General features: G+C 56.0%; 215 protein-coding genes, 7 tRNA genes, 3 rRNA genes, 1 pseudogene and 1 other annotated feature (1 of these 227 cut by a window edge). Of the genes and pseudogenes, 133 read left to right on the forward strand and 93 right to left on the reverse strand.

Going from position 1 to position 230,686, the window contains the following annotated elements; translation table 11 throughout:
- Genes dnaA through gyrB form a run of 4 tightly spaced genes read left to right on the forward strand, consistent with a single transcriptional unit; the run spans position 1 to position 6,013 of the window.
- Positions 1-1,395 carry a chromosomal replication initiator protein DnaA gene (gene dnaA, locus D5067_RS00005; protein ID WP_119936466.1) on the forward strand — a complete coding sequence of 465 codons (1,395 nt, stop codon included), beginning with the start codon at positions 1-3 and terminating at the stop codon, positions 1,393-1,395.
- A gap of 4 nt (positions 1,396-1,399) precedes the next feature.
- Positions 1,400-2,500, forward strand: a complete 1,101-nt coding sequence (gene dnaN / locus D5067_RS00010) for a DNA polymerase III subunit beta (RefSeq protein ID WP_119936465.1) — start codon at positions 1,400-1,402, stop codon at positions 2,498-2,500.
- Positions 2,500-3,573 carry a DNA replication/repair protein RecF gene (gene recF / locus D5067_RS00015; RefSeq protein ID WP_119936464.1) on the forward strand — a complete coding sequence of 358 codons (1,074 nt, stop codon included), beginning with the start codon at positions 2,500-2,502 and terminating at the stop codon, positions 3,571-3,573. Before dnaN ends, recF begins: the two co-directional genes overlap by 1 nt.
- Before the next feature lie 28 nt (positions 3,574-3,601).
- A complete protein-coding gene (gene gyrB, locus D5067_RS00020) occupies positions 3,602-6,013 on the forward strand; it encodes a DNA topoisomerase (ATP-hydrolyzing) subunit B (protein WP_119936463.1) in 2,412 nt (803 codons plus the stop codon).
- A 34-nt stretch (positions 6,014-6,047) separates the two neighbouring features.
- On the opposite strand, the gene D5067_RS00025 is transcribed toward gyrB, so the two are convergent.
- The gene (locus D5067_RS00025) at positions 6,048-6,983 is read right to left on the reverse strand and encodes a LysR family transcriptional regulator (RefSeq protein ID WP_119936462.1); all 936 of its coding nucleotides are present in this window, start codon (positions 6,981-6,983) and stop codon (positions 6,048-6,050) included.
- Between the two features lie 110 nt (positions 6,984-7,093).
- Between D5067_RS00025 and D5067_RS00030 the strand changes: the two genes are divergently transcribed.
- From D5067_RS00030 to D5067_RS00065, 8 genes are all read left to right on the forward strand, one after another.
- Complete coding sequence (locus tag D5067_RS00030; RefSeq protein ID WP_119936461.1) at positions 7,094-8,119, forward strand: zinc-dependent alcohol dehydrogenase family protein; 1,026 nt, start codon at positions 7,094-7,096, stop codon at positions 8,117-8,119.
- A 114-nt stretch (positions 8,120-8,233) separates the two neighbouring features.
- Complete coding sequence (gene yidA, locus D5067_RS00035) at positions 8,234-9,046, forward strand: sugar-phosphatase (protein WP_119936460.1); 813 nt, start codon at positions 8,234-8,236, stop codon at positions 9,044-9,046.
- Between the two features lie 226 nt (positions 9,047-9,272).
- Positions 9,273-9,962 (forward strand): D-galactonate utilization transcriptional regulator DgoR, encoded by a 690-nt coding sequence (gene dgoR, locus D5067_RS00040; protein ID WP_003861109.1) that lies wholly within the window; start codon positions 9,273-9,275, stop codon positions 9,960-9,962.
- Positions 9,959-10,837 carry a 2-dehydro-3-deoxygalactonokinase gene (locus tag D5067_RS00045; protein ID WP_119936459.1) on the forward strand — a complete coding sequence of 293 codons (879 nt, stop codon included), beginning with the start codon at positions 9,959-9,961 and terminating at the stop codon, positions 10,835-10,837. The genes dgoR and D5067_RS00045 overlap by 4 nt, the downstream gene beginning before the upstream one ends.
- Positions 10,821-11,438, forward strand: a complete 618-nt coding sequence (locus D5067_RS00050) for a 2-dehydro-3-deoxy-6-phosphogalactonate aldolase (protein WP_119936458.1) — start codon at positions 10,821-10,823, stop codon at positions 11,436-11,438. Before D5067_RS00045 ends, D5067_RS00050 begins: the two co-directional genes overlap by 17 nt.
- Entirely contained in the window at positions 11,435-12,583 is a 1,149-nt protein-coding gene (gene dgoD, locus D5067_RS00055) for a galactonate dehydratase (protein ID WP_119936457.1), read from the forward strand. The genes D5067_RS00050 and dgoD overlap by 4 nt, the downstream gene beginning before the upstream one ends.
- Before the next feature lie 180 nt (positions 12,584-12,763).
- A complete protein-coding gene (locus tag D5067_RS00060; RefSeq protein ID WP_080460193.1) occupies positions 12,764-14,101 on the forward strand; it encodes an MFS transporter in 1,338 nt (445 codons plus the stop codon).
- A 51-nt stretch (positions 14,102-14,152) separates the two neighbouring features.
- Complete coding sequence (locus D5067_RS00065) at positions 14,153-15,382, forward strand: YidR family protein (protein ID WP_210433796.1); 1,230 nt, start codon at positions 14,153-14,155, stop codon at positions 15,380-15,382.
- Here the strand turns inward: D5067_RS00065 and D5067_RS00070 are convergent.
- Positions 15,379-15,711: a YceK/YidQ family lipoprotein gene (locus D5067_RS00070; RefSeq protein ID WP_119936516.1), complete on the reverse strand. Its 333-nt coding sequence runs from the start codon at positions 15,709-15,711 to the stop codon at positions 15,379-15,381. The two genes, D5067_RS00065 and D5067_RS00070, sit on opposite strands and share 4 nt — an antisense overlap.
- 246 nt (positions 15,712-15,957) lie before the next feature.
- Positions 15,958-16,032, forward strand: a sequence feature (ROSE (Repression Of Heat Shock gene Expression) occurs in the 5'-region of heat shock genes and acts as an RNA thermometer to modulate expression.).
- On the opposite strand from D5067_RS00070, the gene ibpA reads away from it, so the two are divergent.
- The 3 genes from ibpA to D5067_RS00085 all read left to right on the forward strand — a co-directional run bounded on the left by ibpA (position 16,026) and on the right by D5067_RS00085 (position 18,828).
- Positions 16,026-16,436, forward strand: a complete 411-nt coding sequence (gene ibpA, locus D5067_RS00075; protein WP_046888841.1) for a small heat shock chaperone IbpA — start codon at positions 16,026-16,028, stop codon at positions 16,434-16,436. Its footprint overlaps the feature before it by 7 nt.
- Before the next feature lie 136 nt (positions 16,437-16,572).
- On the forward strand, positions 16,573-17,001 hold the full coding sequence (gene ibpB / locus D5067_RS00080) for a small heat shock chaperone IbpB (RefSeq protein ID WP_119936455.1): 429 nt from the start codon (positions 16,573-16,575) through the stop codon (positions 16,999-17,001).
- Between the two features lie 165 nt (positions 17,002-17,166).
- A complete protein-coding gene (locus tag D5067_RS00085; RefSeq protein ID WP_119936454.1) occupies positions 17,167-18,828 on the forward strand; it encodes a putative transporter in 1,662 nt (553 codons plus the stop codon).
- Here D5067_RS00085 and D5067_RS00090 read toward each other — a convergent pair.
- On the reverse strand, positions 18,796-19,542 hold the full coding sequence (locus tag D5067_RS00090) for a GntR family transcriptional regulator (RefSeq protein WP_119936453.1): 747 nt from the start codon (positions 19,540-19,542) through the stop codon (positions 18,796-18,798). The two genes, D5067_RS00085 and D5067_RS00090, sit on opposite strands and share 33 nt — an antisense overlap.
- A 222-nt stretch (positions 19,543-19,764) precedes the next feature.
- Between D5067_RS00090 and D5067_RS00095 the strand changes: the two genes are divergently transcribed.
- From D5067_RS00095 to D5067_RS00110, 4 genes are all read left to right on the forward strand, one after another.
- Positions 19,765-21,387, forward strand: coding sequence for an alpha-glucoside-specific PTS transporter subunit IIBC (locus D5067_RS00095; RefSeq protein WP_119936452.1), 1,623 nt, complete (start codon positions 19,765-19,767; stop codon positions 21,385-21,387).
- The gene (locus D5067_RS00100) at positions 21,384-22,706 is read left to right on the forward strand and encodes a 6-phospho-alpha-glucosidase (protein ID WP_119936451.1); all 1,323 of its coding nucleotides are present in this window, start codon (positions 21,384-21,386) and stop codon (positions 22,704-22,706) included. Before D5067_RS00095 ends, D5067_RS00100 begins: the two co-directional genes overlap by 4 nt.
- Positions 22,707-22,798: 92 nt before the next feature.
- The gene (locus D5067_RS00105; RefSeq protein WP_119936450.1) at positions 22,799-23,146 is read left to right on the forward strand and encodes a YidH family protein; all 348 of its coding nucleotides are present in this window, start codon (positions 22,799-22,801) and stop codon (positions 23,144-23,146) included.
- Entirely contained in the window at positions 23,136-23,483 is a 348-nt protein-coding gene (locus D5067_RS00110) for a DUF202 domain-containing protein (RefSeq protein WP_119936449.1), read from the forward strand. Before D5067_RS00105 ends, D5067_RS00110 begins: the two co-directional genes overlap by 11 nt.
- Positions 23,484-23,515: 32 nt before the next feature.
- Here the strand turns inward: D5067_RS00110 and dsdA are convergent, their stop codons facing one another.
- Both dsdA and dsdX read right to left on the reverse strand, forming a co-directional pair.
- Entirely contained in the window at positions 23,516-24,802 is a 1,287-nt protein-coding gene (dsdA, locus tag D5067_RS00115) for a D-serine ammonia-lyase (RefSeq protein ID WP_119936448.1), read from the reverse strand.
- Between the two features lie 17 nt (positions 24,803-24,819).
- Positions 24,820-26,157, reverse strand: coding sequence for a D-serine transporter DsdX (gene dsdX, locus D5067_RS00120; RefSeq protein WP_119936447.1), 1,338 nt, complete (start codon positions 26,155-26,157; stop codon positions 24,820-24,822).
- Positions 26,158-26,361: 204 nt separating this feature from the next.
- Between dsdX and dsdC the strand changes: the two genes are divergently transcribed.
- Positions 26,362-27,288: a DNA-binding transcriptional regulator DsdC gene (gene dsdC, locus D5067_RS00125; protein ID WP_119936446.1), complete on the forward strand. Its 927-nt coding sequence runs from the start codon at positions 26,362-26,364 to the stop codon at positions 27,286-27,288.
- 86 nt (positions 27,289-27,374) lie between these two features.
- A complete protein-coding gene (locus D5067_RS00130; protein ID WP_119936445.1) occupies positions 27,375-28,463 on the forward strand; it encodes a cellulase family glycosylhydrolase in 1,089 nt (362 codons plus the stop codon).
- On the opposite strand, the gene emrD is transcribed toward D5067_RS00130, so the two are convergent.
- The 4 genes from emrD to tisB all read right to left on the reverse strand — a co-directional run bounded on the left by emrD (position 28,366) and on the right by tisB (position 31,222).
- Positions 28,366-29,550: a multidrug efflux MFS transporter EmrD gene (gene emrD / locus D5067_RS00135; protein ID WP_119936515.1), complete on the reverse strand. Its 1,185-nt coding sequence runs from the start codon at positions 29,548-29,550 to the stop codon at positions 28,366-28,368. The two genes, D5067_RS00130 and emrD, sit on opposite strands and share 98 nt — an antisense overlap.
- Before the next feature lie 175 nt (positions 29,551-29,725).
- Positions 29,726-30,559 (reverse strand): EamA family transporter, encoded by an 834-nt coding sequence (locus D5067_RS00140; RefSeq protein WP_119936444.1) that lies wholly within the window; start codon positions 30,557-30,559, stop codon positions 29,726-29,728.
- 62 nt (positions 30,560-30,621) lie between these two features.
- On the reverse strand, positions 30,622-31,068 hold the full coding sequence (locus D5067_RS00145) for a GNAT family N-acetyltransferase (protein ID WP_119936443.1): 447 nt from the start codon (positions 31,066-31,068) through the stop codon (positions 30,622-30,624).
- Positions 31,069-31,132: 64 nt separating this feature from the next.
- Positions 31,133-31,222, reverse strand: a complete 90-nt coding sequence (tisB, locus tag D5067_RS24090; protein WP_119936442.1) for a type I toxin-antitoxin system toxin TisB — start codon at positions 31,220-31,222, stop codon at positions 31,133-31,135.
- A gap of 720 nt (positions 31,223-31,942) precedes the next feature.
- On the opposite strand from tisB, the gene D5067_RS00150 reads away from it, so the two are divergent.
- The 10 genes from D5067_RS00150 (at position 31,943) to D5067_RS00195 (ending at position 41,852) form a co-directional block, all read left to right on the forward strand.
- Positions 31,943-32,656 (forward strand): hypothetical protein, encoded by a 714-nt coding sequence (locus D5067_RS00150; protein ID WP_119936441.1) that lies wholly within the window; start codon positions 31,943-31,945, stop codon positions 32,654-32,656.
- Between the two features lie 196 nt (positions 32,657-32,852).
- A complete protein-coding gene (locus D5067_RS00155; RefSeq protein WP_119936439.1) occupies positions 32,853-33,332 on the forward strand; it encodes an Hcp family type VI secretion system effector in 480 nt (159 codons plus the stop codon).
- Positions 33,333-33,439: 107 nt separating this feature from the next.
- Positions 33,440-33,538 carry an ilvB operon leader peptide IvbL gene (ivbL, locus tag D5067_RS00160; protein ID WP_057979964.1) on the forward strand — a complete coding sequence of 33 codons (99 nt, stop codon included), beginning with the start codon at positions 33,440-33,442 and terminating at the stop codon, positions 33,536-33,538.
- Positions 33,539-33,644: 106 nt separating this feature from the next.
- Entirely contained in the window at positions 33,645-35,333 is a 1,689-nt protein-coding gene (gene ilvB / locus D5067_RS00165) for an acetolactate synthase large subunit (protein ID WP_119936438.1), read from the forward strand.
- A gap of 3 nt (positions 35,334-35,336) precedes the next feature.
- Positions 35,337-35,624 (forward strand): acetolactate synthase small subunit, encoded by a 288-nt coding sequence (ilvN, locus tag D5067_RS00170; RefSeq protein ID WP_015570113.1) that lies wholly within the window; start codon positions 35,337-35,339, stop codon positions 35,622-35,624.
- Between the two features lie 125 nt (positions 35,625-35,749).
- Positions 35,750-36,343, forward strand: a complete 594-nt coding sequence (gene uhpA / locus D5067_RS00175; protein WP_119936437.1) for a response regulator transcription factor UhpA — start codon at positions 35,750-35,752, stop codon at positions 36,341-36,343.
- Positions 36,340-37,845: a signal transduction histidine-protein kinase/phosphatase UhpB gene (uhpB, locus tag D5067_RS00180; RefSeq protein ID WP_119936436.1), complete on the forward strand. Its 1,506-nt coding sequence runs from the start codon at positions 36,340-36,342 to the stop codon at positions 37,843-37,845. The genes uhpA and uhpB overlap by 4 nt, the downstream gene beginning before the upstream one ends.
- The gene (locus D5067_RS00185; RefSeq protein WP_119936435.1) at positions 37,838-39,157 is read left to right on the forward strand and encodes an MFS transporter; all 1,320 of its coding nucleotides are present in this window, start codon (positions 37,838-37,840) and stop codon (positions 39,155-39,157) included. The genes uhpB and D5067_RS00185 overlap by 8 nt, the downstream gene beginning before the upstream one ends.
- Before the next feature lie 132 nt (positions 39,158-39,289).
- Positions 39,290-40,687, forward strand: coding sequence for a hexose-6-phosphate:phosphate antiporter UhpT (uhpT, locus tag D5067_RS00190; RefSeq protein ID WP_119936434.1), 1,398 nt, complete (start codon positions 39,290-39,292; stop codon positions 40,685-40,687).
- A 160-nt stretch (positions 40,688-40,847) separates the two neighbouring features.
- Positions 40,848-41,852, forward strand: a complete 1,005-nt coding sequence (locus D5067_RS00195; protein WP_119936433.1) for an alpha/beta fold hydrolase — start codon at positions 40,848-40,850, stop codon at positions 41,850-41,852.
- Here D5067_RS00195 and D5067_RS00200 read toward each other — a convergent pair.
- Positions 41,840-42,742: a LysR family transcriptional regulator gene (locus D5067_RS00200; RefSeq protein WP_119936432.1), complete on the reverse strand. Its 903-nt coding sequence runs from the start codon at positions 42,740-42,742 to the stop codon at positions 41,840-41,842. The two genes, D5067_RS00195 and D5067_RS00200, sit on opposite strands and share 13 nt — an antisense overlap.
- A 99-nt stretch (positions 42,743-42,841) precedes the next feature.
- Between D5067_RS00200 and D5067_RS00205 the strand changes: the two genes are divergently transcribed.
- The 3 genes from D5067_RS00205 to nepI all read left to right on the forward strand — a co-directional run bounded on the left by D5067_RS00205 (position 42,842) and on the right by nepI (position 45,270).
- Complete coding sequence (locus D5067_RS00205) at positions 42,842-43,294, forward strand: DUF1198 domain-containing protein (RefSeq protein WP_014830062.1); 453 nt, start codon at positions 42,842-42,844, stop codon at positions 43,292-43,294.
- 97 nt (positions 43,295-43,391) lie between these two features.
- Positions 43,392-43,910, forward strand: a complete 519-nt coding sequence (locus tag D5067_RS00210) for an SRPBCC domain-containing protein (protein WP_119936431.1) — start codon at positions 43,392-43,394, stop codon at positions 43,908-43,910.
- Positions 43,911-44,079: 169 nt separating this feature from the next.
- A complete protein-coding gene (gene nepI / locus D5067_RS00215) occupies positions 44,080-45,270 on the forward strand; it encodes a purine ribonucleoside efflux pump NepI (RefSeq protein ID WP_119936430.1) in 1,191 nt (396 codons plus the stop codon).
- 50 nt (positions 45,271-45,320) lie between these two features.
- On the opposite strand, the gene D5067_RS00220 is transcribed toward nepI, so the two are convergent.
- The 6 genes from D5067_RS00220 to D5067_RS00245 all read right to left on the reverse strand — a co-directional run bounded on the left by D5067_RS00220 (position 45,321) and on the right by D5067_RS00245 (position 51,243).
- A complete protein-coding gene (locus tag D5067_RS00220) occupies positions 45,321-46,226 on the reverse strand; it encodes an EamA family transporter (protein WP_119936429.1) in 906 nt (301 codons plus the stop codon).
- 145 nt (positions 46,227-46,371) lie between these two features.
- Entirely contained in the window at positions 46,372-47,751 is a 1,380-nt protein-coding gene (locus tag D5067_RS00225) for a carbohydrate porin (RefSeq protein WP_119936428.1), read from the reverse strand.
- Positions 47,752-47,889: 138 nt separating this feature from the next.
- Positions 47,890-48,192, reverse strand: coding sequence for a PTS lactose/cellobiose transporter subunit IIA (locus D5067_RS00230; protein WP_028015653.1), 303 nt, complete (start codon positions 48,190-48,192; stop codon positions 47,890-47,892).
- Positions 48,193-48,197: 5 nt separating this feature from the next.
- Positions 48,198-49,574, reverse strand: coding sequence for a 6-phospho-beta-glucosidase GmuD (gene gmuD, locus D5067_RS00235; protein WP_119936427.1), 1,377 nt, complete (start codon positions 49,572-49,574; stop codon positions 48,198-48,200).
- Between the two features lie 17 nt (positions 49,575-49,591).
- Positions 49,592-50,917: a PTS sugar transporter subunit IIC gene (locus D5067_RS00240; RefSeq protein ID WP_119936426.1), complete on the reverse strand. Its 1,326-nt coding sequence runs from the start codon at positions 50,915-50,917 to the stop codon at positions 49,592-49,594.
- Positions 50,918-50,928: 11 nt separating this feature from the next.
- A complete protein-coding gene (locus D5067_RS00245) occupies positions 50,929-51,243 on the reverse strand; it encodes a PTS sugar transporter subunit IIB (protein ID WP_119936425.1) in 315 nt (104 codons plus the stop codon).
- Positions 51,244-51,536: 293 nt separating this feature from the next.
- Between D5067_RS00245 and D5067_RS00250 the strand changes: the two genes are divergently transcribed.
- Entirely contained in the window at positions 51,537-52,487 is a 951-nt protein-coding gene (locus tag D5067_RS00250; protein WP_119936424.1) for a LacI family DNA-binding transcriptional regulator, read from the forward strand.
- Between the two features lie 48 nt (positions 52,488-52,535).
- On the opposite strand, the gene D5067_RS00255 is transcribed toward D5067_RS00250, so the two are convergent.
- The 6 genes from D5067_RS00255 to D5067_RS00280 all read right to left on the reverse strand — a co-directional run bounded on the left by D5067_RS00255 (position 52,536) and on the right by D5067_RS00280 (position 60,436).
- Positions 52,536-52,832 carry a YicS family protein gene (locus tag D5067_RS00255; protein ID WP_104949781.1) on the reverse strand — a complete coding sequence of 99 codons (297 nt, stop codon included), beginning with the start codon at positions 52,830-52,832 and terminating at the stop codon, positions 52,536-52,538.
- Between the two features lie 83 nt (positions 52,833-52,915).
- Positions 52,916-54,073: a multidrug effflux MFS transporter gene (locus D5067_RS00260; protein ID WP_119936423.1), complete on the reverse strand. Its 1,158-nt coding sequence runs from the start codon at positions 54,071-54,073 to the stop codon at positions 52,916-52,918.
- Positions 54,074-54,122: 49 nt separating this feature from the next.
- Positions 54,123-55,487, reverse strand: coding sequence for an efflux transporter outer membrane subunit (locus tag D5067_RS00265; protein ID WP_119936422.1), 1,365 nt, complete (start codon positions 55,485-55,487; stop codon positions 54,123-54,125).
- On the reverse strand, positions 55,487-58,597 hold the full coding sequence (locus D5067_RS00270) for an efflux RND transporter permease subunit (protein ID WP_119936421.1): 3,111 nt from the start codon (positions 58,595-58,597) through the stop codon (positions 55,487-55,489). The genes D5067_RS00265 and D5067_RS00270 overlap by 1 nt, the downstream gene beginning before the upstream one ends.
- Positions 58,597-59,718 (reverse strand): efflux RND transporter periplasmic adaptor subunit, encoded by a 1,122-nt coding sequence (locus tag D5067_RS00275; protein WP_119936420.1) that lies wholly within the window; start codon positions 59,716-59,718, stop codon positions 58,597-58,599. The genes D5067_RS00270 and D5067_RS00275 overlap by 1 nt, the downstream gene beginning before the upstream one ends.
- Positions 59,719-59,866: 148 nt before the next feature.
- On the reverse strand, positions 59,867-60,436 hold the full coding sequence (locus tag D5067_RS00280) for a TetR/AcrR family transcriptional regulator (protein ID WP_119936419.1): 570 nt from the start codon (positions 60,434-60,436) through the stop codon (positions 59,867-59,869).
- 186 nt (positions 60,437-60,622) lie between these two features.
- Here D5067_RS00280 and D5067_RS00285 point away from each other — a divergent pair, with 186 nt between their 5' ends.
- Positions 60,623-61,042, forward strand: a complete 420-nt coding sequence (locus tag D5067_RS00285; protein WP_119936418.1) for a GNAT family N-acetyltransferase — start codon at positions 60,623-60,625, stop codon at positions 61,040-61,042.
- On the opposite strand, the gene D5067_RS00290 is transcribed toward D5067_RS00285, so the two are convergent.
- Complete coding sequence (locus D5067_RS00290; RefSeq protein WP_119936417.1) at positions 61,039-61,686, reverse strand: TetR/AcrR family transcriptional regulator; 648 nt, start codon at positions 61,684-61,686, stop codon at positions 61,039-61,041. The genes D5067_RS00285 and D5067_RS00290 overlap by 4 nt on opposite strands.
- A gap of 78 nt (positions 61,687-61,764) precedes the next feature.
- Between D5067_RS00290 and D5067_RS00295 the strand changes: the two genes are divergently transcribed.
- Positions 61,765-63,264 (forward strand): MDR family MFS transporter, encoded by a 1,500-nt coding sequence (locus D5067_RS00295; protein ID WP_119936416.1) that lies wholly within the window; start codon positions 61,765-61,767, stop codon positions 63,262-63,264.
- A 186-nt stretch (positions 63,265-63,450) separates the two neighbouring features.
- On the forward strand, positions 63,451-64,251 hold the full coding sequence (gene nlpA / locus D5067_RS00300) for a lipoprotein NlpA (protein ID WP_119936415.1): 801 nt from the start codon (positions 63,451-63,453) through the stop codon (positions 64,249-64,251).
- A 10-nt stretch (positions 64,252-64,261) separates the two neighbouring features.
- Here nlpA and D5067_RS00305 read toward each other — a convergent pair whose 3' ends face one another.
- Both D5067_RS00305 and D5067_RS00310 read right to left on the reverse strand, forming a co-directional pair.
- Positions 64,262-64,942: an EAL domain-containing protein gene (locus tag D5067_RS00305; RefSeq protein WP_119936414.1), complete on the reverse strand. Its 681-nt coding sequence runs from the start codon at positions 64,940-64,942 to the stop codon at positions 64,262-64,264.
- A gap of 75 nt (positions 64,943-65,017) precedes the next feature.
- Positions 65,018-65,638 (reverse strand): LuxR C-terminal-related transcriptional regulator, encoded by a 621-nt coding sequence (locus D5067_RS00310; protein ID WP_119936413.1) that lies wholly within the window; start codon positions 65,636-65,638, stop codon positions 65,018-65,020.
- Between the two features lie 614 nt (positions 65,639-66,252).
- On the opposite strand from D5067_RS00310, the gene D5067_RS00315 reads away from it, so the two are divergent.
- The gene (locus D5067_RS00315; RefSeq protein WP_233606894.1) at positions 66,253-66,813 is read left to right on the forward strand and encodes a LuxR C-terminal-related transcriptional regulator; all 561 of its coding nucleotides are present in this window, start codon (positions 66,253-66,255) and stop codon (positions 66,811-66,813) included.
- Positions 66,814-66,819: 6 nt separating this feature from the next.
- Here D5067_RS00315 and D5067_RS00320 read toward each other — a convergent pair whose 3' ends face one another.
- From D5067_RS00320 to D5067_RS00335, 4 genes are read right to left on the reverse strand one after another with little or no spacing between them, the layout of a single operon-like run.
- Entirely contained in the window at positions 66,820-67,884 is a 1,065-nt protein-coding gene (locus tag D5067_RS00320) for a fimbrial protein (protein WP_119936411.1), read from the reverse strand.
- A 15-nt stretch (positions 67,885-67,899) separates the two neighbouring features.
- Positions 67,900-70,392: a fimbria/pilus outer membrane usher protein gene (locus D5067_RS00325; RefSeq protein WP_119936410.1), complete on the reverse strand. Its 2,493-nt coding sequence runs from the start codon at positions 70,390-70,392 to the stop codon at positions 67,900-67,902.
- A gap of 15 nt (positions 70,393-70,407) precedes the next feature.
- A complete protein-coding gene (locus tag D5067_RS00330) occupies positions 70,408-71,100 on the reverse strand; it encodes a fimbrial biogenesis chaperone (RefSeq protein ID WP_119936409.1) in 693 nt (230 codons plus the stop codon).
- A gap of 52 nt (positions 71,101-71,152) precedes the next feature.
- Positions 71,153-71,737 (reverse strand): fimbrial protein, encoded by a 585-nt coding sequence (locus D5067_RS00335; protein ID WP_119936408.1) that lies wholly within the window; start codon positions 71,735-71,737, stop codon positions 71,153-71,155.
- 374 nt (positions 71,738-72,111) lie between these two features.
- Here D5067_RS00335 and D5067_RS00340 point away from each other — a divergent pair, with 374 nt between their 5' ends.
- From D5067_RS00340 to D5067_RS00395, 12 genes are all read left to right on the forward strand, one after another.
- The gene (locus D5067_RS00340; protein ID WP_119936407.1) at positions 72,112-72,924 is read left to right on the forward strand and encodes a winged helix-turn-helix domain-containing protein; all 813 of its coding nucleotides are present in this window, start codon (positions 72,112-72,114) and stop codon (positions 72,922-72,924) included.
- A 3-nt stretch (positions 72,925-72,927) separates the two neighbouring features.
- On the forward strand, positions 72,928-73,413 hold the full coding sequence (locus D5067_RS00345) for a FidL-like protein (RefSeq protein WP_235843287.1): 486 nt from the start codon (positions 72,928-72,930) through the stop codon (positions 73,411-73,413).
- A 226-nt stretch (positions 73,414-73,639) separates the two neighbouring features.
- Positions 73,640-74,263 (forward strand): common pilus major fimbrillin subunit EcpA, encoded by a 624-nt coding sequence (locus D5067_RS00350; protein WP_119936406.1) that lies wholly within the window; start codon positions 73,640-73,642, stop codon positions 74,261-74,263.
- Between the two features lie 45 nt (positions 74,264-74,308).
- Positions 74,309-74,986 (forward strand): EcpB family pilus assembly chaperone, encoded by a 678-nt coding sequence (locus tag D5067_RS00355; protein ID WP_119936405.1) that lies wholly within the window; start codon positions 74,309-74,311, stop codon positions 74,984-74,986.
- A 6-nt stretch (positions 74,987-74,992) separates the two neighbouring features.
- Complete coding sequence (locus D5067_RS00360; protein WP_119936404.1) at positions 74,993-77,587, forward strand: CS1-pili formation C-terminal domain-containing protein; 2,595 nt, start codon at positions 74,993-74,995, stop codon at positions 77,585-77,587.
- Positions 77,562-79,163: a fimbrial adhesin EcpD family protein gene (locus tag D5067_RS00365; RefSeq protein WP_243544815.1), complete on the forward strand. Its 1,602-nt coding sequence runs from the start codon at positions 77,562-77,564 to the stop codon at positions 79,161-79,163. Before D5067_RS00360 ends, D5067_RS00365 begins: the two co-directional genes overlap by 26 nt.
- A gap of 6 nt (positions 79,164-79,169) precedes the next feature.
- The gene (locus tag D5067_RS00370) at positions 79,170-79,823 is read left to right on the forward strand and encodes an EcpB family pilus assembly chaperone (RefSeq protein WP_119936403.1); all 654 of its coding nucleotides are present in this window, start codon (positions 79,170-79,172) and stop codon (positions 79,821-79,823) included.
- 73 nt (positions 79,824-79,896) lie between these two features.
- A complete protein-coding gene (locus tag D5067_RS00375; protein ID WP_013094846.1) occupies positions 79,897-80,091 on the forward strand; it encodes a hypothetical protein in 195 nt (64 codons plus the stop codon).
- A 23-nt stretch (positions 80,092-80,114) separates the two neighbouring features.
- Entirely contained in the window at positions 80,115-80,300 is a 186-nt protein-coding gene (locus tag D5067_RS00380; RefSeq protein ID WP_001196016.1) for a hypothetical protein, read from the forward strand.
- 67 nt (positions 80,301-80,367) lie between these two features.
- Positions 80,368-82,464, forward strand: a complete 2,097-nt coding sequence (locus D5067_RS00385; protein ID WP_119936402.1) for a peptidase domain-containing ABC transporter — start codon at positions 80,368-80,370, stop codon at positions 82,462-82,464.
- Entirely contained in the window at positions 82,461-83,210 is a 750-nt protein-coding gene (locus tag D5067_RS00390) for a hypothetical protein (RefSeq protein WP_119936401.1), read from the forward strand. The genes D5067_RS00385 and D5067_RS00390 overlap by 4 nt, the downstream gene beginning before the upstream one ends.
- A 6-nt stretch (positions 83,211-83,216) precedes the next feature.
- The gene (locus tag D5067_RS00395; protein ID WP_119936400.1) at positions 83,217-84,467 is read left to right on the forward strand and encodes an HlyD family secretion protein; all 1,251 of its coding nucleotides are present in this window, start codon (positions 83,217-83,219) and stop codon (positions 84,465-84,467) included.
- Positions 84,468-84,509: 42 nt separating this feature from the next.
- On the opposite strand, the gene D5067_RS00400 is transcribed toward D5067_RS00395, so the two are convergent.
- The 4 genes from D5067_RS00400 to D5067_RS00415 all read right to left on the reverse strand — a co-directional run bounded on the left by D5067_RS00400 (position 84,510) and on the right by D5067_RS00415 (position 88,041).
- Positions 84,510-85,598 carry an AAA family ATPase gene (locus tag D5067_RS00400; protein ID WP_119936512.1) on the reverse strand — a complete coding sequence of 363 codons (1,089 nt, stop codon included), beginning with the start codon at positions 85,596-85,598 and terminating at the stop codon, positions 84,510-84,512.
- A gap of 144 nt (positions 85,599-85,742) precedes the next feature.
- The gene (locus D5067_RS00405; RefSeq protein ID WP_119936399.1) at positions 85,743-86,702 is read right to left on the reverse strand and encodes a YbgA family protein; all 960 of its coding nucleotides are present in this window, start codon (positions 86,700-86,702) and stop codon (positions 85,743-85,745) included.
- Between the two features lie 102 nt (positions 86,703-86,804).
- Positions 86,805-87,215 carry a hydroxyisourate hydrolase gene (gene uraH, locus D5067_RS00410; protein WP_119936398.1) on the reverse strand — a complete coding sequence of 137 codons (411 nt, stop codon included), beginning with the start codon at positions 87,213-87,215 and terminating at the stop codon, positions 86,805-86,807.
- A 100-nt stretch (positions 87,216-87,315) separates the two neighbouring features.
- Positions 87,316-88,041 (reverse strand): MerR family transcriptional regulator, encoded by a 726-nt coding sequence (locus tag D5067_RS00415; protein ID WP_119936397.1) that lies wholly within the window; start codon positions 88,039-88,041, stop codon positions 87,316-87,318.
- A 117-nt stretch (positions 88,042-88,158) separates the two neighbouring features.
- On the opposite strand from D5067_RS00415, the gene D5067_RS00420 reads away from it, so the two are divergent.
- A complete protein-coding gene (locus tag D5067_RS00420; RefSeq protein WP_119936396.1) occupies positions 88,159-88,683 on the forward strand; it encodes a lipocalin family protein in 525 nt (174 codons plus the stop codon).
- Between the two features lie 3 nt (positions 88,684-88,686).
- Here the strand turns inward: D5067_RS00420 and D5067_RS00425 are convergent, their stop codons facing one another.
- Genes D5067_RS00425 through D5067_RS00450 form a run of 6 tightly spaced genes read right to left on the reverse strand, consistent with a single transcriptional unit; the run spans position 88,687 to position 94,723 of the window.
- A complete protein-coding gene (locus D5067_RS00425; RefSeq protein WP_119936395.1) occupies positions 88,687-89,694 on the reverse strand; it encodes a fimbrial protein in 1,008 nt (335 codons plus the stop codon).
- Positions 89,694-90,212, reverse strand: a complete 519-nt coding sequence (locus D5067_RS00430; protein ID WP_119936394.1) for a fimbrial protein — start codon at positions 90,210-90,212, stop codon at positions 89,694-89,696. Before D5067_RS00430 ends, D5067_RS00425 begins: the two co-directional genes overlap by 1 nt.
- Positions 90,203-92,728, reverse strand: a complete 2,526-nt coding sequence (locus D5067_RS00435; RefSeq protein WP_119936393.1) for a fimbria/pilus outer membrane usher protein — start codon at positions 92,726-92,728, stop codon at positions 90,203-90,205. Before D5067_RS00435 ends, D5067_RS00430 begins: the two co-directional genes overlap by 10 nt.
- Positions 92,729-92,748: 20 nt before the next feature.
- Positions 92,749-93,429, reverse strand: coding sequence for a fimbrial biogenesis chaperone (locus tag D5067_RS00440; protein WP_119936392.1), 681 nt, complete (start codon positions 93,427-93,429; stop codon positions 92,749-92,751).
- Positions 93,430-93,482: 53 nt separating this feature from the next.
- Entirely contained in the window at positions 93,483-94,067 is a 585-nt protein-coding gene (locus D5067_RS00445; RefSeq protein WP_119936391.1) for a fimbrial protein, read from the reverse strand.
- 53 nt (positions 94,068-94,120) lie between these two features.
- A complete protein-coding gene (locus D5067_RS00450) occupies positions 94,121-94,723 on the reverse strand; it encodes a helix-turn-helix transcriptional regulator (protein ID WP_119936390.1) in 603 nt (200 codons plus the stop codon).
- A gap of 859 nt (positions 94,724-95,582) precedes the next feature.
- On the opposite strand from D5067_RS00450, the gene D5067_RS00455 reads away from it, so the two are divergent.
- From D5067_RS00455 to D5067_RS00465, 3 genes are all read left to right on the forward strand, one after another.
- Positions 95,583-96,386, forward strand: coding sequence for a winged helix-turn-helix domain-containing protein (locus tag D5067_RS00455; protein ID WP_119936389.1), 804 nt, complete (start codon positions 95,583-95,585; stop codon positions 96,384-96,386).
- A 1-nt stretch (position 96,387) separates the two neighbouring features.
- Positions 96,388-96,867, forward strand: a complete 480-nt coding sequence (locus tag D5067_RS00460) for a YqeJ family protein (RefSeq protein WP_119936388.1) — start codon at positions 96,388-96,390, stop codon at positions 96,865-96,867.
- Positions 96,868-97,112: 245 nt separating this feature from the next.
- A complete protein-coding gene (locus D5067_RS00465; RefSeq protein ID WP_233606898.1) occupies positions 97,113-97,991 on the forward strand; it encodes a GlxA family transcriptional regulator in 879 nt (292 codons plus the stop codon).
- Here the strand turns inward: D5067_RS00465 and D5067_RS00470 are convergent.
- The gene (locus tag D5067_RS00470; protein ID WP_119936387.1) at positions 97,988-98,425 is read right to left on the reverse strand and encodes a hypothetical protein; all 438 of its coding nucleotides are present in this window, start codon (positions 98,423-98,425) and stop codon (positions 97,988-97,990) included. The two genes, D5067_RS00465 and D5067_RS00470, sit on opposite strands and share 4 nt — an antisense overlap.
- Positions 98,426-98,564: 139 nt before the next feature.
- Here D5067_RS00470 and D5067_RS00475 point away from each other — a divergent pair, with 139 nt between their 5' ends.
- Together D5067_RS00475 and D5067_RS00480 are read left to right on the forward strand one after the other, a co-directional pair.
- On the forward strand, positions 98,565-99,563 hold the full coding sequence (locus D5067_RS00475; RefSeq protein ID WP_119936386.1) for a class I SAM-dependent methyltransferase: 999 nt from the start codon (positions 98,565-98,567) through the stop codon (positions 99,561-99,563).
- Between the two features lie 105 nt (positions 99,564-99,668).
- Positions 99,669-100,112 carry an acetyltransferase gene (locus tag D5067_RS00480; RefSeq protein ID WP_119936385.1) on the forward strand — a complete coding sequence of 148 codons (444 nt, stop codon included), beginning with the start codon at positions 99,669-99,671 and terminating at the stop codon, positions 100,110-100,112.
- 32 nt (positions 100,113-100,144) lie between these two features.
- On the opposite strand, the gene D5067_RS00485 is transcribed toward D5067_RS00480, so the two are convergent.
- From D5067_RS00485 to D5067_RS00505, 6 genes and pseudogenes are all read right to left on the reverse strand, one after another.
- The gene (locus D5067_RS00485) at positions 100,145-100,729 is read right to left on the reverse strand and encodes a hypothetical protein (RefSeq protein ID WP_235843286.1); all 585 of its coding nucleotides are present in this window, start codon (positions 100,727-100,729) and stop codon (positions 100,145-100,147) included.
- Positions 100,730-100,739: 10 nt separating this feature from the next.
- Complete coding sequence (locus tag D5067_RS00490; protein ID WP_119936384.1) at positions 100,740-101,219, reverse strand: Hcp family type VI secretion system effector; 480 nt, start codon at positions 101,217-101,219, stop codon at positions 100,740-100,742.
- Positions 101,220-101,441: 222 nt separating this feature from the next.
- Positions 101,442-102,137: a hypothetical protein gene (locus D5067_RS00495; RefSeq protein WP_119936383.1), complete on the reverse strand. Its 696-nt coding sequence runs from the start codon at positions 102,135-102,137 to the stop codon at positions 101,442-101,444.
- A 461-nt stretch (positions 102,138-102,598) separates the two neighbouring features.
- Positions 102,599-102,943: pseudogene (locus D5067_RS00500) on the reverse strand (SymE family type I addiction module toxin).
- Positions 102,944-102,969: 26 nt separating this feature from the next.
- Positions 102,970-103,227 (reverse strand): DUF6680 family protein, encoded by a 258-nt coding sequence (locus tag D5067_RS24120; protein WP_374208556.1) that lies wholly within the window; start codon positions 103,225-103,227, stop codon positions 102,970-102,972.
- A 411-nt stretch (positions 103,228-103,638) separates the two neighbouring features.
- Positions 103,639-103,733 (reverse strand) — tRNA-Sec (locus D5067_RS00505).
- A gap of 291 nt (positions 103,734-104,024) precedes the next feature.
- Between D5067_RS00505 and D5067_RS00510 the strand changes: the two genes are divergently transcribed.
- Positions 104,025-105,416, forward strand: a complete 1,392-nt coding sequence (locus D5067_RS00510) for a glycoside-pentoside-hexuronide family transporter (RefSeq protein ID WP_119936509.1) — start codon at positions 104,025-104,027, stop codon at positions 105,414-105,416.
- A gap of 12 nt (positions 105,417-105,428) precedes the next feature.
- Entirely contained in the window at positions 105,429-107,747 is a 2,319-nt protein-coding gene (gene yicI / locus D5067_RS00515) for an alpha-xylosidase (protein WP_119936382.1), read from the forward strand.
- An 84-nt stretch (positions 107,748-107,831) separates the two neighbouring features.
- On the opposite strand, the gene D5067_RS00520 is transcribed toward yicI, so the two are convergent.
- A complete protein-coding gene (locus tag D5067_RS00520) occupies positions 107,832-109,526 on the reverse strand; it encodes an AsmA family protein (protein WP_119936381.1) in 1,695 nt (564 codons plus the stop codon).
- A 119-nt stretch (positions 109,527-109,645) separates the two neighbouring features.
- Positions 109,646-111,037 (reverse strand): nucleobase:cation symporter-2 family protein, encoded by a 1,392-nt coding sequence (locus tag D5067_RS00525; RefSeq protein ID WP_119936380.1) that lies wholly within the window; start codon positions 111,035-111,037, stop codon positions 109,646-109,648.
- A 223-nt stretch (positions 111,038-111,260) separates the two neighbouring features.
- Here D5067_RS00525 and gltS point away from each other — a divergent pair, with 223 nt between their 5' ends.
- Entirely contained in the window at positions 111,261-112,463 is a 1,203-nt protein-coding gene (gene gltS, locus D5067_RS00530) for a sodium/glutamate symporter (RefSeq protein ID WP_119936379.1), read from the forward strand.
- Between the two features lie 3 nt (positions 112,464-112,466).
- Here the strand turns inward: gltS and recG are convergent, their stop codons facing one another.
- Genes recG through gmk form a run of 5 tightly spaced genes read right to left on the reverse strand, consistent with a single transcriptional unit; the run spans position 112,467 to position 118,333 of the window.
- Complete coding sequence (gene recG, locus D5067_RS00535) at positions 112,467-114,548, reverse strand: ATP-dependent DNA helicase RecG (RefSeq protein ID WP_119936378.1); 2,082 nt, start codon at positions 114,546-114,548, stop codon at positions 112,467-112,469.
- A 3-nt stretch (positions 114,549-114,551) separates the two neighbouring features.
- On the reverse strand, positions 114,552-115,241 hold the full coding sequence (trmH, locus tag D5067_RS00540) for a tRNA (guanosine(18)-2'-O)-methyltransferase TrmH (protein ID WP_119936377.1): 690 nt from the start codon (positions 115,239-115,241) through the stop codon (positions 114,552-114,554).
- 4 nt (positions 115,242-115,245) lie between these two features.
- Positions 115,246-117,360, reverse strand: coding sequence for a bifunctional GTP diphosphokinase/guanosine-3',5'-bis pyrophosphate 3'-pyrophosphohydrolase (gene spoT / locus D5067_RS00545; RefSeq protein ID WP_119936375.1), 2,115 nt, complete (start codon positions 117,358-117,360; stop codon positions 115,246-115,248).
- A 19-nt stretch (positions 117,361-117,379) separates the two neighbouring features.
- A complete protein-coding gene (rpoZ, locus tag D5067_RS00550; RefSeq protein WP_000135058.1) occupies positions 117,380-117,655 on the reverse strand; it encodes a DNA-directed RNA polymerase subunit omega in 276 nt (91 codons plus the stop codon).
- Between the two features lie 54 nt (positions 117,656-117,709).
- A complete protein-coding gene (gene gmk / locus D5067_RS00555) occupies positions 117,710-118,333 on the reverse strand; it encodes a guanylate kinase (protein ID WP_119936374.1) in 624 nt (207 codons plus the stop codon).
- A gap of 251 nt (positions 118,334-118,584) precedes the next feature.
- Between gmk and ligB the strand changes: the two genes are divergently transcribed.
- Complete coding sequence (ligB, locus tag D5067_RS00560) at positions 118,585-120,255, forward strand: NAD-dependent DNA ligase LigB (protein WP_119936373.1); 1,671 nt, start codon at positions 118,585-118,587, stop codon at positions 120,253-120,255.
- Here the strand turns inward: ligB and D5067_RS00565 are convergent.
- Together D5067_RS00565 and D5067_RS00570 are read right to left on the reverse strand one after the other, a co-directional pair.
- Positions 120,252-120,869 carry a trimeric intracellular cation channel family protein gene (locus tag D5067_RS00565; RefSeq protein ID WP_119936372.1) on the reverse strand — a complete coding sequence of 206 codons (618 nt, stop codon included), beginning with the start codon at positions 120,867-120,869 and terminating at the stop codon, positions 120,252-120,254. The two genes, ligB and D5067_RS00565, sit on opposite strands and share 4 nt — an antisense overlap.
- Before the next feature lie 207 nt (positions 120,870-121,076).
- Positions 121,077-121,940, reverse strand: coding sequence for a YicC/YloC family endoribonuclease (locus D5067_RS00570; protein ID WP_119936370.1), 864 nt, complete (start codon positions 121,938-121,940; stop codon positions 121,077-121,079).
- A 124-nt stretch (positions 121,941-122,064) separates the two neighbouring features.
- On the opposite strand from D5067_RS00570, the gene rph reads away from it, so the two are divergent.
- Complete coding sequence (rph, locus tag D5067_RS00575; RefSeq protein WP_119936369.1) at positions 122,065-122,781, forward strand: ribonuclease PH; 717 nt, start codon at positions 122,065-122,067, stop codon at positions 122,779-122,781.
- A gap of 68 nt (positions 122,782-122,849) precedes the next feature.
- Entirely contained in the window at positions 122,850-123,491 is a 642-nt protein-coding gene (gene pyrE, locus D5067_RS00580; protein ID WP_119936368.1) for an orotate phosphoribosyltransferase, read from the forward strand.
- A gap of 83 nt (positions 123,492-123,574) precedes the next feature.
- On the opposite strand, the gene slmA is transcribed toward pyrE, so the two are convergent.
- From slmA to coaBC, 3 genes are all read right to left on the reverse strand, one after another.
- The gene (gene slmA, locus D5067_RS00585; protein ID WP_119936367.1) at positions 123,575-124,171 is read right to left on the reverse strand and encodes a nucleoid occlusion factor SlmA; all 597 of its coding nucleotides are present in this window, start codon (positions 124,169-124,171) and stop codon (positions 123,575-123,577) included.
- Positions 124,172-124,290: 119 nt separating this feature from the next.
- Positions 124,291-124,749: a dUTP diphosphatase gene (dut, locus tag D5067_RS00590; RefSeq protein ID WP_015570042.1), complete on the reverse strand. Its 459-nt coding sequence runs from the start codon at positions 124,747-124,749 to the stop codon at positions 124,291-124,293.
- Positions 124,727-125,938 (reverse strand): bifunctional phosphopantothenoylcysteine decarboxylase/phosphopantothenate--cysteine ligase CoaBC, encoded by a 1,212-nt coding sequence (coaBC, locus tag D5067_RS00595; RefSeq protein ID WP_119936508.1) that lies wholly within the window; start codon positions 125,936-125,938, stop codon positions 124,727-124,729. Before coaBC ends, dut begins: the two co-directional genes overlap by 23 nt.
- Before the next feature lie 172 nt (positions 125,939-126,110).
- Here coaBC and radC point away from each other — a divergent pair, with 172 nt between their 5' ends.
- The 4 genes from radC (at position 126,111) to mutM (ending at position 128,300) form a co-directional block, all read left to right on the forward strand.
- The gene (gene radC / locus D5067_RS00600) at positions 126,111-126,776 is read left to right on the forward strand and encodes a RadC family protein (RefSeq protein WP_119936366.1); all 666 of its coding nucleotides are present in this window, start codon (positions 126,111-126,113) and stop codon (positions 126,774-126,776) included.
- Positions 126,777-126,994: 218 nt separating this feature from the next.
- Positions 126,995-127,231 (forward strand): 50S ribosomal protein L28, encoded by a 237-nt coding sequence (gene rpmB, locus D5067_RS00605; protein WP_002436699.1) that lies wholly within the window; start codon positions 126,995-126,997, stop codon positions 127,229-127,231.
- A 19-nt stretch (positions 127,232-127,250) separates the two neighbouring features.
- Complete coding sequence (gene rpmG, locus D5067_RS00610; RefSeq protein WP_003024094.1) at positions 127,251-127,418, forward strand: 50S ribosomal protein L33; 168 nt, start codon at positions 127,251-127,253, stop codon at positions 127,416-127,418.
- Between the two features lie 72 nt (positions 127,419-127,490).
- The gene (mutM, locus tag D5067_RS00615; protein ID WP_119936365.1) at positions 127,491-128,300 is read left to right on the forward strand and encodes a bifunctional DNA-formamidopyrimidine glycosylase/DNA-(apurinic or apyrimidinic site) lyase; all 810 of its coding nucleotides are present in this window, start codon (positions 127,491-127,493) and stop codon (positions 128,298-128,300) included.
- Between the two features lie 2 nt (positions 128,301-128,302).
- Here mutM and coaD read toward each other — a convergent pair whose 3' ends face one another.
- From coaD to rfaQ, 7 genes are all read right to left on the reverse strand, one after another.
- Positions 128,303-128,782: a pantetheine-phosphate adenylyltransferase gene (coaD, locus tag D5067_RS00620; protein WP_119936364.1), complete on the reverse strand. Its 480-nt coding sequence runs from the start codon at positions 128,780-128,782 to the stop codon at positions 128,303-128,305.
- A 3-nt stretch (positions 128,783-128,785) separates the two neighbouring features.
- On the reverse strand, positions 128,786-129,556 hold the full coding sequence (locus D5067_RS00625; protein ID WP_119936363.1) for a glycosyltransferase family 2 protein: 771 nt from the start codon (positions 129,554-129,556) through the stop codon (positions 128,786-128,788).
- A complete protein-coding gene (gene waaA, locus D5067_RS00630; protein WP_119936362.1) occupies positions 129,556-130,830 on the reverse strand; it encodes a lipid IV(A) 3-deoxy-D-manno-octulosonic acid transferase in 1,275 nt (424 codons plus the stop codon). The genes D5067_RS00625 and waaA overlap by 1 nt, the downstream gene beginning before the upstream one ends.
- 66 nt (positions 130,831-130,896) lie before the next feature.
- The gene (locus D5067_RS00635) at positions 130,897-131,886 is read right to left on the reverse strand and encodes a glycosyltransferase (protein WP_119936361.1); all 990 of its coding nucleotides are present in this window, start codon (positions 131,884-131,886) and stop codon (positions 130,897-130,899) included.
- Positions 131,887-131,900: 14 nt separating this feature from the next.
- Positions 131,901-132,998 (reverse strand): glycosyltransferase, encoded by a 1,098-nt coding sequence (locus D5067_RS00640; protein ID WP_119936360.1) that lies wholly within the window; start codon positions 132,996-132,998, stop codon positions 131,901-131,903.
- Between the two features lie 2 nt (positions 132,999-133,000).
- Positions 133,001-134,128 (reverse strand): glycosyltransferase family 4 protein, encoded by a 1,128-nt coding sequence (locus D5067_RS00645; protein ID WP_119936359.1) that lies wholly within the window; start codon positions 134,126-134,128, stop codon positions 133,001-133,003.
- Positions 134,128-135,195: a putative lipopolysaccharide heptosyltransferase III gene (gene rfaQ / locus D5067_RS00650; protein ID WP_119936358.1), complete on the reverse strand. Its 1,068-nt coding sequence runs from the start codon at positions 135,193-135,195 to the stop codon at positions 134,128-134,130. The genes D5067_RS00645 and rfaQ overlap by 1 nt, the downstream gene beginning before the upstream one ends.
- A 150-nt stretch (positions 135,196-135,345) precedes the next feature.
- On the opposite strand from rfaQ, the gene D5067_RS00655 reads away from it, so the two are divergent.
- A complete protein-coding gene (locus D5067_RS00655; protein ID WP_119936507.1) occupies positions 135,346-136,299 on the forward strand; it encodes a polysaccharide deacetylase family protein in 954 nt (317 codons plus the stop codon).
- 26 nt (positions 136,300-136,325) lie between these two features.
- Here the strand turns inward: D5067_RS00655 and D5067_RS00660 are convergent, their stop codons facing one another.
- The 6 genes from D5067_RS00660 to rfaD are packed head-to-tail and all read right to left on the reverse strand — an operon-like array spanning position 136,326 to position 142,520.
- Positions 136,326-137,537, reverse strand: coding sequence for an O-antigen ligase family protein (locus D5067_RS00660; protein ID WP_119936357.1), 1,212 nt, complete (start codon positions 137,535-137,537; stop codon positions 136,326-136,328).
- On the reverse strand, positions 137,525-138,433 hold the full coding sequence (locus D5067_RS00665; protein ID WP_119936356.1) for a glycosyltransferase family 2 protein: 909 nt from the start codon (positions 138,431-138,433) through the stop codon (positions 137,525-137,527). Before D5067_RS00665 ends, D5067_RS00660 begins: the two co-directional genes overlap by 13 nt.
- A gap of 5 nt (positions 138,434-138,438) precedes the next feature.
- Positions 138,439-139,548 carry a glycosyltransferase family 9 protein gene (locus D5067_RS00670; protein WP_119936355.1) on the reverse strand — a complete coding sequence of 370 codons (1,110 nt, stop codon included), beginning with the start codon at positions 139,546-139,548 and terminating at the stop codon, positions 138,439-138,441.
- Between the two features lie 3 nt (positions 139,549-139,551).
- Positions 139,552-140,535: a lipopolysaccharide heptosyltransferase RfaC gene (gene rfaC, locus D5067_RS00675; protein WP_119936354.1), complete on the reverse strand. Its 984-nt coding sequence runs from the start codon at positions 140,533-140,535 to the stop codon at positions 139,552-139,554.
- Positions 140,536-140,538: 3 nt separating this feature from the next.
- A complete protein-coding gene (rfaF, locus tag D5067_RS00680; protein ID WP_119936353.1) occupies positions 140,539-141,585 on the reverse strand; it encodes an ADP-heptose--LPS heptosyltransferase RfaF in 1,047 nt (348 codons plus the stop codon).
- Positions 141,586-141,587: 2 nt separating this feature from the next.
- Positions 141,588-142,520 carry an ADP-glyceromanno-heptose 6-epimerase gene (gene rfaD / locus D5067_RS00685; RefSeq protein WP_119936352.1) on the reverse strand — a complete coding sequence of 311 codons (933 nt, stop codon included), beginning with the start codon at positions 142,518-142,520 and terminating at the stop codon, positions 141,588-141,590.
- 214 nt (positions 142,521-142,734) lie between these two features.
- On the opposite strand from rfaD, the gene kbl reads away from it, so the two are divergent.
- On the forward strand, positions 142,735-143,931 hold the full coding sequence (gene kbl, locus D5067_RS00690; RefSeq protein ID WP_119936351.1) for a glycine C-acetyltransferase: 1,197 nt from the start codon (positions 142,735-142,737) through the stop codon (positions 143,929-143,931).
- A 9-nt stretch (positions 143,932-143,940) separates the two neighbouring features.
- Positions 143,941-144,969 carry an L-threonine 3-dehydrogenase gene (gene tdh, locus D5067_RS00695; protein ID WP_119936350.1) on the forward strand — a complete coding sequence of 343 codons (1,029 nt, stop codon included), beginning with the start codon at positions 143,941-143,943 and terminating at the stop codon, positions 144,967-144,969.
- A 28-nt stretch (positions 144,970-144,997) separates the two neighbouring features.
- Here tdh and D5067_RS00700 read toward each other — a convergent pair whose 3' ends face one another.
- Positions 144,998-146,095: a glycosyltransferase family 9 protein gene (locus D5067_RS00700; RefSeq protein WP_119936349.1), complete on the reverse strand. Its 1,098-nt coding sequence runs from the start codon at positions 146,093-146,095 to the stop codon at positions 144,998-145,000.
- A 295-nt stretch (positions 146,096-146,390) separates the two neighbouring features.
- Between D5067_RS00700 and D5067_RS00705 the strand changes: the two genes are divergently transcribed.
- The gene (locus D5067_RS00705) at positions 146,391-147,191 is read left to right on the forward strand and encodes a glycosyltransferase family 2 protein (protein ID WP_119936348.1); all 801 of its coding nucleotides are present in this window, start codon (positions 146,391-146,393) and stop codon (positions 147,189-147,191) included.
- On the opposite strand, the gene D5067_RS00710 is transcribed toward D5067_RS00705, so the two are convergent.
- From D5067_RS00710 to gpmM, 3 genes are read right to left on the reverse strand one after another with little or no spacing between them, the layout of a single operon-like run.
- Positions 147,192-148,124: a divergent polysaccharide deacetylase family protein gene (locus D5067_RS00710; protein ID WP_119936347.1), complete on the reverse strand. Its 933-nt coding sequence runs from the start codon at positions 148,122-148,124 to the stop codon at positions 147,192-147,194.
- Positions 148,125-148,127: 3 nt separating this feature from the next.
- A complete protein-coding gene (gene envC, locus D5067_RS00715; RefSeq protein ID WP_235843288.1) occupies positions 148,128-149,387 on the reverse strand; it encodes a murein hydrolase activator EnvC in 1,260 nt (419 codons plus the stop codon).
- Positions 149,388-149,420: 33 nt separating this feature from the next.
- Positions 149,421-150,965, reverse strand: a complete 1,545-nt coding sequence (gpmM, locus tag D5067_RS00720) for a 2,3-bisphosphoglycerate-independent phosphoglycerate mutase (RefSeq protein WP_119936345.1) — start codon at positions 150,963-150,965, stop codon at positions 149,421-149,423.
- A gap of 248 nt (positions 150,966-151,213) precedes the next feature.
- On the opposite strand from gpmM, the gene D5067_RS00725 reads away from it, so the two are divergent.
- The 5 genes from D5067_RS00725 to cysE all read left to right on the forward strand — a co-directional run bounded on the left by D5067_RS00725 (position 151,214) and on the right by cysE (position 154,324).
- Complete coding sequence (locus D5067_RS00725) at positions 151,214-151,645, forward strand: rhodanese-like domain-containing protein (protein ID WP_119936344.1); 432 nt, start codon at positions 151,214-151,216, stop codon at positions 151,643-151,645.
- Between the two features lie 11 nt (positions 151,646-151,656).
- Complete coding sequence (grxC, locus tag D5067_RS00730; RefSeq protein ID WP_080329847.1) at positions 151,657-151,908, forward strand: glutaredoxin 3; 252 nt, start codon at positions 151,657-151,659, stop codon at positions 151,906-151,908.
- 32 nt (positions 151,909-151,940) lie between these two features.
- Entirely contained in the window at positions 151,941-152,408 is a 468-nt protein-coding gene (gene secB / locus D5067_RS00735) for a protein-export chaperone SecB (RefSeq protein ID WP_119936343.1), read from the forward strand.
- Positions 152,408-153,427, forward strand: coding sequence for an NAD(P)H-dependent glycerol-3-phosphate dehydrogenase (gpsA, locus tag D5067_RS00740; RefSeq protein WP_119936342.1), 1,020 nt, complete (start codon positions 152,408-152,410; stop codon positions 153,425-153,427). The genes secB and gpsA overlap by 1 nt, the downstream gene beginning before the upstream one ends.
- Before the next feature lie 75 nt (positions 153,428-153,502).
- Complete coding sequence (gene cysE / locus D5067_RS00745) at positions 153,503-154,324, forward strand: serine O-acetyltransferase (RefSeq protein ID WP_010426365.1); 822 nt, start codon at positions 153,503-153,505, stop codon at positions 154,322-154,324.
- A 56-nt stretch (positions 154,325-154,380) separates the two neighbouring features.
- Here cysE and ppiC (D5067_RS00750) read toward each other — a convergent pair whose 3' ends face one another.
- Both ppiC (D5067_RS00750) and ppiC (D5067_RS00755) read right to left on the reverse strand, forming a co-directional pair.
- Entirely contained in the window at positions 154,381-154,662 is a 282-nt protein-coding gene (gene ppiC / locus D5067_RS00750) for a peptidylprolyl isomerase PpiC (RefSeq protein ID WP_003017999.1), read from the reverse strand.
- A gap of 50 nt (positions 154,663-154,712) precedes the next feature.
- Entirely contained in the window at positions 154,713-154,994 is a 282-nt protein-coding gene (gene ppiC, locus D5067_RS00755) for a peptidylprolyl isomerase PpiC (RefSeq protein ID WP_119936341.1), read from the reverse strand.
- A 112-nt stretch (positions 154,995-155,106) separates the two neighbouring features.
- Between ppiC (D5067_RS00755) and rep the strand changes: the two genes are divergently transcribed.
- On the forward strand, positions 155,107-157,131 hold the full coding sequence (gene rep, locus D5067_RS00760; protein ID WP_119936340.1) for a DNA helicase Rep: 2,025 nt from the start codon (positions 155,107-155,109) through the stop codon (positions 157,129-157,131).
- Positions 157,132-157,182: 51 nt separating this feature from the next.
- On the opposite strand, the gene gppA is transcribed toward rep, so the two are convergent.
- Positions 157,183-158,667 carry a guanosine-5'-triphosphate,3'-diphosphate diphosphatase gene (gene gppA, locus D5067_RS00765; RefSeq protein ID WP_119936339.1) on the reverse strand — a complete coding sequence of 495 codons (1,485 nt, stop codon included), beginning with the start codon at positions 158,665-158,667 and terminating at the stop codon, positions 157,183-157,185.
- A 6-nt stretch (positions 158,668-158,673) separates the two neighbouring features.
- Positions 158,674-159,939 (reverse strand): ATP-dependent RNA helicase RhlB, encoded by a 1,266-nt coding sequence (gene rhlB / locus D5067_RS00770; RefSeq protein ID WP_119936338.1) that lies wholly within the window; start codon positions 159,937-159,939, stop codon positions 158,674-158,676.
- Between the two features lie 144 nt (positions 159,940-160,083).
- On the opposite strand from rhlB, the gene trxA reads away from it, so the two are divergent.
- From trxA to D5067_RS00855, 17 genes are all read left to right on the forward strand, one after another.
- Complete coding sequence (gene trxA, locus D5067_RS00775; RefSeq protein WP_006179218.1) at positions 160,084-160,413, forward strand: thioredoxin TrxA; 330 nt, start codon at positions 160,084-160,086, stop codon at positions 160,411-160,413.
- A 341-nt stretch (positions 160,414-160,754) separates the two neighbouring features.
- Positions 160,755-162,014, forward strand: coding sequence for a transcription termination factor Rho (gene rho / locus D5067_RS00780; protein WP_001054528.1), 1,260 nt, complete (start codon positions 160,755-160,757; stop codon positions 162,012-162,014).
- Positions 162,015-162,257: 243 nt separating this feature from the next.
- On the forward strand, positions 162,258-163,361 hold the full coding sequence (wecA, locus tag D5067_RS00785; protein WP_119936337.1) for a UDP-N-acetylglucosamine--undecaprenyl-phosphate N-acetylglucosaminephosphotransferase: 1,104 nt from the start codon (positions 162,258-162,260) through the stop codon (positions 163,359-163,361).
- 13 nt (positions 163,362-163,374) lie between these two features.
- Positions 163,375-164,421 carry an ECA polysaccharide chain length modulation protein gene (gene wzzE / locus D5067_RS00790; RefSeq protein ID WP_119936336.1) on the forward strand — a complete coding sequence of 349 codons (1,047 nt, stop codon included), beginning with the start codon at positions 163,375-163,377 and terminating at the stop codon, positions 164,419-164,421.
- Between the two features lie 56 nt (positions 164,422-164,477).
- Complete coding sequence (gene wecB, locus D5067_RS00795; RefSeq protein ID WP_119936335.1) at positions 164,478-165,608, forward strand: non-hydrolyzing UDP-N-acetylglucosamine 2-epimerase; 1,131 nt, start codon at positions 164,478-164,480, stop codon at positions 165,606-165,608.
- Positions 165,605-166,867, forward strand: coding sequence for a UDP-N-acetyl-D-mannosamine dehydrogenase (gene wecC / locus D5067_RS00800; RefSeq protein WP_119936334.1), 1,263 nt, complete (start codon positions 165,605-165,607; stop codon positions 166,865-166,867). Before wecB ends, wecC begins: the two co-directional genes overlap by 4 nt.
- Complete coding sequence (gene rffC / locus D5067_RS00805) at positions 166,864-167,541, forward strand: dTDP-4-amino-4,6-dideoxy-D-galactose acyltransferase (protein WP_119936333.1); 678 nt, start codon at positions 166,864-166,866, stop codon at positions 167,539-167,541. The genes wecC and rffC overlap by 4 nt, the downstream gene beginning before the upstream one ends.
- A gap of 4 nt (positions 167,542-167,545) precedes the next feature.
- A complete protein-coding gene (rffA, locus tag D5067_RS00810) occupies positions 167,546-168,676 on the forward strand; it encodes a dTDP-4-amino-4,6-dideoxygalactose transaminase (RefSeq protein ID WP_119936506.1) in 1,131 nt (376 codons plus the stop codon).
- Between the two features lies 1 nt (position 168,677).
- Positions 168,678-169,928 (forward strand): lipid III flippase WzxE, encoded by a 1,251-nt coding sequence (gene wzxE, locus D5067_RS00815; protein WP_119936332.1) that lies wholly within the window; start codon positions 168,678-168,680, stop codon positions 169,926-169,928.
- Positions 169,925-171,004, forward strand: coding sequence for a TDP-N-acetylfucosamine:lipid II N-acetylfucosaminyltransferase (locus tag D5067_RS00820; protein ID WP_119936331.1), 1,080 nt, complete (start codon positions 169,925-169,927; stop codon positions 171,002-171,004). Before wzxE ends, D5067_RS00820 begins: the two co-directional genes overlap by 4 nt.
- Positions 171,001-172,353 carry an ECA oligosaccharide polymerase gene (gene wzyE, locus D5067_RS00825; protein WP_119936330.1) on the forward strand — a complete coding sequence of 451 codons (1,353 nt, stop codon included), beginning with the start codon at positions 171,001-171,003 and terminating at the stop codon, positions 172,351-172,353. Before D5067_RS00820 ends, wzyE begins: the two co-directional genes overlap by 4 nt.
- A gap of 12 nt (positions 172,354-172,365) precedes the next feature.
- Positions 172,366-173,106 (forward strand): lipopolysaccharide N-acetylmannosaminouronosyltransferase, encoded by a 741-nt coding sequence (gene wecG, locus D5067_RS00830; RefSeq protein WP_119936505.1) that lies wholly within the window; start codon positions 172,366-172,368, stop codon positions 173,104-173,106.
- A 197-nt stretch (positions 173,107-173,303) separates the two neighbouring features.
- The gene (thrP, locus tag D5067_RS00835; RefSeq protein WP_119936329.1) at positions 173,304-174,677 is read left to right on the forward strand and encodes a bifunctional threonine/serine APC transporter ThrP; all 1,374 of its coding nucleotides are present in this window, start codon (positions 173,304-173,306) and stop codon (positions 174,675-174,677) included.
- Between the two features lie 114 nt (positions 174,678-174,791).
- Positions 174,792-174,868: transfer RNA gene (locus D5067_RS00840), tRNA-Arg, on the forward strand.
- 67 nt (positions 174,869-174,935) lie between these two features.
- Positions 174,936-175,011 (forward strand) — tRNA-His (locus D5067_RS00845).
- 22 nt (positions 175,012-175,033) lie between these two features.
- Positions 175,034-175,119 (forward strand) — tRNA-Leu (locus D5067_RS00850).
- 46 nt (positions 175,120-175,165) lie between these two features.
- A tRNA-Pro gene (locus D5067_RS00855) sits at positions 175,166-175,242 on the forward strand.
- 548 nt (positions 175,243-175,790) lie between these two features.
- On the opposite strand, the gene hemY is transcribed toward D5067_RS00855, so the two are convergent.
- Genes hemY through hemC form a run of 4 tightly spaced genes read right to left on the reverse strand, consistent with a single transcriptional unit; the run spans position 175,791 to position 179,879 of the window.
- Positions 175,791-176,990, reverse strand: a complete 1,200-nt coding sequence (gene hemY / locus D5067_RS00860; RefSeq protein ID WP_119936328.1) for a protoheme IX biogenesis protein HemY — start codon at positions 176,988-176,990, stop codon at positions 175,791-175,793.
- Positions 176,991-176,992: 2 nt separating this feature from the next.
- Positions 176,993-178,180, reverse strand: coding sequence for a uroporphyrinogen-III C-methyltransferase (gene hemX / locus D5067_RS00865; RefSeq protein WP_119936327.1), 1,188 nt, complete (start codon positions 178,178-178,180; stop codon positions 176,993-176,995).
- Positions 178,181-178,200: 20 nt separating this feature from the next.
- On the reverse strand, positions 178,201-178,941 hold the full coding sequence (gene hemD, locus D5067_RS00870) for a uroporphyrinogen-III synthase (RefSeq protein WP_119936326.1): 741 nt from the start codon (positions 178,939-178,941) through the stop codon (positions 178,201-178,203).
- Positions 178,938-179,879 carry a hydroxymethylbilane synthase gene (gene hemC / locus D5067_RS00875; protein ID WP_148102657.1) on the reverse strand — a complete coding sequence of 314 codons (942 nt, stop codon included), beginning with the start codon at positions 179,877-179,879 and terminating at the stop codon, positions 178,938-178,940. The genes hemD and hemC overlap by 4 nt, the downstream gene beginning before the upstream one ends.
- 348 nt (positions 179,880-180,227) lie before the next feature.
- On the opposite strand from hemC, the gene cyaA reads away from it, so the two are divergent.
- Complete coding sequence (gene cyaA, locus D5067_RS00880) at positions 180,228-182,771, forward strand: class I adenylate cyclase (RefSeq protein WP_119936323.1); 2,544 nt, start codon at positions 180,228-180,230, stop codon at positions 182,769-182,771.
- Positions 182,772-182,862: 91 nt separating this feature from the next.
- On the opposite strand, the gene cyaY is transcribed toward cyaA, so the two are convergent.
- Entirely contained in the window at positions 182,863-183,183 is a 321-nt protein-coding gene (cyaY, locus tag D5067_RS00885) for an iron donor protein CyaY (protein WP_006179235.1), read from the reverse strand.
- Positions 183,184-183,318: 135 nt separating this feature from the next.
- Between cyaY and lptM the strand changes: the two genes are divergently transcribed.
- The 8 genes from lptM to corA all read left to right on the forward strand — a co-directional run bounded on the left by lptM (position 183,319) and on the right by corA (position 190,279).
- The gene (lptM, locus tag D5067_RS00890) at positions 183,319-183,522 is read left to right on the forward strand and encodes an LPS translocon maturation chaperone LptM (protein ID WP_119936322.1); all 204 of its coding nucleotides are present in this window, start codon (positions 183,319-183,321) and stop codon (positions 183,520-183,522) included.
- A gap of 36 nt (positions 183,523-183,558) precedes the next feature.
- Positions 183,559-184,383 carry a diaminopimelate epimerase gene (gene dapF, locus D5067_RS00895; RefSeq protein WP_119936321.1) on the forward strand — a complete coding sequence of 275 codons (825 nt, stop codon included), beginning with the start codon at positions 183,559-183,561 and terminating at the stop codon, positions 184,381-184,383.
- Entirely contained in the window at positions 184,380-185,087 is a 708-nt protein-coding gene (locus tag D5067_RS00900; protein ID WP_119936320.1) for a DUF484 domain-containing protein, read from the forward strand. Before dapF ends, D5067_RS00900 begins: the two co-directional genes overlap by 4 nt.
- Positions 185,084-185,986 carry a tyrosine recombinase XerC gene (xerC, locus tag D5067_RS00905; RefSeq protein ID WP_119936319.1) on the forward strand — a complete coding sequence of 301 codons (903 nt, stop codon included), beginning with the start codon at positions 185,084-185,086 and terminating at the stop codon, positions 185,984-185,986. Before D5067_RS00900 ends, xerC begins: the two co-directional genes overlap by 4 nt.
- On the forward strand, positions 185,986-186,702 hold the full coding sequence (gene yigB, locus D5067_RS00910; protein WP_119936318.1) for a 5-amino-6-(5-phospho-D-ribitylamino)uracil phosphatase YigB: 717 nt from the start codon (positions 185,986-185,988) through the stop codon (positions 186,700-186,702). Before xerC ends, yigB begins: the two co-directional genes overlap by 1 nt.
- A gap of 107 nt (positions 186,703-186,809) precedes the next feature.
- The gene (gene uvrD, locus D5067_RS00915) at positions 186,810-188,972 is read left to right on the forward strand and encodes a DNA helicase II (RefSeq protein WP_119936317.1); all 2,163 of its coding nucleotides are present in this window, start codon (positions 186,810-186,812) and stop codon (positions 188,970-188,972) included.
- Between the two features lie 149 nt (positions 188,973-189,121).
- Positions 189,122-189,178, forward strand: coding sequence for a YsgD/CorL family protein (gene ysgD, locus D5067_RS00920; protein WP_212743980.1), 57 nt, complete (start codon positions 189,122-189,124; stop codon positions 189,176-189,178).
- 150 nt (positions 189,179-189,328) lie between these two features.
- Positions 189,329-190,279: a magnesium/cobalt transporter CorA gene (gene corA, locus D5067_RS00925; RefSeq protein WP_119936316.1), complete on the forward strand. Its 951-nt coding sequence runs from the start codon at positions 189,329-189,331 to the stop codon at positions 190,277-190,279.
- 83 nt (positions 190,280-190,362) lie between these two features.
- Here corA and rarD read toward each other — a convergent pair whose 3' ends face one another.
- Together rarD and yigI are read right to left on the reverse strand one after the other, a co-directional pair.
- Complete coding sequence (gene rarD / locus D5067_RS00930; RefSeq protein WP_119936315.1) at positions 190,363-191,259, reverse strand: EamA family transporter RarD; 897 nt, start codon at positions 191,257-191,259, stop codon at positions 190,363-190,365.
- Positions 191,260-191,310: 51 nt separating this feature from the next.
- Positions 191,311-191,778, reverse strand: a complete 468-nt coding sequence (gene yigI, locus D5067_RS00935; protein ID WP_119936314.1) for an acyl-CoA thioesterase YigI — start codon at positions 191,776-191,778, stop codon at positions 191,311-191,313.
- A 160-nt stretch (positions 191,779-191,938) separates the two neighbouring features.
- On the opposite strand from yigI, the gene pldA reads away from it, so the two are divergent.
- From pldA to rhtC, 3 genes are all read left to right on the forward strand, one after another.
- Positions 191,939-192,808 (forward strand): phospholipase A, encoded by an 870-nt coding sequence (gene pldA, locus D5067_RS00940; RefSeq protein WP_119936313.1) that lies wholly within the window; start codon positions 191,939-191,941, stop codon positions 192,806-192,808.
- A 90-nt stretch (positions 192,809-192,898) separates the two neighbouring features.
- On the forward strand, positions 192,899-194,728 hold the full coding sequence (gene recQ, locus D5067_RS00945) for an ATP-dependent DNA helicase RecQ (protein WP_119936312.1): 1,830 nt from the start codon (positions 192,899-192,901) through the stop codon (positions 194,726-194,728).
- A 61-nt stretch (positions 194,729-194,789) separates the two neighbouring features.
- Positions 194,790-195,410 carry a threonine export protein RhtC gene (gene rhtC, locus D5067_RS00950; RefSeq protein ID WP_006179256.1) on the forward strand — a complete coding sequence of 207 codons (621 nt, stop codon included), beginning with the start codon at positions 194,790-194,792 and terminating at the stop codon, positions 195,408-195,410.
- Here rhtC and rhtB read toward each other — a convergent pair.
- Positions 195,407-196,027, reverse strand: a complete 621-nt coding sequence (rhtB, locus tag D5067_RS00955) for a homoserine/homoserine lactone efflux protein (protein ID WP_119936311.1) — start codon at positions 196,025-196,027, stop codon at positions 195,407-195,409. The genes rhtC and rhtB overlap by 4 nt on opposite strands.
- Before the next feature lie 109 nt (positions 196,028-196,136).
- On the opposite strand from rhtB, the gene pldB reads away from it, so the two are divergent.
- The 3 genes from pldB to D5067_RS00970 all read left to right on the forward strand — a co-directional run bounded on the left by pldB (position 196,137) and on the right by D5067_RS00970 (position 198,943).
- Positions 196,137-197,129: a lysophospholipase L2 gene (pldB, locus tag D5067_RS00960; RefSeq protein ID WP_119936310.1), complete on the forward strand. Its 993-nt coding sequence runs from the start codon at positions 196,137-196,139 to the stop codon at positions 197,127-197,129.
- Between the two features lie 31 nt (positions 197,130-197,160).
- Positions 197,161-197,961, forward strand: coding sequence for a sugar/pyridoxal phosphate phosphatase YigL (yigL, locus tag D5067_RS00965; RefSeq protein WP_119936309.1), 801 nt, complete (start codon positions 197,161-197,163; stop codon positions 197,959-197,961).
- 82 nt (positions 197,962-198,043) lie between these two features.
- Positions 198,044-198,943, forward strand: a complete 900-nt coding sequence (locus D5067_RS00970) for a carboxylate/amino acid/amine transporter (protein ID WP_119936308.1) — start codon at positions 198,044-198,046, stop codon at positions 198,941-198,943.
- On the opposite strand, the gene metR is transcribed toward D5067_RS00970, so the two are convergent.
- Positions 198,831-199,784: an HTH-type transcriptional regulator MetR gene (gene metR, locus D5067_RS00975; protein ID WP_119936307.1), complete on the reverse strand. Its 954-nt coding sequence runs from the start codon at positions 199,782-199,784 to the stop codon at positions 198,831-198,833. The two genes, D5067_RS00970 and metR, sit on opposite strands and share 113 nt — an antisense overlap.
- Before the next feature lie 116 nt (positions 199,785-199,900).
- Between metR and metE the strand changes: the two genes are divergently transcribed.
- Positions 199,901-202,162 (forward strand): 5-methyltetrahydropteroyltriglutamate--homocysteine S-methyltransferase, encoded by a 2,262-nt coding sequence (gene metE / locus D5067_RS00980; RefSeq protein ID WP_119936306.1) that lies wholly within the window; start codon positions 199,901-199,903, stop codon positions 202,160-202,162.
- An 85-nt stretch (positions 202,163-202,247) separates the two neighbouring features.
- Here the strand turns inward: metE and D5067_RS00985 are convergent, their stop codons facing one another.
- On the reverse strand, positions 202,248-203,054 hold the full coding sequence (locus D5067_RS00985; RefSeq protein ID WP_119936305.1) for a dienelactone hydrolase family protein: 807 nt from the start codon (positions 203,052-203,054) through the stop codon (positions 202,248-202,250).
- A gap of 260 nt (positions 203,055-203,314) precedes the next feature.
- Between D5067_RS00985 and udp the strand changes: the two genes are divergently transcribed.
- The 9 genes from udp to tatD all read left to right on the forward strand — a co-directional run bounded on the left by udp (position 203,315) and on the right by tatD (position 211,225).
- Entirely contained in the window at positions 203,315-204,076 is a 762-nt protein-coding gene (gene udp / locus D5067_RS00990; RefSeq protein ID WP_003860792.1) for a uridine phosphorylase, read from the forward strand.
- Between the two features lie 139 nt (positions 204,077-204,215).
- Complete coding sequence (gene rmuC, locus D5067_RS00995) at positions 204,216-205,673, forward strand: DNA recombination protein RmuC (RefSeq protein ID WP_119936304.1); 1,458 nt, start codon at positions 204,216-204,218, stop codon at positions 205,671-205,673.
- 66 nt (positions 205,674-205,739) lie between these two features.
- Positions 205,740-206,495, forward strand: coding sequence for a bifunctional demethylmenaquinone methyltransferase/2-methoxy-6-polyprenyl-1,4-benzoquinol methylase UbiE (ubiE, locus tag D5067_RS01000; protein WP_119936303.1), 756 nt, complete (start codon positions 205,740-205,742; stop codon positions 206,493-206,495).
- 13 nt (positions 206,496-206,508) lie between these two features.
- Positions 206,509-207,114 (forward strand): ubiquinone biosynthesis protein UbiJ, encoded by a 606-nt coding sequence (ubiJ, locus tag D5067_RS01005; protein ID WP_119936302.1) that lies wholly within the window; start codon positions 206,509-206,511, stop codon positions 207,112-207,114.
- The gene (gene ubiB / locus D5067_RS01010) at positions 207,111-208,751 is read left to right on the forward strand and encodes a ubiquinone biosynthesis regulatory protein kinase UbiB (protein WP_119936301.1); all 1,641 of its coding nucleotides are present in this window, start codon (positions 207,111-207,113) and stop codon (positions 208,749-208,751) included. The genes ubiJ and ubiB overlap by 4 nt, the downstream gene beginning before the upstream one ends.
- 76 nt (positions 208,752-208,827) lie before the next feature.
- Entirely contained in the window at positions 208,828-209,082 is a 255-nt protein-coding gene (tatA, locus tag D5067_RS01015) for a Sec-independent protein translocase subunit TatA (RefSeq protein ID WP_119936300.1), read from the forward strand.
- 3 nt (positions 209,083-209,085) lie between these two features.
- Entirely contained in the window at positions 209,086-209,628 is a 543-nt protein-coding gene (tatB, locus tag D5067_RS01020) for a Sec-independent protein translocase protein TatB (RefSeq protein WP_119936299.1), read from the forward strand.
- A 2-nt stretch (positions 209,629-209,630) separates the two neighbouring features.
- Positions 209,631-210,401, forward strand: a complete 771-nt coding sequence (gene tatC, locus D5067_RS01025; RefSeq protein WP_119936298.1) for a Sec-independent protein translocase subunit TatC — start codon at positions 209,631-209,633, stop codon at positions 210,399-210,401.
- Between the two features lie 41 nt (positions 210,402-210,442).
- The gene (gene tatD / locus D5067_RS01030) at positions 210,443-211,225 is read left to right on the forward strand and encodes a 3'-5' ssDNA/RNA exonuclease TatD (protein WP_119936297.1); all 783 of its coding nucleotides are present in this window, start codon (positions 210,443-210,445) and stop codon (positions 211,223-211,225) included.
- On the opposite strand, the gene rfaH is transcribed toward tatD, so the two are convergent.
- Positions 211,222-211,713, reverse strand: a complete 492-nt coding sequence (gene rfaH, locus D5067_RS01035) for a transcription/translation regulatory transformer protein RfaH (RefSeq protein ID WP_119936296.1) — start codon at positions 211,711-211,713, stop codon at positions 211,222-211,224. The genes tatD and rfaH overlap by 4 nt on opposite strands.
- 170 nt (positions 211,714-211,883) lie before the next feature.
- Here rfaH and ubiD point away from each other — a divergent pair, with 170 nt between their 5' ends.
- Together ubiD and fre are read left to right on the forward strand one after the other, a co-directional pair.
- On the forward strand, positions 211,884-213,389 hold the full coding sequence (gene ubiD, locus D5067_RS01040) for a 4-hydroxy-3-polyprenylbenzoate decarboxylase (protein WP_119936295.1): 1,506 nt from the start codon (positions 211,884-211,886) through the stop codon (positions 213,387-213,389).
- A 30-nt stretch (positions 213,390-213,419) separates the two neighbouring features.
- Positions 213,420-214,121, forward strand: coding sequence for an NAD(P)H-flavin reductase (fre, locus tag D5067_RS01045; protein WP_119936294.1), 702 nt, complete (start codon positions 213,420-213,422; stop codon positions 214,119-214,121).
- A 160-nt stretch (positions 214,122-214,281) separates the two neighbouring features.
- Here the strand turns inward: fre and fadA are convergent, their stop codons facing one another.
- Entirely contained in the window at positions 214,282-215,445 is a 1,164-nt protein-coding gene (gene fadA, locus D5067_RS01050; protein ID WP_119936293.1) for an acetyl-CoA C-acyltransferase FadA, read from the reverse strand.
- A 9-nt stretch (positions 215,446-215,454) separates the two neighbouring features.
- A complete protein-coding gene (gene fadB, locus D5067_RS01055) occupies positions 215,455-217,644 on the reverse strand; it encodes a fatty acid oxidation complex subunit alpha FadB (protein ID WP_119936292.1) in 2,190 nt (729 codons plus the stop codon).
- 190 nt (positions 217,645-217,834) lie between these two features.
- Here fadB and pepQ point away from each other — a divergent pair, with 190 nt between their 5' ends.
- The 12 genes from pepQ (at position 217,835) to D5067_RS01115 (ending at position 230,426) form a co-directional block, all read left to right on the forward strand.
- Entirely contained in the window at positions 217,835-219,166 is a 1,332-nt protein-coding gene (gene pepQ / locus D5067_RS01060; RefSeq protein WP_119936290.1) for a Xaa-Pro dipeptidase, read from the forward strand.
- Positions 219,166-219,780: an IMPACT family protein gene (locus D5067_RS01065; protein WP_119936289.1), complete on the forward strand. Its 615-nt coding sequence runs from the start codon at positions 219,166-219,168 to the stop codon at positions 219,778-219,780. The genes pepQ and D5067_RS01065 overlap by 1 nt, the downstream gene beginning before the upstream one ends.
- 39 nt (positions 219,781-219,819) lie before the next feature.
- Positions 219,820-221,271 (forward strand): Trk system potassium transporter TrkH, encoded by a 1,452-nt coding sequence (gene trkH / locus D5067_RS01070; RefSeq protein ID WP_119936288.1) that lies wholly within the window; start codon positions 219,820-219,822, stop codon positions 221,269-221,271.
- 10 nt (positions 221,272-221,281) lie between these two features.
- Entirely contained in the window at positions 221,282-221,827 is a 546-nt protein-coding gene (gene hemG / locus D5067_RS01075; RefSeq protein ID WP_119936287.1) for a menaquinone-dependent protoporphyrinogen IX dehydrogenase, read from the forward strand.
- 377 nt (positions 221,828-222,204) lie between these two features.
- Positions 222,205-223,744 (forward strand): 16S ribosomal RNA (locus D5067_RS01080).
- Positions 223,745-223,814: 70 nt separating this feature from the next.
- Positions 223,815-223,891: transfer RNA gene (locus D5067_RS01085), tRNA-Ile, on the forward strand.
- A gap of 46 nt (positions 223,892-223,937) precedes the next feature.
- Positions 223,938-224,013 (forward strand) — tRNA-Ala (locus D5067_RS01090).
- 183 nt (positions 224,014-224,196) lie between these two features.
- Positions 224,197-227,102: ribosomal RNA gene (locus D5067_RS01095) — 23S ribosomal RNA — on the forward strand.
- A 73-nt stretch (positions 227,103-227,175) separates the two neighbouring features.
- Positions 227,176-227,291, forward strand: a 5S ribosomal RNA gene (rrf, locus tag D5067_RS01100).
- The 16S, 23S and 5S rRNA genes sit together here with 2 tRNA genes alongside, the layout of an rRNA operon.
- 138 nt (positions 227,292-227,429) lie before the next feature.
- The gene (gene murB, locus D5067_RS01105) at positions 227,430-228,458 is read left to right on the forward strand and encodes a UDP-N-acetylmuramate dehydrogenase (RefSeq protein WP_119937504.1); all 1,029 of its coding nucleotides are present in this window, start codon (positions 227,430-227,432) and stop codon (positions 228,456-228,458) included.
- Positions 228,455-229,417 carry a bifunctional biotin--[acetyl-CoA-carboxylase] ligase/biotin operon repressor BirA gene (gene birA / locus D5067_RS01110; RefSeq protein WP_119937505.1) on the forward strand — a complete coding sequence of 321 codons (963 nt, stop codon included), beginning with the start codon at positions 228,455-228,457 and terminating at the stop codon, positions 229,415-229,417. The genes murB and birA overlap by 4 nt, the downstream gene beginning before the upstream one ends.
- 16 nt (positions 229,418-229,433) lie before the next feature.
- Positions 229,434-230,426, forward strand: coding sequence for a family 8 glycosyl hydrolase (locus D5067_RS01115; RefSeq protein ID WP_119937645.1), 993 nt, complete (start codon positions 229,434-229,436; stop codon positions 230,424-230,426).
- 59 nt (positions 230,427-230,485) lie between these two features.
- Here the strand turns inward: D5067_RS01115 and bcsG are convergent, their stop codons facing one another.
- Positions 230,486-230,686: the 3' end of a cellulose biosynthesis protein BcsG gene (bcsG, locus tag D5067_RS01120; protein ID WP_119937506.1), read on the reverse strand. It continues 1,479 nt past the right edge of the window; the window shows 201 of its 1,680 coding nt (coding positions 1,480-1,680); its start codon lies beyond the right edge, outside the window — the gene reads right to left on this strand; its stop codon occupies positions 230,486-230,488.

The raw sequence follows: 230,686 nt of genomic DNA on the forward strand, positions 1-230,686 counted from the left end.
GTGTCACTTTCGCTTTGGCAGCAGTGTCTTGCCCGATTGCAGGATGAGTTACCAGCCACAGAATTCAGTATGTGGATCCGCCCGTTGCAGGCGGAACTGAGCGATAACACGCTGGCTTTGTATGCGCCAAACCGTTTTGTGCTCGATTGGGTAAGGGACAAGTACCTTAATAACATCAATGGACTGCTGAACGATTTCTGCGGGTCAGATGCCCCACAGCTGCGCTTTGAAGTGGGTACAAAGCCGGTCACCCAAACCGTTCGTGAAACCGTAAATGTGGCCGCGCCTGCTCAGGCTGTACCCGCGCCGGCCCCTCGCGTCGCACCGGCTCGTCAGGGCTGGGATAACGTCCCTGCACCGGCAGAGCCCACCTACCGCTCTAACGTTAACGTTAAACACACGTTCGATAACTTCGTTGAAGGTAAATCGAACCAGCTGGCCCGCGCGGCGGCTCGTCAGGTTGCCGATAACCCAGGCGGCGCCTATAACCCGCTGTTCCTTTATGGCGGTACGGGTCTGGGTAAAACGCACCTGCTGCATGCGGTGGGTAACGGCATTATGGCGCGTAAGCCTAATGCGAAAGTGGTGTATATGCACTCCGAGCGCTTCGTTCAGGACATGGTAAAAGCCCTGCAAAACAATGCGATCGAAGAGTTTAAACGCTATTATCGTTCCGTTGACGCCCTGCTGATCGATGACATTCAGTTTTTTGCCAATAAAGAACGATCGCAGGAAGAGTTTTTCCACACCTTCAATGCCCTGCTGGAAGGTAATCAGCAGATCATTTTGACCTCGGATCGTTATCCAAAAGAGATCAACGGCGTTGAAGATCGTCTGAAATCCCGCTTCGGCTGGGGCCTGACCGTGGCGATCGAGCCACCGGAGCTCGAAACCCGCGTTGCGATCCTGATGAAGAAGGCCGATGAGAACGACATTCGCCTGCCGGGTGAAGTCGCGTTCTTCATTGCCAAACGTCTGCGCTCCAACGTGCGTGAGCTGGAAGGGGCGCTGAACCGCGTTATCGCCAATGCCAACTTTACCGGTCGTGCGATCACCATCGATTTTGTGCGTGAAGCCTTGCGTGATTTGTTGGCATTGCAGGAAAAACTGGTCACCATCGACAATATTCAGAAGACGGTGGCCGAGTACTACAAAATCAAAGTGGCAGATTTGCTCTCTAAACGTCGTTCCCGCTCCGTGGCGCGACCGCGTCAGATGGCGATGGCCCTGGCAAAAGAATTAACCAACCACAGCCTGCCGGAAATCGGCGATGCGTTTGGTGGTCGTGACCATACGACCGTGCTGCATGCTTGCCGCAAGATTGAGCAGTTACGCGAAGAAAGCCACGACATTAAAGAAGATTTTTCCAATTTAATCAGAACCCTATCATCGTGACGCTATGAAATTTACCGTTGAACGTGAACATTTATTAAAACCGCTGCAACAGGTGAGTGGCCCATTAGGTGGCCGCCCAACGCTGCCTATTCTCGGAAACCTGCTGCTTCAGGTCGCGGACGGTACGCTGTCGCTGACCGGCACGGATCTGGAAATGGAAATGATCGCGCGCGTTACGCTGACTCAGCCGCACGACGCGGGCGCGACCACTGTTCCGGCACGTAAATTCTTTGATATCTGCCGTGGGCTGCCGGAAGGCGCGGAAATTGCGGTACAGCTGGAAGGCGACCGTATGCTGGTGCGCTCTGGCCGCAGCCGTTTCTCGCTCTCCACCCTGCCTGCGATTGACTTCCCGAACCTCGACGACTGGCAGAGTGAGGTTGAATTTACCCTGCCGCAGGCGACGATGAAGCGTCTGATTGAAGCCACGCAGTTCTCAATGGCGCATCAGGACGTTCGTTACTACTTAAACGGCATGCTGTTCGAAACCGAAGGTGAAGAGCTGCGTACCGTAGCAACCGACGGCCACCGTCTGGCCGTGTGCTCCATGCCGATTGGCGTTTCCCTGCCTAACCATTCGGTGATCGTGCCGCGTAAAGGCGTGATTGAGCTGATGCGCATGCTCGACGGCGGCGAAACGCCGCTGCGCGTGCAGATTGGCAGCAACAACATCCGCGCCCACGTGGGTGATTTTGTCTTCACATCGAAGCTGGTTGACGGCCGTTTCCCGGATTATCGCCGCGTGTTGCCGAAGAATCCGGACAAAACGCTGGAAGCGGGTTGCGACAGTCTCAAGCAGGCGTTTGCGCGTGCGGCCATTCTCTCCAACGAGAAATTCCGCGGCGTGCGCCTGTACGTGAGCGAAAACCAGATCAAAATCACCGCGAACAACCCGGAGCAGGAAGAGGCAGAAGAGATTCTGGACGTCACCTACGCCGGGACCGAAATGGAAATCGGTTTTAACGTCAGCTACGTGCTGGATGTGCTCAATGCACTGAAGTGCGAGAACGTTCGCATTCTGCTGACCGACTCCGTTTCGAGCGTACAGATTGAAGATGCGGCCAGCCAAAGCGCGGCTTATGTTGTCATGCCAATGAGACTGTAATGTCGCTCACCCGTCTGTTGATCCGCGACTTTCGCAATATTGAAAGCGCGGATCTCGCTTTATCCCCTGGCTTTAATTTCCTGGTTGGCGCAAACGGCAGCGGAAAAACCAGCGTGCTGGAAGCCATCTATACGCTCGGCCACGGTCGGGCGTTTCGCAGTTTGCAAATCGGCCGCGTGATCCGCCATGAACAAGAGTCTTTTGTTCTCCACGGGCGTTTGCAGGGCGAGGAGCGGGAAACCGCCATCGGCCTGAGCAAGGACAAGCTGGGCGACAGCAAGGTGCGCATCGACGGCACCGATGGCCACAAGGTGGCAGAGCTGGCGCTGTTAATGCCGATGCAGCTGATTACGCCCGAGGGGTTTACTTTACTCAACGGCGGCCCCAAATACAGAAGAGCCTTCCTTGACTGGGGATGCTTTCACAACGAAGCCGGTTTCTTTAACGCCTGGAGCAACCTGAAGCGTCTGCTCAAGCAGCGTAACGCTGCGCTGCGCCAGGTAACCCGTTACGCCCAGCTGCGCCCGTGGGACATGGAACTCATCCCTCTCGCGGAACAAATCAGCCGCTGGCGTGCCGAATACAGCGCAGGTATCGCTGAAGACATGGCTGACACCTGCAAACAGTTTTTACCCGAATTTTCTCTCACCTTCTCCTTCCAGCGCGGCTGGGAGAAAGAGACGGATTATGCCGAGGTGTTAGAGAGAAGCTTCGAGCGCGACCGCATGCTGACCTACACCGCGCACGGCCCGCACAAGGCGGATTTCCGCATTCGTGCCGACGGTGCGCCGGTGGAAGAAACGCTGTCGCGCGGGCAGCTCAAGCTCCTGATGTGCGCGCTGCGTCTGGCGCAGGGGGAGTTTTTAACCCGCGAGAGCGGGCGGCGCTGCCTGTATCTGATAGATGATTTTGCCTCGGAACTTGATGACGCGCGGCGCGGGCTGCTTGCCAGCCGCTTAAAAGCCACGCAGTCACAGGTTTTCGTCAGCGCGATTAGCGCTGAACACGTTATGGACATGTCGGACGAAAATTCGAAGATGTTTACCGTGGAAAAGGGTAAAATAACGGATTAACCCAAGTATAAATGAGCGAGAAACGTTGATGTCGAATTCTTATGACTCCTCCAGTATCAAAGTCCTGAAAGGGCTGGATGCGGTGCGTAAGCGCCCAGGTATGTATATCGGTGACACCGATGACGGCACCGGTCTGCACCACATGGTATTCGAGGTTGTGGATAACGCTATCGACGAAGCGCTCGCGGGTCACTGTAAAGACATCGTGGTGACCATCCATGCGGACAACTCCGTATCCGTCTCCGATGATGGTCGTGGCATCCCAACCGGTATTCACCCGGAAGAGGGCGTATCTGCTGCGGAAGTTATCATGACCGTTCTGCACGCAGGCGGTAAGTTCGATGATAACTCCTATAAAGTTTCCGGCGGTCTGCACGGCGTAGGGGTTTCCGTAGTTAACGCCCTGTCGCAGAAGCTGGAGCTGGTTATCCAGCGCGAAGGCAAAATCCATCGTCAGATTTACACCCATGGCGTGCCGCAGGCACCGCTGGCTGTGACCGGCGATACCGACAAAACCGGTACCCTGGTGCGTTTCTGGCCGAGCCATGAAACCTTCAGTAATGTTACTGAATTTGAATACGACATTCTGGCGAAACGCCTGCGTGAACTCTCCTTCCTGAACTCCGGCGTGTCTATTCGCCTGAAGGATAAGCGTGACGGCAAAGAGGACCACTTCCATTACGAAGGCGGTATCAAGGCGTTCGTCGAGTATCTGAACAAGAACAAAACGCCAATTCACCCAAATATCTTCTATTTCTCCACGGAAAAAGACGGTATCGGCGTAGAAGTGGCGCTGCAGTGGAACGATGGTTTCCAGGAAAACATCTACTGCTTCACCAACAACATTCCACAGCGTGACGGCGGTACTCACCTTGTTGGCTTCCGTACGGCGATGACCCGTACCCTGAACGCCTACATGGACAAAGAAGGCTACAGCAAAAAAGCGAAAGTCAGCGCCACCGGTGACGATGCCCGTGAAGGTCTGATTGCCGTGGTCTCCGTGAAGGTACCGGATCCGAAGTTCTCCTCTCAGACGAAAGACAAGCTGGTCTCTTCTGAGGTGAAATCGGCGGTTGAGCAGCAGATGAACGAACTGCTGAGCGAATACCTGCTGGAGAACCCGTCCGACGCGAAAATCGTGGTGGGTAAAATTATCGATGCAGCGCGTGCCCGTGAAGCGGCGCGTAAAGCCCGTGAAATGACCCGTCGTAAAGGCGCGCTGGACCTGGCAGGCCTGCCGGGCAAACTGGCTGACTGCCAGGAGCGCGACCCGGCGCTGTCCGAACTGTACCTCGTGGAAGGGGACTCCGCGGGCGGTTCTGCGAAGCAGGGCCGTAACCGTAAGAACCAGGCTATCCTGCCGCTGAAGGGTAAAATCCTCAACGTTGAGAAAGCCCGCTTCGACAAAATGCTCTCTTCTCAGGAAGTGGCAACGCTGATCACCGCGCTGGGCTGCGGCATTGGCCGCGACGAGTACAACCCGGACAAGCTGCGCTATCACAGCATCATCATCATGACCGATGCGGACGTCGACGGCTCGCACATTCGTACGCTGCTGTTGACCTTCTTCTATCGTCAGATGCCTGAGATCGTTGAGCGCGGCCACGTCTACATTGCACAGCCACCGCTGTACAAAGTGAAAAAAGGCAAGCAGGAACAGTACATTAAAGACGACGAAGCGATGGATCAGTACCAAATCGCGATCGCCCTTGATGGTGCAACCCTGCACGCGAACTCCCACGCGCCAGCGCTGGCCGGCGAGCCGCTGGAACGTCTGGTGTCCGAGTTCAATGCGACGCAGAAAATGATCACGCGTATGGAACGTCGTTATCCGAAAACGCTGCTGAAAGAGCTGATTTACCAGCCAACGCTGAACGAAGCCGATCTGAGCGACGAGCAGACCGTGACCCGCTGGGTGAACGCCCTGGTGACCGATCTGAACGAGAAAGAGCAGCACGGCAGCATGTGGAAATGCGATATTCAGCAGAATGCCGATCACCAATTCGAGCCAATTATCCGCGTGCGTACCCACGGCGTGGATACCGACTACCCGCTGGAGCACGAGTTTGTGACCGGTCCGGAATATCGTCGTATCTGCACCCTCGGCGAGAAGCTGCGCGGCCTGATCGAAGACGATGCGTTTATCGAACGTGGCGAACGTCGTCAGCCGGTTGCCAGCTTCGAGCAGGCGCTTGAGTGGCTGGTGAAAGAGTCCCGCCGTGGCCTCGCTATCCAGCGTTATAAAGGTCTGGGAGAGATGAACCCGGACCAGCTGTGGGAAACCACCATGGATCCGGAAAGCCGCCGCATGCTGCGCGTCACCGTTAAAGACGCGATTGCAGCGGATCAGCTGTTCACCACCCTGATGGGTGACGCGGTTGAACCTCGTCGCGCCTTTATCGAAGAAAACGCCCTGAAAGCGGCGAATATCGATATCTAATCGTCGTTATACCGTACGAAAACTGGCCGCGCTTTTAGCGCGGCTTTTTTGTGGGCGCAGGCATATCCAGCGACATCATGGACGGTAAACGACTCGCCAGCGTATCTATAGCCATTCTTACCCTCAGCGGCAGGTGCGGCGTCTGCTGCCACACCGCATGAACGTCGAAACGCACATCCGGGGCCTGCTTCATGAGCGGGACGAGTTTACCCTGGTGAATATCGTTGACGGCCATCCAGCAGGGCAGCCACGCAATGCCGTGTCCGGCGAGCGCAGCGTCGCAGATCGCCTGTAAATCATCCATGTTGAGCGACGATCGGGGTGTAAAGGTTCGAGACGTTCCTTCGCTGTCCATCAGCTGCCAGGGTAATACTCTTCCTGCACGCAGATAGTTAATGGCCGTATGCTGGGATAAATCATCAACGCTTTGTGGCTGGCCTTTCTTCAGAAGATACTCCGGCGCGGCGCACAGCACCATGCGGTGTTCCCCCAGCTTTCTGGCGACCAGAACGCTGCTGTCCTGAAGCGTGCCGTTGCGCACCGCCATATCAAACCCTTCCTCCACCAGATCCACCACGCGGTCGCTGAATGACATTTCAAGCTCAAGCCCGGGGTGTTCCTGCGCCAGTTCAATCAGCAGCGGGGCGACGCACTGGCGGCCAAACAGCACCGGCATGGCAACGCGCAGGCGGCCAGTGACCTGCTGCTTTCCTGTTTCAAGCAGCGATTCCGCACCACGGATCTCCTCCAGCGCGCGCAGGCAGCGTTCATAAAAAAGGGCGCCGCTATCGGTCAGACTCTGGCTGCGGGTGGTGCGGTGAAAAAGACGTACCCCCAGCCGCTCTTCAAGGCGGGCGATGCTTTTTCCCACCGCCGAGCGCGACAAATGCAGGCGAACTGCGGCCTGAGCAAAACTGCCGGCCTCAACGGCGGCCACAAAAACAGGAATATCCTTCAGCGTATCGGTCATAGATTGTATCGATTATGGCGTCAATGAAGAGAAAACTTATCGCCACTGGCGATCTTTAGTCAACGGTAGACTGTCAGTACAGAAGCTCATCTGATGGCAGGAGAAATAAAATGACAGAGACAATGCAACGCTGGTCCATGGACGCTCTCGGGCGCGAGAGCCTCAGGCTGACGCAGGCACCCGTTCCACAGCCCGGTCCGGGCGAAGTGCGCGTACGGGTGAATGCCGTTGCGCTTAACTACCGGGATAAAATGGTTGTTGAAGGCACGATGCCGATCCCGCTTTCCTTCCCGTTTACCCCGGCGTCTGATATGGCGGGCGTGGTGGACCGCATTGGTGAAGGCGTTACGCGCTTCAAACCCGGCACACGCGTCATTTCAACCTTCTTCCCTGAGTGGATCGACGGTAAGCCGCAGGCGGACGCGCGCAATTTGCCCTATAAAACGTCCGGCGGATACTTCCAGGGCATGCTGGCCGAGTATGTGATTGTGAAGGAAGACGCGCTGGTGGCCTCCCCGAAAACCCTGGATGACGCCGAGGCCAGCACGCTACCCTGCGCAGGGCTTACCGCATGGTTCGCGCTGGTGGAACGCGGCCAGCTGCGCGCCGGGCAATCGGTGCTGGTGCAGGGGACGGGCGGCGTGGCGCTCTTTGCTTTGCAAATCGCAAAAGCGCACGGCGCAGAGGTTTTTGTCACCTCGGGGAGTGATGAAAAACTGGCGCTGGCCAAAAAACTGGGGGCTAAGCAGGGCATTAACCGGCTGAAGGGCGACTGGGCTGAAAGTACGCTGGCCCTCACCCAGGATCGCGGCATCGACCATATTATTGAAACCGTGGGGGGTGAGAACCTGAGGCATTCCCTGCGCGCCGTTGCCGTTCACGGGCGTATATCGGTGATTGGCGTGCTGGCCGGAACGGAGATTACGCTCTCAGCTGGCGAACTGCTGCTGAAATCCCCCGTCATTCAGGGGATTGGCGTAGGGCACCGTCGGGCGCTGGAAGATTTCGTCCGCGCCGTGGACGTGACCGGACTGAAACCTGTGATCGAACATCGCTACCGTTTTAACCAGCTCGAACAGGCGTTTGAACACCTCGATCGCGGGGCGTTCGGTAAAATCGTGCTTACCCGCGAGTGAGTCAGCGCTCCCCGGGATTTGCGTAAAAGAGGTTTTCTGCTGCGCAATGTAGCTCTATTTTTGTGGGCTTAATCGCGTTAGCATGAGGCAGCACTCATTTATCCCGGGGATCTCATGGCTATCAAACTCATTGCAATCGATATGGACGGCACGCTGCTGCTGCCAGACCACACTATCTCTCCTGCCGTTAAAAACGCGATCGCCGCCGCACGCGAAAAAGGTGTGAACGTGGTCCTGACCACCGGTCGTCCGTATGCGGGCGTGCACAGCTACCTGAAAGAGCTGCACATGAATCAGCCGGGCGACTACTGCATCACCTACAACGGTGCGCTGGTGCAGAAAGCGGCAGATGGCAGCACGGTTGCGCAAACCGCGCTGAACTACGATGACTACCTGTTCCTGGAAAAACTGTCCCGCGACGTCGGCTCCCACTTCCACGCGCTCGATCGCAACACGCTCTATACCGCCAACCGCGATATCAGCTACTACACCGTGCATGAATCCTTTGTCGCGACGATCCCGCTGGTGTTCTGCGAAGCCGAGAAGATGGACCCGGCGACCCAGTTCCTGAAAGTGATGATGATCGACGAGCCTGAGATCCTGGATAAAGCCATCGCACGCATTCCGGCAGAGGTGAGAGAGAAATACACCGTGCTGAAAAGCGCGCCATACTTCCTCGAAATCCTCGATAAACGCGTCAATAAAGGCACCGGCGTAAAATCGCTTGCTGATGCGCTGGGGATCAAGCCGGAAGAGATCATGGCGCTGGGCGATCAGGAAAATGACATCGCGATGATTGAATTTGCAGGTATGGGCGTGGCGATGGATAACGCTATTCCGTCGGTGAAGGAAGTGGCCAACTTCGTGACCAAGTCTAATCTGGAAGACGGCGTTGCCTACGCGATCGAGAAATTTGTGCTGCAGTAACGCTTATTTTTAATCATCAGCCTCGGTTATCAACCGGGGCTTTTTTTTGCGCTGAATTTATCGAATTGTTCTTTTTGTGATCTGGATTGTAGTACAACATTAAATGATTGTACTACATTACCACCACGACAAAGACGAAAGGCTTCACGTTTGTACTGCAAAAGTGAGGCGAAATTCGGCGGTCACGGTAAAGTAGTGATGGACATACAGAGCACAAGGACTCTCCATGACTCTCAATAAAACCGATCGCATTGTCATTACGCTGGGCACCCAGATTGTGGGCGGCAAGTACGTTCCCGGCTCGCCGCTGCCGGCAGAGGCTGAGCTGTGCGAGGAGTTTGAAACCTCGCGCAACATCATCCGGGAAGTTTTCCGCTCGCTGATGGCGAAGCGGCTGATTGAAATGAAGCGCTATCGCGGCGCGTTTGTTGCCCCGCGCAACCAGTGGAACTACCTCGATACCGACGTACTGCAGTGGGTGCTGGAAAACGACTACGACCCGCGGCTAATCGGTGCGATGAGCGAAGTCCGAAACCTGGTCGAACCGGCCATCGCCCGCTGGGCGGCTGAACGCGCAACCTCCGGCGATTTGGCGCAGATCGAGTCGGCTTTAAACGACATGATCGCCAATAACCAGAACCGGGAGGCGTTCAACGAGGCGGATATTCGCTATCACGAAGCGGTGCTGCAGTCGGTGCATAACCCGGTATTACAGCAGCTTAGCGTGGCGATCAGCTCGCTACAGCGGGCGGTATTTGAACGTACCTGGATGGGCGATGAGGCCAATATGCCAAAAACGCTCCAGGAACATAAAGCGCTGTTCGATGCGATACGGCATCAGGACGGCGATGCGGCAGAGCAGGCGGCCCTCACGATGATCGCCAGCTCGACACGAAGGCTGAAGGAAATCACATGACATCTCGCTACATCGCAGTTGACTGGGGATCGACCAACCTGCGCGCCTGGCTTTACCAGGGCGAGCAGTGCCTGGAGAGCAGGCAATCAGAAGCAGGCGTGACGCGCCTGAACGGTAAATCCCCCGCGGCGGTGTTAGCAGAGGTCACACAACACTGGCGCGATAGCGCCACGCCGGTCGTGATGGCGGGAATGGTAGGCAGCAACGTGGGCTGGAAGATAGCGCCTTACCTGCCTGTTCCTGCCCATTTCTCCGCGATTGGCGAGCAGTTAACGTCCGTTGGCGACAATATCTGGATTATTCCCGGCCTGTGCGTCTCTCGCGACGATAACCACAACGTGATGCGCGGCGAAGAGACGCAGCTGCTTGGCGCGCGCACGCTTTCTCCTTCTTCTGTCTACGTCATGCCCGGAACGCACTGCAAGTGGGTCCAGGCCGACGCTGAGCAAATCCACGATTTTCGCACCGTGATGACCGGCGAACTGCACCACTTGCTGCTCACCCATTCGCTGGTTGGGGCCGGCTTGCCGGAGCAAGAAACCTCGTCAGAGGCGTTTGCCGCCGGGCTTGAACGTGGAATCGCTTCTCCTGACGTTTTGCCACAGCTTTTTGAGGTTCGCGCCTCGCACGTGCTGGGAAATCTCCCGCGCGAGCAGGTTAGCGAGTTTCTCTCTGGCCTGCTGATCGGCGCAGAGGTCGCCAGCATGCGCGATTTCGTCGCGCACGAGCAGGCCATCACGATTGTCGCCGGCGCATCGCTGACGTCGCGCTACGTGCAGGCGTTTCGCGCCGTAGGGCGTGATGTTGCAACGGTATCCGGCGACACGGCATTTCAGGCAGGAATAAGGAGCATCGCCCATGCAGTGGCAAACTGATCTTCCCCTCATCGCGATTTTGCGCGGCATCACGCCAGATGAGGCGTTAGCCCACGTCGGCGCGGTTATCGACGCCGGGTTCGACGCGGTAGAAATCCCACTCAACTCTCCGGAATGGGAAAAAAGCATTTCGGCCGTGGTGGAGGCGTTCGGCGATAAGGCGCTGATTGGCGCAGGAACCGTCTTACAGCCGGAGCAGGTGGACAGGCTGGCAGAGATAGGCTGCAGGCTTATCGTCACGCCCAACATCAATCCTGAGGTGATCCGCCGTGCGGTAGGTTACGGCATGACCGTCTGCCCGGGATGCGCTACCGCCACAGAAGCGTTTACGGCACTTGATGCCGGCGCGCAGTCGCTCAAAATTTTCCCGTCATCGGCGTTTGGACCGGACTACATCAAAGCGTTGAAAGCGGTATTGCCCGCCAGCGTGCCGGTCTTTGCCGTGGGCGGCGTAACGCCAGAAAACCTGGGCCAGTGGATGAGCGCGGGCTGTGTGGGCGCCGGGCTGGGCAGCGATCTGTATCGTGCCGGGCAGTCCGTGGAACGTACCGCACAGCAGGCGGCAGCATTTGTGAAAGCGTATCGAGAGGCAGTGAAATGAAAATAACCAAACTCACCACGTACCGTTTACCCCCGCGCTGGATGTTCCTGAAAATCGAAACCGATGAAGGGGTCGTGGGCTGGGGCGAGCCGGTGATAGAAGGACGTGCGCGCACCGTAGAAGCGGCGGTGCACGAGCTGGGTGAATACCTGATTGGTCAGGATCCGGCGCGCATCAACGACCTGTGGCAGGTGATGTACCGCGCGGGCTTCTACCGCGGGGGCCCGATCCTGATGAGCGCCATCGCCGGTATCGACCAGGCGCTGTGGGATATCAAAGGTAAAGTGCTGAACGCGCCGGTCTGGCAGCTAATGGGCGGCCTGGTGCGCGATAAAATCAAAGCCTACAGCTGGGTCGGCGGCGACCGCCCTGCGGAAGTGATCGACGGCATCACGCAGCTGCGCAACATCGGCTTTGATACCTTCAAGCTCAACGGCTGCGAAGAGATGGGGATTATCGACAATTCACGCGCGGTAGACCGGGCGGTCAATACCGTGGCGCAAATCCGTGAAGCCTTCGGCAACGAAATTGAGTTTGGTCTGGATTTCCACGGCCGCGTCAGCGCGCCGATGGCCAAAGTGCTGATTAAAGAGCTGGAGCCGTATCGCCCGCTGTTTATCGAAGAGCCGGTGCTGGCCGAGCAGGCAGAGTACTATCCGAAGCTGGCTGAACAGACCCACATTCCGATCGCGGCGGGTGAACGCATGTTCTCGCGCTTCGAGTTCAAGCGCGTGCTGGAAGCGGGCGGCATTGCGATCCTGCAGCCGGACCTCTCCCACGCGGGCGGCATCACCGAATGCTACAAAATTGCCGGGATGGCCGAAGCCTACGATGTGGCGCTGGCGCCGCACTGTCCGCTCGGGCCGATCGCGCTGGCGGCCTGTCTGCACGTCGACTTTGTCTCCCGCAACGCCGTGTTCCAGGAACAGAGCATGGGGATTCACTATAACAAGGGCGCGGAGCTGCTCGATTTTGTGAAAAACAAAGAAGACTTCAGCATGGAAGGCGGTTTCTTTAAACCGTTAACGAAGCCGGGCCTTGGCGTAGAAATTGACGAAGCCAAAGTCATTGAGCTGAGTAAACATGCGCCGGACTGGCGCAACCCGCTATGGCGTCATGAAGATGGCAGCGTAGCCGAATGGTAAATGCGCGTCATACTTCGCGCTGGTGATGCGTTGGCTGCGTTTTCTTACCCCGGTCACATACTTTTGTATGCTCCCGGGGATGCGAAAACTTGCCGCCTTCCCCCAGCACGAATTATTTAGCGCATTCCGTTTACGTTTTTAACTAAAAAAACCAAATACACCCTCTGTAAATTACAGGGCATGGTGAGCGGCTTCGCTATGCCCAAAATCTGGAGACAGATTGCGATGGATATTCCAGTTACCGCTACAAAAACCGGGCGTCGCCGCTACCTGACGCTGATTATGATCTTTATTACCGTGGTTATTTGTTACGTGGACCGCGCCAACCTTGCCGTGGCATCGGCCCATATTCAGGAAGAGTTTGGCATCACCAAAGCGGAGATGGGCTACGTCTTCTCGGCGTTTGCCTGGCTGTATACGCTCTGTCAGATCCCGGGCGGCTGGTTCCTTGACCGCGTGGGTTCACGTCTGACCTACTTTATCGCCATTTTCGGCTGGTCCGTGGCGACGCTGTTCCAGGGCTTCGCGACCGGGCTGATGTCGCTGATTGGCCTGCGCGCCATCACCGGTATCTTCGAAGCGCCCGCGTTCCCAACCAACAACCGCATGGTAACCAGCTGGTTCCCGGAACACGAGCGTGCGTCTGCCGTCGGCTTTTACACCTCCGGGCAGTTTGTTGGCCTGGCGTTCCTGACGCCGCTGCTGATCTGGATCCAGGAGCTGCTGAGCTGGCACTGGGTGTTCATCGTCACCGGCGGGATTGGCATTATCTGGTCGCTGATCTGGTTCAAGGTTTACCAGCCGCCGCGTCTGACCAAAAGCATCACCAAAGCCGAACTGGACTACATCCGCGACGGCGGTGGCCTGGTGGACGGCGATGCGCCGGTGAAAAAAGAGGCGCGCCAGCCGCTGACTAAAGCGGACTGGAAGCTGGTCTTCCACCGTAAGCTGGTGGGCGTTTATCTGGGCCAGTTCGCGGTGACCTCCACGCTGTGGTTCTTCCTGACCTGGTTCCCGAACTACCTGACCCAGGAAAAGGGGATCACGGCGCTGAAGGCGGGTTTTATGACCACCGTGCCGTTCCTCGCGGCGTTTTTCGGCGTGCTGCTCTCGGGCTGGCTGGCCGATAAGCTGGTCAAAAAAGGCTACTCGCTGGGCGTGGCGCGTAAAACGCCGATTATCTGCGGGCTGCTGATCTCCACCTGCATCATGGGCGCAAACTACACCAACGATCCGGTGTGGATTATGACCCTGATGGCGGTGGCGTTCTTCGGGAACGGTTTCGCCTCTATTACCTGGTCGCTGGTGTCGTCCCTTGCGCCGATGCGGCTGATTGGCCTGACCGGCGGCGTGTTCAACTTTGTCGGCGGGCTGGGCGGGATTACCGTACCGCTGGTCATCGGCTACCTGGCGCAGGACTACGGCTTCGGCCCGGCGCTGGTCTATATCTCTGCCGTGGCGCTGATCGGGGCACTCTCCTACATCCTGCTGGTGGGCGATGTGAAACGAGTAGGCTAATCCCTGCGGATGTTTTACCCTGATGCACTCACCGTGCATCAGGGTATCCCCATGAAACAAATCACCTTCGCTCCCCGTAACCATCAGCTCACCAATATTAATACCTGGACGCCGGACAGCCAGTGGCTGGCCTATGACGTGCGCCCGTCCGGCGCGTCGTTTACCGGCGAAACCATCGAGCGAGTTCATGTCAGTACGGGTGAGGTCGAGGTGATCTATCGCGCCACTGACGGCGCGCATGTTGGCGTGGTGACCGTTCATCCCGCACAGGACAAATACGTCTTTATCCACGGCCCGAAAAACCCCGATGCCGGCTGGCAGTACGATTTTCACCATCGTCAGGGGGTGATTACGCATAACGGTCAGACGAGCAATCTTGACGCGATGGATATCACTGCACCCTACACCGCAGGCGCGCTGCGCGGCGGCAGCCATGTGCACGTCTTTAGCCCAAACGGGCAGCTCGTCAGCTTCACCTATAACGACCACGTGCTGCACGAGCGCGATCCGAAGCTCGATTTACGCAACGTTGGCGTGGCGGCGCCTTTCGGCCCGGTGAACCCACAGGGGAATCATCCACGTGAATATCCGGGCACTTTCTGGAGCGTGCTGGTCAGCAGCACCACGCCGACCCCACGGCCGGGCAGCGATGAGATCAACCGCGCGTACGAAGAGGGCTGGGTAGGTAATGACAGGCTGGCGTTTATCGGCGACACCCTTTCTGAAAAGGGCGAAAAAGTGCCCGAGCTGTTTATTGTGGAACTCCCTCAGGGCGAGCAGGGCTGGAAGCGTGCGGGTGATGAACCCCTGCAGGGAACACCAGCGACCCTGCCTGCGCCGCCGGCGGGCGTTGTGCAGCGACGGCTAACCTTTACCCATAAGAACGCGTATCCGGGGCTGGTGAACGTGCCGCGCCACTGGGTGCGCAGCAATCCGAGTGGAACGCAGATTGCATTTCTGATGCGTGATGAAAACGGTACGGTTCAGCTGTGGTTAATCTCACCCGAGGGCGGCGAGCCGCGCCAGTTAACCCATACGGAGAGCGGTATTCAGTCTGCGTTTAGCTGGCACCCTTCCGGGAACATGCTGGGGTTCGTGCTCGAAAACCGGATCGCCTGCTGTGATGCGCAAACCGGAGAGGTGACGTTTTTGACGTCCGAGCACGCCGGTGCACCGTCTGCAGACGCGATCGTTTTTTCCCCTGACGGGCAATTCATTGCGTGGATGGAAGAGACAGAGGGTTTCCGCCAGCTGTGGCTAACGGAAACCGCTAAGAACTAACGCGGCGGCAGTGCAGCGGGTGGGATAATGGCGTTAGTGGCCAGATTTTCCTGCTCGCTTTTCTCCACGCGCGAGCGCACGGAGCTATCCGTTCGGAACATGTCCCACGGCAGCAGGAGCGTATCAGCAACCGCTGTAAAAGGCATATCCAGAATGACCAGGGATTTGGTTCCCCAGTTTGTATCGTCATCGGAGATCATCGCCGCGCTGGCGCGCGTCCCCGGATATGTTCCTTCTTTACCGCCGGTGTGAGACATCACGCTCGAGCACCCGCAAAGTAAAACAACCCCGCCGAACGTCGTCAGCTTTATCAGAACATTTTTCATCATCATTCAGTCATCGTTAATGGTACTGCATCGACCTACAACTGAGGGTTATAGCGAGCCTTGTTCAAAATGAATAGCCCGAAGCCCCCGCACTGTGGCGGCCATCGCAATTTAACCCTTTGTGCTGTTGTCCCAGTCTATGCGACAACCAGCAAAGTGCAAAAAAATCTCACAGAAATACTCTTGAAAAGCCCGTATCCAGACCCATTTTAAGAGAGTGTCCCGGTAACGAACACGCCTGATGGGTGTTCGGGGGACCTAATGGCCTGTCCATGATGGAAGGCACAATTTCTCGCTGATTTCAGGAGTGTTAATGTATGCGTAACTTCGATCTTTCCCCGCTTTACCGTTCTGCAATTGGTTTTGACCGCCTGTTTAACCATTTAGAAAATAACCAGAGCCAAAGCAACGGCTATCCTCCTTACAACGTTGAACTGGTTAACGAAAACCATTACCGCATTGCGATTGCCGTCGCCGGTTTCGCAGAAAGCGAGCTGGAGATCACCGCGCAGGACAACCTGCTGGTGGTGAAAGGTTCCCATACGGCCGAGCAGAAAGAACGTACCTACCTGTACCAGGGCATTGCCGAGCGCAACTTTGAACGCAAGTTCCAGCTAGCTGAGAACATTCACGTGAAAGGCGCGAACCTGGTTAACGGCCTGCTGTTTATCGAACTGGAACGTGTGATTCCGGAAGAGAAAAAACCGCGCCGTATCGAAATTAACTAATTATGCGGGTCGCTCTTGCGGCCCACTCAGAATTGCTTGCCGTAACGGGAGCATATGTGAATCCATTCGGATTTGCAGGAACAACTGCGCACAAAATTAAACTGTGCCGAACTCGCTTCTCAGAAGGAGATTTAGTATGCGTAACTACGATTTATCCCCCCTGCTGCGTCAGTGGATTGGTTTTGACAAACTGGCTAACGCCCTGCAAAGCACCGCTGAGCAACAGACGTTTCCGCCGTACAACATCGAAAAAAGCGACGATAACCACTATCGCATCACCCTTGCGCTGGCCGGTTTCCGCCAGGAAGACCTGGATATCCAGCTTGAAGGCACGCGCCTGACCGTGAAAGGGACGCCGGAAAAACAAGAGACCGAGACCAAATGGCTGCACCAGGGGCTGGTGACTCAGCCGTTTAGCCTGAGCTTTACCCTGGCAGACCATATGGAAGTTTCGGGTGCCACGTTTACTAACGGGCTGCTGCATATCGACCTGACCCGCAACGTGCCGGAAGCCATCGCGCCGCAGCGTATCGCCATTAGCGAGCGTCCGGCGTTAAATAGTTAATAGTGTGCGGGCTGGAGCCCTCACCCCGGCCCTCTCCCACAGGGAGAGGGTGAAAAGATAAAGCCCTGCCACGGCAGGGCTTTTTTGTGCGCCATCGCCCATACAATAGCATCCGGCTCTGAGAGAATCCTTAGCATAACTAAGGTTATGCACAGGAAGTGGATCATGAGTGATATCGCGTTAACCGTCAGCGTGTTGGCCCTGGTCGCTGTTGTTGGCCTGTGGATAGGGAATATCAAAATCCGTGGCGTTGGGTTTGGGATAGGCGGGGTACTGTTTGGCGGCATTTTTGTCGGGCACTTTGCCGACCAGCTTGGGCTGGCGCTCAGCGCTGAGATGCTCCACTTCATCCAGGAGTTCGGCCTGATCCTCTTCGTCTATACCATCGGCATTCAGGTCGGGCCGGGCTTTTTTGCTTCTCTTCGCGTCTCCGGGTTGCGGTTAAACCTGTTTGCCCTCGGCATTGTAGTCATGGGCGGCCTGGTCACCGCAATCCTGCATAAACTTTTCGACATCCCGCTTCCCGTGGTGCTGGGGATTTTCTCCGGTGCGGTCACCAACACGCCAGCGCTGGGCGCGGGGCAGCAAATTCTGCGCGATTTGGGTATCGAACCCGGCATTGTCGACCAGATGGGGATGAGCTACGCCATGGCCTATCCCTTTGGCATTTGCGGCATTCTGCTCTCGATGTGGCTGGTTCGGGTGCTGTTTCGGGTCAACGTCGATAAAGAGGCAAAAGACCACGAAACCACGCTCACCAACGGCCATATGCCGATTAAAACCATCAATATTCGCGTCGATAACCCTAACCTGAACAATATGGCGATTCAGGACGTGCCGATCCTCAACAGCGCTAACATCATCTGCTCGCGCCTCAAGCGTGACGAGATGCTGATGGTGCCATCCCCCGGCACCCTTATTCAGCACGGCGACCTGCTGCACCTGGTTGGGCAACCGGGGGATCTCAACAACGCGCGGCTGGTGATTGGCCAGGAGGTCGACACCTCGCTCTCCACGCGCGGGACGGACATGCGCGTTGAGCGCGTCGTCGTGACCAACGAAAAGGTTCTGGGGAAGAAAATACGCGATCTGCAGGTAAAAGAGCGCTATGACGTGGTGATCTCCCGCCTTAACCGCGCGGGTATCGAACTGGTCGCCAGCCCGGAGGCCAGCCTGCAGTTCGGGGATATCCTCAACCTGGTCGGGCGCCCGTCGTCCATCGACGCCGTGGCGGACATGGTCGGTAACGCCCAGCAAAAACTGCAGCAGGTGCAAATGCTGCCGGTGTTTATCGGCATCGGGCTTGGCGTGCTGCTCGGCTCCATTCCGCTGTACGTGCCGGGCTTCCCGGTGGCGCTCAAGCTCGGCCTGGCGGGCGGGCCGCTGATAATGGCGCTGATCCTCGGGCGTATCGGCTGTATCGGCAAGCTCTACTGGTTTATGCCGCCGAGCGCTAACCTGGCGCTGCGCGAGCTGGGCATCGTGCTGTTCCTGGCGGTGGTCGGGCTGAAATCGGGCGGCGATTTTATTGATACGCTGGTGAAGGGCGAGGGGATAAGCTGGGTCGGTTACGGCATCTTCATCACCGCCATTCCGCTGCTCACGGTCGGAATACTGGCGCGAATGTTCGCCAAGATGAACTACCTGACGCTGTGCGGCATGCTGGCGGGGTCGATGACCGATCCGCCTGCGCTGGCCTTTGCCAACAACCTGCATGCCACCAGCGGCGCGGCGGCGCTGTCATATGCCACGGTCTATCCGCTGGTGATGTTCCTGCGCATTATCACGCCGCAGCTACTCGCGGTGCTGTTCTGGGGGATGGGCTAGCAGGTCTTCCGGGTGGATGCGCCGCAGGTGGTAGTCCACCTGGTAATCGCTGGTGTTTCGGAACATTACGGAATAATTAAGGAACTCGCCGCTGTCGCTGTAGGAAAGGGAGGTGATGCGCAGCAGCGGCGTTTGTTCCGGCAGGTTCATATACCCGGCCAGCTGCCTGTCTGCCAGCACCGGCGTCAGGCTCTCGTAGTTGCCGCTGATGGTGATCCCGCACTCCTTCTCAATGTAATCAAACTTAGACCCTTCAAGATGCGCCAGCGAGAGGCTGCGAAACAGCTTCACCGGCATAAAGCTATCCTCCAGCATCAGCGGCTTTCCGTCCACGTAGCGCACCCGTCGTGAAAAGTAGATCCGTTCATCCACCTGAATCCGCAGCTGGCTGGCGATGGCGGGCGGCGCGGGCATCACTTCAAACTGCAGCACCTTACTCTGCACCTCTTTCCCCTGCTGGCGCAGTACCTCCACCAGCCCGGTCAGGTTGGTGGTTTCGTGGTGAACGTCCTTGCGCGACACAAAGGTTCCGCTGCCGTGTCGACGTTCAACCAGCCCCCAGCTCACCAGCAGATCCAGCGCCTTGCGGATGGTCATCCGCGCCACGCCAAACTCCTGGGCCAGAGCTTTCTCTCCGGGCAGCGGGCTGCCGACGTTGTAGTCAGATGAATTCAGCCGCAGCCGCAGCCTGTCGGCAATAGATTTGTAGATCACCAGTAGACCTCTCTGCGCACATCACGGCGTGGATAACGTCCTGACATGTCCATATTTACTGCCAAAAGTAGACCTCATTGGTCAAATTAAAACCATGAATGCGATCACGAATCGCAGCGGCACGCCATGTTCGTCTATCAGTAAGTTCTTATGCTCACCTCAGGCCAGTAAAAAACCATAAAGGCCTCTACCCCCTACAGGTTGTTTCATGAGGATTTAAAAATGCTCAGTCAAATACAACGATTTGGCGGTGCCATGTTTACCCCGGTGTTGCTGTTTCCCTTTGCCGGGATCGTGGTCGGAATCGCCATCATGCTTCGCAACCCGCTGTTTGTCGGCGAAGCCTTAACGGCCCCTGATAATCTGTTCGCGCAAATTGTTCACATCATCGAAGAAGGCGGCTGGGCGGTATTCCGCAACATGCCGCTGATTTTTGCCGTCGGCCTGCCGATTGGCCTGGCGAAGCAGGCGCAGGGCCGCGCCTGTCTGGCGGTGCTGATTAGCTTCCTGACCTGGAACTACTTTATCAACGCGATGGGGATGACCTGGGGCCACTTCTTTGGCGTCGACTTCTCCGCTGAACCTGCTGCCGGAAGCGGGCTGGCGATGATTGCCGGTATCAAAACGCTGGATACCAGCATCATCGGGGCGATTGCCATTTCAGGGATCGTTACCGCCATCCACAACCGATTTTTCGACAAGCCGCTGCCGGTCTTCCTGGGGATTTTCCAGGGCACCTCGTTCGTCGTTATCCTCGCGTTTTTCGTCATGATCCCCTGCGCCTGGCTGACGCTGCTGGGCTGGCCAAAAGTACAGATGGGCATTGAGTCCCTGCAGGCGTTCTTACGTAGCGCTGGCGCGCTCGGCGTGTGGGTGTATACCTTCCTGGAACGCATTCTGATCCCAACCGGATTGCACCACTTCGTCTACGGTCCGTTTATCTTCGGCCCGGCGGCGGTTGAAGGCGGCATCCAGGTCTACTGGGCGCAGCATCTGCAGGAATTCAGCCAGAGCACCCTGCCGCTGAAAACCCTCTTCCCGGAAGGCGGGTTCGCGCTGCACGGTAACTCAAAAGTGTTTGGCTCGGTCGGGATTGCGCTGGCGCTCTGGTACACCGCGTCGCCGGAAAACCGCGTCAAGGTAGCGGGGCTGCTGATCCCGGCCACGCTCACCGCCGTGCTGGTGGGCATTACTGAACCCCTCGAATTCACCTTCCTGTTTATCTCGCCGCTGCTGTTTGCCGTCCACGCTGTGCTGGCGGCGACCATGGCGACGGTGATGTACATCTTCGGCGTGGTGGGCAACATGGGCGGCGGCCTGCTGGACCAGTTCCTGCCGCAAAACTGGATCCCAATGTTCCATAACCACGCCTCAACGGTATTCACCCAGATAGGCATTGGCCTCTGCTTCACCGCCCTCTATTTCGTGGTCTTCAAAACGCTGATTGAGCGTCTGAACCTGAAAACGCCGGGCCGTGAAGAGAGTGAAATCAAGCTCTACAGCAAGGCCGACTATAAGGCGGCGCGCGGGCAAACCACCGCCCCGGCGGCGGCCAGCCAGCAGGTTGGGCAGGCCGCCGGGTTCCTGCAGGCGCTCGGCGGCGCGGCAAATATTGAAAGCATCAACAACTGCGCGACCCGCTTGCGTATCGCCCTGGTCGATATGGCGAAAACCCAAGGCGACGACGTCTTCAAAGCTCTCGGCGCCCACGGCGTGGTGCGACGCGGCAACGGCATTCAGGTGATTGTCGGTCTGCACGTACCTCAGGTGCGCGACCAGCTTGAATCGCTGATGAAAACTCCTTCAACAAACGAACAAATCACCCTGACAGAGGCTATATCATGAAAAAATTCTCAGTTGTCATTGCAGGCGGCGGCAGCACCTTCACGCCGGGTATCGTCCTGATGCTGTTAGCCAACCGCGACCGTTTCCCGCTGCGCGCCCTTAAGTTCTATGACAACGACGGCGCGCGTCAGGAGACCATCGCCGAAGCGTGCAAAATTATCCTCAAAGAGCAGGCGCCGGAGATTGAGTTCAGCTACACCACCGATCCCAAAGCGGCGTTTACCGATGTGGACTTCGTGATGGCGCATATCCGCGTGGGCAAATACCCGATGCGTGAAAAAGATGAAAAAATCCCGCTGCGCCACGGCGTGCTGGGCCAGGAAACCTGCGGGCCGGGTGGCATCTCCTACGGCATGCGCTCCATCGGCGGCGTGCTGGAGCTGGTGGATTACATGGAACAGTACTCCCCGAACGCGTGGATGCTGAACTACTCCAACCCGGCGGCGATTGTTGCGGAAGCCACGCGCCGCCTGCGTCCGAACGCCAAAATCCTCAACATCTGCGATATGCCGATCGGCATTGAAGGGCGAATGGCCCAGATTGTCGGCCTGAAGGACCGCAAAGAGATGCGCGTGCGCTACTACGGCCTGAACCACTTCGGCTGGTGGACGTCGATAGAAGATTTGAACGGCAACGATCTGATGCCGAAGCTGCGCGAATACGTAGCGAAAAACGGCTATGTCCCGCCTTCGGAAGATGCGCATACCGAAGCGAGCTGGAACGATACCTTCGCCAAAGCAAAAGACGTGCAGGCGCTGGACCCGGACACCATGCCGAACACCTATCTGAAGTATTACTTCTTCCCGGACTATGTCGTCGCGCACTCAAACCCGGAGCGCACCCGCGCCAATGAAGTGATGGACCACCGCGAGAAGCACGTGTTCAGCGCCTGCCGGGCGATTATCGAAGCCGGTAACTCCGCCGCCGGTGAGCTGGAAATCGACGAACATGCGTCGTACATCGTCGATCTGGCGACGGCAATCGCCTTCAATACCCAGGAGCGGATGCTGCTGATTGTGCCAAACAACGGAGCTATCCATAACTTTGATGCCGACGCGATGGTGGAGATCCCGTGCCTGGTGGGCCATAACGGGCCGGAGCCGCTTACGGTGGGCGATATTCCACACTTCCAGAAAGGGCTGATGAGCCAGCAGGTGGCGGTGGAAAAACTGGTGGTGGACGCCTGGGAGCAGCGCTCGTATCACAAGCTCTGGCAGGCGATTACCCTGTCAAAAACCGTGCCGAGCGCCTCCGTCGCGAAAGCGATTCTGGATGACCTGATCGAGGCCAACAAAGCGTACTGGCCAGAGCTGCATTAATCGTCCTGACCGGCATCGCCCGATGCCGGTCTCCTTGTCCCTGTCGATTTACGCTATGCTGAAGCCTGCCTGCAGCACGACAAGGAATCTTCATGAAAATTTCCCGCCTCGGTGAAGCGCCGGACTACCGCTTCTCTCTGGCCAATGAGCGCACGTTTTTAGCGTGGATCCGCACCGCGCTGGGCTTTCTGGCCGCCGGTGTCGGCCTCGATCAGCTTGCCCCCGAGTTTGCCACCCCGTTAATTCGCGAAGTGCTGGCACTGCTGCTGTGTCTGTTTGCGGGCGTGCTGGCAATTTACGGCTACCTGCGCTGGCTGCGAAACGAAAAGGCCATGCGCCTGAAGCAGGATCTGCCCTATACGCGCGGTTTACTCATCATCAGTACGATTCTGCTGACGGTGGCGGTCGTGGTGATGGTGCTGGTGGTCTATGGCGGATAGCCGTAAAGCGCGGCGCGAAGCGGACCCCGGCCTGCAGCCGGAGCGGACGTCGCTGGCCTGGCTGCGCACGCTGCTGGGGTATGGCGCGCTGATTGCCCTGGCGATTAAGCACAACTGGCACCGCACGGGGATGCCATTCTGGGTTTCGCTGGTTGTGCTGGCGCTGGTGGCTATCATTTTATGGCGCTATACCCGCAGCCGTAACCTGATGGACGTGGCGCAGAACGATTTTGTACAGCCGAAAGCGGTGCGCGATAAGTTCCTGATCGCGCTGGCCGTGCTGTCGCTGTCACTGCTGTTTGCGGTAACCCACATTCAACAAATTTTGCAGTTGTAGGCCGGGTAAGGCGCAGCCGCCACCCGGCATAATTACTTCCCTTTCGCCAGATACTTCGCCATCTCGTCTTCCGGCACCATCCCGCCGCCGGTCGCCCACACCAGGTGGGTAACGTTGGTATGCGAATGAACACGCACCGGCCCGGCCATCCCCGCCAGCGCCGACGGCTCCAGGCGAATGCCTTCCTCCTGCGCCAGCCAGCCGAGCATGTCATACATGCTTTGGTCGGAAAGCGTATAAAACCCGTCGAGCAGGCGCTCCATCGCGCGGCCCACGAAGCCGGACGCGCGCCCTACCGCCAGACCGTCCGCCGCCGTCACGTTATCAATCCCCAGGTCCTGCACCGCGATCTCATCGTGCAGGCCGGTGTAGACGCCCAGCAGCATGCACGGCGAGTGCGTTGGTTCGGCGAAGAAGCAGTGGACGTTATCGCCAAAGGCCAGCTTCAGGCCAAACGCCACGCCGCCGGGGCCGCCGCCGACGCCGCACGGTAAATAGACGTACAGAGGACGATCCGCATCCACCACGCGGCCCTGTTCGGCAAACTGCGCCTTCAGGCGCTCGCCCGCCACCGCATAGCCCAGGAACAGGGTGCGTGAGTTTTCATCGTCGATGAAGAAACAGTTCGGATCGCTTTCCGCCGCTTTTCGTCCCTGCTCCACCGCCACGCCGTAATCCTGCTCATATTCCACGACGATGACGCCGTGGCTGCGCAGTTTGGCTTTCTTCCACTCGCGGGCGTCGGCGGACATATGTACCGTCACCTTAAAGCCGATGCGGGCGCTCATAATGCCGATGGACATCCCGAGGTTGCCGGTTGAGCCCACGGCGATGCTGTACTGGCTGAAGAAATCCTTAAAGCGCGGCTCCAGCAGGATGCTGTAGTCGTCTTCGACGCTCAGCAGTCCGGCTTCCAGCGCCAGCTTTTCCGCGTGGGTCAGCACCTCATAGATTCCGCCGCGCGCTTTAATCGAGCCGGAAATCGGCAGATGGCTGTCTTTTTTCAGCAGCAGGGTGCCGGGAATAGACTTAGCAAATTCTTTCTCCAGCCGCGCCTGCATTGCCGGGATTGCGACCAGGTCGGATTCGATAATCCCGCCCGTTGCCGCCGTTTCCGGGAAGGCTTTCGCCAGATACGGCGCGAAGCGGTTGAGCCGCGCGTGCGCGTCGTCCACGTCGGCTTTGGTCAGCCCAACGTACGGCAATCCTTCCGCAAGCGAAGTGGTGCGCGGGTTTAGCCAGGTGGTTTCTTTCAGGGCAACCAGATCCTCAACCAGAGGAAACTGTGCGGTTAACGTGGTGATAGTTGCGTTTTTCATAGTACGTCTCTTCGCGCTCAGATAATGAAAGAAAGCAGGAATGTGCCGCCAAGTGCAAGCACCGAGGCGATAAAGGTCGCCGTCGTATAGTATTTGAAGGTCTCGTTCAGGGTAGCGCCGCAGTATTGCTTCACCAGCCAGAAGAGGGAATCGGTCACGATCGTGCAGCCAATGGCGCCGGAACCGATGGCAATGGTGACGATCTCCGGGCTGACGTTCGGGTAGAGCGGCAGCATCGGCGCGACTATCGCCGTGGCACCCATCATCGCTACCGTTGCCGAGCCCACTGCGGCATGCAGCACCAGCGCCACCAGCCAGGCCAGCAGAATCGGGTGCATGTGCAGGTTCGAGAGAATATGCGCCAGGGTGTCTGCCAGCCCGCTGGTTTTGAGGATGGCGTTAAACGCCCCGCCCGCGCCGATAATCAGCAAAATGTTGGCGATGGAGCCAAAGCCGTGCTCGGTATGCGTCAGCATCGTGCCCATGCCCATATGCTGGCGGATCCCCAGCAGGTAATAGGCCATAAACACGGCGATAAACATGGCGGTAATCGGGTTGCCGATAAACTCCAGCAGCGTATACAGCGTGCCTTCTTTTGCCATATTCAGCTCGGCGACGGTTTTCACCAGCATCAGCGCAATCGGCAGCAGCACCGTGAACAGCGTGGCGCCCAGCGACGGCAGGGTATGCTCTTCCCGCACCTTCAGGTCTGAAAACTCCGCCGGAACCGGCTTAAACGGCAAACGATCCCCGAGCAGTTTCAGGAACAGCGGGCCGCCGACCAGCGAGGCCATCAGGCCCACCAGCAGGCCGTAGACGATAACGGTGCCCACGTCCGCGCCCAGCTTGTTGGTCACGAACAGCGCCGCCGGGTGCGGAGGCACCACGCAGTGCACCGCCATCAGCGCGGTACAGAGCGGAATGGCCAGCTTGAGCAGCGACGTGTTGGTTTTTTTAGCGATGGAAAACGCCAGCGGGATCAGCAGCACCACGCCGACTTCGACAAACAGCGTGATCCCGCAAATCATTCCAACCAGCACCATAATCACATCCGCCGACAGCCAGCGGCAGCGCTGAAGCGCAATCCCGATGCGTTCCGCCGCGCCGGAGACCTCCATCATCTTGCCGAGAATGGTACCCAGGCCAATCACCGCCGCCAGGAATCCCAGCGTGCCGCCAATCCCGCTCTCGATGGCGTTAACCATATCCAGCGGGCTCATCCCCATCATCGCACCGACGAAAAAGCTTGCCAGCAGCAGCGCGAGGAACGGGTGAAACTTCAGTTTTACGATGGTTAACACAATCAACACGATGCTGATGAGCAGCGTTGCCACAACCCAGATTTGAGAGCCCATATCTCACCTCACCCTTAAGTAATCTGCGGGTATTGGACGAAAAAACGGCGTTGGCTGACAAACGATATAAATTGGCGTTCAGGTGAGCCAGATTGGATCAACTGAGTGACTACGCTCTAAAAAGCACACTTAAACCGTATTAGGTTCACATAAATTCATCCTTGAGCGGTATGCTAAGCGCAGAAACCACGCGCGAGAATTGTGATGACCGATGCAAATGAAGCCAGAAACCGGCTGCTAAACGGCTGGCAGCTGTCAAAAATGTACACTTTTGAAGTGGCGGCCCGGCATGAGTCCTTCGCGCTGGCCGCGGAGGAGCTGTCGCTCAGCCCCAGCGCGGTGAGCCACCGCATCAACCTGCTGGAGGAGGAGCTGGGCATTCAGCTGTTCGTGCGTTCGCACCGTAAAGTGGAGCTGACGCAGGAGGGAAAGCGCGTTTACTGGACGCTCAAATCCTCCCTCGACACGCTGAACCAGGAGATCCTGGACATTAAAAACCAGGCGCTGTCCGGCACGCTGACCGTCTATTCCCGACCGTCGATTGCCCAGTGCTGGCTGGTGCCGATGCTGGGGGATTTTACCCGCCGCCATCCGTCCATTTCGCTGACCGTCCTGACGGGCAACGATTACGTTAATATGCAGCGCACGGGTGTCGATCTGGCGCTCTATTTCGACGATACGCCGCCAGAGCACCTCTCTCATGATTTCCTGATGGATGAGGAGATTTTGCCGGTCTGCTCCCCTGAATACGCTCGTGACCATGAGCTGGTGACAAGCCCAGACAATCTCAGCCACTGCACGCTTCTCCATGACCGCCAGGCCTGGAGCAATGATTCGGGCACGGACGAGTGGCTGAGCTGGGCGCAACATTTTGCCGTAAACATGCCGCCATCATCGGGTATTGGGTTCGATCGTTCTGATTTGGCCATTATCGCTGCAATGAACCACGTTGGCGTGGCGATGGGGCGTAAACGGCTGGTGCAAAAGCGGCTTGAACGCGGCGAATTAGTCGCCCCCTTCGGTGAAAAGACCCTGAAATGCCATCAGCACTACTACATCTCGACGCTCTCTGGTCGACAGTGGCCGAAAATCGATGCCTTTATCGGCTGGCTAAAGGAAATGACGGGCTGAATAATTATTACGCTTTGGCGCTACACCCATTGCGAAAAAGCGTGCTAAATACAGGCTATTGCTTTTGATTTTTTTCAGGGTAAACCGTGTTCAAGTCTTTCATTGCCACCGCCTTACTGATCGCCTCCGGCTGGGCCATTGCCGCTGAGCCGCCGCTGACGGCTGCCCGTTACGCGCAGCAGCTGGGCGTGGGAATGGACGTCGACTGGGCGCGCACCGAGCGCGGCATTCGCGAGTTTGACCCGCTGGTTGTCCGCGATTTTCGCGCAAAAGGGATTAGCCACGTGCGCATTCGCGTGGCGGATGAGCCGACAGAGGCCAGGCTGATTCATTTGCGCAAGCTGGTGGAAGCCTGCGAGCAGTACGGCGTCATCCCGATTATCTCGTATCAGGCCGATGTCTATAAAAACGACCCGAAAGCCGATAATGAGAAAGAGGTGATTAACTGGTGGATTGCCGTGGCGCACTATTTCGGCCAGCGCTCGCCGCTGCTGGGCTTTGACCTGATCTACGAGCCTGCGGATAAGCTCAACCACAACGCGGCATCGCTCAACCGGGTGTACGAGAAAGCGATTAAGGACATCCACGCGATCGATGCCAATCGCATGATCTTCATCGCCCCCCGCCTGCGCGCCGCGCCGGAAGATTTATCCAGCCTGAAGCTGCCCGCGCGCAGCCAGAACTACCTGCTGGCGGAGTGGCATATCTTCCCGTGGGGGCCGCTAAAAAGTAACGGTAAATACCCGTGGACGTCCGGTACCGCGGCAGAGAAAGCGGCGATTCACAATCGCATCAACACGGCGCTGCGCTGGCAGCAGAAAACCGGGCACGTCAGCTGGGTCGGGGGCTGGGGCGTTGGGGAGTCAAACCACCTCACGCCAACGGCGTCGCAAATGGCGTTTGCTACCTATATGGCCTGCGAGCTGCAAAAGGCGAAAATCCCCTACGCGGTTAACGCTGATTTCCAGTTTTATGACGGGGAAGAGGGGGCATGGCGAGCTGCACCGGAGCCGCTGCTGCAGGCAATGATTTCCCCTGCGTGTGAAAAGCCCGGCGAGAAGCCGGGCCATCGTGCGGTTAAACCGGCTGCTCGTGATGCGGAACGCGCGACGCCAGCGGCAGCCAGCACAGCAAAATCAGCAGCCCCATCAGCGTCATCAGCAGGCCCAAACTAGCCTGACCGGTCTGCGGCAACATGGCGGAAAGCCAGGCTAGCGCGCCGGAGCCGATATTCTGCAAGCCGCCCACCAGCGCGCCCGCCGTGCCTGCGAGGAACGGGAAGGGCTCCATCGCGCCGCTGGTGGCAAGCGGGAACAGCATACCCGCGCCGAAGAAGAACAGCGCCGCCGGGACCAGCAGCGTCCAGACCGTCATCACGCCGAACAGCCCTGGGATCCACATCATCAGCCCTGCCAGCAGGCAGCTAATCACCGACTGCCACATCAGCGTTGAGAAACGCTTGTTCGGGCGTCCGGCAAACCAGGCGCCGAAGAACGCCGCCGGGATCGGCAGAATAAACAGAATACTCACCACCATGCTGCTCAGGCCCAGCCCCGCGCCCAGCAGCACGCCGGAGCAGGCTTCAAACACCGCAATGCCCGCCAGGCCGCCGATCAGCATCAGCAGGTAGCAGGTAAACGACCCGTTGCCGAACAGCGTTTTATAGCTGGCGATCAGCTTCGTGCGCGGCGCGTCTTTTGGACGCGTTTCCGGCATCCAGCGCGCCATGCTGAAGGTGACAATCACGCAGAGCGCCAGCAGGAAAGCGTAGCAGGCGCGCCATGACCACATTGTGTCCAGCAGGCCGCCGATCAGCGGGGCCATCAGCGGGCTCACCAGAATGCCCATATTGAGCAAGCTGTTGGCGTGGCGCAGCTGGGTGCCCTGATACATATCGCGCGGCAACGTTCGCGCCATCACCCCACCGACGCCGGTCCCGACGCCCTGCAGGGCGCTGGCGGCAATCAATACGGTCAGGTTATGGGTCGTCATCGCAATCACGGTTGCCACCATGAAAATGCTCATGCCCACCAGGATCACCGGACGACGCCCGACGCGGTCGGACAGCGGGCCGTAAAAGAGTTGCGAAACGCCATAGGTCAGCAGGTACGCTGCCATTACGCTCTGCACTGCACCCTCGCGGACGTTAAGTTCCTTTGCCATGTCGGCAATCGCCGGAATGTAGATGGTTTGCGCCATCTGACCGACGGCCACCAGTAACACCAGCATCAACAATAAGTTAACGTTCCTTTGTTTTTTCATGTCGCTGAATACTTTTGCCAAAAGAGAGAAATGAAGAATAAGTGACTGCGCATTCCCATAAATGCGCGAGGAATCTACCACAGTGAGATGACAATTTAAGCATTGCCGTGGTGAATGAAAAACGCGGAAGAGGCAGGATTTGTAAACAACATCGGCAACTAATGTTGCCAGCGATTCACGCCAGGCGCAGCAGAATGGCCCCGCCGGCAATACCCAGCGCGGCGGCGATGCGCAGGCCGGCAACCTTTTCTTTTAACAGCACAAATGCGATCAGCGCGCCAAAAAGAATTGAGGTTTCACGCAGCGCCGCGACCACGGCCAGCGGGGCCTGGGTCATCGCCCAGAGCGCCAGCCCGTATGAACCCATGGTGCCCACCCCGCCAAGCAGCCCCTTTTTCCAGTGCAGGCGCAGGTAGCTCGACGCTTCGCGCCGGCGGGCCACCATCGCCCAGCTCAGCAGGCAGAAGCCGTTCATGAAGAAGGTCCACAGCGTATAGCCCAGCGCGGTGTCTGAGAGACGCACGCCCGTACCGTCTACCAGCGTATAGCCCGCGATAAAACAGGCGTTTAGCAAGGCCAGCCAGACCCCTTTGCGTGACTGCATACGGCCATTCATCGCCATAATGAGAATCGACAGGCAGATCACCCCAATGCCGGACCAGGCAAGCCAGGAGAGGCTATCCCCGAGCGCCAGAACGCTGATCAGCGCCACCAGCAGCGGAGCCGTACCGCGCATCAGGGGATAGGTCTGGCTCATGTCCGAGACCTGATAGGTCTTCGCTACCAGCACGGTATAGACCACCTGTAAGGCGCAGGAGACAATCAAAAACGGCCAGCTTTCAGCAGTTGGCTGCGGGGAAAAGGGCAGTAAGACCAGAGCGATAACCGTGGCGGAGCCGCTGACGCTTATTGCGGAATAGAGTTTGTCCGTTCCGGCCTTAACGATGGCGTTCCAGCTGGCATGCAGCAGCGCGGCGAACAGCAAAATGCAGAAAACGGTGATGGTCATGGGGTATCGGGTGGTGAATTGTCATCCAACTGTAACATTCACATCCTGATGCTGCCAGCCGGTTATACCGCGCAAAAAAGACGGTGCGTTATACGCGGTTCATCCGACACGGGCGTAAAACCCGCCCGCTGATAGAACCCGTACGCGGCGTCCGGCGCATGGGTATTCAGGAAATCAAACCAGATGCTGGCATCGGCCGTCACCACGGTCAAAAGCTGTTTGCCAATACCCAGCCCGCGGCACTTCTCGCTGACGTAGAGATGGCGAATACGCCCGGCGCGCGGCTGCTGGCTGAACGGATCGCGATTTAGGCCGCATACGCCCACCAGCTTACCGTTAAGAAACGCACCCAGCAGTTTTTCACCCGGTGCGTTAAAACGGTTTTCACCCCGCAGCCAGTTCTCTTCCAGCCTGCGCAGCATGTTGAAATTCAGTGCGATACTTTCTGCCTTCAGGGCGATATACCCTGGCTCATCAGGCGTAACAGGCTCAATTAACAGACGCGACATAGCATTCCCTCGTTATTAAAGAGGGGCGGTTTCCCGCCCCTCTCAGGTGCGACTTGAACCTGAATTACCGAACGTATTTCAGGACAGCATCAAGCAGTTGCAGTACAGCAACAATGAGTTTGAGGATAAGTATGACCATATCCACGACGCCCATACGCGTCTCCTTTTGGTTAAAAGGAGCACGATGCTGGCGAACCTTTCCGCCGCCTGTGGCCAGCACCTGGATTGACGTAACACAGTGTGCTCACTTCAGGGGGTTAAGGCACTGACGGCACCACCCGTTTCAGCCAGGACTTCGTTGCGCCGGTAGAACTGCGGCCCCCTCGCTCACTGCGAACACCCTCAGTATAGATAAATACTGTATGCATGAACAGTATTTTATGGACAAAAACGTGAAGCCGATCCATACTCAAAAACGTCAAAATCCGTGCCTGAATTGCGCGTTCGTCTGCGATCGCGTATACTTTTTGCGTTGACGTAACACAGTGTGTTCTGCGGCGACCAACCGCAAAACCCTGATAAAAACCTCGCTTAGGCGGGGTTTTTTGTTTTCTGATCTGGCCATAAAAAACTGCTGGATAAGCGAGCGTTCTGCTATTTGGCTTCGCTGTGAACTAGCCAGGATCGCTTAAGCAACTCTATTTATGGATAGATATTAGACTCATTTTGTAATGATAACAGTGCTAAATGTGTGAACTAATATAAACCGCTAATGCCCCTCAAGTAATTAACTTGTTTTGCCTATAATCGTAATAAATAAAATCGAGCTAACTTATTTTTTATGTGAATGTTTATGTAAGACAACTTTACCGGTTTGAATTTCTGAACTTTTCAATGTATATTTCTATGGCCGCAATTATTGTGTGGGTAAATTATGCAAGCAACTGATTATTTAAAGATGAAGTTCCAGAGCGACAGGCAGTTGGCTATTTATGGACAGCAAGGTGTTGCAGGAACATGGAGAGCATTAAAGGGGATCGGCTCTGATATTTACTCAGGAATGGAACGTGTGAGCTGGTACTCATCATGCTTAATCCCCAGCTATCACGATGTGTGTGACGAGCTTCTCTCAGAAGAAAAGAGGATGTATCTCTCAATTCTCTCGCTTTACCGTTATCGCGATGTGATAGCACACATGCTCTATCTTTATTTTGAAAGTGTTATTACCGATTCTGAAAATGGAAATGAACAAAATCGCGCTCGAACGATGGATTCAAAAGTAACCGGGCTTGTTAATAACATACCGACCAGCAAGGCCGCGCGTTTAGCGATAGCATGGGGGCTGGCCAAATCCCTTTCCGAATCAGGCTTGCTGTCTGAAATTGTCGTCGAGCGGCTTGCACGCCGCGTACCTAACGTTGTCATGGCGCTTCAATTGATTGGAACGGAACAGAAGTGCGCTCTTGCTGCCCGTCGCCTGAAAACGCTGGACCCTAAGTATTACGCGACCCTGTATGCCGCACAACTGGAGATGCTTTACTACTTTTTTGAGCCTTTCCTGTCTGAATTCATTAAGAAGGTTCAAATGGGATTCTATAAGGATTTCGAGGCAATTTATAACGACTTAAAGGACAAGGGGCATGTTTAAGAGTCTGTTATCAATTCTATTTGCGGATGTTTTATTCCCTGTTTATATTTTTGCGTGCGCCTCTTTGTTTCTGTGGTTGGTACCTAACCACTGGGTATTACTAACATTCATTTCTATCATTGTATTTATTATTGTCCATCCGATAATTTTCGGCCGCTTTGATAAGTACGATTAAATTTTATAAAAAGAACTTTATATGTCAAATCCAGCCTATTTATTTTTAACAGATGAAAATGGTTCTCCCATGATTGGCCCTTGCGTTGTGTTAGGGCGTGAAGGTGCAATTGAACTCAAATCATTCACTCATAATGTCAACATCCCAGTCGACGGGAATACCGGGAAATTGACGGGCACGCGTATACATATGCCCATCATGTTTCAGAAAGAATTTGATCGTGTAACTCCGCTTCTCTTTCGCGCGCTGAGCACGGGAAGAACGCTCCAGTCAGCCACCATTAAGATGTATCAGATTAATGAGGCGGGTTTCGAACAGGAATATTTTAATATCCTCCTGGAAAATGTGAAAATAACTTCAATCACACCAGACCTGTATCCCGGCGCAAACACCGGAACACACCTTGAAACGGTTCTCATACGCTACGAGAAAATCACCTGGAAGCATTGCGACGGCAATGTCATCTATAGTGATTCCTGGAATGAGCGAGCAACGTACTGAAACGTGATCTCTGACGCATTTTTACTCAGATGAAAATATTTCCATTGTCACGCCCGAAAACCTGTGTTTGTATAAATTCAATCAATGATTCCAAACACAGGTCCCCAATGACTTCATCCATCTTCACTTCGACCCTACTAAAAACTGCGCAACCTGCCGCAGTGGTCGTCGTGCGTGTGGTGGTGGTCGTCGGCAATGCGCCGTAGGGACTGGATCAACACACGAATCCAAAACCCCGCCGGCGCAAACCGGGCGGGGTTTTTCGTTTAGACCCTCCCCCGGAAAGCTGGCTCAGAAGAAAAGGACTGGAGCATGGCAAGTTCGGGCATAACATCCTCAAAGACGCGCTTTACGGGCGCGCAGTTAATCGTTCACTTACTGGAACGACAGGGCATTACCATCGTTGCGGGCATCCCGGGCGGCACGGTTCTTCCGCTGTACGATGCGTTAAGCCAAAGCACGCAAATCCGGCACGTGCTGGCGCGCCACGAGCAGGGGGCAGGATTTATCGCTCAGGGCATGGCGCGTACGCAGGGCAAACCGGCGGTCTGTATGGCCTGCAGCGGCCCGGGCGCAACCAACCTGGTAACCGCCATCGCCGACGCGCGTCTCGACTCGATTCCGCTGATCTGCATTACCGGGCAGGTACCGTCCTCAATGATCGGTACCGATGCGTTCCAGGAAGTGGACACCTACGGCATCTCTATCCCCATCACCAAGCATAACTATTTAGTTCGCGATATCAGCGAGCTGCCTCAGGTTATCAGCGATGCGTTCCGCATTGCGCAGTCCGGCCGCCCGGGCCCGGTGTGGATAGACATTCCTAAGGATGTCCAGACCGCAGAGATCGAGATCGACGTGCTGCCGGAGCCGGGCGACCGTTCCCCCGCGCCGGAATTCAGCGCTGAGAGCGTGCGCGACGCCGCCGCCATGATTAACGCCGCCAAACGCCCGGTGCTCTATCTGGGCGGCGGAGCGATTAACGCCGCGGATGAAATCCGTCAGTTTGCCGAAAAAGCCAACCTGCCGACCACCATGACCCTGATGGCGCTGGGCATGCTGCCCAAAGCGCACCCATTGTCATTAGGTATGCTGGGCATGCACGGCGCGCGCAGCACTAACTTTATTCTGCAAGAAGCTGATTTGCTGATTGTTATGGGCGCGCGTTTTGATGACCGGGCGATTGGCAAAACCGAGCAGTTCTGCCCGAACGCGAAGATCATTCACGTGGATATCGACCGCGCCGAGCTGGGTAAAATCAAACAGCCGCACGTGGCGATTCAGGGCGACGTGGCTGAAGTGCTGGCACAGCTGATCCCACAAACTGACGCAGCCGAGCGCGCCGACTGGCGTCAGCTGGTGGCGGATCTGCAGCGCGAGTTCCCGGGCGCCATTCCAACCGAAGGCGACCCGCTGTGCCACTACGGGCTGATCAACGCCGTGGCCGCCTGCGTGGACGACAGCGCAATTATCACCACCGACGTGGGCCAGCATCAGATGTGGACAGCCCAGGCCTACCCGCTGAACCGTCCGCGCCAGTGGCTGACCTCCGGCGGTCTGGGAACCATGGGCTTCGGCCTGCCTGCAGCAGTTGGTGCGGCGCTGGCGAACCCGGACCGCAAGGTCATCTGTTTCTCCGGCGACGGCAGCCTGATGATGAACATTCAGGAAATGGCGACCGCGGCCGAAAACCAGCTGGACGTGAAAATCATCCTGATGAACAACGAGGCGCTGGGTCTGGTGCACCAGCAGCAGAGCCTGTTCTACAAGCAGGGCGTGTTTGCGGCGACCTATCCGGGGATGATTAACTTTATGCAGATCGCCGCCGGTTTTGGCCTGCACACCTGCGATCTGAATGCGGAAGAAGACGCCCACGCGGCGCTGCAGGCGGCGATTTCTCGCCCCGGCCCGGCGCTGATCCACGTGCGTATCGACCCTGAACAAAAAGTGTATCCGATGGTGCCGCCGGGAGCGGCAAATACTGAGATGGTGGGGGAATAAGCCATGCAGAAACAATGTGATAACGTCATTCTGGAACTCACCGTCCGCAACCACCCTGGCGTCATGACCCACGTCTGCGGGCTCTTCGCCCGCCGGGCGTTTAACGTTGAAGGCATTCTCTGCCTGCCGATTCAGGGCAGCGAGCACAGCCGCATCTGGCTGCTGGTCAACGACGATCAGCGGCTGGAGCAGATGATGGCGCAGATCGACAAGCTGGAAGACGTCACCAAAGTGGCGCGCAACCAGTCCGATCCCACCATGTTTAACAAAATTGCGGTGTTTTTCGAGTAAATCCCTTAAGGTTAAAGGCTTTTGCCGGATGGCGCTGCGCTTATCCGGCCTACAAGGACTTTACTCGTAGGCCGGATAAGGCGTTTACGCCGCCATCCGGCGTGTTCACGCATCAGGATCAAACCATGACCACCATCGCTCTCATCGACGACCACCTTATCGTCCGCTCCGGATTCGCCCAGCTTTTAAACCTCGAACCGGATTTTCAGGTCGTGGCCGAGTTTGGCTCCGGTCGCGAGGCGCTGGCGGGCCTGCCGGGGCGCGGGGTGCAGGTCTGTATCTGCGACATCTCGATGCCGGATCTCTCCGGGCTGGAGCTGCTAAGCCAGCTGCCGAAAGGGATGTCGACGATCATGCTGTCGGTGCACGACAGCCCGGCGCTGGTCGAGCAGGCGCTCAACGCGGGCGCGCGCGGGTTCCTCTCTAAACGCTGTAGCCCTGACGAGCTGATCGCCGCCGTGCGCACCGTCTCCACCGGCGGCTGCTATTTAACGCCGGATATCGCCATCAAGCTGGCGGCTGGACGCCAGGATCCGCTCACCCGGCGCGAGCGTCAGGTTGCGGAAAAACTCGCGCAGGGCATGTCGGTGAAAGAGATTGCCGCGGAGCTGGATCTGTCCCCGAAAACCGTACACGTTCATCGCGCCAACCTGATGGAAAAACTCAACGTCAGCAACGACGTTGAGCTGGCGCGCCGCATGTTCGACAGCTGGCAATGAGTTCCGCTTTATCGCGGCCGATCGCCGTCGTCGCCAGCTTTTTTATCTTCTCCGCCGCATGGTTCTGCCTGTGGAGCATCAGCCTGCACCTGGTGGAACGCCCCGAGCTGGCGGTGCTGCTGTTCCCCTTCGGCCTGCGTCTGGGGTTAATGCTCCAGTGCCCGCGAGGCTACTGGCCCGTTTTGCTCGGCGCAGAGTGGCTGATGCTGGTCTGGCTGGCGCAGGAAGTCGCCCTCGCGCATCTGCCCTTATTGATGACCGGAAGCCTGCTCACGCTTCTCCCGGTTGCGCTGATTTCCCGCTACCGCCACCAGCGCGACTGGCGCACGCTGCTGCGTCAGGGGGCGGCGCTGATTGCCGCCGCGCTGCTGCAGTCGCTTCCGTGGGTCGGCGAGAAGGAGATGCTTAACGCCCTGCTGCTGACCCTCACCGGCGGCCTGACGCTGGCCCCGACCTGCCTCGTGATCTGGCACTACCTCACCAGCACCGTCTGGCAGCCGCTCGGCCCGGCGCTGGTTTCCCAACCGGTGAACTGGCGCGCCCGGCACCTCGTCTGGTATCTGCTGCTGTTTGTGGTGAGCCTGTGGCTTCAGCTGGGTTTACCTGCCGAGCTTTCACGCTTCACGCCGTTTTGTCTGGCATTACCGATCATCGCGCTGGCCTGGCACTACGGCTGGCAGGGGGCGCTGATCGCCACGCTGATGAACGCCATCGCGCTCATTGCCAGCCAAACCTGGCACGATCATCCGGTGGATCTGCTGCTTTCCCTGCTGGCCCAGAGCCTGACCGGGCTGCTGCTCGGCGCGGGCATACAGCGCCTGCGCGAGCTGAACCAGTCCCTGCAAACCGAGCTGGCGCGCAACCGCCGTCTGGCGGAGCGCCTGCTGGAGACCGAAGAGAGCGTGCGGCAGGAGGTCGCCCGCGAGCTGCACGACGATATCGGCCAGACCATCACCGCTATCCGCACCCAGGCGGGCATTGTCCAGCGCCTGGCGGCGGAAAACGCGAGCGTGAAGCAGGGCGGGGCGCATATCGAACAGCTTTCGCTGGGGGTTTATGATTCCGTTCGCCGCCTGTTAGGACGGCTGCGCCCGCGCCAGCTTGACGACCTCTCGCTTGAGCAGGCGGTGCGCTCCCTGATGCGCGAGATGGAGCTGGAAAGCTGCGGAATTGTCAGCCATCTCGACTGGCGTATTAACGAGCCTGCGCTGAGCGAAGGCCAGCGCGTGACGCTGTTCCGCGTCTGTCAGGAGGGGCTGAACAACATCGTCAAGCACGCCAGCGCCAGCGCGGTCACCATCCAGGGCTGGCAGCAGGACGACAGCCTGAAGCTGGTGATTGAGGATGACGGCTGCGGCCTGCCGCCGGGTTCCGGCCATCAGGGCTTTGGCCTGGCGGGCATGCGCGAGCGCGTGAAGGCGCTCGGCGGCACGCTGAGCATCTCCTGCACCCACGGAACGCGCGTCAGCGTCAGCCTGCCGCTACGGAGTTACCATGTTTAAAATCCCTGCCAGCGCCGCGCCGATAGGCAACAAAGCGGAAATCGACGCTCGTTACCGCTACTGGCGTCGCCATATCCTGATTACCATCTGGCTCGGCTACGCGCTGTTCTACTTCACCCGCAAAAGCTTCAACGCCGCCGCGCCGGAAATCCTCGCCAGCGGCGTGATGACGCGCACCGATATCGGCCTGCTGGCGACGCTGTTTTACATCACCTACGGCCTGTCGAAGTTCTTCTCCGGCATCGTCAGCGACCGCTCCAACGCGCGCTATTTTATGGGCGTTGGGCTGATCGCCACCGGCGTGGTGAACATCCTGTTTGGTTTCTCTACCTCGCTGTGGGCCTTTGCCCTGCTGTGGGCGCTGAACGCCTTTTTCCAGGGCTGGGGCGCGCCGGTCTGCGCCCGCCTGCTCACCGCCTGGTATTCGCGCAACGAGCGCGGCGGCTGGTGGGCAATCTGGAACACCGCGCATAACGTCGGCGGGGCGCTGATCCCGATGGTGGTGGGTGCCGCGGCGCTGCACTACGGCTGGCGCGCGGGGATGATGATTGCCGGTGGCCTCGCGATTGTCGCCGGGCTGTACCTCTGCTGGCGCCTGCGCGACAGACCGCAAACCGTCGGCCTGCCTCCGGTGGGCGACTGGCGGCACGACGAGATGGAGATTGCCCAGCAGCAGGAGGGCGCGGGGCTGACCCGCAGGGAGATCCTCACCAAATACGTGCTGAAAAACCCGTACATCTGGCTGCTGTCGCTCTGCTACGTGCTGGTCTACGTGGTGCGCGCGGCGATCAACGACTGGGGCAATCTGTACATGTCCGAGACGCTCGGCGTGGACCTGGTGACCGCTAACTCGGCGGTGACGATGTTCGAGCTGGGCGGGTTTATCGGCGCGCTGGTGGCGGGCTGGGGATCGGACAAGCTGTTCAACGGCAACCGCGGCCCGATGAACCTGATCTTCGCCGCCGGGATTTTGCTCTCCGTCGGCTCGCTGTGGCTGATGCCGTTTGCCAGCTACGTGATGCAGGCGGCGTGCTTCTTCACCATCGGCTTCTTCGTCTTTGGCCCGCAGATGCTGATCGGCATGGCGGCGGCGGAGTGTTCCCACAAAGAGGCGGCAGGCGCGGCGACGGGCTTTGTCGGGCTGTTTGCCTACCTCGGCGCTTCGCTCTCCGGCTGGCCGCTGGCGCGGGTGATCGACGTCTGGCACTGGAGCGGGTTCTTCGCGGTGATCGCCATCGCGGCGGGGATTTCCGCCCTGCTGCTGCTGCCGTTTTTGAACGCGCAGTCTCCGCGCGAGGTGAACGAAGCGTGATGCGCCTCACCTTTTCGCCCCGAGAGGGGGAAAACTAAGAAATTTTCCCGGTTTCACCTGGACGCTGTCTCAGGCATCTCTCCCGGCTGATTTTTACAATGCTGCAAAAATCAGCTCAGGAGTAACTCAGTCATGCTGGCCTTCTTAAATCAGGTGCGCAAGCCGACCCTGGATCTGCCGCTCGACGTGCGGCGCAAGATGTGGTTCAAACCGTTCATGCAGTCCTATCTGGTGGTCTTCATCGGCTACCTGACCATGTACCTGATCCGCAAAAACTTTAACATCGCGCAGAACGACATGATCTCAACCTACGGGCTGAGCATGACGCAGCTGGGGATGATTGGCCTGGGCTTCTCCATCACCTACGGCGTGGGGAAAACGCTGGTTTCCTACTACGCGGACGGCAAAAACACCAAGCAGTTCCTGCCGTTTATGCTGATCCTCTCCGCCATCTGTATGCTCGGCTTCAGCGCCAGCATGGGCACGGGCTCCGTCAGCCTGTTCATGATGATCGCCTTCTACGCCCTGAGCGGTTTCTTCCAGAGCACCGGCGGGTCGTGCAGCTACTCCACCATCACCAAATGGACCCCGCGCCGCAAGCGTGGTTCGTACCTCGGCATGTGGAACATCTCCCACAACCTCGGCGGTGCCGGTGCGGCCGGCGTGGCGCTGTTCGGCGCAAACTATCTGTTCGACGGCCACGTCATCGGCATGTTTATCTTCCCGTCGATTATCGCCCTGATCGTCGGCTTTATCGGCCTGCGCTTTGGCAGCGACTCCCCGGAATCTTACGGCCTCGGCAAAGCCGAAGAGCTGTTCGGCGAGGAGATCAGCGAAGAGGACAAAGAGACCGAAGAAAACGAGATGACCAAATGGCAGATCTTTGTTGAATACGTGCTGAAAAACAAAGTCATCTGGCTGCTCTGCTTCTCGAACATCTTCCTCTACGTGGTGCGTATCGGCATCGACCAGTGGTCAACCGTGTATGCCTTCCAGGAGCTGAAGCTTTCTAAGGAAGTGGCCATTCAGGGCTTCACCCTGTTCGAAGTGGGCGCGCTGGTCGGCACGCTGCTGTGGGGCTGGCTCTCTGACCTCGCCAACGGCCGTCGCGCGCTGGTGGCCTGCGTCGCGCTGGCGCTGATTATCGCCACGCTCGGCGTCTACCAGCACGCCAGCAACCAGTACGTTTACCTGGCGTCCCTGTTCGCGCTCGGCTTCCTGGTGTTCGGCCCGCAGCTGCTGATCGGCGTGGCGGCAGTCGGCTTCGTTCCGAAAAAAGCGATCGGCGCCGCCGATGGGATTAAGGGCACCTTCGCCTACCTGATCGGCGACAGCTTCGCCAAGCTGGGTCTGGGAATGATCGCCGACGGCACGCCGATTTTCGGCCTCACCGGCTGGGCGGGAACCTTCGCGGCGCTGGATGCGGCAGCGATCGGCTGTATCGTCCTGATGGCAATGGTCGCGGTGCTGGAAGAACGTAAAATCCGCCGTGAGAATCGTGCGCAGAAGCAGAAATTGAAAGCAGCCTGAGTGTGCAGGTGACTTCTTTGCCCGGTGCTATGCCGGGCTTTTTTATTTTGCACGGCCTATCTTTACCCCGCTTTACACATCCGCCCCTCTCCATGCTCTACAGTTTTTTTGCTGCCGCCTTTCGTGCAGTCTTAGCCCCTTTTGCTAACGGAGAGCTTGCATGTTGACCCGACGATTGTCCTGCCTGGCGCTGTTGATGGCGCTAGCCTCCCCCGCAATGGCCACAGATGCCCCCACCTACGGCGAGAAGCTGGAAGGTTTTGACTACGGCTGGCCGGTAAAACACTTTACCTTTACCTCGCAGAACCAGCCTCTGGATATGGCTTACCTGGACGTGAAGCCGGAAAAGCCCAACGGCCGCACCGTGGTGCTGATGCACGGTAAAAACTTCTGCGCCGGCACCTGGGACGACACGATCCGCGCGCTTTCAGCCAGCGGGTATCGCGTAATCGCACCCGACCAGATCGGCTTCTGCAAATCCACCAAGCCAGAGCATTATCAGTACACCTTCCAGCAGCTGGCGGATAACACTCACGCGCTGCTGAAAACGCTGGACGTCGATCGCGTCACGGTTATCGGCCATTCGACCGGCGGCATGCTGGCGACCCGCTATGCGCTGATGTGGCCGCAGCAGGTGGAGCAGCTGGTGATGGTGAACCCAATAGGGCTTGAAGACTGGAAAGCGCGCGGCGTGCCGCATATTACGGTCGACCAGTGGTACCAGCGCGAGCTGAAGGTCAGTGCCGACGGTGTTCGTCAGTACGAGAAAAACACCTACTACGCCGGGGAGTGGAAGCCGGAGTACGAGCGCTGGGTCACCATGCTTGCCGGGCTAAACAACGGGCCGGGCAAAGCGCGCGTGGCGTGGAACTCGGCGCTGCTCTACGACATGATTTATACCCAGCCGGTTGTCTATGAATTTAGCGAGCTGAAGATGCCGGTATTATTGATGATCGGCACGAAGGACAACACCGCCATCGGGAAAGATCTCGCCCCACCGGAGATCCGCAAGACGCTCGGTAACTACGCGGTGCTGGGCAAAGAGACGGCGAAGCGCATTCCGCACGCGACACTGGTTGAATTTAACGACATGGGCCACGCGCCGCAGATGCAGGATCCTGCCCGCTTCCACGAGGCGCTGCTGAAAGGGCTTCAGGCGCGCTGACTGGTCTCCAGCAACAGCCCGCGCAGCCACGCCTGCGCGAGGTTGCGGTGCGTTCTGCCGTGCCAGGCCATGCTTTTGGTAAAACCGGGCACGGGAACCGGCGTCTCGCAGACGGACATCCCCGTCTGCTTTTCCGCTATGCGTGATGGCACAACGGCAATCATATCGCTGAGGGCCAGCACGTCCGGCAGGACTAAAAAGTTACTCACCGATAATCCTACATGCCGCGTTCGGCCAGTCTTCTCCAGCGCGCCATCCGTTACGCCGCGAAAACCGTCGCCCTCGTAAGAGACCAGCACATGCTCCAGAGCGCAAAACCGGTCTAACGTCATAGGCTTTCCGGCATCCGGATGGTCGGCACGCATCATGCAAACGTACCGTTCATCATAAAGCGCCCGGCTGTGTAGCTCGTCAGGCGTGGTATGCGGGGTGATCAGCGCCACGTCGACAGAGCCTTGTTCGAGCTGGCTGACCAGACGGTCGGATTCCACAGGCACCACGCGCACGCGAATACCCGGCGCCTGTACCTTAAGCGCAGCGATAAACGGCACGACGACCGCGCGCAGGGCGTAGTCGGTCGCGGCAAGCGTGAAGGTGAACGTTGCGGTGAGCGGATCAAAGGCGATCGGCTGAAGCAGCTCGTCGATATCTGCCAGAATGCGTTTGACGGGAGCCGCCATCGCTTCCGCCCGGGTGGTAGGCACGATGCCGTGCGGCGCGCGGATAAACAGCGGATCTTCAAAGTAATCCCGCAGGCGGTTAAGCATGCCGCTTACCGCTGGCTGGGTCAGGGCAAGACGCGCCGCCGCGCGGGTGACGCTGCGTTCGTCCAGCAGGGCATCCAGCGTTTTCAGCAGGTTAAGATCCAGCGTGCGCAGATCCGCTTTCATGACGTTTTTCCACCTCTTTTCCGTTTACTATTATGGCGCTGCCCGCTGTTGACGCGCTGCGTTTCCCGCTATGATGGGCGGCTAGTCTAAGGAGAACGCATGGTCTGGATAATGCTGGCAACGCTTGCCGTGGTGTTTGTGGTTGGATTTCGCGTCCTGACCTCAGACTCCCGCCGCGCCATCAAACGTTTAAGCGAGCGGCTGGGGATCACCCCGATGCCGGTCGAGTCGATGATTGACCAGTTCGGTAAAACGCCGGGCAATGAGTTTATCCGCTACCTTGAGCGCCCCGATGAGGCGCATCTGCAAAACGCGGCGCAGGTGCTGCTGATCTGGCAGGTCTGCATTGTTGATGGCAGCGAAGAGAACCTTCACACCTGGCACCGCATGCTGCGTAAAGCCCGCCTGGCCGCGCCGATCACCGATGCGCAAATCCGCCTCGCGCTTGGCTTTATGCGCGAGATGGAGCCGGACCCGCAGGAGCTCAACGCCTTTCAGCTGCGCTACAACCAGCTCTTCCTGCCGGAAGAGGGCGTGTTTTACCTGCACTGATATCACAAAACGTGATGAAGAGTATAAAGCATCGTCATTAGATTTATATCACCCGCAGGCGCACCATCACCTTATCAACTAACCGATGAGGTGAACCATGAAACAATCCGCCATTATCTGGCCGAACGACTACCTGCCCGGTACCACCGATAACTTTGCATCCAACGAAATCATCGTCGCCGGGTTGAGCGCAAAAGAGATTTGGGCGCAGCTTAACGACACCACCCTGTGGCCGAACTATTACAGCAACGCCAAAGATATCCGTTTTCACGACGGCAGCGGCCCGGTGCTGAGCGCCAATGCCCGCTTCCGCTTCACCACCTTTGGCTTTCCGGTTGAGGCGCAGGTGACGGAGTATGTTCCGCCTGTGGAGGGCGGAGCCGCGCGTATCGCGTGGCACGGCTGGGTTGAAGGGGATGCGAATTCGCGTCTGGACGTGATCCACGCCTGGCTGTTTGAAGACCTGCCGGGAAACCGCGTGCGCATTCTGACTCAGGAGTCGCAGAAAGGCGCGCCGGCGCAGGAACTTGCTCGCACCGTACCAAACCCAATGATTAACGGGCATCAGGAGTGGATCGTGGGATTAGCGAATGGCGCTCTTAAGGCTCGCGGGTAATTTTGCCCGGTGGCGCTTTGCTTACCGGGCCTACAAGCCCGTAGGCCGGTGCAAGCGCAGCGCCGCCCGGCATTAAAAAACGACAAAAGTTGTCGAAACGTTAAATTCGTCACACTTTTGATGATAAACTGCGCGACTTTTCCGCACGTTTTTATCTTCAGGTGACGCCATGACAGAACATATCCAGCCCACGACCAGACCGCAGACCAAAGAGGTTTCTCGCCCCAACTGGTCGGCGGTTTTCTCCGTGGCGTTCTGCGTCGCCTGCCTGATTACCGTTGAGTTTCTGCCGGTGAGCCTGCTGACGCCGATGGCGCAGGATCTGGGCATTTCCGAAGGCGTGGCGGGGCAGTCCGTCACCGTGACCGCCTTTGTGGCGATGTTCGCCAGCCTGTTTATCACCCAGGTGATTGGCACTATCGACCGCCGCAAGGTGGTCATTCTGTTTAGCGTGCTGCTGACGCTCTCCTGCCTGCTGGTCTCCTTCGCGGAGAACTTCACCCTGCTGCTGCTCGGTCGCGCCTGTCTGGGGCTGGGGCTTGGCGGCTTCTGGGCGATGTCGGCCTCGCTGACCATGCGCCTGGTGCCCGCGCGCACGGTGCCAAAAGCGCTTTCCGTTATCTTCGGTGCGGTCTCTATCGCGCTGGTGATTGCCGCACCGCTCGGCAGCTTCCTCGGTGGGATTATCGGCTGGCGCAACGTCTTTAACGCGGCGGCGGTGATGGGGCTTCTCTGCATCATTTGGGTGTGGAAAGCGCTGCCGTCGCTGCCGGGCGAAGCGGCTCACCACAAACAGAACATGTTCGCGCTGCTGAAGCGCCCCGGCGTGATGGCGGGGATGACCGCCATCTTTATGGCCTTTGCCGGACAGTTTGCCTTCTTTACCTACATCCGCCCGGTGTTTATGACCATGGCGGGCTTTGACGTGGACGGCCTGACGCTGGTGCTGCTGAGCTTCGGTATCGCCAGCTTTGTCGGCACCTCGCTGTCGTCCCAGTTCCTGAAACGCTCCCTGAAGGTGGCGCTGGCGGGCGCGCCGCTGGTGCTGGCAATGAGCGCGGCGGTGCTGGTGCTGTGGGGAAGCGATAAGCGGGTCGCGTCGGCGATTGCGATTATCTGGGGCTTTGCCTTTGCGCTGATCCCGGTGGGCTGGTCTACGTGGATCACCCGCTCGCTTGCCGATCAGGCGGAAAAGGCCGGGTCGATTCAGGTGGCGGTGATTCAGCTGGCGAACACCTGCGGCGCGGCGGTGGGCGGCGTTGCGCTCGACCATCTGGGGCTGACGTCACCGCTGGTGATTTCCGGCACGCTGATGCTGCTGACGGCCCTGCTGGTGGCAGGGAAGGTTAAGGCGAAGTAGTGCTTTTCTCCCTCTCCCGTGGGAGAGGGTTGGGGTGAGGGGACATCAGGCTACGCCGATGCCTTAACCCTTCTGCGCGAATCCATCGAAATCAGCACCACCGACGACACAATCAGCAGCGTCCCCAGCCAGTCCGGCAATGTAAACGCCACGCCCAGCAGCAGCACCGACAGCAGCGCGCTGCTCAGCGGCTCGGCGCAGCTCAGAATGCTCGCCTTCGGCCCGCCGATCATCTGTGCGCCTTTCAGGTACAGGCTGAACGTCAGCGCGGTGCCAATCACCACCAGATAGAAAAACGCCAGCAGCAGGCTGCCGTCAATCACGAACGTGGTCCCGCGCCCGGCGTAGAACGGCGTCAGCATTAGGCCGGCAATCAACATGCTCCAGCCGACAATCGGCAGCGTGCCGTAGCGGGCGATCAGCGTCGACGGATACGTGGTATAAAACGCGGCGGCAAACGCCGAGGCGATGCCGAAGAACAGCGCGGCAGGCGAGATGGAGAGCGAGGTTGGGTCGCCGTGGGTCACCAGCAGAAACGTGCCGATAAGCGACGTCAGAATGGCCGACAGCACAAACACGCCGGGGCGCTTTTTCCGCGCCAGGGCGAACCACGCCACGATGATGGTCGGGGACAGGAACTGCAGCACGGTAGCGGTCGCGGCGTTGGATTTTTCAATCGTCAGCAGGAAGGTGAGCTGCACGGTGAGCGCGCCGACGAGTGAGAAAATCAGCAGGCTGAGGGCGTCTTTGCGATGCTTGATGACCGAGAAAATCTTGTCGCCGTGCACGAAGGATAACGTCAGCAGGATCACGCCGGTAAACAATAGGCGAACCATGGTCAGGTAAGGCGAAGAAATGTGGCTTTTCTCCATGATGTACTGCGCGCAAACCCCCGAGCTGCCCCATAAAACGGCGGCGATCAGGACGTTTAGCATCCCTTTGCGTGTGGAACCCATGTTCTCCCCTGCTATGTTGTCTTTAATTCGGTCAACAGCATAGCATGGTTGTGTGCGGCCTGATGCCCTCACCCCGGCCCTCTCCCACGGGGAGAGGGAGCAAACACTAAAAACGGCAACGTTGCGTTGCCGTTTTGCTTTTACCTTAGAACCACGCCTCCCACATCGCGCCGACGTTGAAGTCGTCGAGGGTTTCGTCTTTGGTGTTGTTCACGCGCGCGGTGCGTTCGTTATCCACCTTACCGCCGGTCACGTAGAAGCGCAGCATCGGGCGGAACTCCGGCCCCATGGCGATGGACATGTTCTGCGACAGGGTCAGCTTCCAGCCCTTGTTGTCGCCGCCGTTGTCATAATCAACGTGCTGCCAGCCCGCTTCCAGCCAGGTCGAGTGAACGTCGTTCCACCAGTGCATCGGGCGCACGATGGCGTTGTAGTTCTTACGGTTGTCGGTGCTGTCACGGCTGTTGTCGTAGTCGTGGAAGGCGAGGATGTACTCTACCTGCGTCGCCTGGGTGAATTTGTACAGCCCTTCGAAGCTGGCGTAGACCGTGGTCAAATCCTCGGTTTTATTGAACACGCTGTTGTCCGAGTTATCGGAGTAGCGGGCGATCACCTTGTTCACGCCGCTGTCGTTGGTGTGGCTCAGCACCACGCCGCCCTGCCAGGCGTTCAGACGCTCGTCGCTCTCAATGGCTTTGGAGTCAAAGCCGTAGTTGGCGTACAGCTCCAGGTCGATAGGGCCGAGCTTCATGCCGTGAATTTTTGAGGTCGCGGCGTAGTTGCCCTTGTCGCCCGTGCCGGAGCCGCCGGTACAGGTGATGCGCGACGGGTTGGCCTCATCCTCCATCACTTCCGGGCTACAGGATTCCACCGCCGCCACGGTCGCAACGTCAAACTGCACGCCGCCGATATCGAAGTTCTTCACCCCGGCGCCCTGGCCGTCGTGGTTCATCCAGAAGTAGTCGTTGATGCCCTGCTGCGGACGCTGGTGGAAGTCACGGCCGGCCCAGAAATAGGCGTTCGGGTTGGAGGCCATAATGTTGGTCACCCCCGCGTAGGCTTTTTTCAGGTTAACCTCGTCTCCCCAGTGGTCGATCATCACGTTAACGTCCCAGATGGCGCCGTTTTCACCCTTGAAGGCCTTGGAGAGCTGGAACTCCCCGCCGTTGCCTTCGTTGCCCAGACGACCAATCGCGGACGCGCCGTTGTAGGAACCGTCCACCGCCACGTATTTCTGATCCGCGGCCTGGAAGTGCGCGCCGTAGCGGGCGTAGCCGGTAAATTTAATCCCGAACGGGATCGCCATATCGGGAGACTGCGCCGCGCTTTGCGGCTCGGTCACCACGTCCGCTTTTTTCGCGACCGCCGCGTCCATTTTGGCCTGACGATCTGCCAGGGCTTTGTCCACCGCTTTGGCCACAATGGCGTCGATTTGCTCCTGGGTGAATTCTTGTGCGAGCACGGAAATTGGGCAAAGCGCGGCGATAACCGCCATTGTTAATGGAAGTTTTTTAATCGTATTCATGGTTATCTCAATATAGTTTAATTTTATTCAGACAATAACCATCCCGCTCCGATCTGACAGAGTATGTCGCTATCATCAGAACAAGTGGATCTCTATTTAGGGTACAGAGGTATTACAGTAATTTTATTTCGCCATAGACTATCTCTGATATAGATGAATAATTTCTTCGGATAATTCACGCGCTAATAAGGAATTCATTAAGTGATCCTGCGCGTGCACCATAATTAAGGTCATCGGCTGGCGGGCTTCGCCCGCATCCTGCTCGATCAGTTTGGTCTGCATCTTGTGCGCCTGGCGCGCGTAGCCATCGGCTTCGCGCAGCAGGCTTTTCGCTTCGTCGATGTTGCCCTGACGCGCCGCGTGCAGCGCTTCAAAGCACAGGCTGCGGGACTGACCGGCATTGACGATAATTTCCATTACGGCTTCTTCTAAGACGATCATCACTATTACTCTCTGTCAAAACTGTTATTCAACGCGGTGGCGGCAAACCACTCTCCGCTCTTTTTAATAGTGCGCTTCTGCGTGGCTAAATCGAGCTGGATAAACCCGTAGCGATTTTTGTACGCATTGCACCATGACCAGTTATCAATAAACGTCCACATATGGTAGCCAAGACAATTGCACCCTTCGATAATACCCTTATGCAGCCAGGCTAAATGCTCAGAAATAAACTCAATGCGGTATTGATCGTTTATCTGGCCGTTTTCAATAAAGCGCTGCTCGTTTTCGACGCCCATGCCGTTTTCAGAAATAAAGCAGCGTGGGTTGCCGTAATTGTCGCGCAGGTTGACCAGAATATCGTAAATACCCGGCTCGTAGATTTCCCAGCCGCGGTACGGGTTCATCTTGCGGCCCGGCATCTCGTAGCTATCAAAGAACCACTCCGGCATAAACGGCGCCTGCGGGTTCACCGCGCTGTCGCGACACTTCACGCGACGCGGCTGATAGTAGTTCACGCCGAGCAGGTCGATTTTCCCTTCCGCAATCAGGAAACCGTCTTCCGGTTTACAGGCGGGTAATTGATCGTAGGATTTCAGCAGCGCTACGAGGTCCGCCGGGTATTCGCCGCGCAGGACCGGGTCAAGGAAGCTGCGGTTAAACATCAGGTCCGCAACGTTTGCCGCCTTCACGTCTGCCGGGTTCTGCGAGCGCGGATAGGACGGCGTCAGGTTCAGCACGATGCCAATTTCACCCGCGTAATGCCCGGCGCGATAGGCGCGGACGGCCTGCGCGTGGGCCAGCACGGTGTGATACGCCACGGTGGCTGCCCGCTTGAAATCCACCACGTTCGGATAGTGGAAGTCGTACAGATAGCCGCCTTCCACCGGCACGATCGGCTCGTTGAAGGTAAACCAGTGCAGCACGCGGTCGCCGAACAGCTCGAAGCAGATCTGCGCATAGCGGGCGTAAGCGTCCACCACGTCGCGGTTTTCCCAGCCGCCGATTTCCTGCATCGCCATCGGCATGTCGAAGTGGAACAGGGTCATAAACGGCGTGATGCCCTGCTCGTTTAGCTCATCAATCACCTGATTGTAAAAATCGACCGCTTCCGGGTTCACTTCACCGATGCCGTCGGGGATCAGGCGCGCCCAGCTAATCGAGGTGCGAAAGCTGTTGTGGTTCAGCTGCTTTAACAGCTGAATATCCGTTTTCCAGTGCTGATAGAACGTGGAGGTATGCTGCGGCCCCACGCCGTTGTGAAAACGGTTCGGCTCGCGGGCAAACCAGTAATCCCACGTGGTTTCACCCTCTCTTGCCCCTTCCGTCTGGAGAGCGGAGCTCGCGCTGCCCCACCAGAAGCTATCGGGAAATGCGTATTTCATGACCATTCCTCTTTGACTTAATTGCTAACTGTTTCAGCGTTACCGACGGTTGCCTGGGCCTTCTGCTCTTCGTTTTTGATGAGCGTACGCTCATAGGCGCGCAGGAACGGCAGATACATCAGCGCGGACATCACCATACAGACCAGACACATCACCACCGGGCTGAGCGCCCAGTTTGCCGCCCACGACGCGCCAATCGGTGCAGGGGTTGTCCACGGCGTTAACGACACAACCTGTGCCAGCCAGCCAAGCCGGGTTGCGCCGTACGCCAGGCAGGCGTTGACCAGCGGAACGAACACGAACGGGATAAACAGCATCGGGTTCATGATGATCGGCGCGCCGAACAGAATCGGCTCGTTGATGTTAAAGAAGCTTGGCACAACGCCCATTTTACCGATGGTGCGCAGGTGGGTAACGCGGCTGCGCAGCAGCAGGAACGCCAGCGGCAGGGTTGAACCTACGCCGCCAATCAGCAGGTAGTGATCCCAGAAGCCCTGCAGGTAAACGTGCGGCAGCGCCGCGCCTGCGGCGAGCGCCGCCTGGTTTGCGGAGAGGTTTGCCATCCAGAACGGGTTCATGATGCCGGTGACAATCAGCGAGCCGTGGATACCGGCGAACCAGAAGATCTGGCACAGCAGCACGGAGAGCAGAATGGCGGGCAGGGAGTCAGACGCGGACACCAGCGGCTCCAGCAGGTGCATGATCGCCTGCGGGATGATCATCCCGGTCTGCGCTTCGATAAACAGGTTCAGCGGGTGCAGCGTCCCGATCACCACCATCACCGGGATCAGGATCTCAAACGAGCGCGCCACGCCGGTCGGCACTTCCTTCGGCAGGCGAATGGTGACTTTGTTTTCCTTCAGCCACGCATACACGCGGGTGGAGTAAATCGCGGTGATAAGCGCAGTGAAAATCCCCTGGCCAGAAAGATACTGGGTCGAGATTTTGCCGTCGGCATAGGGCGCGGCGACCAGCAGGAAGGCCATAAAGGCCAGCAGGCCGGCCATCACCGGGTCGAGGTTGAACTGGCGTCCCAGGCTTGCCCCAATCCCCACCGAGATGAAGAAGGTCATGACGCCCATGCTGAGGTTAAACGGCAGCATCAGCTGCTCGCGGTAGGTCTGGGAGAAATCCAGCCAGCCGCGGGCAAAGCTGTTGGTGGTATCCGCCGAGAACGGCGGGAAGATGAACACCAGCATAAACGAGCCGATGATCATAAACGGCAGCGCGGCGGTAAAGCCGTCGCGGATTGCAATCACATACTTTTGCTGACCCAGCTTCGCGGCCAGCGGGGTAATTGACTGCTCAATCACCGCGACCATCGATTGATATAACGAACTCATGTGAACACCTTTTAGTGTGCCGCTTCGATGAGCGACAGAGCATAGTCCAGTACTTTATCGCCACGCTGCATGCCGTAGTCCATCATGTCGATGGGCTGTACCGGAATGCCTTGCGTCGCCGCCTTGTCTGAGAGCGTCTTTAACATGTATTTCACTTGCGGTCCGAGAAGGACAACCTGGTATTGCGGAAACTGCGTATCAAATTCGGAAACACCGTACGCATCAATCTTCACCGGCAAACCACGTTCATTCGCGACATCGACCATTTTGCTGACCAGCAGGCTGGTGGACATCCCGGCAGAGCAGCACAGCATAATCTTGAACATCGACAACCATCCTCTAAATGTAAAAAGTTATTGCGGAGATGATTGGACATCATACGGAAACCGGTTTCCATTTATAAAAGGCAGAAGTGTGACAACCATCAAGAAGCTGTGCTTATGGGGCTTATTACCACGATCTGCATCACGGAATTTGGCTGTTATGACGTCATTTTGAGTGGAAACGGAAAATCGGTTTCCATGAAAAACGGAAACGGATATACTCCGTACTGGCTATAATGTGAGCCGTAGCGGTAATGGAATTTGCAGGCGTGAAGTCGGCCTGCCAGGGGAGAGAGATGTCTACAATCAACGATGTATCACGTCTGGCCGGGGTGTCCAAAGCCACGGTATCACGGGTGTTGAGCGGGTCACGCGGCGTGAAGGAAGCCAGCCGTCAGGCCGTTTTAAAAGCGGTGGATGAGCTGAACTATCGGCCCAACGTGATTGCACAGTCGCTGCTCAGTCAGTCGACGGGCTGCATTGGCGTGATTTGCGCGCAGGAGAACATAAACCAGACCACCGGTTATCTGTACGCGCTGGAAAAACAGCTCAGCCAGCATCAAAAACACCTCCTGCTGCGTTTCGCGCACAGCAAAGCGGAAGTGATGAACGCCCTCGAAGAACTCTCCTGCGGCCTGTGTGACGACATCCTGGTGATTGGCGCGCGTTTCCCGCTGGACGTCGACATGGACAACGTCATTCTCGTTGACTGTATGGAGTCCGATAACGTCAACAGCATCCATTTCGATCACGCGTTTGCCGCCGAAACCGCCTGTAACTACCTCACCAGCCAGGGTCGCCGCCAGATTGCGCTGATCCACCCGCACGGCAGCGGTTTTGCCGACCAGGTGCTGCTCGGCTACAAGCACGCGCTGGAGAAAAACTTCCTCCCCTTTAATCGCAACCTCGTCTTTATGGACGCGACCTCGTCGTCCGTTGCGCTGCAGGAGCTGCTGAACAACGCCAGCACGCTGAACTTCAACGCGCTGCTGGTGGCCGACGAGCAGGAAGCCCAGCGGGTGATCCCGCAGCTGCAGGCGTTTAATAAATCGGTGCCGGACGACATCATGGTCTTCAGCCTGGGCGGGTCGCTGCACCTGCCGGGTATTCCGGTGATCCCGGCCATTGAGTATTCAATGGATGCGATGGCGGCCAGGATTGTCAGCTGGCTGACGGAGAAAACGCAGATGCTGGGGTCCTACGTGCTGCGCGGGGATCTCATTATTCCGGACGTGCGGAAGCGTTAAACGTGTGATGTAGGCCGGGTAAGCGCAGCGCCACCCGGCGAGCAGCATTCAATAGTCTTCCATACAATCTACCTGACTGACGGCATCCCAGTAGGCGTCCAGGTTGTCGCGCTTCACGGCGGTGATGGCGTTTTTGATCAGCAGCTGGTTGGCCTCCGACGACAAAATCATCGCCTGCCAGGCCTTATCGCTCTGTTTTTTCTGTGGCGTGCAGGTTTTCTTAATATCTTTAAGGACCTGCTGCTTTATTTGCGCCTCTTTCGCCGGATCCTCTTTTTCCTGAGCATGGACAAACGCGGCGAAGAGCAGACAAACCAGCAGGCAGACCAGATGCGCAGCTTTCATCAACAACCCCCTTTAGAATTCACATGCTTCCAATGAAATATATCGTTACATTCAGTGTAGCGACTCCAGTCAAAAGTATGAATTTACGCTTTCTGCGTCCGGGACCCGATTGCCAGCGCAATACAGTAGCTCAGGAGTATCGCCAGGCTCATTTTGAGCATCGTTTCTCCGCCGATACCGGCAAGGGGCGTTGCGATGCCGCCAAATAAAAACATCAGCATGCCCAGGATAGCCGACGCCGTGCCGGACTCCTTCACGTCGACGGCGCTCATCGCTTCTGAACCCGCAATGGTGCTAATCCCGCTGTTAAACGCGACGGTGAAAAAGAGTGCAACCAGCGCCGGCACGGATAGCTGCATCCACGCAAAGAGCAACGTCAGCCCCGCGCAGGACACGGCCAACACCAGGCCTATTTGCATTAACCCTTCCGCCGGATGGCGGCGTGCCAGGCGGGAGAAAATCAGCGCCGAGACGATAAGCCCGATACCGTTCACGCCGAACAGCAGGCTGAACTGCATTGCGCTCAGGCCATACTCGTTTTGCATCACAAAGGAGGATGCCCCGATATAGGAGAACAGGCCCGCCAGCATGAAGGCCTGGATCAGGCAGTAGCGCATGAAGCGACGATTTTTAAGTACTGTCCTGGCGGTTTGCGCCAGCGAACCCCCGCTCTGTTTCTCAGTGAGGGACTCGCGGATAAACAGCTGGCTGGCGATCAGCAGCGCCAGACCCGCCCCGGCCATCACCCAGAACAGCATCCGCCAGTCGAAGTGCGACGCGATATAGCCCCCGAGTACCGGAGACACCACGGGCGCGATGCCGTTAACCGTCATCAGCAGGGCAAAAAACTGCGTCAGCATCGTGCCGTGATAGCTATCGCGGGCGATGGAGCGTGCGAGTACGGAGCCGCCCGCACCGGCAACGCCCTGCACAAACCGCCAGCCGATCAGGGCGTAAATATTCTGCGTGCTCGCGCAAAGCACGGAGGCCATTACAAACAGCAGAAGCGAAAACAGCAGCGGCGTTTTACGTCCGATACGATCGCTTAGCGGGCCGAAAAAGAGTTGCCCCAGCCCCAGGCCAATCAGCGCCGAGGTCAGCGAAAGCTGGGTCAGCGTGGTGGAGGCGTTGAGCTCGGTGGCGATCTCCGGCAGCGCCGGAAGATAAAAATCAGAGCACAGCGGCCCGATCGCCGTCAGCAGGCCAAGAATGGCCGCAAAAGAAAAAGAGAGTTTTGCCATAGGTATTTACCCTGATGGCCGGGCAACGTTGCGCCGCCCGGCAGTGATGTTACTGGATCCCGCCGCCCAGCGACTGCCACAGCGTGATGCGGTTCTCCAGGTCGGTTTGCTGTAGCGCAATCAGCGATTCCTGCGCCGACCACAGCGACCGCTGCGCGGTCAGTACCGTCAGATAATCCCCTGCGCCCGCCTTATAGCTGCGGGTGGCCACATCCAGCGTTTTCTGCTCCGCCGCGACGTATTCGCGCTGGGCGTCGAGCTGCTCGCTCAGGGTTTCGCGTCGCGCCAGCGCGTCGGCCACGTCCTTAAACGCGCTCTGGATGGTTTTCTCATAGGTGGCGATCAGCCCTTTCTTCTCCGCTTCCGCATAGCGCAGCTGCGCCAGGTTGTTCCCGCCGCTGAACAGCGGCAGGGTGATGGACGGCGCGAATGACCAGACCTTCATCCCATGGCTGAACAGGGATGACAGCGAATCGCTGCCGACGCCCGCGCTGGCGGTCAGGGAAATGGTCGGGAAGAAGTTGGCGCGCGCCGCGCCGATGTTGGCGTTGGCGCTCAGCAGGTTATGCTCGGCCTCCTGAATGTCCGGGCGACGCAGCAGCGCGCTGGAGCTGACGCCCGCCGGGATCAGCGTGATGGCGTTATCGCTCAGGCTCTCCAGCGTGCCGGGCAGCAGGTTCTCCGGCACCGTATCGCCCGCCAGCAGGTTGAGGGCATTTTTATCCTGCATTACCAGCGTCCGGTAGCTCGCCACGCTGGCGCGCGCCTGCTGGTAAACCGCCATCGCCGAGCTGACGTCCGTGGCGGCCGCGACGCCTACTTCCTGCTGGCGTTTGACGATTTTGAGCGAGTTCGCGGCGCTCTCCATGGTGGATTCCGCCAGCGCCAGATTGCTGTTGTCCGCCGCCAGCGTCACCCAGGCCGTAGTCAGCTCGCTGACCATCGTCAGGCGCGTGTTCTGCGCGGTGAACTCGCTGGCAAGCCAGGTTTCACGCGCGGCGCGGGAGAGGCTCTGGTTGCGGCCAAACAGATCCAGCTCGAAGCTTGAGACCGCACCGTTGGCTTCGTCGCTGGTTGTCACGCCGCTCGCCAGCGTGCGGCTGCGGGTGTGGCTCAGCCCGGCGTCCACCGTCGGGAACAGGGATGAGCGCGTTTCACCATACAGGGCGCGGGCGGCGTCGATATCCGCAATCGCTTTTTGCACGTCGCGGTTGCTGTTAAGCCCCATCGTCACCACGCTTTTCAGCCGCGCATCGTTCATCACCTGCTGCCACTGGCTCACCACGGCGGTGGCTTCGCCGTGCGCGCCGGGCAAGGTTGCCGGGACGGGGGCGTCCGGACGCTGATACGTTGGGTCTAACGACACGCAGCCTGCGCTCAGCAGGGCTAACGCTAAAACAGTGACACGAAACATTATGGCCTCCGGTTTGCGTGCTTACCGGAGAACAGACGTTTCACCAGTACAAAGAATAAGGGGACGAAGAAAATCGCCAGCAGCGTGGCGGCCAGCGTCCCGCCGATGATGCCGGTACCGATCGCCACGCGGCTGTTGGCCCCGGCACCGGTGGCAATCGCCAGCGGCGTCACCCCTGCAATAAACGCCAGCGAGGTCATGATGATCGGACGCAGACGCGTCTGGGCGGCACGCAGCGCGGCGCGCGTCAGGGAGTACCCTTCTGCGACTTTGGCTTCGGCAAACTCCACAATCAGGATGGCGTTCTTCGACGACAGGCCGATGGTGGTCAGCAGCGCCACCTGGAAGTAGACGTCGTTGTTCAGCCCGCGCAGGGAGGCGGCGACGGCCGCGCCCAGCACGCCAAGCGGGATCACCAGAATGACCGAGATCGGCACCGACCAGCTCTCATACAGCGCCGCCAGGCACAGGAACACGACCAGGATGGAGAGGGCATACAGGCTCATCGCCTGGCCGCTCGCCAGCTTTTCCTGCAGCGACAAGCCGCTCCACGCCCAGGTGCTGCCGGACGGCAGGCTGTTTGCCAGCTGCTCCATTTTGCTCATCGCCGTGCCGGAGCTTGCGCCGCTGGCGTTTTCGCCCTGAATTTCATACGCCGCCGAGCCGTTGTAGCGCACCAGGCTTTCCGGGCCATACTCCCAGCGGGTGGTGGCGAAGGCGGAGAACGGGGTCATGGTGCTGTCGCTGCCGCGCACAAACCATTTGTTGAGATCCGACGGCACGGCGCGGTAGTCGCTGTCGCCCTGGATGTAGACCTTTTTCACGCGGCCGCGATCGATAAAATCGTTCACGTAGGTCCCGCCCCAGGCGCTGGAGAGGGTGTCGGTAACGTCGCTCAGGGACAGCCCCAGCGACACGGCCTTGTTGTTATCAATATCCACCTGCAGCTGCGGCATCTGCGGCAGATCGTTGGCGCGCACGGCGTGCAGCGAATCGTCCTGATTGGCTTCGCCAATCAGCTGGTTACGCAGCTTCAGCAGCGCGTCGCGGTCGGTGCCGCCGCTGGCCATCAGCTCAAAGGTAAAGCCGTTGCTCTGGCCTAAACCATCAACCGCCGGAGGCGTCATGGCGAATATAGTGGCATCCCGAACGGTGCTCAGCTCCTGCGTGGCGCGCAGGGCAATGGCCTGCGCGGTATTCTCGTCGCCTTTACGCTCTGACCAGTTTTTCAGGGAGACGAACGCCATCCCGGCGTTCTGGCCGCTGCCGCTGAAGCTGAAGCCTTCAATGGTGAAGATGACGTTGGTATTGGCTTTCTCTTTGGTGAGGAACCACTCGCGCACCTGGCGGCTTACCTCGGCGGTACGTACCGTGGTTGCGCCAGCAGGCAGGGTGTACTGCACCATGATTTCGCCCTGATCTTCCGTCGGCAGGAAGCTGCCCGGCAGCTTCAGCATCGCGAAGCCCATCGCGCCGCAGAGCAGGGCGTAGATGACCATCATGCCGCCGGAGCGGCGCAGGGCGCGCAGTACCTTGTTCTGGTAGCCGTGCTCGGTCCTGCTGTAGAAGCGGTTAAACGCGCCGAAGAAGCCCTTTTTGTGCGGGGGCGTATGGCGCAGGATCGCGCCGCAGAGCGCCGGGGTCAGGGTTAACGCCACCACCACGGAGAGGAACATCGCCGAAATAATGGTGACCGAGAACTGGCGGTAAATCACCCCGGTGGAGCCGCCAAAGAAGGCCATCGGCAGGAATACCGCGGAGAGCACCAGCGCAATGGCGATCAGCGCGCCGGAGATTTCGCCCATCGATTTTTCGGTCGCTTCACGGGCGGGCAGCCCCTCGTCGCGCATAATACGCTCGACGTTTTCCACCACCACGATGGCGTCATCCACCAGAAGCCCAATCGCCAGCACCATCGCAAACAGCGTCAGGGTATTGATGGAGTAGCCGAACAGCGCCAGCACGCCGAAGGTGCCCAGCAGAACGACCGGTACCGCCAGCGCCGGGATCAGCGTCGCGCGGATGTTCTGCAGGAACAGGTACATCACTACCACCACGAGGATAATGGCTTCGAACAGGGTCTGAATCACGTCCTCAACGGAGATCTTGATGAACTCGGTGCTGTCCTTCGGGTAGGCCACGTCGTAGCCTTCCGGCATCGACTTTTTGAACTCGGCAATCTTGTCTTTTACCGCCGTGGCGGTGTTGAGCGCGTTCGCGCCCGGTGAGAGCATGACCGCCATACCCGCCGCCGGGTGGCCGTTCAGCTTCGCCGTGGCGGTGTAGTCTTCGCTGCCCATCTCCACGCGGGCGACGTCGCTAATGTGCACGACCGCGCCGTTGGACTGGCTCTTCACGATGATCTTTTTGAACTGATCGACCGTCTGCAGGCGCGACTGGGCGCGCACGGTGGCGGTCAGCTGCTGGGCATTAGACGAGGGCAGCGCGCCGATTTTACCGGCGGAGACCTGCACGTTCTGGGCTTCGATCGCGCTCTGCACGTCGGACGGCATCAGCGAGTACGACGCCAGCTTCGCCGGATCGAGCCAGATGCGCATGGCGTATTCCGCCCCGAACACCTGCAGGCTCCCGACGCCCTCCACGCGCGCCAGCGGGTCCTGCATATTGCTCACCAGCCAGTCGGCGATATCCGAGCTGCTGGCGGCGTCGGTTTTGTCATACACGCCCATGATCAGCAGGAAGTTGCTCTGCGATTTCTCGACGGTAATGCCGGACTGCTGCACCTCGGTCGGCAGGCGGGATTCCGCCTGCTGAACCTTGTTCTGCACCTGCACCTGCGCGGTGTCCGGGTCGGTTCCCTGCTCGAAGGTGACGTTGATGCTTACCGACCCGTCCGAGCTGCTGGTGGAGGTGAAGTAGAGCAGGTTATCCAGCCCGGTGAGCTGCTGCTCGATCACCTGCGTCACGCTGTTTTCCAGCGTCTGCGCGGAGGCGCCGGTGTAGGTGGCGGAGATTTTGATCGACGGCGGGGCAACGTCCGGATACTGCGCTACCGGCAGCGTGCGGATCGCCAGCATCCCGGCGAGCATGATGAGAATAGCGATGACCCAGGCAAAGACCGGGCGACGCACGAAGAAGCGGGAGAACATCAGGCGTTTCCTCCGCTGGCTTTCATCTCTTCGGCTTTCACTTCCTGCCCGGCGGTGACTTTGTCGGTGCCTTCTACAATCAGCTTATCGCCCGCCTTCAGGCCGCTCAGTACCAGCCATTTGTCGCCATAGGTATCGCCCGTCTCCAGCTGACGCTGCTCGACCTTGCTGCTGGCGTTTACCACCAGCGCGGTGGCGGTGCCTTTGGCGTCGCGGGTGATGCCCTGCTGCGGGGCGAGGATCGCGTCGCTCATGACGCCTTCATCCACTCTTGCGCGAACGAACATGCCGGGCAGAAGCTGATGCTGCGGGTTAGGGAAGACGGCGCGCAGGGTGACGGAGCCGGTCGATTCATCTACCGCCACTTCGGTTAACGCCAGACGGCCTTTCTCGCCGTAGGTGCTGCCGTCTTCGAGGATTAACGACACGCTCAGCGTATCGCTGTTGGTGGCAAGGGTTTGCTTGCGTAAACGCAGCAGATCGGCGCTGGAACGCGTGAGATCGACGTACATGCTGTCGAGCCCGCGAACGGTGGCGAGGGCGGTATCCTGCTGGGCTGTCACCAGCGCGCCGGGGGTCACGGAGGAGATGCCGATGCGTCCGGCAATCGGCGCGGTGACGGTGGTCCAGTTGAGGTTAATGCGGGCGCTTTCCTGCGCGGCCTTCTTTGACTCGACGCTGGCCTTGTCCTGCGCGCAGGTGGACTTCGCGTCCTCGGCGTCCTGACGCGACACGCCGTCGTCTTTCACCAGCTGCGCATAGCGCTGGGCTTTCTGGCAGTCGGCCTGCACCAGCGCCTGCGCCTGCTTCAGCGCCGCGGCGGCTTCATCGTAGGCTGCGCGGTAGCTGGCGGGGTCGATCTGATACAGCGCCTGCCCGGCCTTTACCGTATCGCCTTCGGTGAACAGCCGCTTCTGAATAATGCCGCCCACCTGCGGGCGCACTTCGGCGCTCATGGCGGCGGCGGTGCGCCCGGTCAGCTCGCTGACGACGGAGACCGGCTGGCTCATGAGCGTGACAATCCCCACTTCCGGTAAAGGACGCTGGGGAGCAGATGTTTGCGCATTGTCGCACCCTGTCAGGAGGAGTAATGCCGCGATGGAGGTTGTTATGGTTTTCATAATCTTTTTCCAGGGTGAACGATGCCTGTCCTGTTAATCGCTTAACAGGAAGGAGGGCTAATTAAAGGCACAGCGATACCGCATCTCTGGCTGAGCCAGAAATGTAAAAAAGGGGAATTACTTATTCCCGCTAATTATTCATATGCGATTACTTCGCAGTGAAAAGCATATTTAAAATATCCTGATAAAGGGGTTCTAATTGTTCTGACGGCACTTTTAACGGCGTGAGTCGTCGGTAAATCGTTCCTTCGATCATCACGGCGGTAATCTCCACGCAGCAGCGAATATGCTCGTCGCTCAGGTGGGGAAACTGTTTTTTCAGATGCGCGCAGGCGTTGGCGAACATGCGCGATTCGGCTTCGATCAGCATGGCGGCAACCTGAGGATTGCGCGTGGCCTCGGCGGACATTTCGAGCATCAGCGCATCGTCGTCTTCGTTGAGGGTCTGTCGCCATGCGAGCGCCTGCGGCATCCCTTCCACCAGGGTTTTACCCTGCATCTCCTCGATGCGCGAGTCGATGATGCGACGGATCATCTCTTCAATAATCGCGTCTTTGTTACTGAAATAACGGTAAATTTGTCCGACGCTGAGCCTCGCCTCGCTGGCAATCTGCGACATGCTGGCGGCGTGAAACCCGCTGGCGCGAAAGCAGCGGCGCGCGGCGGTAACGATCTCGTCCTGGCGCAGTTTTTGACGTTCTTCCAGCTTAGTGCTCATCGTCGGCTACCGTGTAAAAGTGAGAATGATCGTTCTCATTATACGTTTTAGGCGCGTATTGGAAAGACTTTTTTTATTTACATATTGAAGGAATATTTCCTGGTTTAAACAATGGAGGAAATAAGGAGTTTTTATGAAGGTTAAGCTGTGAGATATTCAGATTGCGCTGAAAATAAGGAGAACAATATGCATCTGAGCACGACTGATAACGTCACACCGCAGGAAAAAGAAGAGTTATTAACGGGGCTAAGAGCCTATAACGGGCAGTTTTTAGATCTGGCAACCTTTAGCGGCGATATTGGCGTTTACGTGCGAGACGATAATGGCGCAATGCTGGGCGGGTTAATCGGGGTGCGTAAAGGCGACTGGCTGAATATCGACTTTCTGTGGGTCAGCGATACCGTTCGGGGTTCCGGCGTGGGCAGCCAGCTCATCAAAACGGCCGAAGACGAAGCGCGACGCAAAGGCTGCAGGCACGCGCTGGTCGATACCGCCAGCTTCCAGGCGCGCCCTTTCTATGAAAAACAGGGCTACCAGCTGCAGATGTCCCTGCAGGATTACCCGTATGAGGGCATGCAGCGCCACTATCTGGCGAAGGCGCTTTAACCGCCCATCCCGTTGCCAATCACCGCCAGCGCATGACGCACAATTCGGTCCGGCGAGAGGGCATTTAGCCTCTCGTCATTGCGCATGCGTGAGAACGGCACCAGCACCAGGCTCAGCAGCGTGGTGAACAGCAGTTCCGGGGCCAGTTCATTATTCAGCTTCCCTTCCTGCTGCCAGCCTTTGATGGTGGCGAGCGTCGCCTGATATTTTTCATCGCCAAACCGCGCCTGGAGATGGGTGCGCAGAACGGGCATCTCACCGATCACTTCCTGCATCCACAGGGGAGCAAACCAGCGATACTCTTCGGCCAGCTCGGCCAGCACCTTCACCATTTGCGTGAGGGCAATGACGGGAGAGTCGCGGTTATCGGCGAAAATGGTGCCGATCTTGCTGCGTAACGGCAGGAAACGCTCCTCAACCATTGCATCCAACAGCTGCTCTCGGGAGTTGAAGTAGTAGTGCAGCATCGCAGGCGTGACGCCTGCCTCTTTGGCGATAGCGTTCAACGAGGTGTTGGCGATCCCCTGACGAGAAAAAAGGTTAAGGGCGATATCCAGCAGCTGCTCGCGGCTGGCGGTGACGCGCTTGCCGCCGCGCGGACGTCCCGGGCGGCGCGGTTCAGAATTGTCTTTTTGTGCTGACATGGTCGCAGTATCTCTTGATCTTATTCATCACTTACACAAATATTAATTATACGATTAATTAATTTCAAGTGATGTCTTATGGAGTCCGACGTAATGACTCAACCTGCGCAAAAAGCGCCGTCGATTAAGCTGCTGTTCAGCGCCCTGCTGCTGGTGATGCTGCTCTCTGCGCTGGATCAGACCATTGTCTCTACCGCGCTGCCGACCATCGTCGGCGAGCTTGGGGGGCTGGATAAGCTCTCATGGGTGGTAACGGCCTATATCCTCAGCTCCACCATCGTGGTGCCGCTGTACGGCAAGTTCGGCGATCTGTTTGGGCGTAAAATCGTCCTGCAAATCGCGATTGTCCTTTTCCTCGTGGGCTCCGCGCTGTGCGGGCTGGCGCAAAACATGACTCAGCTGGTGCTGATGCGCGCCCTGCAGGGGCTGGGCGGCGGCGGCCTGATGGTCATCAGCATGGCCGCCGTCGCGGACGTGATCCCGCCGGCCGATCGCGGGCGCTATCAGGGGCTGTTTGGCGGCGTATTCGGGCTGGCGACGGTCATTGGGCCGCTGATCGGCGGGTTTATCGTCCAGCACGTCTCCTGGCGCTGGATTTTCTACATCAACCTGCCGCTGGGGCTGTTTGCCCTGCTGGTGATTGGTGCGGTGTTCCACGGCAGCGCGCGGCGCAGCAGGCATGAGATTGACTATCTGGGGGCGATTTACCTCAGCATGGCGCTGCTGTGCATCATCCTGTTTACCACCGAAGGCGGAACCGTTCGCCAGTGGAGCGACCCGCAGCTGTGGTGCATTCTGGCCTTTGGCCTGACGGGCATTGCCGGGTTTATCTATGAGGAGCGGCTGGCGTGGGAGCCAATCATCCCGCTGTCGCTGTTCCGCGACCGCAGCTTCCTGCTCTGCAGCCTGATTGGCTTTATCATCGGCATGTCGCTGTTCGGCTCGGTGACCTTCCTGCCGCTGTACCTGCAGGTCGTGAAAGACGCCACGCCAACGCAGGCCGGCCTGCAGCTCATCCCGCTGATGGGCGGGCTGCTGCTGACCTCCATTATCAGCGGGCGGATCATCAGCCGTACCGGGAGATACCGTCTGTTCCCGATCCTCGGCACGCTGCTCGGCGTGGTGGGGATGTTTTTACTGACCCGGATTTCTATCTCGTCTCCGACCTGGCAGCTGTACCTGTTCACCAGCGTGCTGGGCATGGGGCTGGGCCTGGTGATGCAGGTGCTGGTTCTTGCGGTGCAGAACAGCGTGTCGGCGGATCAATACGGCGTAGCCACCTCTGGCGTCACGCTCTTCCGTTCCATTGGCGGGGCCATTGGCGTCGCGCTGTTTGGCGCGGTGTTCACGAACGTTCTGCAGTCAGGGCTGGTCGACAGGCTGCCTGAAGGGGCGGAACTGCCGCGCGAGCTGAACCCGACCGCCATTCATCATCTGCCAGACGCCCTGAGGCTGGACTATCTCGATGCGTTCGGCTCGGCCATCCACGCGGTGTTCCTGCTGGCGGCGGGGATTATGGTGCTGGCGTTTGCGCTGTCGTGGTTTTTACGTGAGGCGCCGCTGCGTCGGCAGGCGTGACTCCATCGCCCGGTGGCGCTTTGTTTACCGGGCCTACAACACCTCCGGGCGTAGGTCGGGTAAGCGTAGCGCCACCCGACAATAGGCCGCATATAACGTATCCTTCTTATTGATTCCTTTTCGTTTTTTAGAGAGCCGTCTCGTTGTCGATATAGTCTTCTAAACGTTTATCAAAAGGAACTTCTCGTGAAACTTCGACTGGGTGCGCTTCTCCTGACTGGGCTGCTGCTCGCGGGCTGTGACCAAAACAGCAACGATGCCAAACACATTAAGGTCGGCGTGATTAACGGCGCCGAGCAGGACGTGGCGGAAGTCGCCAAAAAGGTGGCAAAAGAGAAGTATGGGCTGGACGTGGAGCTGGTCGGCTTTAGCGGCTCGCTGCTGCCCAACGATTCCACCAACCACGGGGAGCTGGACGCCAACGTGTTCCAGCATCGTCCGTTCCTGGCGGAAGATAACAAGGCGCACGGCTACAGGCTGGTTGCAGTTGCCAACACCTTCGTTTTCCCGATGGCCGGCTACTCCCGCAAGATTAAAGCGGTGTCTGAGCTGAAGGACGGCGCAACCGTTGCCATCCCTAATGACCCAACCAACCTCGGCCGCGCGCTGCTGCTGCTGCAAAAAGAGAAGCTGGTTACCCTCAAGCCAGACGTTGGCCTGCTGCCAACGGCGCTGGATATCACGGCAAACCCGAAGAACCTGAAGATTATGGAGCTTGAAGGCGCGCAGCTGCCGCGCGTGCTGGACGACCCGAAAGTGGATGTCGCCATCATCAGCACCACCTATCTCCAGCAAACCGGGCTTTCTCCGGTTCACGATAGCGTCTTCATCGAAGATAAAAATTCGCCGTACGTGAACATTGTCGTCACGCGTGAAGACAACAAAGACGCCGAAAACGTGAAGGAGTTTATTCAGTCCTATCAGTCTCCTGAGGTGGCAAAAGCCGCTGAGACGATCTTCAACGGCGGGGCGGTGCCGGGCTGGTAATCTGCTGGCCTTAGCGCGTCACCCGTGCATCAATCCGGCTTTCCGGCCAGAGGAAACCCTGGCCGAAGCGTGCCCCCGTTGCACGGGCTCGTTCCAGATCCTGTGAGTTCTCTATACCTTCTATGACGATACGGCCAGCAATCCCGGTTTTAACCGTGTCGATATACGGGGCAAGCGGCGCAGGTGAATTCAGCTCTGAACGATCGATTTTTACCCCGTCGAGCGCAAGTGCAAGGTGCTTGAATTCTTCTGTCAGCTCGCGAGTGAGATCGTCCAGCCAGATCTTCCAGCCCGCCGCCCTGAGCTGATTAAGGGTCTTACGCAGGCGCTGCCGTTCAGCTTCGTGCATGCGGGTGATGGTCAGCGGGTCCTGTATCTCTATCGTCAAACGCTGCTGGTGGCGCAGCGAAAGCAATAGCCGGACGGCGCGATCGTCAAGGAAGTGTTCAGCCGGAAGGTTTAACCAGTAATGGCCGCGATCTGGCATCTGCAGGAGGGTAGTCGCCTGCCAGAAAAAAATCTGCAGCGCAGAACGGGCAGGGAGTGAGGCAAAGAAAACGTCAAGATTGACGTTGTGGATCTCCACGAGAACTTCATGCGCGACAACGTGGCCTGAATGAAAGTCGACAAGCGGCTGGAATCGCAGCCCTGAGATGCTTTGCAATACGGGAGAGGGGAGAACGGTATACATGGAACAGCCTTCAGAAAACGAAAAAAGGTTCCCGCGGACACGGGAACAAAAGGCAAACGACACACGGTCAAATACTTAATTCAATATCCAGCGGATGCTTTGGTAGAACGAAGGGCCTCGCACCGCCTTCAGTTTGTTCATGGCATTATTCTTGTAGAAATAAACCAGCCTCACGTTGCAGCCCAGCTGGCGGGCAATCTGCTTGGTTTTCAGGTTACAGGAGTAGCCGCGCAGTACGCTGGCCTCCTCGCTGGACAATCTTGCCGGAGTGCGCAGGCGGGTCGTCATGCTCACGTTATAGAGACCGGGCGCCTGCGGCGTCTGGCTCATCAGGATTTGCCACAGCGCTTTGATATCGCCGAGAGAAACCCTTTTGCTGATGACCCCGTCAACATGCTTAAACTTCAAATAACCGACGGACAACGAATAGATATAGATCTTAGCCCCGGGCTGCTTTTGCTTAATACACAGAATATCGTCATTGGTTGTGACTCTGAAATGACCGGTATTCAGCGGGTCGTAAATAATAATGTCATACGGCTGTTCGCTAAGCGCAAGATCTTCGATATGCGTAAACCCATGGAAAATGACATCCTGTTGTACCTCTGACTCACGCTTTCCTAATGATTGCAGGCCAATCATGGTGAATTCACAGCTATCAACCACGGCAACGTGAATTGTTTTTTTGTTTATCATTGGCATTCTCCTTTCGCTGAATAATCAGTCCCTGGAAGAGAAAATAGCGAACTACTTTTTTAATTGTCTGATGCGACGGAGTAAATGTAAGCCAACAGAAACAGAGGAGTAAAGAGCATGCTAATTATTGGGGGAATATAAAAATGAAAAATTGATTTAATGATAAATACAACTGCTTTAATCTTTTAATAATCTTCACGTTAGATTTTTATCCTGGCAATAGCCCAATATTAAGCTTTAGTCTGGTTTTAAATACCGTTAATCCACGGATTTTACGTGGTTTTCCTGCCGTATTGTCAGAAAAAATCATAGTCAGAGCGCGATCTCTCCTGCATTCTTGCATTCCTTAACGACAGAGCTAAAGGATAAAATAGAAGTTATTCTATAAATTTAATATCCCTGTTCAGAATTTTAGCATTCAGGAGGATAAAATCCTGGCGCGAAGAGGTTGTGACTGCAGGAGGCATAACCTATTATCATTTTCTTTTTTACGATAATTTAGACATAATATGATAAATGCTGAAACTCCCGTCAGGGTGATGATATTCTACAAAATAAATATATTTGCGGAGGTAATATGTCAGGCCCTCCAGAATCTTCTCCCCGATTACGAATTGCAGATCACCATCATCGACTCAACAGAAAAAATGCTGACGTCTCTGGCGGATGATGCTTTTGATGTTTTTATTACCGAGTTTAATTATCTTCTTAATCACAAAGAGTGGAGCACTGAGACCAGCGCTCGCTTAACGCTTTTATGTAAGTCAAACGCTGTTCGACGCGTTCTTTTTGTTCCCGATCTGCAGTATGGGTTATTAAAAAAAGTGCTGGAGATGAAGTTTGAACTGACCATCAGCCTGCAGGATGAGATGACAGAGCTGAAAAATGAGCTGCATACGCTCATGCTGACAGAAGAGCCGAAACCGGTCGTCTCTTCCTGGCTCAGGAAAGCGATGAGGGCAGGATCGCGGTCGCGTTCCGTGCTCTCATCAAGGGAATGGGAGGTGATTCATTTGATCGTGGAAGGGTACTCTATTACCGAGATTGCCCGTCACCGAAACCGCTCCGTAAGCACAATTGCCACGCAGAAACACAATGCGATGAAGAAGCTCAATCTTTCCAACCATAGCGAGTTGATTAGGTATCTGCAGACGGTTGGAAAGATGGGAGGCTAGCCCGCGTCAGGGGTAGATGATATTCAACGTTGCGGAGGTATTGATCTTCCCCTGAGACACTTTTGCGGGTGCCCAAACAGAGTAGTACGCCGCCATAGGCAGGGTGAAGTGCTCGCTCAGCGCCCCGCCTGCCGCCACGTTGAAAATCATCGTGGCGTTACCGCGGCTGGTGGTAGACGTTGAAAAAATGACCGGCATTTGCGGATTATTACGCTGAATCAGCCGCAGGCCCACGCCCTGAGCGGCGCCGCTGGTGCTGTCGATCAGCACGGAACTGTCGGTCGACAGCAGCTGCGTGCTGGAGAGGAACATCTCAATAGCCCGGTCTGAATTGCCGTTAGCGCCCACGTTCTGGCAGCTCATGTTCAGCGAGAAAGGCGTCAACCCTGGTTGTGAAGCCGCGTTCAGCTGAGGAATGCCGAGCGTTGGGAGTTTGACGGTCAGCCCGGCGTTATCGAACGAGCAGGTGGTCAGCTTCGGCGCATATTTGATGGTCATCGGCTGGCCGAACATGTCGCGGTTGTCGTAGGGCCACTGGAATCCGTTGAACAGCCACTGGACAATCTTCACCAGCTGGCTGATTGGCCAGCCGATGATTTCCCAGAATGACATGCCGCTCATATCGCTCACGAACATCACGTCACTCATGGTTGCCGTGTCCCCGGCGAGCGTGGTCCCGCTCTGGTTCACGAGCGTGAAGCGCACCGTAAATGGCGTGTTCAGCTCCGACGCCGTATGGCTGCCGCTGGCGGAGAGCGTCTTGTTGGGCTGGGTGCTGGTGATCTCCGCGTGCACCATATATTTGTTGTTGCTGAACCCGAGTATGGTGGCGTAGCTGCTGTTGGTTGACAGGATCGGGGTATAGGAGAACTCGCTGTTGCTCGTTGAACAGTTAAACGAGCCGCTGTACTGCGTGGTATAGCTCCCCGTCCAGGTCGGCGTGGCCGGGCTGAGCTTGTCGGACAAATCAACGCTGATAGGCGTGCCGTAGACAATGCTGCCGCCGGAGCAGGTGGCGTAGCTGGCGGTGCTGACGCACGCCAGAAGCAGAAGAGTGAAGAACCTTAACATAATGATATTCCGTAATTAATGGCAAACCGATGACGGACTGTCCAGCCCCCAGGCCGGTGCGGAGATTTCGCATGTGCCGCCGCGAAGATGAACGTTGAGCGCGCGCGGCGGCTGTTCGGCACGGATATAGAGCACGCTTGCCTGGCCGACGTAACCCACAGATTCGCCTTTTTCATCCAGCACTTCGGTCCCAAATGGCAGCGGCCTGCCGTCGGCGCGCGTGGCGCGAAGCACCCATGACTGACGTTTGTCGGTTTCAAAGCGAACGTAGTTCACGGCGCCATCGTACGGAGCCACGTTGGCCATGTTGCCGAGCACTTCCGCGCCCGAGCTGTTTTCGGTTTCAGACAGCGTGATTGAGTTCTTGCGGTAGGGGGTTGCGTAAGGCACCAGCGCCACGCCGTCGCGATTGGTCACGATGCTTTCGTCCCCGTTCACCATCAGCCCCTCGGCCTGCGGCGCGTCCACGATTGTCATGGTCGAACCGGTTTCGTTGGAGGCGAGAACATGCCACGGGTAAGCCACCAGGCTTCCGCGTCCGTTGAGACCGGTCTGGCGGTAGTCTGAAGATTCACTGTAAGAGCCGCCAAGGGTGGCAAAACTGGAGCGATAGGCCGTGTTAACGCTTGCCGAGTTATTTCCTCCTCGCGCGTTACTGCCTGAGAAGGTGTAGCTCAGGCGGTTCGACTCCAGCGCGTTGCCGCTCATGCTGATATTGCTCTGCTCGTAGTGAGAATCGCTGGCCGTCAGGCTGGAGGTTATCCATGCATTATTATCAAACAGCGAGAACGGCAGGCTGAGCGAGAGATAAAAGCGCGTCTCTTCCGCCCTGTCGCTGTTACGGACGCGGCTTGCCGAAAGGGTATAGCTGGCGCGGCCGATCGCGTTTGAATATCCGGCCTGATATTCGCGCGTGGTTTGCTGTGAATTCCAGTAATCACGCTGCGTCCCGGAAATAAACACCGTCCCCCAGCTCTCTGCCAGGCGCTGGTTCAGGTTGAGCGTTAAGGTATTTTTAGGCTGCGCCGCGCGCAGGGCATCCCAGGTGCTCATCGACATTTCCGGCGCAACGCCGAACCGATCTTCATACTCGTCGTACTGCTCTTTCAGGCGCTGATAGCCTTCGCGCGAATAGAGCGCATCGCTAAAGCTGTAATAGCCTTTGGTGGAATAACGGTAGGCCGCCAGCGTGAAGTTGGTGGCGGTGGTGTTAATAAACTTGCTGTACGACACGCGAAAGCTTTGGCCGCTGTCGGTGCGATCCTGCAGCGTGGTTTTCGCCTGGGTGACGTCAAAGGAAACGGCGCCGAAAGGAAAATTCCAGCCCGTTCCGATCAGCCCGGCCTGGTAGTTATCGCTGACGATCGTTCCCGTGTAGCCGGTAATGAGGTTATTGAATCCGTAGCGCAGCGTGGCCTGCAGGAATGCCGGATCGGCGTCCAGCGTATTTTGATGAACTTTACCCGCGACCACGCTGTACTGGCTCACGCCCTCTTTCAACATGCCGGGAACCGCAGAAAACGGTACGGTAAAAGATTGCTGAGAGCCATCGGCCTCGCGAACCACGACCAGCAGATCGCCGGCCGACCCCGTGGGCTGGATGCTGTCGAGCGTGAACTGTCCCGGCGGAACGTTTTCCTGATAGATAACGTTGCCATTCTGGGAGACTTTTACCAGGGCGTTAGTGCGCGCCACGCCGTGGATCACCGGCGAGAAGCCCTGCTGGGAGTTTGGCCGCATTTTCATGTCTGACGCCAGAGAGACCCCGCGCACGCGAAGAGAGTCAAACAGATCGCCCGGAATATAAAAGTCCCCCAGCGTCAGGTTTGACGTCAGCGAGGCCAGCGGGCGGCGCAGATAGCGGGTGTTGTTTTGCCAGCGACTGTCGCCGCTGGCCGATTTTTGCCAGGTGCTGCTGTCGCGAAACTGCCAGCCGAACAGGTTCGCGCCGGAGTCCAGCCCGGCGTAAAAATCGTCGTTGGTCTCTTTTGCCGTTCCTTTTGTACGCGTGTTGTACCAGGTCGTGTTCCAGGAGAGCATCAGCGCCGGTATGCCCTCGCTCCAGAATTGGGGGGCAATATAGCCCTCTTCGGTACGCAGCAGGGCTGCCTGCGGAACCGTGAGCGCCAGGCTCAGGGTGCCCGGATCGGTTTTGACCTCACCGCCCTGAACTAAATCATGTAACTGAACCTCTCCCCGCGCGATGGCCGGTGCAGGAATGGCCTTCATGCTGATCCCCAGCGACTGCGCGTCTTTCCAGGCAAGATGAATGTCATCCGGCCGTTCGCCGTAGGTCACGCTGTAGCGCCCCTTCCAGCTCCCGTTTACGTAGATGTCCATTTCCTGCTTGCCGGCAGGCATGAGGTTGTTTTCGTAAAAACGTGACAGATCGGACTCACCGGATGCGCCAGCAAGCAGAGAGGTATCAAACGACACGGCCCCTGATTTATGCGAAAGCAGAAGCGAGCAGACTGCCAGCAGACAGAGTCTGTTTTGTTTCAATTTCATGGTGAGTCTTTCCGATCACTGGCTGGTGAAGGTCCGGGTTTTATAGGCGCCCAGATCGTCCACGTACATCAGCTGGAAGGTCTGGCCACGCTTAACGTCATTTTTGGTGGCTATCGTCAGCTGTCCAAAAGGAGAAACCATCGGTGACTCGTTGAGTAATTTTGTTTTACCCCGAGAAATATTGGCGACGGTAATATGGAACGGGCTGTTATTACTGATGCGGAACTGATTGCCGTCGGCAGCCAGGGTCAGTTTCCCTACCGCATCATCGAGCGAACCGGCCAGCGAAGCCGGGCGATAAAAAAGTTTGATGCGCGACTTAATGGCCAGCTGCACGGTATTCTGGTTCTGCAGATTTTCCGGTTTTGGCGGAATATCGAGTACGTTAAGAAAGAAAACAGACTCCCGGTCCGCAGGCAAATTCCCCGGCAGTTTTTTAATGCGCAGCTGCTGGCCATTATGGCCGCTGACCTTAATCACCGGGGGCGAAAGCAGGAAAGGCACCTTTGCTGTTTCCGGCGTAGAGTTTATATCGCCATCATCAATCCATGATTGCACCAGCGCGGGTGAATCACCGGTATTCATTAACTGGACGATCACCTCTTTATTATTTTCAGGATAAAGGACTCGAGTGCCATTGATGACAATATTGGCCCATGAGTGACCCGAGCTCAGCAGGAGTACCGCCAGCATAATTGCCTTACGCATGATTGAAACCTTAAATACAGGCCCTGCGAATGCAGAGCCTGAATAATTAATATTACAGATAGGAAATGGTGTAGGTAACGTTGGAACTTAATTCACCCACGGTTGCTGCGGTAGCGTTAGTTTTATAGTAGTAAACGTCCAGCGTCAGCGTTTCTGAATCTGGTGCCGTTGCGGTACCCATGATATCGGTGGTGTACGCCTGGTTCAGCGCAATAGGTGCAGATGCGCCAGGTTCAACCAGCGCAAAACCTACGTTACGCGCAACGCTCGCGTCGCTTTCGTTAACGCTGTTGTTCAGGAGGTATTTTCCGTCGGTGGAAATATTATCCGCGCTGGAGAAATAAACCTTAAGCGGTGTACCCGTGGTTCCCGCCGCTGGCGAACAGCCGGAGAAGGTCAGTGCAATCGATTTTTTATTTTTGGTAATCAGGCCGACCGTTGTACCGGCATCTTTCACCGAGATCGGGGAGAGCGCAACGGTAAAGTCAGCGCTTTTACCACCGTTGATGGTACAGGTGGTATCGGTAATTGCGCCGGTAAAGTTAATTACGCCACCGGCAGAATTGTCTGCAGCCATAGTACTGGTAGAGGCGACAGCAGCGGCCAGCACAGTAACGGTCATGATCGTCTTGAACATGATAAACTCCATAAAGATTTGTTTTATATAAAATGAATGTTATTCGGCCGCGCATCGCACTCTTGCCGGACAAAGCGCATTAAGATCCGCTTAAAACGCTTTGACGATATTATGTTGCATCAAAAATATACATAACAAAACATTATTCTGAAAAATTGCTAATATTAAGATTATAATCTGGATTGGAGTGTTTTTATAAGATCTTAACCTAAATGCCTTCGTTCGAAGATTTGAATTAATGATTTAATAATCGTTAATTAATGAAGTTTTCTAAATCCCCCCCTCAAATAATATTACTTGACTTGACCACACACTCTTTAGACTTATTATTGCCAGGGAAATACACAATTTTATAACAGTGGTGCAATAATAATATGAAGTATCTCATTGATCTTGCTATGCTTTATGAGGTGGATACCGGTATGATCATGATTAATGGAGAAGAAGAGTCCTCCATTAAGTTATCCAATCAGGCGGCACGTTTACTGTATGAACTTATCATCAATAATGGAAAGACACTCGACAGAGACGAGCTGATAAAGAAAGTATGGGAAGAGCGCGGCTTCTCAGGTTCTTCCGTTAGCCTTAATGTTGCCATAAGTGAAATCAGAAAGGCATTTCGTACCCTGGGGCGCGATCCTTTGCTGATTAAAACGATTCGCGGAAAAGGTTTCAGCCTTGCGGCGCATATTGAACACCACACGGTAAGGCCACCTGTCGTTCAATCTGTTACTGAATACCCGGCACCAGAAGAATCTGAACCGCTCATTCAGAAACGAGAACCCGACCCTCCTAACAGAATAAGGCTTTGGCCTTCCGCCTTTATTTCGTTCTGTGCTGTGTCTTTAACTGTCATGCTCGGCGTCGCTCTCTTTATGATTCATCACAAAGAGTCCTTTGCAGAGACGCTGAAAGAGTCTGATATTCATCTGCTCGGCAAAGTTGACCGGTGTACGGTATACCTTATCGATAAGAACATGTATCAGCCACGACAGTACTATTTTAACCGCGTAAAAGAGGTCATCGCCAGGCAGCAGATCGACTGCGAACATCAAGTTGCTGATGTTTACTATTCAAACTTCACAAAATCGCAGATGGAAAATTATTTTCTGGCTATCTGTTACCAGCAGGACAGCGTTGATGATTATAAGAATTGCCTTTCTTACAGAAGCCTGACCGGGAGTTAAAATATGTCGAGGACTAAGCTGAGTGTGTTATCGGGTGTAGTGCTGGTGGTGTCGGCGATCGCCCTGCTGCTGTTTTATTTTATGAGAACGCAGGACGAGGGATTTGGCTGCCAGTCAGATACGGTTTCCTGGAAAACCTATTCAACGGGGGATTTAACCGATATGTCCTTAACGACGCTGTTTCTGTTTAACAGCAAAGACGTCGTGACGGTTATCCATAAAGGCGTGCTCAGAAAAGAAGGGCAAAACTTTCTGATTGACAGAAATTACACCCTGACGGTTGAAAAAGTCGACGGGAGTAATATTTACTATATTAAAGACAAAAAAATGAATAAATCTGAAGACGATGTTGCGCCTGACGGTATTGTAAATGAAATGTTGCTGGATAATATTAATTTCTTCTATATTACCAGCATCAAGGAGCATGCGTGGCTAATTAAAGGTCTGGTGCTGCCCATAATGATGTGCGTATCTGTTCCGACGTCCTGATATTTTTCGTCAATATAAGAATCGATGATTATCTATTTTCTGAAATTCAGGAAATTAATCCATTGTGTAACAATAAGATACAAGGCGTTCATTTTTATATTCGCCTTTTAACCAAGGCGAGTGAATTATTCTGTATTGCCTCACTATTTTTAGGCTGACTATACTCCGCCTCGAAAAGGGGCACCCCTTTTTAAACATGTGGATTCTTTTTTGAAGGACTAATTAAATGAACAAACTGAACGCTATCGTTCTGGGCTCACTGCTGTCTGTTTCTGCCCTGAGCGCTGTTAATGCTGCTGAAACAACTGCATCTGCAACCTGGCAGGCGTCTGCAACTAAGGACAGCGAATCTGACCTGGTTATCACCCCGACGCGTGCGCTGAACTTTGTATACAGCGCAAATACAAAAGCATTCAACACCGACACCGGCCTGTTTGATGTGGCTATTCGTGGCGATCACTCTACAGCAACGACCTTTAAGCTCGAAGCGATCCTTGACGATTCCAACAACACCCTGTTCAGCGTCGGCGGTGAATCAACCAAGCTGAAAGTGGGCGCGCGCTGGGGCGGCAACGACCTGGGCTCCGTGGGCGGTACTGTAGGTGCGAAATCTACCGCGTGGACCACGCTGGTTGACTCTGCGTCTAACACCGGCGTCTCTTCTGGCCTGTGGAACCTGACCACCAGCGCTGGCGCTGTGGCAGATACCGAAATTACTGGCCAGGACAAGTTCGTGTTCTACGTTGATTCCGCTCAGGACAACGCAGGTGCCGCGAAAGAGTTCAAAGACCTGACCAACAGCCTGTGGGAAGGTACCGTGTCCGTTGCGTTCCGCGCAACCTGGGGCTAAGGCCTGACAGATCCAGGGGCGCAAGCCCCTGTTTAGGGAAATATCATGTTAAGCCTAAAACCCGCCTTCTTATTCTTATTGTTCGTCTCTTCCTCCGCGCTGGCCATCAATGTGGGAAAAGTCACCACCATCATTCCTGCAAATGCAGACACCACCGCCAAGGAAATTAAAAACGAAGCCGATTCCGTGCGCATCGTGTCCATTAGCGCCCAGCGTATCAGCAGCCCGATGGACGAAGGGATCGTGATTAATCCGGAGAAAGTGGATGAGCTGCTGCTGACGCCCACGCGCATGGTGATGCCCGCCGGCACCAGCAATATCGTCAAATTTTACTATCACGGCAATGCCGATAACAAAGAGCGTTACTACCGCATCACCTTCGTCGACGAAGGGGTGAGCGAAGACCTGGACAATGGTTCTCAAAAGAACGGTAAAGGGATGACGCGCGCAGTGGTGAGCACCATTCTGGTGGTCCAGCCGCGGGAGAAAAAAATCGATTTCGTCTACGTGGCGGGAAAGATGACCAATAAAGGCAACACCTCGTTTCGCGTCAACGCGACAGGGACGTGCCTGAAACCGAACCCGGAATCACCTTCTACGCCCTGCACCAAAAACTTCTATCTGATGCCCGGTACCTCGCGCGCTATCGACGATATCAACGTGACGGACAACCATTTTCATCTCGGAATTTGGGACCAGAAACAGTTCATTCCTGTTAAGTAAGGATGCATGGTGAAAAATAAATTAGTGTTGCCGGTGATGATGGCTTGCGCATCCGGCATGCTGCCCGCGTTTGCGTATGCAGCCTCAAGCTCCGTAGTTATCGCTAATTACCGTTTTCCCGACTCGCTTTATGGACTGCTGGAGCAGGGGATCAAAATTCCCGTCTATCTGGTGAATACGCGTCCACATTCGGCACAGCAAGGGAATCGCGAGGGCACGGCGAGCGAATATGTTCGTATCGGTGACGTGACGCTCTTTGCGAAGGACCTCAAGCTGGGGCTGAGGGATGTTCAGGTGCAGGAGTCCGATAACGGCGTTCGCCTGTCGAAAGAGATGCGCGCGCTGCTGCAGAGCATTAACGATAAGCAGTTTAACGACCAGATGCGCATCCCGGTGAGCGCCGGTTCGGCATTCGAGCTGGATCAGAAGAAGATGCGCCTGCTGCTGAATTTATCCCAAAGCGACTATGGGGTGAATATCCGCCCGCGCGAGGTGGATATCGATGCGCCTGAAAGCGATGACCTGAGCGGCACATTCTCCTATAACCTCGGCGCGTACCATACCGAAAGCGGCTACGGCGACAGCTGGTCATCCGGCTACCTCAACGCGAAGAGCTGGGTGTCGATGGGGGTCGATCACCTGCTGATCGACGGCTCCGGCTATGTGAACGAAAACAGCAGCGATACCCAGATGAACGCCGCAATGTGGGAGCGCGACTATCAGGGGATGCGCTACGCCGCAGGCATGCTTAACGGCTGGGCGATGCAGTCTTTAGCCAGCGTCAGCGGCATTGCCGGTGGTGAAGTGTACGGCGTGTCGATGGGCAACCAGGCGAACTCGCGCAAGCGCGACAACACGCTTTCACTGACCCCCGTGGTGGTCTACTTCCCGACGGCGGGCGAGGCGCGTATTCGCCGCGACGGCCAGCTTATTGGCATTCAGCGCTTTGACGTCGGCAACCACGAAATTGACACCAGCAATCTGCCTTACGGGATCTACAGCGTTGAGGTTGAAGTGGTCAGCGGCAGCCGCACCGTGTCGCGCAGCATGTACACCGTCAATAAACCGTTCTCCAACAACGTGTCGGAAACGCTGCGCTGGCAGACGTGGGGCGGGATTTACAGCCGCGATAAGTCCGTCGTGAATTATAAAAAATACGCGAAGCGCAAAAACGAGCAGGACAACACGTACTACTACGATTACGACACCAAACATAAAGACACCATGTCGCTGGTGGGGGCCTCGTTCAGCAAGCGCAGCGGGATGGTCGACTGGAACGCATCGACCTACATGATGCGGGAGCACATCGTCAGCGAGCTGTGGGCCTCCCTGAATCTGACGGACTTTTTCTCGGTCAATTCCCAGACCATGGCCGCCTCTGACGGGACGTACCGCGCCAACTATGGTGCGAATCTTAGCCTGCCGTGGCAGATAGGTTCGGTCTGGTACTCGCACGAGCAGCTCTCCAGCGGCAAGTTTCTGGACATCTATGAGAGCAAGGGCAACACCTGGGGGGCGTCATTTAGCCTGCCGTCTTTCGGCCTGCCCTCTGCGGGCAACCTGAGCCTGATGCGCCAGGAAGACGAAATGTACCGCTACAAGCGCTACCAGATGGACTACTCCCAGGGGCTCTACGCCGGTCGCTACGGTACCGCGCGCCTGCGCGTCGGAATGTCGCGCAATAAATACGATGGCTATTACGAAGAGAAAGATCGCTACGTGATGCTCGACTTCTCCATTCCGCTGGGCAACACCGTTTCGGTAGGGGTTTCTCACAACCGCGATACCGGCACGGCGCTGAACGTCAGCGCCAGCCGCCAGTTTGACGGCGACTACCTGAAGTCGGCCACGGCCAACGTCTCGAAAGCCTTTAACAGCACCTACGACCGCAGCGTCAGCGGCGGGGGCAGCGTGAACTTCGATACGCCGTGGAACAGCAACATCCTCAGCGTGCAGAGCGGCATGAGCAAAGGCTGGAACTCCACGCTGACCAGCGACGGCAGTGTGGGCTGGTCCAAAGAGGCCATCGCCGCCGGCAAAGGTACCGACAGCGCGGGGGTGATTGTTAGCACCGGCCTTAAATCTGACGAGGCGCTCACGCTGAAGCTCAACGGCCGCGCGGAGCGCATTAAAGGGGATAAAACCTGGCTGTCCCTGCCGGCATACCAGGCCTATGACCTGGAGGTGATGAACAGCGAAACCGGCACGGAAAGCTATGAGATTGGTGCGAACGCGCGTCGCCATATCACCGTCTACCCGGGCAATACCGTGGTGATGAAGCCGCAGGTGAAGAAAATCGTCACCCTGTTTGGCCGTCTGGTTGATGCAAACGGCGCCCCGATCGGCGCCACGCAGATCAAAAACCACGTTGGGCTGACCCGAACGGAAAACGACGGTCGCTTCGTGATTGATGTGGATAAAAACAATCCGATTCTGAGCATTGCCACCCCGGATGACAGCGTCTGCGAGGTACGTCTGGATATCGAGTCCAACCGCGGTGCGCTGTGGCTGGGGGACATCTCCTGCAATAAGGGCGATTACGTCTGGCAGGAAGCAAAAGGAACACTGGAACGTGATGATGAAAAAGATATTCGCTCTTAACCTGCTGTTGATGAGTGCGGCTGCCCAGGCGCAGCAGCTGCCCTATTTCGCCATTAATAATCCCGACAATAACGGTACGGGGAATTCCGCGGCGCTATTTAGCCTGAACAGCACCTCCACCTCGTTTTTACACGGCTCGCGCGAGTGGCCGACGCTGAGTGCAAAAACCAACAACGGGGTGGCTACCTATATCCCGGACAACAGCTACAGCGGCCCGGCGGGAAGCGCGCTGACGATAAACTTTGCCGTAACGGGATCCAGCGCTTCGCCGTTCTTTAAAGGTACGGCGTGTTCAGCATCCTGCGGCAACACGGGATATACCCCGACGACCAGCTATACCGACACGTCGATGGTGGTGAAGCCTCCGGTGATGGAGCCCGGCACGTCATACGGCCGCTGGGTGCTGAGCGACCCGTTCTTCAACTATTTGCTCAACGCCGCGCCGGGTGATGAGGTGACTATCACCTCCACGCCGCAAACCAGCTCCATTAACAAGGTGACCACGACGAATACGCTCCACAAGGTGGGGACGCTGACGATGACCAACTCCCGGGCGCTTAACCTGGGGATTGATCCGATCAGCGGCGAGGTGACGATTGTCGACGGATCGACGGGGGCCACCTGCACCAAATACACCCGCAATACGGTGTCTGGGGTACTATGTGACCTGCTCGAATACACGTTTATCGGTGAGGACATTTCCGGCTACAGCGGGGGGCTGGCGCTCACCTCTTCCCGGATTAACAGCGTTCTGCAATCGCACATGAGCGGTGGCACCGGCCTCGCCGCCGAGCTGACCTTCGATGAAAGCACCTGGTACAGCATCTCCGGCGGTATCCTGAGCGATACGCGCGTCCTGGCGAACACGTTCCTCGCGGCACCGCAGAAAAATGGCGGTAAAGCCTACCTTAAAATATTCCTGCCTAAAGCGTTAATCCTGAGCGTGGCGCAGTCGGGAGACGGCAGCAGCATTGGCAATATTGTCAGCCTGTGCCTGACGCCGGGCAACAGCTCGCTGGCGGCGGACTTCTGCTTCCAGCCGGGCGGCGGGCTGGTGATTAACCCCATCCAGCCGGGTCTGGCGATCGTGCCTGACAGTCCGGATTACACCCTGGACCCTAACGGTCTGGGCGGTTCCGGGAAAGGCGCCATTGGCGGAGCGCCAATTGAGATCCCCTATACCATTACCTACAGCGGAGCAGAAAAAGATGCGGCGATAGCGGTCACGGTGAAGGTGACCGGACCCACGCAAAGCCTGAACGGCGTCGACTACTGCGCCTTTAGCGGCAACGGCTTTACGGTGCCCATTCCGGGCAACGTGCTGGTGGGGAAAAGCCAGACGCTGATGGCGCACAACTGTAAAGGCGAAGTGCTCCAGGTACCGGCTCCGGCGACCCATGCGGAAGAGTGGAACAAAATCAGCTCTGGCGTGACGGATATGTGGCTGTGGCAAACGCCGCTGGTCTTGCAATTTGTTATGGATAACCCGGTGTCGAAAACAACCTATGACGGGAATAGCTGGTTTGGTGAAGTAACCGCTCAGGGGAAAATAGACGTCAGCGCATCCTGGAATTAAACGAATATGACTGGAAAAATCCTGGCTATTTTTGCAATAAATTGCTTCATTTCATTCGGAGCAAATGCTTTAATTATCGAAAGTCTGAATATTGATTTTTTGCCAGAAAAAGAAGTGGTTTTTCAGCCTATAAAGAACGATACCGGTGAAAGTCAGAATTATACAGTTTCGCTTATTCAGGTAGACGTTCCTAAAGAAAAGGGCAAAGAGACTGAAATAAAAGATGGCGAGATTATGTTTTCGCCTAAACAATTAACGCTGGGGAGCGGTGAACGCGCCGGGTTTAAATTTTACTATTCCGGCCCTCACGACAGCAAAGAGCGTTACTATCGCGTCAAATTCACCGAGACGCCGCTCCAGGCAAAGGTTGTCATGCGTAAAGGCCAGCGCATCCAGTCGGATGTGGTGGTCTCGCTTGAGGCGATTTTGATTGTCCGTCCCTGGACACGACATTTTGATTATGCGTTTAGCAACGGAGTGGTAAGTAACACCGGGAATACCTATTTCAAATATGTATCCTCGGCCGGGTGCGGTACGCAATACAACGATTCAAAATATATTCCACCCGGACAACGGCTGGAAATTGATAATGCCGGACAGGCCGCAAGGCGAATGATTGTTTATGGAAATAAAATCATTCCGCTTAGCACCTGCTCTTAGCAACCGCTTTCCTTCATAAAAGGAAATTAGCCTTTAGCATCATGCTAAAGATCCATAACTACAGGAGATAAAAATGAAAGCGATTTCATTCGTAGAAGCGAAAGATATTATCGGCGGCGCATTAAACCCGTTCGCGGGTCTGGTTAAAGGTGCACAGCTGGGTTACGACACCGGCGCCAGCATCATGGGCATGGTTGGCGGTGTGGTCGGTGGAATTCTGGGTGGCGCAATGGGCTTCCTGGGCGCGCTGGTTGGCAGCTACAACTAATTCACGTTAACAGGAAAAAAATCATGCAAGTTATCGATTTCAAAAAAGCTCAGGCCATTATCGGTGGTTGGGATCCGTTTGCTGCCGCTATCCAGGGTGCAAGCGCAGGCTATAACGCGGGCAGCCAGATGTTAGGCGCGCTGGGCGGCACCATTGGCGGCGTATTTGGCCTGGTGGGCGGCTTCATCGGCGGTTTCTTCAGCGCATAAGCGTGAAGAACATTGTACGCATGGCCCGCATTGCCGGGCCATTTTTTTATTTCAGCCACGGATAATTATGTTTTCGCTCTTTCAGTATAAAAAACAGGGTAAGACTCCTGTTATTCGCCAGCATGAATTTACCGAATGTGGACTGGCCTGCCTGGCGATGGTGTTGGGGTACTACGAGCACCATGTCTCAGTAAGCCAGCTGCGCCGGGAGATCGCCGTTTCTGCCGATGCGGGAACCTCAATGGCGGAATTGATGACCCTTGCCAGCGATAAAAATATGACCGGCCGGGTGCTCAAAGGCGAAATCACTGAAATAGAGACGTCTGAGTTGCCGGTCATCGCCTTCTGGCGCGGTAACCATTTTGTTGTCATCGTGAAAATCGACAGCCGCAGCGTGACCGTTCACGACCCCGCCAGCGGCGTGCGTCGTTACCGTCTGAAAGAGGCCGAAAAGCTCTTCTCCGGTTATATCCTGGAGCTGAAGCCCACGCCGCGTTTCGAAAAAAAGTCCCCGGAGGAAAAGCTGACCCTCGGACGGTTAGCCAATAAATCCCCCAGTCTTTTCCAGCGACAGCTCCTGCTGTTTGTGCTCTGTATCTTTACCCTCATCACCATGCTGGCGAGCCCCACCTACGTGCAGCTGATTATGGATGAGGCCATATCCCGCAGCGACAGCGATCTGGTGATCTTGCTCACCGCGATCTTCGCCATCGTCTTTATTTTTGAAGTCATCGGTAAATTTCTTAAGCAGCTGCTGGAGATCCTGATGCGCAACATCGCCTATGACGATCTGAGCCAGTCCGTTCGTCACTACATGCTGCGCACCCAGACCGGCTGGTTCCGCTCGCGCCCGCCGGGCATCGTGCTGGCGATCGAAAAATCCCTTCATGCCTGCGCGGAGTTCATCAGCAATGGCTACGTGCAAATTCTCTTTTCCAGCCTGATCGCCGTGACCAGCCTGCTGTTTATGCTGCTGTATAACGTAAAGATTGCCGTGCTGACGATGCTGCTGATGGGCGTTTTTTTCCTGATTCGCTTTTCGCTGATTGGCCCCTATCAGCGCGCCGTCGACGACTCCATCGAGCGAACCGCACAGTATGAGTCCCTGCTTGTGGAGACGCAGAAGGGGATCATCACGCTCAAAGCGAACAACATGGAGCAGGCCAGGGATGCGGTGATGGACAAATCCCAGCGTGAGCACATCGCCGGTCTGATGCGTAAAGAGCGGCTGCTGGCCCGCTTTGACGTGGCTTCGCTGCTGGTGATCAACGCCGAACAGCTTCTGGTGGTTTGCTTTGGCGCGTGGCTGATTCTGGAGGGGCAGATGAGTATCGGGATGCTTTACGCCTATATCAGCTACAAGCGCTATTTTTCAGATGCGATGGTGCAGGTCGCGCAAAAGCTGCTGGACAAAAATGCCCTGAAAGGGCCGCTCGATCGCGTGGGGGATCTGCTGTTTGCCCCGTCTGAAGCCAGCCAGTTTGGCAAACGCATTGTCACCTCGCCGGTGTGTCTGCAATTTGAGGACGTTTCATTTGCCTATCCCGGCCGTGACGCCACGCTGCAGCACATCGATATGACCCTTAAGCAGGGAGAAGAGGCGGTGATTGTCGGTCAGAGCGGGTCGGGAAAAACCACGCTGCTGCGTCTGATCTCAGGCATGCTGCTGTCGACGTCAGGCTCGCTGCGGATCAATCAGATCCCCATCGAAGAATGCGATCTTTCCTCGCTGCGCCAGCATATCCGCATCGTACATGCAGACGATATTCTCTTTACCGGCTCGATTCTGGACAACATCGCCTGCTTTGACAGCGCACCGGATAAAGATCGGGCCATTGCCGCGTGCCGGCTGGCTGAAGTGGACCACGTCGTCACCCGTCTGCCGCACGGCTACGAGACGCAGATGCTGCCGGGGAATACCTTTTTCTCAGCCGGGGAGATGCAGCGTCTGGTCCTGGCGCGGGCCCTGTACAGCCAGCCCAGCCTGCTGCTCTGCGACGAAGTGACGGCGAATCTTGATAAGACGACCGCGCAAAAGGTCCTGGAGAACCTGCGAAGCCTGGGGATTGGCCTGGTCTTTGTCACCCACTCGCCGGACGTGGTGGGCTGCCACGGGCGCCGTTATACCATGGAAAACGGAACGCTGCGGGAGAGTGAGCAATGATGTTTCTGCCGCGTCTCTATGCCCGACTCTGCGCGCGCCAGGCCGGAAGCACGTTACTGGCAGGCCGGATTGCGCAAAACTACAGCCAGTTTATGCGCTGCCCGGAGGCCGATGTCCCGGCCGATTTTCTGCATCAGAACGCCCATGAGCTAAGCGGTTTTAACTTTGTGGAGCAGATCTTCCCGCCCGCGCTATGGGCGCGCAACGTCCGCTTCGATCTGCACGCGCACGTGGCGCAGTGGACGCACGAGCACTCTTTTTATCGTTCGCCACGCACGCTGCTGCTGGGGATGCGCTGGGCGGGTTTTGGTCTGATTATGGATGCACTGCTCGCCACCGCGCCAGCCGATGTACGCTTTCAGTTTATTACCCGTCACCCTGCGCTGCACAAGCTGATGGCCGCGCACGAAGGGCGGCGCGCCGGCTCGTTTTTCGCCCCTCACCGTCTGGTAACGGTGCTGCTAATGGACGAACGCCTGCCGGATGCGCCGCTGTTCGCGGCTCAGGCAGGCGATCAAAAAGCGTGGCTGACGGATGTCTCAACGCGTTTTCTGTCGCGCTATAGCTATAGCGTCCGAACGCTTCTGCCGGTCTGTTCGCTGCACGCGGCGGAGTTTGGGCTGGAGAGCCAGGCGTATGCGCCAGAGGGTTACCGTCAGGCCGCCACCGACACGCTGAACGCGCTGCGCAAAACCCCCACGCTCTGGAGTGCATGGGACGATCTTTCAGTGATTTATCATGGATGACATATCGTGAAATTAAAAAACCGAAGCCGACAGCGGCGGGCGCTGATCCCGCAACACTTTTCAAAAAGCTATCAGATTAACGCGCCGCGGCTGAAAACCGTGCTGGCGTTGTTCATCTCCTTTTTTCTCTGCCTGCTGGTCTTTGCGATCGTCTTTAATTTTTCGGAAACCACGCTGGCGCGCGGGGTGCTGATCCCGGCGCAGGGGGATGTTGAAGTGCGCGCCCGTGAGTCCGGCACCCTGGTTGATTTTGCCGTACGCCCGGGCCAGTACGTGAAGGAAAACGATCCGCTGTTCACCGTGTCGCAGGACTATGGCGGCAAGCAGGGCTCGGTGGTGCAGTTTGACCGCCAGCAGATGGAAGCGGAAAAAAAGCGCAGCGAGCAGCGCATTCAGGCCATTGATGACTCTATTGCGTCGTACCGCAAAAACCTGGCGCAGCAGCTGACTCTCACTGACCGGCAGATCGCCGTTTCCCGCGATAAGGTGAAAAAGCTGCGCGCGCTGCTCAAAAACAGCACCGACACCTACGAGGCGTGGAAATCGGTATCCGGAAAGGGCTATGTGTCCAAAGTGGACCTCGACAAAAGCCACAACGACGTGCTCAATGCACAGCTCAACATGACGCTGGAGGAGAGCACGATCCTTGAGCTTGAGGCGCGTAAAACCAGCCTGACAGACAGCACCCAGTCGCAAATTGACTCCCTGAGCGAGGAGCAGCTGTATGTGAAAAACCGCATCAGCGAAATCGATCGTAACCTCTCCAGCCGGGGCAGTTCTACCATGGCGATGCTGGCCCCGTCCGATGGCTACGTGGTGGCGATTAACTTCCCGCCCGGCCGGGCCATCACGCAAAACAGCGAGGTGGTGGTGGTGATCCGCAAAAATGCCGCGGCGACGATGGAAGGGTATCTGTATGTTCCGGCAACGGGGGTGGGGCGCGTGGCGAAAGGCGATAAGGTCAAGCTTCGCTTCGACTCCTGGCCCGTGGATAAATACGGTTCGGTCGAGGCAACGCTGTCTGATTTCTATGAGGTCAATATCGATGCCCATTCCGCGCTGATCCCGCTGCAGGAAGGGCAGAACTATTACCTGGCTAAAGTGCGCGTTCCCTCCTGGTTTACCGACCCGGACAAGAAAAAACGCATGCTGATGGGCGGAATGACGGTTAACGCCGATATCGTTATCGATCGTAAGCCACTTATCAATCTGCTGATAGCTCCGCTGGAAAGGGTGCGGAAGCGGTTTATTGATTAACCCGTAAATCGCAGGGCGGGTAAGCGCAGCGCCACCCGGCGTTTACCCCAGCTTATCCATCCGGGTCTCCCCCTCCACCATCGACAGCTGATACAGCGAAAACGAACGGTGCTTTTCAATCAAATTCGCCAGCTCCGGCGAGTGGCTGGTGAGCCAGATCTGCGAGTAGCGGCTGGCCTCGGCAATCAGGCTCGCCAGCGCGGGCAGCATCTGCGGGTGCAGGCTGTTTTCCGGTTCGTTGAGAACGATGAAAGCGGGAGGGCGCGGGCTTAACAGCGCCACGGCAAGGCACAGGAAACGCAGCGTGCCGTCGGAGAACTCAGCCGGTTCCAGCGGCCTGCTCAGACCCTCGCGCTGCATCATCATGCGAAAACGTCCGCCGGTGTTGTCGCTGTAAAACACGCAGCCGGGGAAGGCCTGATCAAGGATGCGCATCAGCAGCAGTTCGTCGCCGATTTCAACAATAGTCTGAAACGCGGCGGCCAGGTTCGCCCCGTCGCTGGCCAGCACCGGCGAGCGAAAGCCCACCTGCGGCGCGCGGATAGCGGAACCGGAAGAGACGGAAAACTCGTGATAAAAACGCCAGTTACGCAGAGACTCGCGCATCTGCGACACTTCCGGGTAAAGATGCGGCTCGCCGAGCTGCCCGAACACCGATTCGTTCTCATACAGCGTGCCGCTGTGGGTCACTTTTTCGTGGTGCACGTTATTCAGAAACACGGCCTGATTCTTACGCTTCATCAGCTGCGAGGACGGGCGGCGGTGCTGGCCGCTCAGCCAGATGGACTCCTCTTTAATCACCGGGTCGAGCTGAAACTGCGAGGGATACGGCAGCTTCTCCACAAAGCCCACCTGCAGCTCGTATTCGTAGGTCTCCGTTTCTACCGCGAGGTTCATGCGCCGCAGCTGGTCGCTGCGGGTTTTGCCCGCCCAGAACACCTTCAGGATGCCGCCCTCATTGGCCAGCGCCTGGGAGAACTGCCCCTGCGCCGCGCTGTGCATCAGGTAAATCGCCTTGTAGATATTCGATTTCCCGGTGCCGTTGGGGCCGAAAACAATATTGAGCTGCTCCAGCTCCAGCGACATATCGCGGATGGAGCGGTAGTTCTGGATGTGCAGGGTTTTGATCATCGCCGTGTCCATTTGTGCAATTATGCCTGTGTATAATTACAGTATTTTGGAGCGGGTGCAAAAAAAAGACGACAGTGAGGTGTCGTCCAAACGGGGTACTGCTTTGGGCCTCTGTGGGTCAACGGGCCTTCGCATTTTTTATATTCAGGACACTGCCAGACGCAGACCCAAATCATCAGGATAGGGATCAAAGTAGTTTTGCGTCATCAGATACCGGTCAGGGTATTCGGCCATGTAATGCTTGAGCAGCGTCAGCGGCGCGAGGATGGGCAGCAGCCCGTCGCGATAGTGCAGGATCACATCGCGCAGCTCGACGCGCTGGCGGCTGTTCAGCTGGTTGCGGAAATAGCCCTGAATATGCATCAGCACGTTGGTGTGATTTTTCCGCGACGCGGGCTTTTTCAGGATCGTCATCAGCTTGTCACGGTACGCTACGAAAAACGCGTCCAGATCCTCCCACTCGTGCAGCGACGCAACGAACGGCCCGATCTCCCGGTATCCCGCCTGATGGTGCGCGAGCAGCTGAAGCTTGTAGCGGCTGTGGAAATCCAGCAGCGCGCGGCGCGTCAGGCCGCTGGCGCGCAGCGTGTTCAGCTCGTGAAGGGCAAAAACCCGCTCGATAAAGTTTTCCCGCAGCACCGGATCGTGCAGCCGTCCATCTTCCTCAACGGGCAGCCACGGATAGGTTTCAAGCAGGGCGGCGGTGAACAGCCCGACGCCCTCCTTGCGGCCCCGGTTGCCGTTTTCATCATACAGCCGCACGCGCTCCATGCCGCAGCTTGGCGATTTCGCGCAGACGATGAATCCCGCCAGATCGCCGATTTTGGGCAGATATTCCGCCGTAAAGTCGGCCATCTTTTGCGTCAGGTCGTCGTGCGGCGGCTTGCTGAAGCGCAGCTGCGTCTCGCCGATGTCCGTCATCGTCAGGCGAATGGCCGGACGCGGCGTCGGCAGGCCGATCGCCATTTCAGGACAGACGGGCCGGAAGTTCACCCACTGGGCCAGTTCATCCATGACGAAGCCCATACGCTTATGTCCGCCGTCAAAGCGAACGGCGGAACCGGTCAAACATCCGCTAATGCCCAGCACAGGTTTCGTTGTCATGGTGTATACCTCCAGTTCATATAACTAAAACTTACACAACATGACTAATTTGTCCAAGTATTGGCGGAATTATTTTTTATTTCCTTTTAAAATCAATGGTACTTAACTGCCCTTATAGGTCGAATAACCGTACTGGCTGAGCAGCAGTGGAATGTGCAGCTTTTCGTTGGTGCGGGTCACGGTAAACAGCACCGGGATCTCCGGGAAGAAAGAGTCCAGCTTCTTCGTGTGGAAGTAATCGGCGGTTTTGAAGGTCACCTTGTAGACGCCAGGCTGCATATCCTGATCCTCTGGATAGAGAGACTTGATGCGTCCGTCCTGGTCGGTTTTGCCGCTGGCAAGCTGAGTCCATTTATCCTGCTGCTGCTTTTCCAGCGTGACGGTGACGCCCGGAGGCGGCGTGCCGGTTTGCTGGTCAAGCACGTGAACGCTCAGCGTACCGACGGGGGCGCTAAAGGCCGCGGGGGCAAAGGCCATGGCGGCCAGGATCAGAAGAGGGGTTGTCTTTTTCATTGTGTTTTCCTGTGGGGGTTATCAGTCACAGGAAAACGTTAGCATCTGCGGCGCGGGAAAATATTCAACTTTTCGTGAAGATTCCCGCAGGAGAAAATTATCAGAGGATAATCACGTCAAGCGATACCTGCTGCTGCCACTGCTCCACCTGCTTTTTCCGCGCGGCGGTGAGTTTTCCGCGGGTGACCAGCAGCCACTTACGGTCCGGGAAGATTTCCGGGGCCAGCGCGGCGGGTGGGGAAGGCAGAATATCGATGCGGTGGCCCTGACCGGTGCGCGTTAAGGCTTCGAGCCAGATTTCGCACGGGTCGTTCAGGTGCCAGCCGGTCAGCAGGATGTTGTCGCCCGGCGCTTTTTTATCCCCTTCGAGACAAAACGAGGTGTAGGCAATGAGGATACCGTCAAGAATGTCGCGCAGGGTCATGGCGGCGGGAACGTTGGCCGACATTTGGCCGCGCAGCGGGCGCAGCACGTTGGCGACCAGCTCGGGTCTCGGGTATTCGCGACCGGCGTCGTAAATCATCTGGCGCAGAGACTCGATTTTACCGTCCTGCAGGCGTTGCAGCATCGCCTGCTGCAGCGTTTGCCAGTTGTTGGTGCGGCGCGGTGCCGGGCGCTCCAGCAGCGGTTTTACCTGGCCGATGGGGACGCCTTTTTTTACCCAGTCGAGGATTTTTAACGCCTGCTGGACGTCGTCTTCGCTGTACTGGCGGTGGCCGCCCTCCGAGCGCTCAGGCTTGAGTAAACCGTAGCGACGCTGCCACGCGCGCAGCGTGGTGGCGGTGATGCCGCTGAGTCTGGCGAATTCGCCGATGGAGTAAGCCATGCTCGTGTCCAGATTGGAGGATTAATCTCAATATACTACGAATTTTTCACTACGTGATGAAGCACCTCATCGGTGCACTACACTTAACGTCCAACCGCACAAATGAAAGGAATTCTCATGAAGCTATGGCCTGTTGTGACCGGCGTCGCCATCGCCCTGACGTTGGTGGCCTGTAAATCCCCTACGCCGCCGAAGGGCGTACAGCCTATTTCTAACTTTGACGCCAGCCGCTATCTCGGCAAATGGTACGAAGTTGCCCGCCTGGAAAACCGCTTTGAACGCGGGCTGGAGCAGGTGACCGCGACCTACGGCGAGCGCAGCGACGGCGGCATCAGCGTGCTTAACCGCGGCTACGACCCGGTGAAGAGCAAATGGAATGAGAGCGAAGGTAAAGCGTACTTTACCGGCGAGCCGACGACGGCCGCGCTGAAGGTATCGTTCTTCGGCCCGTTCTACGGCGGCTACAACGTGATCAAGCTGGACGACAAGTACCAGTACGCGCTGGTCAGCGGCCCGAACCGCGACTACCTGTGGATCCTGTCGCGCACGCCAACCATTCCGGATGCGGTGAAGCAGGATTACCTGAATACGGCGCGCGGTCTTGGCTTCCGTACCGATCAACTGGTGTGGGTGAAGCACTAACCGCTACTGATATGAGAACGTGATGCTCGCCAGCGCATTAGCCGAGCCGGGAACCAACTCTCCGGTTCGGATGTACTGCGCCTGGAACGGCAGCGACAGCGTTTGTGCGGCACTGGTGGACTGGATATAAAACTGGCCGGCCGTGCCTGCGGCCGAGCTGTCCGGCCCCATCGTCAGCGGCCCGGTGCCGTTATAGAAAAACTGCACGCCAATACCGGAGGCGGTGGAGTCCCCGGTCAGCGTCACGATCGACGAGGCGTTTGACGGCGTGGTTTGATCGGACATTACCGCGTTAACCGCCACGTTCTCGTCACAGCTCAGGCTGACGGTAAATTCGCCCGACGGTGAGGTGCTTCCTGTGACAGGCAGCGTATGGATATCAATGGCACCCAGATCGACGCTGGCGCTTTTGGTGCCTACCGTGCAGCCGCTCGCCGTCACCGTGAGGGTGGTGGGGTTGATGATCACCTTCGCGGTTTTTATTTCGTTGTTGTAGGCGGTAAGGATCGCCGCGTTAATGGTTGGAGTCTGGTAAACGCCGGACTTCAGCGGTACGCCGGTCTTTATAAACGTCACTTTTGCCGACCAGCCCAGCGCAGTAGCGTAACCGTTAGTTCCATCGGCCGGATAGCTCTGGGTAATACCCGTCTGCATCGGGACATAGGTGGTGCCGTTATAATCCTTAAGCCCCAGAATGAAGCCGATACCGGGCACGCCCGTTTCAAATACCATGTAGCTTGCGCCATTGACAACGACCGTGATGCCGGTGGCAATCATGCTGCTGCTCGGCTCCAGCGTACCCTTAGAGCAGGTAAATACCAGGCCGCACCAGAACACTTCCGATACGCTTGCGCTTGCGCTCCATTCAGACCCGATCGTCTTTCCTGGCACGATGGAATCTGCCGGGCCGGACCACGTCATGGGCGTTGGCGAAAGGGTGATATCCGATGTCCAGGAGAGGGCAAAGGCCTGGGACGTCATGAATAGCAGGGCTAAAAACAGTAAACGCATTATTGATACTCCGTAGTCCAGGTCGCCACTGCCGAAACGTCTCCGGCATTCACCGGCGCGCCCGTGGCGGCCAGTTGCGCGTAGAAGGTCATTTTTACGCTCTCATCCCCCGCCGCGCCGTAGGCGGCGGTTTGGGTGTCCAGTGGGATCGGCACGCTGTCTTTGTCCAGGATCTGCACCGCGACGCCGGTTGCGCCACCCGAGGCAATTTTGACGAGCTGGGGATTGTCGTCGTCCGGCGTGCCGCTGAAGCGAATTTTTACGCCAGCGAAGGTGGGGCCGCACGCTTCAAGCGTGAGCGTGAAGGGCGTTTTGATATTGCTGACCGCGCCCGTCTCGCTGAACTGCTTGATGCCGATGGTACCCAGCGGCACGGTTTGTTCCTCGGAATCCGCTGCCACGATGCACGTATTGCCAATCACGCTGCCGGTTACGGAGACCAGCACGTCGTAGCCGCGTACCGGCACGGTAAACGCCATCAGCAGGGCAATACAGGTGATGCGAATGGCTACTGACATACCACCTCCTGTGAGTAAAGGCCGGTGCGGGGGTTGTAGTCCTGCTTGTTTAGCCGGTAGTTGATGTTGCAGCTTTGGCTGCTGCTGCGTCCCCACACGGCGCGCAGCGTGCCCTGCGGCGATAATCCGGTCAGATACAGGCTGCCGCCGTCCCCGACGATGCCGCTGGCCTTATCGTCATTCAGCGAAACCAGGGTACCGAAAGGCAGCACGTCGCTGCGGTGGCGGACGATGAACATCGCTTTTGCCCCCTGACGCGTGGCGAGCGTGGCGCGGACCATCGCGCCGTCGGTAGGGGTTTTATTGGCGATGGCGTTATCCAGCTCCACGTCATTGCCCACGGTGGTGACGTCCAGCGCCACCTGGTTAACGCGGTACGGCGTGGCGTACGGGATAACCGCATAGCCCCGGCTGTCGGTTTTGATCCCTTTATGGTTGAGCACGGCGACGTCGCTGGCGCCCGGTGCTTTTACCAGAATGTTGGTATTGCCCAGCGGCTGGCTCAGGGTCAGGCCATCTTCGTGAAGCACCGCGCCGCCGCTCATGCCGTAGCTGAGGTTCTGCGAATCTCTCCCGTAGCTGTAGCCCAGGTGGTAATCGCCCCGCTGGCCTTCGTACTGCAGCGCGGCATCGCCGCCGTACTGCTGCTGTGCGCTATAGCGCTGGTTGACGCTATAAAACAGGTTTTCCTGGCCCGGCATATAGCCGCTGACGCCCGCGCTGGTGGTGTTGCCGGTTGAGTCCGCCTGGGTGGTGGTGAAGCGGGCGCGGGTCGCCAGTTTCGGATTACCAAGCGGAACCGAAACGGACATTGCCAGAATATTGTCTTTCTGGTTGTCGTACAGGCTGGTGCTGCGCTGGAGGCTTACGCCGAGCGACACGTTGTGAAACGTGGCGTTCCACGCAAACTGCAGGCTCTGCGTGGTTTTCGGCGTGTTCCAGTAGGTTTGCTGATCCCAGGAAAGCGACAGCGAACCATAATCCCCCATCGGCTGTGACAGCAGCACCTGGTTCTTCGCCTTGCGCGACATGCGCAGGTTATAGACGGTGTCGTAACGCGTGGAGAGTGTGCCGTCCTCCGCCACGATCTGCTTCGCCTTCCCGCCTGCCATACCCTTGTAGGTGGTATCGCTCAGGGTATAAAACCCCTCCGTCGAGTAGCGCAGCGAGAAGAAGTTAACGCGCGTGCCGATATCATTCAGCAGCTTGCTGTAGCGCAGGCGAACCGAATCCCCGGTGTAGGTATTGTCGTCCGCCAGCCGGCTGCGCGCGTGCGTGAGGTCGACGGAGTACGCGCCAAAACGGCCGAGGTTCTGCCCGATCCCAAAGGCCAGGCCGGTGTAACGATCGGAAACCTGCGTCCCACCGTAGAACGTCAGGCCGTAATTCCAGCCGTAGAACAGCTCGCCCTGCGCAAACGAAGGCGCATCCTGATCGCCCGTCGGGCGGTATTTCCCGCCGCCAAGGGCATATTTCATCTGGCCGTTGCGCACCAGGTTCGGCACGCTGGCAAAGGGAAGCGTGTACTGCGTTTGGCTGCCGTCGCTTTCCTGAATGGTAACCGCCAGATCGCCGCCGGAGGAGGTCGGATAGAGATCTTTCAGCACAAACGCGCCCGGCGGAACGGAGGTTTGATAGATGATATTGCCGTTCTGGCGCACCGTCACCGTCGCGTTGCTGCGGGCAATGCCGCGCACCTCAGGCGCATATCCGCTCAGGCTGGCGGGCAGCATGTTGTCATCCGTTTTCAGGGCAATACCGCGCAGGCCGACGGAATCGAAGACCTGCGACGAGGTATAGGTTTCGCCCGCGTAGAGCTGGGCGCGCAGGACGGGAATATCCCGCTGCAGCCAGGTTTGCACGTGGGCCAGGTCGTTGGTGTCCTTCGTCCACGTGGTGAAATCACGCAGCCGCCACGCGCCCAGGTTAACGCCGCTGTTGAGGCTCACGAACAGCTGCTGGTCGCGCGTGCGCGTCTCACCCTGATAGGTATTGTTCGCGCCATTCACCACGTAGTTCAGCCACGCGGCCGGAATGCCGGACTCCCAGCTTTCCGGGCTGACGTACCCGCGCGGCAGGTTACGCATCATGCTTTGCGGCACGGTAAAGCTAAGCGTCAGGGTTTTCTGGTCAAAGTCATAGCGCGTGCCTGGAAAAACCTGAGACAAAAAGAGGCAGCGCTGGGCGAGTGGCAGAGCGCCGCCCTTTGCCTGACGGGTATCGATGCCGAGGGCAACGATCTGCTCCGGCGTGAGGCACGGCTGGGCTTCGCCTGAGGTGCTGTCATCCGCGTGGAACGCGACATTCCCGGTAAAGGCGTAGTCGTTATTAACATACAGGCTGAGGCTGTATTCTCCTGGCGGCAGCGGGCTGCCCGCGTTAACCCAGGTAAGATCGGCGCTGTTCGCGCTTTCACCGTTGAGAAACGCAGGGTTGAACTGCAGCTCGCTATCGGCAGCCACGGCTTGCCGAACGATCATGGCTGAGACCATGACGCACAGGATTTTTATTTTCACGCGGTTACGCCCTTCTGTTTTTATTGTTGCGACAGCGACGAGCGGGTAACGGGCGTCCAGGCCCCATAGTCGTTAATGGTCTGATAGCTGACGCTGCTGGCGTGGCTGAAGGTTTCTGCCAGCGTCACGCTTGCCTTCGGCGGCACCATTACGGGCTTGACGGGTACACCGTCGACCTTCACGTTGATGGTGGTGAGGTAATAAGGCGTGGGATTCGTGAGGCTGACTTTGCCCGCACGGTATGCACCGCTCAGGCTTTTCCATGCCTCAGCCGCGCCTTCCCCGAGTACCTCCGGGCGATAAAAGACCTTGATGCGGTTGGCGGAAGCAAACTGCAGGGAATTGCCGGAGCCGTTTTTCATCTGCTGCGGGATCGCCTTCACCGTCATCCAGTAGAGGGTTTCGCGGTCCTGCGGCAGCGCCCTGCCGTTAAACATGATCTTCACCACGCTCTCGCTGGTCGGTTTTAGAACGTACAGCGGCGGCGTAATGACGAAGTCGTTGGTGCGTTCCCCTTTTTCACTCTCCATCCATGACTGGATCAGGAAGGTGGCATCCGGGTGGGTGTTTCTGACCTGCATCGTGGACTGCGTGGTCGAGCTGGAGTAAACCATTCGCGTTGCGCCCAATCCCACGCCGCCGGCATAAGCGACGGATGAACATAAAGAACCCGCCAGACAAACCCATGTTGATGCGCGCATAGTTTTTCTCCTGAAAGCTGAGTCAGGCCCGGCCAGAAGACCGGGCCCGAGCATTACGAATAGGTCACGGTGTAGGTCGCAACGGCGCTGGCATCACCCGCCGTGGCGTTGCCTTCCGGGGAGTAATATTTCGCGCTGAAGTTCAGGGTGTTGGAGCCGGTACGCAGCGGAATGGCTGCCGCAGATTCACCCAGCTTCACCACGTTGCCCTGTTCGTCATAAAGACGAATGGCGACGTGCTGGGCAGACGTGGCGCTGCCGTTTGAACCCACCGCCAGGCTGTTGGCGTCTGCGCTATCCGGCGTGCCGGTAAAGGTCACGGCTACCGTGGTAGCGGCAATCGGGTTCTCTTCGGTAGAAGCCGAGGTGTCAGCGATTTCGCACTCTTCCAGAACGATCGAGAAGGCTTTCGCGGTGCTGGCCTCGCTGCCCGCAGCGGCGAGCGTTGCGGTGCGCACTTCACCCATATCGACATCAATGTTGGCGCTGCCGGCGCTGATGGCGCAGGCGGAGGTCACCACTTTGCCGCTAAAGTTCACCGTGCCGCCGCTGGTGGTGGCGGCCAGGGCTGAGCCGGCCGGCAGCAGTGCAGCAACGCTTAATGCCAGCAGGGTTTTTGTGTTGAATTTTGCTTTCATTGTCTTGATTCCATTGTGTTGTTATTACGAGATTTGCTCTGAAAGCGGCAGGCCTAACTGGTTAAAAAGACCAGCAAATCTGTCTTATTTCTGAGCCCTAGTTTTCTTATCGCGGAGTTTTTTAATGCGCTCACCCGGCGATAAGAAAGCTTCTCGCGTTCTGCGATGTAACGAATATCCAGCCCGTTTCTGAGTTCCTTTAATACCCTCCATTCTCCCGGCGTCAGCGTGAGCGTCGTTGGCTTCTTTTGAGGGCGATAACGACTCTTGCCCATTTTTAGTAAGGTGGCTCGCCAGCGGTAAAGTGAGTCCTGCAGGGAGATATATGCGTCAATATCTCCCCTGACCCAGTGCAGTGAATTCGCCGGGGAGGCGTACATACAGATAATGACGTCCGGATAACTGGCTTTAATTCTTTTGATATATTTAAGGCAGTCATATCCCGTGTGGTACTTCTCTGCACCCGACATCAGTAAAATATCAACAGGCGTCGCCGATAGTTCAGTATTTAGCTGATGATAATTCCCTACGGAGATTTTTATCTGTAACTCTGAATCGATACTCCTTAATAACGTTGTGATGCCATGACGTGCATAATGGTCGCTGCCCATTAATGCAATGTTTACGTGTGATGTTGTGTCGGGTTTATTCGCCATGTTATTCCCTCGATTTATAATAGTAATCAGGCGGGCTATTACCGCGGGCGTCAGCCTGTTCTTTCGAAGCAATCACGCATTGCATGGTGTTGGCCTACTATACGCTGGCCAATAAGGAGGTAATCTGAAGTAATCTTAATTTGTATTAATCCTTTGTTAAAAACAGGTTACAACGTCATCCTCATATTGGTTTTGTTCTGCTTCGTTGTCTTAAATTAATCATACCTGCACTTTTTAATGTAAATTTTACTTTTAGAAAGGTTTTGTAAGCGGTATGTCTGGTGACGTCAGTTTCAGGGGTAATGTACTGACGATGGATAACAATTTCCGAATGATATCATCGCTTTATACTGATGATATTACGGCTGAAAAGAAGGGGGTAAAACGCTAAGTATATTGATATTGCTTGAGATTCATAAAAAATGAGAATAAGCGTTCCTGAATGGATTAGACACCCATGTCCGTTGTATTCAATTTGTCCTTTTGTCTGGTTTTGTCAATGTCAAGAGGGTGTTTAACCCCATTCTCCACGCAGTTGATTAATAATGGGTAGACGTGATTAAGATTGTCCTGAAGTGTGAAAACGCGACTTCATAAAAGATGAGGGATGTGATTCTACCACAATCGTAAAGCGCTGCAGGCCGCGGTATTACAGGGGTTAAGAGAAAATATCACTTCACTGAAGCTGCAGTGATATACTATAAAATAAGAATTTTCGCCAATCCATGAGATATACAGCCTTAATTTTATCAGTCACATTAATCCGAATGAAGAGGGTGTCATGATTATACGTGCATCATGCGAAGTCATGGATAGTTGAGATTTACTTTGCGTTAACCGGAGAATAACAACCGACCCTATGCATAAGCATTACGTTATTAATAACACCGTCGAATTCCATCCTGCGGCCAGCACGCTACGCGATGTCAACAATCCCGATCGTGTCGTTGTGTTAAATTCACCAGCAGGCCGCTGCCTTCTGTTATTAATCGAAAGGGCAGGCTCCATTGTTACGCAGCAGGAGTTTCTTGATATCGTCTGGCAGCGCCGCGGCATGCTGGTTTCGCCAAATACCTATTATCAGAACATCTCTATCCTGCGCAAAGGGCTTAAGAAGATTGGCTTTGATGCCGATCCTATCGTGACTATCCCTCGAATTGGGCTGACGCTGGCGAGCGATACGCAAATAACCATTAAAGATCCTCCTCCTCATCTGGCGGCGTCGCCAGAGGAGCCACAGGGAATGATGCAGTCCTGCGCCGATCCATTACCGCAACCCCTGTCGCCGCATGAACAGGCGCCAGCAGCGGCTCCGGTGACATCTTCACGCTGGCTTATCGCAATACTGGCTTTTCTGCTCATACTCGCGGGAGTGGGAGTCATCGATCGCACGTCTGCGCGTGATAATCGTTTTGTTGATGACTACCGTTTCGCGGCATCGGTGGGAAGCTGCCATGTTTATCTTGCGAACGATATACAGACCCAAAATGAACGTGCGAAGGCGCTGGCCTACGCGGATCGGTTTAAAGCCGACTGCGAAAGCTATCCCTGGGTGTATATCAGCTGGTATGCCTTGCTTCCGCGCGCGTCCGTTATTCGCTGCGACAGGCCAATGAAAGAACCAAACCGCTGTATCTCTGATTATTTCATTGAGGAACGCTAGCATGCGCCGTTATCGTCATCTACCCTACATTCTCGCTGCGTGCCTGATTATCGCGGGAGCGTTATCGGGTTATTACCTGTGGCAGAGATACGCTCTCCAGCCGTTTTCCTGCCAGGCAAATCTGGTGCAGCACCACCCGGAGGAGACGCTATCGCTCTGGCTGAATTACACCTTCGATGGCAATAGCGGTACGCTGAGCATGAACGGCCGCGCACAAAGCATTCCGAATAAAATTATCGACCGGAAAATATCCTTCCGGGTAGACCGAAAGGACAGTGTCTTTTTACTGACTTCCGATAAACATATGAAATTTCCGGATGATAATGTTGAGGATGAATGGCTGGCAAAATACGAGCCGCAATTTTTTGTGTATGCCGGGAAAAGTATTTATATACGTATAAATGAACAACAGAATGGCAACTATATTTTTACGTTAGGCACATTGCCCACCTATATGTGTCGAGCTTCAAAAAAAGAATGAGATAAACAACAAAATTGTTATAAAGAGCCCCTAATTCATTTATGCTTGATTTAAGGTGAGACAATTACCTTAGAAATATAAAAAGCAGCCAGCGTGTTGCGATAATGTAATTAATATTTAAATTTGGCAAGATGATGAAAACAGTATTTGAACCTTCCGGTGACGGCATAGCCGCGCCGGAAAAACGGCTGCATATAGGGTTGCTATTATGGCCTCACTATTCCCTGCTGGCCGTATCGGGATTAATGGAAGCACTGCGGTATGCAGCAAAAGTACAGGAAACCATATCGTTTAAAATCAGATTGATAAGTGAGTTCCCTGATACCCCAATTACCAGCAACACCGGCGTGAGTATCAGACCGGATTCCGCGCATGCGCCACCCGACGCCTTTAACTATCTCGCGGTGATCGGGGGAAGCCTGCAGCACCTGAATCGCGGTCACGGTGGAGACAGAGAGTATCTGGCGCACGCGCATCACGCGCGAGTCCCGCTGATTGGCATTGGTACCGGCAGCTTTGTGCTGGCGCAGGAAGGGTTTCTCAACGAGCGTCGGGCCTCGGTGCACCCTTATCATCTGGATACGTTTCGACAGTACTTTCCGCAGGTCTATGCCGAGCAGGGCTATGACTTTATTGATGAAGGCGACGTGCTGACCTGCCCGGGAGGGATTTCGACCGTTACGCTGGCCACCGAGCTGATTCGCACCCATGTCGGGCGCGATGCGGCCAGCACAGCCTGCCAGCGCTTGTCTCTTGTACCTAATGATCTGGCCACGCCGCGCCCGGCGAACGTCTCGCTTATCCCCGACTCGCGGCTGCGCCGCGTGGTGATGCTGATTGAGCAGTACCTGACCCGCCCGCTCAGCACGGCCGGACTGGCCAGCGAGGTGGCCCTGAGCGAGCGCCAGCTCAACCGCCTGTTTAACGCTGAGTTTGGTAAAAGCACCCGAGAGTTTATCCGCAGTGCAAGGCTGCGCTATGCCTGCTGGTTGTTAAAAAACTCGCAGCAGAGCGTCACCGACATCGCCCTGCGGATGGGCTTTAGCGACTGCGCCCACTTCATTCGTCATTTCCAGACCGAGTACGGCTGCACGCCCGGCGTCTGGCGCACGTCGCAGACTTAGGTGCACATGTAATTAAAGGGACCCGGTGGGCAGGGACGCAGCACCGCGCTGATGGCATCTGATTTCAGGGTATACATCCCGCCGAAGAACGGATCGACAACCAACCAGCCCGGTACGCCGAGGAAGATAATGTTCCCCAGGGTATACCAGTGGCTTAAGCGGGTTTCCAGCGGCACGATCAGCGAGTAGTACCCCTCCTGTTTTACCGTGAGCGTATATTCACGTTTTCCGAAGTAGCTACCGTCAGATTTTTTAAGGGTGACAGCCTGCGGCGTTGTGCCCGTCTTGATGATTGCACCGCGTTGATCCGAGATGATGAAGAAGGCGTTAGTCGGCTGGCTTTCAATGTTAACCGTCTCTTCGTTACTGCCAACGATGGCCGCGCAGCCGCTGAGCAGTAGCGGTAAAAGCAGCAAAAAGGTGAATTTTTTCATTTAGATCGCTCCTGTATCTTACCAGAGCTAAGCGACACCGTTCGGGTGAAAATTAAGCGCGCTATTTCGTGCTTTCTTCGTAGGGTATTACCTGCCGGCCTGGATAAACTTCCGTTAAAAGCCCAACGGGGACGAGGACATGAACTGGCAGCCATTTCGCGGCAACGCACCGGAAAATATGACCATTTACAGTGCCATATTTCCCGATATCAGCGACCAGTGGCCGATGAGGGACGATACCGTCCGCGAAATCGCTGACATCGCTCGGGCGTTGAAAGCGGAGCCGGCGCTGCGGCCTCCGCTGATTGAGACTGGAGAAGGAGGGCAGACAGTGCTCGTCCCGCAGAACCGCTATTCCGGGCAGGCTTTTCATAACCGTCCTGCCCTGGCCGCATGGCGTACCCGGCTGGTTCCCGGCGCGCTGGCGCTGTTTGCGGTGCAAAACCCGCTGGAAGACCGCCTGCCCGAAGGCACTAAAATGGACAGCGGCAGCCGCCAGTGGTTTATCCACGCCAACGACGCTATTGGCGTACGCTCCCGCGCTAAAGTGCTGAGCGCGCTGGTGGAAAAGTACATCCACAATGCAAGTGAAAACAACTGGATAAGCCTAGCGAGCGGGGCGGCCATCCCGGTGCTGGAGGCGTTGCGTAATGCCAAACTCGATGGCCAGCAGGTGTACCTGACGCTGGTAGACAAAGACGCCGTGGCGCTGAGCTGGGCGGAGACCATGGCGGCGCAGGAAGGGATTAACGTGGGTGAGCAACTGACTCTTCTCAGACGCGACCTGGTCCATACGCTGGTGCGTAACGAGGATTTACTTCTCGAGCTGGGCGAGCATCAGGCCGAACTGGTGGATGCACTGGGGATTTTTGAATACTTCAACGATGCCGATGCGGTGATTTTCCTGCAGCGCGCGCTCCGGCTGGTAAAGCCCGGCGGCGCGGTGATTGTGTCGAATATGCTGACCAGCAGCCCGCAGATTGATTTTGTGCTGCGCTGTATTGGGTGGGAGCATATTTTCCCGCGTACCCTGCAGCAGCTGCAGGATATTCACATCGCGGCGGGCGTGCCGGTCGAAAATGTTACCGTGGTGGTGCCGAGGGATGGGGTGTACGCGGTGATGGAGGTTAGGGTTTAGAACAGTCGGTTCCCTCTCCCTTGAGGGAGAGGGTTAGGGTGAGGGGGGGAACAGGCCGCAAAGATTGACTTGAAATGAATTTGTTTTCCTAACATGATCTCTTCCATGAAAATAGAAAACGCAGTCCCCTCACACTTCGAACGTCTTGTCGCGATCTGGGAATCCTCCGTTCGCGCCACTCACCACTTTTTACAGGAAAGCGATATCGCGGCGCTGCGCCCGCTGTTGCTCAACGCCTATTTACCCAATCTCAAGGTTGTGATTGCTCGCGATGACGCTGGCATTATTCACGGCTTTTTAGGCGTCGATGAAAACCGCATTGAAATGCTGTTTGTTGACGACGCGAGCCGCGGGAAGGGCGTGGGAAAATTACTGCTGAATTATGCCGTTGATCATTTTGGCGCGAATGAAGTGGATGTGAACGAGCAGAACCCGCAGGGCGTGGCATTTTATCGCCATATGGGGTTTGAGCAGGTCGGGCGCTCGGAACTGGACGGGCAGGGGAATCCGTTTCCGCTGCTGCATATGCGGTTGGATGGGCAGGTTTAACTCCCTCTCCCTCTGGAGAGGGCGTCTACAAGCTAGTTACTGGTAATTTGCCCGATGATGACGCCACGCAATTTTTCGCCATCGAAGTAATAAGAGACCGTATTGCTCTGGATGAATCCATTCTGTACTGGCGTCTCCTGATAAAAAAGCATCGCTTTCTTTTTGGCGATCTCTTTCTTGCCGAACAGCTCAACTAAATTCCCGTGAGTAGCATTCAACAATGGAACATTAGCGACTGAGACTCTGACAGGTTCCGTTGTTTTAGCACACTCGTTATGGATGCCATCTTTGGATATAACTAGCGCAGTTAGCAACCCAGCACCCATTTCGTTATCAGAAATGAACCAGTAATTCGTGTCATCGTCGTCATGAAGGCAGACCCAGCGTGCGGAACTGTCTTTGTTAACTGATGCACTGGTAATATCTGACAGCAGAGACACTTCCATTAGAATGGTTTTCTGGCCGATGGTAATGGTCGGAGATATGGGCACTGTTGTGGGTTCTTCCGGCGTTTTTCCGTCATCCTGATAATATCTTGCTGCGAAGCCAGACATTTGGGCTGCTGATGTATCTTGAACCAGGAATAGAAGTGCAGCCAAAATTATCAGTACTTTCATTTTAGATATCCTAATAAGTAGCACGGTTATTCCATTCGTCAGTGTAGGCAATGTTCCCATCGCAATGTTTCCATGTAATCTTCTCGTAACGGAGTTGAATATCTTCGAGATGGGTGCTTGTTAAGCCGGTGGGATGCAACAGGGGTGATATAGAGGTGATCTTTACGTTCTCCATTATCATATTGAAATACTCACTCTCAACGCCCTGGTCAAGAATTCGATACATTTTCAATTCTGCTTTTTTTAATGTTCTTCCTTCACACATAGCACGATATAAAACAGGCGTTGCAGCATCAAATTCCTTATGCAAATTTAAGGGGGAATGAACTCTCGTGCCTGTCAAACGACCAGTATTCGAACTCTCCGGGATCCATACCTGATGGATAACTGAACGGATTTCAAATGATCCTAATCTCGCTGGTAGTAAGGATGGACCAACGATGGGCGAACCATTTTCATCAAATAACCACAGATGTGCGGGAATTGACATAATTTACTCCTGTTAAATAGTAATTATCTTTTTTTACGTAAAAGGATATAGAGGCCTACAATAACTACAATTGACCATATTGCATTCATTGCAATTTTTGCGGGCAGCCAGGTTACGGCAAATAGTGCAAATATTATGACGAATAAAAGTGGAATTGCGCCTCTCAGGACGAATATGAGTTGGCCTTTTAACCAGTCTTTAATAGCTTTAATTATCCCTGTATCATCCCTGTATCATCCTTGAAATCGCATATGCAATATCGCTGTCTGAAGCATAAGCTTGGTTAAGTATGGGGGACCTCATTATTATGGGCTCAATCAAGAAAAACATCATTTCAAGTTCTTCCTGATAAAGGAGATTATAGTAATAAGCATTATAGTTTTTTAGATGGTTGGCGCTTCTGGATGCCTGCTCAACGATGCCATAAACTTTTAAACCAAGGACAGCATAAGTAGAAAACGATGTGATCTTTTCTTTCATCCAAATGTTGGTATGAACACTACTACAAATTGCAATAGTTGCCGAAAATATAAAAGCCTGACTGGAGAGCAGCGATGATGAAATTGATACGCCCAAATTCATAAGATTTCGTTGTATGTTATGTATTCTTTTTTCACTCTTGTTGCCTAGTAAGCTTTTAATATAAATATAGAGCATCTTATAGATAACGTCTCTGTGTTTTATTAACTGGACGATACCTGTCAAAAATCTTGAGTCTTCTACGCGTAACTGTAAACATACATCCTGGTAATTTTCAGTAAAGCACGAAAGCTGATAGCTTAATCGCGTTGCCCCATCATCTAACAGTTGCGCTTGCTTTAACACTTCATCTTTTACGCCTGTTAAGGCGTGCTCTAACTTTAAAGCCAATATTTTATGTGCATCTATTGATGTTATTAATGAGTCGCTATAATACATATTGCACCCTTTAACAGTAACCATAGGCGCAAGTTTCTATTAATAGTGACGTTCTGCTGTGATGCATATCGCAATAGTTATCTTCAATAAAAAATACAGAGATTTTAACCTTTGAATTATATTTATCGTGAATAATTGTTGGCTATCAATTGAGATACTGTATGAGAGCGAGAATGAGAGCGTTAGATCTATTGTATATTGGTTTAATAGCCGTATGGCCGGTAAAGGCGAAACTGGGTGCCACGAGCTGAGCGTAACTACGAGTGTTGCTTTGAGATTGTAGCGATCTCTCAGTGCAAATCTGATGTCTCCTTTCCTGGCCAACTATCCGGAATTTCCGGATAGTTGAATGCTGCTCAATTTCGCCATCAGAGATTCTATTTATGAGATGCTAATTGATGGTTCGAACAGGGAGATTGGGTTGCGACTTTCTTTGCATGTCGTCTCCCCAGCTACATCGCCTAACGCGGCTGGCTGATTGTATTTGAATTTGCGAGGCGCTTTCCAGGATGCTGAGTTTGAATCGCTGCAAGCGCGTCCTCTATCTCAGTAAGCTTGGCCTTCGTCCGTTTATAATCATCCTGCAACCGCTGCTCCTGCTCGTTATATGCCATCAGTACGATGCAACCCTTCATCACCTTTACCGTGACCTGATGTCCGGTATCAAAACCCGCCGCGCGCAGCCACTTGCCGAACTGAATGATATGGGGCGTGGATTTGTCGAAAACATTCGGGCGCTATCCCACAATTAACGAACGCTCGGTTCCGGATTGGTCGGTGTCTGGGGTAGAATGCGAATCAGCCATAATCAACTCCTTGATAGTTGGTGAGGTTAGACGTTCCGGCTGTGTTCCCGCACATCGGAGTGTTGCGAATACAGGAGGTTTAGGTGGTCTACTATAGCTGCATAGCTTTCTTCATTACTAAATTTTTCTGGATAGTAAACTTGGTTTTTTAAATGAGTTTTATCGAACTCATATCCTAAATATAAAGCTATATTATTCAGAAGGTCGATATGAAGTTTTTTTTGCTCAACTTCCCAACTCTCATATTTTTCGGATGTCCAACGTCGTGTGGCTAAAAAAATCAAGGTAGGACTTCCAGACCAAGCGAATGGCTAATTCTTTATTATTGTTTTTACCTGAAAATATTACGTCGATTGAGTTTTAAGCTTCGGCATGGCGAATATTTGTTGGCGTAGCTCGAGTAGCCATTAAAGTTAAAAAAGACTTTATTGGGCGGAACTAATTTCAAGCTTACTATCAAGATATCTTGTCGCTTGAATAGCAATCAGAGGTACTATTAATGTTGATATTACGGCTAAGATATCTTTGCTAAATAACTAATAGTGATGTTTTCAGACTGCATTTTTAATTACCCACTCTATTAAACATTAATGTGTTTTCTAATTAAGATTCGAAGAACAAGAGATATTAATTTCATTAACAAAGAATGGATTATAAGAGAATTTACAACTTCTGTGTAACTATGTATAAATTTTTGGCGGAAGATCACAGGAGTCGAACCTGCCCGGGAACGCTGGCGTCCCCAACTGGATTTGAAATCCAGCCACCTCACCGGAGATGACGATCTTCCGCGCCTCGATTGCTACATGGAGGCGGGGCGCATTATAGCTACTTTCAGGCATTTACCACATACCCCTACACACTTTTTTCACATCTCTTTTGACCTTACCCCCCCTGTTTCAGTTAATTCCTAAGAAAATCCTCAGGTTAGCATTTCGTGCTCGCCGACTTTTACCGCGATCACAAAAAAGAAGAAACGTAATCTGCTAACCAGAAAACGCAATACCCGCCCATGAAACAATGGTTTAAAACCAATGTAACCGGTCTCAACGCCCCCTACAGCGTGAAGGATATAAAAAAGATGAGCGAAGTATTGTCAGTAAAAGAGAAGATTGGCTACGGAATGGGTGACGCCGCCAGCCACATCATTTTTGATAACGTCATGTTGTACATGATGTTTTTCTACACCGATATTTTTGGCATTCCCGCCGGGTTTGTCGGCACCATGTTCCTGCTTGCCCGCGCGCTGGACGCAATCTCCGACCCGTGCATGGGGCTGATTGCCGACCGCACCCGCAGCCGCTGGGGCAAGTTCCGCCCGTGGATCCTGTTCGGCGCCATCCCGTTCGGCATCGTCTGCGTGCTGGCCTACACCACGCCGGACCTCAGCCTTAATGGCAAGATGATTTACGCCGCCGTTACCTACACGCTGCTGACCCTGCTCTATACCGTGGTCAACATCCCGTACTGCGCGCTCGGCGGCGTGATCACCAACGACCCGACGCAGCGTATCTCCCTTCAATCCTGGCGCTTTGTGCTGGCGACGGCGGGCGGCATGCTCTCCACGGTGCTGATGATGCCGCTGGTGAAGCTGATTGGCGGCGACGATAAGGCGTTCGGCTTCCAGGGCGGGATCGCGGTGCTGTCGGTGGTCGCGTTCCTGATGCTGGCGTTCTGCTTCTTCACCACCAAAGAGCGCATCCAGGTGCCGCCGAGCACCACCTCCATGCGGGAAGACCTGCGCGACATCTGGCACAACGACCAGTGGCGCATCGTCGGCGTGCTCACCATCCTCAACATCCTCGCCGTCTGCGTGCGCGGCGGGGCGATGATGTACTACTGCACCTGGATCATGGGCTCGCCGGAGGTGTTCGTCGCCTTCCTCACCACCTACTGCGTCGGCAACCTGATTGGCTCCGCGCTGGCGAAACCGCTCACCGACTGGAAGTGCAAGGTCAGCATCTTCTGGTGGACCAACGCCGCGCTGGCGGTGGTCAACGTGGCGATGTTCTTCGTCCCGATGCATGCCACCGTGCTGATGTTCGCCTTTATCTTCGTTATCGGCGTGCTGCACCAGCTGGTGACGCCGATTCAGTGGGTAATGATGTCCGATACCGTCGACTACGGCGAATGGACCAACGGCAAGCGCCTGACCGGCATCAGCTTTGCGGGCACGCTGTTCGTGCTGAAGCTCGGACTGGCGCTGGGCGGGGCGATGATCGGCTGGATGCTGGCAGGCGGCGGCTACGACGCGGCAGCCAAAACCCAGAACAGCGCGACCATTAGCATCATTATCGGCCTGTTTACCCTGGCCCCGGCGGTCTGCTACGTGCTGAGCGCCATTATCGCCAAACGCTACTACACGCTGAAAACCCCCTTCCTGACCAAAATCATGGGCGAGCTGGCGCAGGGCGCGCGCCGCAATCAGCAGGAGTTTGAGACCCTGCCGGTCAGCAAAGAATTACAGAACTAAGAGGACGAGAGTATGAAAATCAGTGATGGAAACTGGCTCATTCAGCCGGGCCTGAACGTGACGTATCCGGTGCAGGTGTTCGACGTGGAGCAGCAGGGCAATGACCTTGTGGTGTTTGTTGCGCCGCGCGACGTGCGCGAACGCACCTGGCAGCTCGACACGTTGATGTTTACGGTTCGCCTGTTTGCCCCGCAGGAAGGGATTGTCGGGGTACGTATCGAGCACTTCCAGGGCGCGCTGAACAATGGCCCGCACTATCCGCTGAACGTTCTGAAAGACGTGAAGGTTGAGAGTGAAAACAACGCGGAATATGCCGAGCTGAAAAGCGGCAACGTCAGCGTACGCGTTACGAAAGGTGAGTTCTGGGCGCTGGACTTCCTGCGCAACGGGCAGCGGATTACCGGCAGCCAGCTTAAAAACAACGGCTACGTGCAGGACACCAATACGGACCGGAACTATATCTTCGAACGTCTGGATCTCGGCGTGGGTGAAACGGTCTACGGCCTCGGCGAGCGTTTTACCTCCCTGGTGCGCAACGGCCAGACGGTCGAAACCTGGAACCGCGACGGCGGCACCAGCACCGAGCAGTCCTACAAAAACATTCCGTTCTACCTGACCAACCGCGGCTACGGCGTGCTGGTGAATCATCCTGAGAACGTCTCGTTTGAAGTTGGCTCCGAGAAGGTCTCCAAAGTGCAGTTCAGCGTGGAGGGCGAGTATCTGGAGTACTTCGTGATCGACGGCCCGACGCCGAAAGAGGTGTTGAACCGCTACATGCAGTTCACCGGGCGTCCGGCGCTGCCGCCTGCGTGGTCGTTCGGCCTGTGGCTGACCACCTCGTTCACCACCAACTACGACGAAGCCACGGTCAACAGCTTTATCGACGGCATGGCCGAGCGCGACCTGCCGCTGCACGTCTTCCACTTCGACTGCTTCTGGATGAAGGCCTTCCAGTGGTGCGATTTCGAGTGGGACCCGGTGACCTTCCCGGATCCGGAAGGGATGATCCGCCGCCTGAAAGAGAGAGGGCTGAAGGTCTGCGTATGGATTAACCCGTACATCGGCCAGAAGTCGCCGATCTTCCGGGAGCTGAAAGAGAAGGGCTACCTGCTCAAGCGCCCGGACGGCACCCTGTGGCAGTGGGACAAATGGCAGCCGGGGCTGGCGATATACGACTTCACCAATCCGCAAGCGTGCCGGTGGTACGCCGACAAACTGAAAGGCCTGGTGGACATCGGCGTCGACTGCTTCAAGACCGACTTCGGCGAGCGTATCCCGACCGACGTGCAGTGGTTCGACGGGTCCGATCCGCAGAAGATGCATAACCACTATTCCTATATCTACAACGAGCTGGTGTGGAACGTGCTGAAAGAGACGGTGGGGGAAGAAGAGGCGGTGCTGTTTGCCCGCTCTGCGTCCGTCGGTGCGCAGCAGTTCCCGGTTCACTGGGGCGGCGACTGCTACGCCAACTATGAATCGATGGCGGAAAGCCTGCGCGGCGGGCTGTCGATTGGCCTGTCCGGGTTCGGGTTCTGGAGCCACGATATCGGCGGGTTTGAAAATACTGCCCCGGCGCACGTCTACAAGCGCTGGTGCGCGTTCGGGCTGTTCTCCAGCCACAGCCGCCTGCACGGCAGCAAATCCTACCGCGTGCCGTGGGCGTACGATGACGAGTCCTGCGACGTGGTGCGCCACTTCACCCAGTTGAAATGCCGGATGATGCCGTACCTGTATCGCCAGGCGGCGCTGGCCCGCGAGTTCGGCACGCCGATGCTGCGCGCGATGATGCTGGAGTTCCCGGACGATCCGGCGTGCGATTACCTCGACCGCCAGTACATGCTGGGGGATTCGGTGATGGTGGCGCCGGTGTTCTCCGAGGCGGGCGACGTGCAGTTCTACCTGCCGGAAGGCCGCTGGACGCATCTGTGGCATAACGACGAAATTCAGGGCAGCCGCTGGCATAAACAGCAGCATGATTTCCAGAGCCTGCCGGTTTATGTGCGCGATAACACCCTGCTGGCGCTGGGTAACAATAACCAGAAGCCGGACTACGCGTGGAACGAGGAGACCGCCTTCCAGCTGTTTAACCTGGCCGATGGTGCAACGGCGGTCAGCGAAGTGCCTGCGGCTGACGGCTCCGTGGCATTTACGCTGAAGGCGTCACGTCAGGGCGACATCGTGACCTTCACCGGCGCGGGAGACGCGCAAAACTGGTCGGTGTGCTTGCGTAACGTGCAGAAGGTGAGCGGCGTGAAGGGCGGTTCACACGCGGGCAGCGAGTGGGGCGTGGTGGTGAAAGCGGAGGGGAATGAGGTGGTGGTTCACTTCTGAACTGAAAAAATGCCCGGTGGCGTTTCGCTTACCGGGCCTACAGGGGATCGTAGGCCGGGTAAGGCGAAGCCGCCACCCGGCTATTTACTGTGCCGGAGCCACCGCCGACACCGTCCCGCCCGTCATCGTCTGCTGCACCTGCTGTTTATTCATATTCACCGCGCTCAGCTTGCCGTTTACCGTTGGCTTCAACGGGGCGCTGGCCTGCACGCTGCCGCTGGCGGTGAGCTGAATATTGCCGTCGCCCGTAATCGGCAGCGCTGGCCAGCCCCACTGTTGTAAAACGTTAAGCGGCACGCCGCGCCCGTTCAGGCTCACGGTGGTTTGTCGCTGTGGAAGCTGGGAGACGGTTCCCGTGGCTTCAAGGATCCCTTTTTCGGTAAAGGCGCTCAGCTCGGTAATGTTAACCGTTGCGGCATTGGCGTTCAGCGCCAGCGAGGGACGTCGAACGTCTACGCGGTTAAAGGTTGCCGCCGCACCGTTCAATGTTGCGTTGCCGCCCCAGATACCCCACTGGCGATCTTTCGCCAACTGCAGGTTTGCGCCATAGCCGTCCAGGGAGGTGATCTGCCACGGGAAGACGGGATCGATGTCGATCACCAGGTTGCGGCTCAGGCCGAATTTTTTCAGGGTGACGCTGTTCAGCCATTCCGGCAGTTGATCCATCCACAGCCTTTTCCAGCTGTCAGGCAACGTGTATTCCAGACCGGCAATGGCGGCATCGTCCAGCACCAGGGCCTTACCGTCACGCAGCCAGTTACCGGAGGTGCGCACCATGCCGCCTTCCCAGCGGGAGGTAAACTGGCGCAGCGCGATACCCTGAGGAGAAAATTCCGCATTCAGGATCGGGTCAAACAGATGCAGCGAACCGTAGATAAACTCGCTCGCGTTCATGGACAAACGCCCCTCCTGGCTTTGCCAGTCGCCTTTGCTCAGCGTCAGGTTGCGCAGGCTCAAATCAAGGTCCGTCACCGCCCAGTCGGGTCCCTGCAGGCGGGCGTCGGTCACTTCCAGACGTCCAATTTGCAGAGAAGGAAGCGTGGTGATCGGGGCGAAAAAATCCATCAGCGATTTATCGCTCTGCAGGCGGATATCATTCAAACGCATGGAATCTATTATCCAGCTGCCGTCGGCATTGCGCAGGGCGGAGCCGGTGAGCGAGCCGCGCGCCATGTCGGCGCCGATGGTATTGAGCACCACCTCTTTGCCGTTGAGCTGGCCCTGGATCAGGACGTTGCTGGCCGGTACGCCGTTGAGGGTGAGCGAGCCTGCGCTCATCTGGATTTGCGCGTTTTTACCCAGCACGTTGCCCGCTTCCGGCTGCCACGGGCTGACGCCGCCGGTGACCTTTTGCGCGCTGAGATCCCATTCGGTGTTCGGGCTGTTAAACGCCATGTTGTTCAGCTGCAGGCGGTCGGCCTGGAAAGGCAGCGGCGCGGTCTGCGGAGAGAGATTTAGCGTGCCATCGAACAGGGTGATGGTGTCCATGTGCAGCGGATCGGTGACCTGACGGCTGCTTAAACCTATATCGACTTTTTTGGCGACCAGCGTGGCGGGTTTGCCGTCACGACCAAAGGTGACGTTTTCCAGAATGATGTGGGAAGGCGATGAAAAGCGGTGATCCATCAGGTCGAAATTCAGTTCGTAATCGGTATTTACCGTAACCCAACTGCTGACCTGTGACGCACCCCAGCGGGTCTGGAGCAGGAAATAAAACGCCAGTGCCACAATGAGCAGGGCGATAAGAAGATAGACGAGCAGCTTTCCAATAAATTTCATGGTCTTCCATCCCGTGAAACGCACATAAAGGAGTTATGCACGATTTATGCGCAATCCTCAAGGCGGGAATGGTGTAAAGAGATGTCACGGCGGGCATTGACTGCCCGCCTTGAAGGGGATCAGTTCTTTTCTGGCGGGAAAACGAGGTTCAGCACGATAGCAGTAATACCGCCAGCCGCGATGCCGGAAGAGAGCAGGTTTTTCACCCAGTCCGGCGCAAACTGCAGGATCAGCGGCTGCTGAGACACGCCCAGACCGACGGCCAGCGACAGCGCGATAATCATGATCGCGCGGCGGTTAAGCGGCTCGCGGGAGACGATACGCACGCCGGAGGCCGCGATGGTGCCGAACATGACCAGCGTCGCGCCGCCGAGAACCGGCTCAGGAATGTGTTGCACAAAGCCGCTCACCGCCGGGAACAGGCCGAGGACAATCAGCATCAGCGCCACCACAAAGCCAACGTAACGGCTGGCAACGCCGGTGAGCTGGATCACGCCGTTGTTCTGGCCAAAGCAGGAGTTCGGGAAGGTGTTGAACACGGCGGAAACAAACGAGTTCAGACCGTTCGCCAGCACGCCGCCTTTCAGACGCTTCATATACAGCGGGCCAGACACCGGCTGTTCAGAGACGTCAGAGGTTGCGGTGATATCGCCGATGGTTTCCAGAGAGGTGATCATAAAGACCAGCATCAGCGGCAGCAGAAGGTTCCAGTCAATGCCCAGGCCGTAATAAAGCGGCGTTGGGATAGTGATTAGCGCGGCATTCGTCGGTGCGGTATTTTGCGGCAGCATATCCAGCGCCCAGGCCATCAGGTAACCGGCCGCCATCGCGATAACCAGCGAGGCCACGCGCAGGTAAGGGTTACGCTGACGGTTAAGCAGAATGATGATCGCCAACACCACGCCTGCCAGCAGCAGGTTTTTCGGTGCGCCGAAGGTGTGGTCGCTCATTGCCGCATAGCCACCGCCGATGGAGGTCAGACCCACCTGAATCAGCGACAGGCCGATTATCATCACCACCACGCCGGAGACCAGCGGGGTGATGACGCGGCGCGCCAGGTGCAGAACGCGGGAAATCACCATCTCTGTACAGCTGGCCAGCATGAGCGTGCCGAAGAGTGCCGCCATCATGGTCGGGACGTCCGCGCCGCCGGTTTTGAGCGCCGTGCCGCCCATGATCAGCGGGGCGACAAAGTTAAAACTGGTACCCTGAATCGACAGCAATCCAGACCCTACCGGACCCCAGGCTTTAATTTGAATAATAGAGGCGACGCCGGAGGCAAAGAGGGACATGCTGATGATGTGCTGAGTGTCCTGCGCCGGTAACCCGAGCGCCTGGCAGATCAGCAGCGCTGGCGTTATCACCGCAACAAACATCGCCAGAAGGTGCTGACAGGCAGCGAACAGCGTCTGCGGCAGCGGCGGACGATCTTCAAGGCGGTAAATTAATTCGCTATTATGCTTCTGCGCAACCGGTTGCGCATCAGGAGACTCTACGGTGTTAACGGACATCGGCGGCAATCCCAGGGTGAAAAGCGGGCATTTTATCTGACCACTTGGTAAAAGCAAACGATTGCCAGCGAAAAATATTGTAATAGCCACCATAGGGGTATGGCTTTTCTCATGTTGATGTCAGAAAGTCCCCTACACTTTTCAATATTGAGCTCATGATGAGCAAAAATTGTCCAGGGGAATGCCGCGTGAACAGGCTGCGTGCGCATAACAGGAGCCACCTATGATCCATCTCGATACGTTGACCACCCTTGTTGCCGCAACGCTGGTACTTCTGCTTGGGCGAAAGCTGGTGCACAGCATTTCGTTGCTTAAGAGATACACCATACCTGAGCCGGTTGCGGGCGGTTTGCTGGTGGCCATTGCGCTACTGATTTTAAAAAAGAGCATGGACCTGGAATTTGATTTCGATATGTCGCTGCGAGACCCGCTGATGCTGGCATTCTTTGCCACCATTGGTCTGAATGCGAATCTGGCCAGTCTGCGCTCCGGTGGAAAAGTGCTGGGCCTTTTTCTGCTGGTGGTTATCGGCCTTTTGCTGATGCAAAACGTAATTGGGCTCAGCATGGCGTATCTCCTTGGCCTGAACCCGCTGATGGGGCTGCTCGCCGGCTCTGTGACGCTGCTTGGTGGTCACGGTACGGGTGCCGCCTGGAGCGAGGTGTTTGTTGAACAGTACGGATTTGAAAATGCGATGGAAGTGGCGATGGCCTGCGCCACCTTTGGTCTTATATTAGGCGGCCTACTGGGTGGGCCCGTGGCCCGCTATCTGGTGAAGCACTCTCCCACGCCGCAGGGCATTCCCGACGATAACGTTGCGCCAACCATTTTTGAAAAGCCGGACGCCGAACGCACCATCTCCTCGCTGGTGCTGATAGAGACCATTGCCTTAATTGCTATCTGCCTGACGCTGGGGAAGACGATTGCACAATGGCTGTCAGGTACGGTGCTGGAGCTGCCAACCTTCGTCTGCGTACTTTTTGTCGGCGTGGTGTTGAGCAACGGGCTGGCGATGACCGGTTTTTATCGCGTTTTTGATCGCGCGGTGTCGGTCATGGGGAACGTCTGCTTATCGCTTTTCCTGGCAATGGCGCTGATGAGCCTCAAGCTGTGGGAGCTGGCCTCACTGGCGCTGCCAATCTTCGCCATTCTGGCGGTACAAACCCTGTTCATGGCGCTTTACGCCATCTTTGTGACATGGCGGGTGATGGGTAAAAATTACGATGCGGCGGTCCTGGCGGCAGGGCACTGCGGGTTTGGCCTTGGAGCAACGCCCACGGCGATTGCAAATATGCAGGCCATCACAGAGCGTTTCGGGCCGTCGCATATCGCGTTTCTGGTGGTGCCGATGGTGGGGGCGTTCTTTATTGATATTGTGAATGCGATAGTCATCAAGCTTTACCTGATGCTGCCCATGTTCAGCTGATATTCAAGCGTTAGAATAGCGCTCGGTTTCCGGCATCCAGCGCTCAATTAGCGCTGCCGCCTGTTCGGGATAGCGTTCATGTATATGGCGAGCAAGACGCTGAACTTCGGGGATCATGGCCTGATCGCGCAGTAAATCAGCCACTTTAAATTCGGCGTTACCGGTCTGGCGCGTGCCCAGCAGTTCGCCCGGGCCGCGGATCTCCAGGTCTTTTTGCGCAATCACGAAACCGTCGTTGCTGTCGCGCAACACCTGCAAACGCATCTGCGCCGTTTTCGAGAGCGGGGCTTTGTAGAGCAGCACGCAGTGGGAGGCGACCGCACCGCGGCCAACGCGACCACGCAGCTGGTGAAGCTGTGCAAGGCCAAGTCGCTCCGGGTTTTCGATGATCATCAGGCTGGAATTCGGGACGTCGACGCCCACTTCAATCACCGTGGTGGCGATCAGCAGATGCAAATCACCCTGCTTGAACGACTGCATTACCGCCTGTTTTTCGGCGGGCTTCATTCGCCCGTGCACCAGGCCAACGTTCAGTTCGGGCAGCGCCAGCTTCAGCTCTTCCCACGTTGCTTCGGCGGCCTGCGCTTCAAGCAGTTCCGACTCTTCAATCAGCGTACATACCCAGTACGCCTGGCGCCCTTCGTGGGTACAGGCGTTGCGCACGCGTTCGATAATTTCGCTGCGGCGCGTGTCCGGGATGGCGACGGTGGTCACCGGCGTGCGGCCAGGCGGCAGTTCATCAATGGTGGAGGTGTCCAGGTCCGCGTAGGCGGTCATTGCCAGGGTGCGCGGGATAGGCGTGGCGGTCATGATCAGCTGGTGCGGGTGGAAGCCCTGCTGAAGACCTTTTTCCCACAGTGCCAGACGCTGGTGCACGCCAAAGCGGTGCTGTTCATCGATGATCACCAGTGCAAGGCCGTTGAACTGTACCTGCTCCTGGAAGATGGCGTGCGTGCCCACAATCATCTGCACCTGGCCGCTGGCGATAGCGTCCTGTTGCGCAATGCGCGCTTTGCCTTTTTGCTTTCCGGCGAGCCAGCCTACCTCAACCCCAAGCGGCGCGAACCAGCTGCGGAAGTTATTGGCGTGCTGTTCGGCCAACAGCTCTGTCGGTGCCATCAGCGCCACCTGCTTGCCGTGGGCTATGGCGCGCAGCGCGGCCAGTGCGGCAACCAGCGTTTTACCGGAACCTACGTCGCCCTGCACAAGGCGCATCATCGGGACATCCAGCGCCATATCACGTTCTATTTCAGCAGTGACGCGCGCCTGGGCGCTGGTGGGCTTAAACGGCAGCGAGGCCAGCAGCTTATCTTTGAGCTCATCACGCTGGCTTAGCGGCTGGGCATGAAAACGCTGTGCGCCAGCGCGAAGCGCCAGCATGCTCAGGTTATGCGCCAGTAATTCCTCAAGGATAAGACGCTGTTGGGCAGGGTGTTTGCCGGTTTCTAAATCGCTAAGCTGCAGCGAGGGCGGCGGGCGGTGCAGAGTACGGAGCGCCTCCGGCAGGCTCATCATCCCCTGCGCCAGCTCGGGTGGCAGCAGTTCGGTTATGGCACAGGTATCGAGCAGTTCAAGCGCCTGATCGGTAAGCTTACGCAGCGTCGCCTGCTTGATGCCTTCCGTCGTCGGGTAAACCGGCGTGAGCGTCTCCTGCAGATCCGGCGTACTGAGGTCGCCCTGCACGCGGTACTCAGGGTGGATCATCTCCGCGCCGAATTTCCCGCGTTTCGCTTCCCCGTAGGCCAGCACGCGTCGGCCCGTCGCCAGGCTATTTTTCATCGCCGCGCTGAAGTTGAAAAAGCGCAGGGTGAGAATACCGGTGCCGTCGCTAATCTGGCAGGTCATCATTCGGCGCCCGCCAAAGGTGATGTTGCAGTTCAGCACTTCGCCTTCGACGGTAGCGTAAATAGCGGGGAGGAGATCGCCAATTTTGTAGAGTTGGGTGCGGTCTTCGTAACGCAGGGGGAGGTGCAGCAGGAGATCCTGCACGGTATGCAGGCCAATCTTCGCCAGTTTACTGCTTTGCGCCGCGCCTACGCCGGTCAGCGTATTGAGCGGTATGGCGTCCAGCAGGCGGCCTTTCATGGGTTAGCCTGCGTACTGCATGGTGGACCACCACTCGGCATCGGCTTCAATTTCGCCCTGCGCGTTGACGTGGGGGTAAGGCAATTTTTTCTGCTTCGCGACGCGTGCCAGCACCGGATAACCCCCTTCAAACAGCAGTCGCTGCTGTTCTTCCTCCGGCAGCGTGCTGTTTGCGCGCTTGTACATTCCGGCGTTCTGACGCTGGCGCTGCGCTTCGTACAGAATGAGCGCGGAGGCAACGGAGACGTTCAAGGACTGCACCATACCGGTCATCGGGATAATGATGTCCCGATCCGCCAGATCCAGCGCTTCCTGCGTGATCCCCGTTTTCTCCTGACCCATCAAAATGCAGGTCGGGCGGGTGTAGTCGATCTCGCGGAAGTCCACGGCTTTATCGGAGAGGTGAGTAGCAAGCACCTGCATACCGCGCTCTTTCAGGTGCGATACGGCTTCGCCGACAGTTTGGTGATTTTTGACAGAGACCCAGCTGTTACTGCCTGCAGCAGCGGAAACCATGTTGCGCATGCGGTTGCCTGGCCAGACGGCGTGCACTTCATGCACGCCTACGGCGTCTGCGGTACGGACAATAGCAGCGACGTTATGAGGTTTATGGACCTGCTCCATGCAGACCGTCAGGTCCGGCTGCCGCCTGGCGAGCATTTCGCAAATACGAGCATAACGTTGTGAATTCATACCACTAATTTCGGTTTCGGGTGACTTTAATCACGTCCGGCATCACGCGGATTTTGCGCATAATGTTCGCCAGATGCACACGGTCACGGGCGGTCAGACGGATAAAGGCGCTGTATACGCGGCCATCTTTCTCTTCCGTATTCAGGCTCTGAATATTGGAGGAGGCCGTGTTGATCGCTGCCGTCAGGTTCGCCAGCGCACCCTGGTGGTTGAACATATCCACCTTAATTTCGGTGATAAATTCCTGCGCCGTCTCTTTGTCCCACTCGACGGCCATAAACTTCTCAGGCTCTTTCTGATAGCCACGGATGTTACGGCAAGACTCATGATGGATTACCAGCCCTTTACCGGGACTGACGTGCGCAATAATCGGGTCGCCTGGGATCGGTCGGCAGCATTTGGCGAAGGTGATTAGCACCCCGTCAGCACCTTTGATCGGCAGATGGCCATGGCTTTGCGCCGCTGCAGGAACGGACGTGGTGTCAGCCTGCTGCAGGTTCTTCGCCACCACGACGCTCATGGCGTTGCCGAGGCCAATTTCTGCCAGCAGATCATCCAGCGAAGCGAGCTTCATACGCTCCAGCTCATGCTGGATATTTTCCTGCGGGATTTCGGCCAGCTTGCGGCTACCGCCCAACGCATGGTTGAGCAGACGACGCCCGAGGCTGACGGAGTCATCGCGCTTGAGGTTTTTCAGCAGCTGACGAATTTTGGCGCGCGCTTTGGAGCTCACGACAAAGTTCAGCCAGGCCGCGTTCGGACGTGCGCCCGGCGCGGTAATAATTTCCACCGTCTGGCCGCTGGCGAGCGGCTGAGACAGCGGATAAGGCTGTCTGTCGACGCGCGCGCCCACGCAGGCGTGACCGATATCGGTATGCACGGCGTAAGCGAAGTCGACCGGTGTTGCACCAGCAGGCAGTTCGACAATGCGCCCTTCTGGTGTGAAAACGTAAATCTCATCCGGGAAGAGATCGGATTTAACGCTCTCGATAAATTCAAACGAGCTACCGGCACTCTGCTGCAGCTCCAGCAGGCTTTGCATCCAGCGCTGGGCGCGGATTTGCGCGGTTGTGCTGCTTTCACCACCGTGCTCTTTATAGGCCCAGTGTGCTGCTACACCCATCTCCGCCATCTGGTCCATGTCTTCGGTGCGAATTTGCACCTCAACAGGTACACCGTGCGGGCCGATCATGGAGGTGTGTAAAGATTGATAGCCGTTCGCCTTGGGAATGGCGATGTAATCTTTCACGCGACCCGGACGCGGCTTGTACAGGCTGTGCATCTGCCCCAGCACGCGGTAGCAGGTATCTGAGTCGTGGACGATTACGCGAAACGCGTAGATATCCATGATCGAGTGAAAACGCTGCTCTTTGAGCACCATTTTGCAGTAGATGGAGTACAAATGCTTTTCGCGACCGCTGACGCGGCACGGAATTCCCGCTTCCTGTAAACGCCCTTCAATTTCAGAGAGGATTTTTTGGATCATCTCTTTACGGTTGCCACGTGCGGCTTTCACCACCTCTTTAATCACGCGATAGCGGTTCGGGTACAACGCTTCAAAGCCCAGCTCTTCCAGCTCGGTTTTGATGTGATGAATACCTAAACGGTGCGCCAGCGGGCTGTAGATTTCGAGGGTTTCACGGGCAATGCGGCGACGTTTGTCCGGGCGAAGTGAGCCCAGCGTGCGCATATTGTGGGTACGGTCAGCGAGTTTGATGAGAATGACGCGGATATCCTGCACCATCGCCATAATCATCTTGCGAAAGTTTTCGGCCTGCGCCTCTTTCTTGTCGCGGAAATTCAGCTTATCAAGCTTAGAGACCCCTTCCACCAGCTCGGCAACGCTTTTGCCAAACAGCTGTTCCATATCCTGGTAGGTGGCGGGGGTATCTTCGATCACGTCATGCAGCAGGGCGGCCATGAGCGTTTCGTAGTCGAGTTTCATCTCGGCCAGAATACAGGCTACCGCTACCGGGTGCGTGATATAGGGTTCACCGCTTGAACGTGTCTGGCCCTCGTGAGCGTCACGTGCAACGAGATACGCCTGCTGAAGACGCTTAATCTGGTCTTCAGGCAGGTAGGTTTGAATCAGTTGATTCAGGCTTTCAAACAGATACAAGGGCGACCCGCAGGTTTAATTAACGACGACCTTCAGCAATAGCGGTTACGGCCTGCAGTTCTGCGGCTTCCTGCTCTTGCTGCTCCTGGCGCTCACGCACGTCGAGGATCTGGTTGTTGATCAGACCTTCTTCGATTTCGCGAAGTGCAATAACGGTGGTTTTATCGTTTTCTTCCGGTACCAGCGGATCTTTACCGCCTACCTGCATCTGACGAGCGCGACGCGCGGCGACCAGCACCAGGTCAAAACGGTTACCAATTTTCTCTACAGCGTCCTGAACAGTTACGCGTGCCATACTTAAAATGCTCCACAGGTGAAGAAATGACTGGGCATGATACTGAAAGTGGGTTCAGTCTGCCAACAGTTTGGTGATTAATGCGTCATGTCGCTGCTTCTGGCGGCTCATACGCAGGCGTTCTGCGCGAAGAATGGTCTTGAGATCGCTCAGCGCGGCATCAAAATCATCATTCACAATAAGGTAATCATACTCCGCGTAATGGCTCATTTCTGCAACAGCCTGTTCCATACGCTTTGCGATGACTTCTTCGCTGTCCTGGCCGCGGCCACGCAGACGGCGGTCCAGCTCATCTTTCGATGGCGGTAAAATAAAGATACTGCGCGAATCAGGCATTTTCTTGCGAATCTGCTCTGCGCCCTGCCAGTCGATATCCAGGAAGACATTCACGCCGGTTGCCAGAACCTGCTCAATGGTTTCACGCGAGGTTCCGTAGTAGTTACCGAAAACTTCCGCGTGTTCAAGAAACGCGTCTCTGCCAATCATCGCCCTGAACTGATCGTGATCGACGAAGAAATAGTGTTCACCGTGCACTTCACCCGGACGCGGCTGGCGCGTGGTGTGAGAAACAGAAACCTGCGTGTCGTACAACGGTTGGGTTTTTAACAGTGCCTGAATAAGGCTGGATTTACCCGCGCCACTAGGGGCAGAAACAATATAAAGCGTGCCTTGAGCCATGAGAGTCTTTTGTATGTGTTAACGAAGAAGTCCTACATACGGGCTTATTATACACGTCGCCGCACCGTGACGTAGCCTTTGTCACACTTTTTAAGCTGGATTATTAAATTTTGCGTGCCGTTTTCAGGTTTTATCCGGGGTTTTCAGCAACAAAAATAAATGCTGGATAGCGCCTCGCGGAGTGAAATGATGTCGTTAGCGTCATTTGGGGCATCGGGGTATACCTCCTGCAATGCAAAGGAGGGGTAGCGATGTGGCGATGGTTAAGCGGTTTGATGCTGTTTTGGTGCGGTTATGGCGCGGCGGTGTGCCCGGTTTGGTCGCAGGCAAAAGCGGACAAAGAGATTGCGACGTTAAGCGCGCAAATTAAACGCTGGGATGATGCTTACTGGAAACAAGGTACGAGCGAGGTAAGCGATGACGTTTACGATCGGCTCAATGCCCGGTTAAAGCAGTGGCAGCGCTGTTTTGGTTACGACATATCAGAAAGCATGCTGCCTGCCCTGGGCGGGACGGTAACACATCCTGTTGCCCATACGGGAGTGCATAAGGTGGTGGGTAAGGAAGAGCTGCGCCAGTGGATGCAGGCGCGTCATGACCTCTGGGTACAGCCCAAAGTGGATGGCGTCGCGGTGACGTTAGTCTACCGAAACGGGACGCTATCCCAGGCGATCAGCCGCGGTGATGGAATAAAAGGTGAAGACTGGACAGAACAGGTACGTTCGATACCGTCGGTACCCAAAAACCTGAAAGGTGCGCTTGCGAACAGCGTGCTGCAAGGAGAGCTTTTCCTGCTGAGTGATAACCATATTCAGCAGAAAATGGGCGGGATGAATGCGCGAGCTAAAGTCGCAGGCACCATGATGCGGCAAACCGACAGGTCTTTACTGAGCAACATCGGCGTTTTCCTCTGGGCCTGGCCAGACGGCCCAAAAACGATGCAACAACATCTCAGCGAGTTATCGAGAGCAGGGTTTGATTTAACCGCTCGCTTCACGCTACCGGTGCATTCCGTTGATGAGGTAGAAAAACAGCGCGCCCGGTGGCAAACCTCGGCTTTGCCATTTGTGACCGATGGCATCGTCGTGCGTTCAGCGGATGAGCCACCCGGCGACAGCTGGTTACCCGGTGACGGACAGTGGGTGGTCGCATGGAAATATGCGCCGGTTTCACAGGTTGCCGGGGTGAGGGACATTCAGTTTGCCGTGGGCCGTACGGGGAAGGTCTCCGTCGTGGCCGTCCTTGAACCTGTGCAGATTGATGATAAGCGCGTACAGAGAGTCAGCCTGGGGTCAGTGGGTCGCTGGCAGCGGCTCGATATTGCCCCTGGCGATCAAATCCTGGTGAGCCTGGCCGGGCAAGGGATCCCCCGGCTTGATGAGGTGGTGTGGCGAAGCGCTGAGCGGCAAAAGCCGCAGCCTCCGTCTCCACAATATCATTCGCTAAGCTGTTTTTATGCCTCTCCGGAATGTATGGAGCAATTCTTTGCCCGCTTGACGTGGGTCGGCTCCAGGCAGGGGCTGGGTATTGACGGGGTAGGAGAATCGGGATGGCGTGCGCTCTGGAATGCGCACCATTTTGAACATATTTTTTCGTGGCTGCTCTTAACGCAAGCGCAGCTGCAAGCCACCCCGGGGTTTTCCTCCACGCGCGGGTTGGCGCTTTGGCATCAATTTAATCTGGTACGCAAGCACCCCTTCATTCGCTGGATAGTTGCGATGGGCGTTCCGCTGTCTAAAACCACGCTGAATGCTGCCGGTGCGACGTCCTGGCATGGGATGAACCAGCGCAGTGCCGCTGACTGGCAAACCTTGCCCGGAACAGGTAAGGAGAAAGCGCGGCAAATCATCAGCTGGATGCACGCGCCTCAGGTTGATGCGCTGGCAAAGTGGCTAGCTGACCAGCATATCAACGGATTTTAGTGTGCGTTGTGCTTGTAGTGGAATACGGGGAGCCCGAGCTTCAGCCGCAGGGCGAGCATGCGTGCGGTAAAGCCAAACAGCAGCGTGGAGATGATCACCACATCATGGTTGGACACATAGTGCTGAAGGGCAACGTAGAGCACCGCTGCGGCGAAGGAGATACCGGCATACAGTTCTTTCTGAAAGACCAGCGGAATGCGCTTGCAGAACATGTCGCGCAGCACGCCGCCAAACACGCCTGTTATCACCGCGGCAATAGTCGCGATAACCGGACCTTCGCCCATATCGAGCGCAATCTGCGCACCGATGATTGAAAAAACGATGAGCCCAAGCGCATCCAGTACGAGGAACAGACGGCGCAGGTGAGGCATAACAGGAGCCACAATGGTGGTTAACACGGCGGCAGTCGCCACGATAATGACGTATTCAGGGTTTTTAACCCAGCCAAGCGGGTAGTGCCCCAGCAGAATATCACGTACGGAACCACCGCCAAGCGCGGTCGCGGTGGCAATGATAATCACGCCGAAGGTGTCCATGCGGCGACGCCCGGCCGCAAGCGCCCCGGTCATGGCTTCTGCGGTGATACCAATCAGATAAAGAACGTGAAGCAACATATACCCTCCGGTGTGAACGCGGGAAGGTTAGCTATTTGTGCGCGCGATCGCGATTGAGATTTTCTAAGGTGAGCAGGTTTGCCCTATTAAATTTTATTAACGCGAGTCGAATAATGCTGATGTACGGCGGTAAGGTATGAAAATGCCCAAAGATAAGGATTAGAAATAATAATGGGTGGCGCTATCGGACGCCACCCAAAACAGGCATTACTCAATATTCTGGATCTGCTCGCGCATCTGCTCAATCAGTACTTTCAGCTCAATTGCCGAGTTGGTGACGTCAGAATTGATCGACTTGGACGCCAGGGTGTTCGACTCACGGTTGAACTCCTGCATCATAAAGTCGAGGCGGCGGCCCACGGCTTCTTTCTTCTTCAGAATGTTGTAGGTCTCTTTAACATGCGCTTCCAGACGGTCCAGCTCTTCGGCTACGTCTACGCGCTGGGCCATCAGCACCAGCTCTTGTTCCAGACGCGTGTTTTCCAGCTGGACTTCCGCTTCTTCCAGTTTGGACACCAGGCGCTCGCGCTGCCATTGCAGCACTTCCGGCATATGGGTGCGGACTTTAGCCACTTCGGTGCTCACGCCTTCAAGGCGCTGCTCAATCAGGGCTTTCAGCGCCTGGCCTTCGGTTTCACGAGCAACGATGAAGTCGTCCAGCGTGCCGTCAAGGGCGGTAAGGATCTCAGTAGCAATGGCATCCAAATCCTGCTCACCGGCAGCCATGACGCCAGGCCAGCGCAGAATATCAACCGGGTTGATTTCGCCTTCATCGCTCTGCATTTTGACCCAGTTCGCCGCGTTCACGAGCTGTTTCGCCAGCTTTTCGTTGAGGATCAGTTCACCCTGCGCGCTGGCATCCGGCTCAAAGCGCAGGTTACATTCCACTTTACCGCGCGTCAGACGAGAACGAATACGCTCACGCACCACGGGCTCCAGGCTGCGGAACTGCTCCGGCATACGGAAATACGTTTCCAGATAGCGCTGGTTTACCGAGCGCATTTCCCAGGTAGCGCTACCCCAGCTACCCTTGATTTCACGCCGGGCGTAGGCGGTCATACTGCGGATCATAGACATTCCCGTTTTTAAAGGAGAGATGGGGGATTATAGCTTTCAGGGCTTTGTCAGGATAGGAATAAGCACGTTTAATCCGTATAATGCGCAGCCACATTCGTTTCAAGCCGGAGAATCCATCATGCGTCCATCAGGTCGTAGCGCCAATCAGGTGCGTCCCGTCACCCTGACCCGTAACTATACAAAACACGCTGAAGGCTCCGTGCTGGTTGAGTTTGGTGACACCAAGGTTCTGTGCACCGCCTCTATCGAAGAAGGCGTTCCGCGCTTCCTGAAAGGTCAGGGCCAGGGCTGGATCACCGCTGAGTACGGCATGCTGCCGCGCGCGACACATACCCGTAACGCCCGTGAAGCGGCGAAGGGCAAGCAGGGCGGCCGTACCATGGAAATTCAACGTCTGATCGCGCGTGCACTGCGTGCAGCCGTTGACCTCAAAGTCCTTGGCGAATTCACCATCACCCTGGACTGCGACGTCATTCAGGCTGATGGCGGCACGCGCACGGCATCCATTACCGGTGCATGTGTGGCACTGGCCGATGCCCTGAACAAGCTGATTGCTGCCGGCAAGCTGAAAAATAATCCTATGAAAGGGATGGTTGCAGCCGTATCCGTGGGTATCGTTAACGGTGAAGCTCTTTGCGATCTGGAATACGTTGAGGATTCCGCAGCCGAGACCGACATGAACGTGGTAATGACCGAAGACGGTCGTATCATTGAGGTACAGGGCACGGCAGAAGGCGAGCCGTTCACCCACGAAGAGCTTCTTACCTTGTTGGCGCTGGCCCGAGGGGGAATCGAATCCATTGTAACGACGCAGAAAGCGGCGTTAGAAAATTGATTTTAAAGGCGACCAATGAGTCGCCTTTTTTTTGCCTGTAAGACCGTAAAAACCAAAGGAGCAAATCCATGAAATCGTATCAGCGCCAGTTTATTGAGTTTGCGCTTAACAAGCAGGTACTTAAGTTTGGCGAATTTACGCTGAAATCCGGGCGTAAGAGCCCCTATTTCTTCAACGCTGGGCTGTTTAATACCGGGCGCGATCTGGCACTGTTAGGCCGTTTCTATGCCGAAGCGCTGGTGGATTCCGGGATTGATTTCGACCTGCTGTTTGGTCCGGCCTACAAAGGTATTCCGATCGCCACGACCACAGCAGTAGCGCTGGCCGAACATCACGACCGCGACGTGCCGTACTGCTTTAACCGTAAAGAGGCCAAAACCCACGGTGAAGGCGGCAGCCTGGTCGGTAGTGCGCTTCAGGGCCGCGTCATGCTGGTGGATGATGTGATCACTGCGGGCACGGCAATTCGTGAATCTATGGAGATTATCCAGGCTCATGCTGCGACGCTCGCAGGCGTGTTGATATCTCTGGATCGTCAGGAGCGTGGACGCGGCGAAATTTCCGCTATTCAGGAAGTCGAGCGTGATTACGGTTGCAAAGTGACATCCATCATCACCCTGAAAGACCTGATTGCCTATCTGGAAGAGAAGCCGGAGATGGCGGACCATCTTGCAGCGGTACGTCAGTATCGCGAAGAGTTTGGCGTGTAACTGAATTGCCCAGCGGCGCTTCGCTTACCGGGCCTGCGCGTTTCGTAGGCCGGATAAGGCGAAGCCGCCATCCGGCAACGGTGTTACTGCAACTGAGCAGCCACTAACGGCCAGCGGGCGTCAAAATCGTCCGTTGGACGGTATTTGAATTCGCTGCGCACAAAGCGGGAGAGCATACCCTCGCAAAATGCCAGGATCTGGCCCGCCAGCAGCGTTTCATCGACGGTGTATCCCTCTCCTTCACGCATTTTCTTCTCGCGCAGCACCTGTCGCAGCTGGGCTTCGATACGCTCAAAAAGCTGGTTGATGCGGCCCTGCAGGCGGTCCTGCTCAAACATCAGGGCGTGGCCGGTCAGGATACGGGTCAAGCCCGGGTTGCGCTCACCAAAGCCCAGAATCAACAATACAATCAGACGCAGACGCGCGGTGGTGTCTTTTTCGTCTTTCAGAATCAGGTTGATGCGCGTGATCAGGCTGTCTTCGATAAACTCGATCAGGCTGTCGAACATCCGGGTTTTGCTCGGGAAATGACGATACAGCGCCGCCTCCGACACGCCTACAGAAGCGGCCAGCTTTGCGGTGGTGATGCGTTGACTGCCATCGCTGGATTCAAGCATCAGAGCCAGAGATTGAAGTATTTCTTCGCGACGATTCCTTTTCGCGGTTTGTTTTTCTGCCATGTTACAAAATACCCCTGAAAATAAGCACTGCCAGGCTGGCATCCACACAGCGACCGCAAACTAACGTTTGCGGTTTGTTATTGCATTATGGCGCTGTGAGATGCGTATCTGTCGGGCGACTATTTGCGCCCGGAATGGCCGAAGCCGCCTTCGCCACGGTCGGTGGCATCAAAGTCTGCCACCAGGTTAAATTCTGCCTGCACAACCGGTACAAAGACCATTTGTGCAATACGCTCGCCAGGCTCAATCGTGAAGCTGTCCTGACCGCGGTTCCAGACGGACACCATCAGCTGACCCTGGTAATCAGAGTCGATCAGGCCGACCAGGTTACCCAGCACGACGCCATGCTTATGGCCCAGACCAGAACGTGGCAGGATCACTGCCGCGAGTGACGGGTCAGCAATGTGAATCGCCAGACCGGTTGGGATCAGGGTGGTTGCACCCGGCGCCAGCTCTACGGCGTCATCGAGACAGGCGCGCAGGTCAAGACCGGCAGAGCCGGAGGTGGCATAGGTCGGCAGCGGGAATTGCTCACCAACACGCGGGTCCAGAATCTTAACGTCGATTTTTTTCATCATAACGGGTAACGATCTCGTCCAGTAATTGTTGGCCCAGGAGTTCCTTGCGCTCAAGCGGTAAGATTTTATCTCCATCCTGCCAGAAAAGGTGCAGTGCGTTGCTGTCGCTGTTAAATCCTTGTGTGGCCAGCGATACGTCGTTCGCGCAAATCAAATCGAGGTTTTTGCGGGTACGTTTTTGCCGGGCATATTCTTCCACATTATTCGTTTCTGCGGCAAACCCAACAACGTAGGGACGGTGACTTTTCAGTGCGGCGACACCGGCAACGATATCCGGGTTTTTCACCATTTTTATCGTTAATTCATCACCTTGCTTTTTAATTTTGGCGTCAGAAATCGTCTCAGCCCGGTAATCCGCCACGGCTGCACAGCCGATAAAAATCTGCTGCTTTTGCGCGTGAGCCTGTACGGCGGCTTCCATTTCCAGCGCGGTAGTCACATCAATGCGTTGCACAAGCGGCGGGGTAGGCAACAGGACAGGCCCGCTCACCAGCGTGACGTTCGCACCGCGTTTTGCCGCTGCGGCAGCGATCGCAAACCCCATTTTACCGGAGCTGTGGTTGGTGATGTAACGCACCGGATCCAGCGGCTCGCGCGTTGGGCCCGCGGTAATCATGATGTTGAGATGTTGCAGATCGTTGACAGGCGAAAAATGGGCTGCGGCCATATCGACGATAGTCAGCGGGTCAAGCATACGGCCAGGGCCTACGTCACCGCAGGCCTGGCTGCCGCTGTCTGGCCCCCAAATCAGCAGGCCGCGAGAGGCCAGCGTCTCCAGATTGTGCTGAGTGGCGGCATTGCGGTACATCTGCTGGTTCATGGCGGGCACAACGGCGACGGGGGCGGGCGTGGCCAGGCAAATGGTCGAGACCAGATCGTTCGCCATACCCGCGGCCACACGGGCGATTAAATCTGCCGTGGCGGGGGCAAGTATGACCAGGTCTGCCCATTTCCCAAGCTCGATATGGCCCATTGCTGCTTCTGCTGCCGGGTCAAGCAGGCTGTCAGAGACCGGATATCCCGAAACGGCCTGCAGGCTCAGAGGGGTGATAAAGGCTTTGCCACCTTCGGTTATCGCGACCCGCACGTCGGCCCCGCGCTCGCGCAGACGACGCACCAGCTCCGGCGCTTTATAGGCGGCAATACCGCCGCTTACGCCAAGAACGATTTTTTTACCGGCCAGGCTCATCATGATTCTTTCCTGTTGGGTTTCACCAGAGAGCGGGCATTTTATCACAATCCCAAAAACGGGGTTATTTTGTCCGTTGTCCTCTTTGCGAGGCGTTACGCAAGAATGAAAAGCAAGCGTCGAGAGGCCAACGTGCCTGTGGCAGCATGGGGGCAGACAGAAGGAGAGTGACATGGAAGAGGCTGAACTGCTGCTACCGCGTGAAAAATTGCTGCGCTATGGCGTCACCTTGTTGAGAGATGACGAGCTGCTGGCGCTCTTTTTGCGCACCGGGACGCCGGGAAAACCCGTATTCACGATGGCACAAGAGCTCATCGCGCATTTTGGTTCATTGCATGGCTTGCTGACGGCTGAGCTGGAGGCGTTCGAGCACGTCAATGGAATTGGCGTCGCGAAGCATGCCCAGCTGCGGGCCATTGCTGAACTGGCTCGCCGTTTTTACAACGTGCGCATACAGGAAGAAGATCCGATACTCTCACCCGGTATGACGCTGGAATTTTTGCAAAGCCAGCTGTCAGATGCCGAACGCGAGATCTTTATGGTGATCTTTCTTGATAGCCGCAACAAGATACTGAAACATAGCCACCTTTTCTCGGGCACGCTGAGCCATGTTGAGGTTCATCCGCGAGAAATTGTGCGGGAAGCGATAAAAGTGAATGCAGCCGGCGTGATCCTCGCGCATAATCACCCCTCCGGCTGTGCGGAACCGAGCAGAGCGGACAAAGAAATCACCGAGCGCATTATCAAATGCTGTCAATTCATGGACATTCGTGTGCTGGACCATGTGATAATTGGCCGCGGAGAGTACATTTCTTTTGCAGAACGTGGTTGGATTTAGACCATTTCTCGCGATCCATCGGGATCTTTGTCTGTTCGGGACTTGAGCACACCGCCGAGTCAGCGTATACTACGCCACCTTTGAGAATCTCGGGTTTGGCATTTGGGCCTGGCAATCGAGAGTTCACTTAGAACTATGCGATGACCGGGCTGTAAAGCCTGACGAGGCGCCGATACCCCATACGAAGCTCGAGCTAATTTGATTTTTGGAGAATAGACATGTCCCGAGTCTGCCAAGTTACTGGCAAGCGTCCGGTGACCGGTAACAACCGTTCCCACGCACTGAACGCGACTAAACGCCGTTTCCTGCCGAACCTGCACTCTCACCGTTTCTGGGTTGAGAGCGAGAAGCGTTTTGTCACCCTGCGTGTATCTGCTAAAGGTATGCGTGTTATTGATAAGAAAGGCATCGATACAGTTCTGTCCGAACTGCGTGCCCGTGGCGAAAAGTACTAAGTACTTAAGGAAATAAATCATGGCTAAAGGTATTCGCGAGAAAATCAAGCTGGTTTCTTCTGCTGGTACAGGTCACTTCTACACCACCACGAAGAACAAACGTACTAAGCCGGAAAAACTGGAACTGAAAAAATTCGATCCAGTTGTACGCCAGCACGTACTGTACAAAGAAGCTAAAATTAAATAATTTTAGACTCCTTGTATTGAAAAACCCCGCAACTGCGGGGTTTTTTGCATTCTGCATCTCAATGGAGGAAACATGCCTGAGTTACCAGAGGTAGAAACCAGCCGCCGCGGCATTGAGCCGCATCTGGTCGGCGCGACCATTCTTCATGCTGTTGTACGTAATGGCCGCCTCCGCTGGCCGGTATCCGATGAGATCCACGCGTTAAGCGACAAACCCATTCTCAGCGTGCAGCGCCGCGCGAAATACCTGCTGCTGGAGCTGCCAGATGGCTGGATTATCATCCATCTGGGCATGTCCGGAAGCCTGCGTATCCTTACCGAAGAGCTGCCGGCTGAAAAGCATGACCACGTTGATTTGGTGATGAGCAACGGCAAAGTGTTGCGCTATACCGACCCACGGCGCTTTGGCGCATGGTTGTGGACCAAAGAGCTGGAAGGGCACAGTGTACTGGCGCATCTGGGGCCAGAGCCGCTCTCAGAGGCCTTTAATGCGGAATACCTCAAAGAGAAGTGCGCGAAAAAGAAAACCCCAATCAAGCCCTGGCTGATGGATAACAAGCTGGTGGTCGGCGTAGGGAATATTTACGCCAGCGAATCGCTGTTTGCGGCCGGGATCCATCCCGATCGGCTGGCCTCTTCGCTGTCAGCGCAGGAGTGCGAGCTGCTGGTTCGGGTCATTAAAGCGGTGCTGCTGCGCTCAATTGAGCAGGGGGGAACCACGCTGAAGGACTTCCTGCAGAGCGACGGTAAGCCGGGCTATTTTGCGCAGGAGCTGCAGGTGTACGGCCGAAAAGGCGAGCCGTGCAGAGTGTGTGGCACACCCATTATCGCGACGAAACACGCCCAGCGCGCCACGTTCTACTGTCGTCAGTGCCAGAAGTAGGGCTACTTCAGCTTTTCCATTAACGCCCGGTGGACGTTGACCGGCAGGAAGTGGGTCACATCGCCGTGATGACGCGCCACCTCTTTCACCAGCGTGGAAGAGATAAACGACCACTCTTTGGAAGGCATCAGGAACACGCTTTCCAGATCGGGCATCAGGTGGCGATTCATATGCGCCAGCTGCATCTCATACTCGAAATCTGCCACCGCGCGTAAACCACGGATCAGAATATTGGCCTGCTGAGCGCGGGCAAAATTCGCCATCAGGTCGCTGAACCCGACGACTTCAACATTCGGCAGATGGGAGATTGCATCACAAGCAAGCGCAACGCGCTCGGGCAGGTCGAACATTGGCTTTTTGCTGGGGCTGGCGGCAATCGCCAGAATCACCTTGTCGAACATGCACGCCGCGCGGGTGATGATATCAAGATGACCGTTAGTGATGGGATCGAAGGTACCCGGATAAATCGCTTTTGTGCTCATGGCTCACGTTTTCTCTGAGTAGCCGCGGCAGAGCGCCCACAGCTCGGTGTATTTGTTGAAAGTATACTGCGCGTTGACCACGGCCAGTAACCAACCCTGCTTCCCGTCCAGCACGCCACCCCGCAGCAGCAGCGTTTTCAGGAATGCCCCCAGCGTGTGGGTAAAGATACCTGTGAGCGTGGCCTTCTTGCCGCGCTGGTGACGCTCCTGCGCCCATGCGGTGGCATAGTTGAGCTGTTTACGCTGGAAGCTCGCGAAATCCCGACAGGTCAGGTGCAACAGGTCGCCCGTCAGGGGGATCACCTGGGCGCTATCGCAGCTCAGGGATTCATGCACCAGATTGTCGTTGTACTGATAACGCTCGCGCTCATACAGGCGCATCACGCGGTCAGGATACCAGCCGCTATGGCGCATGAAGCGGCCAAGGAAATAGTTACGCCGCGCAATGCTGTAGACCGCGCCGGGTTGAGGCGCGGCGAGCACCGCCTGAATGGCCTGCTGCAGTTCGGGTGTGATGCGCTCGTCGGTGTCGATCATCAGAACGTAATCGCCGGTGGCATAGCCCTGCGCGCGCTGGCGCTGAATGCCATAGCCCTGCCAGTCGGTATCGGTATAAACTTTTGCGCCCGCCGCACGGGCAACGTCCACCGTATTATCTTCGCTGCCGGAATCAAGCAGAACAATCTCGTCGGCCCAGGCGACAGAGGCCAGGCAGTCCGGAAGCAGGTCGGCGGCGTTTTTGGCGATCATCACGACCGACAGACGCTGTGACATTAGTGGCTCCGCTGAGGCAGATAAGGTTGCAGAAGCTGCAGCAGACGGGTCAGTGCGCCCTGATTCTGATGCAGCACTTCAACGGCGTGGCGACCGTACCACAGGCGGTAGTCTTCGTCGGTCAGAAGGGTAGATATCTCTTTGACCACCGAATCCGCGTCGGTCACGGTAATTAAGCCGTCGGCCTGCTGCAATTTAGCGCAGATATCTTTGAAGTTAAACGTATGCGGCCCCATCAGCACGGGAATGGCGTGCGCTGCAGGCTCCAGCGGGTTATGACCGCCGCGCTCTACCAGGCTGCCGCCCACAAAGGCGAGATCGGCAATGCCGTACAGCAGCATCAGTTCGCCCATCGTATCGCCAATTACCACCTGAGTGCTGTTAGAGGGGATCTCACCGGTGCTGCGCAGGGTGAAGCTGAAACCGCCTTTCTGCACCATATCGCGGGCATCTTTAAAACGCTCCGGATGACGGGGAACCAAAATAAGCAGCAAGTCGGGGAATTTTTCCAGCAGCTTGCGATGGGCTTGCAGAATAATCTCTTCTTCGCCGTCGTGGGTGCTGGTGGCAATCCAGACCTGGCGGCGCGGGGCCCACTGGCGGCGCAGCGTCACCGCGCGGGCGGCGAGTTCAGGCGTAACCGAAATATCGAATTTAAGGCTACCCGTTACCGCAAGCTGGTTGCGTTTCAGGCCGAGGGCAACAAAACGCGCCGCATCTTCTTCGTTCTGTGCGGCAATCAGCGTGATTTTACTCAGCAGTCGGCGCATGAATTTACCCAGCTTGCCGTAACCTTTCGCCGAGCGCTCTGACAGGCGCGCGTTGGCAATCACCAGCGGAATTTTTCGGGCATGCAGGGCGGAAATCATATTCGGCCAAAGCTCGGTTTCCATGACGATCACCAGCTTAGGGCGAACGGTATTCAGGAAACGGTTCATGGCACAGGGCAGGTCGTAAGGCAGATAGACGTGCTGAACGTCTTTACCGAAAGCGGATAACGCGCGCTCAGAGCCGGTTGGCGTCATGGTGGTGACGGTGATCGGCAGCGACGGGTAGCGGTGGCGCAGGGCGCGAACCAGCGGGATCGCCGCCAGCGTTTCACCAACAGAAACGGAATGCAGCAAAATACCGTCCGGGGTGACTTTATTGCGGCAGTAGCCATAGCGTTCAGCCCAGCGTTTTCGATACGCAGGGGCCTTACGGCTACGAAGCAACAGTCTCAGCCACACTAATGGCTGAATGATGTAGAGCAGGGCGGTATACAACAATTCCAAGCGATTATCCGTTTTTTTAGTTTCGGCGGGCAAATTCTAAGCATTTAAGCCAGGTAAAGCTATCTCTTATGCCAGATACCGCTTTAAACGGAAGTAACGGCGGCCCAGGCGCCAGCGCAGTCGCGGGCTTTTCGCACTTTTCCAGATGAGTTTCCAGATACCGGTTTCGAAAAACTCTTTGATAATCATTGATTTTTTCTTCTCATCCTTCATGTTATCGAAGGTATGAATAATCCCCAGGCCTTCTTTGGCGATTTGCCAGTGGCAGGCAGGGATACCTTTCACTTTGTCCGGGTAGCGCTGGTTGATGGCATCGAGCATCTGCAGGATTTTCATGTAATGGCGCGCCGAGCGAATCAAGGTGTCGTCATTGTCCGGCATATGGGACACCGATGCGGAGTGAATGTAGTAGTCATAATAACGTTCACTGGTGTACTGAACGCGCTCGGCCGCGAGCAGCACTTCGGTGGTCCAGGGGATATCCTGATGGCGAAGACCGGGTTCGAAACGGAAACTGTGTTTACGAATAAAGTCGTGGCGATAGATGTTCAGCCAGGTTACGTGCAGGAACTTACGGGAATCCAGCGCCATTTTTAGCCATGCAGCGCCCGTCATGACGCCCGTCGAGGAGAGTTTGTCCTCAGGGAAGATAGGGCGTGAAGGTTTCTTGTCGTTTTCCCAGACGTAGTTCCCGTTACAGGTGGCGACATCCAAATTCTGCGTAACGGCCATGTCCAGCAGATGCTGGTACATGCCGGGTTTAAAGACGTCATCAATATCCGGGAAAGAGAGATATTGACCCGTCGCAACGGCCAGACCGGTATTACGTGCGATGGAAACACCCTGGTTTTGCTGTTCAATAACCTGCATCTGGGGCAGTTTTTCGCGCCAGTTTTCGACGATCTGCATCGAACCGTCAGTGGAGCCGTCATTGACGATAATAACTTCGATACTGTCGATGCGCTGATTCAGAAGGCAGGTAAAGAACTGATCCAGAAAAGCTTCACCGTTATAAACGGCAACCACCACGCTTAATAATGGCGCTGAATTTTGCATAGGAAACCTGATTTTTATTGTTTATCGACTAAAGCGATATATTGCTGGCAAATGGCATTAATACCAAACGATGCGATCGTTGCGCGATCCACGACGGGCGGAGACGTATAGATTTCTGCCAGCGTTTTGGCCAGCGATTCGTCATTCAACTCTGTCAACCCGCGGGCTAAGTCCCCCGTGAGGATTTCAGCGGGCCCGCCCGGGCAGTTTGTACTGACGGGCGGCGTCTGGCAGATGATGGATTCGACCAGCACATTACCAAAGCCTTCGCAGTCAGAGCTTAACACTAAGAGGCGCGCCCCTTTGATCCAGGGATAGGGATTGGGTTCGAACGGGCGGAAAACAATCCTGTTTTCGATGCCAAGCTCCGCGGCAAGCTGCTTGAGCGTTTGAATTTTTTTCTCTGAACCGTTACCCATCATCACCAGCGTGGTGTCTATCTTGCTCAGAGCGAACGCTCGCAGGAGGCGATCGTGACGCTTATGTTCATGAAAGCGGCCGACGTGAATGATGTAATTCTGTCCCTGCATCTCAAAAGGAGCATCCGCCAGACGCTGTATTTCAGGAATATCAAAAGGATTATGGATAACCGCTTTGCGGCGAAGATCGATTGCCAGCGTTTCTGAAAGATCTTTCAGCACGGCGGCCGAGACGGCAACAACGTTACGGTTTTTGTAGGTATGACGAATTTTGTAATGTTTGAACCATCGTGAGAGCCCGCTGCGGTGGCGAAGGTAGGAGAATGAGAACATGCCGTGTACGCAGAACCAGACCTTATTGCGGTCAAGCGCGCGGCAGTGCGCCACAATGCGGTCAGTTTTGTGCAGGTGAGAGAACACGACATCAAATTTGCCGCTGCGCTCAGCCTGCTCAATAGCCTTATCCAGCAGCCGGGCGCGACGCGGGATCTCCGTAAGCTTCCGCCACGGCTTACTGCACGTATCCTGTATAACCTGAAAATCGATGCCGTCCGGAATGGCGTAGTCGCACACTTTCCGCAGGGAGAAGAGGGAAACCTGGTGCCCCATTTCTGTCAATCCGCCGGAGAGTGTAAGAACCGTTTTTTCAGCTCCGCCACCGGGTAAACCATCAATAATCATTAGGATGCGCATTTTTAATCCAGTAATTTTTGATAAAGCGAAATAAGCTGACTTGATAGTTTTTCGGGGGTCGCTTCTTTCACGCGTTCACGTGCCGCTAGCCCCATATTGTTGTTCTTTTCCAGAGAAGGAATGGCTGCTATCGCCTCCTTCAATGTGCTGATATCAAGTGCATCACAGTAAAATCCGTTCTTGCCTTGCTCTATAAATTCGGCTCCGCCGCAACTCGTTGAAGTAATGACGGGTAAACCGCAGGCCATTGCTTCAAGAATAACGTTAGGAAAGGGATCATACAGTGTGGGCAGCAGTAAACCATCGGATAGCTGGTAAAATGGCAGCGTCTCTTTTTGCATCCCCAGGAAGCGAATTTGCCCCTCGCAGCCTAGCGATCGGGCGAGAGCACGGTAACGATTTTCCGCCTTATCCTGCCCAACCACAATCAACAATGCCTCTGTTCCCGCGATAGCCTGTATCGCACTGGCCAATCCCTTTCGTTCAAATCCTGACCCGACGAAGCAGAACACAATGGCATCGGCTGGCAGCCCAAACTGCTGACGCAAAGCAGCGCGTTGTGCTTCCTGAGCCGGAACGAAGCGGCTGCAATCAATTGAATTATAAATCACATGTATCTTTTTTGCGTCAATATCAAAGTCTTCGATGATTTCTCGTTTGATCATCTCTGCGTTACAGATAACGGCTTTTAGCTCTGGCGCCTGGTACATGTCACGTTCGGCGTGCATCACGTAGCGGTGATAGCGATCGTGCATGAGCATCTGCGCACGCCACGCGGGCAGGATGCGCGCGCGCTGCAGCAGCCAGCGTTGGTGAACGCCGTCTCCTGCACGGTAAATATCACACCCTGGGATGCGCTCGTGACTCTGCACAATATCAAATTGCTGCTGATGCCAGAGGGCGCGTGCGGCATGCGCAAACCCGCGCTCGCGGCTGATGCGGCCCCATTTGCGCGGATCGCAAATGTGGATATGCCAGTCGTCCTGTTTCTCCCCCTGCCACTCGCGCGTTATGACGTTGAGCTCAAGGTTTTGATTACTCAGCGCGGTGAGCGCTCGGGAGACGAAGCGTTCCGCTCCGCCATCTGGACGATATTTTTGACGAACGATGGCCAGGCGATGTTTTTTCATTACAGGTATCTCCTTGCCGCGGAGACGACAGCATCAACGGGAATGGCATTGAGGTAGCGTTCTTTCGTGTTGGTATCAATAGCGTCCGGGTCGGGTAGCGGGCCGTAGTCACCTGCCCAGATGACTTCACCGTTCACCTGCCATGGAGACCAGAACGTCAGTTTGGAGGGACCAAACAGCGCCACGCAGGGCGTCTGAAGCGCGGCGGCCATATGCATTGGAACGGAATCGACGCCGATAAACAGGCATGCGCGATCGATAAGCGATGCCAGCTGGCGAAGCGTCAGCTGGCCGGCCAGCGAAACGACCCCCGTTTTGGGCGAGGCAGCAAGAATGCGATCGATCATCGCCATCTCTTTTTTGTCCGGGCCTGCGGTAAGAACGATGGTGTGGCCCTCTTGCTGAAGGGTCGTAATGGTCTGTGCCATCTTTCCTTCATCCCAGCATTTAAAGAACCAGCGCGACGTGGGTTGTATAACGATGTAGCGCTCTCCCACGCCATGCTGCGTCAGCTTTTGCCGGGCGTATTGCCAGTCATCTGCAGTGTAAGCCATGGTAACGTCCGGTTTGGCGGCAACCGGTAACGACGACAGTATTGAAAGATTTTGTTCTACGGTGTGCAGAGAGGCGTGATTTTCAACAGAAACCAAATCGGTATGACAAAAACGCCAGAATGCATTGTCACGCTTGTTGAAGGCAAACCCAAGGCGAACTGGCGCACCTGTGAATCGCGTGACGATGGCGCTACGCCACTGGTCGGCAAGGTTAATCACCAGGTGATAACGTTGTGCTCTTAACGTGCTGAGCAGCTGCCACTCTTTTTGTAGATGCCCGAGCGTGCCCAGCTGCTTCCATTTACGATCGATCCCATAAATTGTGCCGATCGCCGGATGCGCGGCGAGCATATCGCGCGTCTCTTCATAAAGCAGCACGTCGATTTTTGCCTCAGGCCATTTTTGGCGCAGCGAATCGATGACGGGTGTGGTGAGTAACATGTCACCATGATGGCGAAGTTTAATCAGTAAAATGCGCAAATCAGGCGTGTCAGGTAAGTTATTCATCATCATCTTATCGGCGTTGTACTGTTGGCAATTCTAATAGACCTGATAGCGACTTGCACTCTTTCTCCATAATGTCAGGAATTTCCTATGAAGGGTTTACTCCAGCTTTGGGGAGTGCGTAACATAGCGATAATTTCTCTGTCTGACGGGCTCAATATGAAAAAACCAGCGTTTATCATCACGATCGATACCGAAGGCGATAATCTCTGGCAAAACCACCGGGTTATTAAAACGGAAAACGCCCGCTATCTGGCACGGTTCCAGGCGCTTTGCGAGCGTTTTGGCTTTAAGCCCGTCTGGCTGACGAATTACGAGATGGCGATCGAACCCGTTTTTATTGAGTTTGCCAAAGATGTCATTGCCCGCGGCACGGGGGAGGTGGGCATGCATCTTCATGCCTGGAACAGCCCACCGGAGCACGATCTCACGGGCGATGACTGGCGCTGGCAGCCTTATCTGGTTGAATTCTCGGATGCGGTCATGCGAGAGAAAGTGCTGTTCATGACCCGCCTGCTTGAAGAGACATTTCAGACTAAGATGTTAAGCCATCGCGCCGGGCGTTGGGCATTTGATAGCCGTTACGCCAGGCTGCTTGTTGAGCTGGGCTACCAGGTCGATTGCTCCGTCACGCCGCGCGTGAACTGGCGCAATGCGAAGGGTGCCCCTCAGGGAAGTGGTGGAACGAATTACCAGCACTTCCCCGATCGCGCCTACTTCATTGATATAGAGAATATTTCTCAGGCGGGCAAGAGTACGTTGCTCGAAGTCCCGATGAGCATTCAGTACAAACATCCGGCCTGGCTGAACGCGGTCAAACAAGGATACGATCGACTGCGCGGTAAATACCGTTCTCCGTCAGTTAACTGGTTACGCCCGTCCGGCGGGAATGCGACGGAGATGATTAAGGTTGCGCAACAGTGCCTCTCTCAGGGAAATGACTATGTGGAGTTCATGCTTCACTCGTCGGAATTTATGCCCGGTGGGAGCCCTACGTTTAAAGATGAGGCAGCAATTGAAGGACTGTATCAGGATCTTGAGCAGCTCTTTACCTGGTTATCAGATAAGACGATGGGGATGACGCTGGCGGAGTATTATGCCTGTAAAAAATAACGATGCCCGCCGAGCGGGCATTTTCTTCAACGTTGCCTGATTTGCGAAAAAGGTGTGCTCAACGCAAACAAGGTAACAAAAAAAATCAAGGCTTCTGAGCTCAGTAATATGACGTCGGTCAGGCCATACAGTAACAGCAGAAGCATCGTGGTTAGCAGTAGGCCATTGTTATTTTTAAGCGCGTAAGCGATCATCGACGCAAAGAAGAAGAATAATATCATCAGTCCAGGGATACCCTGCAGCGAATATTTCTCAATAAATTCATTGTGCAAATGAACATTGATATATTTTAGTGCAGTAACGAGATGCGGATGTCCTTCTTTTATATAACGCTGCGTCCATGCCTGCCGATCTTCAACTGACTGCCCCAATGGATGCGCGAGCCCGTTCTGAATACCCACGGACCACATGGAAAAACGCGCGCCGAGTGAGGTTTTGTCATACCCTTTCTCATACTTTTCTATTTCGATTTGCGTCTGCGTTATCTTGGGAGAAATCAATGGCTTGTAGCTAACGATGACAATCCCCGCCACAATACATAAAAAGATCAGAGTTGATTTAAGATGAATTCGTCTGAAGTGGTAAAGTGTGAGCACAATTGCCAAAAGCAAATAGAGGCCCATTGCGGCACGCGTCCCCGTCAGAAGAATGACGAAATAAGAAACTAAGATGGTGAGACCCGCAGCCACATACAGCTTAACGTTTTTCTGCAGATAAAGACTGTATACGAAAGCCAGAGATAACACAGAGTATACGTAAGCTGATACGGTCGCACGATTAATGGCCATCTCAACACGTACCATTCCCTGGGATGCCTGCCATAAGCCATAACCCGAGGCGAGAACAAACCCCGCGCCAGAGGCATAGAAGAAATACTTCTGGAAGGAGGCCTTATCAACATAAGACTTAAACCGGTCAAGATAGAAAATAAGGAAACTTGCTAAAATCAGCTTCTTACTTGAACCGAGGTAATCGCTGTAAGCGTTCAAACCTTCACTATGGTATTCATAAACCATGTACCAGGCAAAATTAAGTAACCCAATCAGCAAAATGGGAAGTGCTATTGAAAAGGGGCGCAGTGTGATTTTTTTATATTCGAGAGCTAACCCGATAATGCTGGCATAAATCGCGATATAGAAAAACTCTCGCTGCTTACCCGAACTGATCAAGGCCAATGCAAGCGAGATAAGGCTCAGAATTAGCGTCAGTTGATAAAGACGCAATTTTACTTTTTCCATAATGCCTCAATAACCCTTTTTTTATAGCTGAAACGAACATCGCTGGATATGAAAAATGATAGCGAATAAAGCGCGTTTACCCGTGATTTAACAAATTTGAGCTGTTGATCGGTAAGGTGTTGCCGATGGTTACTGTAAATATCAAACCAGTGACAATTAACCAGGTTTTTGAACGCTTGCGGAAACGTTTTTTCCATCATTAATGTACATTCAACAAGCATCGTGATTTTACTGGCGTCGAGACGACTCGACAAACTTTCGCTACGTTTGATGTAATAGTAATGGCCCTGGCGTTGATAGCAGATTTTTTCTGCCTGCATGAGCATGGCAGGAAATACCGCAAAGTCTTCGTAACAGACCATCGAGGGAATGGGGTTGCTCTCGTACAACTTTCGATGAATAAACTGACCGATAAGATGTGCCTGAAACTCTTTATGCTGCAAGAAACGCTTTATCGTGTCTCTCTGTGATAAAGAGACGGGCGTAAAGCCCTGCCAGTATGCGTTAATTTTCCTGATATCACGGGTTTCCAGCAAGCGCGTCAGTAGCATATCTGGATGCTGTGCTTTCAAAAAAGCCACTGCGTCCCTGAGGCTGCAGGGCTTCAGTCGATCATCACTATCAAGCATCGTGATGTAATCGCCTGATGCCAGAGACACTGCACTGTTTCGAACATGACCGACGTTACGGTACTCAACGTACCGGGATTGCGCGTGTGGGAACGCAGGCAACCATTTTTCGATAATATCCTGGGTGGCATCATCGGAATTGTCATTAAAGATAATGACTTCAACAGCATCGCCCGCATTATCAATCGCGGCGTGCAGGCTTTCTAACGTAGCATGAAGCGTATCTTCGGCGTTATGCGCGGCAATAATGACGCTAAGAAAAGCCATAGAAATTAGTTTCCCTGAGCATCAATAGCATAGGTGGTTGCGTTAACGTTAGGTAACTCGCAGATAAAATGTTTGAGCTCGCGTAGCGCGTCTTCTGTTACCGCGAATAACGCTTCGCGTTCTTGTGAAAAATAATAACGTGTTTCAAACACATAAGAACAAATGTTGTCGTCATTACCAATCAACAACACGTTGCCAAGTGGACGTTGTTCATGGTGACAGCATGGTCCAAACAGCAACACTACCGGCACACCTACCGCGTCGGCAATATAAACGTTCCCCGAATCCGACGCGATGTAACAGTCCATCTTAGAAATGGCCCAGGGAAGCTCTTCGAGGGAGATTTCACCAATGAGATTGATTAAATTCGGGATTTCACCATAAAGGCGGGTGATATCGTCCATCCACGACTGTTCGTTTGGTGCACCAAAAACATAAAACTCGCAGGGTAAATCGGTGAGGCGATCGATAATTCGCTTCCAGATAATCGGGGGCACGGTCTTGGCTTTGTTCCCCGCAGCGATACTGATCCCAATGCGAATCACGCCGGGTTTATCGAGAATTGCCGGATAGTTTGCGGGCTCGAAGAGCGGTTTTGTGGCGTGCTTTGGTGAGTCTTGCCACGTGAGCGCGCGATCTGCCAGCTTCAGGTAGTTTGTCACCGACAGCGTCTGTTTGCCGTGCTCAACGGTACCGTCAGCGGTTGCATAGAAAATCCCTTGATACCATCTGCGCGTATAAATGCTTAAAAATTGCTTATTTTTTGCATTACATACGGAGGCGAAAAAAAGATTCACATTGTTGGGCTGCAGGAGATACACGTTGTCATAACGATTCATGATCCTGCAGGCAAAGCAGAGCTTACGCCACAGGCTGCGCTTATGCTGCTCGATATAAAAGATCCGATCGATAGTTTCATCATGCTTCGCCAGCGCACCCACGCCGCGACTGATAAGCACATCGCTTTTTTGCAGGTACGCCAGAAGAGGCGTAGCGTTAACAAAATCACCGATTTTAGCTGTCTGAATGACAAGGTTTTTACCTGTATCTTTGCGAAACAGCTTCCGGACGAGCTTCACCGGAAAAAGTAAAATCAGCAGAAATACGTAACTCATGGGTTAAATATCCCTGTTGGAAAGCCAATGGCTACCCTGTAAAAATGAAAAAATAGCATCTGCGCTAATATCTCCCGTTTGCTGAGTCGGGCTGACCATCTGGTGCTGGTTTTCACCGTAACCCCCGATCAAACCGGGATCGGTCGGGCCAAAAATCGTGATGTTTGGACGGCCCAACGCTGCAGTCAAATGGCTTAAGCCCGTATCAACAGAAACGACAGCGTTCGCTCCGGCCAGCTCAGCGGCAACCTGCGCCAGCGTGAGTTTAGGCAAAACGTCCACGTGCGGGAAACCCGCCGCGAGACGTTCAGCACGCTGTCGCTCATGTTCTGCGCCCCACGGCAGTTTAATATGGATGCCGGTAGGTTGCATTAGTTCAATCAGTCTTCGCCAGTGCGTTTCCGGCCAGTGCTTATCGTCGCGCGTTGTGGCATGGAGGAAGATAAGATAGGGCTGCGTTTGGCGAGCGACATCGCTCAGAAAATGCTGCGCAATGGCGTAATCGCCCTGCATTTCCGGTTTCGCATAGCCCAGGCTCTTTGCAAACAGCTCCCGTGTACGTTCGACGGCGTGCTGCTGCTTTGCGATGTGGTGGCGACGGTTATAGAACAGGCTTGCCAGCGGTTCGCGGGCGGTTTGCCAGTCCATACCGTGCTTTACGCCGTGAGCGAGGCGCGTCACCAGCGCGGCGCTTTTGACCAGCCCCTGCGCATCAATGATGGCATCGTAACGCTGAGCCTGAACCGCATCGCGAAAGGCTTTGCGCTCGGCTTTAATCGGCGCGGAAAACCAGGCTTTACGCCAGCGGCGAATCGCCACCGGGATCGCGCGGTCAACCGCTTCATGCCAGGTAGGGATCTGCGCGAAGCCTTCTTCCACCACCCAGTCAAAACGAATGCCGGGAATGGCCCGCATGGCGTCCGTCAGCGACGGCAGCGTGTGCAGAACATCGCCCATTGAAGAGGTTTTAACGATCAGTACCCGCATTCGTTATCCTTCTTCGCTCAACAGCAGTGCGTTGAGTTCGTCGAGCACGTGCTCGGGCGTAATGTCGATCAGGCTCTGGTGATAGCCTTCTGCGGCATCACCTTTGCGCACCTTGTGGTAACCGGTGATCAGGCGGATCACGCGGGCTTTATGCGACAGGGGAGGCGTGAAGTCCGGGCTGCTTGGGCCATACAGCGCCACCAGAGGGCGATCCAGCGCGGCGGCCACGTGCATCAGCCCGGAGTCGTTGCTGACGACGGCCTTACAGGCAGCAATCAGGATAACCGCCTGCTCCAGCTGCGTTTCGCCGGCCAGGTTGCGGCACCACGCCTGCTGTTCAGTACTGAGCGTGGCGAGGATTTCATTGCCCGCGTCGTGATCTTTTGCCGAGCCAAACAGGACAATCTGATAGCCTTCATCGATCAGCTGTTTCGCCAGCTCTGCGTAGTGGTAGTGCGGCCAGCGTTTTGCCGGGCCGAACTCGGCGCCGGGGCAGAAGCCGATCATCGGGCGTTCAGACGAAATGCCAAAGGCGCTACAGGTTTGGGATTTTTCACCCTCATGGACCTGCAGCTGTGGCCACAGCAGCGGCTGCGGCAGATCTTTCGCGCTGCGCATGACGCCTTTGTCGTAGGCCAGCGCCACGTAGCGCTCCACCATCAGCGGCCAGGCCTCTTTATCCAGCACCCGCGCGTCGTTCAGCAGGCCGTAGCGCATTTCACCGCGCCAGCCGGTACGGTGTGGGATGCCGGCAAAGAAAGGCACGAGGGCAGATTTGAAGGAGTTAGGCAGCACATAGGCACGGTCGTAGCGCTTGTCGCGCAGGCTGTGACCGAGCTTGCGGCGTTCGCCAATTTCCAGCGCCCCGTGGCCGAGCGGCATCGGGATCGCCTCGTTCACTTCCGGCATACGCGATAGCAGCGGACGGCACCATGCGGGTGCCATCACGTCGATTATCGCCTGGGGATAGCGCGCCTTGAGCGTGCGATAGAGACTTTGCGACATCATCATGTCGCCCACCCAGGACGGGCCTACCACCAAAATTTTCATACTTATGCGTCGCGGTTCAGCCAGGCCATATATTCCGTCACGCCTTCGGCAACGGTTTTGAACGGCTTGTCGTAGCCCGCCGCACGCAGGTTGGTCAGGTCTGCCTGGGTGAATGCCTGGTAGCGACCTTTCAGTTTTTCCGGGAACGGAATGTACTCAAGGCTGCCTTTCTTGTGGTACGCCAGCGCGGCATCTGCCACTGCCTGGAAGGATTCTGCGCGGCCCGTACCCAGGTTGAAGATGCCGGATACGCCGTTTTCCAGGAACCACAGGTTCACGGCTGCCACATCGCCCACGTAAACGAAGTCACGCTTGAAGCCGTCGCTGCCTTCGAACAGTTTCGGACTTTCGCCGTTATTGAGCTGGGTGTTGAGATGGAACGCCACGCTCGCCATGCTGCCTTTGTGACCTTCGCGCGGTCCATAAACGTTGAAGTAGCGGAAGCCGACGATCTGCGAGTTCGCTTCTGGCAGTACCTGACGCACATACTCGTCAAACAGGAACTTGGAATAGCCGTAAACGTTCAGCGGCTGCTCGTATTCGCGGGATTCGATAAAGTCAGACGTACGCCCGCCGTAAGTGGCCGCTGAAGAGGCATACAGGAACGGAATTTCACGTTCCAGACAATAGTGCAGGAGTTCTTTAGAGTACTGATAGTTGTTATCCATCATGTACTTGCCGTCCCACTCGGTGGTGGAAGAACATGCACCTTCGTGGAAGATGGCGTCGATATCGCCGAGCTCTTCACCGGCCATGATCTGGATAAGGAAGTCTTCTTTATCCATATAGTCAGCGATGTTCAGATCCACCAGGTTTACAAACTTGGTGCCGTCTTTCAGGTTATCCACCACCAGAATGTCGGTGATGCCTTTGTCATTGAGGGCCTTGATAATATTGCTGCCGATAAAGCCTGCGCCGCCGGTAACGATGATCATAACTGTAACCTTTGAAGTGTTGAGCCCGGGGACAATCCCGGACGCTAATCTTTCTATCATATCATTAGTATGGCTGCCCTTCAGCCATTCACCGACATAGGGCAAGGGTACACGTGATTTATGCTGCAAAAACGAGAAGAGATACTGCGTCATCTCGTCATGAAGTATAGGTTTGGGTAATATGTGCCGAAATTTGCCGAGTCTGGAGAATGCAATGCGTGGTGATTTTTACAAACAGTTAAACAGCGACCTCGACACCGCACGTGCGGAAGGGTTGTTCAAAGAAGAGCGTATTATCACGTCTGCCCAGCAGGCGGACATCACCGTTGCCGATGGCAGCCATGTGATTAACTTTTGTGCGAACAACTATCTGGGTCTTGCGAATCACCCTGAGCTGATTGCCGCGGCGAAAAACGGCATGGACACCCACGGTTTCGGCATGGCCTCCGTGCGCTTTATCTGCGGCACCCAGGACAGCCACAAGCAGCTGGAGAAAAAGCTGGCGAGCTTCCTCGGAATGGAAGACGCGATTCTGTACTCCTCCTGCTTCGACGCCAACGGCGGTCTGTTTGAAACCCTGCTCGGCGCAGAAGATGCGATTATCTCCGATGCCCTGAACCACGCCTCTATCATCGACGGCGTGCGCCTGTGTAAAGCGAAGCGTTTCCGCTACGCTAACAACGATATGGCCGAGCTGGAAGCGCGCCTGAAAGAGGCCCGTGAAGCCGGTGCTCGCCACGTGCTGATCGCCACCGACGGCGTCTTCTCCATGGACGGCGTGATCGCCAACCTGAAGGGCGTGTGCGACCTGGCGGACAAATACGACGCGCTGGTGATGGTTGATGACTCCCACGCGGTCGGCTTTGTCGGCGAAAACGGCCGTGGCTCCCACGAATACTGCGACGTGATGGGGCGCGTGGACATTATCACCGGCACGCTGGGCAAAGCGCTCGGCGGCGCGTCCGGCGGCTACACCGCCGCGCGGAAAGAAGTGGTTGAGTGGCTGCGTCAGCGCTCCCGTCCGTACCTGTTCTCTAACTCTCTGGCCCCGGCTATCGTTTCTGCCTCCATTAAGGTTCTGGAGATGGTTGAGTCCGGCGCTGAGCTGCGCGACCGCCTGTGGTCCAACGCCCGTCTGTTCCGCGAAAAAATGAGCGCAGCAGGGTTTACCCTGGCCGGTGCTGACCACGCGATCATTCCGGTCATGCTGGGCGATGCGGTTATCGCGCAGAACTTTGCCCGCGAACTGCAGAAAGAAGGGATTTACGTCACCGGGTTCTTCTTCCCGGTGGTGCCAAAAGGTCAGGCGCGTATCCGCACCCAGATGTCCGCGGCGCACTCGCCTGAACAAATTGAACGTGCGGTAGAAGCCTTTACCCGCATCGGCAAACAGCTGGGCGTAATTGCCTGAGGACGTGTGATGAAAGCGTTATCCAAACTGAAAGCGGAAGAAGGGATTTGGATGACCGACGTGCCGGAGCCGGAAGTCGGTCATAACGATCTGCTGATCAAAATTCGTAAAACCGCCATCTGCGGTACTGACGTTCACATCTACAACTGGGACCAGTGGTCGCAAAAAACCATTCCGGTTCCGATGGTTGTCGGTCACGAATACGTCGGCGAAGTGGTGGGTATTGGCCAGGAAGTGAAAGGCTTCAAAATCGGCGACCGCGTTTCCGGCGAAGGCCACATCACCTGCGGCCACTGCCGTAACTGCCGCGGCGGACGCACGCATCTGTGCCGCAACACCGTCGGCGTGGGCGTGAACCGCCCTGGCTGCTTCGCGGAATACCTGGTGATCCCGGCCTTCAACGCGTTCAAAATCCCGGACAACATCTCTGACGATCTGGCCTCTATCTTTGACCCGTTCGGCAACGCGGTACACACTGCGCTCTCTTTCGACCTGGTCGGCGAAGACGTGCTGGTCTCCGGCGCGGGCCCCATCGGCATTATGGCGGCAGCCGTAGCGAAGCACGTGGGTGCGCGCAACGTTGTGATCACCGACGTGAATGAATACCGTCTGTCGCTGGCGCGCAAAATGGGCGTCACCCGTGCGGTGGATGTCTCGAAAGAGAACCTGACTGACGTGATGGAAGAGTTGGGCATGACCGAAGGGTTTGACGTGGGTCTGGAGATGTCCGGCGCGCCACCGGCGTTCCGCACCATGCTCGACACCATGAACCACGGTGGCCGTATCGCGATGCTGGGTATTCCACCGTCCGATATGTCTATCGACTGGAACAAAGTTATCTTCAAAGGGCTGTTCATCAAAGGTATCTATGGCCGCGAGATGTTCGAGACCTGGTACAAGATGGCAGCGCTGATCCAGTCTGGTCTGGATCTCTCCCCGATCATTACTCATCATTTCTCTATCGATGAGTTCCAGCAGGGCTTTGACGCGATGCGTTCAGGTCAGTCAGGGAAAGTTATCCTGAGCTGGGATAAGTAATTAAAAAGGGGCCCCTGGCCCCTTGTCATTATGCGGCTGAGCTATCCTGGCTCAGCTTATTCAATACTTTGGCCGAAATGTCATTAATATCAATTTTATTATGGCGCTTATCATAAATAAGTTGTTCTGAGTGCTCACCGACAGGTGAAAAAATCGTATTCCCCTCAAAGTTTTTATTATGATCAAGCAGCATTGAAAAGTAGATGGCGATAAGGCTCTTATCAAATGCACAGGCAATATGTACGATGGCGGTATCAACAGAGACGACCAAATCAGCCTTTTTGATCAGCGTGATAGCATCCCAAAGTGATTTGAACCGACAAACCGTAATGTTCGCGTTGTCGAAGCTAAGATCTGCTAATTTCTTACCCTCACCAATGATAAATACGTGAGTGTCCTGGTGCTGTGCAATATCATGCGCCAGTTTTTCCAGCTGGGTCTTGGAAAGGCTGCGCTCGGAAACGCTTGCGAAAGGATTAAGCACTACGATTTTGTTCCCATCGTGGGGTTTCAGATAACGATCGATGAAATCCTCATGCTCGGGCACCACGGGTAATGAGTAGCGAAGGAAATCTGGCTTAACGTTCAAGACGTTAAGTATTTCCTTCTGTGGATGGGTAATGTGAAACTCGGAATTTATGGGCAACATTAAGTTATAGGGTTTATCCAGCCAGCCACCAAATCCGATCGCATATTTATAATGGATTTTATGAAGAAGCTGAGTGTTGAATAACTCTTTTCTCTTCATCCATGAGTAATGACTTATTACTAAATCTGTCTCAATGGTTTTCATTGCAGGTATATTGTTGATGTCGGCAATATAGACTTCATCAATATCCGTCATTTTTTCAAAAAGATCGCGATTTCGCTCCTCGACAATTACCTGCAATGTATAACCTGCTTCTTTAAGGCTACGCCAGGTTCCGGTATGGCATACCGCATCACCAATGCCGAGATCGACAAAAGGAAAAAGGATCCGCTTCACGCTGGAAACATCGATTTTTTCCTGCCGCTTGTCCTGTAATCGTCGCGATACGGAAAGTAGCGTTAATCGTCTTTTTAATTCTTTCGTTTTATGGTTTCGCTGCCTGTTAATTTCCTTTAAATATCCGATAATTTTCTTCATAATTGCGCTAAACCAAATTAATCAATTAAATTGCGGTTAGTATAATCTTAACGTTCGCGAAAAGAAATGATGGTAAAACCCGAGCGTGGGATTCGATTTTTTTATTATATTAAACAATGAGTTGGTTAATTTTTAGTTGGTGACGGTCTTTTGTCTTTCCCAGGGCGCAACAAATGCATTTCCGATCATGCGCACATTTTCTCGTAAATAATAAATGAGGTTCAGATCCGGAGATGACAGTAGAGATAGTTGGCGCTATCTTTTGAAAGCGACTTGATTAAGTTCGGGAGACCACATGTTCAGGCTAACCGTATGTCTTTTGACATACAACTCTGCTCGTTTGTTACATAAGGTTTTATGCCCTCTGATGCGTATTGCAGATGAGGTTATTGTTGTTGATTCCGGCAGTACAGATGAGACGTTAGCTATTCTTCAGGAATATGGCATTGCACCAATTTATCATCCGTATGCCATGCACGGTGAACAGATGAATAACGCGCTTTCACTGTCATCTAACGACTGGGTGTTGTGTATGGACAGTGACGAAATACTCGATGAGGACACTCTTCAGTATATTCTGGCGCTGAAGTCCGGAGCTGAGCCCTCGGCCGATTGCGGTTGGAGTCTTTCGCGCTACTGGTATGTATTAGGCGAGCAAACCCGAACTATCTACCCGGTCTCTTCACCGGATTATCCCTTGCGATTGTTCAATCGTCGTCATGTCAGATTTAACAATCGACCCGTGGATGATAAAGCGACTGGCGCAGCCAACGTAACGCGCATACCGGGCCATGTTCGGCACGATACCTTCTATTCTTTGCATGAAGTGTTCGCGAAGTTAAATGCCTATACGACTCGCGTCGTAAAATATCAGACGCTCACACCTTCCATAGCACGCGGGGTAGCCAGTGCTATTGGCGCGTTTTTCAAATGGTATTTATTTAGCGGCGCGTGGCGGCAGGGGAAAATTGGGGTGGTAACAGGGCTCTATGCCACCTTCTACAGCTTTTTAAAATATTTTAAAGCCTGGTACCAGCACCAGGAAAAACGAGAGTCCGTCGCCCGGGAGCCTACGGACTCTCATCTTGTCGAATAGCTACGCTTTTCTGCCCCAGCCCTGCCACTGGTGTTGGAAATACTGCACCAGCGTACTTTGGCTTACGCTTTCGCTAATTACCGTGAAGAAGCGGGTTGCATTCACCGGCTCAAGCGGCTGTTTCGCCTTGCAGTTTTTTACGCCGCTGAACGGATTACGCGGCTGCGTTGCCGGCGGTTGCGCACTGCCGGGGCGTGACGTATCCACCTGCGGCTCGTTCAGCAAATCGCTCGGACGTACCAGCGTGATATCGGATGGCAAGGTCGGCAACATTTGCTGCAGGACGCGAACGGTAGACGGATGCGGGTGACCGATGGCAATGGCCGATCCATTACGGCGGGCCAATTGTACAGCGCGATTGAACTGTACCCGGATGTCCGCGTCGTTCTGGGTATCATCCAGGAACACTTTGCGCTTAATGACCTTCACGCCCGTCCCCTGCGCTGCGCGCATGGCCTGACTGTTGCCGATGGTCATGCTGTCGAGAAAATAGAGGTTATAACGCTCCAGCGACTGCATCACTTTCAGCATGCCATACAGGCTGGACGTCATTGCGCTGCCCATATGGTTGTTCAGGCCAACGGCAAACGGCACTTTGTTATACGCATCGCGGATAATACGATCGATCTCATCGCTGCTCATCTCCGGGCGGAGCGTATCTTTCTCCAGCGGCTGTTTGCTGAGCGGTGCCATTGGCAGATGGATCAGCACCTGATGGCCGCTGTTATGGGCTTTGGTCGCCATCTCACGCGCGTGCGGTGCATTGGGGAGAACGGCGACGGAGATGGCTGACGGCATGGCCAGCACCTGATTTTCATAATGCGGACGATAACCGAAGTCATCAATCACGATAGCGAGTTTGCCTGCGTATACCGGTGCAGCCAGCGCCAGTGCGCTGACGACGGAGAAAACAATGCGGCGAAATTGAAGCAAAACTTATCTTCCCAACCACGGCTGTGGATTGACCGCCTGACCCTGGCGACGAATTTCGAAATAGAGTGACGGGCGGCCCTGACCGCCACTGCTGCCCACAAGGGCGATGGGTTGGCCGGCGCGCACCTGTGTGCCTACGCTGACAAGTGCGCTCTGGTTGTAGCCGTAAAGACTCATGTCACCTTTACCGTGTTCAACCACCACCACAAGCCCGTAGCCCTGCAGCCAGTCGGCCAGGATCACGCGGCCATCGGCGATGGCTTTTACTTCGCTACCTTCAGACGCACCGATAACTATCCCTTTCCAACGTAGCTCACCCTGCAGCTGTTCGCCATAGCGATGCAGAATTGAACCGCGTACGGGCCAGTAGGCCTGGCCGCGAGGAGAGCCTAACCCACCCGTGCGCGACATCAGGGAACGTTCGCTTTCGCTGGGTTTGTAGGTGGTGCCTTTGCGGGACGCTTCCTGCTGCTTGTTGCGCACCGCCTGCGCCTCGCGTGCCTCTTTTTCAGCACGCGCCTTCGCGGCCGCTTCGGCACGGACGATGCTGTTGCGCAGTTTTGATTCGTTGGCGCGCATTTCGCTCAGCTGGCTCTGACCTTGCTGAATGGAAGACTCAAGGCCGGACAGGGTTTTCTTACGCTCGTTGCGCGCCTGCTCGAGCTTCGCCTGCTGGGCCTGCTGATCGTAGAGCAGCGTCTGCTGCTGGCTCTGCTTCTCTTCCAGCTCGGCTTTTTGCGTGGTGACCTCTTCGCGCGTCTGCTTCAGCTGCGCGATCGTTTCCTGACGCGCCTGGTTCAGATAGCCGAAATAGGCCTGCAAACGCTGTCCGCGCTGGCTCTCTTCACCGCTGAGGATCAGCTGAAGGCCGGTGTGTTCACCCTGGCGGAAAGCAGCATCAAGCTGCGCCGCAAGGTTACGTTCCTGCGCATCACGCTGGCGTTCCAGTTTGGCAATCGACGCATTCATTTCGTCGATCTGCTTATTCAGCTGGGCGAGGGTGTTTTGCGTTTCACGGAGCTTACGTGCGGCAGCGGAGATGGCTTCTTCCTGCTGTTTAAGTTGCGCAAGAAGTGAGGAGCGTTGCTGCTGCTGTTGACGAACCGCACGCTCTTTAGCGGCGATATCGGCCTGAATGGATTTGAGCTGGTCGCGGTCATCCGCGTGGGCGGATGCGGCGCACAGCAATACGCCAGCGCTGAGCGCGCTGGCGTAAACCAGGGGCCTGACTGATAACCGAAACGGCTTCACGACCCATGTGATTGAAAAAATCGCCTTTCCCCTCATGGGGAGCGATTATTCCACGATGAACAGCGGCTTACCAGTCATCTCTTCAGGGATCGGCATGCCCATCAGCGACAGCATGGTTGGCGCGATGTCGGAAAGCTTGCCACCTTCCACTGCTTTCAGTGATTTATCACCCACATAAATCAGCGGAACAGGCAGGTTGGTATGCGCGGTGTGCGCCTGGCCCGTTGCCGGGTCACGCATTTGCTCCGCGTTGCCGTGGTCAGCGGTAATCAGCAATTGGCCGCCAACGGACTCAACCGCTTTTGCTACCTGCTCAACGCAGCGATCGAGCGCTTCAACTGCTTGAACTGCTGCTTCCATCACGCCGGTGTGGCCAACCATATCGCCATTCGGGTAGTTACAGATGATGGTGTCGTACTTGCCGCTTTTGATTGCCGCGACCAGTTTTTCAGTCAATTCTGCAGAGCTCATTTCTGGCTGCAGATCGTAGGTGGCCACTTTCGGCGAGTTGATCAGAATGCGGTCTTCGCCTTTGAACGGCTCTTCAACGCCGCCGTTAAAGAAGAAGGTCACGTGCGCGTATTTTTCGGTTTCAGAGATACGCAGCTGCGTTTTATCGTTCTTCGCCATCCACTCGCCGAAGGTGTTTGCCAGTGATGCTGGTGGGTAGGCGCAAGGCGCTGGAATGTCTGCGGCGTATTCCGTCAGCTGGATGAAGTCGAGTTTCACCACTTTCTTACGGGCGAAACCGTCGAAATCGCTGTTCACGAATGCGCGGGTAATTTCACGCGCGCGGTCTGCGCGGAAGTTCATGAAGATCAGCGCGTCACCGTCTTCCATGGCGGCATCAGCCTGGCCTTCAGCGCGAATAACGGATGCTTTTACGAATTCGTCGTTCTCATCACGCGCATAAGCAGCTTCCAGCGCTTCAACGGCGGTCGCGAACTGGAATTCACCTTTCGCCAGCGTCATTAGATCGTAGGCCTGTTCCACGCGATCCCAACGGTTGTCGCGGTCCATCGCGTAGTAGCGGCCGATGATGGACGCGACGCGGCCCTTGCCCAGTGCGGCAAATTTGTCTTCGAAGGCTTGCAGAGAGCCTTTTGCGCTGCGTGGTGGCGTATCGCGACCGTCCAGGAAAGCGTGCAGATAGATTTTTTCTGCGCCACGTTCCGCTGCCAGCTCAACCATCGCCATGATGTGATCTTCATGGCTGTGAACGCCGCCTGCAGAGAGCAGACCCATGATATGCACGGCCTTGCCAGCGGCAACCGCTTTATCTACCGCCCCCGTCAGCGTCGGGTTGGAGAAGAACGTACGCTCTTTGATTTCAACGTCCAGACGGGTCAGGTCCTGATACACGATACGGCCTGCGCCCAGGTTTACGTGACCCACTTCGGAGTTGCCCATCTGGCGATCCGGCAGACCCACTTCCAGGCCGGAGGCATCAATCAGGGTATGCGGACGTTTTGCCCACAGCGCATCCATCACCGGGGTTTTGGCGTTGAAAATGGCGTTATCCTGGCTGTCTTCACGGTAGCCATAGCCATCCAGAATCACCAGTACCATAGGTTTTTTAGAAACCGACATTGCGACAACCTCATGCTCAAGAGACAAAAAATTTGCGTAATTTTACTACAGCTGAATCGATAAAATAGCCGCAGAAGATCAAAGAATGCGTAGTGGCAAGGCGATTCCCCGGTCATTTTGAAGCTTTTTTTTCGTGGCATGCCGCAGAAAATGGATTAGCTTAATGTCGCTGGCTGTATTTGCCACAACGCACAGGTATACTCCTCACCTGGTTTTTTTAATCACTTAGTCGGGAGTTGTTACCCCCCATGCAAGAAATTATGCAATTTGTTAGCCGTCACCCGGTTCTGAGCATCGCGTGGATTGGCCTGTTGGCCGCAGTGCTGTTCACCACCTTTAAGGGGCTGACGTCTAAAATTAAGGTGATCACCCGTGGTGAAGCGACGCGTTTGATCAACAAAGAAGATGCTGTCGTGGTCGATTTGCGTCAGCGCGATGATTTCCGCAAAGGTCATATTGCCGGTTCTATTAACCTGCTGCCTGCTGAGATCAAAGCGAACAACCTGGGTGAGCTGGAGAAGCACAAAGCCCAGCCGATTATCGTTGTTGACGGTACCGGCATGCAGGCGCAGGAATCTGCCAATGCGCTGAATAAAGCAGGCTTCGAAAACGTAACGGTACTGAAAGAAGGCATTTCCGGCTGGAGCGGGGAAAATCTTCCTTTGGTTCGCGGTAAATAAGGAGTTCAGTGATGGCCAATATTGAGATCTACACCAAAGCAACCTGCCCGTTCTGCCACCGCGCGAAAGCGCTGCTGAACAGCAAAGGCGTGACTTTCCAGGAACTGCCGATCGATGGTGATGCGATAAAACGCGAAGAGATGATCCAACGTAGTGGTCGCACGACGGTTCCGCAGATTTTTATTGATGCGCAGCACATTGGCGGCTGTGATGACTTGTATGCGCTCGACGCGCGTGGTGGACTCGATCCCCTGCTGCGCTAAGAGACTTTAGGACAATTAAAAAGGGTTTTTCCATGTCAGAACAAAACAACACCGAAATGAGTTTCCAGATCCAGCGCATCTACACCAAGGATGTCTCTTTCGAAGCGCCAAATGCACCACACGTTTTCCAGAAAGATTGGCAGCCAGAGGTTAAACTTGATCTGGATACCGCATCTACCCAACTGGCAGATGACGTGTATGAAGTCGTACTGCGTGTGACCGTTACCGCGTCTTTGGGCGAAGAAACTGCATTCCTGTGTGAAGTTCAGCAGGGCGGTATCTTCTCCGTTGGCGGTATCGAAGGTAACCAGTTGGCGCATTGCCTCGGTGCATACTGCCCGAACATCCTGTTCCCGTATGCGCGTGAATGCATCACCAGCCTGGTTTCTCGCGGTACATTCCCGCAGCTGAACCTTGCGCCAGTAAACTTTGATGCGCTGTTCATGAACTATCTGCAGCAGCAGTCTGGCGAAGGTGCCGAACAACATCAGGATGCCTGATGAGCACTGTTAATGCGTCAATGACTGTGATCGGTGCCGGCTCTTACGGCACCGCTCTTGCTATCACGCTGGCAAGAAATGGTCACGATGTGGTCCTGTGGGGCCACGATCCCAAACATATCGCGACGTTGCAACATGACCGCTGCAACGTGGCGTTTCTCCCGGACGTTCCGTTCCCGGACTCTCTGTACCTGGAAAGCGACCTCGCGACCGCGCTGGCGGCCAGCCGCAATATTCTGATTGTGGTGCCAAGCCATGTCTTTGGCGAAGTGCTGCGTCAGATTAAACCGCTGATGCGCCCTGATGCGCGCATTGTGTGGGCGACGAAAGGTCTTGAAGCGGAAACCGGACGCCTGCTGCAGGACGTTGCCCGTGAAGCGCTGGGGGACGATATCCCGCTTGCTGTGATCTCCGGGCCGACCTTTGCTAAAGAGCTCGCTGCTGGCCTGCCGACCGCGATTTCACTGGCTTCAACCGATCAGGCCTTCTCGGACGATCTTCAACACCTGCTGCACTGCGGCAAGAGCTTCCGCGTTTACAGCAACCCCGATTTTATCGGCGTGCAGCTGGGCGGCGCGGTGAAGAACGTGATTGCCATCGGTGCCGGAATGTCTGACGGCATTGGTTTTGGCGCGAACGCGCGAACTGCGCTGATCACCCGTGGCCTTACCGAGATGTCGCGCCTTGGCGCAGCGCTCGGCGCCGATCCGGCCACCTTTATGGGGATGGCGGGTCTGGGCGATCTGGTGCTGACCTGCACCGACAACCAGTCGCGCAACCGCCGCTTTGGCATGATGCTCGGACAGGGCAGCGATGTGAAAGGCGCGCAGGAGAAGATTGGTCAGGTGGTTGAAGGCTACCGCAATACTAAAGAAGTCCGCGAGTTGGCCCACCGTTTCGGTGTCGAAATGCCAATAACCGAGGAAATTTATCAGGTATTGTATTGCGGAAAAAATGCGCGCGAGGCAGCATTGACCTTATTAGGTCGTGCGCGCAAGGACGAGCGCAGCAGCAACTAGCCGGGAACTATCGTCACCTGAATGACCCAGCCAGCGCAGAACTGGCTGGTCATTAACTATCGTCTGGAGCAAGCAATGCCGTGTGAAGAACTGGATATCGTCTGGAACAATATTAAAGCCGAAGCTCGGGCTTTGGCTGACTGCGAGCCTATGCTGGCCAGTTTCTACCACGCGACGCTACTCAAGCACGAAGACCTTGGCAGCGCCCTGAGCTATATGCTCGCCAATAAGCTAGCTTCATCCATCATGCCTGCTATCGCCATTCGTGAGGTGGTGGAAGAGGCCTATGCCGCAGACCCGGAAATGATCGCCTCAGCCGCTTGTGATATCCAGGCCGTGCGCACGCGTGACCCGGCGGTTGATAAATACTCAACACCGCTGCTGTACCTGAAGGGCTTCCATGCGCTTCAGGCTTACCGCATCGGCCACTGGTTATGGAATGAAGGCCGTCGCGCGCTGGCGATCTTCCTGCAAAATCAGGTCTCCGTGACCTTCCAGGTGGACATTCACCCGGCGGCGAAAATTGGCCGCGGGATCATGCTCGACCACGCCACCGGCATCGTTGTAGGTGAAACGGCAGTGATTGAAGATGACGTCTCGATCCTGCAGTCGGTAACCCTGGGAGGCACCGGTAAGACCAGCGGCGATCGCCATCCGAAGATCCGTGAAGGGGTGATGATTGGCGCCGGTGCGAAGATCCTCGGTAATATTGAAGTCGGGCGTGGCGCGAAAATTGGTGCGGGTTCGGTTGTGCTGCAGCCTGTACCTCCGCATACCACCGCGGCCGGCGTGCCGGCGCGCATCGTTGGGAAGCCAGACAGCGATAAGCCGTCGATGGACATGGATCAGCATTTCAATGGCATTCACCATACGTTTGAGTATGGCGACGGCATCTAACCCGTCGGAAGCCTGCGACAAAAAAGCCCGGCGCATTCACGCACCAGGCTTTTTTATTAGTTGCGGTAGAGCACTTTGATGATGTGGTAGCCGAACTGCGTATGCAGCGGGCCAGTTGGCTCCAGCACCGGGCAGGAGAACACCACTTTATCGAACGCCGGGACCATCTGGCCCTGGCGGAATTCGCCTAAGTCACCGCCGCGTTTGCCTGACGGGCAAATGGAGTGCTTCTTCGCCAGCTTGCCGAAGTCGGCACCGTTTTTAATTTGTTCCAGAAGATCTAACGCCAGTTTCTCTTCTTTAACAAGGATATGCACTGCTGCTGCTGTTTTTGCCATGATCGTGCCTTGAACAGGTTGTGAAAAATCGGGGCGCAATATACCACGCGTTAGCGGCGATACAGCACCTTAATGATGTGGTAGCCAAATTTGGTTTTTACCGGACCATAGGGTTTCACAAGCGGGCAGCTAAAGACCGCCTGATCGAAGGGCCCAACCATCGCTCCCTGTTTAAATTCACCCAAATCGCCGCCGTTTCGCCCGGACGGACACTTTGAGTAGCGCTTCGCCAGATGATCGAAGCTGATGCCACGCGCCAGCTTGGTCAGGATCTCCTGAGCCAGTTTCTCTTCTTTCACCAGAATGTGCAGGGCTGCGGCGGTCTTTTTCATGGTTTTACTCTAAGGGATAATCGCGTTTTCTTCACTTTATCATTAGCCGGTAAATCTGCGCCCGGCTTTCTGCTACAATCCACACCCCGTTCGAAGATTGAGCAATATTCCCATGCGTTTAAACCCTGGACAACAACAAGCGGTCGAATTCGTCACTGGACCATGCCTGGTGCTGGCAGGGGCCGGTTCGGGTAAAACCCGCGTGATCACCAATAAAATCGCCCACCTGATCCGCGAGTGTGGCTATCAGGCACGGCATATTGCGGCGGTCACCTTTACCAACAAAGCGGCGCGCGAGATGAAAGAGCGTGTCGGGCAGACGCTGGGGCGTAAAGAGGCGCGCGGGCTGATGATTTCAACCTTCCACACCCTGGGGCTGGATATCATCAAACGCGAATACGCGGCGCTGGGGATGAAATCGAACTTTTCGCTTTTTGATGACACCGACCAGGTGGCGCTGCTGAAAGATCTGACCGAAGGGCTGATCGAAGATGATAAAGTCCTGCTGCAGCAGCTGATCTCAACGATCTCGAACTGGAAAAACGATCTGATGACGCCAGCCCAGGCGGCGGCGAGTGCGAAAGGCGAGCGGGATCGGATCTTCGCCCACTGCTACAGCCTGTACGATGCGCACATGAAAGCCTGTAACGTGCTGGATTTTGACGACCTTATTCTGCTGCCAACGCTGCTGCTTCAGCGCAATGAAGAGGTGCGGGAGCGTTGGCAGAACAAAATTCGCTACCTGCTGGTGGATGAGTATCAGGATACTAACACCAGCCAGTACGAGCTGGTGAAGCTGCTGGTAGGCCAGCGCGCGCGCTTTACCGTGGTCGGAGATGACGATCAGTCGATCTACTCCTGGCGCGGCGCGCGTCCGCAAAACCTGGTCCTGCTGAGCAAAGATTTCCCGGCGCTGCAGGTGATTAAGCTTGAGCAGAACTACCGCTCCTCCGGCCGCATTCTGAAGGCGGCTAACATCCTCATCGCCAATAACCCGCACGTGTTTGAGAAGCGACTGTTCTCCGAGCTGGGCTACGGTACCGAGCTAAAAGTCCTTAGCGCAAACAATGAAGAGCATGAAGCCGAGCGCGTCACGGGTGAGCTCATAGCCCACCACTTTGTGAATAAAACTGAGTATAAGGATTACGCGATCCTCTATCGCGGCAACCACCAGTCGCGCGTGTTTGAAAAGATGCTTATGCAAAACCGCATCCCGTACAAAATTTCTGGCGGCACCTCGTTCTTCTCGCGTCCTGAAATTAAAGACCTTCTGGCCTATCTGCGCGTGCTGACGAACCCGGATGATGACAGCGCGTTTTTACGTATCGTGAATACGCCAAAACGCGAGATTGGCCCGGCGACATTGCAAAAGCTGGGCGAATGGGCGATGACCCGCAACAAAAGTATGTTTACCGCCAGCTTCGATATGGGGCTGAGCCAGACGCTCACCGGGCGGGGTTATGATTCGTTAACCCGCTTTACCCACTGGCTGGGTGAAGTGCAGCGCCTGGCGGAACGCGAGCCCGTGGCGGCGGTGCGCGACCTTATTCACGGTATTGATTACGAATCCTGGCTTTATGAGACCTCTGCCAGCCCGAAAGCGGCCGAGATGCGCATGAAAAACGTCAACCAGCTCTTTAGCTGGATGACCGAAATGCTGGAAGGCTCCGAGATCGACGAACCCATGACCCTGACTCAGGTGGTCACCCGCTTTACGCTGCGCGATATGATGGAGCGCGGAGAGAGTGAAGAAGAGGTCGACCAGGTTCAGCTGATGACCCTGCATGCGTCAAAAGGGCTGGAGTTTCCGTACGTGTACCTGGTGGGGATGGAGGAGGGCCTGCTGCCACACCAGAGCAGCATTGATGAAGATAACGTCGACGAAGAGCGTCGTCTGGCCTATGTGGGCATTACCCGCGCTCAGAAAGAACTGATTTTCACGCTGTGCAAAGAGCGCCGACAGTACGGTGAACTGGTGCGCCCTGAGCCGAGCCGCTTTCTGATGGAACTGCCTCAGGATGATTTAATCTGGGAGCAGGAGCGTAAAGTCATTACTGCCGAAGAACGCATGCACAAAGGACAGGCAAACGTGGCGAATATTCGCGCCATGCTGGCTAAAGCCAAAGAGAAAGGATAATGATGAGTAGGCCGGGTAAGGCGAAGCCGCCACCCGGCATTGTTCAGCGACTTACTTTACCTCAAGCGCCCAGTGCACATAGCTCTGCCACTGGCACTCCTGCTCGATCAACTCCGCGCCAAGCGGGTGATGATCCAGCCAGTTTGTCGGAAGGGTCAGTGAAAGTCGTTCATCTTCCGCTACCAGGCTTATGGCGGGCAGCAAATCGTCGCGACGACGGCTGGCAAACAGGATCGCCAGACGAAGTAAACGACACAAATGCTCGGCCACGCGCGGCGGCACGGCGTTTTGCTGATGCAGCGAGGAGAGGTCTACAGCGTTGGTCTGATTGAGTAGCAGGGTCGCGAGGAGCTTTTTTTGCGCGGGCGTATAGCCCGGCAGGTCGAGATTCCGTACCAGATAGGCCGCGTGAGCCGGCGCCTGCTTAAAATCGATGCTCAAACCCACTTCATGCAGTGCACAGGCGCTAAGCAGTAAATCCCGGCTTAACGGTTCCAGATCCCAGCAGTTTGCGACCTGATCGGCGAAATAAGACGCCAGCTGTGCCACGCGGTTGGCCTGATCGCTATCAACCATAAAACGACGCTGCACGTTGCGCAGCGTGCGGCTTCGGATGTCCTGATCAACCGACAGATGCAGCATTCCGTAGACCAGGCCTTCGCGCAGCGCGCCGCCGGCCAGGGTCATACACTGGATGTTCAGCTCGGTGAAAATGGCAATCAGAATGGCAAGCCCGCTGGGGAAGACCAGCGCGCGTTCAAGCGTCAGCCCTTCAATTTCCAGCTCTTCCAGCCGTCCGCACTGAATGGCGCGCTGTTTCAGCTGCTGCAGTTTGGCAAGCGTGATCCGCTCATCCATCCCCTGCGCCATCATGATTTCCTGCAATGCCTGTACGGTTCCGGACGCGCCGACGCACACTTTCCAGCCGTGGTAGCGCAGGTCGTCCATGACCGGACGCAGCACCTCGCGAGCGGCGTTTTCAGCCGCGTCGAAATGCTCCTGAGCGAGATTGCGGTCAGTGAAATAACGTTCAAGCCAGGTGACACAGCCCATCGACAGGCTGAACAGCGACGTCGCTTGCGCACCCGTACCCGTTACCAGTTCGGTACTGGCACCGCCGATATCGACGACCAGACGGCGATCGTCGCCACCCGTAGTGTGCGCAACGCCCTGATAAATCAGGCGCGCTTCTTCTTCACCGCTGATCACCTGCACCGGGCAACCGAGAATTTCCTGCGCTTTGGCAATAAAATCCACGGCGTTTACCGCCAGGCGGAGTGTCGCCGTGGCGACAACGCGAATTTGTGTAGGGGGGATATCCTGCAAGCGTTCCGCAAAGAGGCGCAGACACTGCCAGCCACGTTCCATGGCTTCGGGGGAGAGCTGATTATCGCTGCTCAGGCCCGCCGCGAGGCGGACCTTGCGCTTAATGCGCGTCAGCGTCTGTATGCTTCCTGCCACCTCGCGCACAACCAGCATATGAAAACTGTTGGAACCGAGATCGATTGCCGCATAGAGCGAGGTGGAGCTGAGCATATTTTCTTAACCTGAACGACGACGATTGCGCGGCGGACCGGAACGTCGCGGACCATTACCGGTGCGTGGGCGGCTAAGGCGCTTAGGCGGCGGCAATTCGCTTAACAGCGCTTCCGGATTGTATTTGCTCTGCGGAATAGAGTGACCGATGTAGGTCTCAATGGCTGGAAGATTCAGCGCATACTCTTCACACGCAAGGCTAATCGAGTGACCGCTTGCGCCTGCGCGACCGGTACGACCGATGCGGTGTACGTAGTCTTCACAGTCATCCGGCAGATCGTAGTTAAAGACGTGCGTCACGGCTGGAATGTGCAGGCCGCGTGCGGCGACGTCGGTTGCGACCAGAATATCCAGATCGCCACGGGTAAATTCTTCAAGAATGCGCAGGCGTTTTTTCTGTGCCACGTCGCCGGTCAGCAGGCCAACACGGTGGCCATCGGCAGCCAGATGGCCCCAGATATCTTCACAGCGGTGTTTCGTGTTCGCGAAGATAATGGCGCGATCCGGCCACTCTTCTTCGATCAGCGTTTGCAGCAGGCGCATTTTCTCTTCGTTAGAAGGATAGAAGAGCTCTTCTTTAATGCGGTGACCGGTTTTCTGCTCGGGTTCGACTTCTACGTATTCGGCGTTGTTCATCTGTTCGAACGCCAGCTCACGTACGCGATAAGAAAGGGTTGCTGAGAACAGCATGTTCAGGCGCTGGTTTGCCACAGGCATGCGGCGGAACAGCCAGCGGATGTCTTTGATGAAGCCCAGATCGTACATGCGGTCGGCTTCATCAAGCACCACCACCTGGATGGCACCGAGGTTAATGTGGTTCTGTTTAGCGTAGTCGATAAGACGGCCGGTGGTACCAATCAGGATATCCACACCGCTTTCCAGCACTTTAAGCTGTTTATCGTAGCCGTCGCCGCCATAGGCCAGGCCGAGCTTCAGGCCGGTAGCCTGCGCCAGGGGTTCAGCGTCTGCGTGGATCTGTACCGCCAGTTCTCGCGTCGGGGCCATAATTAGCGCGCGCGGCTGGTTAACTTTGCGGTCTGCAATCGCTGGGTGAGAGAGTAAATAATGAAACGTTGACGTCAAAAACGCCATCGTTTTGCCAGTACCGGTTTGCGCCTGCCCTGCAACATCGCGTCCGGCCAGCGTCAGCGGCAGCGCGAGGGCCTGAATGGGCGTGCAGTTATGAAAGCCTTTAGTTTCAAGGGCTTCGATGACTTTTGGGTGCAGGGCGAAGTCGGAAAACTTCTGTTCTGTTAAATGTGTTTTGCTCATAGTGTGGTAGAATATCAGCTTACTATTGCTTTACGAAAGCGTATCCGGTGAAATAAAGTCAACCTTTAGTTGGTTAATGCGACATCAACACGTCGTTGGTGGAGACAAAACCAACGTACCAGGCTTATTCCTGTGGAGTTATATATGAGCGATAAAATTATTCACCTGACTGACGACAGTTTTGACACGGACGTACTTAAAGCTGACGGGCTGATCCTCGTCGATTTCTGGGCTGAATGGTGTGGTCCTTGCAAAATGATCGCCCCGATTCTGGATGAGATCGCTGACGAATATCAGGGCAAACTGACCGTTGCCAAGCTGAACATCGACCAGAACCCGGGCACCGCGCCAAAATACGGTATCCGTGGCATCCCGACCCTGCTGCTGTTCAAAAACGGCGAAGTGGCGGCGACCAAAGTGGGCGCGCTGTCCAAAGGCCAACTGAAAGAGTTCCTGGACGCTAACCTGGCGTAAGGTTTCTCGGCTGCGCGTCCAGATCGCCTAAATTTTGGGGACCTCTGGACGCCCGGCTTTAGTCGTGCTAAGTTAGCTATGACTTCGTTTTAAACATATCTTGTTGTTTGAATCTTGTTTTACCCGATACTTCCCGTTGTTGACATACACAGTGCGTGAAGTTGCTAGATTCCGGGCTTGTCACTCAATCCGTCTTGTCGTTTCAGTTCTGCGTTCTTTCCCTGTGACCAGACAGCGAACAGACATGAGTTGATGGCCGCTAAACAGGCATGGATGACCCTGCCATACCATTCACAACATTAAGTTCGAGTATCACCCCGAGTTTAAGAACCCACACCATTATGAATCTTACCGAATTAAAGAATACGCCGGTTTCTGAGCTGATTACTCTCGGCGAAAATATGGGTCTGGAAAACCAGGCTCGTATGCGCAAGCAGGACATCATTTTCGCCATCCTGAAGCAGCACGCTAAGAGTGGCGAAGATATCTTTGGCGACGGTGTGCTGGAGATATTGCAAGACGGATTTGGTTTCCTCCGCTCTGCAGACAGCTCCTACCTCGCCGGCCCTGACGACATCTACGTATCCCCTAGCCAAATCCGCCGTTTCAACCTCCGCACTGGTGACACCATTTCAGGTAAGATTCGTCCTCCTAAAGAGGGTGAACGCTACTTTGCGCTGTTGAAAGTTAACGAAGTTAACTACGACAAGCCGGAGAACTCGCGCAATAAGATCCTCTTCGAGAACTTAACGCCGCTGCACGCGAACTCTCGCCTGCGCATGGAGCGTGGTAACGGTTCTACCGAAGACTTAACTGCACGTGTGCTGGACCTGGCTTCTCCAATTGGTCGTGGTCAACGTGGTCTGATTGTGGCGCCGCCAAAAGCGGGTAAAACCATGCTGCTGCAGAACATCGCGCAGAGCATCGCCTACAACCACCCAGACTGTGTGCTGATGGTACTGCTGATTGACGAACGTCCGGAAGAAGTGACCGAGATGCAGCGTCTGGTGAAAGGTGAAGTGGTTGCTTCTACCTTTGACGAACCGGCATCCCGTCACGTTCAGGTCGCGGAAATGGTTATCGAGAAGGCAAAACGCCTGGTTGAGCACAAGAAAGACGTGATCATCCTGCTCGACTCCATCACCCGTCTGGCGCGTGCGTACAACACCGTTGTCCCTGCGTCCGGCAAAGTACTGACCGGTGGTGTGGATGCTAACGCCCTGCACCGTCCAAAGCGCTTCTTCGGTGCGGCACGTAACGTGGAAGAGGGCGGCAGCCTGACCATCATCGCGACGGCGCTGATCGACACCGGCTCTAAAATGGACGAAGTTATCTACGAAGAGTTTAAAGGTACAGGCAACATGGAACTGCACCTTTCTCGTAAGATCGCAGAAAAACGCGTCTTCCCGGCTATCGACTACAACCGTTCCGGTACCCGTAAGGAAGAGCTGCTCACCACGCAGGAAGAGCTGCAGAAAATGTGGATCCTGCGCAAAATCATCCATCCAATGGGTGAAATTGATGCAATGGAATTCCTCATCAATAAACTGGCGATGACTAAAACTAACGACGATTTCTTCGACATGATGAAACGCTCGTAAAGCAAATAATCCCAGCAAACGCCACGTTTTTACGTGGCGTTTTTCATTTATGGACTATACGCTATTACCACAGACTCCCAATTTTGACCTGTCGGTGCGACAATAAGAAGGTTTGCACAGTCAAAGAAATAATTGATTGAAAAACATACAAAGGGAGTTGTGAGAAGCCGCCTTTTAATCCTTCTGAGGCTGAGGCTTCATGGTTATACTTCCGGGACTAACATTTGTTGAGAGCAATCCATTGTGAATCTACTCACTGCAGTAACTGAGCTGATCAGTATTTTTTTATTCACAACCTGTTTTTTGTTCATTGCGCGTAAGGTAGCAAAAAGAATCGGGTTAGTGGACAAACCGAATTTCCGTAAACGTCACCAGGGGCTTATCCCGTTGGTGGGGGGGATCTCGGTCTATGCAGGTATCTGTTTCACGTTTGGGATCGCGGATTACTATATTCCGCATGCCGCACTCTACCTGGCATGTGCAGGTGTCCTCGTGTTAGTCGGGGCGCTTGATGACCGGTTTGATATCAGCGTTAAGTTCCGCGCAACCGTCCAGGCAGCCATTGGCGTCATCATGATGGTGGTCGGTGGCCTGTACCTGAGAAGCCTGGGGTACGTATTTGGCCCATGGGAACTGGTGCTTGGACCGTTTGGTTTCTTCCTGACGCTGTTTGCCGTCTGGGCTGCCATCAACGCTTTCAATATGGTTGACGGGATTGACGGCCTGCTCGGTGGGCTGTCTTCGGTCTCGTTTGCCGCTATCGGTATCATTTTGTGGTTTGATGGCCAGTACAGCCTGTCAATGTGGTGCTTCGCCATGATTGCCGCCATCCTGCCTTACATCTGCCTTAACCTCGGCGTGCTGGGCCGTCGCTATAAAGTCTTTATGGGCGACGCGGGCAGTACCTTAATTGGTTTTACCGTTATCTGGATCCTCCTGGAAACCACCCAGGGTAAAACGCATCCGATTAGCCCGGTGACGGCGCTGTGGATTATCGCCATTCCGCTGATGGACATGGTGGCGATTATGTATCGTCGTCTGCGTAAGGGCATGAGTCCTTTCTCCCCGGACCGCCAGCATATTCATCATCTGATCATGCGCGCGGGTTTCACGTCCCGTCAGGCTTTTGTCCTGATCACCCTCGCGGCCGCCCTTCTGGCCGGAATTGGCGTTGCCGCAGAATATGCACATTTCATCCCTGAATGGGTAATGTTGGTATTATTCTTGCTAGCATTCTTTATGTACGGTTACTGCATCAAGCGCGCATGGAAAGTGGCGCGATTCATCAAACGTATAAAACGCAGGATGCGTCGAAACAGTGGCAAAAATACAACATTAACTAAGTAAAACCGGGACTATGATGACTCAACCGTTGGCGGGAGCGAGATCAGTGGCAACTGAGAATGAGCTGGATATTCGTGGTTTGTTTCGTGTGTTATGGCGAGGCAAATTTTGGATAGCGGGGATCGCGCTGGGGTTCGCTCTGTTAGCGCTTGCCTATACGTTTTTTGCAAAGCAAGAGTGGAGCGCCACGGCGATCACTGACCGACCAACGGTTAACATGCTCGGGGGGTACTATTCCCAGCAGCAGTTCCTGCGTAATCTGGACATTAAGGCGAACCTTGCCACGCCCGATCAGGCTTCCGTGATGGATGAGGCCTACAAAGAGTTTGTGATGCAGCTCGCCTCCTGGGATACGCGTCGCGATTTCTGGTCCCAGACGGATTATTACAAGCAGCGTCGGGTTGATAACACCAAAGCTGACGCCGCGCTGCTGGATGACCTGATCAACAACATCCAGTTTATGCCGGGCGATGTGCTCCGTAACGTTAACGACAACGTAAAGCTGATTGCTGAAACGGCGCCGGACGCCAATAACCTGCTGCGCCAGTACGTCGCGTTTGCCAGCCAGCGTGCGGCGAGCCATCTCAACGATGAGCTGAAAGGCGCCTGGGCTGCGCGTACCATCCAGATGAAGGCGCAGGTGAAGCGCCAGGAAGAGGTGGCAAAAGCCATTTTTGCCCGTCGTGTACACAACATTGAGCAGGCGCTGAAAATTGCGGAGCAGCACAACATCTCCCGCAGTGAAACCGATGTACCGGCTGATGAACTCCCTGATTCCGAAATGTTCCTCCTGGGTCGTCCAATGCTTCAGGCTCGCCTGGAAAATCTCCAGGCCGTTGGCCCTGATTTTGACCTCGATTACGACCAAAACCGCGCCATGCTTAACACGCTGAACGTCGGTCCAACGATGGACCCGCGTTTTCAGACCTATCGTTATTTGAGAACGCCTGAAGAACCTGTAAAACGCGATAGTCCGCGACGCGCATTCCTGATGATCATGTGGGGGATTGTGGGCGCACTGGCTGGCGCTGGCGTAGCGTTAACGCGTCGTCGCACAAATTAAGAACGCCGTCTACGATGAAGGCTACGGCCTTCATCGCCTAATCGAAGAGAATCGATGTGAAAGTACTTACCGTATTTGGCACCAGGCCGGAGGCCATCAAGATGGCGCCTCTGGTCCATGCGCTGTCCAGAGATCCTGATATTGAAGCGAAAGTATGCGTGACTGCCCAGCATCGTGAGATGCTCGATCAGGTCTTAACCCTCTTTTCTATCGTCCCGGACTACGATCTCAATATTATGAAACCGGGCCAGGGGTTGACGGAGATCACCTGTCGTATTTTGCAAGAGCTAAAGCCTATTCTGGAGTCGTTTAAGCCAGATGTCGTACTGGTGCACGGCGATACCACGACCACGGTTGCAACCAGTCTTGCTGCGTTTTATCAGCGCATTCCGGTTGGCCATGTTGAAGCGGGTCTGCGTACCGGTAATCTTTACTCACCCTGGCCGGAAGAGGCCAACCGCACGCTGACCGGACATCTGGCGATGTTCCACTTCGCGCCGACGGAGAACTCGCGCCAGAACCTGCTGCGAGAGAACATCGCCGACAACAAGATTTTTGTCACCGGAAACACGGTGATTGATGCCCTGATCTGGGTGCGTGACCGCGTGCTGTCAAACGAAACACTCCAGAGCGAACTCGCTGCGCGCTACCCCTTCCTGAACAACGGCAAGAAGACGATTCTGGTGACGGGCCACCGACGCGAAAGCTTTGGCCGTGGTTTTGAACAGATTTGCCACGCGCTGGCTGAAATCGCCGCGCAGAACGAAGATGTGCAGATCGTCTATCCGGTCCATCTCAACCCGAACGTTAGCGAACCCGTCAACCGTATCCTGGGTCATGTCGACAACGTTCTCCTGATCGAACCGCAGGACTATATGCCCTTTGTCTGGCTGATGAACCACGCCTGGCTGATCCTGACGGACTCCGGCGGCATTCAGGAGGAGGCACCTTCTCTCGGCAAGCCGGTGCTGGTGATGCGCGAAACCACCGAGCGTCCGGAAGCGGTTAAAGCCGGAACGGTACGCCTGGTGGGCACGGATAAGCAGCGTATCGTCGACGAAGTGACGCGCTTGCTGCACGACGAAGAAGAGTATCAGGCAATGAGCCGGGCCCATAACCCGTACGGTGACGGGCAGGCCTGTGGTCGTATTTTGTATGCACTTAAACACAATCGGGTAACGCTATGAGTTTTACTACCATCTCTGTGGTTGGTCTTGGCTACATTGGGCTGCCTACTGCAGCGGCCTTTGCCTCTCGTCAAAAGCAGGTTGTTGGCGTTGATATCAACGCGCGCGCGGTGGAAACCATCAACCGTGGCGAAATTCATATCGTAGAGCCTGACCTTGACCTCGTGGTGAAGAAGGCGGTTGAGGGTGGATTCCTGCGCGCCAGCACGACGCCCGTCGAAGCCGACGCGTATCTGATCGCGGTTCCAACGCCTTTTAAGGGCGATCATGAGCCTGATATGGTCTACGTTGAGGCGGCGGCCAAATCCATCGCGCCCGTGCTGAAGAAAGGGGCGCTGGTGATCCTCGAGTCCACTTCTCCGGTAGGCGCAACCGAACAGATGGCGCAGTGGCTGGCCGAGGCCCGGCCTGATTTAAGCTTCCCGCAGCAGGCAGGGGAGCAGGCCGATATCAATATTGCCTACTGTCCTGAGCGCGTGCTGCCGGGCCAGGTGATGGTTGAACTGATTAAAAACGACCGCGTGATTGGCGGCATGACGCCCGTCTGCTCCGCGCGCGCCAGCGAGCTGTATAAGATTTTCCTTGAAGGCGAATGCGTGGTGACTAACTCCCGCACCGCCGAGATGTGCAAACTGACGGAAAACAGCTTCCGCGACGTTAACATCGCCTTCGCGAATGAACTGTCGCTGATTTGTGCCGATCAGGGGATCAACGTCTGGGAGCTGATTGCCCTCGCCAACCGTCATCCGCGCGTAAATATCCTCCAGCCAGGGCCGGGCGTGGGCGGCCACTGTATCGCGGTTGACCCGTGGTTCATCGTGGCGCAAAACCCGAATCAGGCGCGCCTGATCCGCACCGCGCGCGAAGTGAATGACAGCAAACCGCACTGGGTGCTCAACCAGGTAAAAGCGACGGTCGCTGACTGCCTGGCAGCAAGCGGTAAGCGCGCCAGCGAGCTGAAAATTGCCTGCTTTGGCCTGGCCTTTAAGCCAAACATTGACGATCTGCGCGAAAGCCCGGCGATGGAAATCGCCGAGATGATCGCCGGCTGGCACAGCGGTGAAACGCTGGTGGTTGAGCCGAACATCCACGAGCTTCCTGCGAAGCTGGCGGGTCACTGCACCTTGACCGCACTGGACGAGGCGCTGGCGACGGCGGATGTGCTGGTGCTGCTGGTGGATCACAAAGAGTTCAAAACGACCTCTGCTGAAGCCGTTCATCAGCAGTATGTGGTTGATACCAAAGGCGTGTGGCGTTGAGTCAACTCAACGGTGTGCTGGAGTCCCTTGAGTGGGAAAGCACCTTTTTTGCACGTCCTTCGGCAATTGTTCGTCTGCGCGATGACGCGCCTGTTTTGCAGGCAGCGGACTTCGCGGCGTGGCAACGCGTGCAGGCGAAGATCCCGGCGGGCCGCGCCGATCTGCTGGATGCGCTCCAGCAGCAGGGCTTCCGGCTGGTTGAAGGCGAAGTTGACCTTTCCATTACGGTTTCCCGCCACGCGTCGGCAGGCGCAGAAATTGCAACGGAGCAGGACATTCCGGCGCTGCGCCAGATGGCGGCGCAGGCGTTTGCCCAAAGCCGCTTTCGTGCTCCCTGGTATAAGCCTGAAGACAGCGGCCGTTTTTATGCTCAGTGGATTGAAAATGCGGTAAAAGGCACGTTCGACCACGCGTGTCTGGTTTTCCGCGCGGTGGATGGCCAGATTCAGGGGTTCGTTTCCCTGCGAAAGGTGAATGAGCAGGACGCGCGCATCGGGCTCCTCGCCGGCCGCGGCATGGGCGAGAAACTCATGCAGGCTGCGCTGCGCTGGGCAGAGCAACAACAGCTATCGACGCTGCGGGTGGCGACCCAGATGGGCAATACCGCCGCGCTTAAACGTTATATTGCGAGTGGAGCCAACGTCGACGCCACCGCTTACTGGTTATACAGGTGACATGATGATTCCATTTAACGCCCCACCCGTTGTCGGAACTGAACTGGACTATATGCAATCTGCCATGGGCAGCGGCAAGCTCTGTGGCGACGGCGGTTTCACCCGCCGCTGCCAGCAGTGGATGGAGCAACGTTTCCACAGCGCTAAAGTACTGTTGACGCCGTCCTGTACGGCCTCCCTGGAGATGGCGGCGCTGCTGCTGGACATCCAGCCCGGCGATGAAGTGATCATGCCAAGCTATACCTTCGTCTCCACGGCGAACGCATTTGTGCTGCGCGGAGCGAAAATCGTCTTTGTGGATATCCGCCCGGATACGATGAATATCGATGAAACGCTGATTGAAGCGGCGATCACCGAGAAAACGCGGGCGATTGTTCCGGTGCACTACGCGGGCGTGGCCTGCGAGATGGACACCATCATGGCGATCGCCAAGAAGCATGACCTGTTTGTGGTAGAAGACGCCGCGCAGGGCGTAATGTCCACCTACAAAGGGCGCGCGCTCGGTACCATCGGCCATATCGGCTGCTTTAGCTTCCACGAAACCAAAAACTACACCGCGGGCGGCGAGGGCGGCGCGACGCTGATTAACGACCGTGCGCTGGTTGAACGCGCCGAGGTGATCCGTGAGAAAGGCACCAACCGCAGCCAGTTCTTCCGCGGTCAGGTCGATAAGTACACCTGGCGCGATATTGGATCCAGCTACCTGATGGCGGATCTGCAGGCCGCCTACCTGTGGGCACAGCTGGAAGCGGCAGAGAGAATCAATCTGCAGCGCCTGTCCCTGTGGCAGACCTATTACGACGCGCTGGAGCCGCTGGCGAAAGCAGGGCGCATTGAGCTGCCGACCATTCCGGCAGACTGTGTCCACAACGCGCATATGTTCTACATCAAGCTGCGCGACAACGACGATCGCAGCAGCCTGATTGCCTGGCTGAAAGAGGCCGAGATTCTGGCAGTATTCCACTACATCCCGCTCCACTCCAGCCCGGCTGGCGAAGCATTTGGCATGTTCGCCGGTGAAGACCGCTACACTACCAAAGAGAGTGAGCGCCTGCTTCGCCTGCCTCTGTTCTACAACCTCGCGCCCGTCAACCAGCGTACGGTGATTAATACCCTGCTGAGTTATTTCGGCTGATATGTCTCTGGCAAAAGCATCGGTGTGGACCGCCGCGTCCACATTCGTCAAAATTGGCGCCGGGCTGCTGGTCGTTAAGCTGTTGGCCGTCTCATTTGGCCCGTCGGGCGTCGGGCTGGCGGGGAATTTCCGCCAGCTGGTCACCGTGCTTGGCGTACTGGCGGGGGCCGGAATATTCAACGGCGTAACCAAGTACGTTGCCCAGCATCAGGATGATGCCGAAAAGCTGCGTTCGGTTGTAGGAACGTCTTCAGCCATGGTGCTGGGGTTTTCAACGCTGTTAGCCGTGGTGTTTTTAGTGGCGGCGGCACCGATTAGCCAGGGCCTGTTTGGTCACACGCAGTATCAGGGGCTGGTGCGTCTGGTCGCGCTGGTGCAGATGGGAATTGCCTGGGCAAACCTGCTGCTGGCGCTAATGAAAGGCTTCCGTGATGCTGCAGGGAACGCGCTGGCGCTGATCCTGGGTAGCGTTATTGGCGTCATTGCCTACTACTTCTGCTATCGCTTTGGCGGCTATGAAGGGGCGCTGCTGGGGCTGGCGCTGGTGCCTGCGTTCGTTGTCATTCCGGCGGCGTTTATGCTGATGCGCAGAGGGGTCATCCCGCTACGTTACCTGAAACCGCAGTGGGACAAGATGCTGGCGGGGCAGTTAGGCAAATTTACCCTGATGGCGCTCATCACCTCGGTGACGCTGCCGGTGGCCTACGTGATGATGCGAAACCTGCTGGCTGCGCATTACAGTTGGGATGAAGTCGGGATTTGGCAGGGCGTGAGCAGCATTTCCGATGCCTACCTCCAATTTATAACGGCTTCCTTTAGCGTCTATTTGCTGCCAACCTTATCGCGACTGACCGTAAAAAAGGATATTACCCGCGAGATTTTCCGCTCATTGCGTTTTGTGCTCCCTGCCGTGGCGGTCGCCAGCTTTACCGTCTGGTTATTGCGCGACGTCGCTATCTGGCTGCTCTTCTCGGCGAAGTTTATCGCCATGCGCGACCTGTTCGCCTGGCAGCTGGTTGGCGATGTGTTGAAAGTCGGCGCGTACGTTTTCGGTTATCTGGTGATTGCGAAAGCCTCGCTGCGGCTGTATATCCTGGCGGAGATTAGCCAGTTTGCGCTGCTGACGGCGTTCTCGCACTGGCTTATCCCTTCGCACGGCGCGCTGGGGGCCGCTCAGGCCTATATGGCAACTTATATCGTTTATTTCGCTGCCTGCTGCGGCGTATTTTTACTTTGGCGTAAACGCGCATGACTGCACTGATTCACATACTGGGATCGGACATCCCACACCATAACCAGACCGTACTGCGGTTCTTCAACGATGAGCTGGCGTCGGGCAATCCTGATGCGCGCGAGTTTATGGTTGCGGGTCACGATAATGGCCTGAGCGCGGCGTGTCCGGCGCTCAATATCACGTTCTGGCCGGACAAAGCGGCGCTTGCAAAGGCGGCTATCGCGAAAGCCAGGGCGGATCGCGAGCAGCGCTTCTTTTTCCATGGGCAGTTTAATACCGGCCTGTGGCTGGCGTTGCTGAGTGGCGGAATCAAATCCTCGCAGTGCAGCTGGCATATCTGGGGAGCCGATCTCTACGAAGTGTCGCGCGGCTGGAAGTTCCGTCTCTTCTACCCGCTGCGCCGCATGGCGCAGGGCCGCGTAGGGTGCGTGTTCGCCACCCGTGGCGATCTTAATTACTTTGCGAAGCAGCACCCCAACGTACGCGGTGAGCTGCTCTATTTCCCGACGCGCATGAACCCGGCGCTGAACAATATGGCGAACGACACGCTGCGCGAGGGCAAACTGACGATTCTGGTGGGTAACTCCGGGGATCGCAGTAACGAACATGTTGCCGCACTCCGTGCAGTGCATCAGCAGTTTGGCGATACGGTGAATGTGGTTGTGCCAATGGGCTATCCGGCGAACAACAACGCTTACATTGATGACGTCCGCCAGCAGGCGCTGGCATTGTTCAGCCCTGAGAACGTGCACATTCTGCAGGATAAGCTGGAGTTTGATGACTACCTGGCGCTGCTGAGAAAGTGCGATCTGGGCTATTTCATCTTTGCCCGCCAGCAGGGGATTGGTACGTTATGTCTCCTTATCCAGGCAGGCGTTCCGTGCGTGCTCAATCGCGAAAATCCGTTCTGGCAGGACATGGCCGAGCAGCACATTCCGGTACTGTTTACCGGGGATGAGCTCAACGAGGACGTGGTTCGTGAGGCGCAGCGCCAGCTGTCGCTGGTGGATAAAAATGCCATCGACTTCTTCAGCCCGAACTTCCTCACGCCGTGGCACCGCGCGCTGCGTATTGCTTCAGGAGACAACGCATGAGCCAGTTGCAATTTAGCGGCTTGCTGGTGGTTTGGCTACTGAGCGCGCTGTTCATCGCTACGCTCACCTGGTTTGAGTTTCGCCGCGTTCGCTTTAACTTCAACGTCTTCTTCTCGCTGCTGTTTCTGCTGACCTTTTACTTCGGCTTTCCGCTGACCAGCATTCTGGTTTTCCGTTTTGACGTTGCCGTTGCCCCACCGGAAATTCTGCTGCAGGCGCTGCTTTCCGCGACCTGCTTCTACGCCGTCTACTACGTCACCTATAAAACGCGCCTGCGCTCTGCGACAGCGGCCGCACCACGGCGACCGCTTTTCACCATGAACCGGGTGGAGACGCATCTGACGTGGGTGATGTTGATGACCATCGCGCTGGTCAGCGTCGGCATCTTCTTCATGCACAACGGCTTCCTGCTGTTTAAGCTGCAGTCCTACAGCCAGATTTTCTCTGCCGAAGTGTCGGGCGTGGCGCTAAAACGTTTCTTCTACTTCTTCATTCCGGCAATGCTGGTGGTCTTTTTCCTGCGCCAGGACAGCAAAGCCTGGCTGTTTTTCCTGGTCAGCACCGTCGCGTTTGGCGTTCTCACCTACATGATCGTGGGCGGCACGCGCGCGAACATCATCATCGCCTTCGCCATCTTCCTGTTTATCGGCATTATTCGCGGGTGGATCTCCCTGTGGATGCTGGCCGCCGCGGGTGTGTTTGGCATTGTGGGGATGTTCTGGCTGGCGCTGAAGCGCTACGGGCTAAACGTGGCCGGTGATGAAGCGTTTTATACCTTCCTGTACCTGACGCGCGACACCTTCTCGCCGTGGGAAAACCTGGCCCTGCTGCTGCAAAACTACGACAAGATCGACTTCCAGGGCCTGGCGCCGATTGTGCGAGACTTCTACGTCTTTATCCCGACATGGCTGTGGCCTGACCGCCCGGGGGTTGTGCTGAATACGGCAAACTACTTTACCTGGGAAGTACTGAACAACCATTCGGGCCTGGCGATCTCGCCGACCCTGATTGGCTCGCTGGTGGTGATGGGCGGCAGCTGGTTTATATTGCCCGGCGCGGTTGCCGTGGGGCTGATTATTAAATGGTTCGACTGGCTCTACACCCTCGGCAACGAGGAGACGAACCGCTATAAAGCCGCGATTTTGCACAGTTTCTGTTTTGGTGCCATTTTCAATATGATCGTTCTGGCGCGCGAGGGGCTGGATTCGTTCGTCTCGCGCGTGGTGTTCTTCATGGTCGTTTTCGGCATCTGCCTGCTGCTGGCAAAACTGTTGTACTGGTTGTTTGACAGCGCAGGGCTGGTGCACCGACGTGAGCCTCAAGGCAGCACAACGCTGTCGCAAGTCTGAGTAGGGATGGTAATGACTGACACAACTTCTGCGCCGCGCTATGCGCTGCGCGGCCTCCAGCTTATTGGCTGGCGAGATATGCAGCACGCGCTGGATTTTCTGTTCTCGGACGGGCAGATGAAATCCGGCACGCTGGTGGCTATAAATGCGGAAAAGATGCTGGCGGTTGAAGATAACGCGGAAGTGAGAAGCCTGATTGAGGCCGCGGAGTTTAAATACGCCGACGGCATCAGCGTAGTGCGCTCTATTCGCAAAAAGTATCCTGATGCTAATGTTTCACGCGTCGCCGGGGCTGACCTCTGGGAACAGCTCATGGCACGCGCGGGTGCAGAAGGGACGCCGGTATTCCTGATCGGCGGTAAGCCGGACGTGCTGGCGCAGACGGAACAAAAGCTGCGTAGCCAGTGGAATGTTAACATTGTGGGCAGTCAGGACGGCTACTTCAAACCTGAGGGCCGGCAGGCGCTGTTCGAGCGCGTGCGTGACAGCGGGGCGAAAATCGTCACCGTGGCGATGGGCTCCCCGCGCCAGGAGATCCTGATGCGGGATTGCCGTCTGGTCTGCCCGGATGCCCTTTATATGGGCGTTGGCGGCACGTATGACGTATTCACCGGCCACGTTAAGCGCGCGCCAAAAGTCTGGCAAAACCTGGGGCTGGAGTGGCTCTATCGTCTGCTGTCGCAGCCGACGCGCATCAAGCGGCAGATCCGTCTGCTGCGCTACCTCGCCTGGCACTACACCGGCAAGATGTAATCAAAATGTAGCGCGATATGCTATTCGCGCTGCAACTCCCCTGCAAAACTGCTGCGTTTATGTGCAATGCATTCATTTTTTTAATGCATCGTTTGCCATTTGGCAGAATTTAAGAAACCATTCGCACCGTATTTCAGTACCCCCCTAAAACAATAACCGGCACAAAGCCGGTATACAGCAAACACAACCGAGGATTTATGGCAGAGAAAAAACCGGAGCTACAGCGTGGGCTGGAGGCTCGACATATTGAATTGATAGCGCTGGGCGGCACTATCGGCGTGGGCCTGTTTATGGGCTCTGCAAGCACGCTCAAATGGGCTGGTCCTTCCGTACTGCTGGCGTACATCATCGCCGGGCTGTTCGTCTTCTTCATCATGCGTTCAATGGGCGAAATGCTGTTCCTGGAGCCGGTGGCCGGTTCCTTCGCCGTCTACGCGCACCGGTATATGAGCCCGTTCTTTGGCTATCTCACGGCCTGGTCGTACTGGTTTATGTGGATGGCGGTGGGCATCTCGGAAATCACCGCGATAGGCGTCTACGTGCAGTTCTGGTTCCCGGATATGGTTCAGTGGATACCCGCGCTTATCGCCGTGGGGCTGGTCGCGCTGGCGAACCTGGCGGCGGTACGCCTGTACGGTGAAATCGAGTTCTGGTTCGCGATGATCAAAGTCACCACCATCATTGTGATGATTGTGGTCGGCCTGGGGGTAATCTTCTTCGGCTTTGGCAACGGCGGGCACTCTATCGGCTTCGGCAACCTGACCGAACACGGCGGCTTCTTTGCAGGCGGCTGGAAAGGGTTCCTGACGGCGCTCTGTATCGTCGTCGCCTCCTATCAGGGCGTTGAGCTGATCGGCATTACTGCCGGTGAAGCGAAAAACCCGCAGGTCACGCTGCGTAGCGCAGTAGGCAAGGTGCTGTGGCGTATCCTGATTTTCTACGTGGGTGCGATTTTCGTTATCGTGACCATCTTCCCATGGAATGAAATCGGCACCACCGGCAGCCCGTTTGTCTTAACCTTCGCTAAGATTGGCATTACGGCAGCGGCTGGCATTATTAACTTCGTGGTGCTCACGGCCGCGCTCTCCGGCTGTAACAGCGGCATGTACAGCTGTGGCCGCATGCTTTACGCGCTGGCTAAAAACAACCAGCTGCCGGCCGCGATGGGTAAAGTGTCGCGCGCGGGCGTGCCGGTTGCCGGCGTCGCGGTGTCCATTGCGATTCTGCTGATCGGCTCGTGCCTCAACTACATCATCCCCAATCCGCAGCGCGTGTTCGTTTACGTCTATAGCGCCAGCGTACTGCCGGGCATGATCCCATGGTTTGTGATCCTGATTAGCCAGCTGCGTTTCCGCCAGGCGCACAAGCAGGCGATTGCCAGCCATCCGTTCCGTTCGATTCTGTTCCCGTACGCGAACTATTTAACGATGGCGTTCCTGATTTGCGTATTAATCGGAATGTACTTTAATGAAGATACCCGCATGTCGCTGTTTGTCGGGATGATCTTCCTGGCCGCCGTGACGGCTGCATACAAGATATTTGGCCTGGGGCGCCGCGCCACCCTGCATTAAGTGGAGGAATAAGCGGCAAAATGTGCAAACCATAACCAAACGCGCATTTTTTTCAAAAAAGCACTAGACAGCGGGGTCGGAGGTACGTAATATCCAGCCCCGCAACGGCGCTAAGCGCCCGTAGCTCAGCTGGATAGAGCGCTGCCCTCCGGAGGCAGAGGTCTCAGGTTCGAATCCTGTCGGGCGCACCATTAACCCGGTGCTGGAGCTGCGGTGGTCTGAGAAGTGGTCAGTACCGCGTGAAAAAAGAATACAGTGGTGGCTATAGCTCAGTTGGTAGAGCCCTGGATTGTGATTCCAGTTGTCGTGGGTTCGAATCCCATTAGCCACCCCATTATTTGAAAGAGTTGTGAATTGCGAAGGTGGCGGAATTGGTAGACGCGCTAGCTTCAGGTGTTAGTGTCCTTTGGATGTGGGGGTTCGAGTCCCCCCCCTCGCACCACGACTTTTAAATGAATTGAACTAAAAATTCAAAAAAAGCAGTACATCGGCGAGTAGCGCAGCTTGGTAGCGCAACTGGTTTGGGACCAGTGGGTCGGAGGTTCGAATCCTCTCTCGCCGACCAATTTTGAACCCCGCTTCGGCGGGGTTTTTTGTTTTCTGCGTTTCTCTACCATTTTCCACGCTGTTGTCATTCCCCGACATTCCTTCTTCCCGCTGTCGCATTTTAGCGACATGCAACTCATTGAAAAATAACTGATTGTTAATAGTGATAGATTTATGTCTCTCCCTGGAGACACATAAGCGCTGCGACTGCGCCGTTTCAGGGTGTAAGACGCGCCTCAAAGATAAAATTTCCTTTTATCTTAGAATGTTGCGCGATGTAAAAGTTCTAAGTGTAAAACTGGCACGTTACGTGCAATAATATACATGTAGATGCTCATTCCATCTCTTATGTTCGCCTTAGTGCCTCATAAACTCAGGAATGACGCAGAGCCGTTTACGGTGCTTATCGTCCACTGACAGATGTCGCTTCGGCCTCATCAAACACCATGGACACAACGTTGAGTGAAGCACCAAATATGTTGTCTTACAGACCTGTTTCAACGCCTGCTTTTATAGCAGGCGTTTTTTTTGCCCATAAAAAAGGAGGCCGCCTGGCCTCCTTCATATTTACGGCTGATTGCCGTTATTCTGTAGCGTCAGCAGCAGCCCGTCACGCCGCATGGCTGCGGCCTCTTCCGGCTTATGCTGTTTATCCAGTGAATCAGCAAGCCACGCGTAGTCAAACGCGTCCGGGCGCTGTTTTAGCGCCGCGCGGAAGGCAAGGCTCGCCTCCTGCCACTCGCCGTGCTTCATCAGCGACTGACCCAGCGTGCTCCACAGAAGGGGGCGGTCGCCCACGGCTTTGATCTGCTGGCGCAGCACTTTTTCCAGCTGCTCAGGATTGTTGGTTTTCAGACGTGGGATCACCATGATCAGGCGATCGTCGTACTGACGCTTCAGGCCGTCGAGGAGGATCTCCTGAGCGGTGTCGTGATCGTCACATTCAATCAAATGTTCCGCCATGGCTACCTGCAGCGGAACCTGCTGACGCGTTTTACGGCTCTGGTTTTTCCACCAGGTTTTCAGGCCGTCGCTGCCCAGGTCGGCGCGCGCCTGATCCATCAGCCCAATCCACGCCATGCGCTGCAGTTCGTCACGATGTTCATCATCTCCGACGTCCGCTTTTGCCATAGAAGGAATGATGTCCAGCAGCGAACCCCAGGCGCCGGTACGGATGTAGGCCTGCTCGGCAAGACGCAGCACTTCCGGATGACGTGGGGTGATTTCCAGCAGGCGGTCAACGCCGTGGCGCGCCGCGTGATTTTCATTACGCGCCAGCTGCAGGCGAACGCGGGTGATCTCAACCGGAATCGGATCTTTGGTTGAGAGTTCAGAGGCGCGCTCCAGGTGCTGATTAGCGCGCGCTTCATCGCCACGCTGCTGCGCAGCTTCAGCGGCCAGCAGGTAGTTCACCACCGGCTGTTCAGCGTGATCGGCATTTTTCGACATCAGCTTTTCAACCTGCTGATAATCGCCTTCGGCCAGCTTCAGCAGCGCCTGCTCCGTTTGCTTACGGGCGCGACGGCGCTTGCGGCCAACGAACCAGCCGCGCGTATGCGCCCCGGTGCGGAAGATGCGGCGCAGGATCCATTCCACGGCGAGCAACACCACCACGCCAAGGATCAGGACGATCGCGAGCCCCGTCACGCTGGTTTCGATGTTGTAGTTATCGGTCTGGATCAGCACATAGCCCTGATGGCCCGCAAGCATTGGCCCCAGCACGATCCCGGCGATCAACAGTAAGAAGAGGAAGAGAACTTTAAGCATCGTTACTCTCCTTGCGGGGCGCTTTCAGCGGCAGCGGCTGGCGCTTCGGCTGCGGGTTCTGCCGCAACGCCCGGCTGTGCCAGCAGGTTGCGCACGCGCGTCTGCATCAGCTTCTCCAGAATAGGCTGGCTTTCCAGCTTATCCGGCACGTTCATGGTGATATTTTGCTGGCTCAGCTTATCGATATCGTCGAGGAAGGCGGTGGTCGTCGCATCATCGGTATTGTAGTAAGCACGTACCCACGTGGAGACGTTATCCAGCGCCTGTTTGTAGGTCTCTTCCTGATGACGCGGTACGGCCTGCGCCGCTACCAGCAGGCGAGAGCGAATGTTTTCGCGCAGGTATACATCCTGATTCGGCGCTAACAGCGGGACAGCGGTCTCGTCGCGACGGCGGATCGTGATGAAGCTGTCCATAAAGTTCTGCCAGCTTTTTTGCAGGTTAATGCGCCATTCGCTCAGAGAGCTGGAGAGCTCAGTTCCGTCGGAATCCATCGGGGAGTCGTCGTCGTTATTATCCGCAAGCTGCAGGTTATCAATCTGGTTCGAGAGCTGATTCACCTTGAGGATGATACCGTCGTAATCCACCTGCGATACGGCAGACAGGCTGGCGATATCTTCGGTAATAGCGCGGCGCGCGGTAATCAGGCTTGGGTCGTTCATGTCCGCCAGGCTCGCGTCGGCGCTTTTCAGCAGCGCGGCGGCGGTGGTGACGTCCTGATCGCTCCACAGCTTACGTCCGGCCAGCTTCACCAGAAAATCGGCCTGAGAGAGCAGCCAGGTTTTGGCATCGGTACCGGAAATGGTGGCCACTTTTTCCTGCACTTCGCCCAGCTGTTTGGTCAGCTCTTCCTGCTTGCTGTTGGCGGCAGCAAGCGCATCGGCCTGCTGTTTGATCACGCCTTCCAGCTCGGTCTTCTGCGTCTCCTGCGCTTTTTGCAGGGCGGTAATTTGGTTCACCAGCGCGTCGCTGGTCACCGTCTGGTTGGTGCCTTGCTTCTTCACCAGCCCATAGAGGCTCACGCCTGCGGCCAGCGCAATCGCGATGGCAATGACGCTCAGCGTAAGGCTGGTTTTGTTGCTGCCGTTTTTCTTCTCCGCGGCATTTTCAGCCGTCTCTGGCTGTGGCGTGAGATCCACAGTCTCCCTGGTCTCTTCAACCACGGCGGAGGATTTTTCGTGTTCCGTCATTATGGCTTCCCATTTGAGAGTTATTGTAATGCGCGCAGCAGCGCATCGTTGTCGGCGTTATCAGCGATCCGAATATCCTGCCAGCCCAGTTCCCGGGCGTGGTTCGCCAGACGCTCACTGACGACCAGAAGCCGACAGCGGAGTAACCAGTTTTCACGATACCATTGCGGTATAAGCGACCAAAGCTGCTGCAGCATCTCACCGCTGGTCACCACCAGGGTGTTGATACCACGCATATGCCAGCGCATCGCTTCTTCCGCACCATCATAATTTTTTGCGCAGCGCTGATAGCACTCGCAGAACGTGACGTCAGCACCGCGATCCCGCAGGGTTTCCCCCAGCAGTTCACGCCCACCGTTGCCGCGTAAAATAAGAGCACGCTTTCCGGCAATAGTTTGTAATTCAGGTAATTGTAGCAAGACTTCGCTGATTTCCCGATCTAACGGGTAGCGAACGTCAATTCCGCTAACGGTATGTAAGGCCAGTGCCGTAGTCCGCCCGATAGCGAAATAGTGAGGCGCGCTCGGCCAGCGTAGCCCCTGTTGCTGCAGCTGCGCATGGGCAAACTCTACGGCGTGCTGCGACAGGGCGAAGACCAGATCGCCTTCCTGCAGGGTACTCATTTGGTCGGCAAGCAAGGGCAGCTCCCGACCGGGGGAGAATTCAATCAGCGGAAAACTCCAGGCCACCTGCCCCAGTGTGCGCAGACGGCTCACTAATTGCTCTCCTGCGGGAGAAGGGCGGGTGACAAGAATACTCATGCAGGGGGTTCTCCATTATAAACCTCAGCCAGAATCTCGCGGGCACCGTTGTTCAACAGCTCTTCCGCCAGCGATACGCCAAGCGCTTCAGCATCTTGCGGCTGGCCGCGGCGCTCGCCGCGTACCATCTGAGAACCGTCCGGTGCGCCAACCAGCGCGCGCAGCCACAGTTCCCCGTCTGTTAATTCAGCATAGCTGCCAATTGGCACCTGACATCCCCCTTCGAGGCGGGTATTCATGGCGCGCTCTGCTTTCACGCGGATTGACGTCTCGTCGTGATTGAGCGGCGATAGCAGCGCGCGGGTCCGCTCATCATCCAGACGACACTCAATGCCGACGGCACCCTGACCAACGGCCGGGAGCGACAGCTCGGGCGGCATTGCGACGCGAATGCGTGATTCCAGCCCCAGGCGTTTCAGGCCTGCAACGGCAAGGATAATGGCGTCGTAATCACCGTTATCCAGTTTGCTCAGACGCGTGCCCACGTTGCCACGCAGCGAACGGATCTCAAGATCCGGCCGGCGCTCAGCCAGCTGACACTGGCGGCGTAAACTTGACGTGCCAACCACGCTGCCTTCCGGCAGCGCATCCAGCGAGTCATAGCGGTTGGAGACAAACGCATCGCGCGGATCTTCGCGCTCGCAGATGGTCACCAGCCCCAGCCCTTCCGGGAACTCAACGGGCACATCCTTCATTGAATGCACGGCGATATCGGCGCGATTCTCAAGCAGCGCCGTCTCCAGCTCTTTGACAAACAAGCCCTTTCCGCCGACTTTCGCCAGTGGCGTATCAAGAATCACATCGCCACGCGTTACCATTGGCACCAGTTCGACACGCAATCCGGAGTGGCAGGCCTCAAGGCGCTGCTTAACATAATGTGCCTGCCAGAGCGCAAGGGGGCTTTGGCGTGTGGCAATTCTCAAAACATTGTCTAACATGCTTGTTACCGTCATTATCAATCACTAACCATCCTAACATTGTTGACACTCGGATGGCAGTTTTCCGGTTAATGAAGCGGGAGAGGGACAAGGCGGCGTACTCGTCAGCCACAGCCGTATTCAGGAATTTACATGTACAGAACGGTGCTACACTTGTATGTAGCGCATCTTTCTTTACGGTCAATCGGCAAGGTGTTAAATTGATCACGTTTTAGACCATTTTTTCGTCGCTACCACCATAAAGAAAGGGCGAATAAAGGTAACGGTTCTCTTTTTGAAATATTGCGGGCCCGCTGTTATTCGATTGTGGAATAACATGCTACGCCCGGAAACATCAGGCGATACGTCTTGTACCTCTATATTGAGACTCTGAAACAGAGACTGGATGCCATAAATCAACTGCGTGTCGATCGCGCGCTTGCTGCTATGGGCCCTGCTTTCCAGCAGGTTTACAGTCTACTGCCGACATTATTGCACTATCACCATCCGCTGATGCCGGGTTACCTCGATGGTAACGTTCCCCAGGGCATTTGCCTCTTCACGCCTGATGAAACCCAACAGCACTATCTGAACGAGCTGGAACTTTACCGCGGCATGCCGCCTCAGGAATCCCCAAAAGGAGAGCTGCCGATTACCGGCGTTTACTCCATGGGGAGTACCTCATCGGTAGGGCAAAGCTGTTCCTCTGACCTGGACATCTGGGTCTGCCATCAGTCCTGGCTCGATAACGAAGAGCGCCAGCTGCTGCAGCGTAAATGCAGCCTGCTGGAGAGCTGGGCGGCCTCGCTCGGCGTGGAAGTGAGCTTCTTCCTGATTGATGAAAACCGTTTCCGTCATAACGAAAGCGGCAGTCTCGGGGGTGAAGACTGCGGCTCGACGCAGCACATGCTGCTGCTGGATGAATTCTACCGCAGCGCCGTGCGCCTGGCCGGTAAACGTATTCTGTGGAATATGGTGCCGTGCGATGAAGAAGAGCATTACGACGATTACGTCATGTCGCTCTATTCTCAGGGCGTGCTGACGCCAAACGAATGGCTGGACCTGGGCGGCCTCAGCTCCCTGTCCGCCGAAGAGTACTTTGGCGCAAGCCTCTGGCAGCTCTATAAGAGCATCGACTCACCGTATAAAGCGGTGCTGAAAACGCTGCTGCTTGAAGCCTATTCCTGGGAATACCCAACGCCGCGCCTGCTGGCGAAAGACATCAAACAGCGCTTGCACGACGGGGAGATCGTCTCCTTTGGTCTTGATGCCTACTGCATGATGCTGGAACGCGTCACCGAATACCTGAAAGCCATTGATGACACCACGCGTCTTGACCTGGTGCGTCGATGTTTCTATCTCAAAGTCTGTGAAAAACTCAGCCGCGAACGCGCGTGCGTTGGCTGGCGTCGTGAAGTGGTCAGTCAGTTAGTCAAAGAGTGGGGTTGGGACGAAGAGCGCCTGTCCATGCTCGATAACCGCGCCAACTGGAAAATCGATCAGGTGCGTGAAGCGCACAACGAACTGCTTGATGCGATGATGCAAAGCTACCGCAACCTGATCCGCTTTGCGCGCCGTAACAACCTCAGCGTCTCCGCCAGCCCGCAGGATATCGGGGTGTTGACCCGTAAGCTGTACGCCGCCTTTGAAGCGCTGCCGGGTAAAGTAACCCTGGTTAACCCGCAGATTTCGCCGGACCTGTCAGAACCGAACCTGACCTTTATCTTTGTGCCGCCGGGCCGCGCAAACCGCACCGGGTGGTATCTCTACAACCGTGCGCCAAGCATGGACTCGATCGTCAGCCATCAGCCGCTGGAATATAACCGCTATCTGAACAAGCTGGTAGCCTGGGCCTGGTTTAACGGCCTGCTCACCTCGCGCACGCGCCTGTTTATCAAAGGCAATGAGGTTGTCGATTTGGCCAAGCTGCAGGAGATGGTGGCGGATGTGTCGCACCACTTCCCGCTGCGCCTGCCGGCACCGACGCCAAAAGCGCTTTACAGCCCGTGTGAGATCCGCCATCTGGCGATCATCGTTAACCTCGAATACGACCCGACGGCGGCCTTCCGCAATCAGGTGGTCCACTTTGATTTCCGCAAGCTGGACGTCTTCAGCTTTGGCGAGCAGCAAAATTGCCTGGTGGGCAGCGTAGACCTGCTGTACCGCAACTCGTGGAACGAAGTGCGTACGCTGCACTTCAACGGCGAGCAGGCGATGATCGAAGCGCTGAAAACTATTCTTGGCAAGATGCACCAGGACGCCGCGCCGCCGGACAGCGTGGAGGTGTTCTGCTACAGCCAGCATCTGCGCGGACTTATCCGTACCCGCGTGCAGCAGCTGGTGTCTGAATGCATCGAGCTGCGCCTTTCCAGTACCCGCCATGAAACCGGTCGCTTCAAGGCGCTGCGCGTCTCCGGCCAGACCTGGGGCCTGTTCTTTGAGCGCCTGAATGTGTCGGTACAGAAGCTGGAAAACGCAATCGAGTTCTACGGGGCAATCTCGCACAACAAGCTGCATGGACTGTCGGTGCAGGTGGAAACCAACCACGTCAAACTGCCGCAGGTGGTGGACGGCTTTGCGAGCGAAGGGATTATTCAGTTCTTCTTTGAAGAGTCAGGCGAGGATGCCGGTTTTAACATCTATATTCTGGATGAAACCAACCGCGCTGAGGTGTATCACCACTGTGAAGGCAGCAAAGAAGAGCTGGTGCGCGACGTCAGCCGCTTCTACTCGTCGTCGCATGACCGCTTCACCTACGGCTCAAGCTTTATCAACTTTAACCTGCCGCAGTTCTACCAGATCGTGAACGTGGACGGCCGTGTGCAGGTGATCCCGTTCCGCACCCAGGCCGTTGCGCCTGCCGTTCCTGCGAATCAGGATACCGCCCCGCTGCTGCAGCAGTATTTCTCCTGATCTTTTTCGCCGGGTGGCGCTGACGCTTACCCGGCCTTCGGTCCGAGTCGTTGTAGGCCCGGTAAGGCGTAGCCGCCACCGGGCAACAAAACTACCTGAAACTCACCGTCTCACCCGCCTGCGCGGTCGCCGCCTGCTCCAGCAGATCCCAGAACGTTTCGCCGCTGCGGTCGCACACCCACTCATCACCCTTTAGATCGAAGTGATAGCCGCCCTGTTTGGCCGCCAGCCACACCTGGTGAAGCGGCTCCTGACGGTTAATAATAATTTTGCTGCCGTTTTCGAAGCTTAAGGTCAGGATGCCGCCGTTGATCTCACAATCGATATCGCTGTCGCCGTCCCAGTCGTCCAGACGCTCTTCGATGGTCATCCACAGGGTGTCGGCAAGGCGATGGAATTCACTGTCGTTCATGGTTTTGTTCCTGTTTTTCGTGATGGCGGCAGTATAACGCTAAATAATTCCCGTTGCAGGAAAGCGGCAAACTCTTGCTTTTGTGTCTTCTCCTGCGATGATAGAAACAGATTTGAACTTACGGGCAACTTTATAATGAAAAACGTCTTCGGAACGCTTGCCGTTCTCATCACGCTGTTTAGCCTGACCGGCTGTGGACTGAAAGGGCCGCTGTACTTCCCGCCTGCGGATAAAACCGCACCACCGCCGACCAAACCGGTGCAAAGCGGCATTGAGTCTTCAACGCCGGACACGAACGATCGTGGCAACAACGGTGGCCCGACTCAGGTTAACCTCTGACAGATTACGTTCTGTACCCGCGCAATGGAGCAAATGATGCAGTTCTCTAAGATGCATGGCCTTGGCAACGATTTTATGGTCGTCGACGCGGTAACGCAGAATGTCTTTTTCTCACCGGAGCTGATTCGCCGCCTGGCGGATCGACACGTGGGCGTAGGGTTCGATCAGCTGCTGGTGGTTGAACCGCCGTACGATCCCGACCTCGATTTCCACTACCGCATCTTTAACGCCGACGGCAGCGAAGTTAACCAGTGCGGCAACGGCGCGCGCTGTTTTGCCCGCTTTGTGCGTCTGAAAGGGCTGACCAACAAGCGTGATATTCGCGTTAGCACTGCCAATGGCCGTATGATCCTCAGCGTCACTGACGATGAGCTGGTGCGCGTGAACATGGGCGAACCAAACTTCGAGCCATCCGCCGTGCCGTTTCGCGCAAACAAAGCGGAAAAGACCTATATTATGCGTGCGGCCGAGCAGACAGTATTGTGCGGCGTGGTCTCGATGGGCAACCCGCACTGCGTGATTCAGGTTGATGACGTGGACATCGCGGCGGTCGAAAGCCTTGGGCCGGTACTTGAGAGCCACGAGCGCTTCCCGGAGCGGGCGAACATCGGTTTTATGCAGGTGGTGAAGCGTGAGCACATTCGTCTGCGGGTTTATGAGCGCGGCGCGGGCGAAACTCAGGCCTGCGGAAGCGGTGCCTGTGCGGCTGTTGCCGTGGGCATCTCTCAGGGGCTCCTGGCAGAAGAGGTCCGCGTGGAGTTACCGGGCGGTCGTCTTGATATCGCCTGGAAAGGACCGGGTCATCCACTGTATATGACGGGCCCGGCGACACAAGTTTATGACGGGTTTATCCATCTATGAAACAACCAGGGGAAGAACTACAGGAAACAGTGACGGAGCTGGACGACAGAGCTGTTGTTGATTATCTGCTGAACAATCCTGAGTTCTTTATCCGCAATGCACGCGTCGTTGAACAGATGCGCGTGCCGCATCCGGTACGCGAGACCGTGTCGCTGGTCGAATGGCACATGGCGCGCTCGCGCAACCATATCAATCAGCTCGAAGAGAACATGACGCTGCTGATGGATCAGGCCAGTAATAACGAAAGCCTGTTCTATCGCCTTCTGCACCTGCAGGCGCGTCTGGCCTCCGCCCACAGCCTTGAAGAGTTCCTCAGCCGCTTCCACCGCTGGGCGCGCGAGCTTGGGCTGGCGGGCGCAACGATTCGCCTCTTTCCGGACCGCTGGCGCATTGGCGCACCCTCCGGTTTCACCCATCTGGCGTTGAGCCGTCAGGCGTTCGAGCCGCTGCGCATTCAGCGTCTGGGCCACGAGCACCACTATCTGGGGCCGCTAAACGGGCCCGAGCTGCTGGTGGTCTTGCCAGAAGCCAAAGCAATTGGCTCGGTGGCGATGTCGCTGATGGGGCGCGATGGCGATCTGGGCGTGATGTTATTCACCAGCCGCGACGCGCACCACTATGAGCAGGGGCAGGCAACGCATCTGCTGCAGGAGATTGCCCTGATGCTGCCCGAGCTGCTGGAGCGCTGGGTTGAGCGCGTATGACGGACGAACTGCTCGCCGCTGACGTCTCGCGCTTTCTGCGCTATCTGAGCGTTGAGCGTCAGCTAAGCCCGATTACGCTGCTCAATTACCGACGCCAGCTCGATGCCATCCTGCAGATTGCCGACGAGATCGGCCTGAAAAGCTGGCAGCAGTGTGACGCGGCGACGGTGCGCGGGTTTGTGGTGCGTAGCCGTAAAAAAAACCTCAGCCCGGCAAGCCTCGCGCTGAGGCTGTCTGCCCTGCGCAGCTTTTTCGACTGGCTGGTCAGCCAGGGCGGCTTAAAAGCCAATCCGGCAAAAGGCATCGCCACGCCGAAAGCCCCGCGCCATCTGCCGAAAAATATCGATGTCGACGACGTAAACCGCCTGCTGGATATCGATCTTAACGACCCGCTGGCCGTACGCGACCGCGCGATGCTGGAGGTAATGTACGGTGCAGGCCTGCGTCTCTCTGAACTGGTGAACCTCGATATAAAGCATCTCGATCTGGAGTCCGGCGAAGTGTGGGTGATGGGCAAAGGCAGCAAAGAGCGCCGCCTGCCGATTGGCCGCAACGCGGTCTCCTGGATTGAACACTGGCTGGATCTGCGCGGGCTGTTTGGCGCAGAAGAAGATGCGCTGTTTTTATCGAAGCTCGGCAAGCGGATCTCGGCGCGTAACGTGCAGAAGCGCTTTGCGGAGTGGGGCATTAAGCAGGGGCTGAACAGCCACGTGCATCCGCACAAGCTGCGCCACTCGTTTGCTACCCATATGCTTGAATCAAGCGGCGATCTGCGCGGCGTGCAGGAACTCCTCGGTCACGCGAACCTGTCGACCACCCAAATCTATACCCACTTAGACTTCCAACACCTTGCCTCGGTGTATGACGCGGCGCATCCACGCGCCAAACGGGGGAAATAATGCGTTTTTACCGCCCACTCGGTCAGATCTCTGCCCTGACGTTTGACCTTGATGACACTCTCTATGACAACCGCGAGGTGATCCTGCGTACCGAGCAGGAGTCGCTGGCGTTTGTGCAGAACTACCATCCGGCATTGAAAGCGATGCAGAACAAAGATTTTCAGCAGCTGCGTCAGTCTCTGCGGGAGACCGAGCCGGAGATTTACCACGACGTAACCGAATGGCGCCGCCGTGCGGTCGAACAGGCGATGCTCAGCGTTGGCCTGAGCGCGCGCGAGGCGGCCATTGGCGCGGAGGCATCAATGGAAAACTTCGCCAAATGGCGCAGCCGTATTGACGTACCGCAGGAGACTCACGACACGCTGGCGAAGCTCGCGGAGAAGTGGCCGCTGGTGGCGATCACCAACGGTAACGCCCAGCCTGAACTCTTTGGCCTCGGGGATTACTTTGAGTTCGTGCTGCGCGCGGGCCCGCACGGGCGCTCGAAGCCGTTCAGCGACATGTATCACCTGGCGGCGGAGAAACTCAATCTGCCGCTCGGTGAGATCCTGCACGTCGGCGACGACCTGACCACGGACGTGGCCGGGGCGATCCGCTGCGGCATGCAGGCCTGCTGGATCAGGCCGGAAAATGCCGACCTGATGACCACGCCGGACAGTCGTCTTCTGCCGCACGTGGAAATTTCGCGGTTGGCATCCCTCACGACGCTGATATAATCACCAGTAATATTGTATAAATTACCAGGGGTTTGCAGTCGTAGCCCCGGTAAGCGAAGCGCCACCGGGCGTTTTGCTGTGTTCCTGAATACTATGTGACGGTGCCAATGGACGTTTCTTACCTGCTCGACAGCCTTAATGACAAACAGCGTGAAGCCGTAGCGGCCTCGCGCACCAACATGCTGGTGCTGGCTGGGGCGGGCAGTGGTAAGACGCGCGTGCTGGTTCACCGTATTGCCTGGCTGCAGAGCGTTGAGAACTGCTCCCCATACTCCATCATGGCGGTAACGTTTACCAACAAGGCGGCGGCAGAGATGCGCCACCGTATCGCACAGCTGATGGGCACCAGCCAGGGCGGCATGTGGGTCGGCACCTTCCACGGCCTGGCGCACCGCCTGCTGCGCGCGCATCATATGGACGCCAACCTGCCGCAGGATTTTCAGATCCTCGACAGCGAAGACCAGCTCCGTTTGCTGAAGCGTCTTATCAAGGCGATGAACCTCGACGAGAAGCAGTGGCCGCCGCGTCAGGCGATGTGGTACATCAACGGTCAGAAAGACGAAGGGCTGCGCCCGCACCACATTCAGAGCTTCGGTAACCCGGTCGAGCAGACCTGGCAAAACGTCTACAAGGCCTATCAGGAAGCGTGCGATCGCGCTGGTCTGGTCGATTTCGCCGAGCTGCTGCTGCGCGCCCACGAGCTGTGGCTCAACAAGCCGCATATCCTTCAGCACTACCGTGAACGCTTCACCAATATCCTGGTGGATGAATTCCAGGATACCAACAACATTCAGTACGCGTGGATACGCCTGCTGGCCGGCGATACCGGCAAGGTGATGATCGTGGGCGATGACGACCAGTCGATCTACGGCTGGCGCGGGGCGCAGGTGGAAAACATCCAGCGCTTCCTCAACGATTTCCCCGGCGCACAGACCATTCGTCTGGAGCAGAACTACCGCTCGACGAACAACATCCTCAGCGCGGCTAACGCCCTGATCGAAAACAACAACGGGCGTCTGGGTAAAAAGCTGTGGACCGACGGCGTCGACGGCGAGCCTATCTCTATCTACTGTGCGTTCAATGAACTCGACGAAGCCCGCTTCGTGGTGAACCGCATCAAAACCTGGCAGGACAACGGCGGCGCGCTGGAGCAGTGCGCAATTCTCTATCGCAGCAACGCCCAGTCGCGCGTGCTGGAAGAGGCGCTGCTGCAGGTGGGCATGCCGTACCGCATTTACGGCGGTATGCGCTTCTTCGAACGCCAGGAAATCAAAGATGCACTCTCGTATCTGCGTCTGATTGCTAACCGTAACGATGATGCCGCGTTTGAGCGCGTAGTGAATACGCCAACCCGCGGGATTGGCGACCGCACGCTGGACGTGGTGCGCCAGGCATCTCGCGATCGTCAGCTTACGCTGTGGCAGGCGTGCCGCGAGCTGCTGCAGGAGAAAGCCCTCGCCGGACGCGCCGCCAGCGCGCTGCAGCGCTTCATTGAGCTGATTGATGCGTTGGCGCAGGAAACCGCCGACATGCCGCTGCACGTGCAGACCGACCGGGTGATTAAAGACTCCGGGCTGCGCATCATGTACGAGCAGGAGAAAGGCGAGAAGGGCCAGACCCGTATTGAGAACTTAGAGGAACTGGTGACGGCAACGCGCCAGTTCAGCTACAACGAAGAAGACGAAGACCTGATGCCGCTGCAGGCGTTCCTCTCCCACGCCGCGCTGGAAGCGGGCGAGGGGCAGGCGGACACCTGGCAGGATGCGGTTCAGCTGATGACCCTCCACTCCGCCAAAGGGCTGGAGTTCCCGCAGGTGTTCATCGTTGGGGTAGAAGAGGGGATGTTCCCAAGCCAGATGTCGCTGGATGAAGGCGGGCGCCTGGAAGAAGAGCGTCGTCTGGCCTACGTGGGCGTGACCCGTGCGATGCAAAAGCTGACGCTGACCTACGCCGAAACCCGCCGTCTGTACGGTAAAGAGGTGTATCACCGTCCGTCGCGCTTCATCGGCGAGCTGCCGGAAGCCTGCGTGGAGGAGGTGCGCCTGCGCGCCAGCATCAGCCGTCCGGTAAGCCATCAGCGCATGGGTTCGCCAATCTCTGAAACCGACACCGGCTACAAGCTGGGCCAGCGCGTTCGCCATTCGAAATTTGGCGAAGGCACCATCGTGAATCTGGAAGGCAGCGGCGAGCACAGCCGCCTGCAGGTCGCGTTCCAGGGGCAGGGTATTAAATGGCTGGTAGCGGCCTATGCTAAGCTCGAAACGGTGTAACTTTCAGAAAAATATCATTATTTTGTAATGATCTGCTAACCTTATATGTTGAAGGTCAATTAATGCCCTTCAGCGTTTCGTTGCGTGTTGACGCCACAGTTATTGCTGGCGTAACATGCGCGCACGATTACGCTAAGAGGACATTCGCCTTGGACACACCCAGTAGATACTGGCTCAATTCCCTGTCATCCAGGAACAACTCCTAAGGCTATCTCCTCTTGCTGATGGCCTTAGTGGTTGTCAGCGACCGCATCATTCCCGTCGCACTGAGTCAGGCTGTTTAATGGTCTGAAACCCAAATTGTTTCTGTGTGCCCACCGAACTGTCCGATATTTTTTGCATTGGGAGTCCCGGTCATGTTGAGCGCATTTCAACTCGAAAATAACCGACTGACTCGGCTTGAAGCCGAAGAGTCGCAGCCCCTTGTGGATGCCGTATGGGTGGATCTGGTCGAGCCGGACGACGATGAACGCCTTCGCGTACAATCAGAGCTGGGGCAAAGCCTGGCAACCCGTCCTGAACTGGAAGACATCGAAGCATCGGCACGTTTTTTTGAAGATGAAGACGGCCTGCACATTCACTCCTTCTTCTTTTTTGAAGACGCAGACGACCACGCGGGCAACTCTACCGTGGCGTTTACCGTTCGCGACGGCCGCCTGTTTACCCTGCGCGAGCGCGAACTGCCGGCGTTTCGTCTCTACCGCATGCGCGCCCGCAGCCAGGCGATGGTGGACGGCAACGCCTACGAGCTGCTGCTCGACCTGTTCGAAACCAAAATCGAACAGCTGGCGGATGAAATCGAAAACATCTACAGCGACCTGGAAAAGTTGAGCCGCGTGATCATGGAAGGCCATCAGGGCGATGAGTATGACGAAGCGCTCTCCACGCTGGCGGAGCTGGAAGATATCGGCTGGAAGGTGCGTTTGTGTCTGATGGATACCCAGCGCGCGCTGAACTTCCTGGTGCGCAAGGCGCGTCTGCCGGGCGGCCAGCTGGAGCAGGCGCGTGAGATTTTACGAGATATCGAATCCCTGCTGCCGCACAACGAATCCCTGTTCCAGAAGGTGAACTTCCTGATGCAGGCGGCGATGGGCTTTATTAACATCGAGCAGAACCGCATCATCAAGATCTTCTCGGTGGTGTCCGTGGTGTTTCTGCCGCCGACGCTGGTGGCATCGAGCTACGGGATGAACTTTGAGTTTATGCCCGAGCTGCGCTGGAGCTTCGGCTACCCGGGGGCGATTGTCTTTATGATCCTCGCCGGGCTGGCGCCGTATCTGTACTTTAAACGCCGGAACTGGCTGTGAGAATCCGCCCGGTGGCGCTACGCTTACCGGGCCTACGATCGTGTACCCTCTCCCTTTGGGAGAGGGTTAGGGTGAGGGGAGCACTACAATCCTTTACGCACTCTGCGCTGGGTATAAATCGCATCCGCAACAAAAATCGCTAACGCCACCCAGATAAAGGCGAAGGTCACCATCTTATCCGCACCCGGCACTTCGCCGTAAAACACCACCGCCAGCAGGAACATCAGCGTCGGGCCGATATACTGGAAGAAGCCCAGCGTCGAGAGGCGCAGGCGCGTTGCCGCACCGGTGAAGCACAGCAGCGGGATAGTTGTGACGACGCCTGCTGCCATCAGCATCAGGTTCAGCGACCACGGGTTGCTGCCCATATGACTGGTGGCGCTGTCGGCAATACCAAACAGGTAAATCGCGGCCAACGGCAGCAGCCAGAGTGTTTCAAACAGCATCCCGGTCTGGGCTTCAACGGCGATTTTCTTACGCACCAGACCGTAGAACGCAAAGCTAAACGCCAGACCCAGCGCGATAACCGGCAGGGAGCCGAAGGTCCACAGCTGCACCAGTACGCCACACAGGGCCAGGATCACAGCCACCCACTGCATACGGCGGAAGCGTTCACCGAGGAATATCATCCCAAGAACGATGTTCACCAGCGGGTTAATAAAATAGCCCAGGCTCGCTTCGAGCATATGGTGGTTATTCACCGCCCAGATGAAGAGCAGCCAGTTGCCGCCGATGAGCACCGCAGAGAGCGCCAGCAGGAAAACCTTCTTTGGGGTTTTAAGCAGCGTTTTCACGCCCGACCACTGACGGCTGACGCTCATCAGCGCAATCATAAAGAAGAACGACCAGATCACGCGGTGAGTGAGGATCTCGTCAGCCGGAACGTAGGCGATAAGCTTGAAGTACGCCGGTGCGATACCCCAAATAAAATAAGCGGCAAGGGCGAGTAAAACGCCCTGCCGCGTCTGTTTAGCATCCATCGGGATAATCCGTTACAAAATAGTGAATTAATTTTACCCGATTTTGCCGCCTCAACCCACCATATAAGTGGCGGTTGCGCTGGCGATATAAACCTGATCTTCGTTATGCAGTTCAACGCGGGCAACGGCAACCTTGTTCCCGGCACGCAGCAGGCTGCTGCTGCAGGTGAAGCGATTCCCTCGACCGGGGCGCAGGTAGTCGACACGCAGGTCGATCGTGCCCATGCGCGACAGTCGCTGGCGAAGCTCGTCCTCATTGATGGTGTCGTGGCGCGTCAGCGTGCTGCCGACGCAGACCAGGCCTGCCGCCACGTCCAGCGCGGAGGCAATCACGCCACCGTGCAAAATGCTTTGCGCCCAGTTGCCGACCATCATCGGCTGGTTATTGAAGCTCAGCTGGGCGAAGTCTTTTTCGTATCGCTCCAGCTCCAGCCCCAGCGCGCGGTTAAAGGGCATGTGATAAACAAAAATCTCGCCCACGAGTTTTAAGGCTTCTTCGGCGGTAAGCGTGGCTGACATGGAACATCTCATCCTTGTTGTTAACGAAATGTTGATTTTATGCCTCAACAATAATGATTTCCACTTTCAGAAACGAGGATGGAGAAGTTGTTGCAGAAGTCTGTAGAATGCCCGGACAAAACTATTCACTACATGTCACGATTTCAGGAGAACACCACCGATGCGGACGTATCTGGGTTGGTTACTGGCGGCGGTTTCGCTGCCCCTCACAGCATATGCGCAGGAAGCAACGATTAAAGAGGTTCATGATAAACCTGCCGTACACGGCAGCATTATCGCGAACCTGCTTCAGGAGCATGACAATCCGTTCACGCTTTATCCGTACGACACGAACTATGTGATTTACACTCAGACCAGCGATCTCAACAAAGAGGCGATCAGCTCCTATAACTGGTCCGATAATGCGCGTAAGGATGAGGTGAAGTACCAGCTCAGCCTCGCATTCCCGTTCTGGCGCGGCATTTTGGGGCCGAACTCGGTGTTTGGTGCCTCCTACACGCAGAAGTCCTGGTGGCAGCTTTCCAACAGCGGAGAGTCCTCACCGTTTCGTGAAACCAACTATGAGCCGCAGCTGTTCCTCGGTTTCGCAACGGACTACGAGTTCGCAGGCTGGACGCTGCGCGACGTCGAAGTGGGCTTTAACCACGACTCCAACGGTCGTTCCGATCCTACCTCACGCAGCTGGAACCGTGCTTACACCCGCCTGATGGCGCAAAACGGCAACTTCATGGTGGAAGTGAAGCCGTGGTACGTGGTGGGCAGCACCGATGACAACCCGGACATCACCAAATACATGGGTTACTACCAGCTCAAAGTGGGCTATCAGCTGGGTGACGCGGTGCTGAGCGCCAAAGGCCAGTACAACTGGAACACCGGCTACGGCGGCGCAGAGCTGGGCCTGAGCTATCCGGTATCGAAACACGTGCGTCTTTATACGCAGGTGTACAGCGGGTACGGCGAGTCGCTGATCGACTACAACTTCAACCAGACCCGTGTGGGTGTGGGCGTTATGCTGAACGATATTTTCTAGGTCGCTCGAATGTTTTTGCGTTAAACGTTGAAGTTTCTTTCTCAGGCGCTGAAAATAGCGCCTGTTTCATTTCTGGCATATGGGGTTAACGTGGCGCAGGCGGAAGTATTGAATCAGGAATCGCTGGCTAAACAGGTTTTGCAGGAAACCTTTGGCTACCAGCAGTTCCGTCCTGGCCAGGAAACCATCATTGAAACGGTGCTGGAAGGCCGAGATTGCCTGGTGGTGATGCCCACCGGCGGCGGAAAATCGCTCTGCTACCAGGTGCCCGCGCTGGTGCTTAACGGCCTGACGGTCGTGGTGTCGCCCCTTATTTCTCTGATGAAAGACCAGGTTGACCAGCTGCTCGCCAACGGCGTGGCGGCGGCCTGTCTTAACTCGACGCAAACCCGCGAGCAGCAGCAGGAGGTCATGGCCGGCTGCCGCACCGGGCAGATTAGGCTGCTGTATATCGCGCCCGAGCGCCTGATGCTGGATAACTTCCTCGATCATCTCGCGCACTGGAACCCTGTCCTGCTGGCGGTGGATGAAGCGCACTGTATCTCCCAGTGGGGGCATGATTTCCGTCCGGAATATGCCGCCCTCGGCCAGCTGCGTCAGCGCTTCCCCGAGCTGCCGTTTATGGCGCTCACCGCCACGGCGGACGACACGACGCGTCTGGACATTGTTCGCCTGCTGGGGCTGAATGACCCCTACATTCAGGTCAGCAGCTTCGACCGCCCGAACATCCGCTATATGCTGATGGAAAAATTCAAGCCGCTGGATCAGCTTTTGCGCTACGTGCAGGAGCAGCGCGGCAAGTCCGGCATCATCTACTGCAACAGCCGCGCGAAGGTCGAAGATACCGCCGCGCGTCTGCAAAACCGTGGCTTTAGCGCCGCGGCCTATCATGCCGGGTTAGAAAACCACATTCGCGCCGACGTGCAGGAGAAATTCCAGCGCGATGACCTGCAGATCGTGGTCGCGACGGTGGCGTTCGGAATGGGGATCAACAAGCCCAACGTGCGCTTTGTGGTGCACTTCGACATCCCGCGCAATATCGAATCCTACTATCAGGAAACCGGCCGCGCCGGGCGTGATGGCCTGCCTGCGGAAGCGATGCTGTTTTACGATCCGGCCGACATGGCGTGGCTGCGCCGCTGCCTGGAAGAGAAGCCTCAGGGGCAGCTGCAGGATATCGAACGCCACAAGCTCAACGCGATGGGCGCCTTTGCCGAAGCGCAAACCTGCCGCCGTCTGGTGCTGCTCAACTATTTCGGCGAGGGGCGTCAGGAGGCGTGCGGCAACTGTGATATCTGCCTCGACCCGCCGAAGCAGTACGATGGCCTGATGGACGCGCGTAAGGCGCTCTCGACCATTGGCCGCGTGAACCAGCGCTTCGGGATGGGCTATGTGGTGGAAGTTCTGCGCGGTGCCAACAACCAGCGTATCCGCGACATGGGCCACGACAAGCTGCCGGTTTACGGCATCGGTAAAGAGCAGAGCCACGAGCACTGGGTAAGTATTATTCGCCAGCTGATCCACCTCGGCTTTGCCACGCAAAATATTGCCCAGCACTCCGCGCTTCAGCTTACGGAGGCCGCGCGCCCCGTTCTGCGTGGTGAAATTGAACTGAAGCTCGCCGTGCCGCGCGTTATCGCCCTCAAGCCGCGCGTGATGCAGAAATCCTACGGCGGCAACTATGACCGCAAGCTGTTTGCCAAACTGCGCAAGCTGCGTAAAGCCATTGCCGATGAAGAGAATATCCCGCCGTACGTGGTGTTTAACGACGCGACGCTGATTGAGATGGCCGAGCAGATGCCGCTCAGCGCCAGCGAGATGCTTAGCGTCAACGGCGTCGGCACGCGCAAGCTGGAGCGCTTCGGTAAAGAGTTTATGGCGCTCATCCGCTCTCACGCCGATGGTGATGACGAGGAGTAGTCAGCCGGGCTAAAAAGTGCCAGGATGGTGACTCACTGTATTATTTTCCCGCGAGCTAATTATGTTAATGCTATTTCTCACCGTGGCGTTAGTGCACATCGTTGCGCTGATGAGCCCAGGCCCTGACTTTTTCTTCGTGTCGCAAACGGCCGTCAGCCGCTCCCGTAAAGAGGCGATGATGGGCGTGCTCGGTATCACCATGGGCGTGATGGTGTGGGCGGCGGTCGCGCTGCTCGGCCTGAACCTGATTCTGGCGAAGATGGCCTGGCTGCATAACATCATTATGGTCGGCGGTGGCCTGTACCTGTGCTGGATGGGCTACCAGATGCTGCGCGGGGCGCTGAAGAAAGAAGAGAAAAAGCCGGAAGAGCCAAAGGTGGAGCTGGCAACGGGCGGGCGCAGCTTTGTGAAAGGGTTGCTGACCAACCTCGCGAACCCGAAAGCGATTATCTATTTCGGCTCCGTGTTTTCGCTGTTTGTGGGTGATAACGTCGGCGCGGGCGCGCGCTGGGGGATCTTCCTGCTGATCGTCGTTGAGACGTTTGCGTGGTTCACCGTGGTGGCAAGCCTGTTCGCCTTACCGGCGATGCGCCGTGGCTACCAGCGCATCGCGAAGTGGATCGACGGCTTTGCCGGCGCGCTGTTCGCCGGCTTCGGCATCCATCTCATCATCTCTCGCTAGGCATGACGCGCTGACGCAAGCAGCGCGCCAACCAGCATAAACAGCGAGCCAAAGACTTTATTCAGGGCCTTCATCTGCTTAGGCCCTTTAATCCACGCCGCAATCCGCTGCGCCAGCGTCGCATAGCCAATCATCACGATAATATCGACGATAATGGTGGTCGCGCCGAGCACCACGTACTGCATCACCTGCGGCTGATGCGGAACGATAAACTGCGGGAACAGCGCGGCCAGGAAGACGATGCTTTTCGGGTTGGTCAGGTTCACGAACACCGCGCGCTTAAACAGATGCCCGCGGTTTTGCGTCTGTGCGAGCGTGTTCAGGTTGAGGGACCCTGCGGCGCGCCACTGCTGAATACCCAGCCAAATTAAATACGCTGCGCCGGCCCACTTCAACACCTCAAACGCCAGCACCGAGCGCGAGAACAGCGTCCCAAGGCCAATCCCCACCAGCACGATATGAATGCCCAGCCCGGCCTGCAAACCGGCAATGGACGCTGCCGCGCCGCGATAGCCGTGGTTGATGGAGGTGGTCATGGTATTGATTGCGCCAGAGCCAGGCGAAAGGCTGAGGATAATGGATGTCAGCAGGTAGGCGAACCACCACTCGAAGGTCATTTGAAACTCCCGAACCGTCTATTTTTATGCCACAATACGCTATTGTTGAGTCATTTTGTGACCGGTTACGAAAAAACGATATTCCTTGGCTTACGTGAGTGGAAACCCAATGTTTCAGCAGAAAAAGGACTGGGAAACACGAGAAAACGCATTTGCTGCTTTCTCCATGGGGCCGCTGACCGATTTCTGGCGGCAGCGTGAGGAAGATGAATTTACGGGCGTCGGCGGTATTCCGGTACGCTTCGTTCGTTTCCGCAATGTGAAAAACGATCGGGTGATCGTGGTCTGCCCCGGGCGGATTGAAAGCTACATCAAATATGCCGAGCTGGCCTATGACCTGGTCCATCTGGGCTTCGATGTCCTGATTATCGACCATCGCGGACAGGGGCTTTCCGGACGCATGTTGTCGGACACCCATCGCGGGCACGTGGATAACTTCAGCGATTACGTCGACGATCTGGCCGCATTCTGGCAGCAGGAAGTGCAGCCCGGCCCGTGGCGCAGGCGGTATATACTTGCCCACTCAATGGGCGGGGCGATCTCCACGCTGTTTTTGCAGCGCCACGAGCACCAGTGCGATGCCATTGCGCTCACCGCGCCGATGTACGGCATCGTTATACGTTTTCCGGACTGGATGGTACGCCATCTTCTCGACTGGGCTGAGGGCCATCAGCGCATTCGCGAAGGCTATGCCATCGGCACAGGACGCTGGCGCGCGCTGCCGTTTGCCATCAACGTCCTGACCCACAGCCGGCAGCGCTATCGCCGTAACCTGCGTTTTTACGCCGATGAGCCTCGCCTGCGCGTCGGTGGCCCCACCTGGCACTGGGTGCGGGAAGGCATTCTGGCCGGTGAGCAGGTGCTCGCCGGGGTCGGTGATGATGACACGCCGACGCTCCTGATTCAGGCGGAAGAAGAGCGTGTGGTAGATAACCGCATGCATGACCGCTATTGTGAACTTCGCGCTGCCGCCGGCCACCCCTGCGAAGGGGGTAAACCGCTGGTTATAAACGGCGCGTACCATGAGATCCTTTTTGAAAAGGACGCCATGCGCTCAGTCGCGCTCAACGCCATCGTCGAGTTTTTCGACCGGCATAACTGATTATTGTTTTCCACCAGAGGTTGAAATCCCTATGTACCAGGTTGTTGCATCTGACTTAGATGGCACGCTGCTTTCCCCCGACCACACCCTGTCGCCTTACGCGAAAGAGACCTTAAAACTCCTGACTGCCCGTGGCGTGAACTTCGTGTTTGCCACCGGTCGCCACCACGTGGACGTGGGGCAGATCCGCGATAATCTGGAAATCAAATCGTACATGATCACCTCTAACGGGGCGCGCGTGCACGATACCGACGGCAACCTGATCTTTACCCACAATCTGGATCGCGACATCGCCGCCGATCTGTTCGGCGTGGTGCACGGCAACCCGGACATCGTCACTAACGTCTACCGCGATGACGACTGGTTTATGAACCGCCACCGCCCGGACGAAATGCGTTTCTTCAAGGAAGCGGTATTTAACTACTCCCTGTACGAGCCGGGCCTGCTGGAGCCTGAGGGGATCAGCAAGGTGTTCTTCACCTGCGAAAGCCATGAAGAACTGCTGCCGCTGGAGCAGGCGATCAACGCCCGCTGGGGCGACCGCGTGAACGTGAGCTTCTCCACGCTGACCTGTCTGGAAGTGATGGCCGGCGGCGTCTCCAAAGGTCACGCGCTGGAAGCCGTCGCGAAACGCCTGGGCTTTGAGCTGAAAGACTGCATCGCCTTTGGCGACGGCATGAACGATGCTGAGATGCTCTCCATGGCGGGCAAGGGCTGCATCATGGAAAACGCGCACCAGCGCCTGAAAGATCTGCACCCGGAGCTGGAAGTCATCGGCACCAACGCAGACAATGCGGTACCGAAATATCTGCGCAAGCTGTTCCTTGAATAATCTTCATTCGGTTATTTATTGCTCAGTTGTCAACTAAAGAGTTCGCTACAATGCCTGTCCTTCTTTCTGAGAGACAAGCATTGTGGCGCTACTCATTATCACCACCATCCTGTGGGCCTTCTCCTTTAGCCTGATTGGCGAATACCTTGCCGGTTCGGTCGACAGCTACTTCTCGGTGCTGATGCGCGTGGGGCTGGCGGCGCTGGTGTTCTTGCCGTTCCTGCGCACGCGCGGGCAATCGCTGAAAACGATCCTGCTGTATATGCTGGTGGGCGCGATGCAGCTTGGCATCATGTACCTGTTCAGCTTCCGGGCCTACGTCTACCTTTCCGTCTCGGAATTCCTGCTGTTCACCGTACTGACGCCGCTCTATATCACGCTGATATACGATCTGCTCAGCAAGCGCCGTCTGCGCTGGGGATACCTGCTGAGCGCCGCGCTGGCGGTGGTGGGGGCGGCAATTATCCGTTACGACAAGGTGAGCGATCACTTCTGGACCGGTCTGATGTTCGTCCAGCTCGCCAACATCAGCTTTGCCATCGGCATGGTTGGCTATAAGCGCCTGATGGAGACCCGCCCGATGCCGCAGCACAACGCGTTTGCGTGGTTTTATATGGGCGCGGCGATAGTCGCCGTGGCGGCGTGGTTTATGCTCGGTAACCCGCAGAAGCTGCCGACCACCACCGTGCAGTGGAGCGTTTTGGTCTGGCTGGGCGTGGTGGCGTCAGGGCTGGGATACTTCATGTGGAACTACGGCGCTACGCAGGTAGACGCCGGTACGCTGGGGATCATGAACAACGTGCACGTGCCTGCGGGGCTGCTGGTTAACCTTGCCATCTGGCAGGAGCAGCCGCACTGGCCGAGCTTCCTTATTGGGGGAGCGGTGATCCTGGCTTCGCTGTGGGTACATCGCCGCTGGGTCGCTCCGCGCTCCGCACAAACGGAAGATGGTCGCACGCGTGGTTCCGCGCTGAGCGAATAAACGCATCCGTCACCGGCTGACGCTGCTCGCCGTCGCGCACGGCGGAGTACAGCCGGCTCCACAGCCCATCGCCCAGGGTTTTGGTCACCACCAGGCCCTGGCGTTCAAAACTCTCCACCACCCAGTGCGGCAGCGCCGCGATGCCCATTCTGGCCGCCACCATCTGAATCAACAGCAACGTGTTATCCACGCTTTTCAGCTGTGGGCTAATGCCCGCAGGCTGCAGGAAGTGACGCCAGATATCCAGACGGCTGCGCTGCACCGGATAAATTAGCAGCGTTTCAGTGGCTAAATCTTCCGGCGTGATGCGCGTTTTAGCCGCCAGCGGATGGTCCGGGGCCAGCACCAGGCGCACTTCAAAATCAAACATTGGTGAATAGTGCAGCCCGCTGCGCGGCAGAATGTCCGAGGTCATGACAAGATCCAGCTCGCCCTGCTGAAGCGACGGCTGCGGGTCAAAGGTCACACCGGATTTAAAGTCCATCTCCACCTGCGGCCACTTCTGGCGGAAGTTCTCAAGCGCGGGGGTCAGCCACTGAATACAGCTGTGGCACTCAATAGCGATACGTAAAGTGGTTTGCTGCGGCTCGTTGCAGGACTGCAGCGCGCTGGCGATCTGCGGCAGTACCTGATTGGCCAGCTGCAGCAGGATCTCGCCCTGCGGCGTAAGGCGCAGAGGCTGGCTCTTACGCACAAAAAGTCGAAAGCCGAGGCGTTGTTCCAGATCGCTGAACTGGTGAGAAAGGGCAGACTGGGTCTGGTGCAGCGTGGCCGCGGCCGCCGCAAGAGAACCGCAGTTCCGCAACGCTTGTAACGTTTTCAGGTGTTTAATCTCGATCATGAAAGTCCTTCACTTCGCCATGAACATATTGCGCTTGAGGAATATACAGTACCTGCCAATTATAGATGTGTAAACATCTGGACGTCTAAATAACGAATTTCTACAAGGGGTACACCATGACAATCCGCAATCACACTCTCGGTTTCCCTCGCGTTGGCCTGCGTCGCGAGCTGAAAAAAGCGCAAGAAAGCTACTGGGCAGGCAACGCCACCCGTGATGAACTGCTGGCCGTAGGCCGCGAACTGCGCGCCCGCCACTGGGACCAGCAAAAACAGGCGGGGATTGACCTGCTGCCGGTAGGCGATTTCGCCTGGTACGACCATGTTCTGACGACCAGCCTGCTGCTTGGCAACGTGCCGGCTCGTCATCAGAACAAAGATGGATCGGTAGATATCGATACCCTGTTCCGCATCGGCCGCGGCCGGGCGCCAACGGGTGAGCCTGCGGCAGCGGCGGAAATGACCAAGTGGTTCAACACCAACTATCACTATATGGTGCCGGAGTTCGTGAAAGGTCAGCAGTTCAGGCTGACCTGGACGCAGCTTCTGGACGAAGTAGACGAAGCGCTGGCGCTGGGCCACCAGGTGAAGCCCGTGCTGCTGGGGCCGGTAACCTACCTGTGGCTGGGCAAGGTGAAAGGCGAACAGTTCGACCGCCTCAGCCTGCTGAACGACATTCTGCCCGTGTACAAGCAGGTGCTGATTGAGCTGGGGAAACGCGGCATTCAGTGGGTGCAAATCGACGAACCGGCGCTGGTGCTCGAGCTGCCCCAGGAATGGCTCGATGCCTTTAAACCAGCGTATGACGCGCTCACCGGTCAGGTGAAGCTGCTGCTAACCACCTATTTCGAAGGCGTGACGCCGAACCTCAAGACTATCACCGCGCTTCCTGTGCAGGGCCTGCACGTTGACCTGGTTCACGGTAAAGATGATGTGGCGGAGCTGCACAAGCGTTTGCCAGCGGACTGGCTGCTTTCCGCCGGCCTGATTAACGGCCGTAACGTCTGGCGCGCCGATCTCACCGAAAAATACGCACAAGTTAAAGACATCGTCGGCAAACGTGAGCTGTGGGTAGCCTCGTCCTGCTCCCTGCTGCACAGCCCGATCGATCTGAGCGTGGAAACCCGCCTGGATGCGGAGGTGAAAAGCTGGTTTGCTTTCGCCCTGCAAAAATGTGAGGAACTGGCGCTGCTGCGCGACGCGCTGAACGGCGGAGACACGGCGGCGATTGCCGAATGGAGCGCGCCGATCCGGGCGCGTCGCCACTCGGCTCGCGTACACAACCCGGCGGTAGAGAAACGTCTGGCGGCCATTACCGCCCAGGACAGTCAGCGCCAGAGCGCCTATGAAGTCCGTGCTGAAGCCCAGCGCGCCCGCTTCAACCTGCCCGCGTGGCCGACCACGACGATAGGCTCTTTCCCGCAGACAACGGAGATCCGCGGCCTGCGTCTGGACTTCAAAAAGGGCAATCTGGATGCCAATAACTATCGCACCGGCATTGCAGAACACATCAAGCAGGCGATTATCGAGCAGGAGCGCCTGGGCCTGGACGTGCTGGTCCACGGCGAGGCCGAGCGTAACGACATGGTGGAATACTTCGGCGAACACCTGGACGGGTTCGTCTTTACCCAGAACGGCTGGGTGCAGAGCTACGGCTCCCGCTGCGTGAAGCCGCCGGTGGTCATTGGTGACGTCAGCCGTCCGGAACCGATCACGGTTGAATGGGCGAAGTACGCTCAGTCCCTGACCGACAAGCCGGTAAAAGGCATGCTGACCGGCCCTGTAACAATCCTCTGCTGGTCCTTCCCGCGCGAAGACGTGACCCGCGAAACCATCGCCAAACAGATTGCCCTGGCGCTGCGCGATGAAGTGGCGGATCTGGAAGCGGCGGGCATTGGCATCATCCAGATTGACGAACCTGCGCTGCGCGAAGGCCTGCCGCTGCGCCGTAGCGACTGGGATGCCTACCTGCAGTGGGGTGTGGAAGCCTTCCGCATCAATGCCGCAGTGGCAAAGGACGACACCCAGATCCACACCCACATGTGCTACTGCGAGTTTAACGACATCATGGATTCGATTGCCGCGCTGGATGCGGACGTGATCACCATCGAAACCTCGCGATCGGACATGGAGCTGCTGGAGTCGTTCGAAGAGTTCGACTACCCGAACGAAATCGGGCCGGGCGTATATGACATTCATTCGCCGAACGTGCCAAGCGTGGAGTGGATCGAGGCGCTGTTGCAGAAGGCTGCCCAGCGTATCCCGGCGGAGCGTCTGTGGGTCAACCCGGACTGCGGCCTGAAAACGCGCGGCTGGCCGGAAACCCGTGCGGCGCTGGCGAACATGGTGAAGGCGGCGCAGAATTTGCGTCAGGCGTAGTTTTGCTGGATTGCCGGGTGGCGCTATCGCTTACCCGGCCCGTCTGTAGGCCCGGAAAGGCGTAGCCGCCACCGGGATTTTTTCTTTATGCTTTCTTCCCGCCGTACTGGCTAAACCAGTCCAGCATCCTCTGCCAGCCGTCTTTGGCGGATTCTTCGTGATAGCTCGGGCGATAATCGGCGTTAAACGCGTGCCCGGCTTCCGGATACACCACGATCTCTGCCTTCGCGTTTGCCGCCCGTAGCGCATGGCGCATGGTCTCAACGGTATCAAGCGGAATGCTGGTATCCTGAGCGCCATACAGCCCTAATACAGGGGCCGTTAAATCCGTTGCGATATCAACAGGCTGCTTTGGTGAATTCAGCGTTTTTTCGCCCACCAGCTTGCCGTACCAGGCCACGGCCGCTTTCAGCTGCGGGTTATGCGCGGCGTACAGCCAGCTAATGCGTCCGCCCCAGCAGAAACCGGTCACCATCAGACGATGCGGGTCGCCTCCATTGCGCGCTGCCCAGCTGGCAACGTGGTCGAGGTCGGCCAGCACCTGCGCATCCGGCACTTTTGTCACCAGATTACTGAACAGCGTTGGGATATCGCTGTAGTCATTCGGATCGCCCTGACGGAAATAGAGCTCGGGCGCAACGGCCAGGTATCCTTCCAGCGCCAGACGGCGGCAGAGGTCGCGAATATGTTCGTGAACGCCGAAAATTTCCTGAACCACGATGACGATGGGCAGCGCGCCGTCTGCGGATTTTGGCCGCGCGTGGTAAGCAGGCATATTTTCCCCCTGAGAGGGGATGGACGTCTCACCCGCGGTAATGGCGTCTTCAGGGGTTGAGACGATGGTTGAAGCATGCGGGGCTGCAGCAGGTGCAAAACCGGTTTTGTCATTCATGGCATTCTCCGTACCAATGAGTTAATTAGCGCAAAGGTAAATATAGACACCAGGTTAACAACCCACATTGCCCTGGAGGGTCTATCTTTTGTGCAGCATTCCACGATTTAACTTGTTAATGTGATGTGAATCACTATTTTATGGAAATTAACTGCAATCATTTTCATTCATGGTGAGATGCATCACGAAATTATGCGTATCGCTTCTGTAAAGTACCGTTTTACTTCTTCTGACTAACCGACCCACAGAGGAGTCACCCTATGTCTAAGTCTGATGTTTTTCATCTCGGCCTCACTAAAAACGATTTACAAGGGGCTACGCTCGCTATCGTCCCTGGCGATCCTGAGCGTGTGGAAAAGATCGCCGCGCTGATGGATAAGCCGGTCAAGCTGGCAGCCCATCGTGAATTCACCACCTGGCGCGCAGAGCTGGATGGCAAAGCGGTGATCGTGTGCTCTACCGGTATCGGTGGCCCGTCTACCTCAATTGCCGTTGAAGAGCTGGCGCAGCTGGGCATTCGTACCTTCCTGCGTATCGGTACTACCGGCGCTATTCAGCCGCACATCAACGTCGGCGACGTGCTGGTGACGACCGCATCCGTGCGTCTGGACGGTGCAAGCCTGCACTTTGCCCCGATGGAATTCCCGGCAGTGGCTGATTTCGAATGCACCACCGCGCTGGTTGAAGCCGCTAAATCCGTGGGCGCAACCACTCACGTGGGCGTCACCGCCTCCTCTGATACCTTCTACCCGGGCCAGGAGCGTTACGACACCTTCTCAGGCCGCGTGGTAAGCCGCTTCAAAGGCTCAATGGAAGAGTGGCAGTCCATGGGCGTAATGAACTACGAAATGGAATCTGCAACGCTGCTGACCATGTGCGCAAGCCAGGGCCTGCGTGCCGGTATGGTGGCGGGCGTTATCGTCAACCGTACCCAGCAGGAGATCCCGAACGCGGAAACCATGAAGCAGACTGAAAGTCATGCGGTGAAAATCGTGGTGGAAGCGGCTCGTCGCCTGATCTAATCCTCTCTTCTGAGACACAAGGCCGACGCGTTCGGCCTTTATTTTTTGCGTAGTGCCTCGCAGGAAAACCCTTTCAAACTGGACGTTTATACAGCACAATTCTATTTTGTGCGGGTAATACGTTGATGCAGGGGGCATTGTGGATATCTCAATCCTGGTTTACGCGGTGATTGCGCTGGTGTGTTTGGCAATTGGCTGGCTGATTTCCAGCTACCAGCATGCGCAGATGAAAGCCGAACAGCTGGCTGAGCGTGAGGAGATCGTCTCTGAGCTGAGTGCGACAAAACAACAGCTTGCTCAAAGCTCACACTGGCGCGACGAGTGCGAGCTGCTGAATAACGAACTGCGCAACCTGCGCGACATCAACACCTCGCTGGAGGCCGATCTCCGCGAAGTCACCACCCGCCTCGAAGCCACCCAGCTGCATGCGGAAGACAAAATCCGCCAGATGATCAACAGCGAGCAGCGCCTCAGCGAGCAGTTTGAAAACCTCGCGAACCGTATTTTTGAGCACAGCAACCGCCGCGTTGACGAGCAAAACCGCCAGAGCCTGAATGGCCTTCTGACGCCGCTGCGCGAGCAGCTGGACGGCTTTCGTCGTCAGGTGCAGGACAGCTTTGGGCAGGAGGCGCGCGAGCGTCACACCCTGGCACATGAAATTCGCAATCTTCAGCAGCTAAACGCACAGATGGCGCAGGAAGCGGTCAACCTGACGCGCGCGCTGAAGGGGGATAACAAAGCCCAGGGCAACTGGGGAGAAGTGGTCCTGACCCGCGTGCTGGAGGCTTCAGGCCTGCGCGAAGGGTATGAATACGAAACGCAGGTGAGCATCGAAAACGATGCCCGCTCGCGTATGCAGCCGGATGTTATTGTGCGGCTGCCGCAGGGCAAGGATGTGGTGATTGACGCCAAAATGACGCTGGTGGCCTACGAGCGCTACTTCAACGCGGAAGATGATTACACCAGGGAGTCAGCGCTGCAGGAACACATCGCCTCCGTGCGGAACCATATTCGACAGCTGGGCCGAAAGGACTATCAGCAGCTGCCTGGCTTGCGATCCCTGGACTACGTGCTGATGTTTATCCCGGTTGAGCCCGCCTTCCTGCTTGCGCTCGACAGACAGCCCGAACTGATTACCGAGGCGTTGAAAAATAACATTATGCTGGTCAGCCCAACGACGCTGCTGGTGGCCTTGCGAACCATTGCCAACCTGTGGCGTTACGAGCACCAGAGCCGCAACGCTCAGCAGATTGCCGATCGCGCCAGCAAGCTGTACGACAAAATGCGCCTCTTCGTGGACGACATGTCCTCGGTTGGGCAAAGTCTCGACCGCGCGCAGGATAATTACCGGCAGGCGATGAAAAAGCTCTCTTCCGGGCGTGGCAATCTGCTGGCGCAGGCCGAGGCATTTCGTAGCCTTGGCGTAGAGGTAAAACGCGAGATTAATCCGGAATTGGTTGAACAAGCCACTGCACAGGATGAAGAGTTCCGTCTGCGAGAAGGTGCCGATGAGCAAAATACCCACAGCGAAGACAACGGTTTAGCGGCGGATTTATCGCCAGATGAACAGCCGACGCGTTACTTTCACGGTGGTTGAACCGTAGGGCAATTGCGTCCAATCTGATACACTTCACCAACATTTGACTGATTAGCAGGCTCTGAGATGGTTGACGATTCACAAGACACAACGCACTTTGGCTTTCAGACTGTTGCCAAAGCGCAGAAAGCTGACATGGTGGCCCACGTGTTTCATTCCGTGGCGGCGAAGTACGATGTAATGAATGATCTGATGTCATTCGGCATTCATCGCTTGTGGAAACGCTTCACTATCGACTGCAGCGGCGTACGTCGTGGACAAACCGTGCTGGATTTAGCGGGCGGAACGGGCGATCTGACGGCGAAATTCTCCCGTCTGGTGGGCGAAACGGGCCGCGTTGTGCTGGCAGACATTAACGACTCCATGCTGAAAATGGGGCGCGAAAAACTGCGTAACATCGGCGTGGTAGGCAACGTGGAATACGTGCAGGCTAACGCCGAAGCGCTGCCGTTCCCGGATAATACCTTTGACTGCATCACTATTTCGTTTGGCCTGCGTAACGTCACGGATAAAGACAAAGCCCTGCGCTCCATGTACCGCGTGCTGAAGCCGGGCGGACGCCTGCTGGTGCTTGAGTTCTCGAAGCCGATTATCGATCCGCTGAGCAAAGCCTACGATGCCTATTCCTTCCACATTCTGCCGCGCATTGGTGAATTAGTGGCGAACGATGCAGAGAGCTACCGCTACCTGGCGGAATCCATCCGTATGCACCCGGATCAGGACACCCTGAAAGCCATGATGCAGGATGCGGGCCTTGAGAACGTGGAATACTTCAACATGACGGCGGGCGTCGTCGCGCTGCATCGCGGTTACAAGTTCTGAGTGGAGGTGTCACGTGCCCTTTAAGCCCTTAGTCACCGCAGGCATTGAGAATGTACTTAATGCCTTTCTGTACCGCGCGCCTGCGTTAAAAGCAGCGCGTCAGCGGCTCAACGGAAAGGTACTGCGCATTGTTTTAAAAGAGTTCTCGACGCCGCTCGTACTGGTCTTCAGCGAACGCCAGCTCGACGTTCTGGGTGAGTGGGAAGGCGAGGCTGATTGCTCGGTCATTACGCACCTGAGCGTGCTGCCGAAGCTGCGTGACCGCCAGCAGCTGACGGCGCTTATCCGCAGCGGTGAGCTGGAAGTGGAAGGTGACATTCAGGTTGTGCAGAACTTCGTTGCGCTCAGCGATATTGCCGAGTTTGACCCGGCAGAACTGCTCGCGCCTTTTATTGGCGATATCGCCGCCGAAGGGATGGGTAAAGCCTTTCGTGGCGGTACGGCTTTCCTGCGTAAAAGCCTGCAGCGACAGCAGCGTTATGCGGCAGAAGTGCTGACCGAAGAGTGGCGCATGGCGCCCGGGCCGCTGGAAGCGGCATGGTTTGCGGAAGAAACCGCGGCTGTTGAACGTGCTGTTGATGCACTAACCAAACGGCTGGAAAAACTGGAGGGCAAATGACGCCTGGTGAAATTCGGCGCCTCTATTTTATCGTTCGCACCTTTTTGAGCTACGGGCTCGACGAGCTTATCCCCAGAATGCGTATCACGCTGCCGCTTCGAATCTGGCGGCGCACGCTGTTCTGGATGCCAAACCGTCATAAAGATCAGGTCTTAGGCGAACGTCTGCGTCTTGCGCTGCAGGAGCTGGGGCCGGTGTGGATCAAGTTTGGGCAGATGCTTTCCACCCGCCGCGACCTCTTCCCGCCGCAAATTGCCGATGAGCTGGCGATGCTGCAGGACCGCGTTGCTCCCTTTGATGGCGAGAGAGCGAAGAAGCAGATCGAAGAGGCGATGGGCAATATCCCGGTTGAAACCTGGTTTGATGATTTTGACATTCAGCCACTGGCATCGGCCTCCATTGCCCAGGTGCACACGGCGCGTTTGAAAGAGAACGGCAAAGAAGTGGTTATCAAGGTCATTCGTCCGGATATCCTGCCGATCATTAGAGCGGACATGAAGCTGATTTATCGTCTGGCTCGCTGGGTGCCGCGTCTCTTGCCTGACGGCCGCCGCCTGCGTCCGATGGAAGTGGTGCGCGAATACGAGAAAACGCTGATTGATGAGCTGAACCTGCTGCGCGAATCGGCAAACGCTATTCAGCTTCGCCGCAATTTCGAAGACAGCCCGATGCTCTATGTGCCAGAGGTCTACTCCGACTACTGCAGCCAGAACATGATGGTGATGGAGCGTATCTACGGTATTCCGGTATCGGATGTGGTTGCGCTGGAAAAGCAGGGCACCAACATGAAGCTGCTGGCCGAACGCGGTGTGCAGGTCTTCTTTACTCAGGTCTTCCGCGACAGCTTTTTCCATGCGGATATGCACCCGGGTAATATTTTTGTCAGCTACGAGCATCCTGAAGATCCGAAATACATCGGTATCGACTGCGGGATTGTGGGCTCGTTGAACAAAGAAGATAAGCGCTACCTCGCAGAGAACTTTATCGCCTTCTTTAACCGCGACTACCGCAAGGTTGCCGAGCTGCACGTCGATTCCGGCTGGGTTCCGCCGGACACCAACGTGGAAGAGTTTGAGTTTGCTATCCGTACCGTTTGTGAACCTATTTTCGAAAAACCCCTGTCCGAGATCTCTTTCGGGCACGTGTTGCTGAACCTGTTCAATACGGCGCGTCGCTTCAATATGGAAGTGCAGCCGCAATTAGTTTTACTCCAGAAAACATTACTTTACGTTGAGGGCGTAGGCCGTCAGCTCTATCCTCAGTTAGACTTGTGGAAAACCGCGAAACCTTTCCTTGAGTCCTGGATTAAGGATCAGGTTGGGATTCCAGCGCTGGTTCGCTCTCTTAAAGAGAAAGCGCCGTTCTGGATTGAAAAAATGCCTGAAATTCCTGAACTGGTTTACGACAGTTTGCGTCAGAGCAAGAACCTTCAGCACAGCATGGATAAAATCGCCCGCGAGCTGCAAACCAGCCGCGCGCGCCAGGGGCAGTCACGTTATCTCTTTGGCATTGGGGCGACGCTGTTGCTGAGCGGTACGCTGTTACTCATCAATCGGCCGGAATGGGAATTGATGCCTGCCTGGCTGATGGCCGGCGGGGCTGTGGTCTGGCTCGCTGGCTGGAGAAAAACGCGCTGATTTTGCGTCGCTATCGCCGGGTTGCATACGTATAATGCGACCTGACTAATTAATCATCTATCACTGAGGATTTTGTATGGGTGGTATCAGTATCTGGCAACTGTTGATCATTGCCGTCATTGTCGTACTGCTGTTCGGTACGAAGAAACTCGGTTCTATCGGTTCCGACCTTGGTGCATCTATCAAAGGCTTTAAGAAAGCCATGGGCGATGATGAAAGTAAGCAGGATAAGACCGGCCAGGACGCTGACTTTACTGCTAAATCCATCGCTGAGAAGCAGGATGACGCCAAAAAGGAAGACGCTAAACGCCACGATAAAGAGCAGGTGTAATTCGTGTTCGACATTGGTTTTGGTGAACTGCTGCTGGTCTTCGTGATTGGCCTGATTGTGCTGGGGCCGCAGCGTTTACCTGTTGCGGTTAAAACCGTCGCGGGTTGGGTGCGAGCGCTTCGCTCTCTGGCATCCACCGTACAAAACGAACTGGCACAGGAGCTTAAGCTCCAGGAATTCCAGGACAGCCTGAAAAAGGTTGAGAAGGCGAGCATGGAGAACCTGACGCCGGAGCTGAAAGCCTCTATGGATGAGCTGCGCGAAGCGGCGGAATCCATGAAGCGTTCATACAGCGTCAACGATCCTGAAAAGGCCAGTGATGAAGCGAACACCATCCATAACCCGGTGGTGAAGGGCAGCGAAGAGCAGCGCGAAGGTATCACACCTTCCAGCGCCGAGCATCAGGCCGCCGCGCCAGAACAGACGCCGCAGGAATCCGAAGTGAAAAAGCAGGTGCCGTCAGAAGAGCCGGTGGTCAAAGCGGCTGAAGCAAAACCCGCCGCGCCTGTTTCCGAATCATCCCCCTCGTCGAGTGATAAAGCGTAAACATGGCAGTAGATGATACTCAACCGCTTATTACGCACCTTATTGAGCTGCGTAAGCGCCTGTTAAACTGCATTATTGCGGTTTTCCTCATATTCCTGTGTCTGGTCTATTTCGCCAACGATATCTATCAGGTGGTCTCAGCGCCGCTGATTAAACAGATGCCGCTGGGCGCAACGATGATAGCAACGGATGTCGCCTCACCGTTTTTCACCCCGATCAAGCTGACGTTTTGGGTGTCGTTGATTGCGTCAGCTCCGGTGATTTTGTACCAGGTCTGGGCCTTTGTTGCGCCAGCGCTGTACAAGCATGAACGCAAACTTGTGATCCCACTGCTGGTCTCCAGCTCGCTGCTGTTCTATATCGGCATGGCGTTTGCCTATTTCGTTGTCTTCCCCCTGGCCTTTGGCTTCCTGACGCATACCGCGCCGGAAGGGGTTCAGGTATCGACAGACATCGCCAGCTATCTCAGCTTCGTCATGGCGCTGTTCATGGCGTTTGGTGTGGCGTTCGAAGTACCGGTGGCGATTGTCCTGCTGTGCTGGATGGGCGTGACCACGCCTGACGATCTCCGCAAGAAGCGCCCGTATATCCTGGTCGGCGCGTTTGTGGTGGGCATGCTGCTGACGCCGCCGGATGTCTTCTCGCAAACCTTGCTGGCGATACCGATGTACTGCCTGTTCGAAGTCGGCGTGTTCTTCTCGCGCTTCTACGTGGGCAAACGACGTCCGCAGGAAGATGAAGAAGACGGGTCTGAAAAGACCACAGAAGAGTAAATCCAGCCGCCCGTCAGGGCGGTTGTCATATGGGGATTCGCATGTTTGATATCGGACTTAATCTGACCAGCTCGCAGTTTGCAACAGACCGTGATGAGGTCGTCGCGCGCGCCTTTGCTGCCGGGGTGAAAGGGCTGTTGCTGACCGGAACCAACCTGCACGAGAGCGAACAGGCGCAGCTGCTGGCGCAGCGCTATGACCACTGCTGGTCAACCGCAGGTGTTCACCCGCACGACAGCAGCCAGTGGACGCAGGAGAGCGCTGAGGTGTTGCATCGCCTGGCGAGTACGCCCGAGGTGGTGGCTATCGGCGAGTGCGGCCTCGATTTCAACCGCAACTTTTCTACGCCAGAAGAACAGGAAAAGGCATTTACCGCACAGCTCGCGCTTGCGGCAGAACTCGGGATGCCGGTATTTATGCACTGCCGCGACGCGCACGCTCGCTTTCTCACCCTGCTGGAGCCATGGCTGGATAAACTGCCGGGCGCCGTGCTGCACTGCTTTACAGGGTCTCGCCAGGACGCGCTGGATTGCCTGAATCGCGGGATGTATCTGGGCATTACCGGTTGGGTGTGCGATGAAAGACGCGGGCTTGAGCTGCGTGACCTGCTGCCGGCGATACCGGCTGACCGCCTGCTGGTTGAAACCGATGCGCCCTACCTGCTGCCGCGCGACATGAAACCTAAACCGAAATCACGGCGTAACGAACCCGCGTATCTGGGGCATATCGTTGAGCGGGTAGCGCACTGGCGTGGAGAAGATCCGCAGCGGCTGGCAGCGCAAACGGATGACAACGCGCGCCGCCTGTTTGGCGTGGTGTTTTAAACTTTGCGGAAGTCGGTGTTTTTCACGCTCTGTAACACCTGCTTGTTTAGCAGGTTAAGCAGCAGCATAGAGCGTGCTTCGCCATCAGGTTCAGAGAAAATGGCCTGCAGGCCTTCAAAGGCCCCTTCCGTGATCACCACGCTATCGCCCGAGTAGGGGGTTTCCGGGTCGGTGATGCCTTCGGGCTGCTGGTAAATCGACAGCTGATGGATAACCGTCGAGGGGACCGTGGCCGGGCTGGTGCCGAAGCGCACAAAATGGCTGACGCCGCGGGTGGCGCTGATGGTCGTGGTGTGGATCACTTCCGGGTCGAATTCAACGAACAGGTAGTTAGGGAAAAGAGGTTCGCTGACGGTTGTGCGTTTCCCGCGCTGCATTTTTTCGAGCGTAATCACGGGCGTCAGGCAATTGACTGACTGACGTTCAAGATGTTCCTGCGCGCGCTGAAGTTGCCCGCGTTTGCAATACAGTAAATACCAGGCCTGCATAATCACTCTTTCCCTTTTTTCCGGGCGCAAGCATATCAAAACCCTGGCGGGATCGCTAAGTTGATTATAATGGCTGAAAAGAGAGTAAGTCGCGGAAGTTCACGCTAATTTAACAAAATTACAGCATCACGCAGCCTTACGCCGTATAATAAAGCGCTTACAGAGAGGCCATGACTAACTGCATGAAATACCACGATCTACGCGACTTCCTGGCGCTGCTGGAAAAGCAGGGCGAACTCAAACGCATTACACAATCTGTTGATCCTTATCTGGAAATGACAGAAATCGCTGACCGCACCCTGCGTGCCGGTGGCCCCGCTCTGCTGTTTGAAAACCCAAAAGGCTATTCCATGCCGGTGCTTTGCAACCTGTTCGGCACGCCGCGTCGCGTGGCAATGGGCATGGGGCAAGAAGACGTGACGGCGTTGCGTGAGGTAGGCAAGCTGCTGGCCTTCCTGAAAGAGCCGGAGCCGCCAAAGGGCTTCCGGGACCTGTTCGACAAGCTGCCGCAGTTTAAGCAGGTGTTGAACATGCCAACCAAACGCCTGCGCGGCGCGCCGTGCCAACAGAAAGTGCTGGAAGGCGATGCGGTTGATCTGACAAAAATTCCCATCATGCAGTGCTGGCCTGAAGATGCCGCCCCGCTCATTACCTGGGGCCTGACCGTGACGCGCGGTCCGCACAAAGAGCGTCAGAATCTCGGCATCTATCGTCAGCAGCTGATTGGTAAAAACAAGCTCATCATGCGCTGGCTGTCCCATCGCGGCGGGGCGCTTGATTTCCAGGAGTGGTGTGCGGAACATCCGGGCGAGCGTTTCCCGGTGTCTGTTGCGTTGGGCGCCGATCCGGCCACAATACTGGGTGCGGTAACGCCTGTACCCGATACGCTATCCGAATATGCGTTTGCAGGGCTGCTGCGCGGGACCAAAACGGAAGTGGTGAAGTGTATTTCCAATGACCTGGAAGTACCGGCTAGCGCCGAGATTGTCCTTGAAGGCTATATCGAACAAGGGGAGCTGGCACCCGAAGGGCCTTACGGCGACCACACGGGTTATTACAACGAAGTGGATAACTTCCCGGTGTTCACCGTGACGCACATTACCCAGCGTGAAGATGCGATTTATCACTCCACCTATACCGGCCGTCCGCCGGATGAACCGGCGGTGCTGGGCGTGGCGTTAAACGAAGTGTTTGTGCCGATCTTACAAAAACAGTTCCCGGAAATTGTTGATTTCTATCTGCCGCCGGAAGGGTGCTCTTATCGCCTGGCGGTAGTCACGATGAAGAAGCAGTATGCGGGTCACGCCAAACGCGTGATGATGGGCGTATGGTCCTTCCTGCGCCAGTTTATGTACACCAAGTTTGTTATCGTCTGCGATGATGACGTTAACGCCCGCGACTGGAATGACGTTATCTGGGCCATTACCACGCGTATGGACCCGGCGCGTGATACGGTGTTAGTGGAAAACACCCCGATTGATTACCTGGATTTTGCCTCGCCGGTTTCCGGGCTTGGCTCAAAAATGGGACTGGATGCCACAAATAAATGGCCTGGCGAAACCGACCGTGAATGGGGTCGCCCGATCAAAAAAGATCCTGCCGTGACCGCGCGAATTGACGCGATCTGGGACGAACTGGCCATAATGAGTAACGGTAAACCTGAATCTGACCGTTAAGCCCTATAGACTTCCCGACAGAGAGAGCGAATGACAACCTTAAGCTGTAAAGTGACCTCGGTAGATGCCATTACCGACACCGTATATCGCGTCCGTTTAGTGCCAGAATCGGCATTCTCTTTCCGCGCCGGTCAGTACCTGATGGTCGTAATGGATGAGCGTGATAAACGTCCTTTCTCTATGGCCTCAACGCCAGCTGAGCAGGAGTTTATTGAGCTTCATATCGGTGCGTCAGAGCTTAACTTGTACGCGATGGCTGTCATGGATCGCATCCTGAAAGAGCGAGAAATCGTGGTGGATATTCCACACGGTGAGGCCTGGCTACGCGAGGACGAAGATCGCCCGCTTATCCTGATCGCCGGCGGTACGGGCTTCTCCTACGTTCGCTCTATTCTGCTGACCGCGCTGGCACGCAATCCGAACCGTGATATCACTATCTACTGGGGCGGCCGCGAAGAGAAACACCTGTACGATCTGTCTGAACTCGAAGCGCTGAGCGTAAACCATCCCAACCTGCGCATTGAGCCGGTTGTCGAGCAGCCTGAAGAGGGCTGGCGTGGGCGTAGCGGTACGGTATTGACGGCAGTGCTGCAGGATCACGGTACGCTGGCCGGACACGATATTTATATCGCTGGCCGTTTTGAAATGGCGAAGATTGCCCGCGACCTGTTCTGTAACGAACGTGACGCGCGTGAAGACCGTCTCTTCGGCGATGCGTTTGCGTTCATTTAAATAAAAAACCCGCCCCTGACAGGCGGGAAGAACGGCAACTAAACTGTCTCTCTTCGCCAGTGAAGCCAGTGGCGGTGAGAACCTCTCGTAGGCCGGGAAAGCGCAGCGCCTCCCGGCAAAAGCCCGATGGCGCGATGCTTATCGGGCCTACGTTATAGCCTTATACTCTCTCAAACACCGTCGCGATCCCCTGACCCAGCCCGATGCACATGGTTGCCAGACCAAACTGGGCATCTTTGCGTTCCATCAGGTTAATCAGCGTGGTGCTGATACGCGCCCCGGAGCAGCCCAGCGGGTGACCGAGGGCGATAGCGCCGCCGTTGAGGTTAATCTTCTCGTCGATCTGCTCCATTAGCCCCAGATCTTTAATGCACGGCAGGATCTGCGCGGCGAACGCTTCATTCATTTCGAACAGGTCGATGTCGCTGGCGGTTAATCCCGCTTTTTTCAGCGCCAGCTTCGAGGCCGGAACCGGGCCGTAACCCATAATTGAAGGATCGCAGCCCACGACCGCCATCGAACGTACCCGAGCGCGAGGGGTTAAGCCCAGCTCGCGGGCGCGGCTTTCGCTCATCACCAGCATGGCGGCAGCACCGTCTGACAGCGCCGACGAAGTACCTGCCGTTACCGTACCGGTGACCGGATCAAACGCCGGGCGCAGCGTGGAGAGTGCTTCAACCGTGGTTTCCGGACGGATAACTTCGTCGTAGCTGAACTGCTTCAGTACGCCGTCTGCGTCGTGACCCCCGGTGGGGATGAGCTCATTCTTAAACGCACCGGATTGGGTGGCTGCCCAGGCGCGCGCGTGAGAGCGCGCAGCAAACGCATCCTGCATTTCACGGCTAATACCGTGCATGCGTGAGAGCATTTCAGCGGTCAGGCCCATCATACCCGCAGCTTTCGCTACGTTACGGCTCATGCCCGGATGGAAATCGACGCCATGGCTCATCGGTACGTGACCCATGTGCTCAACGCCGCCCACCAGGCAGGCCTGCGCATCGCCGGTCATGATCATGCGGGCCGCGTCGTGCAGCGCCTGCATCGACGAACCGCACAGGCGGTTAACGGTGACGGCCGGAACCGAGTGCGGGATCTCCGCCAGCAGCGACGCGTTACGGGCAATGTTGAACCCTTGCTCCAGGGTTTGCTGTACGCAGCCCCAGTAGATGTCGTCCAGCGCTGCGGGATCCAGCGACGGGTTACGCGCCAGCAGGCTGCGCATCAGGTGCGCGGAGAGGTCTTCCGCGCGCACGTTACGGAACGCGCCGCCTTTTGAACGGCCCATCGGGGTGCGAATTGCATCAACAATGACAACCTTTTCCATTGTGACTCCTTAAGCCGTTTTCAGCTCGCCAACCGGACGGGCTGGCTCAACTGCTGGATAGTAGGGTTCGTTATGGCGCGCTTTGTTACGCAGACCTTCCGGCACGTCGTACAGCGGACCGAGGTGCTGATACTGCTGAGCCATATCGAGATAGCGGGCGCTGCCGAGCGTGTCCAGCCAGCGGAACGCACCGCCGTGGAACGGAGGGAAGCCGAGGCCGTACACCAGCGCCATGTCGGCTTCTGCCGGGCTGGCGATAATGCCTTCTTCAAGGCAACGCACCACTTCGTTGATCATCGGGATCATCATGCGGGCGATGATCTCATCGTCGGTGAAGTCGCGTTTCGGCTGGCTGACGTCTGACAGCAGGCCATCCACAGCCGCATCTTCTTCTTTCTTCGGTTTGCCTTTGCTGTCTTCTTTGTAGCGCCAGAAGCCCAGACCGTTTTTCTGCCCGAAGCGGTTCGCGTCGAACAGGGCGTCAATCGCGTCGCGATAATCTCTCTGCATGCGCTGTGGGAAGCCCGCCGCCATCACCGCCTGAGCGTGGTGTGCGGTGTCGATACCGACAACGTCGAGCAGATACGCCGGGCCCATCGGCCAGCCGAACTGTTTTTCCATCACTTTGTCGACTTTGCGGAAATCCGCTCCGTCGCGAAGCAGCTGGCTGAAGCCGGCGAAGTAAGGGAACAGCACGCGGTTGACGAAGAAGCCCGGGCAGTCGTTCACCACGATCGGCGTTTTGCCCATCTTGCTGGCCCACGCCACCACTTTGGCGATAGTTTCGTCAGAGGTCTTTTCCCCACGAATCACTTCGACCAGCGGCATACGGTGTACCGGGTTGAAGAAGTGCATGCCGCAGAAGTTTTCCGGGCGCTTCAGGACGCTTGCCAGCTCGCCAATCGGAATGGTGGAGGTGTTAGAGGCCAGCACGGTTTCCGGACGAACTTTATCTTCCGTTTCGGCCAGCACCGCTTTTTTGACTTTCGGATTTTCCACGACCGCTTCAACCACCACGTCTACACGGTCAAACCCGCTGTATTCGAGCGTTGGCTGAATGGTGGAGATCACGCCGGAGAGTTTCAGACCGTCAATTTTGCCGCGCTCCAGCTGTTTATTCAGCAGCTTGGCGGCTTCGGTCATGCCCAGCGTCAGGGATTTCTCATTGATGTCTTTCATGACCACCGGCACGCCTTTCCAGGCCGACTGGTAAGCGATACCTCCACCCATTATGCCTGCGCCGAGCACAGCCGCATGTTTTGGCGTTTCGACGTTTTTGGTCAGCTGTTTGGCTTTGCCTTTAACGAACTGATCGTTAAGGAAGATGCCAACCAGCGCGCGGGCTTCATTGGTGTGCGCCAGCGGGACAAAGCTCTGGTTTTCGAGCTTCAGGGCTTCATCACGGCCCAGGCGAGCCGCGGCTTCAATGGTTTTCACCGCCGTGATTGGCGCCGGGTAGTGTTTGCCCGCCGTCTGCATCACCATGCCTTTAGCGATGGTGAAGCTCATGGTGGCTTCAATTTTGCTGAGCTTTAACGGCTCCAGCTTTGGCTGGCGTTTGGCTTTCCAGTCGAGATCGCCATTGATCGCCTGACGCAGGATGGCGATAGCGCCTTCAATCAGCTTCTCTGGCTTAACAACGCCGTCTACCAGACCGATTTTTTGTGCCTGGTCAGCGCCCACATCTTTACCTGCAGCAATGATTTCCAGGGCGCTATCGGCACCCAGCATGCGCGGCATACGCACGGAGCCGCCAAAGCCCGGCATGATGCCCAGCTTCGTTTCCGGCAGGCCAATACGCAGATCCGGCGTCGCCAGACGATAGTCGGTAGCAAGCACGCACTCGCACCCGCCGCCCAGCGCATAGCCGTTCACGGCGGAGATCGTTGGGACAGGCAAATCTTCCAGGCGGTTGAAAACGCTGTTGGCAAAGTGCAGCCACTGGCTCAGCTGTTCTTCAGGGACCATGAACAGCGAGAGGAATTCGGTAATATCAGCACCGACAATAAAGGCTGCTTTGTTCGAACGCAGCAGCAGCCCTTTCAGTTCAGATTGCTTTTCAAGTACATCCAGCGCCTGGCCAAGGCTGGCCACCGTCGCGGTATCGAGCTTGTTCACTGAGCCGGGGGCATCGAACACCAGTTCGGCAATGCCATCTTCCAGCCAGTTGAGGTACAGGGTGTCGCCTTTGTAGAGCATGTCAGTCTCCTGAATCCAGCAAGTGGATCTGGTCATACCAGATGAGACGGAGTGTGGAATTTATGTTAATAAAATGCAAATTACTCATTAAAAAATTGCTGCACTGATCACGGTCGGCGGAAATCACGCAGCCGGAGTGAGGTGTGCTAAGATGCGGGAACTTGAGGTCAAAAAAACGAAAGGAAGAATGATGGATTCACTGGCTTCGCTTTATAAAAATCATATCGTTACCCTACAGGAACGTACCCGCGATGTCCTGGCGCGCTTCAAGCTGGATGCACTGCTGATCCACTCAGGCGAGCTGATGAACACGTTTCTTGATGACCATGCCTATCCGTTCAAGGTCAACCCGCAGTTTAAAGCCTGGGTGCCGGTCACGCAGGTTCCAAATTGCTGGCTGCTGGTGGACGGCGTGAACAAGCCGAAACTGTGGTTCTACCTGCCGGTGGATTACTGGCACAACGTGGAACCGCTGCCGACCTCTTTCTGGACCGAAGAAATTGATGTGATTGCCCTGCCAAAAGCGGACGGCATTGGCAGCCAGCTGCCTGCGGCGCGCGGCAACATCGGCTATATCGGCCCTGTACCGGAGCGGGCGCTGGGTCTGGATATTGCAGCCGATAAACTCAACCCGAAAGGGGTGCTGGATTATCTGCATTACTACCGCGCGTATAAGACTGATTACGAACTTTACTGCATGCGCGAAGCGCAAAAAACGGCGGTTAATGGCCACCGTGCGGCGCATGAAGCGTTCCAGTCCGGTATGAGCGAGTTCGATATCAACCAGGCCTACCTGACGGCAACTGGCCATCGTGATACCGACGTGCCTTACAGCAACATTGTAGCGCTCAACGAGCATGCGTCGGTTCTGCACTACACCAAACTGGATCACCAGGTTCCGTCCGAGATGCGCAGCTTCCTGCTGGATGCGGGGGCTGAGTACAACGGCTATGCGGCGGATCTGACTCGTACCTGGGCGGCCAATTCGGATACTGACTTTGCGCAGCTGATTAAAGACGTCAACGATGAACAGCTGGCGCTTATCGGCACCATGAAGGCGGGAACCAGCTATGTGGATTATCACATTCAGTTCCATCAGCGCATCGCCAAACTGCTGCGCAAGCATCAGATTGTAAAAGACATGAGCGAAGAGGCGATGGTCGAAAACGATCTGACCGGGCCGTTTATGCCGCACGGTATCGGCCATCCGCTGGGCCTGCAGGTTCATGATGTTGCGGGCTTTATGCAGGATGACACCGGTACGCACCTGGCGGCACCGTCTAAATATCCTTACCTGCGCTGCACCCGTATTCTTCAGCCGCGCATGGTGCTGACCATTGAACCGGGGATCTACTTTATCGAATCCCTGCTGGCACCGTGGCGCGAAGGTCAGTTCAGCAAGCACTTCAACTGGGAAAAAATTGACGCGCTTAAGCCGTTTGGCGGTATTCGTATCGAAGATAACGTGGTTATCCATGAAAACGGTACTGAGAATATGACGCGAGACCTGAAGCTGGCCTGATGGATAGCTGGCTGATACCGGCTGAACCGGTCACCTTTGTTGAGGAAATCAAGAAAAGCCGTTTTATCACGCTGTTGGCACATACCGATGGCGTGGAGGCGGCAAAGGCGTTTGTTGAGTTCGTGCGCGCTGAGCATCCCGATGCCCGTCACCACTGTGTGGCCTGGGTAGCGGGGCCGCCTGACGATTCGCAGCAGCTGGGGTTTTCTGATGATGGTGAACCGGCGGGCACGGCCGGTAAACCTATGCTCTCCCAGCTTATGGGCAGCGGTGTGGGTGAAATCACCGCCGTAGTGGTTCGCTACTACGGCGGCATTTTATTGGGCACGGGTGGGCTGGTGAAAGCCTACGGGGGCGGTGTGCAGCAGGCACTTAATCTGCTGACGACAACCCGCAAAACGCCGCTGACCGAATATACTCTGTTATGCGATTACGCTCAGCTCTCGGGCATCGAATCACTGCTCAAACAATTTAACGGCGTGATTGCGCACAGTGATTACCAGGCGATGGTGCAATTACGCGTGGCGCTTCCACAGGCGGAACTGACTGCTTTTTCAGCAAAGCTGGCTGATTTTAGTCGCGGTTCGTTGCAATTGCTGCCGATTGAAGAATAATCCCCACCTCACTTTTTGAATACCAAAGGAAGCGGCAGAATGCATTTTCGTGCCATTACCCGAATCGTTGGACTGCTGGTCATACTCTTTTCCGGGACGATGATTCTCCCTGGACTGGTGGCACTTATCTACCGGGACGGTGCGGGACGCGCGTTTACCCAAACCTTCTTTGTTGCGCTGGCTATTGGTTCGCTGCTGTGGTGGCCAAACCGTCGTGAAAAAGGTGAGCTGAAATCTCGCGAAGGGTTTCTGATCGTTGTGCTGTTCTGGACGGTGCTGGGAAGCGTCGGTTCGTTGCCTTTTATCTTCTCTGAGCAGCCCAATCTGAGCATAACGGATGCCTTCTTCGAATCCTTCTCGGGTTTAACAACCACCGGGGCGACAACGCTGGTGGGACTGGATTCCCTTCCGCATGCCATACTCTTTTATCGTCAGATGCTGCAGTGGTTCGGCGGTATGGGGATCATCGTCCTGGCGGTCGCTATTCTGCCGATTCTCGGCGTCGGGGGGATGCAGCTCTACCGTGCTGAAATGCCAGGCCCGCTGAAAGACAATAAGATGCGCCCGCGTATTGCTGAGACGGCAAAAACGCTGTGGCTTATCTATGTATTACTGACGGTGGCCTGCGCGCTGGCGCTATGGTTTGCCGGGATGCCTGCTTTTGACGCCATCGGACACAGTTTTGCGACCATCGCCATCGGCGGGTTCTCAACGCACGATGCCAGCGTGGGCTACTTCGACAGCCCAACGATTAACACTATTATTGCTATCTTCCTGCTGATCTCTGGGTGTAACTACGGTCTACACTTCTCTTTACTAAGCGGACGCAGCCTGAAGGTGTACTGGCGTGACCCGGAATTCCGCATGTTTATTGGCGTCCAGCTGACGCTTGTGATCATCTGCACCCTGGTCTTGTGGTTCCATGATGTCTACAGTTCGGCCGTGACGACGCTAAACCAGGCCTTCTTCCAGGTGGTGTCGATGGCGACTACCGCTGGGTTTACGACGGACAGCATTGCGCGCTGGCCGCTGTTCCTGCCCGTACTGCTCCTCTGTTCTGCCTTTATCGGGGGCTGTGCCGGGTCAACGGGCGGGGGGCTGAAGGTGATCCGTATTCTGCTGCTGTTTAAGCAGGGAAACCGCGAGCTTAAACGCCTGGTGCACCCGAACGCTGTTTACAGCATCAAACTGGGAAACCGTGCCCTGCCGGAACGTATTCTGGAAGCGGTGTGGGGTTTCTTCTCTGCCTATGCGCTGGTGTTTATCGTCAGCATGCTGGCGATTATCGCGACGGGGGTGGATGATTTCTCCGCCTTTGCTTCCGTCGTGGCAACCCTGAACAACCTTGGGCCTGGGCTGGGCGTCGTAGCAGATAACTTTGCCAGCATGAACCCGGTTGCGAAATGGATCCTCATCGCAAACATGCTGTTTGGTCGTCTTGAGGTCTTTACGCTGCTGGTTCTGTTTACCCCAACATTCTGGCGCGAGTAAGGAGTCGTCGGTGAAAACACTTATTCTTTTCTCTACGCGAGACGGGCAAACGCGTGAAATTGCCTCTTACCTGGCGTCTGAATTAAAAGAGCTGGGCATCTACTCAGATGTTGTGAACCTGAACCGTGCGGAGCAAATCTCCTGGCAGGATTACGATCGGGTGGTGATTGGCGCATCTATTCGTTACGGCCATTTCCATCCGGCGCTGGATCGCTTTGTGAAAAAGCATACGGCGGTACTTAGCACGTTGCCGGGCGCGTTCTATTCAGTAAACCTGGTTGCCCGTAAAGCAGAGAAGCGGTCGCCGCAGACCAATAGCTACACGCGTAAGTTTTTACTGAGTTCGCCCTGGCAGCCAGAGCTGTGTGCGGTCTTTGCCGGCGCGCTTCGCTATCCACGCTATCGCTGGTACGACCGCTTTATGATCCGTCTTATTATGAAGATGACCGGTGGTGAAACGGATACCCGTAAAGAAGTGGTTTATACCGATTGGTCGCAGGTGGCCAGTTTTGCGCGGGAAATCGCACATTTAACGGGCGATTCGCGGCTTAAATAGGCATGAAGTTTGAAAAGTGAGCGAACAAAAAGTTTTTTGTATTTTATGCTTGTCACTTCAGAATAACTCCCTATAATGCGCCTCCACTGACACGGAACAACGGCTTACAGGCCGCCGGGTTAGCGGGGTTCAGAGATGAACGTCAGCAGAGAAAAGCGAAAATAAAGCTTGACTCTGTAGCGGGGAAGCGTAATATGCACACCCCGCGCCGCTGAGAAAAAGCGAAGCGGCACTGCTCTTTAACAATTTATCAGACAATCTGTGTGGGCACTCAAAGTGACATGGATTCTTAATGTCTTCGGACAATAAATGAATACCAAGTCTCTGAGTGAACATACGTAATTCATTACGAAGTTTAATTCACGAGCATCAAACTTAAATTGAAGAGTTTGATCATGGCTCAGATTGAACGCTGGCGGCAGGCCTAACACATGCAAGTCGAGCGGTAGCACAGGGAGCTTGCTCCTGGGTGACGAGCGGCGGACGGGTGAGTAATGTCTGGGAAACTGCCTGATGGAGGGGGATAACTACTGGAAACGGTAGCTAATACCGCATAACGTCGCAAGACCAAAGAGGGGGACCTTCGGGCCTCTTGCCATCAGATGTGCCCAGATGGGATTAGCTAGTAGGTGGGGTAACGGCTCACCTAGGCGACGATCCCTAGCTGGTCTGAGAGGATGACCAGCCACACTGGAACTGAGACACGGTCCAGACTCCTACGGGAGGCAGCAGTGGGGAATATTGCACAATGGGCGCAAGCCTGATGCAGCCATGCCGCGTGTATGAAGAAGGCCTTCGGGTTGTAAAGTACTTTCAGCGGGGAGGAAGGCGATAAGGTTAATAACCTTGTCGATTGACGTTACCCGCAGAAGAAGCACCGGCTAACTCCGTGCCAGCAGCCGCGGTAATACGGAGGGTGCAAGCGTTAATCGGAATTACTGGGCGTAAAGCGCACGCAGGCGGTCTGTCAAGTCGGATGTGAAATCCCCGGGCTCAACCTGGGAACTGCATTCGAAACTGGCAGGCTAGAGTCTTGTAGAGGGGGGTAGAATTCCAGGTGTAGCGGTGAAATGCGTAGAGATCTGGAGGAATACCGGTGGCGAAGGCGGCCCCCTGGACAAAGACTGACGCTCAGGTGCGAAAGCGTGGGGAGCAAACAGGATTAGATACCCTGGTAGTCCACGCCGTAAACGATGTCGACTTGGAGGTTGTTCCCTTGAGGAGTGGCTTCCGGAGCTAACGCGTTAAGTCGACCGCCTGGGGAGTACGGCCGCAAGGTTAAAACTCAAATGAATTGACGGGGGCCCGCACAAGCGGTGGAGCATGTGGTTTAATTCGATGCAACGCGAAGAACCTTACCTACTCTTGACATCCAGAGAACTTAGCAGAGATGCTTTGGTGCCTTCGGGAACTCTGAGACAGGTGCTGCATGGCTGTCGTCAGCTCGTGTTGTGAAATGTTGGGTTAAGTCCCGCAACGAGCGCAACCCTTATCCTTTGTTGCCAGCGGTTCGGCCGGGAACTCAAAGGAGACTGCCAGTGATAAACTGGAGGAAGGTGGGGATGACGTCAAGTCATCATGGCCCTTACGAGTAGGGCTACACACGTGCTACAATGGCGCATACAAAGAGAAGCGACCTCGCGAGAGCAAGCGGACCTCATAAAGTGCGTCGTAGTCCGGATTGGAGTCTGCAACTCGACTCCATGAAGTCGGAATCGCTAGTAATCGTAGATCAGAATGCTACGGTGAATACGTTCCCGGGCCTTGTACACACCGCCCGTCACACCATGGGAGTGGGTTGCAAAAGAAGTAGGTAGCTTAACCTTCGGGAGGGCGCTTACCACTTTGTGATTCATGACTGGGGTGAAGTCGTAACAAGGTAACCGTAGGGGAACCTGCGGTTGGATCACCTCCTTACCTTAAAGAACCTGCCTTTGTAGTGTCCACACAGATTGTCTGATGAAAAAATAGCAGTAAAAATCTCTGCAGGCTTGTAGCTCAGGTGGTTAGAGCGCACCCCTGATAAGGGTGAGGTCGGTGGTTCAAGTCCACTCAGGCCTACCAAACTCCTTTTAAAGGATGAGCGGTACAGAGATTAGCATTTTGCGATGGGGTTATAGCTCAGCTGGGAGAGCGCCTGCCTTGCACGCAGGAGGTCTGCGGTTCGATCCCGCATAGCTCCACCATCCTTTTACTGCGAAATACAAGAAAACTTCAGAGTGAACCTGAAAAGGTGCACTGCGAAGTTTTGCTCTTTAAAAATCTGGATCAAGCTGAAAATTGAAACGACACACCTTTAAGGGTGTGTTCGAGTCTCTCAAATTTTCGCAAGTCGATGATGTGTCGAAAGAGACATCTTCGGGTTGTGAGGTTAAGCGACTAAGCGTACACGGTGGATGCCCTGGCAGTCAGAGGCGATGAAGGACGTGCTAATCTGCGATAAGCGCCGGCGAGGTGATATGAACCTTTGACCCGGCGATTTCCGAATGGGGAAACCCAGTGTGTTCCGACACACTATCGTTAAGTGAATACATAGCTTAACGAAGCGAACCGGGGGAACTGAAACATCTAAGTACCCCGAGGAAAAGAAATCAACCGAGATTCCCCCAGTAGCGGCGAGCGAACGGGGAGCAGCCCAGAGTCTGAATCAGCTTGTGTGTTAGTGGAAGCGTCTGGAAAGTCGCACGGTACAGGGTGATAGTCCCGTACACGAAAGCACACATGCTGTGAACTCGAAGAGTAGGGCGGGACACGTGGTATCCTGTCTGAATATGGGGGGACCATCCTCCAAGGCTAAATACTCCTGACTGACCGATAGTGAACCAGTACCGTGAGGGAAAGGCGAAAAGAACCCCGGCGAGGGGAGTGAAAAAGAACCTGAAACCGTGTACGTACAAGCAGTGGGAGCCTACTTGTTAGGTGACTGCGTACCTTTTGTATAATGGGTCAGCGACTTATATTCTGTAGCAAGGTTAACCGTATAGGGGAGCCGAAGGGAAACCGAGTCTTAACTGGGCGTTAAGTTGCAGGGTATAGACCCGAAACCCGGTGATCTAGCCATGGGCAGGTTGAAGGTTGGGTAACACTAACTGGAGGACCGAACCGACTAATGTTGAAAAATTAGCGGATGACTTGTGGCTGGGGGTGAAAGGCCAATCAAACCGGGAGATAGCTGGTTCTCCCCGAAAGCTATTTAGGTAGCGCCTCGTGAACTCATCTTCGGGGGTAGAGCACTGTTTCGGCTAGGGGGCCATCCCGGCTTACCAACCCGATGCAAACTACGAATACCGAAGAATGTTATCACGGGAGACACACGGCGGGTGCTAACGTCCGTCGTGAAGAGGGAAACAACCCAGACCGCCAGCTAAGGTCCCAAAGTCATGGTTAAGTGGGAAACGATGTGGGAAGGCACAGACAGCCAGGATGTTGGCTTAGAAGCAGCCATCATTTAAAGAAAGCGTAATAGCTCACTGGTCGAGTCGGCCTGCGCGGAAGATGTAACGGGGCTAAACCATGCACCGAAGCTGCGGCAGCGACGCTTATGCGTTGTTGGGTAGGGGAGCGTTCTGTAAGCCGTTGAAGGTGTCCTGTGAGGGGTGCTGGAGGTATCAGAAGTGCGAATGCTGACATAAGTAACGATAATGCGGGTGAAAAGCCCGCACGCCGGAAGACCAAGGGTTCCTGTCCAACGTTAATCGGGGCAGGGTGAGTCGACCCCTAAGGCGAGGCCGAAAGGCGTAGTCGATGGGAAACAGGTTAATATTCCTGTACTTGGTGTTACTGCGAAGGGGGGACGGAGAAGGCTATGTTAGCCGGGCGACGGTTGTCCCGGTTTAAGCATGTAGGCGGGAGTTTTAGGTAAATCCGGAACTCTTCTAACGCTGAGGTGTGATGACGAGGCACTACGGTGCTGAAGTAACAAATGCCCTGCTTCCAGGAAAAGCCTCTAAGCATCAGGTAACATCAAATCGTACCCCAAACCGACACAGGTGGTCAGGTAGAGAATACCAAGGCGCTTGAGAGAACTCGGGTGAAGGAACTAGGCAAAATGGTGCCGTAACTTCGGGAGAAGGCACGCTGATGTGTAGGTGAAGTCCCTGCGGATGGAGCTGAAATCAGTCGAAGATACCAGCTGGCTGCAACTGTTTATTAAAAACACAGCACTGTGCAAACACGAAAGTGGACGTATACGGTGTGACGCCTGCCCGGTGCCGGAAGGTTAATTGATGGGGTTAGCGGCAACGCGAAGCTCTTGATCGAAGCCCCGGTAAACGGCGGCCGTAACTATAACGGTCCTAAGGTAGCGAAATTCCTTGTCGGGTAAGTTCCGACCTGCACGAATGGCGTAATGATGGCCAGGCTGTCTCCACCCGAGACTCAGTGAAATTGAACTCGCTGTGAAGATGCAGTGTACCCGCGGCAAGACGGAAAGACCCCGTGAACCTTTACTATAGCTTGACACTGAACACTGGTCCTTGATGTGTAGGATAGGTGGGAGGCTTTGAAGCGTGGACGCCAGTCTGCGTGGAGCCAACCTTGAAATACCACCCTTTAATGGCTGGTGTTCTAACGTAGACCCGTGATCCGGGTTGCGGACAGTGTCTGGTGGGTAGTTTGACTGGGGCGGTCTCCTCCCAAAGAGTAACGGAGGAGCACGAAGGTTAGCTAATCCTGGTCGGACATCAGGAGGTTAGTGCAATGGCATAAGCTAGCTTGACTGCGAGAGTGACGGCTCGAGCAGGTGCGAAAGCAGGTCATAGTGATCCGGTGGTTCTGAATGGAAGGGCCATCGCTCAACGGATAAAAGGTACTCCGGGGATAACAGGCTGATACCGCCCAAGAGTTCATATCGACGGCGGTGTTTGGCACCTCGATGTCGGCTCATCACATCCTGGGGCTGAAGTAGGTCCCAAGGGTATGGCTGTTCGCCATTTAAAGTGGTACGCGAGCTGGGTTTAGAACGTCGTGAGACAGTTCGGTCCCTATCTGCCGTGGGCGCTGGAGAATTGAGGGGGGCTGCTCCTAGTACGAGAGGACCGGAGTGGACGCATCACTGGTGTTCGGGTTGTCATGCCAATGGCATTGCCCGGTAGCTAAATGCGGAAAAGATAAGTGCTGAAAGCATCTAAGCACGAAACTTGCCCCGAGATGAGTTCTCCCTGACCCTTTAAGGGTCCTGAAGGAACGTTGAAGACTACGACGTTGATAGGTCGGGTGTGTAAGCGCAGCGATGCGTTGAGCTAACCGATACTAATGAACCGTGAGGCTTAACCTTACAACGCCGAAGCTGTTTCGGCGAAGAGACAGACAATCAAATTTCAGCCTTGATACAGATTTAACAGAATTTGCCTGGCGGCTTTAGCGCGGTGGTCCCACCTGACCCCATGCCGAACTCAGAAGTGAAACGCCGTAGCGCCGATGGTAGTGTGGGGTCTCCCCATGTGAGAGTAGGGAACTGCCAGGCATCAAATAAGTAGAGAGGCCATCCGGAAGGATGGCCTTTTTGCGTTTTTGTACCCTCTTCCTTTCCATAAACAAATCACCTATCCCCCCGTATATACGGTAAACTATCCGCGTTTTTGCATCAGGATAGATAGCCTCTATGAACCACTCCCTTAAGCCATGGAATACTTTTGGTATTCAGCGGAATGCTAATCAAATTGTACGTGCCGAAAATGCTCAGCAACTGCTGAATGCATGGCAAAACGCAGCAGAAAACGGAGAACCCGTACTCATTCTGGGCGAAGGAAGCAACGTCCTGTTTCTCGAAGATTTCGCGGGAACCGTGATCGTCAACCGCATTATGGGAATTGATGTAAAAGAGGACGTAGACAGCTGGCATCTGCACGTGGGGGCCGGAGAGAACTGGCACCAGCTGGTGCAATATACCCTGGATAAAGGGATGCCCGGCCTGGAAAATCTTGCCCTTATTCCGGGCTGCGCGGGATCGTCACCCATTCAAAATATCGGTGCCTATGGCATCGAACTGAAAAACGTCTGCGAATACGTTGACTGCATTGAGCTGGCGACGGGGAAAGCCCTGCGTCTGACCGCTGAGCAGTGCCGTTTTGGCTATCGTGACAGCATCTTCAAACATGATTATCAGGATCGCTACGCGATTGTGGCCGTCGGTCTGCGTCTGACGAAGCAATGGAATCCTGTCCTGACGTATGGCGATCTTACCCGTCTGGATCCCGCTACCGTCACTCCTCGCGACGTTTTTGAGTCAGTTTGCCATATGCGAATGACCAAGCTTCCCGATCCGAAAGTGAACGGAAATTCAGGCAGCTTCTTCAAAAACCCGGTAATTGGTCGCGAACATGCTCAAGAATTTATTGCGGCCTGGCCAACGGCTCCGCATTATCCGCAGGCCGATGGCAGCGTGAAGCTGGCGGCAGGATGGCTTATCGATCGGTGTGAACTGAAAGGTGCTACGGTGGGCGGCGCTGCAGTGCATCGCCAACAGGCACTGGTGCTGATCAACCAAAACGATGCCACCAGTGAAGATGTTGTACGGCTGGCGCACCATGTCCGTCAGCGCGTAGGTGAAAAATTTAACGTCTGGCTGGAGCCCGAAGTTCGCTTTATTGGCCGTACGGGTGAGGTTAGCGCCGTGGAGACAATCGCGTGAAGGACAATACCGTTCCCTTAACTCTGATCGGCATCCTTGCTGACGGCGAGTTTCATTCTGGCGAGCAGCTGGGCGAGCAGCTTGGTATGAGCCGTGCCGCTATCAACAAGCATATTCAGACGCTGCGCGACTGGGGAGTAGACGTATTTACTGTCCCCGGTAAAGGGTACAGCCTGCCGGAGCCCATTCAACTGCTGAATGAAGAGACCATCCGCAGCCAGATTGGCCACGGTAGCGTCGCGGTACTGCCGGTGATTGACTCAACCAACCAGTATCTTCTCGACCGTCTGTCAGAACTGCAGTCCGGTGATGCCTGTGTTGCCGAGTATCAACAAGCCGGGCGCGGCCGTCGTGGGCGCAAGTGGTTTTCGCCCTTTGGCGCGAATCTCTACTTGTCCATGTTCTGGCGGCTCGAGCAGGGCCCCGCCGCGGCGATTGGCCTGAGCCTGGTCATCGGGATCGTGATGGCGGAAGTACTGCACGATCTGGGGGCTGATAAGGTCCGGGTAAAATGGCCCAACGACCTTTACCTCAACGATCGTAAGCTGGCGGGCATCCTGGTGGAGTTGACCGGAAAAACCGGCGATGCAGCTCAAATCGTTATTGGTGCCGGGTTGAACATGGTGATGCGTAATGTGCAGAACGATGTCGTGAACCAGGCCTGGACGAACCTGCAGGAAGCGGGGATCGCAATCGATCGTAATACCCTCGCGGTACGTATGATCAACGAGCTGCGCAGTTCGCTGACGCTGTTTGAGCAGGACGGGCTGGCGCCATTCCTGTCACGCTGGAAAAAGCTGGATAACTTTATCAACCGTCCTGTTAAGCTGCTGATTGGTGATAAAGAGATCTACGGTACCTCTCGCGGCATTGATGCGCAGGGTGCCCTGCTCCTTGAGCAGGACGGTGTAATCAAACCCTGGGTTGGCGGTGAAATTTCACTTCGCAGTGCCGAATAACTGAATCGAGATGATGATGCAAAAGCCTGCATGCGCCGCGCTGGTTGTCATGATGAGTTTGCTGTTCTCTCCTCTCTCTCAGGCGAGCCAGGCCTGGGAGAGCTATAAAGCGCGCTTCTTTCAGCCGGATGGACGCATTGTTGATACCGGTAATGGCAATGTCTCCCACACGGAAGGGCAAGGTTTTGCCATGCTGATGGCGGTGGCAAACGATGATAAAGCGACCTTTGATAAACTCTGGAAGTGGACCGACAGCCACCTCAAGAATAAAGAAAACGGGCTTTACTACTGGCGTTATAACCCTGCTGAATCAAATCCTGTTGCCGACAAAAACAATGCCTCTGACGGGGATATGCTTATCGCCTGGGCCTTGTTAAAAGCCAGCGCGCGCTGGCAGGACAAAGGCTACAGCACCGCGTCGGATGCTATCACTAAAGCGCTACTTTCCCACAACGTCACCCGCTATGCGGGTTACCGCGTAATGCTGCCGGGCGTTCAGGGGTTTAAGCTCGAAGACAGCGTTGTGCTTAATCCGTCCTATTTTGTATTTCCTGCCTGGCAGGCATTTGCCGCGCGAAGCCATTTGCATGTATGGAATCAGCTCATTCAGGACGGAGAAAAATTGCTGGAGAAAATGGGCACCGGCAAAGCTAATCTCCCGGCCGACTGGATGTCTCTGGATGCAAAGGGCGCGCTGACGCCTGCAAAAGCCTGGCCGCCACGGATGAGCTATGATGCCATCCGCGTCCCGCTGTATATCCGCTGGTCAAACGCGAAAAGCCCACTTTTGACGCCGTGGCGCAGCTGGTTTGGTCAGTTCCCCCGCGAGCAAACGCCCGCCTGGGTTAACGTTACAACGAACGAATACGCCCCCTACATGATGTCAGGCGGTCATCTGGCGGTACGTGATTTAACGATGGGGCAGTCATCCGGCGAACCGGTAATCACCGAACAAGACGATTACTATTCAGCAAGTTTGAAAATGCTGGTGTGGATCTCAGAAAAATAAGGCTCGCTCCGGCCATGCCCTCTCCCCTATGGGGAGAGGGCCAGAGTGGGGGAGGGATTTTACTGCGGGTACGGCACCCAGTCACCGCCGTTCAGGCGAACATACGGTTTATTCTGGTACTGGATCACCACCGCATTGGCGTTTTCCGAGACCTCTGCCGTTTGCGGCAGTTTATTCGTGAGCTGATCCCAGTTCACGCTATCTTCCACAAACAGCTTGCCGTCTACCGCACGCGCCACCAGTTCTGAAATAGCCAGATA

The sequence above is a fragment of the Enterobacter huaxiensis genome (assembly GCF_003594935.2).
Taxonomy (GTDB): Bacteria; Pseudomonadota; Gammaproteobacteria; order Enterobacterales; family Enterobacteriaceae; genus Enterobacter; species Enterobacter huaxiensis.

Coding starts and splice junctions, on each gene's coding strand:
- rfaF (WP_119936353.1), bottom strand. CDS start 141,585: ATGAAAATTTTGGTGGTAGGCCCGTCCTGGGTGGGCGACATGATGATG.
- emrD (WP_119936515.1), bottom strand. CDS start 29,550: ATGAAAAAACAAAGGAACGTTAACTTATTGTTGATGCTGGTGTTACTG.
- D5067_RS00420 (WP_119936396.1), top strand. CDS start 88,159: ATGAAGCTATGGCCTGTTGTGACCGGCGTCGCCATCGCCCTGACGTTG.
- D5067_RS00360 (WP_119936404.1), top strand. CDS start 74,993: ATGGTGAAAAATAAATTAGTGTTGCCGGTGATGATGGCTTGCGCATCC.
- trmH (WP_119936377.1), bottom strand. CDS start 115,241: ATGAATTCACAACGTTATGCTCGTATTTGCGAAATGCTCGCCAGGCGG.
- D5067_RS00305 (WP_119936414.1), bottom strand. CDS start 64,942: ATGTATACCGTTCTCCCCTCTCCCGTATTGCAAAGCATCTCAGGGCTG.
- ligB (WP_119936373.1), top strand. CDS start 118,585: ATGTGGCGATGGTTAAGCGGTTTGATGCTGTTTTGGTGCGGTTATGGC.
- ppiC (WP_119936341.1), bottom strand. CDS start 154,994: ATGAAAAAGACCGCCGCAGCCCTGCACATTCTGGTGAAAGAAGAGAAA.
- wecC (WP_119936334.1), top strand. CDS start 165,605: ATGAGTTTTACTACCATCTCTGTGGTTGGTCTTGGCTACATTGGGCTG.
- D5067_RS00330 (WP_119936409.1), bottom strand. CDS start 71,100: ATGCGTAAGGCAATTATGCTGGCGGTACTCCTGCTGAGCTCGGGTCAC.
- D5067_RS00665 (WP_119936356.1), bottom strand. CDS start 138,433: ATGGCTTTTCTTAGCGTCATTATTGCCGCGCATAACGCCGAAGATACG.
- D5067_RS00310 (WP_119936413.1), bottom strand. CDS start 65,638: ATGATAAACAAAAAAACAATTCACGTTGCCGTGGTTGATAGCTGTGAA.
- D5067_RS00900 (WP_119936320.1), top strand. CDS start 184,380: ATGAAACAACCAGGGGAAGAACTACAGGAAACAGTGACGGAGCTGGAC.
- tisB (WP_119936442.1), bottom strand. CDS start 31,222: ATGGGCGTCGTGGATATGGTCATACTTATCCTCAAACTCATTGTTGCT.
- D5067_RS00445 (WP_119936391.1), bottom strand. CDS start 94,067: ATGAAAGCAAAATTCAACACAAAAACCCTGCTGGCATTAAGCGTTGCT.
- rep (WP_119936340.1), top strand. CDS start 155,107: ATGCGTTTAAACCCTGGACAACAACAAGCGGTCGAATTCGTCACTGGA.
- dut (WP_015570042.1), bottom strand. CDS start 124,749: ATGATGAAAAAAATCGACGTTAAGATTCTGGACCCGCGTGTTGGTGAG.
- grxC (WP_080329847.1), top strand. CDS start 151,657: ATGGCCAATATTGAGATCTACACCAAAGCAACCTGCCCGTTCTGCCAC.
- D5067_RS00100 (WP_119936451.1), top strand. CDS start 21,384: ATGAAAAAATTCTCAGTTGTCATTGCAGGCGGCGGCAGCACCTTCACG.
- tatD (WP_119936297.1), top strand. CDS start 210,443: ATGTTTGATATCGGACTTAATCTGACCAGCTCGCAGTTTGCAACAGAC.
- D5067_RS00295 (WP_119936416.1), top strand. CDS start 61,765: ATGGAGTCCGACGTAATGACTCAACCTGCGCAAAAAGCGCCGTCGATT.
- cysE (WP_010426365.1), top strand. CDS start 153,503: ATGCCGTGTGAAGAACTGGATATCGTCTGGAACAATATTAAAGCCGAA.
- dsdX (WP_119936447.1), bottom strand. CDS start 26,157: ATGGGCTCTCAAATCTGGGTTGTGGCAACGCTGCTCATCAGCATCGTG.
- wzxE (WP_119936332.1), top strand. CDS start 168,678: ATGTCTCTGGCAAAAGCATCGGTGTGGACCGCCGCGTCCACATTCGTC.
- wzzE (WP_119936336.1), top strand. CDS start 163,375: ATGACTCAACCGTTGGCGGGAGCGAGATCAGTGGCAACTGAGAATGAG.
- uvrD (WP_119936317.1), top strand. CDS start 186,810: ATGGACGTTTCTTACCTGCTCGACAGCCTTAATGACAAACAGCGTGAA.
- corA (WP_119936316.1), top strand. CDS start 189,329: ATGTTGAGCGCATTTCAACTCGAAAATAACCGACTGACTCGGCTTGAA.
- D5067_RS00725 (WP_119936344.1), top strand. CDS start 151,214: ATGCAAGAAATTATGCAATTTGTTAGCCGTCACCCGGTTCTGAGCATC.
- lptM (WP_119936322.1), top strand. CDS start 183,319: ATGAAAAACGTCTTCGGAACGCTTGCCGTTCTCATCACGCTGTTTAGC.
- murB (WP_119937504.1), top strand. CDS start 227,430: ATGAACCACTCCCTTAAGCCATGGAATACTTTTGGTATTCAGCGGAAT.
- ibpB (WP_119936455.1), top strand. CDS start 16,573: ATGCGTAACTACGATTTATCCCCCCTGCTGCGTCAGTGGATTGGTTTT.
- dnaN (WP_119936465.1), top strand. CDS start 1,400: ATGAAATTTACCGTTGAACGTGAACATTTATTAAAACCGCTGCAACAG.
- D5067_RS00220 (WP_119936429.1), bottom strand. CDS start 46,226: ATGGGTTCCACACGCAAAGGGATGCTAAACGTCCTGATCGCCGCCGTT.
- dsdA (WP_119936448.1), bottom strand. CDS start 24,802: ATGAAAAACGCAACTATCACCACGTTAACCGCACAGTTTCCTCTGGTT.
- fre (WP_119936294.1), top strand. CDS start 213,420: ATGACAACCTTAAGCTGTAAAGTGACCTCGGTAGATGCCATTACCGAC.
- D5067_RS00150 (WP_119936441.1), top strand. CDS start 31,943: ATGCAAGCAACTGATTATTTAAAGATGAAGTTCCAGAGCGACAGGCAG.
- D5067_RS00370 (WP_119936403.1), top strand. CDS start 79,170: ATGACTGGAAAAATCCTGGCTATTTTTGCAATAAATTGCTTCATTTCA.
- D5067_RS00335 (WP_119936408.1), bottom strand. CDS start 71,737: ATGTTCAAGACGATCATGACCGTTACTGTGCTGGCCGCTGCTGTCGCC.
- D5067_RS01065 (WP_119936289.1), top strand. CDS start 219,166: ATGGATAGCTGGCTGATACCGGCTGAACCGGTCACCTTTGTTGAGGAA.
- rhtC (WP_006179256.1), top strand. CDS start 194,790: ATGTTAATGCTATTTCTCACCGTGGCGTTAGTGCACATCGTTGCGCTG.
- D5067_RS00565 (WP_119936372.1), bottom strand. CDS start 120,869: ATGTTGCTTCACGTTCTTTATCTGATTGGTATCACCGCAGAAGCCATG.
- uhpA (WP_119936437.1), top strand. CDS start 35,750: ATGACCACCATCGCTCTCATCGACGACCACCTTATCGTCCGCTCCGGA.
- coaBC (WP_119936508.1), bottom strand. CDS start 125,938: ATGAGCCTGGCCGGTAAAAAAATCGTTCTTGGCGTAAGCGGCGGTATT.
- D5067_RS00200 (WP_119936432.1), bottom strand. CDS start 42,742: ATGAAAGCGGATCTGCGCACGCTGGATCTTAACCTGCTGAAAACGCTG.
- rpmB (WP_002436699.1), top strand. CDS start 126,995: ATGTCCCGAGTCTGCCAAGTTACTGGCAAGCGTCCGGTGACCGGTAAC.
- gmk (WP_119936374.1), bottom strand. CDS start 118,333: ATGGCTCAAGGCACGCTTTATATTGTTTCTGCCCCTAGTGGCGCGGGT.
- D5067_RS00085 (WP_119936454.1), top strand. CDS start 17,167: ATGAGTGATATCGCGTTAACCGTCAGCGTGTTGGCCCTGGTCGCTGTT.
- D5067_RS00205 (WP_014830062.1), top strand. CDS start 42,842: ATGGTCTGGATAATGCTGGCAACGCTTGCCGTGGTGTTTGTGGTTGGA.
- gpmM (WP_119936345.1), bottom strand. CDS start 150,965: ATGTCGGTTTCTAAAAAACCTATGGTACTGGTGATTCTGGATGGCTAT.
- trkH (WP_119936288.1), top strand. CDS start 219,820: ATGCATTTTCGTGCCATTACCCGAATCGTTGGACTGCTGGTCATACTC.
- rph (WP_119936369.1), top strand. CDS start 122,065: ATGCGTCCATCAGGTCGTAGCGCCAATCAGGTGCGTCCCGTCACCCTG.
- rfaH (WP_119936296.1), bottom strand. CDS start 211,713: ATGCAGGCCTGGTATTTACTGTATTGCAAACGCGGGCAACTTCAGCGC.
- D5067_RS00475 (WP_119936386.1), top strand. CDS start 98,565: ATGAACTGGCAGCCATTTCGCGGCAACGCACCGGAAAATATGACCATT.
- gltS (WP_119936379.1), top strand. CDS start 111,261: ATGATCCATCTCGATACGTTGACCACCCTTGTTGCCGCAACGCTGGTA.
- D5067_RS00700 (WP_119936349.1), bottom strand. CDS start 146,095: ATGAAGAAAATTATCGGATATTTAAAGGAAATTAACAGGCAGCGAAAC.
- D5067_RS00155 (WP_119936439.1), top strand. CDS start 32,853: ATGTCAAATCCAGCCTATTTATTTTTAACAGATGAAAATGGTTCTCCC.
- cyaY (WP_006179235.1), bottom strand. CDS start 183,183: ATGAACGACAGTGAATTCCATCGCCTTGCCGACACCCTGTGGATGACC.
- D5067_RS00450 (WP_119936390.1), bottom strand. CDS start 94,723: ATGGCGAATAAACCCGACACAACATCACACGTAAACATTGCATTAATG.
- D5067_RS00050 (WP_119936458.1), top strand. CDS start 10,821: ATGCAGTGGCAAACTGATCTTCCCCTCATCGCGATTTTGCGCGGCATC.
- metE (WP_119936306.1), top strand. CDS start 199,901: ATGACAATCCGCAATCACACTCTCGGTTTCCCTCGCGTTGGCCTGCGT.
- ubiB (WP_119936301.1), top strand. CDS start 207,111: ATGACGCCTGGTGAAATTCGGCGCCTCTATTTTATCGTTCGCACCTTT.
- D5067_RS00430 (WP_119936394.1), bottom strand. CDS start 90,212: ATGTCAGTAGCCATTCGCATCACCTGTATTGCCCTGCTGATGGCGTTT.
- D5067_RS00470 (WP_119936387.1), bottom strand. CDS start 98,425: ATGAAAAAATTCACCTTTTTGCTGCTTTTACCGCTACTGCTCAGCGGC.
- D5067_RS00345 (WP_235843287.1), top strand. CDS start 72,928: ATGTCGAGGACTAAGCTGAGTGTGTTATCGGGTGTAGTGCTGGTGGTG.
- D5067_RS00625 (WP_119936363.1), bottom strand. CDS start 129,556: ATGTCACAGCGTCTGTCGGTCGTGATGATCGCCAAAAACGCCGCCGAC.
- mutM (WP_119936365.1), top strand. CDS start 127,491: ATGCCTGAGTTACCAGAGGTAGAAACCAGCCGCCGCGGCATTGAGCCG.
- rarD (WP_119936315.1), bottom strand. CDS start 191,259: ATGGATGCTAAACAGACGCGGCAGGGCGTTTTACTCGCCCTTGCCGCT.
- uhpT (WP_119936434.1), top strand. CDS start 39,290: ATGCTGGCCTTCTTAAATCAGGTGCGCAAGCCGACCCTGGATCTGCCG.
- D5067_RS00350 (WP_119936406.1), top strand. CDS start 73,640: ATGAACAAACTGAACGCTATCGTTCTGGGCTCACTGCTGTCTGTTTCT.
- gpsA (WP_119936342.1), top strand. CDS start 152,408: ATGAGCACTGTTAATGCGTCAATGACTGTGATCGGTGCCGGCTCTTAC.
- pldA (WP_119936313.1), top strand. CDS start 191,939: ATGCGGACGTATCTGGGTTGGTTACTGGCGGCGGTTTCGCTGCCCCTC.
- xerC (WP_119936319.1), top strand. CDS start 185,084: ATGACGGACGAACTGCTCGCCGCTGACGTCTCGCGCTTTCTGCGCTAT.
- wzyE (WP_119936330.1), top strand. CDS start 171,001: ATGAGCCAGTTGCAATTTAGCGGCTTGCTGGTGGTTTGGCTACTGAGC.
- hemX (WP_119936327.1), bottom strand. CDS start 178,180: ATGACGGAACACGAAAAATCCTCCGCCGTGGTTGAAGAGACCAGGGAG.
- rfaC (WP_119936354.1), bottom strand. CDS start 140,535: ATGCGGGTACTGATCGTTAAAACCTCTTCAATGGGCGATGTTCTGCAC.
- D5067_RS00325 (WP_119936410.1), bottom strand. CDS start 70,392: ATGAAATTGAAACAAAACAGACTCTGTCTGCTGGCAGTCTGCTCGCTT.
- secB (WP_119936343.1), top strand. CDS start 151,941: ATGTCAGAACAAAACAACACCGAAATGAGTTTCCAGATCCAGCGCATC.
- fadB (WP_119936292.1), bottom strand. CDS start 217,644: ATGCTCTACAAAGGCGACACCCTGTACCTCAACTGGCTGGAAGATGGC.
- D5067_RS00145 (WP_119936443.1), bottom strand. CDS start 31,068: ATGTCGCGTCTGTTAATTGAGCCTGTTACGCCTGATGAGCCAGGGTAT.
- pyrE (WP_119936368.1), top strand. CDS start 122,850: ATGAAATCGTATCAGCGCCAGTTTATTGAGTTTGCGCTTAACAAGCAG.
- D5067_RS00250 (WP_119936424.1), top strand. CDS start 51,537: ATGTCTACAATCAACGATGTATCACGTCTGGCCGGGGTGTCCAAAGCC.
- D5067_RS00490 (WP_119936384.1), bottom strand. CDS start 101,219: ATGTCAATTCCCGCACATCTGTGGTTATTTGATGAAAATGGTTCGCCC.
- D5067_RS00210 (WP_119936431.1), top strand. CDS start 43,392: ATGAAACAATCCGCCATTATCTGGCCGAACGACTACCTGCCCGGTACC.
- D5067_RS00355 (WP_119936405.1), top strand. CDS start 74,309: ATGTTAAGCCTAAAACCCGCCTTCTTATTCTTATTGTTCGTCTCTTCC.
- rhlB (WP_119936338.1), bottom strand. CDS start 159,939: ATGAGCAAAACACATTTAACAGAACAGAAGTTTTCCGACTTCGCCCTG.
- D5067_RS00270 (WP_119936421.1), bottom strand. CDS start 58,597: ATGTTCTCCCGCTTCTTCGTGCGTCGCCCGGTCTTTGCCTGGGTCATC.
- ubiE (WP_119936303.1), top strand. CDS start 205,740: ATGGTTGACGATTCACAAGACACAACGCACTTTGGCTTTCAGACTGTT.
- D5067_RS00520 (WP_119936381.1), bottom strand. CDS start 109,526: ATGAAATTTATTGGAAAGCTGCTCGTCTATCTTCTTATCGCCCTGCTC.
- metR (WP_119936307.1), bottom strand. CDS start 199,784: ATGATCGAGATTAAACACCTGAAAACGTTACAAGCGTTGCGGAACTGC.
- gppA (WP_119936339.1), bottom strand. CDS start 158,667: ATGCTCAGCTCCACCTCGCTCTATGCGGCAATCGATCTCGGTTCCAAC.
- D5067_RS00425 (WP_119936395.1), bottom strand. CDS start 89,694: ATGCGTTTACTGTTTTTAGCCCTGCTATTCATGACGTCCCAGGCCTTT.
- radC (WP_119936366.1), top strand. CDS start 126,111: ATGGAAGAGGCTGAACTGCTGCTACCGCGTGAAAAATTGCTGCGCTAT.
- D5067_RS00405 (WP_119936399.1), bottom strand. CDS start 86,702: ATGACAACGAAACCTGTGCTGGGCATTAGCGGATGTTTGACCGGTTCC.
- D5067_RS00260 (WP_119936423.1), bottom strand. CDS start 54,073: ATGGCAAAACTCTCTTTTTCTTTTGCGGCCATTCTTGGCCTGCTGACG.
- fadA (WP_119936293.1), bottom strand. CDS start 215,445: ATGGAAAAGGTTGTCATTGTTGATGCAATTCGCACCCCGATGGGCCGT.
- uraH (WP_119936398.1), bottom strand. CDS start 87,215: ATGAAAAAGACAACCCCTCTTCTGATCCTGGCCGCCATGGCCTTTGCC.
- D5067_RS00655 (WP_119936507.1), top strand. CDS start 135,346: ATGAAAAAACCAGCGTTTATCATCACGATCGATACCGAAGGCGATAAT.
- D5067_RS00265 (WP_119936422.1), bottom strand. CDS start 55,487: ATGTTTCGTGTCACTGTTTTAGCGTTAGCCCTGCTGAGCGCAGGCTGC.
- D5067_RS00985 (WP_119936305.1), bottom strand. CDS start 203,054: ATGAATGACAAAACCGGTTTTGCACCTGCTGCAGCCCCGCATGCTTCA.
- D5067_RS00380 (WP_001196016.1), top strand. CDS start 80,115: ATGCAAGTTATCGATTTCAAAAAAGCTCAGGCCATTATCGGTGGTTGG.
- D5067_RS00400 (WP_119936512.1), bottom strand. CDS start 85,598: ATGATCAAAACCCTGCACATCCAGAACTACCGCTCCATCCGCGATATG.
- rfaQ (WP_119936358.1), bottom strand. CDS start 135,195: ATGATGATGAATAACTTACCTGACACGCCTGATTTGCGCATTTTACTG.
- D5067_RS00110 (WP_119936449.1), top strand. CDS start 23,136: ATGGCGGATAGCCGTAAAGCGCGGCGCGAAGCGGACCCCGGCCTGCAG.
- ibpA (WP_046888841.1), top strand. CDS start 16,026: ATGCGTAACTTCGATCTTTCCCCGCTTTACCGTTCTGCAATTGGTTTT.
- D5067_RS00280 (WP_119936419.1), bottom strand. CDS start 60,436: ATGAGCACTAAGCTGGAAGAACGTCAAAAACTGCGCCAGGACGAGATC.
- recF (WP_119936464.1), top strand. CDS start 2,500: ATGTCGCTCACCCGTCTGTTGATCCGCGACTTTCGCAATATTGAAAGC.
- rffA (WP_119936506.1), top strand. CDS start 167,546: ATGATTCCATTTAACGCCCCACCCGTTGTCGGAACTGAACTGGACTAT.
- D5067_RS00065 (WP_210433796.1), top strand. CDS start 14,153: ATGAAACAAATCACCTTCGCTCCCCGTAACCATCAGCTCACCAATATT.
- D5067_RS00275 (WP_119936420.1), bottom strand. CDS start 59,718: ATGAAAACCATAACAACCTCCATCGCGGCATTACTCCTCCTGACAGGG.
- D5067_RS00670 (WP_119936355.1), bottom strand. CDS start 139,548: ATGAGTTACGTATTTCTGCTGATTTTACTTTTTCCGGTGAAGCTCGTC.
- ilvN (WP_015570113.1), top strand. CDS start 35,337: ATGCAGAAACAATGTGATAACGTCATTCTGGAACTCACCGTCCGCAAC.
- tdh (WP_119936350.1), top strand. CDS start 143,941: ATGAAAGCGTTATCCAAACTGAAAGCGGAAGAAGGGATTTGGATGACC.
- D5067_RS00440 (WP_119936392.1), bottom strand. CDS start 93,429: ATGCGCGCATCAACATGGGTTTGTCTGGCGGGTTCTTTATGTTCATCC.
- D5067_RS00030 (WP_119936461.1), top strand. CDS start 7,094: ATGACAGAGACAATGCAACGCTGGTCCATGGACGCTCTCGGGCGCGAG.
- dapF (WP_119936321.1), top strand. CDS start 183,559: ATGCAGTTCTCTAAGATGCATGGCCTTGGCAACGATTTTATGGTCGTC.
- D5067_RS00095 (WP_119936452.1), top strand. CDS start 19,765: ATGCTCAGTCAAATACAACGATTTGGCGGTGCCATGTTTACCCCGGTG.
- recG (WP_119936378.1), bottom strand. CDS start 114,548: ATGAAAGGCCGCCTGCTGGACGCCATACCGCTCAATACGCTGACCGGC.
- yicI (WP_119936382.1), top strand. CDS start 105,429: ATGAAAATCAGTGATGGAAACTGGCTCATTCAGCCGGGCCTGAACGTG.
- D5067_RS00455 (WP_119936389.1), top strand. CDS start 95,583: ATGCATAAGCATTACGTTATTAATAACACCGTCGAATTCCATCCTGCG.
- D5067_RS00185 (WP_119936435.1), top strand. CDS start 37,838: ATGTTTAAAATCCCTGCCAGCGCCGCGCCGATAGGCAACAAAGCGGAA.
- pldB (WP_119936310.1), top strand. CDS start 196,137: ATGTTTCAGCAGAAAAAGGACTGGGAAACACGAGAAAACGCATTTGCT.
- uhpB (WP_119936436.1), top strand. CDS start 36,340: ATGAGTTCCGCTTTATCGCGGCCGATCGCCGTCGTCGCCAGCTTTTTT.
- hemY (WP_119936328.1), bottom strand. CDS start 176,990: ATGCTTAAAGTTCTCTTCCTCTTCTTACTGTTGATCGCCGGGATCGTG.
- D5067_RS00635 (WP_119936361.1), bottom strand. CDS start 131,886: ATGCAAAATTCAGCGCCATTATTAAGCGTGGTGGTTGCCGTTTATAAC.
- D5067_RS00240 (WP_119936426.1), bottom strand. CDS start 50,917: ATGAGTTCGTTATATCAATCGATGGTCGCGGTGATTGAGCAGTCAATT.
- D5067_RS00660 (WP_119936357.1), bottom strand. CDS start 137,537: ATGGAAAAAGTAAAATTGCGTCTTTATCAACTGACGCTAATTCTGAGC.
- D5067_RS00485 (WP_235843286.1), bottom strand. CDS start 100,729: ATGAAAGTACTGATAATTTTGGCTGCACTTCTATTCCTGGTTCAAGAT.
- yigB (WP_119936318.1), top strand. CDS start 185,986: ATGCGTTTTTACCGCCCACTCGGTCAGATCTCTGCCCTGACGTTTGAC.
- nepI (WP_119936430.1), top strand. CDS start 44,080: ATGACAGAACATATCCAGCCCACGACCAGACCGCAGACCAAAGAGGTT.
- D5067_RS00645 (WP_119936359.1), bottom strand. CDS start 134,128: ATGAAAAAACATCGCCTGGCCATCGTTCGTCAAAAATATCGTCCAGAT.
- dgoD (WP_119936457.1), top strand. CDS start 11,435: ATGAAAATAACCAAACTCACCACGTACCGTTTACCCCCGCGCTGGATG.
- rfaD (WP_119936352.1), bottom strand. CDS start 142,520: ATGATCATCGTTACCGGCGGCGCAGGCTTTATCGGCAGCAATATTATC.
- udp (WP_003860792.1), top strand. CDS start 203,315: ATGTCTAAGTCTGATGTTTTTCATCTCGGCCTCACTAAAAACGATTTA.
- D5067_RS00525 (WP_119936380.1), bottom strand. CDS start 111,037: ATGTCCGTTAACACCGTAGAGTCTCCTGATGCGCAACCGGTTGCGCAG.
- yidA (WP_119936460.1), top strand. CDS start 8,234: ATGGCTATCAAACTCATTGCAATCGATATGGACGGCACGCTGCTGCTG.
- coaD (WP_119936364.1), bottom strand. CDS start 128,782: ATGAGCACAAAAGCGATTTATCCGGGTACCTTCGATCCCATCACTAAC.
- rho (WP_001054528.1), top strand. CDS start 160,755: ATGAATCTTACCGAATTAAAGAATACGCCGGTTTCTGAGCTGATTACT.
- hemD (WP_119936326.1), bottom strand. CDS start 178,941: ATGAGTATTCTTGTCACCCGCCCTTCTCCCGCAGGAGAGCAATTAGTG.
- ilvB (WP_119936438.1), top strand. CDS start 33,645: ATGGCAAGTTCGGGCATAACATCCTCAAAGACGCGCTTTACGGGCGCG.
- rpmG (WP_003024094.1), top strand. CDS start 127,251: ATGGCTAAAGGTATTCGCGAGAAAATCAAGCTGGTTTCTTCTGCTGGT.
- D5067_RS00060 (WP_080460193.1), top strand. CDS start 12,764: ATGGTGAGCGGCTTCGCTATGCCCAAAATCTGGAGACAGATTGCGATG.
- D5067_RS00340 (WP_119936407.1), top strand. CDS start 72,112: ATGAAGTATCTCATTGATCTTGCTATGCTTTATGAGGTGGATACCGGT.
- ubiD (WP_119936295.1), top strand. CDS start 211,884: ATGACTAACTGCATGAAATACCACGATCTACGCGACTTCCTGGCGCTG.
- D5067_RS00225 (WP_119936428.1), bottom strand. CDS start 47,751: ATGAATACGATTAAAAAACTTCCATTAACAATGGCGGTTATCGCCGCG.
- D5067_RS00375 (WP_013094846.1), top strand. CDS start 79,897: ATGAAAGCGATTTCATTCGTAGAAGCGAAAGATATTATCGGCGGCGCA.
- gyrB (WP_119936463.1), top strand. CDS start 3,602: ATGTCGAATTCTTATGACTCCTCCAGTATCAAAGTCCTGAAAGGGCTG.
- dsdC (WP_119936446.1), top strand. CDS start 26,362: ATGACCGATGCAAATGAAGCCAGAAACCGGCTGCTAAACGGCTGGCAG.
- D5067_RS00230 (WP_028015653.1), bottom strand. CDS start 48,192: ATGATCGTCTTAGAAGAAGCCGTAATGGAAATTATCGTCAATGCCGGT.
- D5067_RS00245 (WP_119936425.1), bottom strand. CDS start 51,243: ATGTTCAAGATTATGCTGTGCTGCTCTGCCGGGATGTCCACCAGCCTG.
- ivbL (WP_057979964.1), top strand. CDS start 33,440: ATGACTTCATCCATCTTCACTTCGACCCTACTAAAAACTGCGCAACCT.
- D5067_RS00290 (WP_119936417.1), bottom strand. CDS start 61,686: ATGTCAGCACAAAAAGACAATTCTGAACCGCGCCGCCCGGGACGTCCG.
- D5067_RS00480 (WP_119936385.1), top strand. CDS start 99,669: ATGAAAATAGAAAACGCAGTCCCCTCACACTTCGAACGTCTTGTCGCG.
- tatC (WP_119936298.1), top strand. CDS start 209,631: ATGGCAGTAGATGATACTCAACCGCTTATTACGCACCTTATTGAGCTG.
- D5067_RS00820 (WP_119936331.1), top strand. CDS start 169,925: ATGACTGCACTGATTCACATACTGGGATCGGACATCCCACACCATAAC.
- yigI (WP_119936314.1), bottom strand. CDS start 191,778: ATGTCAGCCACGCTTACCGCCGAAGAAGCCTTAAAACTCGTGGGCGAG.
- hemC (WP_148102657.1), bottom strand. CDS start 179,879: ATGTTAGACAATGTTTTGAGAATTGCCACACGCCAAAGCCCCCTTGCG.
- D5067_RS00570 (WP_119936370.1), bottom strand. CDS start 121,940: ATGATCCGCAGTATGACCGCCTACGCCCGGCGTGAAATCAAGGGTAGC.
- ppiC (WP_003017999.1), bottom strand. CDS start 154,662: ATGGCAAAAACAGCAGCAGCAGTGCATATCCTTGTTAAAGAAGAGAAA.
- dgoR (WP_003861109.1), top strand. CDS start 9,273: ATGACTCTCAATAAAACCGATCGCATTGTCATTACGCTGGGCACCCAG.
- D5067_RS00465 (WP_233606898.1), top strand. CDS start 97,113: ATGGAAGCACTGCGGTATGCAGCAAAAGTACAGGAAACCATATCGTTT.
- yigL (WP_119936309.1), top strand. CDS start 197,161: ATGTACCAGGTTGTTGCATCTGACTTAGATGGCACGCTGCTTTCCCCC.
- D5067_RS00390 (WP_119936401.1), top strand. CDS start 82,461: ATGATGTTTCTGCCGCGTCTCTATGCCCGACTCTGCGCGCGCCAGGCC.
- D5067_RS00510 (WP_119936509.1), top strand. CDS start 104,025: ATGAGCGAAGTATTGTCAGTAAAAGAGAAGATTGGCTACGGAATGGGT.
- rpoZ (WP_000135058.1), bottom strand. CDS start 117,655: ATGGCACGCGTAACTGTTCAGGACGCTGTAGAGAAAATTGGTAACCGT.
- D5067_RS00705 (WP_119936348.1), top strand. CDS start 146,391: ATGTTCAGGCTAACCGTATGTCTTTTGACATACAACTCTGCTCGTTTG.
- D5067_RS00070 (WP_119936516.1), bottom strand. CDS start 15,711: ATGATGAAAAATGTTCTGATAAAGCTGACGACGTTCGGCGGGGTTGTT.
- trxA (WP_006179218.1), top strand. CDS start 160,084: ATGAGCGATAAAATTATTCACCTGACTGACGACAGTTTTGACACGGAC.
- D5067_RS00460 (WP_119936388.1), top strand. CDS start 96,388: ATGCGCCGTTATCGTCATCTACCCTACATTCTCGCTGCGTGCCTGATT.
- tatA (WP_119936300.1), top strand. CDS start 208,828: ATGGGTGGTATCAGTATCTGGCAACTGTTGATCATTGCCGTCATTGTC.
- D5067_RS00105 (WP_119936450.1), top strand. CDS start 22,799: ATGAAAATTTCCCGCCTCGGTGAAGCGCCGGACTACCGCTTCTCTCTG.
- D5067_RS01115 (WP_119937645.1), top strand. CDS start 229,434: ATGCAAAAGCCTGCATGCGCCGCGCTGGTTGTCATGATGAGTTTGCTG.
- gmuD (WP_119936427.1), bottom strand. CDS start 49,574: ATGAAATACGCATTTCCCGATAGCTTCTGGTGGGGCAGCGCGAGCTCC.
- D5067_RS00415 (WP_119936397.1), bottom strand. CDS start 88,041: ATGGCTTACTCCATCGGCGAATTCGCCAGACTCAGCGGCATCACCGCC.
- D5067_RS00195 (WP_119936433.1), top strand. CDS start 40,848: ATGTTGACCCGACGATTGTCCTGCCTGGCGCTGTTGATGGCGCTAGCC.
- slmA (WP_119936367.1), bottom strand. CDS start 124,171: ATGGCAGAAAAACAAACCGCGAAAAGGAATCGTCGCGAAGAAATACTT.
- D5067_RS00640 (WP_119936360.1), bottom strand. CDS start 132,998: ATGCGCATCCTAATGATTATTGATGGTTTACCCGGTGGCGGAGCTGAA.
- D5067_RS00320 (WP_119936411.1), bottom strand. CDS start 67,884: ATGTTAAGGTTCTTCACTCTTCTGCTTCTGGCGTGCGTCAGCACCGCC.
- D5067_RS00140 (WP_119936444.1), bottom strand. CDS start 30,559: ATGACCATCACCGTTTTCTGCATTTTGCTGTTCGCCGCGCTGCTGCAT.
- D5067_RS00495 (WP_119936383.1), bottom strand. CDS start 102,137: ATGTATTATAGCGACTCATTAATAACATCAATAGATGCACATAAAATA.
- D5067_RS00285 (WP_119936418.1), top strand. CDS start 60,623: ATGCATCTGAGCACGACTGATAACGTCACACCGCAGGAAAAAGAAGAG.
- rhtB (WP_119936311.1), bottom strand. CDS start 196,027: ATGACCTTCGAGTGGTGGTTCGCCTACCTGCTGACATCCATTATCCTC.
- D5067_RS00255 (WP_104949781.1), bottom strand. CDS start 52,832: ATGAAAGCTGCGCATCTGGTCTGCCTGCTGGTTTGTCTGCTCTTCGCC.
- D5067_RS00025 (WP_119936462.1), bottom strand. CDS start 6,983: ATGACCGATACGCTGAAGGATATTCCTGTTTTTGTGGCCGCCGTTGAG.
- pepQ (WP_119936290.1), top strand. CDS start 217,835: ATGGATTCACTGGCTTCGCTTTATAAAAATCATATCGTTACCCTACAG.
- thrP (WP_119936329.1), top strand. CDS start 173,304: ATGGCAGAGAAAAAACCGGAGCTACAGCGTGGGCTGGAGGCTCGACAT.
- D5067_RS00045 (WP_119936459.1), top strand. CDS start 9,959: ATGACATCTCGCTACATCGCAGTTGACTGGGGATCGACCAACCTGCGC.
- kbl (WP_119936351.1), top strand. CDS start 142,735: ATGCGTGGTGATTTTTACAAACAGTTAAACAGCGACCTCGACACCGCA.
- wecG (WP_119936505.1), top strand. CDS start 172,366: ATGACTGACACAACTTCTGCGCCGCGCTATGCGCTGCGCGGCCTCCAG.
- D5067_RS00385 (WP_119936402.1), top strand. CDS start 80,368: ATGTTTTCGCTCTTTCAGTATAAAAAACAGGGTAAGACTCCTGTTATT.
- D5067_RS00365 (WP_243544815.1), top strand. CDS start 77,562: ATGATGAAAAAGATATTCGCTCTTAACCTGCTGTTGATGAGTGCGGCT.